The sequence below is a fragment of the Methyloversatilis discipulorum genome (genome assembly GCF_000527135.1).
GTDB classification, from domain to species: domain Bacteria; phylum Pseudomonadota; class Gammaproteobacteria; order Burkholderiales; family Rhodocyclaceae; genus Methyloversatilis; species Methyloversatilis discipulorum.
Genome location: NZ_AZUP01000001.1, coordinates 1078517 through 1304231, shown reverse-complemented (window position 1 = coordinate 1304231; position 225715 = coordinate 1078517). Strand labels below are relative to the sequence as shown.

210 protein-coding genes and 1 other RNA gene (2 of these 211 cut by a window edge) are annotated in these 225715 nt (G+C 66.6%); 106 read left to right on the top strand and 105 right to left on the bottom strand.

Annotated features, from left to right (window positions below; translation table 11 throughout):
• From METFAM1_RS21320 to METFAM1_RS0105910, 5 genes are all read left to right on the top strand, one after another.
• Positions 1 to 582: the 3' portion of a methyl-accepting chemotaxis protein gene (locus METFAM1_RS21320; protein ID WP_269745044.1), read on the top strand. Its footprint begins 570 nt before the window's first position; the window shows 582 of its 1152 coding nt (coding positions 571-1152); its start codon lies off the left edge, out of view; the stop codon is at positions 580 to 582.
• Positions 583 to 595: 13 nt separating this feature from the next.
• Positions 596 to 964: a response regulator gene (locus METFAM1_RS0105925; protein WP_024300513.1), complete on the top strand. Its 369-nt coding sequence runs from the start codon at positions 596 to 598 to the stop codon at positions 962 to 964.
• A 20-nt stretch (positions 965 to 984) separates the two neighbouring features.
• On the top strand, positions 985 to 1308 hold the full coding sequence (locus METFAM1_RS0105920) for an STAS domain-containing protein (RefSeq protein WP_019918683.1): 324 nt from the start codon (positions 985 to 987) through the stop codon (positions 1306 to 1308).
• Positions 1309 to 1328: 20 nt separating this feature from the next.
• A complete protein-coding gene (locus tag METFAM1_RS0105915) occupies positions 1329 to 3548 on the top strand; it encodes a chemotaxis protein CheA (protein ID WP_019918682.1) in 2220 nt (739 codons plus the stop codon).
• A gap of 108 nt (positions 3549 to 3656) precedes the next feature.
• Positions 3657 to 5264 (top strand): methyl-accepting chemotaxis protein, encoded by a 1608-nt coding sequence (locus METFAM1_RS0105910; RefSeq protein ID WP_019918681.1) that lies wholly within the window; start codon positions 3657 to 3659, stop codon positions 5262 to 5264.
• 6 nt (positions 5265 to 5270) lie between these two features.
• On the opposite strand, the gene METFAM1_RS21170 is transcribed toward METFAM1_RS0105910, so the two are convergent.
• Positions 5271 to 5456 carry a hypothetical protein gene (locus tag METFAM1_RS21170; protein WP_019918680.1) on the bottom strand — a complete coding sequence of 62 codons (186 nt, stop codon included), beginning with the start codon at positions 5454 to 5456 and terminating at the stop codon, positions 5271 to 5273.
• On the opposite strand from METFAM1_RS21170, the gene METFAM1_RS0105905 reads away from it, so the two are divergent.
• The 10 genes from METFAM1_RS0105905 (at position 5455) to METFAM1_RS0105860 (ending at position 16543) form a co-directional block, all read left to right on the top strand.
• Positions 5455 to 7686 (top strand): methyl-accepting chemotaxis protein, encoded by a 2232-nt coding sequence (locus METFAM1_RS0105905; RefSeq protein WP_019918679.1) that lies wholly within the window; start codon positions 5455 to 5457, stop codon positions 7684 to 7686. The two genes, METFAM1_RS21170 and METFAM1_RS0105905, sit on opposite strands and share 2 nt — an antisense overlap.
• A 12-nt stretch (positions 7687 to 7698) precedes the next feature.
• Complete coding sequence (locus METFAM1_RS0105900; RefSeq protein ID WP_019918678.1) at positions 7699 to 8229, top strand: chemotaxis protein CheW; 531 nt, start codon at positions 7699 to 7701, stop codon at positions 8227 to 8229.
• A gap of 2 nt (positions 8230 to 8231) precedes the next feature.
• Positions 8232 to 9092, top strand: coding sequence for a CheR family methyltransferase (locus tag METFAM1_RS0105895; protein WP_019918677.1), 861 nt, complete (start codon positions 8232 to 8234; stop codon positions 9090 to 9092).
• Positions 9093 to 9102: 10 nt separating this feature from the next.
• Positions 9103 to 9630 (top strand): chemotaxis protein CheD, encoded by a 528-nt coding sequence (locus METFAM1_RS0105890; RefSeq protein WP_019918676.1) that lies wholly within the window; start codon positions 9103 to 9105, stop codon positions 9628 to 9630.
• Positions 9624 to 10730 carry a protein-glutamate methylesterase/protein-glutamine glutaminase gene (locus METFAM1_RS0105885; RefSeq protein ID WP_019918675.1) on the top strand — a complete coding sequence of 369 codons (1107 nt, stop codon included), beginning with the start codon at positions 9624 to 9626 and terminating at the stop codon, positions 10728 to 10730. The genes METFAM1_RS0105890 and METFAM1_RS0105885 overlap by 7 nt, the downstream gene beginning before the upstream one ends.
• Entirely contained in the window at positions 10720 to 11988 is a 1269-nt protein-coding gene (locus METFAM1_RS0105880) for an EAL domain-containing response regulator (RefSeq protein ID WP_019918674.1), read from the top strand. The genes METFAM1_RS0105885 and METFAM1_RS0105880 overlap by 11 nt, the downstream gene beginning before the upstream one ends.
• Before the next feature lie 128 nt (positions 11989 to 12116).
• Positions 12117 to 13121, top strand: coding sequence for a TRAP transporter substrate-binding protein (locus METFAM1_RS0105875; RefSeq protein WP_024300510.1), 1005 nt, complete (start codon positions 12117 to 12119; stop codon positions 13119 to 13121).
• A 94-nt stretch (positions 13122 to 13215) separates the two neighbouring features.
• Positions 13216 to 13878 carry a TRAP transporter small permease gene (locus tag METFAM1_RS0105870; protein WP_019918672.1) on the top strand — a complete coding sequence of 221 codons (663 nt, stop codon included), beginning with the start codon at positions 13216 to 13218 and terminating at the stop codon, positions 13876 to 13878.
• Positions 13875 to 15161: a TRAP transporter large permease gene (locus tag METFAM1_RS0105865; protein WP_019918671.1), complete on the top strand. Its 1287-nt coding sequence runs from the start codon at positions 13875 to 13877 to the stop codon at positions 15159 to 15161. The genes METFAM1_RS0105870 and METFAM1_RS0105865 overlap by 4 nt, the downstream gene beginning before the upstream one ends.
• 215 nt (positions 15162 to 15376) lie before the next feature.
• The gene (locus METFAM1_RS0105860) at positions 15377 to 16543 is read left to right on the top strand and encodes a methyl-accepting chemotaxis protein (RefSeq protein ID WP_019918670.1); all 1167 of its coding nucleotides are present in this window, start codon (positions 15377 to 15379) and stop codon (positions 16541 to 16543) included.
• A 67-nt stretch (positions 16544 to 16610) separates the two neighbouring features.
• Here METFAM1_RS0105860 and METFAM1_RS0105855 read toward each other — a convergent pair whose 3' ends face one another.
• The 3 genes from METFAM1_RS0105855 to METFAM1_RS0105845 form a co-directional block, all read right to left on the bottom strand.
• The gene (locus METFAM1_RS0105855) at positions 16611 to 17114 is read right to left on the bottom strand and encodes a c-type cytochrome (protein WP_024300509.1); all 504 of its coding nucleotides are present in this window, start codon (positions 17112 to 17114) and stop codon (positions 16611 to 16613) included.
• Between the two features lie 31 nt (positions 17115 to 17145).
• A complete protein-coding gene (locus tag METFAM1_RS0105850; protein WP_024300508.1) occupies positions 17146 to 17727 on the bottom strand; it encodes a pentapeptide repeat-containing protein in 582 nt (193 codons plus the stop codon).
• Positions 17728 to 17899: 172 nt separating this feature from the next.
• On the bottom strand, positions 17900 to 19762 hold the full coding sequence (locus METFAM1_RS0105845) for a methanol/ethanol family PQQ-dependent dehydrogenase (protein ID WP_019918667.1): 1863 nt from the start codon (positions 19760 to 19762) through the stop codon (positions 17900 to 17902).
• Positions 19763 to 20110: 348 nt separating this feature from the next.
• Here METFAM1_RS0105845 and METFAM1_RS0105840 point away from each other — a divergent pair, with 348 nt between their 5' ends.
• The 3 genes from METFAM1_RS0105840 to METFAM1_RS0105830 all read left to right on the top strand — a co-directional run bounded on the left by METFAM1_RS0105840 (position 20111) and on the right by METFAM1_RS0105830 (position 23723).
• Entirely contained in the window at positions 20111 to 20866 is a 756-nt protein-coding gene (locus tag METFAM1_RS0105840; protein ID WP_024300507.1) for a quinoprotein dehydrogenase-associated SoxYZ-like carrier, read from the top strand.
• A complete protein-coding gene (locus METFAM1_RS0105835) occupies positions 20863 to 21819 on the top strand; it encodes a quinoprotein relay system zinc metallohydrolase 1 (RefSeq protein WP_019918665.1) in 957 nt (318 codons plus the stop codon). Before METFAM1_RS0105840 ends, METFAM1_RS0105835 begins: the two co-directional genes overlap by 4 nt.
• Positions 21820 to 21968: 149 nt before the next feature.
• Positions 21969 to 23723 (top strand): PQQ-dependent methanol/ethanol family dehydrogenase, encoded by a 1755-nt coding sequence (locus METFAM1_RS0105830; RefSeq protein ID WP_019918664.1) that lies wholly within the window; start codon positions 21969 to 21971, stop codon positions 23721 to 23723.
• A 393-nt stretch (positions 23724 to 24116) separates the two neighbouring features.
• Here the strand turns inward: METFAM1_RS0105830 and METFAM1_RS0105825 are convergent, their stop codons facing one another.
• A complete protein-coding gene (locus tag METFAM1_RS0105825) occupies positions 24117 to 26084 on the bottom strand; it encodes a sigma-54-dependent Fis family transcriptional regulator (RefSeq protein ID WP_019918663.1) in 1968 nt (655 codons plus the stop codon).
• A gap of 255 nt (positions 26085 to 26339) precedes the next feature.
• On the opposite strand from METFAM1_RS0105825, the gene pedF reads away from it, so the two are divergent.
• The 22 genes from pedF (at position 26340) to METFAM1_RS0105720 (ending at position 45999) form a co-directional block, all read left to right on the top strand.
• Entirely contained in the window at positions 26340 to 26759 is a 420-nt protein-coding gene (gene pedF / locus METFAM1_RS0105820; RefSeq protein ID WP_019918662.1) for a cytochrome c-550 PedF, read from the top strand.
• Positions 26749 to 27594 carry a substrate-binding periplasmic protein gene (locus METFAM1_RS0105815; protein WP_027491014.1) on the top strand — a complete coding sequence of 282 codons (846 nt, stop codon included), beginning with the start codon at positions 26749 to 26751 and terminating at the stop codon, positions 27592 to 27594. Before pedF ends, METFAM1_RS0105815 begins: the two co-directional genes overlap by 11 nt.
• 190 nt (positions 27595 to 27784) lie before the next feature.
• The gene (locus METFAM1_RS0105810; protein ID WP_019918660.1) at positions 27785 to 28255 is read left to right on the top strand and encodes a 4Fe-4S dicluster domain-containing protein; all 471 of its coding nucleotides are present in this window, start codon (positions 27785 to 27787) and stop codon (positions 28253 to 28255) included.
• 18 nt (positions 28256 to 28273) lie between these two features.
• On the top strand, positions 28274 to 30121 hold the full coding sequence (locus tag METFAM1_RS0105805) for an aldehyde ferredoxin oxidoreductase family protein (protein WP_019918659.1): 1848 nt from the start codon (positions 28274 to 28276) through the stop codon (positions 30119 to 30121).
• A 63-nt stretch (positions 30122 to 30184) separates the two neighbouring features.
• Positions 30185 to 31456 carry an NAD(P)/FAD-dependent oxidoreductase gene (locus tag METFAM1_RS0105800; RefSeq protein ID WP_019918658.1) on the top strand — a complete coding sequence of 424 codons (1272 nt, stop codon included), beginning with the start codon at positions 30185 to 30187 and terminating at the stop codon, positions 31454 to 31456.
• A 2-nt stretch (positions 31457 to 31458) separates the two neighbouring features.
• The gene (gene thiS, locus METFAM1_RS0105795) at positions 31459 to 31713 is read left to right on the top strand and encodes a sulfur carrier protein ThiS (RefSeq protein WP_019918657.1); all 255 of its coding nucleotides are present in this window, start codon (positions 31459 to 31461) and stop codon (positions 31711 to 31713) included.
• Entirely contained in the window at positions 31710 to 32018 is a 309-nt protein-coding gene (locus METFAM1_RS0105790; RefSeq protein ID WP_019918656.1) for a hypothetical protein, read from the top strand. Before thiS ends, METFAM1_RS0105790 begins: the two co-directional genes overlap by 4 nt.
• Positions 32019 to 32080: 62 nt before the next feature.
• Positions 32081 to 32179, top strand: an RNA gene (gene ffs, locus METFAM1_RS20540) — signal recognition particle sRNA small type.
• A 49-nt stretch (positions 32180 to 32228) separates the two neighbouring features.
• On the top strand, positions 32229 to 33932 hold the full coding sequence (gene dnaX / locus METFAM1_RS0105785; protein ID WP_019918655.1) for a DNA polymerase III subunit gamma/tau: 1704 nt from the start codon (positions 32229 to 32231) through the stop codon (positions 33930 to 33932).
• Positions 33933 to 33945: 13 nt separating this feature from the next.
• Positions 33946 to 34266, top strand: a complete 321-nt coding sequence (locus METFAM1_RS0105780; RefSeq protein ID WP_198291444.1) for a YbaB/EbfC family nucleoid-associated protein — start codon at positions 33946 to 33948, stop codon at positions 34264 to 34266.
• 19 nt (positions 34267 to 34285) lie between these two features.
• A complete protein-coding gene (recR, locus tag METFAM1_RS0105775; protein WP_019918653.1) occupies positions 34286 to 34879 on the top strand; it encodes a recombination mediator RecR in 594 nt (197 codons plus the stop codon).
• Positions 34876 to 36087, top strand: a complete 1212-nt coding sequence (locus METFAM1_RS0105770) for a CaiB/BaiF CoA transferase family protein (protein WP_019918652.1) — start codon at positions 34876 to 34878, stop codon at positions 36085 to 36087. The genes recR and METFAM1_RS0105770 overlap by 4 nt, the downstream gene beginning before the upstream one ends.
• Before the next feature lie 127 nt (positions 36088 to 36214).
• Positions 36215 to 36823, top strand: coding sequence for a ubiquinol-cytochrome c reductase iron-sulfur subunit (gene petA / locus METFAM1_RS0105765; protein ID WP_024300504.1), 609 nt, complete (start codon positions 36215 to 36217; stop codon positions 36821 to 36823).
• Between the two features lie 4 nt (positions 36824 to 36827).
• Positions 36828 to 38111: a cytochrome b gene (locus tag METFAM1_RS0105760; RefSeq protein ID WP_019918650.1), complete on the top strand. Its 1284-nt coding sequence runs from the start codon at positions 36828 to 36830 to the stop codon at positions 38109 to 38111.
• Between the two features lie 13 nt (positions 38112 to 38124).
• Positions 38125 to 38883, top strand: a complete 759-nt coding sequence (locus tag METFAM1_RS0105755) for a cytochrome c1 (RefSeq protein WP_019918649.1) — start codon at positions 38125 to 38127, stop codon at positions 38881 to 38883.
• Between the two features lie 105 nt (positions 38884 to 38988).
• The gene (locus METFAM1_RS0105750; RefSeq protein WP_024300503.1) at positions 38989 to 39585 is read left to right on the top strand and encodes a glutathione S-transferase N-terminal domain-containing protein; all 597 of its coding nucleotides are present in this window, start codon (positions 38989 to 38991) and stop codon (positions 39583 to 39585) included.
• Positions 39586 to 39613: 28 nt separating this feature from the next.
• Positions 39614 to 40051, top strand: a complete 438-nt coding sequence (locus METFAM1_RS0105745; RefSeq protein WP_020164299.1) for a ClpXP protease specificity-enhancing factor — start codon at positions 39614 to 39616, stop codon at positions 40049 to 40051.
• Positions 40052 to 40195: 144 nt separating this feature from the next.
• Positions 40196 to 41164, top strand: a complete 969-nt coding sequence (locus tag METFAM1_RS0105740) for an acetyl-CoA carboxylase carboxyltransferase subunit alpha (protein ID WP_019918646.1) — start codon at positions 40196 to 40198, stop codon at positions 41162 to 41164.
• Positions 41133 to 42515, top strand: coding sequence for a tRNA lysidine(34) synthetase TilS (gene tilS / locus METFAM1_RS0105735; RefSeq protein WP_019918645.1), 1383 nt, complete (start codon positions 41133 to 41135; stop codon positions 42513 to 42515). Before METFAM1_RS0105740 ends, tilS begins: the two co-directional genes overlap by 32 nt.
• Positions 42516 to 42629: 114 nt before the next feature.
• Positions 42630 to 43289, top strand: a complete 660-nt coding sequence (locus tag METFAM1_RS0105730) for a CAAX prenyl protease-related protein (protein ID WP_019918644.1) — start codon at positions 42630 to 42632, stop codon at positions 43287 to 43289.
• A gap of 77 nt (positions 43290 to 43366) precedes the next feature.
• Positions 43367 to 44059, top strand: coding sequence for a transglutaminase-like cysteine peptidase (locus METFAM1_RS0105725; RefSeq protein WP_019918643.1), 693 nt, complete (start codon positions 43367 to 43369; stop codon positions 44057 to 44059).
• A complete protein-coding gene (locus METFAM1_RS0105720) occupies positions 44056 to 45999 on the top strand; it encodes an EAL domain-containing protein (protein WP_019918642.1) in 1944 nt (647 codons plus the stop codon). Before METFAM1_RS0105725 ends, METFAM1_RS0105720 begins: the two co-directional genes overlap by 4 nt.
• Positions 46000 to 46019: 20 nt before the next feature.
• Here the strand turns inward: METFAM1_RS0105720 and METFAM1_RS0105715 are convergent, their stop codons facing one another.
• Both METFAM1_RS0105715 and METFAM1_RS0105710 read right to left on the bottom strand, forming a co-directional pair.
• Positions 46020 to 46694 carry an N-acyl amino acid synthase FeeM domain-containing protein gene (locus tag METFAM1_RS0105715; RefSeq protein WP_024300501.1) on the bottom strand — a complete coding sequence of 225 codons (675 nt, stop codon included), beginning with the start codon at positions 46692 to 46694 and terminating at the stop codon, positions 46020 to 46022.
• A gap of 372 nt (positions 46695 to 47066) precedes the next feature.
• Positions 47067 to 47978, bottom strand: a complete 912-nt coding sequence (locus METFAM1_RS0105710; RefSeq protein ID WP_232419661.1) for a hypothetical protein — start codon at positions 47976 to 47978, stop codon at positions 47067 to 47069.
• Positions 47979 to 48364: 386 nt separating this feature from the next.
• On the opposite strand from METFAM1_RS0105710, the gene METFAM1_RS0105705 reads away from it, so the two are divergent.
• Positions 48365 to 53347, top strand: a complete 4983-nt coding sequence (locus tag METFAM1_RS0105705; protein ID WP_232419659.1) for an alpha-2-macroglobulin family protein — start codon at positions 48365 to 48367, stop codon at positions 53345 to 53347.
• A gap of 29 nt (positions 53348 to 53376) precedes the next feature.
• On the top strand, positions 53377 to 54348 hold the full coding sequence (locus METFAM1_RS0105700) for a hypothetical protein (RefSeq protein WP_024300499.1): 972 nt from the start codon (positions 53377 to 53379) through the stop codon (positions 54346 to 54348).
• A 207-nt stretch (positions 54349 to 54555) separates the two neighbouring features.
• Here METFAM1_RS0105700 and METFAM1_RS0105695 read toward each other — a convergent pair whose 3' ends face one another.
• On the bottom strand, positions 54556 to 54972 hold the full coding sequence (locus tag METFAM1_RS0105695) for a hypothetical protein (protein ID WP_019918638.1): 417 nt from the start codon (positions 54970 to 54972) through the stop codon (positions 54556 to 54558).
• A 121-nt stretch (positions 54973 to 55093) separates the two neighbouring features.
• Between METFAM1_RS0105695 and METFAM1_RS0105690 the strand changes: the two genes are divergently transcribed.
• The 6 genes from METFAM1_RS0105690 (at position 55094) to METFAM1_RS0105660 (ending at position 62446) form a co-directional block, all read left to right on the top strand.
• A complete protein-coding gene (locus METFAM1_RS0105690) occupies positions 55094 to 56155 on the top strand; it encodes a hypothetical protein (RefSeq protein WP_019918637.1) in 1062 nt (353 codons plus the stop codon).
• A 120-nt stretch (positions 56156 to 56275) separates the two neighbouring features.
• The gene (locus METFAM1_RS0105685; protein ID WP_019918636.1) at positions 56276 to 58051 is read left to right on the top strand and encodes a pyrroloquinoline quinone-dependent dehydrogenase; all 1776 of its coding nucleotides are present in this window, start codon (positions 56276 to 56278) and stop codon (positions 58049 to 58051) included.
• A 68-nt stretch (positions 58052 to 58119) separates the two neighbouring features.
• Positions 58120 to 58368 carry a hypothetical protein gene (locus METFAM1_RS0105680; RefSeq protein WP_019918635.1) on the top strand — a complete coding sequence of 83 codons (249 nt, stop codon included), beginning with the start codon at positions 58120 to 58122 and terminating at the stop codon, positions 58366 to 58368.
• Positions 58365 to 60698 (top strand): penicillin-binding protein 1C, encoded by a 2334-nt coding sequence (pbpC, locus tag METFAM1_RS0105675; protein ID WP_019918634.1) that lies wholly within the window; start codon positions 58365 to 58367, stop codon positions 60696 to 60698. Before METFAM1_RS0105680 ends, pbpC begins: the two co-directional genes overlap by 4 nt.
• A 297-nt stretch (positions 60699 to 60995) precedes the next feature.
• Positions 60996 to 61271 carry a cupin domain-containing protein gene (locus tag METFAM1_RS0105665; protein WP_019918632.1) on the top strand — a complete coding sequence of 92 codons (276 nt, stop codon included), beginning with the start codon at positions 60996 to 60998 and terminating at the stop codon, positions 61269 to 61271.
• Positions 61272 to 61543: 272 nt separating this feature from the next.
• Positions 61544 to 62446, top strand: a complete 903-nt coding sequence (locus tag METFAM1_RS0105660) for an HDOD domain-containing protein (RefSeq protein ID WP_232419657.1) — start codon at positions 61544 to 61546, stop codon at positions 62444 to 62446.
• 755 nt (positions 62447 to 63201) lie between these two features.
• Here the strand turns inward: METFAM1_RS0105660 and katG are convergent.
• The 5 genes from katG to METFAM1_RS0105635 form a co-directional block, all read right to left on the bottom strand.
• Positions 63202 to 65376 carry a catalase/peroxidase HPI gene (gene katG / locus METFAM1_RS0105655; RefSeq protein ID WP_024300498.1) on the bottom strand — a complete coding sequence of 725 codons (2175 nt, stop codon included), beginning with the start codon at positions 65374 to 65376 and terminating at the stop codon, positions 63202 to 63204.
• A 570-nt stretch (positions 65377 to 65946) separates the two neighbouring features.
• Positions 65947 to 66519, bottom strand: a complete 573-nt coding sequence (locus METFAM1_RS0105650; protein WP_019918629.1) for an amino acid kinase family protein — start codon at positions 66517 to 66519, stop codon at positions 65947 to 65949.
• Positions 66516 to 66698, bottom strand: coding sequence for a hypothetical protein (locus METFAM1_RS0105645; protein ID WP_019918628.1), 183 nt, complete (start codon positions 66696 to 66698; stop codon positions 66516 to 66518). The genes METFAM1_RS0105650 and METFAM1_RS0105645 overlap by 4 nt, the downstream gene beginning before the upstream one ends.
• Positions 66695 to 67738 (bottom strand): hydantoinase/oxoprolinase family protein, encoded by a 1044-nt coding sequence (locus tag METFAM1_RS0105640; protein ID WP_019918627.1) that lies wholly within the window; start codon positions 67736 to 67738, stop codon positions 66695 to 66697. The genes METFAM1_RS0105645 and METFAM1_RS0105640 overlap by 4 nt, the downstream gene beginning before the upstream one ends.
• Positions 67722 to 68717, bottom strand: a complete 996-nt coding sequence (locus METFAM1_RS0105635) for an ATP-grasp domain-containing protein (protein ID WP_019918626.1) — start codon at positions 68715 to 68717, stop codon at positions 67722 to 67724. The genes METFAM1_RS0105640 and METFAM1_RS0105635 overlap by 17 nt, the downstream gene beginning before the upstream one ends.
• 12 nt (positions 68718 to 68729) lie before the next feature.
• Here METFAM1_RS0105635 and METFAM1_RS0105630 point away from each other — a divergent pair, with 12 nt between their 5' ends.
• The gene (locus METFAM1_RS0105630) at positions 68730 to 69413 is read left to right on the top strand and encodes a HisA/HisF-related TIM barrel protein (protein WP_019918625.1); all 684 of its coding nucleotides are present in this window, start codon (positions 68730 to 68732) and stop codon (positions 69411 to 69413) included.
• A 331-nt stretch (positions 69414 to 69744) separates the two neighbouring features.
• Positions 69745 to 71094 (top strand): sensor domain-containing diguanylate cyclase, encoded by a 1350-nt coding sequence (locus tag METFAM1_RS0105625; protein WP_232419656.1) that lies wholly within the window; start codon positions 69745 to 69747, stop codon positions 71092 to 71094.
• On the opposite strand, the gene METFAM1_RS0105620 is transcribed toward METFAM1_RS0105625, so the two are convergent.
• Positions 71067 to 71906 carry a M90 family metallopeptidase gene (locus METFAM1_RS0105620; RefSeq protein ID WP_019918623.1) on the bottom strand — a complete coding sequence of 280 codons (840 nt, stop codon included), beginning with the start codon at positions 71904 to 71906 and terminating at the stop codon, positions 71067 to 71069. The genes METFAM1_RS0105625 and METFAM1_RS0105620 overlap by 28 nt on opposite strands.
• Positions 71907 to 72218: 312 nt before the next feature.
• Here METFAM1_RS0105620 and METFAM1_RS0105615 point away from each other — a divergent pair, with 312 nt between their 5' ends.
• Entirely contained in the window at positions 72219 to 72701 is a 483-nt protein-coding gene (locus METFAM1_RS0105615) for a transcriptional regulator (protein WP_232419655.1), read from the top strand.
• On the opposite strand, the gene METFAM1_RS0105610 is transcribed toward METFAM1_RS0105615, so the two are convergent.
• The 6 genes from METFAM1_RS0105610 to METFAM1_RS0105585 form a co-directional block, all read right to left on the bottom strand.
• Positions 72691 to 73659 carry a 2-hydroxyacid dehydrogenase gene (locus METFAM1_RS0105610; protein WP_019918621.1) on the bottom strand — a complete coding sequence of 323 codons (969 nt, stop codon included), beginning with the start codon at positions 73657 to 73659 and terminating at the stop codon, positions 72691 to 72693. The genes METFAM1_RS0105615 and METFAM1_RS0105610 overlap by 11 nt on opposite strands.
• 117 nt (positions 73660 to 73776) lie before the next feature.
• Entirely contained in the window at positions 73777 to 74514 is a 738-nt protein-coding gene (locus tag METFAM1_RS0105605) for an SDR family oxidoreductase (protein ID WP_019918620.1), read from the bottom strand.
• Positions 74515 to 74525: 11 nt separating this feature from the next.
• Positions 74526 to 76037, bottom strand: a complete 1512-nt coding sequence (locus METFAM1_RS0105600) for an efflux transporter outer membrane subunit (protein ID WP_019918619.1) — start codon at positions 76035 to 76037, stop codon at positions 74526 to 74528.
• A gap of 13 nt (positions 76038 to 76050) precedes the next feature.
• Positions 76051 to 79233, bottom strand: coding sequence for an efflux RND transporter permease subunit (locus METFAM1_RS0105595; RefSeq protein WP_019918618.1), 3183 nt, complete (start codon positions 79231 to 79233; stop codon positions 76051 to 76053).
• A 4-nt stretch (positions 79234 to 79237) separates the two neighbouring features.
• Positions 79238 to 80446 carry an efflux RND transporter periplasmic adaptor subunit gene (locus METFAM1_RS0105590; protein ID WP_019918617.1) on the bottom strand — a complete coding sequence of 403 codons (1209 nt, stop codon included), beginning with the start codon at positions 80444 to 80446 and terminating at the stop codon, positions 79238 to 79240.
• Between the two features lie 53 nt (positions 80447 to 80499).
• Positions 80500 to 81345, bottom strand: coding sequence for an alpha/beta hydrolase (locus METFAM1_RS0105585; RefSeq protein ID WP_024300496.1), 846 nt, complete (start codon positions 81343 to 81345; stop codon positions 80500 to 80502).
• 166 nt (positions 81346 to 81511) lie between these two features.
• On the opposite strand from METFAM1_RS0105585, the gene METFAM1_RS0105580 reads away from it, so the two are divergent.
• Positions 81512 to 82510, top strand: coding sequence for a LysR family transcriptional regulator (locus METFAM1_RS0105580; protein ID WP_019918615.1), 999 nt, complete (start codon positions 81512 to 81514; stop codon positions 82508 to 82510).
• Between the two features lie 175 nt (positions 82511 to 82685).
• Here the strand turns inward: METFAM1_RS0105580 and METFAM1_RS0105575 are convergent, their stop codons facing one another.
• On the bottom strand, positions 82686 to 83087 hold the full coding sequence (locus tag METFAM1_RS0105575) for a DUF2784 domain-containing protein (protein ID WP_019918614.1): 402 nt from the start codon (positions 83085 to 83087) through the stop codon (positions 82686 to 82688).
• Positions 83088 to 83242: 155 nt separating this feature from the next.
• On the opposite strand from METFAM1_RS0105575, the gene METFAM1_RS0105570 reads away from it, so the two are divergent.
• The gene (locus METFAM1_RS0105570; protein WP_019918613.1) at positions 83243 to 83944 is read left to right on the top strand and encodes a haloacid dehalogenase type II; all 702 of its coding nucleotides are present in this window, start codon (positions 83243 to 83245) and stop codon (positions 83942 to 83944) included.
• A gap of 4 nt (positions 83945 to 83948) precedes the next feature.
• On the opposite strand, the gene METFAM1_RS0105565 is transcribed toward METFAM1_RS0105570, so the two are convergent.
• The 8 genes from METFAM1_RS0105565 to METFAM1_RS0105530 form a co-directional block, all read right to left on the bottom strand.
• Entirely contained in the window at positions 83949 to 85490 is a 1542-nt protein-coding gene (locus tag METFAM1_RS0105565) for an MFS transporter (protein ID WP_024300495.1), read from the bottom strand.
• Between the two features lie 107 nt (positions 85491 to 85597).
• Complete coding sequence (gene fae, locus METFAM1_RS0105560; RefSeq protein ID WP_019918611.1) at positions 85598 to 86107, bottom strand: formaldehyde-activating enzyme; 510 nt, start codon at positions 86105 to 86107, stop codon at positions 85598 to 85600.
• Between the two features lie 86 nt (positions 86108 to 86193).
• Entirely contained in the window at positions 86194 to 87084 is an 891-nt protein-coding gene (locus METFAM1_RS0105555; protein WP_019918610.1) for a triphosphoribosyl-dephospho-CoA synthase, read from the bottom strand.
• Entirely contained in the window at positions 87078 to 88010 is a 933-nt protein-coding gene (locus METFAM1_RS0105550; protein ID WP_019918609.1) for an ATP-grasp domain-containing protein, read from the bottom strand. Before METFAM1_RS0105550 ends, METFAM1_RS0105555 begins: the two co-directional genes overlap by 7 nt.
• A 5-nt stretch (positions 88011 to 88015) precedes the next feature.
• On the bottom strand, positions 88016 to 89014 hold the full coding sequence (mch, locus tag METFAM1_RS0105545) for a methenyltetrahydromethanopterin cyclohydrolase (RefSeq protein WP_019918608.1): 999 nt from the start codon (positions 89012 to 89014) through the stop codon (positions 88016 to 88018).
• Between the two features lie 12 nt (positions 89015 to 89026).
• Complete coding sequence (locus METFAM1_RS0105540; RefSeq protein WP_019918607.1) at positions 89027 to 90154, bottom strand: ATP-grasp domain-containing protein; 1128 nt, start codon at positions 90152 to 90154, stop codon at positions 89027 to 89029.
• A gap of 28 nt (positions 90155 to 90182) precedes the next feature.
• Positions 90183 to 91085: an NAD(P)-dependent methylenetetrahydromethanopterin dehydrogenase gene (locus tag METFAM1_RS0105535; protein WP_019918606.1), complete on the bottom strand. Its 903-nt coding sequence runs from the start codon at positions 91083 to 91085 to the stop codon at positions 90183 to 90185.
• Between the two features lie 102 nt (positions 91086 to 91187).
• Positions 91188 to 92162 (bottom strand): beta-ribofuranosylaminobenzene 5'-phosphate synthase family protein, encoded by a 975-nt coding sequence (locus METFAM1_RS0105530; RefSeq protein ID WP_019918605.1) that lies wholly within the window; start codon positions 92160 to 92162, stop codon positions 91188 to 91190.
• A 273-nt stretch (positions 92163 to 92435) separates the two neighbouring features.
• Here METFAM1_RS0105530 and METFAM1_RS0105525 point away from each other — a divergent pair, with 273 nt between their 5' ends.
• The 7 genes from METFAM1_RS0105525 (at position 92436) to METFAM1_RS0105495 (ending at position 100201) form a co-directional block, all read left to right on the top strand.
• Positions 92436 to 93734 (top strand): hypothetical protein, encoded by a 1299-nt coding sequence (locus METFAM1_RS0105525; RefSeq protein ID WP_019918604.1) that lies wholly within the window; start codon positions 92436 to 92438, stop codon positions 93732 to 93734.
• Positions 93731 to 95401, top strand: coding sequence for a formylmethanofuran dehydrogenase subunit A (locus METFAM1_RS0105520; RefSeq protein WP_019918603.1), 1671 nt, complete (start codon positions 93731 to 93733; stop codon positions 95399 to 95401). The genes METFAM1_RS0105525 and METFAM1_RS0105520 overlap by 4 nt, the downstream gene beginning before the upstream one ends.
• Before the next feature lie 4 nt (positions 95402 to 95405).
• Entirely contained in the window at positions 95406 to 96302 is an 897-nt protein-coding gene (fhcD, locus tag METFAM1_RS0105515; protein WP_019918602.1) for a formylmethanofuran--tetrahydromethanopterin N-formyltransferase, read from the top strand.
• Positions 96303 to 96432: 130 nt separating this feature from the next.
• Positions 96433 to 97248, top strand: coding sequence for a formylmethanofuran dehydrogenase subunit C (locus METFAM1_RS0105510; protein WP_019918601.1), 816 nt, complete (start codon positions 96433 to 96435; stop codon positions 97246 to 97248).
• Entirely contained in the window at positions 97245 to 98273 is a 1029-nt protein-coding gene (locus METFAM1_RS0105505; protein ID WP_019918600.1) for a DUF6352 family protein, read from the top strand. The genes METFAM1_RS0105510 and METFAM1_RS0105505 overlap by 4 nt, the downstream gene beginning before the upstream one ends.
• A gap of 87 nt (positions 98274 to 98360) precedes the next feature.
• The gene (locus METFAM1_RS0105500; RefSeq protein WP_019918599.1) at positions 98361 to 99527 is read left to right on the top strand and encodes a phosphoserine transaminase; all 1167 of its coding nucleotides are present in this window, start codon (positions 98361 to 98363) and stop codon (positions 99525 to 99527) included.
• On the top strand, positions 99527 to 100201 hold the full coding sequence (locus METFAM1_RS0105495; RefSeq protein ID WP_019918598.1) for an HAD-IB family phosphatase: 675 nt from the start codon (positions 99527 to 99529) through the stop codon (positions 100199 to 100201). Before METFAM1_RS0105500 ends, METFAM1_RS0105495 begins: the two co-directional genes overlap by 1 nt.
• A 6-nt stretch (positions 100202 to 100207) precedes the next feature.
• On the opposite strand, the gene METFAM1_RS0105490 is transcribed toward METFAM1_RS0105495, so the two are convergent.
• From METFAM1_RS0105490 to METFAM1_RS0105480, 3 genes are read right to left on the bottom strand one after another with little or no spacing between them, the layout of a single operon-like run.
• Positions 100208 to 100603 carry an META domain-containing protein gene (locus METFAM1_RS0105490; RefSeq protein ID WP_024300492.1) on the bottom strand — a complete coding sequence of 132 codons (396 nt, stop codon included), beginning with the start codon at positions 100601 to 100603 and terminating at the stop codon, positions 100208 to 100210.
• 1 nt (position 100604) lies between these two features.
• Positions 100605 to 101066: a hypothetical protein gene (locus METFAM1_RS0105485; protein WP_019918596.1), complete on the bottom strand. Its 462-nt coding sequence runs from the start codon at positions 101064 to 101066 to the stop codon at positions 100605 to 100607.
• Positions 101067 to 101112: 46 nt separating this feature from the next.
• Positions 101113 to 101574 (bottom strand): hypothetical protein, encoded by a 462-nt coding sequence (locus tag METFAM1_RS0105480; RefSeq protein ID WP_019918595.1) that lies wholly within the window; start codon positions 101572 to 101574, stop codon positions 101113 to 101115.
• 174 nt (positions 101575 to 101748) lie between these two features.
• Here METFAM1_RS0105480 and METFAM1_RS0105475 point away from each other — a divergent pair, with 174 nt between their 5' ends.
• The gene (locus METFAM1_RS0105475; protein WP_019918594.1) at positions 101749 to 102300 is read left to right on the top strand and encodes a DUF6647 family protein; all 552 of its coding nucleotides are present in this window, start codon (positions 101749 to 101751) and stop codon (positions 102298 to 102300) included.
• 18 nt (positions 102301 to 102318) lie between these two features.
• Here the strand turns inward: METFAM1_RS0105475 and METFAM1_RS0105470 are convergent, their stop codons facing one another.
• Complete coding sequence (locus tag METFAM1_RS0105470) at positions 102319 to 106254, bottom strand: DUF3683 domain-containing protein (RefSeq protein WP_019918593.1); 3936 nt, start codon at positions 106252 to 106254, stop codon at positions 102319 to 102321.
• 131 nt (positions 106255 to 106385) lie between these two features.
• Between METFAM1_RS0105470 and METFAM1_RS0105465 the strand changes: the two genes are divergently transcribed.
• A complete protein-coding gene (locus METFAM1_RS0105465) occupies positions 106386 to 107453 on the top strand; it encodes a metal-dependent hydrolase (protein ID WP_019918592.1) in 1068 nt (355 codons plus the stop codon).
• A gap of 62 nt (positions 107454 to 107515) precedes the next feature.
• Here METFAM1_RS0105465 and METFAM1_RS0105460 read toward each other — a convergent pair whose 3' ends face one another.
• Positions 107516 to 109885 carry a TonB-dependent receptor gene (locus METFAM1_RS0105460; RefSeq protein ID WP_019918591.1) on the bottom strand — a complete coding sequence of 790 codons (2370 nt, stop codon included), beginning with the start codon at positions 109883 to 109885 and terminating at the stop codon, positions 107516 to 107518.
• A gap of 285 nt (positions 109886 to 110170) precedes the next feature.
• Here METFAM1_RS0105460 and METFAM1_RS0105455 point away from each other — a divergent pair, with 285 nt between their 5' ends.
• The 3 genes from METFAM1_RS0105455 to METFAM1_RS20125 are packed head-to-tail and all read left to right on the top strand — an operon-like array spanning position 110171 to position 112523.
• Positions 110171 to 110473: a FeoA family protein gene (locus METFAM1_RS0105455; RefSeq protein ID WP_157256671.1), complete on the top strand. Its 303-nt coding sequence runs from the start codon at positions 110171 to 110173 to the stop codon at positions 110471 to 110473.
• Entirely contained in the window at positions 110470 to 112341 is a 1872-nt protein-coding gene (gene feoB / locus METFAM1_RS0105450) for a ferrous iron transporter B (RefSeq protein WP_019918589.1), read from the top strand. The genes METFAM1_RS0105455 and feoB overlap by 4 nt, the downstream gene beginning before the upstream one ends.
• Complete coding sequence (locus METFAM1_RS20125; protein ID WP_036271651.1) at positions 112338 to 112523, top strand: hypothetical protein; 186 nt, start codon at positions 112338 to 112340, stop codon at positions 112521 to 112523. The genes feoB and METFAM1_RS20125 overlap by 4 nt, the downstream gene beginning before the upstream one ends.
• On the opposite strand, the gene METFAM1_RS0105445 is transcribed toward METFAM1_RS20125, so the two are convergent.
• From METFAM1_RS0105445 to hemP, 19 genes are all read right to left on the bottom strand, one after another.
• Positions 112487 to 113158, bottom strand: coding sequence for a flagellar brake domain-containing protein (locus tag METFAM1_RS0105445; protein ID WP_019918588.1), 672 nt, complete (start codon positions 113156 to 113158; stop codon positions 112487 to 112489). The genes METFAM1_RS20125 and METFAM1_RS0105445 overlap by 37 nt on opposite strands.
• 117 nt (positions 113159 to 113275) lie before the next feature.
• Positions 113276 to 114061, bottom strand: coding sequence for a heme ABC transporter ATP-binding protein (locus METFAM1_RS0105440; RefSeq protein WP_019918587.1), 786 nt, complete (start codon positions 114059 to 114061; stop codon positions 113276 to 113278).
• A gap of 1 nt (position 114062) precedes the next feature.
• Complete coding sequence (locus METFAM1_RS0105435) at positions 114063 to 115112, bottom strand: FecCD family ABC transporter permease (RefSeq protein ID WP_019918586.1); 1050 nt, start codon at positions 115110 to 115112, stop codon at positions 114063 to 114065.
• A complete protein-coding gene (locus METFAM1_RS0105430; protein ID WP_019918585.1) occupies positions 115109 to 115957 on the bottom strand; it encodes a heme/hemin ABC transporter substrate-binding protein in 849 nt (282 codons plus the stop codon). The genes METFAM1_RS0105435 and METFAM1_RS0105430 overlap by 4 nt, the downstream gene beginning before the upstream one ends.
• On the bottom strand, positions 115954 to 117015 hold the full coding sequence (locus tag METFAM1_RS0105425; protein ID WP_019918584.1) for a hemin-degrading factor: 1062 nt from the start codon (positions 117013 to 117015) through the stop codon (positions 115954 to 115956). Before METFAM1_RS0105425 ends, METFAM1_RS0105430 begins: the two co-directional genes overlap by 4 nt.
• Positions 117016 to 117030: 15 nt before the next feature.
• Entirely contained in the window at positions 117031 to 117678 is a 648-nt protein-coding gene (locus tag METFAM1_RS0105420; protein WP_019918583.1) for a PEP-CTERM sorting domain-containing protein, read from the bottom strand.
• 122 nt (positions 117679 to 117800) lie between these two features.
• Positions 117801 to 117992 (bottom strand): hypothetical protein, encoded by a 192-nt coding sequence (locus tag METFAM1_RS0105415; protein ID WP_019918582.1) that lies wholly within the window; start codon positions 117990 to 117992, stop codon positions 117801 to 117803.
• Positions 117993 to 118190: 198 nt separating this feature from the next.
• Complete coding sequence (locus METFAM1_RS0105410; RefSeq protein ID WP_232419654.1) at positions 118191 to 118553, bottom strand: DUF779 domain-containing protein; 363 nt, start codon at positions 118551 to 118553, stop codon at positions 118191 to 118193.
• A gap of 428 nt (positions 118554 to 118981) precedes the next feature.
• Positions 118982 to 121297, bottom strand: coding sequence for a TonB-dependent receptor domain-containing protein (locus METFAM1_RS0105405; RefSeq protein WP_024300490.1), 2316 nt, complete (start codon positions 121295 to 121297; stop codon positions 118982 to 118984).
• Between the two features lie 78 nt (positions 121298 to 121375).
• A complete protein-coding gene (locus METFAM1_RS0105400; RefSeq protein WP_019918579.1) occupies positions 121376 to 122128 on the bottom strand; it encodes a PEP-CTERM sorting domain-containing protein in 753 nt (250 codons plus the stop codon).
• 200 nt (positions 122129 to 122328) lie between these two features.
• Positions 122329 to 122943 (bottom strand): 30S ribosomal protein S4, encoded by a 615-nt coding sequence (gene rpsD, locus METFAM1_RS0105395; RefSeq protein WP_019918578.1) that lies wholly within the window; start codon positions 122941 to 122943, stop codon positions 122329 to 122331.
• Between the two features lie 21 nt (positions 122944 to 122964).
• A complete protein-coding gene (locus METFAM1_RS0105390) occupies positions 122965 to 123210 on the bottom strand; it encodes a hypothetical protein (protein ID WP_019918577.1) in 246 nt (81 codons plus the stop codon).
• Positions 123211 to 123458: 248 nt separating this feature from the next.
• Complete coding sequence (locus tag METFAM1_RS0105385) at positions 123459 to 123878, bottom strand: ExbD/TolR family protein (protein ID WP_019918576.1); 420 nt, start codon at positions 123876 to 123878, stop codon at positions 123459 to 123461.
• 14 nt (positions 123879 to 123892) lie between these two features.
• A complete protein-coding gene (locus METFAM1_RS0105380) occupies positions 123893 to 124663 on the bottom strand; it encodes a MotA/TolQ/ExbB proton channel family protein (protein ID WP_019918575.1) in 771 nt (256 codons plus the stop codon).
• Between the two features lie 76 nt (positions 124664 to 124739).
• Positions 124740 to 125543, bottom strand: a complete 804-nt coding sequence (locus tag METFAM1_RS0105375; RefSeq protein ID WP_019918574.1) for an energy transducer TonB — start codon at positions 125541 to 125543, stop codon at positions 124740 to 124742.
• Between the two features lie 63 nt (positions 125544 to 125606).
• Positions 125607 to 125801, bottom strand: coding sequence for a hypothetical protein (locus METFAM1_RS0105370; protein WP_019918573.1), 195 nt, complete (start codon positions 125799 to 125801; stop codon positions 125607 to 125609).
• Between the two features lie 86 nt (positions 125802 to 125887).
• On the bottom strand, positions 125888 to 126367 hold the full coding sequence (bfr, locus tag METFAM1_RS0105365; RefSeq protein WP_019918572.1) for a bacterioferritin: 480 nt from the start codon (positions 126365 to 126367) through the stop codon (positions 125888 to 125890).
• A 95-nt stretch (positions 126368 to 126462) separates the two neighbouring features.
• The gene (locus METFAM1_RS0105360) at positions 126463 to 126678 is read right to left on the bottom strand and encodes a (2Fe-2S)-binding protein (RefSeq protein WP_019918571.1); all 216 of its coding nucleotides are present in this window, start codon (positions 126676 to 126678) and stop codon (positions 126463 to 126465) included.
• A 4-nt stretch (positions 126679 to 126682) separates the two neighbouring features.
• Positions 126683 to 126868 carry a hemin uptake protein HemP gene (gene hemP / locus METFAM1_RS20800; protein ID WP_157256670.1) on the bottom strand — a complete coding sequence of 62 codons (186 nt, stop codon included), beginning with the start codon at positions 126866 to 126868 and terminating at the stop codon, positions 126683 to 126685.
• A 130-nt stretch (positions 126869 to 126998) separates the two neighbouring features.
• On the opposite strand from hemP, the gene dmeF reads away from it, so the two are divergent.
• Both dmeF and ppa read left to right on the top strand, forming a co-directional pair.
• Positions 126999 to 128000 (top strand): CDF family Co(II)/Ni(II) efflux transporter DmeF, encoded by a 1002-nt coding sequence (gene dmeF, locus METFAM1_RS0105350; RefSeq protein ID WP_019918569.1) that lies wholly within the window; start codon positions 126999 to 127001, stop codon positions 127998 to 128000.
• A 27-nt stretch (positions 128001 to 128027) separates the two neighbouring features.
• On the top strand, positions 128028 to 128576 hold the full coding sequence (ppa, locus tag METFAM1_RS0105345; RefSeq protein ID WP_019918568.1) for an inorganic diphosphatase: 549 nt from the start codon (positions 128028 to 128030) through the stop codon (positions 128574 to 128576).
• Here the strand turns inward: ppa and METFAM1_RS0105340 are convergent.
• From METFAM1_RS0105340 to xseA, 4 genes are all read right to left on the bottom strand, one after another.
• Entirely contained in the window at positions 128570 to 129727 is a 1158-nt protein-coding gene (locus tag METFAM1_RS0105340; RefSeq protein ID WP_019918567.1) for a GNAT family N-acetyltransferase, read from the bottom strand. The two genes, ppa and METFAM1_RS0105340, sit on opposite strands and share 7 nt — an antisense overlap.
• A gap of 8 nt (positions 129728 to 129735) precedes the next feature.
• Positions 129736 to 130125, bottom strand: a complete 390-nt coding sequence (locus tag METFAM1_RS0105335; protein WP_024300489.1) for a 4a-hydroxytetrahydrobiopterin dehydratase — start codon at positions 130123 to 130125, stop codon at positions 129736 to 129738.
• A gap of 149 nt (positions 130126 to 130274) precedes the next feature.
• Positions 130275 to 130862: a superoxide dismutase gene (locus METFAM1_RS0105330; RefSeq protein WP_019918565.1), complete on the bottom strand. Its 588-nt coding sequence runs from the start codon at positions 130860 to 130862 to the stop codon at positions 130275 to 130277.
• Between the two features lie 75 nt (positions 130863 to 130937).
• Positions 130938 to 132296 carry an exodeoxyribonuclease VII large subunit gene (gene xseA, locus METFAM1_RS0105325; protein WP_019918564.1) on the bottom strand — a complete coding sequence of 453 codons (1359 nt, stop codon included), beginning with the start codon at positions 132294 to 132296 and terminating at the stop codon, positions 130938 to 130940.
• Between the two features lie 239 nt (positions 132297 to 132535).
• On the opposite strand from xseA, the gene METFAM1_RS0105320 reads away from it, so the two are divergent.
• The 8 genes from METFAM1_RS0105320 to METFAM1_RS0105285 all read left to right on the top strand — a co-directional run bounded on the left by METFAM1_RS0105320 (position 132536) and on the right by METFAM1_RS0105285 (position 139977).
• The gene (locus METFAM1_RS0105320) at positions 132536 to 133147 is read left to right on the top strand and encodes a MotA/TolQ/ExbB proton channel family protein (protein WP_024300488.1); all 612 of its coding nucleotides are present in this window, start codon (positions 132536 to 132538) and stop codon (positions 133145 to 133147) included.
• 9 nt (positions 133148 to 133156) lie between these two features.
• Positions 133157 to 133585, top strand: coding sequence for an ExbD/TolR family protein (locus METFAM1_RS0105315; protein WP_019918562.1), 429 nt, complete (start codon positions 133157 to 133159; stop codon positions 133583 to 133585).
• Positions 133582 to 134589, top strand: coding sequence for a tetraacyldisaccharide 4'-kinase (gene lpxK, locus METFAM1_RS0105310; RefSeq protein WP_019918561.1), 1008 nt, complete (start codon positions 133582 to 133584; stop codon positions 134587 to 134589). Before METFAM1_RS0105315 ends, lpxK begins: the two co-directional genes overlap by 4 nt.
• A complete protein-coding gene (locus METFAM1_RS0105305) occupies positions 134570 to 134779 on the top strand; it encodes a Trm112 family protein (protein ID WP_020164379.1) in 210 nt (69 codons plus the stop codon). Before lpxK ends, METFAM1_RS0105305 begins: the two co-directional genes overlap by 20 nt.
• Positions 134780 to 134796: 17 nt before the next feature.
• On the top strand, positions 134797 to 135561 hold the full coding sequence (gene kdsB, locus METFAM1_RS0105300) for a 3-deoxy-manno-octulosonate cytidylyltransferase (RefSeq protein WP_019918559.1): 765 nt from the start codon (positions 134797 to 134799) through the stop codon (positions 135559 to 135561).
• A 122-nt stretch (positions 135562 to 135683) separates the two neighbouring features.
• Positions 135684 to 136337 (top strand): adenylate kinase, encoded by a 654-nt coding sequence (gene adk, locus METFAM1_RS0105295; RefSeq protein ID WP_019918558.1) that lies wholly within the window; start codon positions 135684 to 135686, stop codon positions 136335 to 136337.
• A gap of 5 nt (positions 136338 to 136342) precedes the next feature.
• Positions 136343 to 137599, top strand: a complete 1257-nt coding sequence (locus tag METFAM1_RS0105290) for a 6-phosphofructokinase (RefSeq protein WP_019918557.1) — start codon at positions 136343 to 136345, stop codon at positions 137597 to 137599.
• Positions 137600 to 137772: 173 nt separating this feature from the next.
• Complete coding sequence (locus METFAM1_RS0105285; RefSeq protein WP_019918556.1) at positions 137773 to 139977, top strand: sodium-translocating pyrophosphatase; 2205 nt, start codon at positions 137773 to 137775, stop codon at positions 139975 to 139977.
• A gap of 60 nt (positions 139978 to 140037) precedes the next feature.
• Here METFAM1_RS0105285 and METFAM1_RS0105280 read toward each other — a convergent pair whose 3' ends face one another.
• From METFAM1_RS0105280 to pip, 4 genes are all read right to left on the bottom strand, one after another.
• Positions 140038 to 140838: a S1 family peptidase gene (locus METFAM1_RS0105280; RefSeq protein WP_024300487.1), complete on the bottom strand. Its 801-nt coding sequence runs from the start codon at positions 140836 to 140838 to the stop codon at positions 140038 to 140040.
• Between the two features lie 403 nt (positions 140839 to 141241).
• Positions 141242 to 141880, bottom strand: a complete 639-nt coding sequence (locus tag METFAM1_RS0105275; protein WP_019918554.1) for a response regulator — start codon at positions 141878 to 141880, stop codon at positions 141242 to 141244.
• A gap of 14 nt (positions 141881 to 141894) precedes the next feature.
• Positions 141895 to 143241 (bottom strand): ATP-binding protein, encoded by a 1347-nt coding sequence (locus METFAM1_RS0105270; protein ID WP_019918553.1) that lies wholly within the window; start codon positions 143239 to 143241, stop codon positions 141895 to 141897.
• Complete coding sequence (gene pip / locus METFAM1_RS0105265; protein WP_019918552.1) at positions 143238 to 144209, bottom strand: prolyl aminopeptidase; 972 nt, start codon at positions 144207 to 144209, stop codon at positions 143238 to 143240. The genes METFAM1_RS0105270 and pip overlap by 4 nt, the downstream gene beginning before the upstream one ends.
• Before the next feature lie 99 nt (positions 144210 to 144308).
• Between pip and METFAM1_RS0105260 the strand changes: the two genes are divergently transcribed.
• Both METFAM1_RS0105260 and pqqA (METFAM1_RS20530) read left to right on the top strand, forming a co-directional pair.
• Positions 144309 to 145463 (top strand): Eco57I restriction-modification methylase domain-containing protein, encoded by a 1155-nt coding sequence (locus METFAM1_RS0105260; RefSeq protein WP_019918551.1) that lies wholly within the window; start codon positions 144309 to 144311, stop codon positions 145461 to 145463.
• A 107-nt stretch (positions 145464 to 145570) separates the two neighbouring features.
• Entirely contained in the window at positions 145571 to 145645 is a 75-nt protein-coding gene (gene pqqA, locus METFAM1_RS20530) for a pyrroloquinoline quinone precursor peptide PqqA (RefSeq protein ID WP_008060153.1), read from the top strand.
• A gap of 67 nt (positions 145646 to 145712) precedes the next feature.
• On the opposite strand, the gene yddG is transcribed toward pqqA (METFAM1_RS20530), so the two are convergent.
• Together yddG and METFAM1_RS0105250 are read right to left on the bottom strand one after the other, a co-directional pair.
• Positions 145713 to 146618, bottom strand: coding sequence for an aromatic amino acid DMT transporter YddG (gene yddG, locus METFAM1_RS0105255; RefSeq protein ID WP_024300486.1), 906 nt, complete (start codon positions 146616 to 146618; stop codon positions 145713 to 145715).
• Positions 146619 to 146720: 102 nt separating this feature from the next.
• Positions 146721 to 147557, bottom strand: a complete 837-nt coding sequence (locus METFAM1_RS0105250) for an AraC family transcriptional regulator (protein ID WP_232419653.1) — start codon at positions 147555 to 147557, stop codon at positions 146721 to 146723.
• Positions 147558 to 147665: 108 nt separating this feature from the next.
• Between METFAM1_RS0105250 and METFAM1_RS0105245 the strand changes: the two genes are divergently transcribed.
• On the top strand, positions 147666 to 148094 hold the full coding sequence (locus tag METFAM1_RS0105245) for an organic hydroperoxide resistance protein (RefSeq protein WP_019918548.1): 429 nt from the start codon (positions 147666 to 147668) through the stop codon (positions 148092 to 148094).
• A 57-nt stretch (positions 148095 to 148151) separates the two neighbouring features.
• Positions 148152 to 149102 (top strand): alpha/beta fold hydrolase, encoded by a 951-nt coding sequence (locus tag METFAM1_RS0105240; protein ID WP_019918547.1) that lies wholly within the window; start codon positions 148152 to 148154, stop codon positions 149100 to 149102.
• A 45-nt stretch (positions 149103 to 149147) separates the two neighbouring features.
• Here METFAM1_RS0105240 and METFAM1_RS0105235 read toward each other — a convergent pair whose 3' ends face one another.
• The 11 genes from METFAM1_RS0105235 to METFAM1_RS20340 form a co-directional block, all read right to left on the bottom strand.
• Complete coding sequence (locus tag METFAM1_RS0105235) at positions 149148 to 150218, bottom strand: calcium/sodium antiporter (protein ID WP_232419652.1); 1071 nt, start codon at positions 150216 to 150218, stop codon at positions 149148 to 149150.
• Positions 150143 to 151078: a universal stress protein gene (locus tag METFAM1_RS0105230; protein ID WP_019918545.1), complete on the bottom strand. Its 936-nt coding sequence runs from the start codon at positions 151076 to 151078 to the stop codon at positions 150143 to 150145. The genes METFAM1_RS0105235 and METFAM1_RS0105230 overlap by 76 nt, the downstream gene beginning before the upstream one ends.
• A 30-nt stretch (positions 151079 to 151108) precedes the next feature.
• Positions 151109 to 153829, bottom strand: a complete 2721-nt coding sequence (locus tag METFAM1_RS0105225; RefSeq protein ID WP_019918544.1) for a cation-translocating P-type ATPase — start codon at positions 153827 to 153829, stop codon at positions 151109 to 151111.
• A gap of 8 nt (positions 153830 to 153837) precedes the next feature.
• Entirely contained in the window at positions 153838 to 155559 is a 1722-nt protein-coding gene (gene ybaL, locus METFAM1_RS0105220; protein WP_019918543.1) for a cation:proton antiporter domain-containing protein, read from the bottom strand.
• 274 nt (positions 155560 to 155833) lie between these two features.
• A complete protein-coding gene (locus METFAM1_RS0105215) occupies positions 155834 to 156847 on the bottom strand; it encodes a DMT family transporter (RefSeq protein WP_269745053.1) in 1014 nt (337 codons plus the stop codon).
• A gap of 42 nt (positions 156848 to 156889) precedes the next feature.
• Positions 156890 to 157324 carry a hypothetical protein gene (locus METFAM1_RS0105210; protein ID WP_198291414.1) on the bottom strand — a complete coding sequence of 145 codons (435 nt, stop codon included), beginning with the start codon at positions 157322 to 157324 and terminating at the stop codon, positions 156890 to 156892.
• A complete protein-coding gene (locus METFAM1_RS0105205; protein ID WP_019918540.1) occupies positions 157321 to 160467 on the bottom strand; it encodes an efflux RND transporter permease subunit in 3147 nt (1048 codons plus the stop codon). Before METFAM1_RS0105205 ends, METFAM1_RS0105210 begins: the two co-directional genes overlap by 4 nt.
• Before the next feature lie 13 nt (positions 160468 to 160480).
• Entirely contained in the window at positions 160481 to 161596 is a 1116-nt protein-coding gene (locus METFAM1_RS0105200) for an efflux RND transporter periplasmic adaptor subunit (protein ID WP_019918539.1), read from the bottom strand.
• Entirely contained in the window at positions 161593 to 162195 is a 603-nt protein-coding gene (locus METFAM1_RS20120; RefSeq protein ID WP_019918538.1) for a hypothetical protein, read from the bottom strand. The genes METFAM1_RS0105200 and METFAM1_RS20120 overlap by 4 nt, the downstream gene beginning before the upstream one ends.
• A complete protein-coding gene (locus tag METFAM1_RS0105190) occupies positions 162192 to 163403 on the bottom strand; it encodes a TolC family protein (protein ID WP_024300483.1) in 1212 nt (403 codons plus the stop codon). Before METFAM1_RS0105190 ends, METFAM1_RS20120 begins: the two co-directional genes overlap by 4 nt.
• Positions 163404 to 163515: 112 nt before the next feature.
• A complete protein-coding gene (locus tag METFAM1_RS20340) occupies positions 163516 to 163887 on the bottom strand; it encodes a hypothetical protein (protein WP_019918536.1) in 372 nt (123 codons plus the stop codon).
• Positions 163888 to 164148: 261 nt separating this feature from the next.
• On the opposite strand from METFAM1_RS20340, the gene pqqA (METFAM1_RS20525) reads away from it, so the two are divergent.
• On the top strand, positions 164149 to 164223 hold the full coding sequence (gene pqqA / locus METFAM1_RS20525; protein WP_008060153.1) for a pyrroloquinoline quinone precursor peptide PqqA: 75 nt from the start codon (positions 164149 to 164151) through the stop codon (positions 164221 to 164223).
• Positions 164224 to 164335: 112 nt separating this feature from the next.
• Here the strand turns inward: pqqA (METFAM1_RS20525) and METFAM1_RS0105175 are convergent, their stop codons facing one another.
• The 6 genes from METFAM1_RS0105175 to METFAM1_RS20790 form a co-directional block, all read right to left on the bottom strand.
• Entirely contained in the window at positions 164336 to 165640 is a 1305-nt protein-coding gene (locus METFAM1_RS0105175; protein ID WP_019918534.1) for a type II toxin-antitoxin system HipA family toxin, read from the bottom strand.
• A complete protein-coding gene (locus METFAM1_RS0105170; RefSeq protein ID WP_024300482.1) occupies positions 165640 to 165963 on the bottom strand; it encodes a helix-turn-helix domain-containing protein in 324 nt (107 codons plus the stop codon). The genes METFAM1_RS0105175 and METFAM1_RS0105170 overlap by 1 nt, the downstream gene beginning before the upstream one ends.
• Before the next feature lie 172 nt (positions 165964 to 166135).
• The gene (locus METFAM1_RS0105165; RefSeq protein ID WP_019918532.1) at positions 166136 to 166597 is read right to left on the bottom strand and encodes a hypothetical protein; all 462 of its coding nucleotides are present in this window, start codon (positions 166595 to 166597) and stop codon (positions 166136 to 166138) included.
• 99 nt (positions 166598 to 166696) lie between these two features.
• Positions 166697 to 167140: a hypothetical protein gene (locus tag METFAM1_RS0105160; RefSeq protein ID WP_024300481.1), complete on the bottom strand. Its 444-nt coding sequence runs from the start codon at positions 167138 to 167140 to the stop codon at positions 166697 to 166699.
• Between the two features lie 165 nt (positions 167141 to 167305).
• Positions 167306 to 168040 carry a hypothetical protein gene (locus METFAM1_RS20795; protein ID WP_157256669.1) on the bottom strand — a complete coding sequence of 245 codons (735 nt, stop codon included), beginning with the start codon at positions 168038 to 168040 and terminating at the stop codon, positions 167306 to 167308.
• A gap of 202 nt (positions 168041 to 168242) precedes the next feature.
• Positions 168243 to 170450, bottom strand: coding sequence for a hypothetical protein (locus tag METFAM1_RS20790; protein ID WP_157256668.1), 2208 nt, complete (start codon positions 170448 to 170450; stop codon positions 168243 to 168245).
• 465 nt (positions 170451 to 170915) lie between these two features.
• On the opposite strand from METFAM1_RS20790, the gene METFAM1_RS0105150 reads away from it, so the two are divergent.
• The 4 genes from METFAM1_RS0105150 (at position 170916) to METFAM1_RS0105135 (ending at position 176368) form a co-directional block, all read left to right on the top strand.
• On the top strand, positions 170916 to 171338 hold the full coding sequence (locus METFAM1_RS0105150; protein ID WP_019918530.1) for a hypothetical protein: 423 nt from the start codon (positions 170916 to 170918) through the stop codon (positions 171336 to 171338).
• Between the two features lie 88 nt (positions 171339 to 171426).
• Entirely contained in the window at positions 171427 to 172518 is a 1092-nt protein-coding gene (locus METFAM1_RS0105145; RefSeq protein ID WP_019918529.1) for an HlyD family secretion protein, read from the top strand.
• A complete protein-coding gene (gene rbbA, locus METFAM1_RS0105140) occupies positions 172515 to 175241 on the top strand; it encodes a ribosome-associated ATPase/putative transporter RbbA (RefSeq protein ID WP_024300480.1) in 2727 nt (908 codons plus the stop codon). The genes METFAM1_RS0105145 and rbbA overlap by 4 nt, the downstream gene beginning before the upstream one ends.
• Complete coding sequence (locus METFAM1_RS0105135) at positions 175241 to 176368, top strand: ABC transporter permease (protein ID WP_019918527.1); 1128 nt, start codon at positions 175241 to 175243, stop codon at positions 176366 to 176368. Before rbbA ends, METFAM1_RS0105135 begins: the two co-directional genes overlap by 1 nt.
• A gap of 506 nt (positions 176369 to 176874) precedes the next feature.
• Here the strand turns inward: METFAM1_RS0105135 and METFAM1_RS0105130 are convergent.
• The 3 genes from METFAM1_RS0105130 to METFAM1_RS0105120 all read right to left on the bottom strand — a co-directional run bounded on the left by METFAM1_RS0105130 (position 176875) and on the right by METFAM1_RS0105120 (position 181274).
• Positions 176875 to 178083 carry a MalY/PatB family protein gene (locus tag METFAM1_RS0105130; protein ID WP_019918526.1) on the bottom strand — a complete coding sequence of 403 codons (1209 nt, stop codon included), beginning with the start codon at positions 178081 to 178083 and terminating at the stop codon, positions 176875 to 176877.
• Positions 178065 to 180194, bottom strand: a complete 2130-nt coding sequence (gene ovoA, locus METFAM1_RS0105125) for a 5-histidylcysteine sulfoxide synthase (RefSeq protein WP_024300479.1) — start codon at positions 180192 to 180194, stop codon at positions 178065 to 178067. The genes METFAM1_RS0105130 and ovoA overlap by 19 nt, the downstream gene beginning before the upstream one ends.
• 168 nt (positions 180195 to 180362) lie before the next feature.
• On the bottom strand, positions 180363 to 181274 hold the full coding sequence (locus METFAM1_RS0105120; RefSeq protein WP_019918524.1) for a LysR family transcriptional regulator: 912 nt from the start codon (positions 181272 to 181274) through the stop codon (positions 180363 to 180365).
• A 124-nt stretch (positions 181275 to 181398) separates the two neighbouring features.
• Between METFAM1_RS0105120 and METFAM1_RS0105115 the strand changes: the two genes are divergently transcribed.
• The 4 genes from METFAM1_RS0105115 to METFAM1_RS0105095 all read left to right on the top strand — a co-directional run bounded on the left by METFAM1_RS0105115 (position 181399) and on the right by METFAM1_RS0105095 (position 184690).
• Entirely contained in the window at positions 181399 to 182046 is a 648-nt protein-coding gene (locus tag METFAM1_RS0105115; RefSeq protein ID WP_019918523.1) for a glutathione S-transferase family protein, read from the top strand.
• Between the two features lie 5 nt (positions 182047 to 182051).
• Complete coding sequence (locus METFAM1_RS0105110) at positions 182052 to 182948, top strand: pyridoxamine 5'-phosphate oxidase family protein (protein WP_019918522.1); 897 nt, start codon at positions 182052 to 182054, stop codon at positions 182946 to 182948.
• 376 nt (positions 182949 to 183324) lie between these two features.
• Positions 183325 to 184023 carry a hypothetical protein gene (locus tag METFAM1_RS0105100; RefSeq protein ID WP_019918521.1) on the top strand — a complete coding sequence of 233 codons (699 nt, stop codon included), beginning with the start codon at positions 183325 to 183327 and terminating at the stop codon, positions 184021 to 184023.
• A complete protein-coding gene (locus METFAM1_RS0105095; RefSeq protein WP_019918520.1) occupies positions 184004 to 184690 on the top strand; it encodes a hypothetical protein in 687 nt (228 codons plus the stop codon). The genes METFAM1_RS0105100 and METFAM1_RS0105095 overlap by 20 nt, the downstream gene beginning before the upstream one ends.
• A 202-nt stretch (positions 184691 to 184892) precedes the next feature.
• Here the strand turns inward: METFAM1_RS0105095 and METFAM1_RS0105090 are convergent, their stop codons facing one another.
• Genes METFAM1_RS0105090 through METFAM1_RS0105080 form a run of 3 tightly spaced genes read right to left on the bottom strand, consistent with a single transcriptional unit; the run spans position 184893 to position 188977 of the window.
• A complete protein-coding gene (locus METFAM1_RS0105090) occupies positions 184893 to 186968 on the bottom strand; it encodes an FUSC family protein (protein WP_019918519.1) in 2076 nt (691 codons plus the stop codon).
• Between the two features lie 19 nt (positions 186969 to 186987).
• Positions 186988 to 187614: a response regulator gene (locus METFAM1_RS0105085; RefSeq protein WP_019918518.1), complete on the bottom strand. Its 627-nt coding sequence runs from the start codon at positions 187612 to 187614 to the stop codon at positions 186988 to 186990.
• Positions 187615 to 187627: 13 nt separating this feature from the next.
• Positions 187628 to 188977, bottom strand: a complete 1350-nt coding sequence (locus METFAM1_RS0105080) for a cache domain-containing protein (protein ID WP_019918517.1) — start codon at positions 188975 to 188977, stop codon at positions 187628 to 187630.
• Between the two features lie 731 nt (positions 188978 to 189708).
• Between METFAM1_RS0105080 and METFAM1_RS0105075 the strand changes: the two genes are divergently transcribed.
• The 3 genes from METFAM1_RS0105075 (at position 189709) to METFAM1_RS0105065 (ending at position 193591) form a co-directional block, all read left to right on the top strand.
• Positions 189709 to 191775: a carbon starvation CstA family protein gene (locus METFAM1_RS0105075; RefSeq protein WP_019918516.1), complete on the top strand. Its 2067-nt coding sequence runs from the start codon at positions 189709 to 189711 to the stop codon at positions 191773 to 191775.
• A 218-nt stretch (positions 191776 to 191993) separates the two neighbouring features.
• Positions 191994 to 192188, top strand: coding sequence for a YbdD/YjiX family protein (locus tag METFAM1_RS0105070; protein WP_024300478.1), 195 nt, complete (start codon positions 191994 to 191996; stop codon positions 192186 to 192188).
• Between the two features lie 371 nt (positions 192189 to 192559).
• Positions 192560 to 193591 (top strand): CobW family GTP-binding protein, encoded by a 1032-nt coding sequence (locus METFAM1_RS0105065; protein WP_019918514.1) that lies wholly within the window; start codon positions 192560 to 192562, stop codon positions 193589 to 193591.
• Positions 193592 to 193627: 36 nt separating this feature from the next.
• Here the strand turns inward: METFAM1_RS0105065 and rnk are convergent, their stop codons facing one another.
• Together rnk and METFAM1_RS0105050 are read right to left on the bottom strand one after the other, a co-directional pair.
• Positions 193628 to 194053: a nucleoside diphosphate kinase regulator gene (rnk, locus tag METFAM1_RS0105060; protein WP_019918513.1), complete on the bottom strand. Its 426-nt coding sequence runs from the start codon at positions 194051 to 194053 to the stop codon at positions 193628 to 193630.
• A 364-nt stretch (positions 194054 to 194417) separates the two neighbouring features.
• The gene (locus tag METFAM1_RS0105050) at positions 194418 to 194735 is read right to left on the bottom strand and encodes a cupin domain-containing protein (protein ID WP_019918511.1); all 318 of its coding nucleotides are present in this window, start codon (positions 194733 to 194735) and stop codon (positions 194418 to 194420) included.
• 165 nt (positions 194736 to 194900) lie between these two features.
• Here METFAM1_RS0105050 and METFAM1_RS0105045 point away from each other — a divergent pair, with 165 nt between their 5' ends.
• The 7 genes from METFAM1_RS0105045 (at position 194901) to METFAM1_RS0105015 (ending at position 199963) form a co-directional block, all read left to right on the top strand.
• On the top strand, positions 194901 to 195887 hold the full coding sequence (locus METFAM1_RS0105045) for a tetratricopeptide repeat protein (protein ID WP_019918510.1): 987 nt from the start codon (positions 194901 to 194903) through the stop codon (positions 195885 to 195887).
• A 30-nt stretch (positions 195888 to 195917) separates the two neighbouring features.
• Positions 195918 to 196463, top strand: a complete 546-nt coding sequence (locus tag METFAM1_RS0105040) for a MotA/TolQ/ExbB proton channel family protein (RefSeq protein ID WP_019918509.1) — start codon at positions 195918 to 195920, stop codon at positions 196461 to 196463.
• Positions 196460 to 196771, top strand: coding sequence for a DUF2149 domain-containing protein (locus METFAM1_RS0105035; RefSeq protein WP_019918508.1), 312 nt, complete (start codon positions 196460 to 196462; stop codon positions 196769 to 196771). Before METFAM1_RS0105040 ends, METFAM1_RS0105035 begins: the two co-directional genes overlap by 4 nt.
• A gap of 200 nt (positions 196772 to 196971) precedes the next feature.
• Positions 196972 to 197145 (top strand): DUF1328 family protein, encoded by a 174-nt coding sequence (locus tag METFAM1_RS20520; RefSeq protein WP_019918507.1) that lies wholly within the window; start codon positions 196972 to 196974, stop codon positions 197143 to 197145.
• 32 nt (positions 197146 to 197177) lie between these two features.
• A complete protein-coding gene (locus METFAM1_RS0105025; RefSeq protein WP_019918506.1) occupies positions 197178 to 197741 on the top strand; it encodes a ferritin-like domain-containing protein in 564 nt (187 codons plus the stop codon).
• A gap of 72 nt (positions 197742 to 197813) precedes the next feature.
• On the top strand, positions 197814 to 198011 hold the full coding sequence (locus tag METFAM1_RS0105020) for a CsbD family protein (protein WP_019918505.1): 198 nt from the start codon (positions 197814 to 197816) through the stop codon (positions 198009 to 198011).
• Between the two features lie 221 nt (positions 198012 to 198232).
• Entirely contained in the window at positions 198233 to 199963 is a 1731-nt protein-coding gene (locus METFAM1_RS0105015) for a GGDEF domain-containing protein (protein ID WP_019918504.1), read from the top strand.
• An 8-nt stretch (positions 199964 to 199971) separates the two neighbouring features.
• On the opposite strand, the gene METFAM1_RS0105010 is transcribed toward METFAM1_RS0105015, so the two are convergent.
• Entirely contained in the window at positions 199972 to 201495 is a 1524-nt protein-coding gene (locus METFAM1_RS0105010) for a GGDEF domain-containing protein (RefSeq protein WP_024300476.1), read from the bottom strand.
• 328 nt (positions 201496 to 201823) lie between these two features.
• Between METFAM1_RS0105010 and METFAM1_RS0105005 the strand changes: the two genes are divergently transcribed.
• On the top strand, positions 201824 to 202624 hold the full coding sequence (locus tag METFAM1_RS0105005) for a DUF3014 domain-containing protein (protein WP_019918503.1): 801 nt from the start codon (positions 201824 to 201826) through the stop codon (positions 202622 to 202624).
• Positions 202625 to 203020: 396 nt separating this feature from the next.
• Here the strand turns inward: METFAM1_RS0105005 and METFAM1_RS0105000 are convergent, their stop codons facing one another.
• Positions 203021 to 204145, bottom strand: coding sequence for a helix-turn-helix transcriptional regulator (locus METFAM1_RS0105000; protein ID WP_019918502.1), 1125 nt, complete (start codon positions 204143 to 204145; stop codon positions 203021 to 203023).
• A gap of 146 nt (positions 204146 to 204291) precedes the next feature.
• Between METFAM1_RS0105000 and METFAM1_RS0104995 the strand changes: the two genes are divergently transcribed.
• Positions 204292 to 205110 (top strand): hypothetical protein, encoded by an 819-nt coding sequence (locus METFAM1_RS0104995; protein ID WP_019918501.1) that lies wholly within the window; start codon positions 204292 to 204294, stop codon positions 205108 to 205110.
• Between the two features lie 60 nt (positions 205111 to 205170).
• Here the strand turns inward: METFAM1_RS0104995 and METFAM1_RS0104990 are convergent, their stop codons facing one another.
• The 9 genes from METFAM1_RS0104990 to METFAM1_RS0104955 all read right to left on the bottom strand — a co-directional run bounded on the left by METFAM1_RS0104990 (position 205171) and on the right by METFAM1_RS0104955 (position 218034).
• Positions 205171 to 205488 carry a hypothetical protein gene (locus tag METFAM1_RS0104990; RefSeq protein WP_019918500.1) on the bottom strand — a complete coding sequence of 106 codons (318 nt, stop codon included), beginning with the start codon at positions 205486 to 205488 and terminating at the stop codon, positions 205171 to 205173.
• Between the two features lie 154 nt (positions 205489 to 205642).
• Complete coding sequence (locus METFAM1_RS0104985; protein ID WP_019918499.1) at positions 205643 to 206455, bottom strand: suppressor of fused domain protein; 813 nt, start codon at positions 206453 to 206455, stop codon at positions 205643 to 205645.
• 63 nt (positions 206456 to 206518) lie between these two features.
• On the bottom strand, positions 206519 to 206917 hold the full coding sequence (locus METFAM1_RS20785) for a hypothetical protein (protein WP_157256667.1): 399 nt from the start codon (positions 206915 to 206917) through the stop codon (positions 206519 to 206521).
• A gap of 1162 nt (positions 206918 to 208079) precedes the next feature.
• The gene (locus tag METFAM1_RS20780) at positions 208080 to 208937 is read right to left on the bottom strand and encodes a PDZ domain-containing protein (RefSeq protein WP_157256666.1); all 858 of its coding nucleotides are present in this window, start codon (positions 208935 to 208937) and stop codon (positions 208080 to 208082) included.
• 695 nt (positions 208938 to 209632) lie between these two features.
• Entirely contained in the window at positions 209633 to 212524 is a 2892-nt protein-coding gene (locus tag METFAM1_RS0104975) for an adenosylcobalamin-dependent ribonucleoside-diphosphate reductase (RefSeq protein ID WP_019918496.1), read from the bottom strand.
• Positions 212525 to 213492: 968 nt separating this feature from the next.
• Positions 213493 to 214464, bottom strand: coding sequence for a succinylglutamate desuccinylase/aspartoacylase family protein (locus METFAM1_RS0104970; RefSeq protein ID WP_024300472.1), 972 nt, complete (start codon positions 214462 to 214464; stop codon positions 213493 to 213495).
• Positions 214461 to 216053: a protein adenylyltransferase SelO gene (locus METFAM1_RS0104965; RefSeq protein ID WP_024300471.1), complete on the bottom strand. Its 1593-nt coding sequence runs from the start codon at positions 216051 to 216053 to the stop codon at positions 214461 to 214463. Before METFAM1_RS0104965 ends, METFAM1_RS0104970 begins: the two co-directional genes overlap by 4 nt.
• Before the next feature lie 56 nt (positions 216054 to 216109).
• A complete protein-coding gene (locus METFAM1_RS0104960; RefSeq protein ID WP_019918493.1) occupies positions 216110 to 217066 on the bottom strand; it encodes a CobW family GTP-binding protein in 957 nt (318 codons plus the stop codon).
• Positions 217063 to 218034 (bottom strand): LysR family transcriptional regulator, encoded by a 972-nt coding sequence (locus METFAM1_RS0104955; RefSeq protein ID WP_232419650.1) that lies wholly within the window; start codon positions 218032 to 218034, stop codon positions 217063 to 217065. The genes METFAM1_RS0104960 and METFAM1_RS0104955 overlap by 4 nt, the downstream gene beginning before the upstream one ends.
• 94 nt (positions 218035 to 218128) lie before the next feature.
• On the opposite strand from METFAM1_RS0104955, the gene METFAM1_RS0104950 reads away from it, so the two are divergent.
• Both METFAM1_RS0104950 and METFAM1_RS0104945 read left to right on the top strand, forming a co-directional pair.
• Positions 218129 to 218860 carry a pirin family protein gene (locus METFAM1_RS0104950; protein WP_019918491.1) on the top strand — a complete coding sequence of 244 codons (732 nt, stop codon included), beginning with the start codon at positions 218129 to 218131 and terminating at the stop codon, positions 218858 to 218860.
• Positions 218857 to 219426, top strand: coding sequence for a flavodoxin family protein (locus METFAM1_RS0104945; RefSeq protein ID WP_019918490.1), 570 nt, complete (start codon positions 218857 to 218859; stop codon positions 219424 to 219426). Before METFAM1_RS0104950 ends, METFAM1_RS0104945 begins: the two co-directional genes overlap by 4 nt.
• A 24-nt stretch (positions 219427 to 219450) precedes the next feature.
• Here METFAM1_RS0104945 and METFAM1_RS0104940 read toward each other — a convergent pair whose 3' ends face one another.
• From METFAM1_RS0104940 to METFAM1_RS0104920, 5 genes are all read right to left on the bottom strand, one after another.
• A complete protein-coding gene (locus METFAM1_RS0104940) occupies positions 219451 to 219813 on the bottom strand; it encodes a hypothetical protein (protein ID WP_019918489.1) in 363 nt (120 codons plus the stop codon).
• Between the two features lie 96 nt (positions 219814 to 219909).
• A complete protein-coding gene (locus tag METFAM1_RS0104935; protein WP_019918488.1) occupies positions 219910 to 220734 on the bottom strand; it encodes a peptidylprolyl isomerase in 825 nt (274 codons plus the stop codon).
• A gap of 51 nt (positions 220735 to 220785) precedes the next feature.
• Complete coding sequence (locus tag METFAM1_RS0104930) at positions 220786 to 221070, bottom strand: BolA family protein (protein ID WP_019918487.1); 285 nt, start codon at positions 221068 to 221070, stop codon at positions 220786 to 220788.
• The gene (locus METFAM1_RS0104925; RefSeq protein WP_019918486.1) at positions 221067 to 221369 is read right to left on the bottom strand and encodes a YciI family protein; all 303 of its coding nucleotides are present in this window, start codon (positions 221367 to 221369) and stop codon (positions 221067 to 221069) included. The genes METFAM1_RS0104930 and METFAM1_RS0104925 overlap by 4 nt, the downstream gene beginning before the upstream one ends.
• A gap of 16 nt (positions 221370 to 221385) precedes the next feature.
• Positions 221386 to 221994: a septation protein A gene (locus tag METFAM1_RS0104920; RefSeq protein ID WP_019918485.1), complete on the bottom strand. Its 609-nt coding sequence runs from the start codon at positions 221992 to 221994 to the stop codon at positions 221386 to 221388.
• Positions 221995 to 222214: 220 nt separating this feature from the next.
• Between METFAM1_RS0104920 and METFAM1_RS0104915 the strand changes: the two genes are divergently transcribed.
• The 4 genes from METFAM1_RS0104915 (at position 222215) to METFAM1_RS0104900 (ending at position 224994) form a co-directional block, all read left to right on the top strand.
• Positions 222215 to 222493 (top strand): HU family DNA-binding protein, encoded by a 279-nt coding sequence (locus METFAM1_RS0104915; protein ID WP_019918484.1) that lies wholly within the window; start codon positions 222215 to 222217, stop codon positions 222491 to 222493.
• Between the two features lie 203 nt (positions 222494 to 222696).
• Positions 222697 to 223470, top strand: coding sequence for a peroxide stress protein YaaA (gene yaaA, locus METFAM1_RS0104910; protein WP_019918483.1), 774 nt, complete (start codon positions 222697 to 222699; stop codon positions 223468 to 223470).
• A 35-nt stretch (positions 223471 to 223505) separates the two neighbouring features.
• The gene (locus METFAM1_RS0104905) at positions 223506 to 224093 is read left to right on the top strand and encodes a hypothetical protein (RefSeq protein ID WP_019918482.1); all 588 of its coding nucleotides are present in this window, start codon (positions 223506 to 223508) and stop codon (positions 224091 to 224093) included.
• Between the two features lie 46 nt (positions 224094 to 224139).
• Entirely contained in the window at positions 224140 to 224994 is an 855-nt protein-coding gene (locus tag METFAM1_RS0104900) for a dienelactone hydrolase family protein (protein ID WP_019918481.1), read from the top strand.
• 28 nt (positions 224995 to 225022) lie between these two features.
• Here METFAM1_RS0104900 and ybiB read toward each other — a convergent pair whose 3' ends face one another.
• On the bottom strand, positions 225023 to 225715 hold the 3' portion of the coding sequence (gene ybiB / locus METFAM1_RS0104895; protein WP_019918480.1) for a DNA-binding protein YbiB. It continues 297 nt past the right edge of the window; the window shows 693 of its 990 coding nt (coding positions 298-990); its start codon lies beyond the right edge, outside the window; its stop codon occupies positions 225023 to 225025.

The window sequence follows — 225715 nt, the reverse complement described above, 5'->3', positions numbered from 1 at the left end:
GCCGACCAGACCAATCTGCTTGCCCTCAACGCCGCCATCGAAGCCGCCCGTGCCGGCGAGGCTGGGCGCGGCTTTGCCGTGGTGGCCGACGAGGTGCGCAAGCTGTCGACGGCCTCGGGCGATACCGGCAAGAAGATCGCCGAGAAGGCCAAGCTGGTCAGTGACGCCATCCTCGCGTCGGCTCGCCTGGTCGAAAGCTCGACCAGCCGCGACATCGAATCCTTCAAGGTTTCCGAAGCCAGCATCCAGGGGGTGCTCGGCGATTTTTCCGGGCTGCTCGACGTGCTGGCCGCGTCCAACGCCGAACTGCGTCGCCAGGCAGAGGGCATCCAGCACGAGATCGCCGAGACCCTGCCGCACCTCCAGTTCCAGGATCGCATCGACCAGGTACTCGCCCACGTTTGCGAAAGCCTGGACGAACTGGAGCAGCACGTGAACGCCATTCCTGCCGATCAGGCACCCGACCTGCGACCGCTGGTCGCCAATCTCGAACGCAGCTACACCACGCCCGAAGAGCGCGGCAATCACGGCGGCTCGGGCAACGCGGGCAGCACGGCCAGCGACGATCTCGTTTTCTTTTGAGGAGTAATGACACATGGCAAAGACAATCATGGTCGTGGATGACTCATCGTCATTGCGCCAGGTGGTCAGCATCGCGCTGAAGGGCGCGGGCTATGACGTATTCGAAGCCTGCGACGGCAAGGACGCGCTGTCCAAGCTCACCGGCCAGAAGGTGCACCTCGTGGTGAGCGACGTGAACATGCCGAACATGGACGGCATCACCTTCGTGAAGGAGATGCGCAAGCTGCCGGCCTACAAGTTCACGCCGGTCATCATGCTGACCACCGAGAACCAGGAATCGAAGAAGGCCGAAGGCCAGGCGGCGGGCGCGAAGGCCTGGATGGTCAAGCCGTTCAAGCCGGACCAGATGCTGATGGCCGTGTCCAAGCTCTGCCTGCCCTGAGCCGACGGGGAGCCCGCGACATGGAAATCGAACGCACCGACGACGGCGACGTGACCGAACTCAAGGTGGTCGGCGAACTGACCATATTCGGTGCTGCGGAAGCCTACGGCTTCCTGACGCGCGCGCTGTCGGAACGACGCGATCTGCGCGTCAATCTGGCGCAGGTCAGCGAGGTGGACAGCAGTGGCGTGCAGTTGCTGTTGGCAGCCAAACGGGCGGCCGAGAAGCAGGGCCACAGTTTCGAACTGGTGGCGCACAGCGAAGCCATGCTCGAAGTGATGGAACTGTTGCAGCTGAGCCACGTATTCGGCGATCCGCTCGTGATGCCGGCGCAGGCCGCCTGAACAGGACGAGGAATTCACCCATGAATCTTGAACCCGCCCTCGAAGCCTTCTTCGCCGAAGCAGACGAACTGCTGACGCGGATGGAGGAATCCCTGCTGCAGCTCGAAAGCGAGCCGGAAAACGACGAACTGATTAACGACATCTTCCGTGCAGCGCACACCATCAAGGGTACCGCGGGCGTGTTCGGATTCGACGATGTCGTCCATTTCACGCACGAGGTCGAAAGCGTGCTTGACCGCGTCCGCGACGGCCAGATTCAGGTCAGCAATGAGGTGATCGGACTGCTTCTGCGCAACAAGGATCACATCGGTGCGCTGGTGCGCGCGGTGGCCGAAAAGCGCGAACTCGACGCCGCCCAGCGCGCAGAGGGCGAAGCGCAGATGGCGGCCCTGCTTGCATTGCTCGGCAAGCAGCCGGACAAGCCCGCAGCGACAGCCGTGGTCGCAGCTTCGGCGGATGTCAGCCGCAGCGACTCGCATGCCGCCGACGATCAATGTGGAAACCAGAACTGGCACCTGTCGATTCGCTTTGGTGCCGACGTGTTGCGTGGCGGCATGGATCCGCTGTCTTTCATACGGTATCTGTGCACGCTGGGTGAAATCGTTCACCTCGACACGCTGTTCGATGCGTTGCCGCAGTGGCTGCAACTCGACCCGGAGTCCTGCTATCTCGGCTTCGAGATCGACTTCCGCAGCGAGGCCTCGAAGGCCGAGATCGAGGGCGTATTCGAGTTCGTCCGCGACGAATGCGTGCTTCACATCATTCCGCCGCACTCGCAGATTTCCGAGTACATCAACGTTCTGCGCGCACTGCCCGAGGACGAGCTGAAGCTGGGTGAAATGCTCGTGCTCAGCGGCGCGCTGACCCGTGCCGAACTCGATCGCGGCCTGTCGCTGCAGTCGGAAGCGGCTGCCTCGGCAAGCGCTGCGAGCGAGGCCGAGGCGCCGCCGCTTGGCGAGATCCTGATAGAGAGTGGCGCGGTTGGTGCCGGTGTGGTCGATGCCGCGCTCGTCAAGCAGAAGCAGGTCAAGGACAGCAAGGCGCAGGAGGCGCGTTCGCTGCGCATCGACGCCGACAAGCTTGATCAGCTGATCGAACTGGTCGGCGAACTGGTGGTGGCCAGCGCCGGCGTGCAGAACGTCGCGCAGATGCTTGCCCAGGCCCAGCTGACGGAAGCGAGCGAAGTGCTCACCCGTCTGGTCGAGGAGGTGCGCGATCAGGCGCTGTCTCTGCGCATGGTGCAGATCGGCGCCACCTTCCAGCGCTTCCAGCGCGTCGTGCGCGACGTCAGTCGCGAACTGGGCAAGGACATCGAACTTCAGATCAGCGGTGGTGAGACCGACCTCGACAAGACCGTGGTCGAGCGCATCGGCGATCCGCTGATGCATCTGGTCCGCAACTCGATGGACCACGGCATCGAAGCCACCGAAGTCCGTCTTGCCGCCGGCAAGCCGGCGCGCGCCAAGGTCATGCTGAACGCCTATCACGAAGCGGGCAGCGTCGTGATCGACGTGGCTGACGACGGCGGCGGCCTGAACCGTCAGAAGATCCTGCGCAAGGCGATCGAGCGCGGGCTGGTGGCGGAAGACGCGCAGCTCAGCGAGCGCGAGATCGACCGACTGATATTCGCCCCGGGTTTCTCCACGGCCGACCAGGTGAGTAATCTGTCCGGCCGCGGCGTCGGCATGGACGTGGTCCGACGCGACATCGAAGCGCTGCGCGGCACCGTCGACATCGATACCGAGCCGGGCAAGGGCACCCGCATCCGGATCCGTCTGCCGCTCACGCTGGCCATCATCGACGGCTTCCGCGTCGGCATCGACAAGGCGAGCTTCGTGCTTCCGGTCGACATGATCGTCGAGTGCGTCGAACTGGCCGGCTCGATCCGCGATGCCGCCCGCGCCCGCGGCTATCTGGACATGCGCGGTGAGGTGCTGCCGCTGCTCTGGCTGCGCGAAGTGTTCGATATCGAAAGTCCTGCCCCCGAGCGACGGGAGAACGTGGTGGTCGTCCATTTCGGACAGACCAAGGCTGGCATCGTGGTCGATCAGTTGATGGGCGAACACCAGACCGTCATTCGCCCGCTGGGCAAGCTGTTCAGCGCACTGCGCGGCGTCAGCGGCTCGACCATCCTCGGCACCGGCGAGATCGCACTCATCCTTGATGTTGCCGGGTTGATGACGATGGCGGTAAGCGGGAGGGCGCCCTCACCGGCGGAATTGGCGGGATCGGCAGGTTGACGACGGAGCATGTCGCCGGCCGGCGACGCATGGGGAAGTACACAGTGCAGGGCATGAGGTAGCGGAGGCGAGAGCCAAACAAGGAAGGATGGAAAAATGTTCGGGAATATGAAAGTCGCCACCAGGCTGGCGCTGGGCTTTGGCATTGTGATCGCGTTGCTGCTGACCATTTCGGTAATGAGCATCGTCAAGCTGGGCACGCTGAATGACAGCCTTGACCTGATGCTGCGCGATCGCGTGGCCAAGGTCCGTCTGGCCAATGACATCGTACGCAATACGATCGACAACGGTCGCAAGGTGCGGAATATTGCGCTCGCGAGTACCGATGCCGAAGTCGAGCAGATCAAGGAGCAGATCAAGGTCAACCGGCAGCGCAACAGCGAGGCTATGGCCACGCTCGAGAAAATGATCAACACCGATACCGGCAAGCGCCTGTTCGGAGAGGTGGTCAAGGCGCGTACGGTGATCGCTGACAAGTACGAGCCCTTCTACGCCATTGTCAAAACCGACAAGGTCAAGGCGGTCGATTTTCTGAAGAACGATTTTTTGCCGGCGAATACGGCGTTTGAGACCGCGCTGAAGGAGTTGGAGAAGTTTCAGGTCGAGCTGATGGAGAAGGACGCACTGGCTGCGGCCGAGACATATGAACAGACCAACACCTTGGTCATCGGAATTTCCATCGGTGCGGTGCTGCTGGCGACCTTGCTTGGTGTGCTGATCACCCGCGGCGTACTGGGTCTGCTCGGCGGCGAACCGGGTTATGCGGTAGAGGTGATGAAGGAAGTGGCCGAAGGCAATCTGGCGGTCGACATCGTGACCAAGCCGACCGATCGCAGCAGCCTTCTGTTTGCGCTGCGCAGCCTGGTCGAACGTCAGGCCGAGGTGATCACCCAGGTGCGCGGCAGCTCCGACGCGCTGGCCAGCGCATCGGAAGAGGTATCGGCGACCGCGCAGTCGCTGAGCCAGGGCGCGAGCGAACAGTCGGCCGGAGTGGAAGAGACGTCGGCGTCGATCGAGCAGATGTCGGCGTCGGTGAACCAGAACAGCGAGAACGCGCGGGTGACCGACGGCATCGCGACGCAGGCTTCGCGGGAAGCGACGGAAGGCGGCGAGGCGGTGAAGCAGACGGTGGAAGCGATGCGCAAGATTGCCGAGCGCATTTCGATCATCGACGACATTGCCTACCAGACGAATCTGCTGGCGCTGAACGCGGCGATCGAGGCGGCGCGGGCAGGCAGTCATGGCCGCGGCTTCGCGGTGGTGGCGACCGAGGTGCGCAAGCTGGCGGAACGCTCGCAGGTTGCGGCGCAGGAAATCGGCGGCGTCGCGAACGACTCGCTGAAGGTAGCGGCGCGAGCCGGCGAGGTGCTGCAACAGCTGGTGCCGTCGATCCAGAAGACTTCGGATCTGGTGCAGGAGATTTCGGCGGCGTCGGGCGAGCAGGCCAGCGGCGTGTCGCAGATCAACAGCGCGATGAGTCAGCTGAGCCAGACCGTGCAGCAGACGGCATCGGCGTCGGAAGAGCTGGCGGCGACGGCCGAAGAAATGAGCGGTCAGGCGCAGCAACTGCAGCAGGCGATGGCCTTCTTCCGTCTGCGCGACAACGCATCGGCGCAATCGCTGTCGTCGCATCGGACTACGGTCCGGCCGTCTTCGACACGCATCGGCATGGCGTCTTCGGAAATGCCTGCAGAGGCCGATTTCGCCCGGTTCTGATCAGTTTCAAGGCTTGCCGTCGCGCAGCGATCGCGATGGCGGATGGTCGGGCTCGTTCATCGCTTCGAATGGATCGGAGAACTGGGTAATGAAAAATGATTCGGGCGTGAAATTCTCGAACCGCGTTGCGCTGGCATGTTTGGCGGTGAGTGCGCTGGCTGGTGCCGCGGCGTGGTCCGGCTTCGGCAGCATGGGCGAACTGCTTAGGCTATCGACCGCTTCCGGCGCCGACGCCGGTGCGGCGGGCGAGGCGGCCAGTGCGGGGCGTACGCTGCTGCTGGCGCTGACCGGGGCGATCGTCGTCCTGACCGTGTTGTCCGGCTGGCTTCTGCTGCGCTTGCGCCAGGGCACGCTTGGCGGTGAGCCGGAAATCCTTGCGGGCGCTGCCGGCAAGCTCGCGGCCGGCGACTTCTCGGCGGCTGCCGGACTTGCCGATGCGCCGACCGGAAGCCTCGCCGCGTCATTGAATCAGGTGTCGGCCAATCTTGGCCTGCTGATGGCGCAGATGAGCCGGATGTCGGCCGAGCACGACAGGGGCGACATCGACGTGACGATAGACGTCAATCGCTTCGGCGGGGACTTCCGTGTCGTCGCCGAGCAGGTGAACCAGATGGTGGCCGGTCACATCGCGGTGAAGAAGAAGGCGATGGCCTGCATCAAGGAATTCGGCGAAGGAAACATGGACGCGCCGATGGAACAGTTGCCGGGCAAGAAGGCCTTCATCAACGACACGATCGAACAGGTGCGCACCAACATCAAGGGCCTCATCGCCGAGATGAGCCACATGTCCGCCGAGCACGACCGCGGCGACATCGACGTGATGATGGACGAAGCCCGCTACAAGGGGGCTTACCGGACCATGGCCCAGGGCTTGAACCAGATGGTGTCCGGCCATATCGCGGTGAAGAAGAAGGCGATGGCCTGTTTCAAGGAATTCGGCGAAGGCAACATGGACGCGCCGATGGAACAGTTGCCGGGCAAGAAGGCCTTCATCAACGACACGATCGAGCAGGTCCGCGCCAACATCAAGGATTTCATCGCCGACATGAACCACATGTCGGCCGAGCATGACCGTGGCGACATCGACGTGATGATGGACGAGGCCCGCTTCAAGGGCGCTTACCGGACCATGGCACAGGGCGTGAACCAGATGGTGTCCGGCCACATCGCGGTGAAGAAGAAGGCGATGGCCTGCTTCAAGGCATTCGGCGAAGGGAATATGGATGCGCCGATGGAACAGTTGCCGGGCAAGAAGGCCTTCATCAACGACACCATCGAGCAGGTGCGCGGGAACATCAAGGCGCTGGTCGCCGATACCGACATGCTGTGCCGCGCCGCGCTGGTCGGCGATCTGGACAAGCGTGCCGACTCGAGCCGGCACAAGGGCGATTTCCATCGCATCGTGCAGGGCATCAACGACACGCTGGACGCGGTGATCAACCCGGTCAACGAAGTGATGTCCGTGCTGGCGGCGATGGAGCGCAACGACCTGAGCACCCGTGTCCATGGCGACTACCGCGGCAAGCTGCTGGAGCTCAAGAACTCGATCAACAGCACCAGCGATCGCCTGTCGCAGACCATAGGCGAGGTCATCGGTGTCGCCAACGGTCTGGCGAGTGCGTCGGAAGAGGTTTCGGCGACGGCGCAGTCGCTGAGCCAGGGCGCGAGCGAACAGTCTGCCGGGGTTGAAGAGACGTCGGCGTCGATCGAGCAGATGTCGGCGTCGGTGAACCAGAACAGCGAGAACGCGCGGGTGACCGACGGTATCGCGACGCAGGCTTCGCGCGAAGCGGCGGAAGGCGGCGAGGCGGTGAAGCAGACGGTGGAGGCGATGCGCAAGATTGCCGAGCGCATTTCGATCATCGACGACATTGCCTACCAGACGAATCTGCTGGCGCTGAACGCGGCGATCGAAGCTGCGCGTGCGGGCAGCCACGGTCGGGGCTTCGCGGTGGTGGCGACGGAAGTGCGCAAGCTGGCGGAACGCTCTCAGGTGGCGGCGCAGGAAATCGGCGGGGTTGCGAACGAGTCGCTGAAGGTTGCGGCGCGAGCGGGCGAGGTGCTGCAACAGCTGGTGCCGTCTATCCAGAAGACTTCGGATCTGGTGCAGGAGATCTCGGCGGCGTCGGGCGAGCAGGCCAGCGGCGTGTCGCAGATCAACAGCGCGATGAATCAGCTGAGCCAGACCGTGCAGCAGACCGCGTCGGCGTCGGAAGAGCTGGCGGCGACGGCCGAGGAAATGAGCGGCCAGGCGCAGCAGCTGCAGCAGGCGATGTCGGTGTTCCGTCTGCATGGCGAGAAGTTCGCGCCCGGCCAGGCTGCGAATGAACTGCCCGCCCGCCGCGCCCCGGTGCGCAGCGTTTCCGCGCGCGGCGCACTGGCGCTCGAAAGTGCGAGCGACAGCGATTTCACACGTTTCTAGGGAGTGGGCACTATGAATGCACGGCATTCGATGGCGCTGACCGTGGTCGATGACGACGACGCCGCAGCGGACCAGCAACAGCAGTACCTGACCTTCAGGCTGGGCGACGAGAGCTACGCGCTGGGCCTTCTGTCGGTGAAGGAAATCATCGAGTACGGCGGTGTGACACAGGTGCCGATGATGCCGGGCTTCGTGCGCGGCGTGATCAATCTGCGCGGGCGGGTGGTGCCGGTGATCGATCTGGCGGCCCGCTTGCGCAGCGAAAGTGCCGCCGTGACACGGCGCACCTGCATCGTCATCGTGGAAGTCGCGAACGACGGCGAGGCGCAGGACATGGGAATCATCGTCGATGCGGTGAGCCAGGTGGTCGACATTCCGCCGGAGGCGGTGGAACCCGGTCCGTCCTTCGGTGCGAAAGTGAGGGCGGATTTCATCGCCGGCATGGGCAAGCTCGACGACGGCTTCGTGATCATGCTCGACATCGATCGTGTGCTCGCGGGCGACGACATGGCGGCGGTCAATGACATGAAGGTGGCTGGTTGAGCATGAGTACCGCCGCACTTGCAGGGAGCCGGCCTGGCGCCAGGGAAGCTGCGTTCGTCGTCCCGGCCATCAGCGACACCGATTTCCGTCGCTTCCAGGGCTGGCTGCATGCGGTGGCGGGCATTGCGCTGGCCGACCACAAGAAGACGCTGCTCGTCGGACGCCTGTCGAAAAGGCTCGGACCGTGCGGCGTGCGCGGCTGGCGGGACTACTTCGAATTGCTGATGGACGGTGGCCGACCGGGCGAACTGCAGATCGCCATCGATCTGCTGACCACGAACGAAACCTACTTTTTCCGTGAGCCGGCCCACTTCAGCTTTCTCGCCGAGCAGATACTGACCCGCTTCGACGGCAGCGAGCCCTTGCGTATCTGGAGCGCTGCAAGCTCTTCCGGCGAGGAAATCTACACGCTGGCCATGGTGCTGGCCGACACGCTGGGCATGGGGCGGCGCTGGGAAATCTTCGGCTCTGACCTCAGCACGCGCGTGCTCGAAACGGCACGTCGTGCCCACTATCCGATGACCCGCGCGGACAAGATTCCGCCCGCTTTCCTGAAGCGCTTCTGCCTGAAGGGCACGGGCCCGCAGGAGGGCACCTTCCTGATCGACCGGCCGTTGCGCGAGCGGGTGTCGTTCGCGCAGATCAACCTGAACGAGACGCTGCCGGACATCGGCATGTTCGACATCGTCTTCGTGCGCAACGTGATGATCTATTTCGATCCGGACACCAAGCGCCAGGTCATGGGGCGCATCCTGAGCAAACTGAAGCCGCGCGGTCACGTCTTCGTAAGCCATTCGGAGAACCTGCACGGCGTCACTGATCGCGTCGAGATCGTCAAGCCTTCCATCTACCGCCTCAAATGACGATATGTGCATGAGGCCGACGATAAGGACCGAAATCTATCTGAAGCCCGGAGATCTGTTCTTCGGCGACGAGACCATGTGCCTGCGCACGGTCCTGGGCTCCTGCGTCGCCATCACCATGTGGCACCCCGCCCGCAGGATAGGCGGCATGTGCCACTTCATGCTGCCCGGAAATGCCCGTGCCGATCGGGTAGGCGATGGGTTGAGCGGGCGTTTTGCAGAAGGCGCGCTGAAGTCGATGATCCGCGAAGCGCGGCGTTTCGGTACGCGCGAGCTCGATTACCAATTCAAGCTGTTCGGCGGGGGCAATATGTTTCCCGGAATCGCGGGCAGCCAAAACGTACCGATAGGCGAAGCCAACGTGCGACGTGCTCGCGCGCTGCTCGACGCGCTGGGTGTGCGGCCGGTGGCCGAACACACCGGCGGATACGGCCAGCGTGTGCTGATGATGGATGTCAGCAACGGCGTCGTATGGATGCGCCACGACGACACCCGTTCCGGCGCTGGCGTCAGCACCCACGGAGAACTTGCATGCTGAGCCCGGTTGCCGTCAAACCGCCCGCACCGGCGGGTGCCCGCATTCGCGTCCTGATCGTCGACGATTCGGCGGTCGTGCGTCAGGTGCTGTCTGAACTGCTGTCGGCAGATCCGCTGATCCGCGTCATCGCCACCGCGCCGGACCCGCTGATCGCGCTCGAACGACTGAAGGTCGAGTGGCCGGACGTGATCGTGACCGACGTCGAGATGCCGCGCATGGACGGCGTCACCTTCGTGCGCCGCATCATGTCGGAGCGACCGACGCCCATCGTCGTCTGTTCGTCGCTGACCGAGAAGGGCGCGGAAACCACGATGGAGGTACTGGCCGCCGGCGCCATCAGCGTGGTGACCAAGCCCAAGCTCGGGATCAAGCAGTTCCTGCATGAGTCGGCCCAGGCCCTGACCGATGCCGTCAAGGCCGCGGCGCGGGCACGCGTCGCCCGCGCCGCGCCGGCGGCCGGCCCCAAGGCCGGGCCGAAGCTGACGGCCGACGTCATGTTGCCGCCGGTGACCGGCGAGGCGATGCGGATGACGACCGAAAAGCTCATTGCGCTGGGCACGTCGACCGGTGGCACACAGGCACTGGAGGCCGTGCTGACGCAACTGCCGCGGGTGTCGCCCGGCATCGTCGTCGTACAGCACATGCCCGAGCGTTTCACCGCCGCCTTTGCGGCGCGTCTGGACAGCATCTGCGCGATCCATGTCAAGGAGGCGGTGAATGGTGACCGTGTGATGCCGGGCGTGGCGCTGATCGCGCCGGGCGGCCGCCACATGATGCTCCGGCGCAATGGTGCTCAGTACGTCGTCGAGGTCAGCGACGGACCGCTGGTGAATCGGCACAAGCCGTCGGTTGATGTGCTGTTCCGCTCGGTCGCCAAGTATGCAGGCAAGAACGCGCTGGGCATCATCATGACCGGCATGGGTGATGACGGCGCGCGCGGACTGAAGGAGATGCGCGATGCCGGCGCTACGACATACGCTCAGGATGAAGCCAGTTGCGTGGTGTTCGGCATGCCGAAGGAGGCGATCAGATTCGGTGCCGTCGAGCACGTGATCGGACTCGATCAGATCCCCGGAATGATCAACCGTTATGGCAAGTGAAGCGGATGCCCTGGCGCTGCTGAACGAAACCGGAGTCATGGTTGTCGAGGACAGCCTGCCGCAACGCATGGTACTGCTGGGCATGCTGCGCGAACTGGGGGTGTCCGTCATCGAGGAGGCGGCGAACGGAGAGGAGGCGCTGCAGAAGCTGCAGGCGCTGACGCGCCCGCCGGCTGTTGTGCTGGTGGATCTGGAAATGCCGGTGATGGACGGCGTGGAGTTGCTGCATCGCATGGCCGCCTCGGGTTACCGGCCCGGGGTGATCATTGCCAGTTCGCGCGAGGCGATCCTGCTCGACTCCGTTGAGACCATGGTGGGCGAACTGGGCCTGCGACTGCTGGCCTGCATGCCCAAGCCCATCCTGCGTGATCGTCTGTATGCCGCGTTGCGCGCGGGCGCACAGTCCAACAATTCCCTGCCGCCCGCGACCGGCGTGCATGGCGCGATACCGTCGCCAGAGGTCAGCCCCGAAGACCTGGCTGCAGCCCTGGAGGCGGGCCGCATCGTGCCGTGGTTCCAGCCCAAGGTGGATCTGCAGACGGCGATGCCGCGTGGCGCCGAAGTGCTGGCGCGCTGGATCAACGAGGACGGAAGCATCACCGAACCGACACGCTTCATCGGCGTGGCGGAACGCAGCGGTCAGATCGCGCTGCTGACGGTCGTCATGTTGCGCGGCGCACTGGAAGCGCTTCAGCGCTGGGACAGTCGCGGCCTGCGTCTCTCCGTGGCCGTCAACCTGTCGCCGTTAACCTTTTCAGACCGCAAGCTCGCGGACGATCTGATCGAGCAGGTGGCACAGGCGGGCATCGATGCTGGCCGCATTACCTTCGAAGTGACCGAAACGGCCATGACCTCGGGCACGGCGGCGCTGAAGACGCTGCTCAGGCTGAAGCTGAACGGCTTCTCGCTCGCCATCGACGACTTCGGCACCGGCTTCTCGTCGATGGAGCAATTGTCCAAGGTTCCATTTTCCGAGTTGAAGATCGACCGCTCCATCGTGCATGAAGCCCATACACGGCCGGCGCGGCGCACGATACTCGAGTCGGCGATCGACATGGGGCGCCGCTTGGGCATGGTGACCGTCGGCGAGGGCGTGGAAAGCCTGGAGGACTGGCAGCTGCTCAGCCAACTGGGCTGCGATCTGGCGCAAGGCTATTTCATGTCACGTCCGCTGTCCTTTGACGACTTCGTGCCGGTGACAACGCAGTTGAATCGCACGCTGCGCGAGAAGGTCCTCCCGGTTTCCGGCGTTCGCTGACGCGTTACCCGAGGGCTCGGGCGCGGTTGCGGATATCCACAATGGCCGCAGCCACCCCCGCCGACCACAATCCGGACATCACACTGGCCGTTCGCGCCGTGTGGCCTTCATACACAAGAGGAGACACCATGAAACTTCATTCCATGCTTTTCGGCCTGCTCACGCTCGGCCTGACTCCGTTTGCGCTGGCGCAGCAGCCCATCGTGATCAAGTTCAGCCACGTCGTGGCGACCGAGACGCCGAAGGGCAAGGCCGCCGACTTCTTCAAGAAGCGCGCCGAGGAACTGACCGGCGGCAAGGTGAAGGTCGAGGTGTATCCGAACAGCCAGCTGTACAAGGACAAGGAAGAGATGGAGGCGCTGCAGCTGGGCGCCGTGCAAATGCTGGCGCCGTCGCTGGCCAAGTTCGGCCCGCTGGGCGTCAAGGAATTCGAGGTGTTCGACCTGCCGTTCATCTTCGACGGCTACGCCGACCTGCACAAGGTGACCCAGGGCCCGATCGGTGCGTCCATCCTGAAGAAGCTGGAACCGAAGGGCATCGTCGGCCTGGGCTTCTGGGACAACGGCTTCAAGTCCTTCTCGGCCAATACGCCGATCAAGACGCCGGCTGACCTGAAGGGCAAGAAGCTGCGCATCCAGTCGTCCAAGGTGCTGGAAGAGCAGATCCGCGCGCTCGGCGCGCTGCCGCAGGTGATGGCTTTCTCCGAGGTTTACCAGGCGCTGCAGACCGGCGTGGTCGACGGTACCGAGAACCCGCATTCCAACCTCTACACGCAGAAGATGCATGAGGTGCAGAAGCATATGGCGGTGACCGACCACGGCTATCTGGGTTACGCCGTCATCGTGAACAAGAAGTTCTGGGACGGTCTGCCGGCCGACGTGCGCGGTCAGCTCGACACGGCCATGAAGGAAGCCACCAGCTACGCCAACAAGATCGCCAAGGAAGAGAACGACGCTGCGCTCGAAGGCGTGCGCAAGAGCGGCAAGACCCAGGTCTATGTGCCGACGGCCGAAGAGCGTCTGGCGTTCAAGCGTGCGCTGGTGCCGGTGCACAAGAAGATGGAAAGCCGCATGGGCGCCGACCTCATCCAGGCCATCTACAAGGAAACCAACTTCGATCCGTCGAAGCTGTAATCCGTCCTGCACACGTGCGGCGGACGCCGCACGTGTCGCATCCCCGCGCGCACACGCGCACACTGCATCACCCTCATCTCATCGGGAGACCACCGTGCTCCGAATACTCGACCATATCGAGGAGTGGCTCATCACGCTGCTGATAGGCGTGGCCACCGTCATCATTTTCGTGTCCGTCGTGCATCGCTACGCCGCCGGTTTCGACGTGCCCGGCCTGCAGGACTGGCTGCTGTCGCTGAACCTGGGCTGGGCGCAGGAACTGTGCATCATCCTGTTCGTCTGGATGGCCAAGTTCGGCGCCGCCTACGGTGTGCGCACCGGCATCCACGTCGGCGTCGACGTGCTGATCAACCAGCTGCAGCCGGCGCTGCGCAACAAGTTCGTCGTGTTTGGCCTGGCGGCCGGCGCGCTGTTCACCGGCATCATCTGTGCGCTGGGCAGCCACTTCGTGTGGGAGAACGGCGCCGCCTACGCCGTGCTGACCGCGCTGGGTCAGGACACCGGTGATCTGTTCGAGGGGCCGACCACGCCCGACCTCGAATGGCCGACCTGGATCGTCTACATGGCCATTCCGCTGGGTTCCGGCCTGATGTGCTTCCGCTTCCTGCAGGTGATGACGGCCTTCATCCGCACCGGTGAGCTGCCGCACCACGATCATGCGCACGTCGAAGGCATGGAGGACGTCAAGCCGGTGCTGATCGGCGAGGCGGTCGAAGACGCCGAAGAGCGCGAACACGCCAAGGGAGGCCGCCAATGAGCGCCGCCATCATCTTTGCACTGCTGCTGGTGCTGATGCTCACCGGCATGCCGGTGTCCATCTCGCTGGGTCTGACCGTACTGACCTTCCTGTTCACGATGACCGATGTGCCGGTCGAGTCAGTGGCGCTGAAACTGTTCACCGGTATCGAGAAGTTCGAAATCATGGCGATTCCGTTCTTCATCCTGGCCGGCAACTTCCTCACCCACGGTGGTGTGGCGAAGCGGATGATCAACTTCGCCACCTCGCTGGTCGGCCACTTCCACGGCGGTCTGGGCATGGGCGGTGTGGTGGCCTGTGGCCTGTTTGCCGCGGTGTCGGGCTCCAGCCCGGCGACGGTGGCGGCGATCGGCGCCATCCTGCTGCCGGCGATGGTGAAGCAGGGCTTCCCGATGAAGTTCGGCGCCGGCATCGTCGCCAGCTCTGGCGCACTGGGCATCCTGATTCCGCCGTCCATCGTGATGGTGATGTATGCGGTGTCGACCAATTCGTCGATCGGCGCGCTGTTCATGGCCGGCATCATTCCGGGCGCGGTGCTGCTGTTCATGCTGGGCTTCACCACCTGGTGGCGGGCCAAGAGCAACAACTACCCGCGCATGCCGAAGGCGCCGATGGCCGATCGCATCAAGGCCTTCCGCGAATCCTTCTGGGGGCTGATGCTCATCGTCGTCGTGATGGGCGGCATCTACACCGGCATCTTCACGCCGACCGAAGCGGCGGCGATGAGTGCGGTGTACGCCTTCATCGTCGCGGTGTTCGTCTATCGCGACCTGCCGCTGAAGCGCATCCCCAAGGTGCTGCTCGATTCGGCCAACATGAGCGCGATGCTGCTCTACATCATCACCAACGCCATCCTGTTCTCCTTCCTGCTGACCTCGGAACAGATTCCGCAGGCGGTGGCGGCCTGGCTGGTGGACAGCGGCATGGGGGCGCTCGGCTTCCTGCTCGTGGTGAACATCCTGCTGCTGCTGGCCGGCAACATCATGGAGCCGTCGTCCATCATTCTGATCACCGCGCCCATCCTTTTCCCGGTGGCGATGGCGCTGGGCATCGATCCGGTGCACTTCGGCATCATCATCACGGTGAACATGGAGATCGGCATGATCACGCCGCCGGTGGGCCTCAACCTGTACGTCGGCAGCGGCATCGCCAAGCTGGGCATGACGGACATGACCAAGGCGGTGTCGCCGTGGCTGGTCACGATGCTCATCTTCCTGGTCATCGTCACCTACTGGCCGGCGCTGTCGCTGTGGCTGCCGCGCACCTTGGGCATGATCAACTGATGTTCACCTGACACGGCAGCAACCCCTACGTGCTTACGCCGCGTGATGTTGTGCGCGGCGTTTTTCTTTTTTGCGGAGCCCTTGCTCAAGTCCGCCGCGCGGCCGGTCGTAAAGGGGTCTACGAGGAGATCGACGGTGCGCTTCTGTATAACTAAAGTCCTATAAGCACCTGTCGATATTGGCCATGTAGTGAATCGAGAACAGGGAACAGACACATGAAGAACATGCTGAGCATCCGCAAAGCCTTCCTTTTTCACTCCATCTTTGCGTCCGTCGTCTGCATCGCAGTGTTCGGCTCGCAGCAGATACTGTTCCCGGGAGTGACCGGACTGATTGCAGCCGGTGCGGTATGCGCCACCGTCATCATGGGTGTCGGCATCTGGTTCGGTACCGGCTTCGGCCAGCGCGCCGAACTGCTGGTCAACGCCATGCACAGCCTTGCCGAAGGCAAGCTGAATCACAAGCTCAGCCTGTCCGGCAAGGACGATTTTGCCTGGCTGGGCTATGAGTACAACCAGGCCTGCAAGTCTTTCCGCAAGCTGATCGAGAAGATGACGACCCTGTCGTCGACGCTCACCAGTTCGGCTGAAGAACTGTCCAAGCTGACCATTGCCGCCAACGAGACCGGTTCGCGCCAGGCCGACCGCATCCGTACCGTCGCCGAAGCGATGGAGCAGATGACCGCCTCGGCCCGCCAGGTCGCCGATCTGTCGGCCGACATGGACAGCATCGTGCGTGCCGCCGGCGACAGCACGCGCAGCGGCAAGACCGACCTCGAAGTGTCGATGGAGGGCGTCAGCCGCATCGCAAAGGAGATGGAAGAGTCGCTGCAGGTGATCGAGCGCCTGGTCAAGGATTCCGAAGAGATCGCCAAGATCAACGACGTGGTGAAGGACATTTCCGACCAGACCAATCTGCTGGCGCTCAACGCCGCCATCGAAGCCGCGCGCGCCGGCGAGCAGGGTCGCGGTTTTGCGGTGGTGGCCGACGAGGTGCGCAAGCTGGCGCAACGCACCCAGGGGTCGACCGCGGACATCGAGCAGATCGTCGCCAAGATCCGTCACGACGCTCAGGAAACGGTCGAGCGCGTCGGTCAGGCCAGCGAGCGCGTCAGCGGCGCGGTGACCACCTCGCGCGGCGCAGTGGAGACGTTCGAGTCCATCCTGCACCGCATGGAAGAACTGGTGAACAAGTCGGGTGAAGTGGCGACCAGCATGCGCGAACAGGACACCACGGCGCACGCCATCCTGCGCAATGCGGGCGAACTGTCGGCGCTGTCCGAGGACAACGCACGCGGCGTGGCGCAGACCGCGTCGCAGGGCGAATCGGTCGCCGGTTCGGCGCGCGAGCTCGAAGCCAGCCTGCGTACCTTCCAGATCTGATTCCGGTCCGCCCGGGCCAAAAAAAAGCCGGCGCGAAGCGCCGGCTTTTTTTCGTGCTGCGCAAGGCTCAGCGCACCGCGGTCTTCCCCTGTGCCTTGAGTCGCGCGTCCTCGTCGATGCGGGCCTCGATGAAGGTCTTGATCGCCCATACCGCCTCTTGCGTCAGCACCTTGTCCCACGGCGGCATGTGCTGCACGTCGAGCACCCGCTTGCCCTTGCGCACCGTCTTGACGAAGTAGTGGTCGACGTCGCTGAGGCAGCGTGGGAGCAGTTCCGGTTCGGTCACCTTGCGACAGCCGCGGTGCAGGCGCAGCAAATTGGGGCCGACCTGGTTCTTGTGATTGACATCGGTACCGTGGCAGACGGCGCACGATTCGTTGTAGAGCGCGCGGCCGGTATCGACCACGGCGGCGTTCCCGCGGTAGGGGTTGCTGTCCACCCACACGTCGCCGACCGGCGGCAAAGCCGAAATGTCGGTCTTGGGCGGATGCGCTTCCATCGCCGGATCGCCGGCGTATGCGCTGCCGAGCAGCGCAGCCAGCAGCAGCGGTGCGGCCAGTGTCCTGATCATGTGCGGTATCTCCATTGCGTCGGGGCGGCGCTCACCAGCCCACCGGACAACCTTTGCAGTCGTCGAAATTGGCGTCGAGGAACACGGTGTAGCGCGTCACGCAGCCTTCCATGATGGCGTTGCGGAAGTCGGCGCTGCCGAACTTGGTTTCCTGCAGGTTGGCGTTGACCAGCCGGGCGTAGTGGAAGCGCGCGAACATCGGGCGGGCCGCTTCCAGGTTGGCGGCCGTCAGGTCGGCGTAGCTGAAGTCGACGCGGAACATGCGCGCGAACTCCATGTCGGCGCCGACCAAGCGGGTGCCGCGCAGGCTGGCGGCCGGAATGTTGGCTTTCTGCAGGCGGGCCGAGCTGAGGTCGGCGCGGTCCAGTATCGCGCCGGCAAGATTGGCGGCACGCAGGTCGGCGCGCACCATGTTCGCGCCGGTGAAGTCGGCGCCGGCGAGATCCTTCGCCGACAGGTCGGCGTGGCGCAGGTCGGCACCCGGGCAACGGGTGTAGGGCCAGATCGGGCAGCCGTTGATGACCAGTGTTTCGCTGACCGAGGCATCTTCGGCGACGGCAGGCGTGCTCATGCCGAGCAGTGCGAGCAGTACTGTGGGGAAAAGTCTTCGCATCCAGGGCTCCGGACAGAAAGAACCTGGCAACCGCGCATCATGGGCCGACGCGGACGCGACGGCACCGGAAACCCTCGGGAGACCTTATCGCAGTTGCCAGGCAAAGGCCGGCCACGCAGGGCCGGCAGGAGGTGTGGCCGGCCCCCGCCGGGCGGCGGGGGCGCGCCGTCAATCAGCGCTTCGGCAGCTTGAAGGCCCAGAACGAACCGCCCTGGCTGACCTGCTTGGTCAGCTCGGCCATGTCGCCGCCCCACAGCGGCACGGCGCCGCCGTAGCCGGAAGAGATGCCGATGTACTGTTCGCCATCCTGTTCCCAGGTGATGGGCACCGACACCACGCCGGAGCCGGTCTGGAATTTCCAGACTTCCTTGCCGGTCTTGGCGTCGAAGGCCTTCACGTAACCATCGGAGGTGCCGGTGAACACCAGGCCGCCAGCGGTGGTCAGCGTACCCGCCCACAGCGGGAACTGTTCCTTGTGTTCCCAGGCGATCTTGCCGGTCTTCGGATCGATCGCGCGCAGTACGCCGACATGGTCGTCGAACAGCTTCTTGATCCGGAAGCCCTGGCCGAGGTAGGCCGCACCCGGCTTGTAGGTGACGTTCTCGGTCCAGTAGTCCATGGCCCAGTGGTTGGCCGGGATGTAGAACAGTTCGGTGTCCGGGCTGTACGACATCGGCATCCAGTTGGTGCCGCCGAGGAAGGGCGGCGACACGAAGATGGATTCACCCTTGTCCGCACCCGCCTTGGGCTTCGGCGGATACTGGCTCTCGACCACGTTGGGCAGGCCGGTCTTCGGATCGAAGCCCTTGGACCAGGTGATGCCGTCGACGAAGGGCCAGGCACCGATCAGCGCGGTCTGCTTCCACGGATAGCCGGCGCCGGTGGCCAGCTTTTCGCGGTCGGTCACGAAGAAGTAGCCGTTGCGGTCGGCGTGCGCCGATGCCTTGACCAGCTTGCCGGTCTTCGGATCCTTGTATTCGAACAGCAGCACCGAATTGTTGCCGGAGAAGTCCCAGGCGTCGTTCGGCGTGTGCGAGAAGAAGCCCTTCAGTTCGCCGGTCGAGGCATCGACATAGGCCTGACCGGAGGTGAACAGGCTGGGCCACTTGGTAGGGCTGTCGCCTTCCTTGGTCCGTTTCCAGGTGTTCCAGGGAGCCGGGTTGCCGGTGCCGATCACCACCATGTTCTGTTCGACGTCGAACGAGGCGGTCTGCCACGGGGCACCGCCGCCATGGCTCCAGGCCTCGACCTTGCCGGTTTCGCGGCTGGGATCATCCGGCCACGACGGCGCTTTGGCGTCGCCGGTCGTCGTGCTGTCCTTGCCGTTCAGGCGACCCATGTGGCCCTCGACCATCGGGCGCGCCCAGATTTCCTCGCCGGTATCGACGTCGCGTGCGAACAGGTAGCCGACCACGCCGAACTCGTCACCGGACGAACCGTGCACCAGCATCACGCGACCGGACTTCTTGTCCTTCACGATGAAGGGCGCACCGGACATCGTATAGCCGACCTTGTGGTCACCCCACTTCTTCGACCAGACGACCTTGCCGGTGTCCTTGTTCAAGGCCACCATGCCGGCGTCCAGCGTGCCGAAGTACACCTTGTCGCCGTAGATGGCGGCGCCGCGGTTCACCACGTCGCAGCACGGACGAATGTCGTCCGGCAGCCGATGTTCGTACGCCCAAAGGCGCTTGCCGGTCTTGGCGTCGACGGCGTACATGCGGGAGTAGGAGCCGGTGATGTAGATGACGCCGTCGTGCACCAGCGCCTGGCCTTCCTGGCCGCGCTGCTTCTCGCCGCCGAAGGAGTAGGACCAGGCGGGGCTCAGCGATGCAACGGTCTGCGTATTGATCTGCTTGAGCGGGCTGTGGCGCTGGGCCTTCATGCCCAGACCGTAGGTCAGCACGTCCTTGGTCGTCTTGTCGTCGTTGACGATATCTTCCCAGCTCACCGTCTTGGCGGCGTGCACCGGGCCAGCTGCAAGGATGCCCAGCGCGATCAGCAGTGCCGGGTTCCTGAGGGCAAACGTTTTCATCCTGACTCCTCTTTCAGTGTTGATCTGTCGTGTCGTCACCGCGACCCCGCTTGTTTCGCGGACACAGGGCCGTGATGCGCACTGCAGGTTAGGCAGCACCTGGAGGTGTCGAAGGTTCAAAGCTCCCGCAGAATCAGGGAGTCGATCCCGTTTTTCAGGACTGTTTCAGGGATGGACACTGAGTTGTCGAGGTCTGTAACAGATGGGGGTTCGGCAAGCTTTATGCCGGATGCGAGGCCTTCCGCCTGTTGCGGGCGGCGATGGTCCTCGTCTTGCTTGCCTTGGTCCGCGGGGACCGGTTTCTGGCGCCGTTTACATATAGAAGATGCAATGGAGGAGTTTGTCCCGATGAAGAAGGTGATTGCGGCCCTCGGGCTCGCGCTTGCGTTGGCCGGCACCGTGCAGGCGGCCGATGCCGATCCGCTGAATTCCTCGCGCTGGCCGGATCTGCAGCGCGAATATCTGAACGATGCGCCGGTGGCTTTCGATCCGCGCATCGAAGTGCTGGCGCCCAAGGTGGCCGAGGATTCGATGAACGTGCCGGTGACGGTCAGGCTGAAGGGCTTGCCGGACGTCAAGCGCGTGCTGGTGATCGCCGACTTCAATCCCATCGTCAAGGTGCTCGACTTCCAGCCGCTGCTGGCTCAGCCTGGCCTGTCTTTCCGCATCAAGCTGCAGCAGGCGAGCCCGATCCGCGCGCTCGTGCAGACCGGCGACGGCAACTGGCTGGCCGGCGGCGCCTGGGTGGATGCTGCCGGCGGCGGCTGTACCGCGCCGAGCACCGGCCGCAGCGCGCCGGACTGGGCGCAGAAGCTGAATCAGGTGCAGGGCAGGGTGTGGCGCGACGGACAGAACCAGCGTGTCCGTCTGCGCATCATGCATCCGATGGACACCGGTCTGGCGCCCGGCATCCCGGCCTTCTTCATCGAACAGCTCGCCATCGTCGACGACAAGGGCGATGCCATGCTGAAGCTCGAGACCTTCGAGCCGCTGAGCGAGAACCCGGTGTTCTCGTTCGATCTGCCGGACACCGGCGCGGTGGCGCTGCGCGTCGTCGGCCGCGACAACAACGGCAATCGCATCGACGCCAAGGTGCAGCCATGATGGCCCGCCTCCTCACTGCACTGGTCGCCTTTGCGCTGAGCTTCGCGGCACACGCGGCCACACCTTTCGACTATCGCCTGAAGCCGGAGAAGATCGCCGACGACACCTGGGTGCTGATCGGCAGCACCGAGGACATCACGCGCGCGAACGGCGGCAATATCGTGAATACCGCCTTTGTCGTGACCAAGGAGGGCGTGGTCGTGATCGACAGCGGTCCGTCGCGCCGCTACGGCGAACAGATGAGGGCGGCCATCGCCCGCGTGACCGACAAGCCGGTCGTGCGCGTGTTCAATACGCACCATCACCCCGATCACTTCCTCGGCAATCAGGCTTACGCCGATGTTCCGATCGCCGCATTGCCCGCCACGCGCGCTGGCGAGCGTGACGACGGCGGCGCCTTTGCCGACAACATGTACCGGATGGCGGGCGACTGGGCATCCGGCACCGAGCCCCAGGTTGCGCAGCAGGACGTGCAGCCCGGACGGCTGACGGTGGGCGGACACGAGTTCGAACTGATCGCGCTTGAGGGGCACACCGCTGGCGACCTGGCCATCCTCGATCACCGGACCGGCGTGCTGTTCGCCGGCGATCTGGTGTTCCTCGATCGTGCCCCGACCACGCCGCACGCGTCGGTGCAGCGCTGGTTGAAGTCGCTCGACGCGCTGGCGGCACTGGGTGCGAAGAAGACACTGCCCGGTCACGGTCCGGTGCATGCCGGGACGGTCGGCATCGAGCAGACGCGTGACTGGCTCAAGTGGCTGGATCAGACCCTGATGCAGTCGGCGGCAAACGGTCTCGACATGGCCGAAGTGATGCGCCTGCCGCTGCCCGAGCGCTTCGAACGCATGCCGCTGGCCCGCAGCGAGTTCGAGCGTTCGGTCACCCACCTGTATGGCGCCTACGAGTTGCGCGCGCTGGACAGTGTTGCACTGCCTGTGTTGCAACAAAAATGAACACCTGACCCGTTTCGCATCGCAGGAGTGCGGTGCGAACGGGATTTTCTCCTTGTTTTGGGCTGGCCCGTTTTTTGCGGTCGGTCTCCTGCCGAAAAAGGGAACCATTCCCTTCGTGCAAGAGAGAAATTCACCAACGAGGAGGAAGTATGAAAGGCTTGCGTAATTCCACGCTGTCCAGCCTGCTGGTTGCGGCGTTCGCCGCGATGGCAGCACCGCAGGTCATGGCTGGTGTGACCGACCGTGACATCGAAAACGACGCGAAGACGACCGGCGATGTGCTGTCGTGGGGCATGGGCACGGAAGGCCAGCGCTACAGCCCGCTCGACAAGATCAACCTCGGCAACGTCAAGAACCTGGTTCCGGTGTGGTCGTTCTCGTTCGGCGGCGAAAAGCAGCGCGGTCAGGAATCGCAGCCGCTCGTCGTCAATGGCAAGATGTTCGTTACGGGTTCCTACTCCCGCCTGTACGCACTCGATGCCAAGACCGGCGCCAAGCTGTGGCAATACGAGCACCGCCTGCCGGACGGCATCATGCCGTGCTGCGACGTGGTGAACCGCGGTGCCGCCGTGTATGACAACCTGGTCATCTTCAGCACGCTGGACGCACAACTGGTTGCTCTCGACCAGAACACCGGCAAGGTCGTCTGGAAGGAAAAGATCGACGACTACCAGGCTGGTTACTCCAATACCGCAGCTCCGATCATCGCCAAGGGCCTGATCCTGACCGGCGTGTCCGGTGGTGAGTTCGGCATCGTCGGCCGTGTCGAGGCGCGCGACGCCAAGACGGGCAAGATGGTGTGGAGCCGTCCGACCGTCGAAGGCCACATGGGCTACAAGTTCGATGCCGCCGGCAACAAGGTCGAAAACGGCATCAGCGGCACCACCAACGCCAGCTGGCAGGGCGACCTGTGGAAGACCGGTGGCGCGGCCACCTGGCTCGGCGGCTCCTACGACGCCAAGACCGGTCTGGCCTACTTCGGCACCGGCAACCCGGCCCCGTGGAACAGCCACCTGCGCCCCGGTGACAATCTGTACTCGTGCTCGACCGTCGCCATCGACGTCGCTACCGGCCAGATCAAGTGGCACTTCCAGGGCACGCCGAACGACGGCTGGGACTATGACGGCGTGAACGAATTCGTCACGTTCGACATGAACGGCAAGCGCATGGGCGGCAAGGCCGACCGTAACGGCTTCTTCTACGTTCTGGATGCCCAGACCGGCAAGTTCGAGCGCGGCTTCCCCTTCGTCAAGAAGATCACCTGGGCCAAGGGCCTGGACGCCAACGGCAAGCCGATCTTCGATCCGGCCAACCGCCCGGGCGACCCGTCCAAGGGCGCCGACGGCAAGAAGGGTGAAGTGGTGTTCTCCGCGCCGTCCTTCCTCGGTGGCAAGAACCAGATGCCGATGGCCTACAGCCCGGATACCGGCCTGTTCTACGTGCCGGCCAACGAGTGGGGCATGGAAATCTGGAACGAGCCGATCACCTACAAGAAGGGTGCTGCCTATCTGGGCGCCGGCTTCACCATCAAGACCATCGACGACAAGTACATCGGCGCGCTGCGTGCGGTCGATCCGAAGACTGGCAAGATCGTCTGGGAAGTCACCAACAACGCTCCGCTGTGGGGTGGTGTGATGACGACCAAGGGTGGCCTGGTGTTCTGGGGTACGCCTGAAGGTTTCCTGAAGGCCGCCGACGCGAAGACTGGCAAGGAAGTGTGGTCCTTCCAGACCGGTACCGGCGTCGTGGCGCCCCCGATCACCTGGGAACAGGACGGCGAGCAGTACATCGGCGTCGCCGCCGGCTGGGGTGGCGCTGTGCCGCTGTGGGGCGGGGACGTGGCCAAGAAGGTCAACTACCTGAACCAGGGTGGTTCGATGTGGGTGTTCAAGCTGCACAAGTAATGACATCGACGACCTGTGCTGGCATAGCGCTTGCATAAGTCGTACATCCCGGCGCCTCTGGGCGTCGGGATAAAGGAAACAAGCGGGCAGGTCGCGGCGGACTGGAGCGACGTACTGGAACTTCAGGCCGAGCCCGCTTCCGGTGGTGTGATCCATCCCCGGTTTCGCGGCCGTATCCGTTCCGTTACAGGCAGTTTCGGGGTGGTGTTGTTCTCTTCAGTTAGACATGGCTCTTTGGCCGGCTTACCCAAGCCGGCCATTTTTTTGCCTGTCCGAAACGGGTGCTGATGCACGTGCGGGAGCGATTCCCGCCCGCTGTACAGGTGGAACGTTACTGTACGAAGTGTTCAGTTCCGTGGCTGCCGTCCTGGCAGTGCGGTGGCCGGAGCCTGATCAGCCTTCCTTCAGCTTGCGATAGAGCGTGGTCCGGCTAATGCCCAACTCACGCGCAGTGGCGGCCACGTTCCCCTCGTTGCGCGACAGCGACTCGCGTATTGCGCGCAGCGTGAGGCTGTCGAGGTCGCACGGCGCCTGGGTGGCGACCGCACGGAACTCGGGCTCGCTCGGTGCGAACGTCGGCGCGCCGCCCAGTTCATCAATGAAGTCGTCCGGGAGATGGGTCTTGCGGATGCAGCCATCGTCGGCGGCCATGACGCCGGCGGTGCGCAACAGATTCGCCAGCTGGCGCATATTGCCCGGCCACGGATGCCGCTCGAACAGCGCGACTACTTCGTCGTCGATGCGCAGCCCCTGCGGAATGGATTCCTCGCTGGCGAGAATGCGATGCACCAGCGCACGCAGATCGCTGCGTTCGCGCAGCGGCGGCAGCATCACGGTGAGACCATTGAGGCGGTAGTAAAGGTCGGCGCGGAAGCTGCCCTGGGCGACCAGGTCGCGCAGCTTGCGGTGGGTCGCGCAGATGATGGACAGATCGACCGGTGTTGCGCGACCGCTACCCAGCGGCACCACGGTACGTTCCTGCAGCACGCGCAGCAGGCGCGCCTGCAGTGCCAGCGGCATGTCGCCGATTTCGTCGAGGAAGAGCGTGCCACCGTCCGCCTGCATGATGCGGCCCGGGTAGCCTTTGCGACGCGCACCGGTGAAAGCACCTTCCTCGTAGCCGAACAGCTCCGACTCGATCAGGCCGTCGGGGATGGCGGCGCAGTTCACGGCGACGAAGGTCTGGTCGCGGCGCGGGCCTTCGTCGTGAATGGCGCGCGCCAGCAGTTCCTTGCCAGTGCCGGTCTCACCCTGGATCAGTACCGGGATGTCCCGCCCGAGCACCCGACGGACCTTTTCGACGACCGCATCCATCTGTGCGTCGCCGGTGCTCAGCCGAGCCAGTCCGCGGTCCTTGGCGATCTGCACCCGACTGACCGACTGACCGGATTCCGGACGCTGCACGTCCATGCTGATCACACGGGCCGGCGGACGGCTCTGATTGCCTGCTTGCGGGCGACCGAACAGCGTGCGCCCGCCGAACAGACGCAGTTCGAGCATGTCGGTGCCGCGCAGCAGCGGGTCGTACAGCGCACCCAGCGGTTTGTCGAACATCGAACTGAAGGTGTGCGTCAGCAGTTCGGCGTGGCTGCGGCCGATCAGCCGACAGGCGCTGCGGTTGGCGGACAGCACGCGGCCGTCCTGATCGAAGGCGAGCAGGGCTTCGAATACGGTGCCTATCAGTTCCTGCTGGACATGACAGTGCAGCAGGAAACCGTCCGGGAAGGCGTGCGCGAACATCTGGTTCTCGATGGTCTGCACCGCCAGATTGATCAGCGCCAGGCTGTGATGCGACGGGTTGCGCGAATCCCCGGTGACGTCGAGTACGCCTAGCATGCGGCTGCACGGGTCGAAGATGGGCGAGGCCGAGCAGGTGAGGAAGTGGTTGGCCGAAAAGAAGTGCTGCGAACCGTGCACCGACACCGGCACCTTTTCCACCAGCGCCGTGCCGATAGCGTTGGTGCCCTTGCTTTCCTCCGACCATTCGACGCCGGGCGACAGCGCCACCTTGGAGGCGCGGTCGAGGAAGGTCTGGTCGCCGACCGAATGGATGATGAAACCGGACGCATTGGTCAGCACGATCATGCTGCCCGAGCGGGCGATCTGCGCGTACAGGCCGTTCATCACCGGCGCTGCGTGCTTGAGCAGCGACTCGTTGCGCTCGCGTTCGGTCAGCAGCAGGTCGCGCCGGGCTCTTTCGACTTCGCGGCTGTTCTTGTCGGCGTCGAGGCCGCGGCTGATGCAGCGGCTCCACGACGTTTCAATCAGTGCAGGCAGGACGCCTGCAGGCACTTCGCCAGCGCTGCGCATGATTTCGTGTGCCTGTTCGCTGCGCGCGATGTCGGCGGGGCTTGATTCCATGGTCTCCTCCGAGCCCGTTTCCGGGATGCACGGCCGGTTGTACCGGCTCTCACCTCCAGCAGGGAAGCAGCAGCTTGTGCCTGCACATCAACCCGCCGGACTGTCAGAGCGTTATAACTTGATTCGCTTCGAGACGCTACACCTGTCTCAAAATGGACATGAGCTTGGCACGATTCATGCAATCAGGCACACCCGCAAGCTGACTTGCAGCATATGAACATCCACGGAGGAGTTATGAAAGCAGGAGCCGCAACTTTGAAAACGACCGCCATCGTCACCGCATTGATCGCGCTGGGCAGCATGACCACGATGCGTGTCGAAGCTCACGGCGACGTCGTGCCGCAGGCCGTCGATGTGAGCACGCTGAAGGCGCTGGGCGCCGAGTGGCGCAAGGAGAATCCGTACCGCGGCGACAAGGAAGCGGTCCGCGTCGGCAGCTCCGCCTACAATCAGAACTGTGCGCGCTGTCACGGTCTGGAGGCCGTCAGCGGCGGCATTGCTCCGGATCTGCGCATGCTCCCGATCGACGCTGAAACCGACGACTACTTCATCAACACCGTGCGCCGCGGCCGCGTGCGCAACGGCGCCGTCTACATGCCGCCGTTCGAGGAAGCGCTGTCGCAGGAAGCCATGTGGGCCATTCGCGCCTATATCGAAACCCGTCATGAAGAGTGATTCTGCGTTGCAGCGGCGTCGTCTGCTGCTCGCCGGCGCGGGCCTCGCGCTGACCGGTTTGCCCGCATGGGCGGACGGCGACGAGGTCTGGGCCGGCGTCCGGAAGTCCGGCCTGCTGCGTGTCGCCTTCTACAAGGATTTCGCGCCGTTCTCGAACGAGGGCAAGGGTTCTGACGTCGACATCGCGGCCGCTCTGGCGGCGCGCATGGGACTGAAGATGTCGCCGATGTTCTTCGACGCCGACGAGAACATGGGCGACGACCTGCGCAATATGGTCTGGAAGGGCCACTACATGGGCTACGGCCCGGCCGACATGATGATGCACGCGCCGGTTGATCGCGAGTACATGGCGCGTCAGGACAAGGTGGAATTCATCGCGCCGTATCACCGCGAGCGCTATGCGGTCGCCTACGACAGGCGCCGTGTGGACAACCTCGAAACGATGGCGCCGTTCGAAAAGCTACCCTGTGGCGTGGTGGTCGATACGCTGCCCGACTCACTGATGCTGTCGGCCGACGGTGGGCGCTATCGCAGTCAGCTCAAGCATTACAAGACGCTGACCGACGCGATGGCCGCCTTGCGCTCGGGCGAGGTTGCCGGCGTGATGGCGCTGCAGGGTGAGCTCGAAGGCGCGGTCGCCGGCGACGCGAACTTCCCGGTCGGTCCGGCGCCGATCGCTCTGCTCAATACGCGTCAGTGGCCCGTCGGCATCGCCATCCGCAAGGGCGAGCAGCAGCTCGGCCGGGCCATCATGGAGGCGATGAACGCGCTGGTTGCTGACGGCGAGATCGAGCGCATCATGGCGCGACACAATATCAAGTGGCGTGCACCCTGAGTGTTCAGGTGTCCAGTTTATGGACACCTGAACACCTGCGTCGCAAATAACGATTTTTGAGACACGCGAAGCGCACAGACGCGAAAATCCGGGCGCTAAAATATGAAGTGTTTTTCATAGCGGGGCGGTTTTCCCGCGTAAACAGCCCGGCGACCCGTATCACGCCCAGAACGTGGAGGAGCGAATCAACATGCAGAAGTCCCTACACATCGATCCCTCGAAATGCACCAGCTGCCTGCAATGCGAAATGGCCTGTTCGTTCGAGAACTACGGTGTCTTCAACAACTCGCTGTCGCGCATCAAGGTGTTCGACTTCCACCACACCGGCGCCAAGGTTCCCTATACCTGTACGCAGTGCGATGAAGCTTGGTGCATGCACGCCTGTCCGGTCGAGGCGATCAAGCTGGACAAGACCAATGGCGCCAAGGTCGTGTTCGAGGACGTGTGCGTGGGCTGCAAGGTGTGCACGATCGCCTGTCCGTTCGGCACGGTGAATTACGTGGCTGAGACCGGCAAGGTGCAGAAGTGCGATCTGTGCGGCGGCAACCCGGCCTGTGCGGAAGCCTGTCCGACCGGTGCCATCACCTATGTGGACGCCAACTGGACCGGTCTGGACCGCATGCGCCAGTGGGCCGACAAGCTCGGCAACCAGCCCGCCTGATTTTCGGAGGAACACAAAATGGCATGGACCCGCAAAATCCTGCGCGTTAACCTGACCGACCGCACCTGTAAGAGCGAGCCTCTGAACATGCAGTGGGCTCAGGACTATCTCGGCCAGCGTGGTCTGGCGACGAAGTATCTGGTGTCGGAAATCGATCCCAAGGTCGATCCGCTGTCGCCGGACAACAAGATCATCTGGGCGACCGGTCCGCTGACCGGCACCATGGCCTCGACCGGTGGCCGCTATTCGGTCGTCACCAAGGGCCCGCTGACCGGCGCCATCGCCTGTTCGAACTCCGGTGGTTACTTTGGCGCCGAGCTGAAGTTCGCCGGCTGGGACATGGTCATCATCGAAGGCCGCGCGTCGAGCCCGGTCTATCTGTCGATCGAGAACGACAAGGTCGAAATCCGCGACGCGTCCCATCTGTGGGGCAAGACCGTCTGGGAAACCGAAGAGGCGATCAAGGCGGCTCACCAGGATCCGCAGGTGCGCGTGTCCTGTATCGGGCGTACCGGCGAAGCCGGCGTGCTCTATGCAGCTATCGTGAACGACCTGCACCGCGCAGCCGGCCGCTCCGGCGTCGGCGCGGTCGCCGGCTCGAAGAACCTGAAGGCACTCGTGGTGCGTGGCACCCTCGGCGTTGGCAATCTGGCCAACCCGAAGGAATTCATGAAGGTCACCTTCGAGAAGAAGAAGATCCTCAAGGAAAACGCGGTCACCGGTCAGGGCCTGCCGACCTACGGCACCCAGGTGCTGATGAACGTGATCAACGAGATCGGCGCCATGCCGACCCGCAATCACAAGGACGTGCAGTTCGAGGGCGCGCGCAAGATTTCCGCCGAAGCGATGCACGAGCCGCGCGAATCCGACGGCAAGGCACAGCTGGTGAACAACCAGGGCTGTTTCGGCTGCACCATCGCCTGTGGTCGCATTTCGAAGATCGATCAGACCCACTACACCGTGGTGAACAGCCCGAAGTACTGGGGCGCCTCCGGCGGCCTCGAATACGAAGCGGCGTGGTCGCTGGGCTGTGCCAACGGTGTCGATGACATCGAGGCGCTGCAGTACGCCAACATGCTGTGCAACGAAGACGGCTTCGATCCGATTTCCTTTGGCGCCACCATCGGTGCGGTGATGGAACTGTACGAAATGGGTGTGCTCACCAAGGAAGAGATCGGCATCGAGGCACCGTTCGGCTCCGCGCGTGCGCTCACCTTCCTGGCCGAACAGACGGCCCGTGGCGAAGGCTTCGGCAAGATCGTCGGTCTCGGTTCCAAGCGCCTGTGCGAGAAGTACGGCCACCCTGAGCTGTCGATGTCGGTCAAGGGTCAGGAATTCCCGGCCTACGATGCGCGCGGCGTGCAGGGCATGGGCCTGACCTATGCGACTTCGAATCGCGGCGCCTGCCACCTGCGTTCCTACACGATTTCCTCGGAAGTGCTGGGTATCCCGGTCAAGACCGATCCGCACACCACCGAAGGCAAGCCGGCACTGGTCAAGGCCTTCCAGGACGCCACCGCGGTGGTCGATTCGTCCGGCCTGTGCGTGTTCACGACCTTCGCCTGGGCACTGTCGGACATCCAGCCGCAACTGCAGGCTGCCTGCGAAGGCGACTGGTCGATGGAGAAGCTGGACCTGATGGGCGAGCGCATCTGGAACATGGAGCGTCAGTTCAACAACGCCGCCGGCTTCACCCGCAAGGACGACGATCTGCCGCCGCGCCTGAAGAACGAAGCCGCCAAGGTCGGCCCGGCCAAGGGCCTGGTGTCGGGCATCGACAAGATGATTCCCGAGTACTACGAACTGCGCGGCTGGGACACCGAAGGCCGCCCGACGGCGGAGACGGTTGCCCGCCTGGGTCTCTGATCGAAGTCGTCGCATGAACACAGCGCGCCCTCCGGGGCGCGCTGCATTTCAGGAGCATCACTCATGAAGCACGTCATCATCGGCAACGGTCCGGCCGGCGTGGTCGCCGCCGAAGCGATCCGCCGGGCGGATCGCAATGCCGACATCGTCATGATCGGCGACGAACCCGAGCCGCCGTATTCGCGCATGGCCATTCCCTATCTGCTGGTCGGCAACATCCAGGAAAAGGGTACCTGGCTGCGCAAGACCGATGGCCATTTCGCGTCGCTGAACATCAAGGAAGTGCTCGGGCGCGCGAAGTCGGTGGATACCGCCGGTCGCGTCGTCCATATGGAGGACGGCAGCTCCTTCGCCTATGACCGCCTGCTCGTCTGTACCGGTTCGCATCCGCTGAAGCTGCCGGTGCCGGGCATCGATTCGCCGAACGTCCACAGCTGCTGGACATTGGACGACGCGCGCCACATCGCCGCCAAGGCCAAGCGAGGTGCGCGGGTGCTGCAGATCGGCGCCGGTTTCATCGGCTGCATCATCATGGAAGCGCTCGCCTCGCGCGGCGTGAAGCTGGATATCGTTGAAATGGGCGACCGCATGGTGCCGCGCATGATGACGTCCAAGGCAGGCGGCATGATCGCGCGCTGGGTGAAGCAGAAGGGCGTCAATGTGCACACCAGCGCCCGCGTCACTTCGATCCGCCAGAACGGCGACGAGCTGATCGCGACGCTGGGTGACGGCACCGAAGTGGTGGCCGATCTGATCATCGCATCGGCCGGCGTGAAGCCGAACGTGGCCTTCCTGCAAGGCAGCGGCATTGCCTGCGCCACCGGCATCCTGATCGACGAGCGCTGCGAAACCAACATCCCGGGCGTGTTCGCCGCTGGCGACGTGGCTGAGGCGGTTGATTTCTCGACCGGCGAGCGTCTGGTCAATGCGATCCAGCCGAACGCGGTCGACCAGGGTCGTGTCGCGGCGATGAACATGGTGGGCCGGAATACGCGCTCCCAGGGCACGATGGCGATCAACGTGCTCGACACGCTGGGCCTGATCTCGGCTTCCTTCGGACAGTGGTGGGGTGCCGACGGCGGCGATTCGGTTGAGCTCATCGACGAAGAGCGCTTCCGCTACATCAGTCTGCAGTTCAAGGACGACGTGCTGGTGGGCGCGACCTCGATCGGTTTGACCGACCATGTCGGCGTGCTGCGCGGCCTGATCCAGACCCGTACGCCGCTGGGCAGCTGGAAGCAGCGCCTGATGCACGACCCGCTGCGCGTGATGGAGGCCTATCTTTCGATGGCCCAGGCGCAGAGCGCGCCGCCGCTGGCCGAAGCGCTGCACTGAAGATGCGGGTGACGCTGAAGTTGTACGCCTCGCTGTCCGATTTCCTGCCGGACGAGGCGAAGCGCACCAACGAGTGGCCGATGGACGTGCCCGAAGGAACGACGGTTGGCGATATGATCGCGCGCCATCAACTTCCTGCGCGGCTCGTCCATCTGGTTCTCGTGAACGGTCATTTCATTCCTCCTGCCAGCCGCGATGCGCGCGCGCTGGTCGATAACGACGTACTCGCCATCTGGCCGCCGGTGGCGGGCGGATGAGCGCCGCCTTTCCGCTGAAGCCGGAAGAGATCACCGCCGGTCAGGTCGTGCGCGTGATGAGCATAGGGCGCGAAGAGTTCTTCCAGATGCTGCCCGGCGCGGTGGAACTGCCCATCGTCCATCGCGGTGACAGCGTCAGCGGCCGCGGCTGGACAGTATCCGCCGAGGTGCTGCCGGCGCTCCACATTGCGCTGCTGAGCCTGCCTCGCCTGCGGGTGCAGATCGACTTTACGGTTCGCGATGTCGATTTCATGGCCGCCTTCATGGCGCGCTTCGACCGCCATTTCCAGCGCGGCGGCGGCTGAGTCCGGCCAGAATTTCAGGTCGGGCTGGTCGAGAGGGGGCCTCCCGGGTTAATATTCGGCGTGGCGGGTCTCCCCGCATCGTGGCGCGGTGAACCTGGTCAGGTCCGGAAGGAAGCAGCCACAGCTGCTCACCACGAGTGCCGGGGGTCAGGCTCGCCACCCCTCCCTTTTCTGCAGTCCGCACAGCCGTCCTCTTACGCCAGCGTCCAGATGACTTATCAGGTTCTTGCGCGCAAGTGGCGTCCCCGCAGCTTCGAAACCCTGGTCGGTCAGGATCACGTCGTGCGTGCGCTGACGCACGCGCTCGAACAGAAGCGCCTGCATCACGCCTACCTGTTCACCGGCACGCGCGGCGTCGGCAAGACGACGATCTCGCGCATCCTGGCCAAGAGCCTGAACTGCGAAACCGGCATTACCGCGAAGCCCTGTGGCACCTGCGCCGCCTGCACCGAGATCGATGCCGGCCGATTCGTCGACTACGTCGAAATGGACGCCGCGTCGAACCGCAGCGTTGACGACATGGCGGCGCTGCTGGAGAAGGCGGCCTACGCGCCGGCGCGCGGGCGTTACAAGGTCTACATGATCGACGAAGTTCACATGCTGACCGGGCACGCCTTCAACGCGATGCTGAAGACGCTCGAAGAGCCGCCCGAGCACGTGAAATTCATCCTCGCGACCACCGATCCGCAGAAGATTCCGGTGACGGTGCTGAGCCGCTGCCTCCAGTTCAACCTGAAGCAGATGCCGCCGGACGCCATCGTGCGTCATCTGTCGGGCGTGCTCGACGCCGAAGGGGTCGAATACGAACCGGCGGCACTGCGGCCGATCGCCAAGGGCGCCGCCGGTTCCATGCGCGATGCGCTGTCGCTGCTCGATCAGGCCATTGCGCACGGCGCTGGCCGGCTGGTCGAACAGGATGTGCTCGACATGCTGGGCACGGTGGGTGACGAACACCTCTACCTCATTCTCGATGCGCTGCTCGCCGGAGACGGCGCCGCGCTGATGACGCTGACCGCGCAGATGCGCGCGCGCAGCGTTGATTTCGACCAGGCGCTGCGCGAACTGGCGGTGCTGCTGCACCGCGTTGCGGTGGCGCAGAAGGTGCCGGACGCGATCACCGACGAAGGCGAAAAGTCGCGGCTCGAGCCTTACGCCGCAACGATGGACGCCGAATCGGTGCAACTGGCTTACCAGATCGTCGTCCAGGGCTGCAATGATCTGGCGCTGGCGCCGGACGAAGTCACCGGATTCTCGATGACCCTGCTGCGCCTGCTGGCCTTCCGACCGGAGACGCCGCCAGCGCTGGGCACCACGCCGCGCGGCCAGAGCGCGGCGCTGCAGGCGCCCAACCGTGTCGCGCGCACCAGCGCGCCGGTGCCGCCGCCCGTCGCCGCGGCACCCGTCGCCGCGCCGGTGCCGCGTGAAACGCCGCCGACCGCCGCGCCGGCGCCGCTCGTCGACGCGAATCCGGCACCGCCGCCGTGGGAAGACGACGAGCCGGTCAATGTCGCGCCGCCCGCCGCGGCCGCGATGCCGCGCACCAACGCCGACTGGCATGCGCTGGTCGATACGCTGGACGTCGCCGCGCTGAGCAAGCAGCTGGCGCACCAGAGCGAGTGGCTGGCCAGCGAAGGCGAGGCGATCCGCCTGCGCCTGTCGCGCGACATGGCGCACCTGATCACTTCCGGCCAGGACAAGTTGCGCGTCGCGCTGCAGACTCGTCTCGGCGTCAATGTCCGGCTGCATTTCGAGCAGGGCGATCCGGTCGGCCAGACTGTCGCCCAGCGACTGAACGCAGAACAGCGCGCGCGCCGTGAACAGGCGTGTGCGTCGATGAAGAATGACCCCTTCGTGCAGCAGGTGATTGAACAGTTCGGCGCCCGGCTGATCGAAGACTCGATCAAACCCCTTTGAGGACAGCACCATGATGAAAGGTGGCATCGGTGGCCTGATGAAGCAGGCCCAGCAGATGCAGGAAAACATGAAGAAGATGCAGGAGCAGCTGGCCAGCGTCGAAGTCGAGGGCCAGTCGGGTGCCGGCATGGTCAAGGTGCTCATGACCTGCAAGCACGACGTGCGCCGCGTTTCCATCGATCCGTCGGTGATGGACGACCGCGAAATGCTGGAAGACCTGCTCGCGGCCGCCGTCAATGACGCGGTACGTCGCGTCGAGACGACCACCCAGGAAAAGATGGCCGGCTTCACGTCGGGCCTGAACCTGCCGCCGGGCTTCAAGCTGCCGTTCTGAGTCCGGTCCTGCGTCCGTCATGAGTACCGGTGTGCTGGACGAGCTGGTCAGCGCGCTGCGCTGCCTGCCTTCGGTCGGCCCGAAAAGCGCGCAGCGCATGGCCTTCCATCTGCTGCAGCGCGACCGCGGCGGCGCCGACAAGCTGGCGCACGCGCTCGGCAATGCGCTGACGCGGCTGCACAACTGCGCGCGCTGCAACACCTTCACCGAGCTCGAGGTGTGCGAACGCTGCAGCTCGCCGCGCCGCGACGCCAGCCTGCTGTGCGTGGTCGAAACACCGGCCGACATGCTCATGATGGAGCAGACGCACAGCTATGCCGGCCTGTATTTCTGTCTGATGGGGCGCATCGCGCCGCTCGAAGGCGTCGGTCCGAAGGAGCTGCGGCTGGATCGCCTGCTCGAGCGCGCGGCTGATCCCGCCGTGCGCGAGGTCATCCTGGCGACCAATTTCACCAACGAGGGCGAGGCGACCGCGCATTACCTCGGTGAAATGCTGCGCGCACGCGGCCTCGCCGTCAGCCGTATCGCCCGCGGCCTGCCGGTCGGTGGCGAACTGGAACACACCGATATCGGCACCATCGCCCAGGCGCTGTCGGAAAGGCGACCGGCGTGAGCACGCAGGCTCGTCCGCTCGACGGCCTCAAGGTGGTCGAACTGGGTACGCTGATCGCCGGTCCGTTCGCCTCGCGCATCCTGGCCGAGTTCGGCGCCGAGGTGATCAAGGTCGAGTCGCCCGATGGCGGCGATCCGCTGCGCAAGTGGCGGCTGCTTTACGAAGGCACCTCGCTGTGGTGGTTCGTGCAGGCGCGCAACAAGAAGTCGGTCACGCTGAACCTGAAGCACCCGGACGCCATCGCGGTACTGAAGAAGCTGCTGGCCGAGGCCGACGTGCTGGTCGAGAATTTCCGCCCGGGCGTGCTCGACAAGCTCGGTTTGCCGGAAGCCCTGCTCAAGGACATCAACCCGTCGCTGGTCATCGTTCGTCTGTCCGGTTTCGGTCAGACCGGGCCGATGGCGCAGCAGCCCGGTTTCGGCGCCATCGGCGAATCGATGGGCGGGCTGCGCTACATCACCGGTTTTTCCGATCGGCCGCCGGTCAAGGTTGGCATCTCCATCGGCGACTCGATCGCCGCGCTGTGGGGGGTGATCGGTGCGCTGATGGCCTTGCGTCATCGCGACGCCACCGGCGGACGCGGGGCAGGGCAGGGCCAGACCGTCGATGTCGCGCTGTACGAGGCGGTGTTCGCGATGATGGAGAGCATGTTGCCGGAGTTCGACGTGTTCGGTTTCATCCGCGGCCGCACTGGCAACATCATGCCCGGCATCACGCCCTCGAACACCCACACCGCCCGCGACGGCCGTCACATCATCATCGGCGGTAACGGCGACGCCATCTTCCGTCGGCTGATGACCGCGATGGGGCGGCCGGATCTGGCCGATGATCCATCTCTGGCCGACAACGCCGGGCGCGACGCGCGCCGCGACGAAATCTATGCACTGATCGACGCCTGGGTCGCCGAACGCGACGGCGACGAAGTGCTGCGCCTGCTCGGTGAGGCCGACGTGCCGGTCAGCCGGGTCTATTCGATCGAGGACATCGCCGCCGATCCGCAGTATCTGGCGCGCGCGGTGTTCGAAACTGCGCGCCTGCCTGACGGTCGAGAGTTCAAGGCACCAGCGCCGATGCCGCGGCTGTCGGAGACGCCCGGGCGCACCGACTGGATCGGACCCGCGCTGGGGGAACATACAAACGAAGTGCTGTCTGGGCTCGGATACGGCGCCGGGGACATCGCCGCGCTGCGTGCCCGGGGTGCGCTTTGAAATCATCGGAAATCGGCTTCTCTCGCCGCTTCCGCGTTGTTTGCAGTGCAGCAGGGCTTTAAACGGGGCACCGCTTGAGGGTATAATCGCAGGTTGTGCAGAATCAATTGTCTAGACGGGATAAAGCATGAGTGGCAATGAACGGAAAGCGGATTGCGGCCGGCGCAATCTGCTCGTGGCAACAGCCTGTGCTGGCGGTGTGGCCGGGCTCGCGGTGGCAGTGCCTTTTCTCACCAGTCTTTCCCCCTCGGAGCGCGCGAAAGCGGCCGGCGCTCCGGTCGAGGTGGACATCTCCAAACTCGCTCCCGGTGAAATGACCACCGTCGAGTGGCAAGGCAAGCCGGTGTGGATCATGCGCCGTACGCCGACCCAGCTCGAAGCGCTGGCCAAGATCGAGGACAAGCTGGCCGACCCCAAGTCGGAACGCAACCCGTCCGAGTTCACCCCCGAATACGCACGTAACGTGCAGCGCTCGCGTGAAGACCACGCCGACGTGCTGGTCGTTGTCGCCATCTGTACCCACCTCGGCTGTTCGCCCTCGGGTCCCTTCGAGTCGGGCTCCAACGCGCAGCTCGGCGACGTCGCCGGCTTCGTGTGTCCGTGCCACGGTTCGACCTTCGACCTGTCCGGTCGCGTGTTCAAGGCCATGCCGGCCCCGGACAACCTGAAGGTTCCGCCGTACATGTTCCTGTCTGACTCGCGCATCCTGGTCGGCCAGGATTCCAAGGAGGGTTGATCGAATGGCTGGCGAAAAGGTAGTGACCACCACCGGCCTGCTCGGCTGGATAGACGAGCGCTTCCCGCTCACATCGCTCTGGAAGGAACACCTTTCGGAGTACTACGCACCGAAAAATTTCAACTTCTGGTACTTCTTCGGCTCGCTGGCGCTGCTCGTGCTGGTGATCCAGATCGTGACCGGCATCTTCCTGGTCATGCACTTCAAGCCGGATGCGTCGCTGAACGCCTCCGGCGTGCCGGTGGCCTTTGCCAGCGTCGAGTACATCATGCGCGACGTGCCGTGGGGCTGGCTCATCCGCTACATGCACTCGACCGGCGCCTCGGCCTTCTTCGTCGTTGTGTACATGCACATGTTCCGCGGCCTGCTTTACGGTTCCTACCGCAAGCCGCGCGAGCTGGTGTGGATCTTCGGCTGCCTGATCTTCCTGTGCCTGATGGCCGAAGCCTTCATGGGCTACCTGCTGCCCTGGGGCCAGATGTCGTACTGGGGCGCCCAGGTCATCATCAACCTGTTCTCGGCCATCCCGCTGATCGGCAACGACCTGTCGACCTGGCTGCGTGGTGACTTCGTGATCGGTGATGCGACGCTGAACCGCTTCTTCTCCTTCCACGTCATCGCCGTGCCGCTGGTGCTGATCGGCCTCGTCGCCGCCCACATCATCGCACTGCACGAAGTCGGGTCGAACAACCCGGACGGCGTCGAAATCAAGAAGAACAAGGACCCGAAGACTGGCATCCCGCTGGACGGCATCCCCTTCCACCCGTACTACACGGTGAAGGACATCGTCGGCGTCGTGGTCTTCCTGATCTGCTTCTCGGCTGTGGTGTTCTTCGGTCCGGAGTTCGGCGGCTACTTCCTGGAGTACAACAACTTCATCCCGGCTGACCCGATGAAGACGCCGCCGCACATCGCGCCGGTCTGGTACTTCACGCCGTTCTACTCGATCCTGCGTGCCAACACGATCAACTTCTTCTGGGTCGACGCAAAGCTGTGGGGCGTCATCTTCATGGGGCTGTCGGTCATGGTCTTCTTCGCGCTGCCCTGGCTGGACCGTTCGCCGGTCAAGTCGATCCGCTACAAGGGCCCGATCTTCAAGTCGGCTCTGGTGGTGTTCGTGATCGCCTTCCTGATCCTGGGCTACCTCGGCATGCAGGCACCGACGCCGATGGGCACGCTGGTTTCGCAGATCTGCACGGTCATCTACTTCCTGTTCTTCGCGCTGATGCCTTGGTACACCGCGATCGACAAGTGCAAGCCCGAACCCGCGCGCGTGACCGGTCACTGAGAGCCAGAGAACCATGAAACAACTCAAAAAACTGTTTCTCGGCGCGCTGTGCGCGCCCCTGCTGGCGATCGCCAGTTCCGAACCGGTGCACCTCGATCGTGCGCCGACCGAGAAATTCCGTGACGCCATCGCCATCCAGCGCGGCGCCCAGGTTTTCGTCAATTACTGCCTGAACTGCCATTCGGCGTCCTACATGCGCTACAACCGCCTGAAGGATGTCGGCCTGACCGACGAGCAGATCAAGGACAATCTTCTGTTTGCCGCCGACAAGGTCGGTGAGACGATGAAGGTGGCCATGACCCGCGATGACGGCAAGGCGTGGTTCGGCGCAGCGCCGCCCGACCTCACCGTGATTGCGCGCTCGCGCGCCTCGGCCGACGGCAGCGGTGCAGACTGGCTCTATACCTATCTGCGCAGCTTCTATCGCGACGAGAACCGTCCGACCGGCTGGAACAACACCACCTTTGCCAACGTCGGCATGCCGCACGTCCTGTACGAACTGCAGGGCGAGCAGACGGCCAAGCACGTCAAGGTGGCTGACGGTCACGGTGGCGAGAAGGAAGTCATTCAGCTCGAGCTCACCAAGCCGGGCAAGATGAGCAAGTCCGAATACGACTCGATGGTCGGCGATCTCGTCGCCTATCTGGTCTATATGGGCGAACCGGGCGCTGAGAAGCGCCGTCAGACCGGTCTTCTGGTCATCATCGGTCTTTCCGTTCTTCTCGTTCTGAGCTATCTGCTCAAGCGCGAATTCTGGAAAGACATTCACTAATCAATACGCCCGAAAGTCATGCAAGCTCTCGGTCATCGCGAAGCGACCTCATCACGCGTCAGACGCGTGGTGAGGGATGCCGAGTACTCCTGGGGTGTTAACACCATGATGAATCTGTACTCGGGGACTACCGATCCCTTTTCCCATCGTTGCCGGATCGTGCTCTACGAAAAGGGCATGGATTTCCAGGTCATCGATGTCGACCTCTACAACAAGCCGGAAGACATCGCGGTCATCAATCCCTATAACCGCGTGCCGGTTCTGGTCGATCGCGATCTCATCCTGTATGACTCGAACATCATCAACGAGTACATCGACGAGCGCTTTCCGCATCCGCAGCTGATGCCGCCGGATCCGATCATGCGCGCGCGGGCACGCCAGTTGCTGCATACGGTCGAAAACGAGTTGTTCTCGCACATCGAGGCACTCGAGAAGAACGCACGCACGGCCGACAAGTCGCGCACCCACCTGCGCGACCGCCTGACCGAGCTGACGGCGATCTTCGCCAAGCAGAAGTACATGCTGGGCGAGGAATTTTCCATGCTTGACGTGGCCATCGCTCCGTTACTATGGCGCCTTGACCACTACGGTATCGAGCTGCCGAAGTCTGCTGCACCACTGATGAAGTACGCTGAGCGCATCTTCTCCCGTCAAGGGTTCATCGATGCGCTCACGCCGTCCGAAAAGGTGATGCGTCGCTGACCCGCGTCGGCTCTGCGCGAAAGTCTTCATGGACGTCATGAGTTCCGTTTCCACCAAGCCCTACCTGTTGCGCGCACTGTTCGACTGGTGCGCCGACCAGGGGCTGACGCCGTACATCGCGGTCGTTGTCGACGACCGCGCCGGCGTGCCTCGCCAGTATGTGAAGGACGGCCAGATCATCCTGAACATCGGTCGCGAGGCGGTGCACCAGCTGGTGATGGGCAACGAGCTCATCACCTGTTCCGCCCGCTTCGGCGGCGTGGCGCAGGAACTGACGATTCCGGTCGAGTGCGTCGCCGCGATCTACGCGCGCGAAAACGGCCATGGCATGGCGTTCGAAGTGACGCCGGGCCAGCCGGTGCGTGCCGATCTGGCGCCCAACCCGGTCACCGACCGGGTCGAGCATCCGGTGCTGACGACACCGGAAAAGCCGGCGGCGCGACCGCATCTGCGGCGAATCAAGTAGGAAAAAAACCGGCGCAAGCCGGTTTTTTCTTTTCATCTAATTGATTTATAAGCGCAATCTATCTGCCGCGGCCGCTTGCACGCGGCACGAGCCGTCGCGCCCTCGACGCGCTAGAATTGCGCACCTTTGTTTGTGGTCCGCCTGATGAAAACAACCTTTCTCGATTTCGAACAGCCGATCGCCGAGCTCGAAGCCAAGATCGAAGAGCTCCGCTTTGTCCAGGATGACTCCGCTGTCGATATATCCGAGGAAATCACGCGACTCGAAGGCAAGAGTCAGGCGCTGACCAAGGACATCTACGCCAAGCTCACGCCGTGGCAGATCGCCCAGGTGGCGCGCCATCCGCAGCGCCCTTACACGCTCGATTACCTGCGCCTGATGTTCTCCGATTTCCAGGAACTGCACGGTGATCGCGCCTTCGCCGACGACCACGCCATCGTCGGTGGCATCGCCCGCTTCAATGGCCAGTCCTGCATGGTGATCGGCCACCAGAAGGGGCGCGACACGAAGGAAAAGATCCTCCGCAATTTCGGCATGCCGCGCCCCGAGGGTTACCGCAAGGCGCTGCGCCTGATGAAGCTGGCCGAAAAGTTCGGCATTCCGGTGTTCACCTTCGTCGACACGCCGGGCGCCTATCCGGGCATCGACGCCGAGGAACGCGGCCAGTCAGAGGCGATCGGCCACAATCTCTACGCGATGGCCGAACTGCGCGTGCCCATCGTGTCCACCATCATCGGTGAGGGCGGTTCCGGCGGCGCACTGGCGATCGCCGTGGCCGACACGCTGATGATGCTGCAGTACTCCACCTACTCGGTCATCTCGCCCGAGGGCTGTGCCTCCATCCTGTGGAAGAGCGCCGACAAGGCGGCCGATGCAGCCGAGATCATGGGCATCACCGCGTCGCGCCTGAAGACGCTGGGCCTGATCGACAAGGTCGTGAACGAACCGGCGGGCGGCGCCCACCGCGATCACGCGGCCGTGGCGGCATCGCTGAAGCGCGCGCTGGCCGAATCGCTGCGTCAGCTGGCCGACCTGACCCCCACCCAGCTGGTCGAGCGCCGTTTCGAGCGCGTCATGTCCTATGGAAAGTTCAAGGAGCAGGCGGTCGCCTGATCTTTACGCCCGTATCGCCGCCAATACGGCGGCGCATCTGGCCGACGGCGCTCAGCTGCTGATCGGCCTCAGCGGCGGGCTCGATTCAACCGTACTGTTGCACGCACTGGCGGCGGCCCGCGATGTCCATCGCTGGCGGCTGGCGTGCGCGCATGTCCACCACGGTCTGAGCCCGAATGCCGATGCCTGGGCCGATCACTGCGCCGCGCAGGCGGCCGCGCTCGGCATTCCGTTCTCGTTGCACAGGGTGCAGGTCGACACGGCCAGCCCGGACGGACTCGAATGTGCCGCCCGCGACGCCCGTTACCGGGTGCTCAACGCACAGGCGCAGGTCCTTGGTGCCGACGCACTGCTGACCGCGCATCACGCCGACGACCAGGCGGAAACCCTGCTGCACAACATGGTGCGCGGCGCCGGCCTGCTCGGTCTGGCCGGCATGCCGGTGTGGCGCCCGGCGACTCCGGCGCGCCCGGCCCAGTTGCGGCCTCTGCTCGGTCTGGCGCGCGCGGCACTCGAAGCCTGCGCGATCGAACACGGCCTCGCCTGGATAGACGACGAATCGAATGCTGACACCCGCTACGCGCGCAACTACTTGCGGCGCGAGGTGATGCCGCGGCTGAGCGCGCGCTGGCCGCGTGCCGCCGAAACGATGTCCGGCGTCGCGCGCCGGCTGGCCGAGGCGCAGACCTTGCTCGACGGTCTGGCCGACGCCGACGCTGCAGGGCTGGCAACGGCGACAGAATGGGGCACGGCCTGGTCCATCGACGGCCTGCGCGCGCTCGACGACGCGCGCAGCCGCAACCTGTTGCGTCGCCTGCTGCGCGTACACGGCGCTCGCACGGCACCGACCGAAGCGTGGCTGGACGAATGGCTGCGCCAGATCCGCGCCTGGCAGCCGGGCGCCGAATGTCCGGTGGCACACGCCGGCGTCGCCGGCCTCTGTCATCGCGGCCTGCTGTGGCTGATGCCCGATCAGCCACCGCCGGCAGCCGTCGTCTGGCAGGGCGAAACCGACATCGCCTGGGGTACCGGCTGCCTGCGTTTCGAAGCCGTGATCGGGCGCGGGTTTGCGCCATCCGCATTGCCGGTGGGCCAGCTCACGGTACGCGCCCGCCAGCCCAAGGACCGCGTTTGCCGCGGTCCCGGTCGCCCGCGTGCCGGCATCAAGCAGATCGCGCAGGAATGCGGTTTGCCGCCCTGGCTGCGCGATCGCGCCCCCATCCTTGCGGTCGGTCGCGAGGCGCTGTGGATGCCCGGCTGCGAGCCGGCGCCGCCATGGCAGGCCGCGCCCGGCGAATCGGGATGGATGCCCGTGTGGTCGCCGGTCGTGGCGCAGTCGACACCCGGGTGACGTTGTAACGGTTGGTGACATTTCCATGTCGCATGGCGGCCGTATGATCCGGCCATTCCGGACCTTCCCGCCACGGCCCTGATGAGCCCGACCTCCGCAGCATCCAGGCGTGCAGTGCTCGCACGCGTACTTCCGTTCGCCCTCTACATCGTCTTCCTCGTCATCTCCGCGCCGCTGGCCGAGCTGGCGGGCATCGACGTGCGCTGGATGTATGCGCTGCAGATCGCCTGCGTCATCGCCGCTCTGCTGTACTTCCAGCGCGACTACGTGGAACTGCGCGAAGCAGCGCCGCCCGGACCGCTGGCCGGCGCCGCGGGCTGGGTCGCCGCGCTGGTGTCCGGCGCAGTCGTCTGGGCGATCTGGATATGGCTCGACTTCTCGCCCTTCGCCTTCGCGCCGGGCAAGGGCTACCAGCCACTGGACGAGACCGGAGCACTCATCCTGCCCATGGTCGTCATACGCATATTCGGTGCCGCCGCCGTCGTGCCCGTCATGGAAGAACTGTTCTGGCGCTCTTTCGTCCAGCGCTGGCTCGATTCTCCGGATTTCCTTGCCGTGGCCGCGCGTTCGGTCACGCTGCGCAGCATGCTGTTCTGCTCGATCGCCTTCGGCTTCGAGCACGGCCAGTGGGCGGCCGGCATTGTCGCCGGTCTGGCCTACGGTCAGCTTTACCGGGCGAGCGGTCGCCTGTGGCTGCCCATCGTTTCGCACGCGCTGACCAATCTGCTGCTGGGCCTGTGGGTGGTGCACACGGCACAATGGCAGTTCTGGTAGCGCCCGCTCCGCATCAAGGCGGGGCAGGGCATGACCGTTAAAGGAGAACTGTCCTTTGCCCCGTCGCCATGCCACCGTTGCCCGCCCTGACTGCCGTACTGTCCCGCTCGCGCCTGATTGCCTGCCTGCTGCTGGTCTTCATGGCGGCGCAGGCGACCGCGTTCACCTACCAGGGTTATCTGCTCACCGTGCGCACTGAGCTGCAGCAGAAAATGACGGCGCGTTTCGGCGACAAGGCCGGACCGCGCATGGCCGAGCTGGCCGAGGCGCTGAATGCCGCCGGCCGCATCGCCGACGAGGCGGTCCGCGTCGAGCGCATCAATCAGATCGCCAATCGCGCGCGTTACGTGACCGACCCGCAACTCTGGCAGGCGGAGGACTACTGGGCGACGCCGGTGGAATTCGCCGCGCTGGCCGCCGGCGACTGCGAGGACTACTCGCTGGCCAAGTACTTCGCGCTGCGCGAACTGGGCATGCCGGCCGACAAGCTGCGCATCACCTATGTGCGGCTGCTGCGGCAGGGGCGCCTCGAAAACCACATGGTGCTCGCCTACTACCCGGAGCCGGGTGCCGAGCCCTGGGTGCTCGACAATCTCGAAAAGCGCTTCATGCCGGCGCGTGACCGGCCTGATCTGACGCCGGTCTACAGCTTCAATGACGACCGCGTGTGGAAGGTGCAGAGCGGCGGTGACCGCGAATTGGGCTCGCCGCAGCAGCTGCGCAAATGGCGCGAACTGCTCGACCGGGTCGAGGCCGAGGTGCGCGGATGAACAGCCTGCGCCTGCGCCTGCTCGCCGCGCTGCTCGGCGTCGGTGTTGTCGCCTTCGCGGCCGCACTGGCGACCGCGCTGTGGGTGTCGCGCGACCGGGTCGAGGCGCAGATGGCCAGCCAGGCACAGTCGATCGCGCTGTCGCTGACGGTGGCGCTGACCGCTGGCGGCGAACCGGCGTTGCAGAACGCCGAAAGCCTGGTCGAGCCGGTGTTCGACCAGAGCTACCTTCGCCGCATCGAGGTGCGCGATGCCAAGGGCGCAGTGATCGCCGCGCGGCAGGCGCCGGCCCGGCTGGCGGGTGGTGCGCCGCAATGGTTCGCTGACCTGCTGCCGCTGGCGGCCGGCGCGCAGAGTGCCGACATCATGCATGGCTGGCGCATTGCCGGCAGCGTCGTGGTCGAACCGCATCCGCACTGGGCGCAACTGCAGTTGTGGGCGATCGCCGAGACGCTGGCGCTGTGGATGGGCGGCGGTCTGGCGCTGGCCAGCGTGCTCGGCCTGATGGCGCTGCGCTGGGGTCTGCGGCCGCTGCGCCGCGTGCAGCGCTCGGCGGTGGCGGCGGCATCGCGCAAGTTCGTGCCTATCGATGAAACGCGCATGCCGGTCGAACTGCAGCCGCTGGTCGGCGCTTTCAACCGCATGCTCACCGCCATGGCCGGCGCGCTCGAAAGCGAAGCCGGGCGCGCTGCGCAGTTCCGCGACCAGGCACTGGTGGACGAACTGACCGGCCTGCCCAACCGTCGCGGTTTCCGCGCCGCGCTCGAAGCGCGCATCGAAGCCGGTACGCGCAGCGGCTGGCTGGCTTTGTTGCGCGTCGAGGGGCTCGAGGACCTGAACCATCTGTACGGCCGTGAGGCGGTCGATGACCTGCTGACCGAATCGGCCGGCTTCATCGCGGCCATCGATGCGGTCGAACTGTGCGGCCGCGTCGAGGGTGCCTGCTTCGCGCTGCTGTTCGATGCCGACGAATACACGACGCACGACGCGTTGAAAGCACTGCTGGCGCGCCTCAACAGCCTGGCCGCCGCTGCGGGTGCGGGTCAGGCCTACGCCTGGCGCGCCGGTGCGGCCGACTGCGCCGGTGACGGCGACGCTGCGAACTGGCTGGCGGCGGCCGATCGCGCGCTGCATCAGTGGCGCATCGAAAGCGGTGCGGCGCCGGTGCTGGCGCACGCACGTGCCGGCGAAGCCGGTGGCGGCAGCCTGCGCACCCTGGTGCGCGAACTGATCGGCGCCGGGCGCATCGCCTTTGCCGAACAGACCACACGGGCGCTCGATGGCGAACACATCGGTGCGCCGCTGCACGTCGAACTGCGCGCCGCGCTGGACGACGGCCAGCGTCTGATCCGCGCCGCCGAATACATCGCCTACGCCAGCGAAACCCGCGTGTCGGCGGCGCTGGACGGCGCCTGCCTGATGCGTGCGCTGGAACACGCGAAAGCGCGTCGCGACGGCATTGCCACCGTGGTCAATGTCGGTGCAGCGACGCTGACCGACCCCGACATCCAGCGCTGGCTGCGCGGCTACCGGCACGATGCGCGCGTCGGCACGCTGGTGCTCGAATTTCCCGAGTCGGCTCTGCTCGGCGATCCGGACGCCGCCGAGGCCTTTGCCCATCAGGCGCAGGCCAACGGTCTGGCGCTGGGCATCAAGCACTTCGGCCTGCACGCGAATGCATTGACGCTGCTGCGCCGCCTGCGTCCCGCACATGTGAAGTTCTCGGTCACGCTGACGCGCGAAGCGCTGCTGAACCCGGATTCCGGTGCGTATGTGAGTTCGCTGGCCGGCATTGCGTCCGCGCTGTCGATCACACCGATGGCGGTGGCGGTCGAGCACGCGGAAACGCTGACCGGGCTGTACGCGCTGGGCATCCGCGCGGTGCAGGGCGAGGCGGTGTCGGCCGAACAGGTGCCGGCGCCGGGCAGCAGCGGCCGCTGAGCAGCGGCGAACGGTTTCATTCAGTGCAGCGGGGTTCGCGGGTCGTGCGCGAGGCAGGCCGGCGGCACGACCATGTCCAGATGCAGCAGGCGGGCGGGCGCGCCGACGCGTTCGCAGGTACGTTCCGGCCCGCATTCGCGGAAGCCGAACTCGCGGCGGTAGTAGCGCGCGTGGCGCGGGTTGACCTCGATTACGCAGTCGGTGGCGCCGAGTGCGACATGCCCCAGCAGCAGCGCGCGGCGCATCAGTTGCGGTGCGAGATCGTCCGGCAGCGCCCGCTCGCGGTCTACGGCGAAGCGGGTGTATTCGACCAGACGGCGCCCCTGCCGGCGCAGTTCGCCCACATGTTCGGCATAGCCCGCTTCCGCCTGCAGACGCAGCCGCGTGCCGCAGCGCACGGTCAGCGTACCGACCACTTCGCCATCCAGCCGCGCCAGCAAGGTCGTTTCACCCTGCCGGGCGTCGCGCTGCTCGACGCCATAGCCACGCCAGCCGTAGCAGCGTACGACCAGCGCCTCGGCCGCCGCCAGGTCTGCCGCATCGGCCGCAATCGTGAATTCGATGGCGGCTGGCAGCGCAGCCGCAAGTTGCAGCGCCGGCGGTGCGACGGCGTGCAACCGCGGTCGCGGGCGCAGCAGCGGGAAGGGGCGGAAGAGCGCGTCGTTCGCGGCGTCGTGCAGGGTGCGGGGAGACATGGGGAGGCGCCTCGTGTATCGGTGACCGGAGTGCAAACTTCGGCAAAGAGATCCTGTGCCGTGATCTGCTTCCTTGCCGCGTGCGAAGCCTGATCGATGCGGGTTGCAACCAGTTGATGCGGACTTGACGTTTTCATGTCGCCGACGGATGGTCCGGCGATGATCCGCAGCGCGGGACCGAAGCCGTTTGTCTGCAGAGGCCGCATCGCGACCAGAGGTCGCTCCCACAGCGTGTGCGCTCAAGCAGCCGCAGGAGCGGTCTTCAGGCCGCGACGGCAGCGGTGGATGGTGCGTGGCGAGGGCTGGAGATGCCGTCCGCAGCGATACGGGCGGGGGCTGTGACCCTGCTGCGCGAGCGCGCAGCGCCAACGATCAGTGCAACGTGCCCATGCGCGCCACCGCGGCGGCGGTGGCTTCGGCTGACGCGTCGGCGACGTCCATCCAGACGGCACCGTCTTCGCCCAAGCGGGCGGCCAACCCCATGGCGCCCAGCACAGCGACCACCCGCGTGCGCAGCATGTCCAGCTGCAGCGTGCGCGCCTCGCCTTCGCTCGCGTTGGCGCCGGCCAGCAGCGCGGCGATGCGCGGCCATTCGCGACCGAGCAGCGAGGCGTCGATGCCGGCCTTCAGTTCGGGCGCGATATCGGCCACGCTGCGACCGAGACCGGCCAGGTAACCGAGGCTGAAGGCGGTGGTCTGCATCAGCAGCGCCAGTCGCGCCATCGAAATGCCGGCTAGCGCGTCGAGATTGCCGTCGAGCCGGTAGTCGGCCAGCGCCCGTTCGCAGGCAGCCGGCAGTTCTTCCAGCAGGCCGAGCAGATGCGGCAGCAGCAGGTCGGCCGTGGCCGGCAGCGACCACGCGCTGGCACGGTTGGCGCGGTATTCGTCGAACATGCGGGTGACGATGGGCGCGAACTGCGCCGCCAGCGCGTCGGCCGGTGCCGCGGCGACCGGGTCGAGCGTCAGTTGGCCGCGCCACAGTTCGCGGTGCAGCAGATGCACCAGCTGCAGCAACTGGTCGGCGTCGCCGCCCAGCGTCTGTTCCACATAGGGCGCAGCCAGTGTGATCGTGCAGCCGTCCACAGCATCCTCGCGCGCCAGCGGCGGTGCTTCGGTCTGCCCCTGCGCGGGTGTGGCGATGTCGTCGGTCACCACCAGTGCCTTCAGGTGTGATGCATCGAGCGCGCTGTCGCGTGCGTACAGGCGGTCGAGCAGGTCGGCGAGCGTGCTGCGCAGCGTGGCCGCGCCAGCGAGGCGGTCGCCGCGGAGTTCTATCGTGGGCATGGCGGTAAGGCGTTGATTCGTCAGGCCGCGCAGCATAGCGGCGAGCACCGGGCGCGTCCACGCATGGACAGATGCGCGTCGGACCTCGTTCCCGGACGAGGGGCGGGCGCTTCGGTCTCAACTGCCATCGCGAGCAAGCTCGCTCCCACAGACAAGCACGCCCGATTCGTTGCCGAAGACGAATTCCTGTGGGAGCGAGCTTGCTCGCGATAGCGGCGCCGGTTCCGGGAAGGTCGGCGCCGCCGCAGTGTGGAGAACGACGCCGGTGTTGCGCATTCGTCCGCCATTACACCCCTTCAGCGAGGATAATCCGACGCGTCATGACATACGGGCGGTCCGCGATGGCGAACGGGAAGGTGGTCGGATGGTTGGCGGCAGCGGTTGTGGTGGCTGTTTCGGCCGGCGCATGGTGGCAGTTCGGGCGAGCGCCCGAGGCAAGTGTGGCGGCGATCGGCGACGATCCGGGCACACCCTTCGCCGTGATGAACTGCACTGCGCGCAGCCGCGACGAGGGCCCGGTGCTGGCCGTTACCTTCAGCCGGCCGCTCGCCACACGGCAGACGCTGAACGACCTGATGAAGGTGACCGACCTCGGCGAAGCCGACGCTGGCCGCGATGCGGCCGACAAGGTCGCCGGCCACTGGCGCGTCGGTGACAACCCGCGCGTCGCCTTCTTTTCAGGTGTGCTGCCCAAGCGTCGCTACCGCATCGACATCGCCACCGGCGTGGCAGCGCGTTCCGGCGATCAGCTGGCCGGCGCGCACCAGTGTGAAACCATGGTCGAAGACATGCCGCCGGCGCACTTCTTCGCCAGCCGCGGCACCGTGCTGCCGGCCGGCCAGAACGGCGGCCTGCCGGTGGTCACCGTCAATACGCCCGAGGTCGACGTGCAGTTCCTGCGCGTCGAACCGGCGCAGCTGCCGGCTTTCCTCGACAAGGTGTATGGCATCCGCCGCAACGAGACGGCGGAAGAGGGTGAGCCCGGCTATTACGACGAGGAGTACTACGACGGCGGAACGGTAGATCTGCGCGGTCGCACCTCGGGCTGGTATCTCGACCGGCTGAAGGACCTGTCGAAGAGCGTCTATCTCGGCCGCTTCCTGACCGACGACAAGAAGGACCGCCGGCACGTGAGCTTCCTGCCGGTCGAGAACATCAAGGAACTGAAGGAGCCCGGCGTCTACATCGCCGTCATGAGCGCCCCTGGCAGCTTCGCCGGCGACTACCAGACCACCTATTTCTACGTCAGCGACATCGGCCTGCACCTGCACCGCAACGGCGGCCGCATCGACGCCTTCGCCACGTCGCTGAAGTCGGGTACGGCGCTCGACGGCGTCGAATTCGAACTGCTCGACGGCGACGGCAAGCGCGTGGCCACGGTGAAGGGCGACGGCGACGGTCGGGCCAGCTTCGAGGCAGCACCGGCCGATGCGCGGCTGGTGATCGCGCGACGCGGACGCGAACTGTCGGTCGTGTCGCTGGCCGAGGCGGCGCTCGATCTGTCGGAATTCGACACCTCCGGTCTGTTGCCGACCAGTACCAAGCTGTTCGCATACAGTGGCCGCGACCTCTACCGGCCGGGCGAGACTTTCGACGTGTCGGTACTGGCGCGCGACGCCGACGGCCGCGCGATCGAGCCGCTGCCGCTCACCGCGGTGCTGAAGCGGCCGGACGGCCGCACCGTGAGCCAGCGCGTCTGGAAAAGTTCGGGCGAACAGCCGGGCTACTACCGGCAGCCGCTGGCGATACCCGCCGACGCGCAGACCGGCGCCTGGACGCTGGAACTGCGCGCCGACCCGGCGGCGAAGCGGCCCGACGCCGTCATGCGTTTCAAGGTCGAGGAATTCCTGCCCGAGCGGATGAAGCTCGCGCTGAAGTCCGACGAGCGCGTGCTGACCGAAGGCGCACCCTTCGACATTGGCGTGCAGGGCGACTACCTGTTCGGCGCGCCGGCCTCCGGCAACCGCCTGCTCGGCGCGCTCGCCACCGAGCGCCAGCGTTTCGCCTTGGCGCAGAAGAAGCCGGGCTTCATCTTCGGCGACTTTGCCGACGACGCGCTGAAGGGCCGGCGCGAGCTGGAAGAAACGGCGCTCGACGACAGCGGCGCCGCGACCATCGAAGTGCCTTATGACCCGGGCACCGCGCGCTCGCCGCTGCAGCTTCGCGTCAGCCTGAGCCTGCTCGAATCGGCAGGTCGCCCGGTCGTACGTTCGATCGAGCGTGCGTGGTGGCCAGCGCCGGCGCTGATCGCGGTGCGTCCGCTGTTCGACGGCGACGTCGCGCGCGAATCGGCGCTGGCCGAATTCGAGGTCGGCCGCTTCCTGCCTGATGCCGCCTTTGCGCCGATCGACAAGGCCAATGTGCGGCTGTTCAGGGAAGAGCGTCAGTACTACTGGCGCTTCGATGACCAGCGCGGCTGGCATTCCGGCTTCAGCGAGAACGACGAGCTGATCGACAGCCGCAGCGTCGCGCTGAAGACGCAGACCAAGCTCGGCTTCCCGGTCTCCTGGGGGCGCTACCGGCTGGAGATCGACGACCCGCAGACCAAGCTCACGATGCGCTACCGCTTCTACGCCGGCCGGGGCGCGCAGGACAACGAGGCGCTCGGCAACCGGCCGGACCGCGTGCAGGTGCGCCTCGAAGGCGCGCCCTACAAGGCGGGCGACACGGTGAAGGCTCACCTGACGCCGCCGCACGACGGCGAGGCGCTGGTGCTGATCGAAGGCGATCGCGTGCTGTGGGCCAAGCGGGTCAAGGTGAGTGCCGCCGACACCACCATCGAGCTGCCGCTGGACAAGAGCTGGAACCGCCACGACCTCTACGTGTCGGTGCTGGCCTTCCGGCCGGGCAGCGAAGGCAGCCGCGTCACGCCGGCGCGCGCGCTCGGGCTCGCGCACATCCCGCTCGCGCGCGAGGACCGCCGGCTCAAGGTGGCGCTGGACGCGCCGGCCAAGGTCGAGCCGGAAACGAAAACCACGGTGAAGGTGAAGGTCGATGGCGCGACCGGGCAGGCGGCCTGGGTGACGCTGTCGGCGGTGGACCAGGGCATCCTCAACATCACGAAGTTCGCCACGCCCGACCCGCACGGCTACTTCTTCGGCAAGCAGCGCTACGCGCCTGACCTGCTCGACATCTACGGCCGGCTGATCGAGAAGATGGATGGCTCGCGCGGCAAGCTGAAGTGGGGCGGCGACGCCGGCATGCGCGACTCGCAGAGCATGCCGAAGAAGGTGAAGCTGGTCGATCTGTTCTCCGGCCCGGTGAAGCTCGACGACAAGGGCGAGGCGACGATCACGCTGACGCTGCCGGACTTCAACGGCAGCCTGCGCCTGATGGCGGTCGCCTCGACCCCCGAGCGCTACGGACACGGCGAGCGCGAACTGACTGTGGCGGCACCCATCGTCGCCGAACTGTCGACGCCGCGCTTCATCGCGCCGGGCGACAGCGCGAAGGTCGCGCTCGAAGTGACCAATCTGACCGAGTCACCGCAGCAGATCCGCCTCACGCTGTCGGCTGAGTCGCCTGCGCGCATCGCCGACGGCGCGCGCACGCTGACGCTGGTGCCGAAGCAGCGGGAGACGCTGCGTTTCGACGCCGAGGCGGTCGAGGCGGAAGGGCTGGCGCGGCTGAAGCTGGTGCTCGACGCCAATGGCGGTGCCAAGCCCATCCACATCGAGCGCGAAGCCGCGCTGCAGGTGACGCCGCCGGTCGCACTCGAACGCAGCGTGCTGCGCATGAAGGTCGAGCCGGGCGCGCGCCAGGCCATCGACGCCGCGCTGCTCGATAGATTCTGGCCGGCATCGGCGACGCTGAACGTCAGCGCCTCGTCCAGCCCGCCGCTGAACATCCGCGAGAGCGTGCGCGGCCTGCTGCGCTATCCCTATGGCTGCGCCGAACAGACGGTCAGTTCGGCCTGGCCGCACGTCATCATCGACGACGCTTACGCGAAGGAACTGGGCCTGAAGCAGTACTCGCGTGCGGAACGCGCAACCATGGTCGAGGGCGCCATCGGCCGGCTGGCCGGCATGCAGGGCGCGTCGGGCGGCATGACGATGTGGGGTGGCGGCGAGTACGAATACTGGATCAGCGCCTATGTCGCCGGTTTCCTGATCGACGCCAAGGCGGGCGGTTTCACCGTGCCCGAGGCCTTCCAGAAGAAACTGGGCGACTGGATGCTGAAGGAGTTCCAGCTCGCGCCGTCGCAGATGCCGCGGCTGCCGGCGCAAGCAGGCAACCAGCCCGGCCAGATGGACCTCGTGCGCGGTGCCCACCTGCGCTTCGCTAACGCGGCCCACCTCGGCTATGTGCTGGCGCGCGAACAGCGCGCGCCGCTGGCCACGCTGCGTCTGCTGCACGACGAGCATCGGCAACTGGCGAAGTCGCCGCTGGCGCTGGCCCACCTTGGTCTGGCGCTGAAGCTGATGGGCGACGAGGCACGTTCGCGCGTCGCGCTCGACGAAGCGCTGACCAAGCCCTACGGACTGCGCGGCAACGACGCCGAGTACGAGTGGCTGGGCGACTACGGCAGTCCGCTGCGCGACCGCGCCACGCTGTACGCGCTGCTCGCCCGCCACGAGGTGAAGCTCGACCGCGCCGCCAACCTGCTGTTCGAGCTGTCGAACGACACCGCGAAGCGGCGCTGGCTGTCCACGCAGGAGCAGATCTCGCTGGTGATGGCAGGCCGCGCCGCCGGTCTGGGCGCAGGCAAACCGTGGTCGGCCGCGGTGGAAGGCGGTGGTGACTTCAAGGGCGACAAGCCCGCGCTGCTCCCCGTCGACGCGGCGGCGGCGCGCAAGGGCGCGGCGATCAGCAACACCGGCGACGCGCCGCTCTATGTCGAGATCGAAGGCGCCGGCTATCCGAAGATCGCGCCGCCGGTCGACAACGGACTGGGCACAGCGCAGCGCACGCTGTTCGAGGCCGACGGCCGTCCCTGGAGCGGCCGCGCGCTGAAGGTGGGCGAGCTGATGCTGGTGCGGGTCGAGGTCAGGCCGACCCGACGCGCCGACGACGCGCTGCTGGTCGACCGCCTGCCGGCCGGTCTGGAAATAGAGAATCAGAACCTGTCGCAGGGACCGCAGGCGACCGAATTCACGCTGCAACTGCCGGGCGGCCAGTCGCTGCGCGTGATGGACACGCTGATGGACAACCGGGTGAAGCACCGCGAATACCGCGACGACCGCTTCGTCGCCGCGGTGAAACTCGATTCGGCGCCGATGAACCTCGTGTACATGGTGCGGGTCGTCACCCCGGGCCGCTATACGGTGCCCGGCACCTTCGTCGAGGACATGTACCGGCCGGAACTGCGCATCGTCGGTGAACGCGGCGCGATGCTGGACGTTATAGACGGCGGACCGGCCCGCAAATGAGTGCGGCCGGCAACGGGAGGAAGGGCATCATGATGCGAATGCGTTCGGTACATCGGGTGACTGTGGCCGCCCTGATCGGCATGCTGGCGGGTGCGTCGCCGGTGTGGGCGGACAGCCGTGCCGACTTCGACGCCTGGTCGGCGTCGGCGCGCAAGCAGTGCGACGCCGAGGCCCGCAAGGGCGGACGACTGGACGGCGTACTGTTCCATCGCTGCATGGTCGACGCGCACGAGGGTGGCGGCTGGGTCGCGCAGGAGCGCATCGAGCGCTGTCGCGAAAAATCCGGCGCCTTCTGGGGCAACCGTGAAGGCGAGAGCGACGAGTCGCTGTGGAACTGCCTGGCCCGCGAAGGCAAACGTCACGCCGACAGCGGTGGCGTGTCCGCCGCGACTGGTGCCGCCGCGCTGCAGGGCCACGATTCGCCTGAACGCGCCAAGGCGCGCCGGCCGGCCTGCGAGGACTGGGCGCGAGACAACCTGGAACCCGGCGCCTCGCATCTCGACTACATCGCGCGCTGCATGTACTCGACCGGCTCGCCTGCCGCGGTGGGCGCGACGATGAGACGTGGTGGCACGAATGACGCGGTGGGTCAGGACGCTCCCGCGCTGCCGGGTGCCGCCGTCGGCGACAACCCGGTGCGTGCGAAGAACCGTGCCTGGTGCGCCCAGCAAAACGCAGGCGGTGATCGTACCGGTCTGCTGCGCTATGACTGCAGTTGCGTCGACAGCAGCACGGCGATGCAGCAGCGCACCAAGAAGCTGGACGATGCGGCGATCGCCGCTCGCAAGTTCGACCTGAGCACATGCGTCGATCGCAGCGCGACCGCCGAGCGCGTGGTGGCCGACATGGGCGGCCGCACCCTTGGCAGCCTGTTCGACAGCGACGACGACATCCGCGCGCGAGAAACCTGCTATCGCCGAGCGATCGGCAAGGACATCAAGGCGGCCGATCTGGCCGACGACGCGCGGCTGCGCAACGCCTTGATGCGGGTCTGCAAGTAGGCGGCCTGCTTCGCGCGTATTCCCCGCGGGAGCGGCCTTCGCCGCGACAGGGCCGTGGCATTCCGCCCGCGTCGATACAGACGGGTTGTTGGGATCAGAAGACCCCTCCCACAGACTTCTCGCTCCGGCCGCAGATAGGGCGCACAGCCCGTGGGAGCGGCCTTGGCCGCGATGCGGCGGGTGATGCCACGGCGCCTGTATTGATTCTCAGGCGCCGCCGAAGTAATGCCGCATTGCCTCGTCCGAGGTCTGGGTGTTCAGTTCATTCACCTGCATCGGCATCATCACGCTGCCGCTGGACCACATGTAGTGTTTGCGGAACCACTCGCGCAGTTCGGGTGAGCATTTTTCCATCGGGCCGTCGCGGCCTGCTTCGATCAGGTAGTGCAGAACGCGGTCGGCGCCCGGCGTGTCGCGGGTGACCATGCGGTGCTTTTCCAGCGGGTGGAACAGCCGGCCGACGTCGTAGGCGGTGACCGTTGCCGGCAACTCGGTCAGGCGCCGGTCCAGTCGATCAAGCGCGCTCTCCCATGCCGGATCGAGGCGGAAGCGCTGCTTCACGCTCGCCACCCAGGCGCGCAGCAGGCGCACATAGTCGTGTTCTGTCGCTCGTTCACCGTTCATTGATGTTGTCCTTCGTCGGCATACGGAACTGTTGTGCTATCGGCATCGGCCCGGCCGGCTTGAGAATGCGCATGGGTGGCCGTTATCGGATGGACGCAGCCCATGCACTCATCGCCCCCGAATGCCGATACCCGACTTCCTGACTGAAATCTTCGCCACCCAGCCACCGCTCGCCCGCGCGCTGTGGGCGGCCGTCGCGCTCGCATTGCTGATTGCTGCCCTGGCCGTGCTGCGGCTGGAGCGACGCATGTTCGCGGCGCGCGGCAAGGGCGCGTCGTGGTGGGTGGTGCGGCTGGCTTCGCTGCCGGCGCTGGCGGTCGTCGTAGCGGCAGTGCTCGGGCCGGCGCGCGCGGTGTCCGGCATGGAGGGGCTGGCGGTGTTCTACCTGCTGCTGCTCGTCGTCGCGCCGCTGCTGTGGTTTGGCATGCATCTGCTGGCCGGCTGGCTCGCCTCGCCGCGCTTGTCGCGCGGCGAATCGGCGTGGATCGCCGGCAGCGGCCTGATGCTGCTGCTGTGTCCGCCGGCGGTATTCACCGCGCTGCAGACGCCGGTATTCATGATTTCGCGCCAGTTCGACGCCGCCGCCCGCGCCTCGCGTCCCGAAATGCCGTTGCCGCATCGCGCCGACGCGGCCCAGCGCTTCCGTCTGGGTGACGCAGGAGTGCTCTCTGCACAGTCGCTGATCGCGCCGCCCGGCGTGCAGGTCGAGCGCATCGAGGCCCTGCACGGCGGGCTGTGGGCCGACACCGCCACGCAGATGCATCCCTGGCTGTGCCGCAACGGCGACGACCTGCATCTGGCCTGGGCCGACGGCAGCGAACCGCCGCCGCTGCGCATCTACTGGCGCGACACGGCGGGCAAGGCGTGGCAGAGCGGTGTCAAGGTCGCACCCGCCGCTGCGCCGGCGCAGGATTTCGTTGTCGCCTGGCGCAACGACGGCTTCGACCTGCCGGTGCCGCTGTCGCGCGACCTCGTGCAGCCGGGCTGGCTGGCCGACGGACGACTGCATTACCGCAGCCTGAACGGCGTGCTGCAGCCCGGTGAGAGCGCGCGCGACGACTGCGTCATGCGCGGATACAGGCGTGTAGCCGTCGACACCGAGGGGCCGGTGGCCGCCGTGCTGCTGCGCATCCATCGCCAACCACCGGCCGGCACCATCGAGCACCTGCTCGTCCGTCCCTGAGGGGGCGCCGACCTTCGTCCGCGCGGGGACGCTGCCACGCATGACGGCGGCAAATTGCCTGCCTGGAGGCGGGTACTCCCGGCCTACCATCCCTTCGGCATCGATGACGGAGATGGATGAATGATCAGGAAGTACGGAATGCGCCGGTACGCCGGCCATCTGCTGGCCACGCTGACGCTGGTGACGACCGCCGCGTATGGCGAGGGCGGCAACACCGGCTGGCCGTTGCATGGCAACGACACCGGCGGTCAGCGGTACGCGCGGCTGGAGCAGATCAACCGCGACAACGTGGCGACGCTCGAACCGGCCTGGACCTGGCGCAGCGGCGTCAAGGCGACCTTCCAGGCCACGCCCATCGTGGTTGGCGACACGCTGTATGTGTCGCTGCCCTTCAGCCACGTTGCTGCGCTCGACGCACGCAGCGGTCGCGAGCTATGGCGTTACGAGCACCCGCGTGCGGCCGGCAGGCTGTGCTGCGGTCCGGCCAATCGCGGCGTGGCAGTGCGCAACGGCCGCGTCTTCGTCGGCACCGTCGACGCCCGCCTGATCGCGCTCGACGCGCGCACGGGCCAGCCGCTGTGGAACGTGGCGGTGGCCGACGCAGCGCCGGTGACCGAGCAGGCGGCGCAGCTGCCGGACAGCGACCCGCTGAGCCGGCGCGAAACCCAGGGCTCGACCGGTGTCGGCATCGCGATGGCGCCGCAGGTGGCCGGCGATCTGGTTATCGTCGGCATCACCGGTGTCGGCTACGGCCTGCACCCGGAGAACGCGGTGGTCGGGCTGCCGGGGCAGTACGGGCGGCCCGGCGTGCTGGCTGCCTTCGACGCCGCCAGCGGTCGGCGCGTGTGGCAGTTCGAGGTGACCGGCCCTGGCTGGGAGGGTGATTTCGTCGCCCATACACCGGACGGCCTGGATCTGGGCCGCGACCTGCCGGCCGAACGCGCGGCGCTCGCCCGCGAGGGCGGGGCCTGGCGCCACGGCGGCGGCTCGCTGTGGGCGACGCCGGCCATCGACGCCGAACGCGGGCTGATCTTCTTCGGCACCGGCAACCCCTCGCCGCAGATGGCCGACGGTTCACGCCCTGGCGACAACCTCTACACCGCTTCGCTGGTCGCGCTCGACCTGCGCACCGGTCGCCGCGTCTGGCACCACCAGCAGGTGCCGCACGACCGTTGGGGCTATGACGTCGCCAGCCCGCCGGTGCTGTTCGAGCTGCAGCGGGGCGGCGAGCGCATCCCGGCGCTGGCGCAGCCGAGCAAGCTGGGCTGGGTCTACGTACACGACCGGCGCGACGGTCGACTGCTGTTCCGTTCCGAAGCCTTCGTGCCGCAGCAGAACCTGTTTGCCGCGCCCAGCGCCGAGGGTGTGGTGATCGCGCCGGGCATCGCCGGCGGCGCCAGCTGGTCGCCCTCGGCGCTCGACCCGCAGCAGGCGCTGCTGTTCGTGCCCGGCATCCACCTGCCGACCCGCTACACGGTGCGCGAGGCCGAGCGCCCGGACGGCAGCCGCTTCCATTACGTGGTCAGCGAGCCGGAAGGCCCGCGTGGCGGCGTGCTGGCGGCCGTGGACCTCGCGCACGAGGGACGGCTGCGCTGGCAGGTGAAGCTGGATCAACCCATGGTCGGTGGTGTGCTGTCGACGGCCGGCGGGCTGCTTTTCACCGGCATCGGCGAGCGCAGCTTCGCTGCCTTCGACAGCGGCAGCGGCATGCGGCTGTGGTCCTGGCAGGTGGACGCCGGCGTCAATGCGCCGCCGGTCAGCTACGCGATCGACGGTCGCCAGTACGTCGCGGTGGCTGCCGGCGGCAACGCACTGTTCGGCTTCCCGCAGGGCGATGCGCTGCACGTGTTCGCGCTGCCGCAGCCGGCTGTCGCAAGCGGGACCGGCCCCCGCTGAGCGACCCGCGCCGATATCGGTTAGATTGCGGGCCTCGACCGCCGGTGCGCCGGCACCCCACGCCCGCAATGAAAGCCCTCGCCACCATCGCCAACGGCCTCGACGCCCGCATGCTGCGCGACGTGCTCGCCCTGGAAGGGCTGCACGTCAAGCTCGCCGCAGCCAGCGCTGACGCGCGGCAGGGCGGGGCGGTCACGCTGCTGATCGAGGACGACGAGTTCGCGCGCGGTCAGGCGCTGCTCGCGCGCTGGATGGCGGAGCACCCGGCACCCGCGCCGGATTCCGCGCCGCCCGCATCGCCCCCGCAATCTGAATGAAGTCAGTCAGCGCGGCATGGCGGCGGCGCGTCGTCGCCGGCATCCTGCTGTTGCTGGCCGCACTGTGGCTGTTCGACCGGATTTTTCCGCCGCCGCTGCCGTCCGGTAACGATGGCTTCATCGTGCTGGCCCGCGACGGCAGCCCGCTGCGCGCCTGGCCCGGCAGCGACGGCGCCTGGCGCTATCCGGTCACGCCGGCCGAGGTGTCGCCGCGCTACATCGACGCGCTGCTGGGTTACGAAGACCGCTGGTTCCGCTGGCACCCGGGCGTCAATCCGGCCTCGCTCGCGCGCGCCGCGTGGCAGTGGGCCACGACCGGCCGCATCGTGTCCGGCGGCTCGACGCTCACCATGCAGGTCGCGCGCATCCTCGAACCGGTGCCGCGCACGCCAGCGGGCAAGCTGCGCCAGATCGTGCGTGCGCTGCAGCTGGAATGGCGGCTGTCCAAGGACGACATCCTGACGCTCTACCTCAATCACGCGCCGATGGGTGGCATCGTCGAAGGGGTGGAGATGGCCAGCCGTGCCTATCTGGGCAAGCCGTCGCGCGATCTCAGTCACGCCGAAGCGGCGCTGCTCGCGACGCTGCCGCGCGCGCCCAGCCGGCTGCGACCGGACCGCGCACCCGAGGCGGCCAGGTCTGCGCGTGACCGCGTGCTGGCGCGGCTGGAGCGCTTCGGCATCTGGTCGCCCGAAGTGGTGGCCGATGCGCGCATCGAGCCGGTGATCGCCCAGAAGCTGCAGGGCGCCTGGCTGGCGCCGCTGGCCGCCGAGCGCCTGCGCAGTCGCGCGCGCAAGGCCGGCGCCGCCGGCCTCACCCGGGTCGCCAGCACGCTGGACCGCGAACTGCAGACCACGGTCGAGCGCCTGCTGGCCGACCGCGCCAGCGTGCTGCCGCCGCGCGTGTCCATCGCTGCGCTGGTGCTGGATGCGGCGACGTTGGAGGTGCGCGCCTACGCCGGCTCGGCCGATTTCAGCGACAACGCGCGCGGCGCTCACGTCGACATGGTGCGTGGCGTGCGCTCGCCCGGCTCGGCGCTCAAGCCCTTCATGTACGCGATGGCGCTGGACGACGGCCTCATCCATTCCGAAAGCCTGCTGATCGACGCGCCGCAGGCCTTCGGCGGCTACCAGCCTGGCAACTTCCAGGCGGACTTTTCTGGGCCGGTCAGCGTGTCCGAGGCACTGCAGCGATCGCTCAACGTGCCGGCGGTCGACCTGCTGGAGCAGATCGGCCCGGCGCGTTTCGCCACCCGGCTGACGGAGGGCGGCATCAAGCCGCGCATCGCCACCGGCGAACAGCCCAACCTCAGCCTCATCCTCGGCGGCGCCGGCGTCACGCTGGAAGAACTGGTCGGTGGTTACCGTGCGCTCGCCGCCGGCGGTCTGGCCGGCAGGCCGCGGCTGACGCCGGGCGCACCGGTCGAGGAAACGCGGCTGATGAGCGAAGGCGCGGCCTGGATCATCCGCGACATCCTGGAAGGTGGCGGCCACCCCGACCGGCCCTTCGTCGAGGGCGGTGGCGCTGCGCCGCTGGCCTGGAAAACCGGCACCAGCTTCGGTTTCCGCGACGCCTGGGCGGTCGGCGTGTCCGGCCGCTACACGCTGGGCGTGTGGCTGGGCCGACCGGACGGCACGCCTAACCCCGGCTTTTTCGGCGCCAATGTCGCCGCGCCGCTGCTGAAGGACATCGCAGCCGCACTGCCGCGCCAGGGCATCCCGTCCCGTGAGCGGCCGGCCACGGTGCAGCCGGTCGACATCTGCTGGCCCTTGGGCACGGCCGCTGCCGACACCCCCGCGCCGCTGTGCCACCGCCGCCGCGCCGCCTGGTCACTGGCCGGTGCCGTGCCGCCCACCCGCCCGGACCGAATCGACGGCAGCAGCCTGCGCCTGACCGTATGGATAGATCCGGCCACGGGCATGCGTACCGTATCCGGCTGCGGCCACGGTCAGCCGCGCGACACCGCACGCTGGCCCACGCTGCTGCAACCCTGGCTGGCCGGCTGGCTGCCTGCCGACCAGCGCATCCCCGACTGGCAGCCCGGCTGCGCCCCGACCGGCGGCACGCCTGCCGCCACGTTGCGCATCGTCGGTCTGAACGAAGCCAGCCGCCTGCGCCCGGCCCCGCACCAGCGCCACGTGTCGCTGCAACTTGCCGTGCGCGGCGCGCAGGGGCCGGTGTACTGGCTGCTGGACGGGAAGAGGGTGATGCCGGACGCTGGCGGCAAGCTGCTGCTGAACGAGGCGGGTGCGCACCGGCTGACCGTGCTGGACGAAGCGGGGCGGCATCACAGCGTCCGCTTCACGGTTGACGCGCCGCCGGGGATCTAGCCGGAACGAAGGAGCGCTTCCGCCGACGGCGGGCGGCGTGGCTCCTGCTCGTGCGGGCGTCCGGCAGTGTTCCGTTCCTGACATTCCAACGGGCAAGGTCTGCGCGTACGGTGACGATGTGGTCCGATTCGGCGATGCCGCGCCGTGTCGCCTTGACCCGCGCGCTGGACGTCGCGAGCATGCAGTGCTCGGACGCGGTCACGCTGCGCTGACCGCCCATCGTTCTTCGCGCCACCGACTCTACCCATCGGCCGCCTCGCCTTTCGTTTCAACCTCCCATCCAATCAAGGAATAGCCATGACTCAAATCGTCGTCGATCACAACCCGACCGAAGAGAAGCTGAAGGAGCTGGGCGTGTCCAGCTGGTCGATCTGGGAAAAGGAAGTATCGAAGTTCCCGCTCGACTTCTCGATGACCGAAAGCGCCTACCTGCTCGAAGGCGAGATCCACGTGACGCCGCAGGGCGGCGACAAGGTGGTGATCAAGGCCGGCGACTTCGTCGTGTTTCCGAAGGGCATGAAGTCGATGTGGGAAGTGGTGAAGCCGCTGCGCAAGCACTACAAGCACAGCTGAGCGCACTCGCTGCCATGACGAAAGGGCCTTGATGTTTCAAGGCCCTTTTTGTTTTGAAGGTGATTGGCTCCCGTGTGGTGGCGAAGTGCCACATAGTTGTCAGGTGACGTGGATCGTTCAGGCGGATGATGCACTCATGTCCTGAACGCGGAGGGCGAGCCCGCGAATGCATCCGCTTGCGTCGCCCGCGTGTAGAGGATGGAACGAGGCCGGTTGCTGTGCCGGTCAGCCCGCAGGCTTGGCCTGTGCCGTCGTCCGCCAGGGAGAACGGATTGAATCCATCGCTCGACGTCACGATGTCCTCCGTTGCCACGCGCGATTTCGCTTTTGTGGCGCTGCCGGCGGACGACAGCTTCCGCTCCTTCGATCTGCTGGCCGACCTGGCGCGCGATCTGCGGCCGGGGGTGATCTTTCCCGTCTGTTTCGATGCGCTGCTGTGTGTACGTCAGACGCTGCGCACGCCCGAGGTGACGACGCCGCATCTGGCCGCTGCAGCGCGCGTCGATCCACTGCTGTGCGCACGGCTGTTGCGGCGCGCCAACCGTGGGCGGCGCGCCGAGCCGGTCACCGGCGTGCGCGATGCGCTGGCTAGGCTGGGCGCGGACCGGGCGCAGCGCGTGGCGCGTGCGGTGTCCTGTGGGCAGATCGGCTGTGCGCGCCAGCTTTCGCACGTCGATGAGATGTCGCGCCGGCTGTGGCTGCACACGCTGCGCACTGCCGCCGGTGCCTATGTGCTGGCGCGCCGGCTGACCTCGCTCGATCCGGACGAGGCGATGACGGCCGGGCTGCTGCACGACATCGGCGCCTTCTATCTGCTGGATCGTCTGGCGCGGCGTCCGTCGGCGGCGCTCGATGTGCAGGACATGAGCACTCTCATCCTGGAGTGGCACGAAAGCGTGGGCGAATCGCTGCTGCAGTCGCTCGGCGTGCCCGAGGTGCTGATCGAGGCGATGCGCGACCACGAACAGCCGCGCGCCCGCACCGGCATGCCGCGCACGCTGTCGGATCTGGTGTTCAGCGCAAACGTGCTGGCGGGCGGCGCGACCGAGTTGTACGACGATCCCGTGTGTCACGTGAGTCAGCGCCCGGCGCCGACACGCGAGCGATTCGCCGGGCTGTTGCCGGAGATCGAACAGGTATTCGCCGCGCTGCGGCGCGGGGCGATGCAGGGGTAGGGCGGGTTTCTTCCGTGTGAGGGGCCTTGGCCGCGATGCTGCGGATGCGGGCCGCACGCTTCGCTTCAGGCTGCAATCGCGAGCAAGCTCGCTCCCACACAACCCCGGCCACGGCAGCGATCAGGGAGCGTTTCTTGTGGGAGCGGCCTTGGCCGCGATGCGGCCGTCGCTGTCCGCGGGCTTCGATGCTGGCCGCTGTCGGGGTCAGAAGACCCCTCCCACAGAAGCCCGGCCGCGGCAGCGATCAGGGAGCGTTTCTTGTGAGAGCGGCCTTAGCCGCGATGCGGCCGTCGCTGTCCGCAGGCTTCGATGCTGGCCGCTGTCGGGGTCAGAAGACCCCTCCCAAAGAAACCCCGCTCCGGCCGCAGGTCGGGCGCGATAACTGTGGGAGCGGCCTTGGCCGCGATGCGGCCGTCGCTGTTCGCAGGCTTCGATGCAGGTCGCTGTCGGGGTCAGAAGACCCCTCCCACAGAAGCCCGGCTCCGGCCGCAGGTCGGGCGTGATCCTTGTGGGAGCGGCCTTGGCCGCGATGCGGCCGTCGCTGTCCGCAGGCTTCGATGCAGGTCGCTGTCGGGGTCAGAAGACCCCTCCCACAGAAGCCCGGCACTGGCTCAGCCCGCGAATCGGGCACCCCTTGTGTGAGCGGCCTTGGCCGCGACAGGGCGGTGGCAGGCCACCAGCTTCGATGCTGATCAAGAAAAAAGGCCCGCCCCGCGGATGCGGAGGCGGGCCTTTTTCATGCCGGCCGGACGACTTCAGACGAGGTCGTAGCGGTCGGCGTTCATCACCTTGGTCCAGGCGGCGACGAAGTCGCGGACGAACTTCTCCCTGTTGTCGTCCTGCGCATAGACCTCGGCGTAGGCGCGCAGGATGGAGTTCGAACCGAACACCAGATCGAGGCGGGTGGCCGTCCATTTCACCTGACCGCTCTTGCGGTCGACGATCTCGTAAAGATTGCTGCCGGCCGGCTTCCAGCGGTAGCTCATGTCGGTCAGATTGACGAAGAAGTCGTTCGTCAGCGTGCCGACGCGGTCGGTGAATACGCCGTGCGGGCTGCCGCCGTGATTGGCGCCCAGCACGCGCAGACCGCCGATCAGTGCGGTCATTTCCGGGGCGGTGAGGCCCATGAGCTGGGTGCGGTCGAGCAGCAGTTCTTCCGGCTTCACCACGTAGTCGCGCGGTTGCCAGTTGCGGTAGCCATCGGCGGCCGGCTCCAGCACTTCGAAGGATTCGACGTCGGTCTGCGCCTGCGTGGCGTCGCCGCGGCCCGGCGCGAAGGGCACGTCGACCTTGATGCCGGCCGCCTTGATCGCCAGTTCGACACCGACGTTGCCGGCCAGCACGATGACGTCGGCGACGCTGGCGCCGGTGTCGGAGGCGATGCGTTCGTACACCGGCAGTACCCGGGCCAGGCGGGCCGGTTCATTGGCTTCCCAGTCCTTCTGCGGCGCGAGGCGGATGCGGGCGCCGTTGGCACCGCCGCGGAAATCGGAGCCGCGGAAGGTGCGCGCGCTGTCCCAGGCGGTGGCGACCATGTCGCCGATGCTCAGGCCGGCGGCGGCGATCCTCGCCTTCACTGCGGCCACGTCGTAGTCGGTGCGACCGGCGGGCACCGGGTCCTGCCAGATCAGGTCTTCGGACGGCACCTGCGGGCCGATGTAGCGCGCCTTCGGCCCCATGTCGCGGTGGGTGAGCTTGAACCAGGCGCGGGCGAACACTTCGCTGAAGTAGGCCGGGTCGGCGTGGAAGCGCTCGGAAATCTTCCGGTAGGCCGGGTCCATCTTCATCGCCATGTCGGCGTCGGTCATGATGGGGTTGTGACGCACCGTGGGGTTCTCGGCGTCGACCGGCTTGTCCTCTTCGCGGATGCCCACCGGCTCCCACTGCCAGGCGCCGGCCGGGCTCTTCTTCAGTTCCCACTCATAGCCGAGCAACAACTTGAAGTAGCCGTCGTCCCACTTGGTCGGGTTCGTGGTCCAGGCGCCTTCGAGGCCGCTGGTGACCGCCTGGTTGCCGACGCCGCGCGTACTGTGGTTCATCCAGCCGAAACCCTGTTCCTCGATCGGCGCGCCTTCGGGTGCGGGGCCGAGCAGCGCCGCGTCACCGTTGCCGTGCGCCTTGCCGACCGTGTGGCCACCGGCGGTCAGCGCCACGGTTTCCTCGTCGTCCATCGCCATGCGGGCGAAGGTGACGCGCACGTCGTGGGCGGTCTTCAACGGGTCGGGTTGGCCGTCCACGCCTTCCGGGTTCACGTAGATCAGGCCCATCATCACCGCGGCCAGCGGGTTGTCGAGGTCACGCTCGCCCGAATAGCGGCTGTGCGGGTTGTCCGACTTGGCCAGCCATTCCTTTTCCGAGCCCCAGTAGATGTCCTTTTCCGGGTGCCAGATGTCCTCGCGACCGAAGGCGAAGCCATAGGTCTTGAGGCCCATCGACTCGTAGGCCACGGTGCCTGCATACAGAATGAGGTCGGCCCAGGACAGCTTGTTGCCGTACTTCTTCTTGATCGGCCACAGCAGGCGGCGGGCCTTGTCGAGGTTGCCGTTGTCAGGCCAGGAATTGAGCGGAGCGAAGCGCTGGTTGCCGGTGCCGCCGCCGCCGCGGCCATCGGCGGTGCGATAGGTGCCGGCCGCGTGCCAGGCCATGCGTATCATCAGGCCGCCGTAGTGACCCCAGTCGGCCGGCCACCAGTCCTGGCTGTCGGTCATCAGCGCGGTCACGTCCTTGCGCAGCGCGTCGAAATCGAGCTTCTTCACCTCTTCCCGGTAGTTGAAGCCTTCGCCCATCGGATTGGTCTTGCGGTCGTGCTGGTGCAGGATGTCCAGGTTCAGCGCCTCGGGCCACCACTCCATCACGTTGATGCTGCCGGTGGTCGCACCGCCATGCATCACCGGGCATTTGCCGATCGCATTGGGATCTCTCGTGTTCATATCGCTCTCCTCGTGTTTCGGGACGCCGGCGCAGTGCTTCCCGCCGGGGTCAGGTAAGCGCCCGGAACAACTTGTCGCGGGCAGTTCGTGGTGCCACCAAGGTGCGGGGGGAGCAATGCCCCGCCTTCAGCTCTTCATGCTCTGTTTTTCCGGGTGCCCGACCGTCATGTCGTGTCGATCGTGCAGAACGGATTCTGCGTCGCCGACCGCGGTGCCCGGATCGTTATTTTCTTTATATTTAGATCAAGTCTAAAAAATCATCCAAGTTGCAGTGCGACAGGGGGACGAGGACTGAAAGGACGTTCGATTTCGCATCGGCCACCCATGCGGCACGTGCGCGATCGAAATGTTCCCGTGGTCGCTCCCACAAGGGAGGTGCCCGATCCGCAGCCGGCGCCCGGGCAGGGTTCTGTGGGAGGGGGCTTGACCCCGACAGCGGCCTGCGTCGAAGCCGGCGGACCGCAGCAGCCCCGTCGCGGCCAAGGCCGCTCCCACCTGGTCGGGCGCCAGACCCGCGGCCGGAACCACGGTATTGAGAGGGGCCCTTCTGACCCTGACCTTGAGGTCGAACTAGAACGGCGAGTCGGCGTGGGCGAGGCGAACCTCGATGTTCGTCCGGGCCGCGATCTGCGGCAGATGCGGGTCGATGATGCCTTGTGCGGCCAGTGCCGGGAGATCGCCTTCCGGCAGGGCACAGGACTTCACCAGCAGCACGGACGGGCTGCCGATGCGGGCAGCCAGCCAGACGGCGATGCTGTCGGAGGTGACCGTCCAGTCGCGCGGGATGTCGGTACTGAAATCGAGCTGGCGGGAGGGCAGCCACACCGGCGTGCGGCCGGCGGTGCAGTGCCCGGCCAGCGCGTCGATGTCCTCACAGGCGACCAGTGCCGGGAACAGATCGCACAGCATGAGCCCGCACTGGTCCATCGCGCGCAGCGCCATGCGGTGCGCCACGTCATCGGAAAAGCGCCAGTGCGTCTGGGCGTCGCGTACGGCATCGGCATACGGCCCGCCGCCCGGCACGATGACGGCGCTGCCCGCAGCGTCTCCGGCCAGTCGCTCGCACCAGCGTTGCAGTCGTCCGTCACGCGGGTCGGACAGCAGGCTGCCGCCGAGCTTGATTACCAGAGGCGCGCGGGTCACGGCTTGTGGTGGCGGTCGATGCGGCGGTCCAGCACCTGGCCGAGCAGGCGCAGCGCCAGCAGATAGAGGATGGCCAATGCGAGCATCCGCGCACCGCCGCCGGTCAGCGTGTTGAACAGCACGTAAAGCAGGCCGAAGGCGACGACACCGACCAGATGGATGACGGCGGACGGCTTCATCGCCCACCCTCGGCCAGCAGCGCCACGGCGACCGCGGGCGCGCAGGTGGTGGCTTCGTCCGCGCAGTCGGGCGCGAGATCGGCCAGCAGCTCACCCAGCGTGACGGCCGGGCGACCGAGCGCGCGGGCGAGACGGGCGGCGACGAAGCGGCCAGCGCCGGCGCAGACCACCGGTGCGTCGGGTGCGAGTGCGGCGATGCCGGGCAGGGCGCGGCAGGCGTCGATCAGGGCGCCCAGCTGTGCATCGGCGAAAGCCGATGCGAGTGCGCGCCAGTCGTCCATCGAGCCTTCGGCGAGATCGCGACCTATCATGCGCGCCAGCCGGCGGGCGCTGGCTTCGGCCGTCTTGGCGCCGCCGTCGGCCGCCGGATACTGGTCGGCGTGCTCAGGCAGTTCATCGAGTAGGCGCCATACGTCTGCCGTCGTGGCGAAGTACTCGGCCATCAGCCGGTGGCGCCTGCCTTTGAAGTCGATAGCCGGCGCCAGCGCCATCAGCGGTGTGCGCACGACGCCGGCGTAGACCAGCTCGCCGCTGATCAGCCGGTCGGCGTCGGAGCGGCTGGTCGTCGCCACGCCGCCATCGATGACGATGAGGTCGCTGGTGGTGCTGCCGACGTCGGCCAGCAGCGCCTGCGGCAGACGGGTGGCGATCCACGCTCCGGTGGCGAGCCAGTTGGCCGAGGCGATGTCGTCGGCGCGCACGCGCGCGTCATCGACCTCCGCCCAGCCGGCGCGACCGGCGTACAGCGCGATGTCGCCAGCCAGTGCAGAGCGCATGCGCTGCGCGATGCCGGCCACGCCGTCGGCGCGGGCGTCGAACAGGTCGGTCATTTCGCCGGTCATCGTGATCGCGTGACGCGGCGCGGCGCCCAGCGCGGCCAGCGCTTCGGCCACGGCGGCGTCGAGCTTGTCCAGCCCCTGCCACAGCGGGCAGGCCACCTGCACCACGCCGCTCACCCGGCCGCCGTCGATGCGCGCGGCCTTCACGTGAGCGCCGCCGATGTCCCAGCCGATCAGCGCGGCGTCAGACGGTTTCGTCATGGGCTTCAAGGGTCAGGGTGTGCGGACGCGGAGCGTCGGTCGACGGCAGCGTGCCGTCGCGTGCCGCGCTCAGTGTGGCGGCGACCAGATTGAGGCCGGTCGCCGCGCGCAGCGCGCAGGCCGAGGTACTCATGCGCGGATTGATTTCGACCACCACCGGCCCGTCTTCCGTTTCGATGAAATCGACGCCGACCGGCCCGAGCAGGCCGGGCACGGCGGCGGCGATGCGCTGTGCGAGCGCAGCGTGCTGTGGCGTGGCGTCGACGGCGCCGACGGCGAGCGCGGCGAGGCGCACGCGTTCGCCGCCGTGTTCGAGCACTTGCCGGTTCACCGACAGCAGGGCGGCGCGGCCGCGCGCGCACAGCAGGTTCATGCTGCGCGCTTCGCCGTCCAGCCAGGGCTGGGCGATGTGATCCGGCCCGGCGGCGCGCAATGCGCGCGCGGCGGTGGCACGGTCGACCAGGCGCTGAAGGCCGTCGCACCCGGCGCCGTCGTCCGGCTTCACTGCCCACGCGCCGAGAATGTCCGGCAGCGCATCGGCGTCGCTGTAGTGCGGCAGCACGGCGACGCCGGCCTCGGCCAGCACGCGCGCGGTGCGCGATTTCGACGTGGCGACACGGCAACTCGCGGCGTCGCAGCCGAGCAGGCGGCTGCCGCTCGCTTCGACGCGGGCCGCCAGCGTGGCCAGCAGATCGCCGGTTTCCGGCGCGACGATGAGCGCCGCGTCGGCAGCGGCCAGTGCGGCGTCGAAGGCCGTGTCGAACGCGCCGGCCTCGTTGGCCACTGCAATCGAGTCAGGCAGCGGCGCTTCGAGCCGGGCGTCGTGCAGCGTCACCAGTTCGGCGCCGGTGATATCGGCGGCGTCGCGCAGCAGCGCATCGCGCATCAGGCGGCCTTCGCGCGCGAGCGAGCCGGGCAGCGGCTGGCCGGCCAGACCGCCGCCGGTGATAAACTCGAACACGAAAATTCGTTGATTCATATAAGGTTTTCTGTGCCTGAACTGATACCCGTGATCGACCTGATGCAAGGTCGGGTCGTGCACGCGCGCCGTGGCGACCGGCAAGCTTACCAGCCGCTGCGCTCGCGCCTGGTCGAGGGCTGCGCGCCAGCCGACGTGGTCGATGCGCTGGTCGCGGCGACGGCTGCCCGCCATATATATATCGCCGACCTCGACGCCATCCGCCGGCTGGGCCGCGATCACGCGGCGGTGATCGCCGGCCTGGCTGCACGTCACCCGCAGGTCGAGTTCTGGGTGGACGGTGGTTTCGCCGATGCCGATGCCGCGCTGGCGCTGCACCGTGCAACCGGCGCGACGCCCGTGCTGGGCAGCGAGAGCCTGACCGAGCCAGACGCACTGGCGAAACTGTCGGCGGCGGGCGTGCCGGCGCTGCTGTCGCTCGACTATCGCGGCGGCGTGCCGCTCGGCGCCGACTGGGCACACGCGCCGGGATTCTGGCCGGCGCGGGTGATCGCGATGGAACTGGCCCGTGTCGGTTCGGAGGCTGGACCGGAACTGGCACTGATAGACCGCCTGCGCGCGCAGCGCCCGGACGTCGCCGTGATCGCCGCCGGTGGCGTGCGCGACGCGGCTGATCTCGCTGCGCTGGACGCCGCCGGCGTGCCGGCGGTGCTCGTGGCGAGCGCGCTGCACGAAGGCAGACTGGCCGTGTTCTGACCGCGCGTGCTGCAGTGCGAGAGACCCCGCATGTCGGAAGCCACGAATTTTTACTGCGGAATCAATCGCAAGGAGTAGTTTACATTTTGATACGACATGCCCGGTCAGGGGCAGATCGGATCTTGCGTGAATCGGATTCAGGGAATGAATGCCCGCCGGGTGGCGGGCCCGGATCCAGCCGACGGATACGGAATAACGAACTGGCAAGAAAATGCCATACGTATCGACAGACGACAGCCCGGAATTGCTTTCGACGCACGCGGCAGGTCCGCGCGAGCGTCGGCTGGTCAGTCTCGTCGTCATATTTTCGCTGTTGCTTTTCGCAATCAGCGTGCCCTACGCGAAAATGCCGCTGCCGCACCTTCCGGCATTCGTCGCCATATACGACTCCGCGTTGTTCGTCGTCTATCTGGTCACTGCGGTACTGCTCTACGGGCATGGCGTCACGCTGCGCTCGCGCGCCATGTTCCTGCTGGCCGACGGTTTCCTCTATGCCTCGGCGATGATCGCGCCGCATCTGCTGACCTATCCTGATGTGTTCTCGGCGGAAGGATTGCTCGGCGCGAATCAGCAGACCACCGCCTGGATATTCCAGTTCTGGCACATCGGATTTCCACTGTGCGTGATCGGCTATTCATTGATGATGCCGAAAGAATGCAAGGAAGGTTCGGCAATCCGCTCGATATTCGTCAGTGCGGGACGGCACGTTTCATGTACGCTGCTGTTGGCCGTGCTGTCGACAGTGATCGCGATATATGGCACGAATGTGCTGCCGAATATCATGATGGGTACATTCGGATACACCCACAGAATGTTCTGGATCGTATCCGCGATATGGATTCTGAATGGCTGTGCGCTGTACGTGCTGTGGCGCAAGAAGCCCCGCGCCGCGCTCGATCTGTGGCTCATCGTCACCATGGTTGCGTGGTTGCTGGAGGTGGCGCTGGTGGCCGTGTTCAATTCCGGGCGCTACGACCTCGGTTTCTATGTCGGGCGCGTGCATGGACTGCTGGCGGCCAGCATGGTGCTGGTTGCGCTGGTGATCGAGAACGGACGTCTTTATGCCCATCTGGGTCGCGCGCACGAGCGAGTGAGGTTGAAGGCGTCGGAACTGGAACGCCTGAATGCGACCGACGCGCTGACCGGCATCGCCAATCGCCGGGTCTTCGGCGAAACGCTGGGCCGCGAATGGCAGCGCAGTCTGCGCAGCGGCCGGCCGCTGTCGCTGCTGATGCTGGATGTCGATCACTTCAAGCCCTACAACGACACGCACGGTCACCTCGGCGGCGATGACTGCCTGCGCAGCGTGGCGCAGGCGCTGGCGTCCTGTACGCGGCGCGCTTCCGATCTGGTGGCGCGATACGGCGGCGAGGAGTTCGCCATCCTGCTGCCGGACACCGGCGAGTCGGACGCCTCGGCGGTGGCCCAGTCGGCCTGTCGTGCCGTGCTTTCGCTGCGCATTCCGCATGGCGGTTCGACTGCGCACGACTGCGTGACGGTGAGCATCGGGGTCGCCACCTTCGTGCCGCCACCCGCCTTCGTCGGCAAGCTGGCCGGCCAGCCGTCGTCGCTGATCGATGCGGCCGACCATGCGCTGTACGAAGCCAAACAGCAGGGGCGCAACCGTGTCGTCGTGCAGGCGCAGTCAGTGAGCTACCACACCAGCGGATTCACCCGGTAGTAGGACGACAGTTCGGCGTAGGCCTCGGGCAGCGCCGCCGCCAGATGCTGCGGGCGCTCGAAGAAGCTTTCGGTGGCGACGGCGAAAAATTCCGCCGGGCTGTATGCGCCATAGGGATCGAGCACCGGTGGCTCGTGCGCCGCGACCTGCTGGTGCAGCATCGCGTAGGCGGTCCCCATGACCGCCGCCCAGCGCGCGACACGCGCCGCGCCGCGCAATGGCGGGGCACCGTTCGCCTCGCCGTTCTCCTGGTCGAGCTGGTGCGCGAATTCGTGAATGACGACGTTGTGGCCGTCGGTTGCGTCGGCGGCACCGGCCAGCACCGCGTCCCAGGCCAGCACCACCTGGCCACGCGACGACGATTCGCCGAGGTGCACGCGCCGCCAGGCGTGCTGCACGCCGACGGCGTCGGTTTCGGTGCGGGTGACCGCGAAGGCACCTGGATAGACCAGGATTTCGCGCAGCCCGGCGAAGTAGTCGGTCGGTCGGTTCAGTATCAGCAGACAGGCCTGGGCCGCGATCAGCACCCGCACCTCGTCGGTGATCACCATGCCGTCGCAGCCGATGAAACGCTTCTCGGCGACGAACACCTGGATGCGTCGGCGCAACTGCTGCTGCAAGTCGGGCGGCAGAGCGCGCCAGGCCGGCATGTTCTGCTGCAACAGACGGCGCCACTCGGCAGGGAAGGGACGCGCCCGGATGCGGCGTCGGCGCAGCGCGGTACGCAGCGGATCGGCGAACAGCCACAGTGCGGCAGACAGCAGTACCGCGATCAGTGCCGCCAGTGCGAGGGTGGAGGTGAGCGGAGTCATCGTTTGCAGATCGGGGCAGCGGCGGTGGTTTCAAGCCGGGCAGATATCCTGCGTCGGCGCGGTCCGCTTCGATGCGCTGTCGGGGTCGGAAGACCCCTCCCACACAGCCGCTCCGGCACCGGCCAGGGGTCGGGCGTACTCCCTGTGGGAGCGGCCTTGGCCGCGACGGGGCTGTTGCGGGCCGTCGGCGTTGATACAGGCTGGTTTGGGGGTCAGAAGACCCCTCCAGCAGGGAGGTATGGAGACCGGTGCGTACGCGCCTTCTTCCGACCCCGACCGCACGCCGTCGCACACGCTCGACGGCGTGCTACGGTGACTGACCGTCATCGCCCCGGGCTCACCATGCATGCCGACTGGAACGCCTGTCACGTCGCGCAACTCGCCTGTACCGGCGCGCATTTCTCCCACGCCAAGGATTTCGTGTTCCGCAAGTGGTGCGAGCTGGCGGTCGAACGCAATGTGGTGGTGCCCGTCGACCTGTCCGGTTCATGCCGCTACGGCTCGCTGTTCATGAACCGCGTTTTCGGCGGTTCGCTGCGAGGCCACTTCCAGCACCAGTACAACTACATCGATCATCGTGTCGTCGATCTGAGTCACGACGCGGCGGACGTGGGCGCGATGACCCACCCCTATCTGCACGAGCCGGACTACTTCGAACTCGATTCACTGCAGGACTCGCTGGCCGGCTGCCTGCCGCGCGTCGACCGCTGGGTGCTCGAATTCCTGGCTGAGGTTGACGCGCGACAGCAGTGCACGGCCGGTTCGGACCCGGCAGCGGTCGTGCTCAGAGCCTGACCGGCGTCGGCGGCGTGCCGCCGGTCAGCGCGGCGATCAGGTTGTCGGCGGCGAGGTCGGCCATGGCCTTGCGGGTGGCGCCGGTGGCGCTGGCGATGTGCGGCGTCAGCACGATGTTGGGGACTTCGAGCAGGCCCGGATTCAGCTTCGGTTCGCCCTCATACACGTCGAGCGCGGCGGCGCCGATGCGGCCCGCGCGCAGCGCCTCGACCAGCGCCGCATCGTCGACCACGCCGCCGCGCGCGATATTGGTCAGCGTGGCAGTCGGCTTCATCAGCGCCAGTTCGTCGGCGCCGATGGCGTGGTGCACGGCCGGTGAATAGGGCACGACCAGTAACAGATGATCGGCTTCGCGCAGCAGCGTGTTCTTGTCCACCCAGCGTGCGCCGAGCGGGGTTTCGATGGCGGCCGGGAGCGGGCTGCGGTTGTGATAGATCACCTTCATGCCGAAGCCGAAGGCGCCGCGGCGGGCGATGGCCTGGCCGATGCGGCCCATGCCGAAGATGCCCAGCGTCTTGCCATGCACGTCGACGCCATTCATCAGCGTGTAGGTCCAGTGCGTCCACCGGCCGTCGCGCAGGAAGCGCTCGCTTTCGGTGACGCGGCGGGCGGCCGCCATCATCAGCGCGAAGCCGAAGTCGGCGGTCGATTCGGTCAGCACGTCCGGCGTGTTGCTGACGAGGATGCCGCGCGCCGTGCAGGCAGCAACGTCGATATTGTTGTAACCCACCGCCATCGTGCACACCGCACGCAGGCCGGGGCAGGCGTCGAGCAGCGTGGCGTCGATCTTCTCGTTGGCGGTGATGAAGACGCCGGCTTTGCCCTGCAGCCGCGCGATCAGTTCGGGCTGCGTGAGCACTCTGTCTTCCTGGTTGGCGTCGACGTCGAAATGCTGCGACAGACGGTCGATCAGTTCAGGCAGGACATAGCGGGCGACGAGAATGGCAGGACGGCTCAAGACGGGCTCCGTTGATGTGCAGGAGCGCCGAATCTAGCGCGCGGCTCGCCGTCAGGCGAGCCGCAGCGCACAAGTGTTACGCGGCGCGCGGCAGCACAGTTGCCGCGCGCCGGTGGCTTACCAGGGCAGCGCTTCGCCCATGTGGAAGAAACCGCCGCTCGGGCCGTCGGCCGGCAGCGTCGCCAGCTGCACGCTGGTCTTGCCGCCGTCGGCGATGTCCATCGGCGCGTTCGGGCCGCCCATGTCGGTCTTCACCCAGCCCGGGTGAGCCGAGTTCACCTTGATCGGCGTGTCGGCCAGTTCGGCGGCCAGATGCACGGTGTAGGCGTTCAGGGCAGTCTTCGACGCGTTGTAGGCCACTTCCTTGGCCGGCGCGATCGGCGAGTCCGGCGCGCAGTGCGTGCCGAGCGAACCGAGGATGGACGACAGGTTCACGATGCGGCCGGCCGGTGCCTGGCGGATCAGCGGCAGCAGGATCTGCGTCAGTTCGATCACCGCGAAGAAGTTCACGTCGAAGGTGCGGCGCAGGACGTCCTGCGACACCGTGCTGGCGTTCGGCGCGAAGAAATCGCCGAGCGCGATGCCGGCGTTGTTCACCAGGATGTCGAGCCGGCCGTACTGGCTGGCGAAGTGGTCGTACACCGCCTGGAAGGTCGACGGCTTGGTCGCGTCGAAGCCGATGGCCGAGGCGGTGATGCCTTCGTTGCGCAGGGCGGCGACGGCTTCTTCGCCCTTCTCCGGATCGCGCACGCCGATCACCACTTCGATGCCGAGGCGGCCGAGACCGCGCGCGGTTTCGAGGCCGATGCCACGGTTGCCACCGGTGATGAAGGCGACTTTCTGTTGCGTGTTCATGCTCTAGCTCCTCAGGGATTGCGGGCGTGCAGGGGCTGGTCCGGCCCTGCGTCGGAAATGTCTGCGGGCATGCGGCTGTCCCAGCCGCCGCCCAATGCACGGATGAGACCGACCGCGGCGCGCGCGCGTTCGCCTTCGAGCTGCGAGGCGACACGCCGCTGCAGCAGCACGCTGCGGTCGGCATCGATCACGTCGAGCTGGCTGACCGATCCTTCGCGGTACTGGATCTGCGACAGCTCGGCGGCACGCGCGGCGGCGCGTACCGCCTCGTCCTGCGTGCGCGTCTGTTCCGCCAGGATGCGCAGGCCGGCCAGGTTGTCCTCGACTTCGCGGAAGGCGGACAGCACCGTCTGCCGGTAGGCGGCGACTTCTTCGTCGTAGACGGCGCGGGCGCGTTCCAGCCCGGCTTCGCGCGCGCCGCCGTCGAAGATCGGCAGCGTCAGCGCGGTGCCGACCAGCGGCCCGAGCACGAAGCTGCGCGTGCTCCACTGGAACAGATTGCCCAGTTCGGACGACTCGTAGCCGAGCGCGCCGGTCAGGTTCAGACGCGGAAACCAGGCCGCCTGCGCGATGCCGACGCGGGCGTTGGCGGCGGCCATCGCGCGCTCTGCGGCGGCGATGTCGGGCCGTCGTTCGAGCAGAGACGAAGGCAGGCCCGGCGGGATGTCGAGCGTCACCCGTTCGAGCGGCTGCGGCTCGAGCGCGAAGTCCGCCGGCGCGCGGCCGAGCAGCAGTGCCAGCGCGTGTTCGGCGTTGGCGCGGCGGCGTGACACGCCGAAGGATTCGGACTGCGCCGACGCCAGTTCGGTCTTTGCGCGCGCCAGTTCCAGCTCGCTCACGTCGCCTTCGTCGAAGCGGCGCTGCACCAGATGCAGCGCTTCGGTGCGTAGCTGAACGGTGCCGGTGTAGAGCGCCTGTTCGGCGTCCAGCTCGCGGATCAGGAAGTAGGTCTGCGCGACGTCGGCCTGCAGCGCGAGCTGCAGCGAGCGGAACAGCGCCTCGCGCTGCTGCGCGGTGGCGCTGGCTGCATCGATGCCGGCGGCGACGCGGCCGAACAGGTCGACCTCGTAGGCGACGGTGGCCTGCGCGCGCCACAGCGTGAGGGCGCGACCGTCCGCGCTGTCGTCGAGCCCCTGAGCCGCTGGTGACTGCCGTTGCCTGGTCGGGCCGAAACCGGCGCCGACCTGCGGCGACTGCTGCGAGCGGGCATCGCGCACCAGGGCACGCGACTGGGCGAGGCGCGCTGCCGCGGCCTTCAGGTCCTGGTTGGCGTCCATCGCCTGCGCGACCAGCGTGTTCAGGCGACCGTCGCCGAACACCGTCCACCACTCGCCGCGCGCCAGTTCTTCCGACGGCCGGGCCGGCTTCCAGTCCTTGTTGCCGGCCGGCGCTTCCTTGAAGGCCTGCGGCGTATCGACCGCCGGGCGTTCGTAGGTCTGCATGACCGAGCAGCCTGCCAGCACCAGCAGACTTGCGCTCAGCGCGGCAGTGCGGCGCAGGGTATGGAAATCGAATGCGTTCATGTCTTGCTCCGGATCAGTGGGCGACGGCTGCGACATCGGGCAGCGGCGTGTGGCCGGCGTGGGTGAGGCGCTTGCCGGAGATCTTGCGCAGCAGCACGTAGAACACCGGGGTCAGGAAGAGGCCGAAGAAGGTGACGCCCAGCATGCCGGAGAACACCGCCACGCCCATGGCATGGCGCATTTCGGCGCCGGCACCGCTCGACGTGACCAGCGGCACCACGCCCATGATGAAAGCGATGGACGTCATCAGAATCGGGCGCAACCGCAGCCGGCTGGCTTCGATCGCCGCCTCGACGATGCCGCGGCCGCGCAGCTCCAGTTCGCGGGCGAATTCGACGATCAGGATGGCGTTCTTCGCCGACAGCCCGACCAGCACCATCAGACCGATCTGCGTGAAGATGTTGTTGTCGCCGGCGGTGAGCCAGACACCGGTCAGCGCGGCCAGGATGCTCATCGGCACGATGAGGATGACGGCCAGCGGCAGCGTCAGGCTTTCGTACTGCGCGGCGAGCACCAGGAACACCAGCAGCACGCTGATCGGGAACACCCACACCCCGGCGTTGCCGGCGAGGATCTTCTGGTAGATCAGGTCCGTCCACTCGAACTTGACGCCGCGCGGCAGCACTTCGTCGGCGATGCGCTCGGCCGCGGCCTGCGCCTGGTCGGACGAATAGCCGGGCGCCGGGCCGCCGTTGATGTCGGCCGAGGTGTAGCCGTTGTAGCGCACCACCATTTCCGGGCCGAAGCTCTGCTTCACCTTGACCAGCGAGGACAGCGGCACCATGTCGCCATTTGCGTTGCGCGTTTTCAGCGCCAGGATGTCGGCGGCTTCGGCGCGGAAGGGCGCGTCGGCCTGGGCACGCACCTGATAGACGCGGCCGAAGCGGTTGAAGTCATTCACGTAGAGCGAGCCGAGGTAGATCTGCATGGTGTCGAACACGTCGGTGATCGGCACGCCGAGCTGCTTGGCCTTCACGCGGTCGAGATCGACGTCGAGCTGCGGCACGTTGATCTGGTAGCTGGAGAAGGTCGGGCCGAGTTCAGGCGCCTTGGCGGCGGCGGCGATGAAGGCTTCCTTGGCCGCTTCCAGTTCGGCGTAGCCGAGCGCACCGCGGTCCTGCAGCTGCAGCTTGAAGCCGCCCAGCGTGCCCAGACCCATCACCGGCGGCGGCGGGAACACCGCGATGTAGGCGTCCTTGATGTCGGCGAACTTGGCGTTCAGCGATGCCGCGATCGCACCGGCCGAAAGCTCCGGGCTCTTGCGCTCGTCGAAAGGCTTCAGCGTCGCGAACACGATGCCGGCGCTGGAGCTGTTGGTGAAGCCGTTGATCGACAACCCCGGGAAGGCGACCGCGTTCTCGACGCCCGGCTGGGCCAGCGCGATCTCACCCATGCGGCGGATCACGTCTTCCGTGCGGTCGATGGACGCGCCGGCCGGCAGCTGGGTGAAGCTGATCAGGTACTGCTTGTCCTGCGCCGGCACGAAGCCGCCGGGCACCAGATAGGACAGGCCGACCGTCGCACCGAGCAGCACGGCATAGACGCCCATGGCCGCGCCCTTGCGCTGGATCATGCCGCTGACGCCGCGCCCGTAGCTGTCCGAACTGCGGTTGAAGAAAAGGTTGAAGCGTGCAAAGAAGCCGCCGAACACGGCGTTCATCGCCCGCGTCAGCGCGTCCGGCTTGGCGTCGTGACCCTTCAGCAGCATGGCCGCCAGTGCCGGCGACAGCGTGAGCGAGTTGAAAGCGGAGATCACCGTCGAGATGGCGATGGTCATCGCGAACTGCTTGTAGAACTGGCCGGTCAGGCCGGTCATGAAAGCCAGCGGCACGAACACGGCGACCAGGGTCAGCGCGATGGCGATGATGGGGCCGCTCACTTCCTGCATTGCGCGATAGGTTGCCTCACGCGCCGACAGGCCTTCGGCGATGTTGCGCTCGACGTTCTCGACCACCACGATGGCGTCATCGACCACAATGCCGATCGCCAGCACCATGCCGAACAGCGACAGCGCGTTGATCGAGTAGCCGAAGCCCAGCATCAGCGAGAAGGTGCCGACGATGGACACCGGCACCGCCAGCAGCGGGATGATGGAGGCGCGCCAGGTCTGCAGGAACACGATGACCACCAGCACCACCAGCGCGATCGCTTCGAGCAGCGTCACGATGACTGCCTTGATCGACGCGCGCACGAACTGCGTCGGGTCATAGACGATGCGGTATTCGACCGAGGGCGGGAAATCCTTGGAGAGCTCGGCCATGGTTTCGCGCACCGCGGCCGACACGTCGAGCGCGTTGGCGCCCGGCGCCTGGCGGATGGGCAGTGCCACCGCCGGCTTGTTGTCGAGCAGCGAGCGCAGGCCGTATTCGGAGGCCGCCAGTTCGACCCGCGCGACGTCGGCCAGGCGCGTGATGCTGCCGTCGGGCGAGGACTTCAGAATGATGTCCGAGAACTCCTCGACCGTCTGCAGCCGGCCCTGCGCGTTGACGGAGAGCTGCAACGGCACGTCGGCCGCGTTCGGCGATGCGCCGATGACGCCGGCCGCGACCTGCACGTTCTGTTCGCGGATCGCGCGCACCACGTCGCTGGCGGTCATGTTGCGCTGGGCCACCTTCTGCGGGTCCAGCCACACGCGCATCGCGTAGTTGCCGGAGCCGAACAGACCCACTTCGCCGACGCCCTTGATGCGCGCCAGACGGTCCTTCACGTTGATGACGGCGTAGTTGCGCAGATAGGTGGTGTCGTAGCGGTTGTCGGGCGAAATCAGGTGCACCACCATGGTCAGCGTGGGCGAGCTCTTGAGCGTGGTCACGCCGAGTCGCTGCACGTCCTCCGGCAGCCGCGGCATCGCCTGCGACACGCGGTTCTGCACCAGTTGCTGCGCCTTGTCGGGGTCCATGCCGAGATTGAAGTAGACGGTCAGCGTCAGGTTGCCGTCGCTGTTCGCCTGCGACTGCATGTACAGCATGTCCTCGACGCCGTTGATCGCCTCTTCCAGCGGCGAGGCCACGGTTTCGGCGATCACCTTTGGGTTGGCGCCCGGGAACTGGGCGCGCACGACGACCGACGGCGGCACCACTTCCGGGTACTCGGAAATCGGCAGCTGGAACAGCGACAGGGCGCCGGCGAGCAGGATGAGCACCGACAGCACGCCGGCGAAGATGGGCCGGTCGATGAAGAATCTGGAAATATTCATCGGATCAGGCCTTTACGTTCGCGCTGCGACGGGCCGGCTGCACCGGCCCATCGACCAGGCTTTCGCGGTTCATCGGCACGCTCTTCGGTGCCACGGTGTCGCCCGGGCGGGTGCGCTGCAGGCCGCTGACGACGATGCGTTCGCCGGCGTTCAGGCCGTTCTCGATGATGCGCAGGCCGCTCTGGCGGGCGCCGAGCCGCACTTCGCGGTAGGCGGTGCGGTTGCTTTCGTCGACCACCAGCACGAAGCGCTTGTCCTGGTCGGTGCCGATGGCGCGTTCGTCGATCAGCACCGCTTCGCGCGGGGCGCCACCGCCGAGGCGGATGCGCGCATAGAGGCCGGGCAGCAGCAGGCCGTCGGCGTTGTCGAACACGGCGCGCACGCGGATGGTGCCGGACGAGGTGTCGAGCCGGTTGTCGACCGAGGCGACGGTGCCGCGGCGCGAGTGGCCCTCTTCGTCGGCCAGGCCGAGGAAGACCGGCACCGGCTCGCCGCCGGCGGCGCGGGCCGGATTCACGTATTTCAGGAAGCTCTGTTCGTCGACGTCGAAGGCGGCGTAGATCTTGTCCATCGACACCAGCGTGGTCAGCGGCGTGGTGCCGGCGCCGGCGGCGACGATATTGCCGACGGTCACTTCGGCACGCGAAATGCGGCCGGACACCGGTGCGGTGATGCGTGTGTATTCGAGGTTGAGTTTCGCCGCGGTCAGCGCGGCCTGCGCCGCCTGCACCTGGGCGGCGGCTTCGCGCGCGGCGTTCTGCTTCTCGTCGAGGTCGCGCTTCGCGATCGCGTTGTCGGCTGCCAGCCTCTGGCCGCGCGCCAGTTCGGTCGCGGTGTAGCCGGCGCGCGTTTCGGCGGCGGCCAGCTGCGCCTGCGCGCGCTCGACTTCGGCGGCATAGGGGCGCGGGTCGATGGTAAACAGGACGTCGCCCTTCTTCACGCGCGCGCCGTCGCGGAAATGCACGGCGGTCAGCGTGCCCGACACCAGCGGGCGGATTTCGACGCGGTCCACCGCCTCCAACCGGCCTGAGTAATCCTGCCAGTCGATGATGGTCTGGCGGCTGACTTCGGCCACCTCGACCGGGGTGGCGGCCGGCGCCGCAGCTGCGGCGGGCGGCGTGTCGGCCTGTGCGCGCAGCACGGCGAAACCGCCGGTGGCGATCAGTGCGGTAATGACGAGGGCGAGGGCGGTGCGCGTATGCGGGATGGACATGGCGGCTTCCTTGCTGGAGGGTTGGATGGAGTGAAGGGGTATCGGGTCGGTGTTCAGACGGCGTGCTGTGCGTCGTTGTGACCGGCCTGCGTGCGGCCGAGCCGGCAGCGCAGGAACTGGACGACGCCGTCGAGCAGTGGCGGATGGGCGAGCAAGGCGGCATGCGTGATGCCGGCGAAACGCTCGACCTGGGTGTGCACGCCGGCGGCGATCAGCGCCGCGGCATATTTCTCGGCTTCGCAATGCAGCAGGTCGCGCCCGGCGGTGGCGATGTAGGCTGCCGGCAGACCGGCCTGGCGGCACGATTCCAGCGGCGCGGCGTAGGGGTGCAGGCGTTGCGACAGCTGCGGCAGGTACTGGCGGTAGCAGTCGGCACAGTCTTCGGCGCTGAGGTCGGACTGCAGCCGCGCGGCGTCGCCGGTGCGCGTCATGCTCGGGTCCAGCATCGGCCCGATCAGCACCTGCACCGCGATGTGCACGTCCTGCCGGTCGCGCGCGATCAGCGCCAGGCTGGCGGCGAGGTTGCCGCCGGCGTCGTCGCCGGCGACCGCGATGCGCTGTGCGTCGGCGCCCAGCGTGGCCGCGTTGTCGGCGGCCCACAGCGTCGCCGCGTAGGCGTCCTCGGGCGCGGCCGGAAACGGGTGTGCCGGCGCCAGCGCGTAATCGACCGACACCACGACCGCGGGCAGCGTCGCCGCGATATGGCGCGCCGGCACGTCGGCGTCGTCCAGCGATCCGCCGACGAAGCCGCCGCCGTGCAGGTAGATCACCAGCGGCAGCAAGGTGTCCGAACGCGGCTGGTAGATGCGCAGCGGCAGGCGGCCGTGCGGGCCGGCGATGTCGATGTTGCGCACGTGCGGTGCAGCGGTGCCGTGCGCGTCGGGGTACAGCAGATTCATGCGGTCAGTCCTGCCGGTCATGCCGGGGTCAAGGTGTGACCGGATTCTGTATGTTGGCGCGCTATGGATAAACTGGTCTATTCTGGTAACACTGTTTGTTGAGCGCGAATAATCGGACGGAGGTCCGGTGCGCGCTTGCTTGCCCACCCTTGTCCGGAGTTGCGCCATGGATCGTTTCCAGGCCATGCAGGTGTTCACCCGCGTCGTCGATTCGAACAGCTTCACACGCGCCGCCGACAGCCTCGGCCTGCCGCGTGCCACCGTCACGACCGCGGTGCAGAACCTCGAAAACCTGCTGCAGGTGCGGCTGCTCAACCGCACGACGCGGCGCATCAGCCTGACGCCGGACGGCGCGGCCTATTACGAGCGCTGTGCGCGCATCCTGGCCGACGTCGAGGAGGCCGAAGCGTCCTTCCGCGAGGTCGCGCGCGGGCCCAAGGGCCGTCTGCGCATCGACGTGCCGGCGCCGGTCGGGCGGCTGGTGCTGATTCCGCGCATGTGCGAGTTCCACAGCCGCTACCCGGACATCGAACTGGCCATCGGCATGGGCGATCGTCCGGTCGATCTGGTGCGTGAGAGCGTCGATTGCGTCATCCGCATCGGCGAACTGCAGGACTCGACACTGGTCGCGCGACGCATCGGCACGATGGAAACCGTCACCTGCGCGTCGCCCGACTACATCGAGCGCCACGGCGCGCCGCTCGCGCTGGACGACCTGCAGCAGCACCGTGCCGTGCACTACTTTTCCAGCCGCACCGGTCGCATCTACGACCTCGATTTCGTGGTCGATGGTGAGGTGACCGAGGTGAAAGTGCCGGGCAAGGTGTCGGTGAACGACGGCGACGCCTATGTCGCCTGCGGGCTGCAGGGATTCGGCCTGATCCAGCCGCCGCGCTTCATGGTGCAGGCCCATCTGCAGTCGGGCGCCTTGCGCGAAGTGCTGCCGCAGTGGCGGCCGTCACCGATGCCGATTTCGGTGGTCTATCTGCAGAACCGTCACCTGTCGCCCAAGGTGCGCGCCTTCGTCGACTGGGCGGCCGAACTGTTCGGGCGCTGCCCGATACTGGGCGGCTGCGACCAGGCCTGCAGCAAGGCGGAGCCGAAGGACGGCGACATGCGGCAGGCGATTCTGGGCCTGCAGGCGGTGGAGGCGGGTGCCTACTGAGCGATGCGCGGCCATCGACGGTCGCGGCTTCGGTGCAGGCTGCTGTCGGGGTCGGAAGACCCCTCTCACAGAATCCCGGCTTCACCCTTCGATCGAGCGCAATCCTTGTGGGAGCGGCCTTGGCCGCGACGCTGCGGATGCATGCCGCAGGCCTCGTGCCGCGGTGCCCGGATGTTCATCTGCCTCGCCGCGGCGGGAAGTACCACCATGCCGCCAGCACCCCCAGCGCGAACAGTGAATAGGCGAGCGTGAACACCCAGGACGGCGCTTCGTAGTAGAGCAGGCGCTGCACCCAGTGCTCGATGAAACTGGCACGGTAGGTCGCTTCCCCGGCCTGCCGACGCAGCCAGATTTCGAGCGTGGTCAGCGGACAGGTCTGACCCAGCCAGGCCTGCGCCACGACGATGCCGATGGCGGCCAAATGGGCCAGCCGGAAGGACAGCGCGTTGACCCAGCGCCAGCGCAGCCGGTTACCCACGATCACCAGCAGCAGTCCGCCGACGACGAACAGCACGACGGCGAAGTGCAGCAGCAGCACGGCATCGGCGAGCAGCGGGTAGGCGGGCGGGAAAGTCATCCGGAATCCTGTTCCAGAAGGGTGGGCGGTCTTGCGATCACCAGTCTCGCAGAACTTCACCGCTTGAACATCGATGGCCGTGCGTTCCGCCCGGACATGGCGCTCCGCCATTGCGCGCGGATAATCGTGCCGCGTGACAACGGAGCGGAGGTCTCATGAAGGACGTGAAGGCGGTGGTGTTCGACGTGTTTGGCACGCTGGTGGACTGGCGCACCTCGATCGCGCGCGAATTGCAGGCTGTGTTCGGCGATCGCGCCGATGCTTTTGCGCTGGCCGATGCGTGGCGGGCCGAGTACCAGCCGGCGATGGAGGAAGTGCGCGCCGGGCGCATTCCGTTCTGCAAGCTGGACCGGCTGCATCGGCGCAACCTCGACATCGTGCTCGCCCGCGCTGGGCTGGACGACTGCGACGAGGCGACGCGCGTCGCGCTGAACCTGGCCTGGCACCGCCTCGATGCCTGGCCTGACGTGGCGGAGGGGCTGCAGAGGCTGCGTCGTGATTACCGGATCGCGCCATGTTCGAACGGACATATCGCGCTGATGGTGGATCTGGCGCGGCGCAATGGCTTCATCTGGGACGCGGTGCTGGGTGCCGAAGTGGCGCGCGACTACAAGCCGCGGCCGGTGGTGTATCTGGCGGCGGCCGACGCTTTCGATCTGGCACCGGCGCAGACGCTGATGGTGGCGGCGCATTCGTCCGATCTGGCAGCCGCGTCTGCAGCCGGTCTGCGTACCGCCTTTCTGGCGCGGCCGGACGAGTTCGGCGCCGGGCGGGGCGAGTCAGCGGCGGCGGTTCCGGTCGACCTTGCTGTCGCCAGCGTGCCTGAACTGGCGCAGGCTCTGGCCGCACTGCGCTGAGCTTTCAGCGCGCGTCGGCCCCGGCGGCAGCTTGCGCCGGTACGCGCAGGATGCGGGCGACGAGCAGGCTGGCGCCCGCCACCAGTACCGCGCCGCAGGCGGCGGTGAACTGCAGCGCGTCGGTGAACGCGGCGTGCGCGGCCGACAGCAGCGCGGGGCCGGCTGGCGCGGGCAACTGTGCGGCGGCAGCGACCGCACCGCCTATGGTCGATAGCGCACCGGCTGACAACGCCGCCGGCAAGTCGGCTGGCATGCTTCCGCTCAGCAGGTGCCGGTAGATCAGCGTGCCCAAGCTGCCGAACAGCGCGATGCCCAGCGCGCCGCTGAACTCGGCGCTGGTTTCCGACAGTGCCGCGGCTGCGCCGGCGCGTTCCGGCGGCGCCGAACCGACGATGATGTCGTTGCCTATCGTGAACACCGGCGCCATGCCCAGACTCATCACGACGGTAGCGACGACCAGCACGGCGAGGCCGTGCGGGCCGTCGATCAGCGTCAGCAGCGCGAAGCCGACGGCGGTGATCGCCATGCCCCACACCAGTATCGACACCGCCGACACGTGACGCGCCAGTCGCGGCGTCAGCAGCGAACCGAACACGAAGCCGAGCGACCACGGCAGGATGGCGACGCCCGCTTCGAGCGGAGACAGGCCGAGCACCAACTGGAGATGCTGGGCGATGAAGATGTAGACGCCGAACATCGCCAGGCAGGACAGCGCGTAGGCGGCCACTGTGGCGCTGAAGGCAGGGCGGCGGAACAGGGCGACGTCGAGCAGCGGGTAGGCGATGGTCCGCTGACGCCGCACGAACAGCACGCCGAGGCTCACGCCCACCAGCACGGCGGCGAGCGCCAGCGCATCGGGCCCGAGCGTCGCCGCGTGCTTCAGACCGTAGATCGTGCTCAGCACGGCGGACAGGGACAGCGCGACGCTGGGCAGGTCGATGCGGCCGGCGTGTTCGTCGCGGTATTCCGGCAGCAGAGAGGCGCCGAGCAGCAGGAGCAGTGCCATCACCGGCACCGCCAGCAGGAAGGTCGAGCCCCACCAGAAGTACTGCAGCATGACGCCGCCGATCAGCGGACCGAGCGCACTGCCGACCGAGAAGGCGGTGATCCAGATGCCGATGGCGAACTGTCGTTCGTGCTCGTCATGGAACATGTTGCGGATCAGCGAAAGCGTGGACGGCGCCAGCGTCGCCCCGGCCACGCCGAGCAGGGCACGCGCCGCGATCAGCGTGCCGGGGCTGCTGGCGAAGGCGGCCAGCACCGAGGTCAGCGCGAATGCGGCCGCACCGGCCAGCAGCAGGCGTCGGCGGCCGATGCGGTCGCCCAGCGTTCCCATCGTGATCAGCAGGCCGGCCACCATGAAGCCGTAGATGTCGATGATCCACAGCATCTGAGCGGCGCTGGGCGCAAGGTCGGTGCTGATCGCCGGCAGCGCGAGATTGAGCACCGTCAGGTCCATCGCATAGACCAGACAGGGCAGGGCGATCACTGCGAGACCTGTCCACTCGCGACGGCCGGCTTTCGGGGTGGTCTGAACAGAAGTCATCGGATGGGAGAAGGTCGTCTTTCGGCACAATGGCGCGTCGGACGCTGCAAAAGAAAACGCCCCCGGCCTTGCGGCCGGAGGCGTTCGTGCTAACTGAGCGGTGAAGCTTAGTTGGCGGCGAACGGGTGAGCAGCGGAACCCTTCTTGGCAACCACTTCAGCAGCGGTCGGGGTGCCGGCAACTGCACGGGCGATCGATTCCTTGACAGCGCGGTAGTTGAAGTCCTGGATCTTCGCGTCGTCGTCGGCCAGCCAGTGGATGAACACGCCAACGCAGATGAACAGGTTGTCGGCTTCGTCAGCCGGGATCGTGCCGTCAGCAACGCTGTCAGCCACGGCCATTGCAACGCCGCGCTGTGCCGGGCCAAACATCTGGACGGCTTGCTTGGCGCCCTTGATGGTGACCTTGTTGAACATGACGGTGGCCGGCTTGCAGACCAGGTTCGGAGCGACAACGGCCAGCAGGGACGTGAAGCCGTCCTTGTTGTTGACCAGTGCGTTTGCGAACGCGGCTTCAGCGGCGCTGCCACGCGGGCCCATGATCAGGTCGATGTGAGCAACTTCGTTGCCGTCACCAACCAGGGATTCGCCAACACACAGACCGTTAATCTTCGCCATATTGAATCTCCTCATTTACAAGGCAGTTATAGGGGGTAGATCCCCCCCGGGGTGGTAACCCATGTTCCGGGGTGCGAAACACAGGATCAAAACTTCTTCTTCTGCTGCTCTTCATGCCGCCCTTCGATCCAGTCGAGCACGCCGCCCATGAAGGCCGTCACGACGGTCAGATCGGCGCTTGTACCGGGGTTGATTCCGGCTGATTTGAGCTCTGCGTCCCATGCCATCAGCGCGTCTTGCATCATAACCGGATCGCCACATTGTTCAAGCCGAACGTACATCTGGACGCCCTTTTCGCGTATCAAGCGCGCCGTTTCCGCACCATGTTTGCGCGCGATATGGGTGTCGGGAATCAATGCGAGACAGAACATGAACACTGTGGTCGCTGCCCATGCTTCACTGCACCATCGACGACGCGCTGCAACATACTTCGGCAGCAGATGATCGAACACCAGAGCATGACCGCTTGCGTAAAGCGAGGCGATGCTGTCCCGGTGCGCCGCCAGCTGCATTGCTTCGAGCAGCGTGATCACCGGGGCTTGGGCAACGTCGTGCTCGGCGCGTTCCCCGATGCCTGCCGGATGTGCCAGGCGGATTGCCGCATACGCGTGTGACGCGTCGATGACCGTCAGTCCGGCCAGTGTGCGCTGCAGCGATGCGCGGAGCGTTTCGTCGCTGTTTCGATGCAGTGCGGCATGGGCGATCGGCGCACAACCGAGCACGATGCCCAGATTGGTGTTGCAGCCGACCGCCTGCCAGGTGGCGCGCATCGCGTCCTCGATGCGCTCGCCGACTGTGGCGTCGGGACGACACAGCGGTGCGGCAGCGGCCCGTGCACTGGCGATGAAATCATCGACCTGCATGCGGTGACCGTCGCCGTGCAGGCCGACGTTGCCCGGCTTGAGCGCCTCGACGTCGAGCCGGCAGGCACGCTCGAACAGCGTGGCGAGCTGCGCCGCCGCTGGCGTACTCAGCATGCGATCACGCTGGCGCCCGGAATGCGGCGCAGCAGGTCGTCGGCCAGCAGTTGCGCGATGTTCAGCGGTGTCACGCTCTGCAGGCCCTTCCAGGCCGGAATGCTGTTCACCTCAAGCACGGTGAGCTCGCCGTGGTCGTCGCGCAGGATGTCGATGCCGGCGTAATCCATGCCGCAGGCGCGGGTGGCGTCGACGGCCAGACGCATCAGCGCGTCGTCCGGCGACACCGGAATCGCCTCGCAGACGCCGCCCTGGGCGACGTTGTTGAGCCAGCTCTTGCCGCGGCGCAGCATGGCAGCGACCGGCTTGCCGTCGATCACCATGACGCGCCAGTCCGACCACTCGCCGACGCTGTCGCGCGAGCGCGCGCTGTAGCGCTGCATGTACCAGACATTACCCAGCGTCTCGGCCGCCGGCAGCGCATCGCCGGCTTTCAGCCGCACGATGCCTTCGCCCTGCGAGCCGAACAGCGGCTTCACCAGCACGTCGTGCCCGGCAGCGAATTCGCGCATCAGCACCGCGCGCGCCTCGGCTTCCTGTTCGGTCACCCAGGTCGGCGGCGTCGGGATGCCGGCGCGATGCAGCAGCACGCTGGTCATCGCCTTGTCCACGCTCTTCTCGATGGCGCGCGCGTGGTTGTAGACCGGGATCCCCAACTCGCCCAGGTAGTGCAGGAAATCCATGCGCAGCACCACCTGCTGCAGCGAGCCGCCGGCCACGCCGCGCACGAACACCGCCTGCGGCAGCTTCTGTTCGAAGCCCGGCATCACGACGCCGGAAATGCCGCGCTGCAGATCGATGTGGCAGTCGCCGAGGCTGACGTAACGGGCCAGCAGGCCGCGCGCGCGGAAGGCCTCGCGCAGCCGGGCGCCGTGCCAGCCCGGCTCGTCGGTGACGATGGCGATGTCCGCCTGCTGCACGTTCATGCCGATTACTTGCCCTCGCCGAAGGACTTGGCCAGCAGTTCCGTGTTGATCTGGCCGGCGCGGAAGCTCTTGCCGGTGCGCAGATTGCTCACCACCACGCGGGCCGGTGCGAACAGCATCGGGTCGATCTTGTAGAAGTCGTACTTCACTTCCTTGAACACTTCGGCGAACGGACGGCCGTAGTCGCGCGAGGCGGAGGAGGGCAGCTTCTGCGCCAGATCGGCCGCAGCGTCGTCTTCGCAATCGACATAGAGCTGGGCGACGCCGCCGAACAGGATGGCGTCGTTGGTGCGGCCCATCGCGTTCAGGAAGTCGGGCGCCGGCGGTGCGATCGGTGCGCTGGCCGAGCCGTCGACGATGTCCTGCAGCGGGAAGCCGAGCGCGTGCACCTTGTGCAGCGCCACTTCGAGCACGCGGCCGACCACCTGCACGGTGCCGGCGAGGCTGCGCGTCGGCGTCAGGATGAGCGTCACGCCGTCGTCGGGCACATTGCAGTCGCGGCGGATCTTGGCCAGCACCTCGGCTGGCGGCTGACGGTCGACTTCGAGCACCAGCACGGCGTGCTTCGCGTCGTCCTTGTAGCCCAGTTCCTTGTACAGCGGCTCCTTCACCGCCAGCGCGCGGCCCGGGCCGGAACCCAGTGCGTGGAAGGCCTCCTTGCCTTCGCCGTGCGACAGGCTCCAGCCGGCGTACTGGCTGGCCAGACAGGCGACGACCGGGTGCGTGGAATGCACGTTGATGATGAGCGGCCAGTGTGCTTCACGCGTGTTGAAGGTCGCGGTGCCGAGGCCGCCCATGCAGATTTCGGTGATGCGGCGGCCGGCTTCGATGCCGCCCGGGCAGTTGATGCCGGCGTCGATGACGCGACCGCCACCGGGCAGCGGCTCGATCTTGATGCGCAGCGCGTCGGCGTCGCGCACCAGCCCCTCGACCAGGGCCATCACATGCTTGCCCACGCTGGGCTGTGCGCCGGTCAGCACCGGGCCGTGTTCAGGGTTGCTCATCTTCAGTTCTCCTCACGAAAGGGCTGTTGTCGTCATCTGTCCGGCGAAAAGGCCGGGCGTGTCCAGAAGTTGTCGTTCGCGCTGCCGCAGCAGCCGGCTCACGTCGGCGCCGTCGCGGCCCGTGGCGAGCACCGTGCAGAGCGGCATCGCGCGCGCCGTCGTGCTGCCGGCCGGTGGCCGGTCGGCACTCCAGGCCGGCCATGCCGCGTCGTCGCCGATCCGCAGCGTGTCCGGCGCGTAAACCACGCGCAGTCCGTACACCGCGTCGCCGGCCAGCAGTTCGACCTCGTCAAGCCGGCCCTCGCAGGCCGCCACGTGGGCGGCAAACAGGCCACCGGCCACGCGTTGTTCGTACAGCATCATCGTTGCGGTGGGCCGCGGGTTGATTTCGACCAGCACCGCGTGCTCGCCGTCGAACACCAGATCCGCGCCATTCAGACCGCGCAGACCGAACTGCTGCGTCAGTGCAACGACATCGCGCGCCAGCCGCGCCTGCTGTGCGGGACTCAGTGGCAGATCGCCGACCGCTTCGCACCAGGCGTAGGGACCGGCCACGCTGCCCGGATACTGGCGCGTGACGCCGACGAGGCGCGCGTCGTGACCGTCGGCGAGAAACAGCACCGACGCCGGCACGCCGTCGATGCGGCGCTGTGCGAACCAGCCCTCGGCGATCGCCTCGCCGGCTCGCGCTGCACGTACGCCGATGCCGCCACAGCCGCCTATCGGCTTCATCAGCCAGTCGTCGCCGGCCACCGGGCCCGACATGTCGACCTCCGCGCAGCGCACACCGGCCCGGTGTGCCTTCGCCGCAAGATCCAGCGGCGCCTTGCAACGGGCGACCGTGGCAGCGTCGTTGCCATACAGCGGTGCGATCGCGGCCAGTTCATCGAGCATGGACGGGACGGCTTCGAAACCCGAGCCGACGACGATGCCGCGCCAGTCGCCAGCCATCGACCGGACCAGCGCCGGCAGCCGCTCGTCGAAGTGGTCACCGGACAGCGTGCCGCGTACGAGACAGCGGGCCAGTGGCGCGGTGTCGCTGTCGGCAAATGGATCGATCACGTCACAGCGCCAGCCGGCATCGACGCAGGCGCGCGCTAGCGCGCGCGCGCTGCCGGCGACGATGAGCCAGTGCGACACCGGCCCGCGCTCCGTCGGCGATTCCGCCTCAGGCGACCAGATCGCGTGCGGTAGCGAAGGCGTCGCGGAAATCGAGATAGACCGGCTTGTCGGTGTTGATCATGCGCTGGAACAGACCGCGCTGGCACAGGTACTTCACGTTGCCGATGGCCAGTGCGCCGATGCCGACGGCCTTGCCCGATCCGGCGCCGAGCGGCTTGCCGTCGTCCATGACACCCAGCCCCTCGATGCCCGCCGGCGGAACGGCGTTCACGTCCGCAGCGACCAGCAGCGAGCGCGCGTTCTGGAGCTGGGCCTTGCTCAGCACCTGGATGCCTGCCTTCGCCGTGCACAGGATGACGTTGGCCTGGGGCATCAGGCTTTCCTTCTGTTCGTTCGAACCCGCTTCGACCGGCTCGACCGACGAACCGTAACGGGTGTTCACGACTTCCGAGGCGACGCGGGCGCGCATCGCGCTCGAATGGCTGCCGACCAATACCTTGGCGCCGGCGCTGGAAGCCAGCACTGCAGCGGCGGTGCCGACCGGGCCGGTACCGCCGAGCACCAGCACGGTCTTGCCTTCGAGTTCGGTGTTGTGCGCCTTGCGCAGCTGACGCTCGACGCAGGCGACGAGGGCGGCAGCGGTGGTGAAGGCGCCCGACGGGTCGGCGAACACCGACACTTCGAACGGCGGCACCATGGCGCCACGGCAGGCGTCGAGCATGTCGGCCGCCAGACCGATGTCACGGCCGCCGATGAAGATGCCGGTGCGCTTCACGCCATTGGGGCCGCGCGAGAAGATGGCGTCCTGGGTGAGGCCATAGATCTGGTCGAGGCCGACGCCGGAGTATGGCATCAGCACCTGGAAGCCGGCGTCGCACGCCATGTTCACATCGAAGGGGCTGATGTTGTTGGTGGGGCTGAACATGTGCAGGATGTACGGGTTTTCCATGATCTCTCTCGCTCTTTCCGCCCGAAGGCTGGCTGCTCTCTTACGTCGTTATGGGGTGCGGTGACGCACCTCTCCTCTAATTCCCGGTCTGCACCTGCGGCATCAGCCCGGCAGTTCCGTCCACTGCGCACCTTCGTTGCGCGCAGCGCACACCATCAATTCCAGTCCCTCCGCCTGCGCGAACCGTGTGCGCGCAGCCGCCACCATGGCGTTCGCTTCGGCTTCCGACGGCGCCAGCGCGAAGCCGGTCGGTCCCCAAGAGCTCTGACCGATGCAGGCCGCACCGAGCCCGGCCATGTGTTCCGCGACGCTGCTCACCAGCGCGCTGGTGTAGCGGCCACCCTGTGCCGGCGCGAAATAGTCGCCGACACAGTGCTGCAATTCGTTGATCGCGGCACCGAACATGTCGATGTCGCGCTCGGCCAGCGCCGGCAGGGCACGCATCAGCACCAGCCGGCTCAGGCGGTCCGCCAGCCCCGCCTTGTAGGGCGGCAGCACGCGGAATGCCTCCTTCTCGGCCGCCCCGTGCAGACCGCGACAGGCGTGATCGAAGATCAGCACCATGCGCCACTCCGCCGGGAACGGCATTTGCGCGACGATGGGCGGTGGGGCGTCCAGCGCACCGCGGCCGCCATCGACGATGAAACCGCCGCCATCGAAACTGCCGATGCCGATGCCCGAACGTGCACCGCGGTCGAGCAGGCCGGCAACGTCACGCGAACTCAGCGACAGGCCGTACAGACGCGCCAGCGCCATGCCGACCGCGAGAGCAAGTTGCGTGCCGGAGCCCAGCCCCGAATGCGATGGAATGGCGCCGGTGATGTCGATGCGGGCGGGGGGGAGATTGAAGCGTTCGCAGATCGTCGCGGCGTAGCGGCGCGCCCTCTCGGCGTCGTGGCCGCTGACTTCCAGCGCTGTGGCCGGGCGGATCTGCAGGGTGGTGTTCAGACCTTCCAGCGTGAGGCCGACGCTGCCGAAGCGTCGCCCGAGGCTGCCATCAAGGTCGACGAACCCCATGTGCAGGCGAGCGGGTGCCCGGACTTGCAGGGCGGCGGCGGTCGCGTGCGGAGCGTTCATCCGATGGGTCTGTCGTTGCGAAGGCGCGGATTATCCCAAATTCGGCGGCCTCACTGGCAAAGGCTTTTGCGACGGCGCCGGAAGCCGTTCAAGACCGTCGGGTGACGGTCGTTTACGGATCGCGCTGTTACGCATGTGAAACAGGTTGACCGCGCTGCGGTCCGTCCTGCCGGATGCTGCAGTGCGGCGCGCGAAGGCGCGCCCGTCGCCGGTTTGCGCTTGTTGTATCGTGGCGGGCTGCGGGTTCCATCAACCGGATGAAACGGATGACTCATGACGAATGAAGCGACTTCGACCATCGTCACCGAAGTGGCCTGTCCGCTGTGCGGGCATGCCTGTGACGACCTGAGCGTCGATACTGCGGGCAAGGGCCTGGCGGTCGTGGCCAATGGCTGCGACAGGGCGCGCGACGGTTTTGCGCGACTCGGTGGTGTTCCGACGGACGCGTCCGCCCGCATCGACGGCAAGCCGGCATCGCTCGAAGAGGCCTGTGCGGAAGCCGCGCGCATCCTCGCGGGCGCGCAGCAGCCGGTGTTCGGCGGCATGGCGCTCGACCTGAACGGCGCGCGCGGCGCGATGGAACTGGTCGATCTGGCCGGTGGCATCGTCGAACACATCAACAACGAATTCGGCTGGCGCGCGAGTCGCGCCGTGCAGGACGGTGGCGGCATCAACACCACGCTGGCTGAGGTGAAGAACCGCGCCGACCTGATCGTGCTGTTCGGCACCGACGCGGTGTCGCGTCAGCCGCGCTTCTTCGAGCGCGCGGTGTGGGTGAAGGAATCGATGTTCGATTTCGATCCGTCCAGCCGCCGCATCGTCTATCTCGGCGCCGGCCTGAACACGGCGCCCGGCGTGTCGCCGGACGGCCGTCAGCCCGACGTGTTCGAGTTCGACAAGACACGCATGCCGGAGGCGCTGTCGGTGCTGAATGCGCTGCTGGCGAAGCAGCCGGTGGCCGGCGAGGCGCCGCTGGGCATCCCGCTTGCTCGCTGGCAGGAACTGGCTGATGCATTGCTGGCGGCGAAGTACAGCGTGCTGGTGTGGACGGCGTCCGCCTTCGACACGCCGCAGGTCGACATGAACGTCGGCGCCATCGCGGCGATCGCCCGCAAGCTCAACGTGACGACGCGCTGCAATGCACTGCCGCTGGCCGGCAACGACGGCGATTCGACGATGGGTGCGGTGCACCTGTGGCAGACCGGCTTCCCGATGCGTACCAGTTACGCCAGCGGCACGCCGAAGTTCGACCCGCTGCAGAACGGCCTGTCGCGCCTGGTTGCCAATGGCGAAACCGACGCACTGGTGTGGTTGTCCAGCCTGAACGACACGGTTGCGCCGCCGGCCACCGGCCTGCCCACGGTGGTGATCGCGCCGCCGACGCAGAAGCTCGACAGTGAGCCGCGCGTGTTCATTCCGGTGGCCACGCCCGGCATGCACCTGACCGGGCATTTCGTGCGCACCGACAAGGTGGTGTCGCTGCCGTTGCGGGCGCTGAAGAAGTCGTCGCTGCCCGCGGCGGAGCAGGTGACGGCCGCCATTGTGGCCAAGATGAAGGAGGTGGGAGCGTGAGTCTGATCAAACTGACCGGTGGCCGCGTGATCGATCCGGCCAACGGCGTGAACGACCAGGTGCGCGACATCTACGTGCGCGACGGTCGCATCGTCGCCGGACCAAACGAACACGAAAAGGTCACCGCCGAGTACAACATCGCCGGCCGCATCGTCATGTCGGGTGCGATCGACATGCACAGCCACATCGGTGGCGGCAAGGTGAACATCGCGCGCGAAATGCTGCCGGAAGATCACCGCGGCGATCCGCTGGAGCGCACCGAACTGACCCGTTCGAGCTGCGGTCACGCAGCACCCGGCACGCTGGCGGCGGGTTATCGCTACGCCGAGATGGGCTACACGGCCGCCTTCGAGCCGGCCATCCTGCCGATCAACGCGCGCCAGGCACACATGGAAATGGGCGATACGCCCATTCTCGACACCGGCGGTTACGCCATGCTGGGCAGCGACGATTTCTTCCTGCGCATGATGGCGGCCAAGGAGGACCAGAAGGCGATCAACGACTACGTCGCCTGGACGCTGAACGCGACGCAGACGGTCGGCATCAAGATCGTGAACCCGGGCGGCATTTCCGCCTTCAAGTTCAACCAGCGCAAGCTCGACCTCGACGAACGGAACGCCTACTACGGCATCACGCCGCGCGACATCGTCAAGGTGCTGTCGCGCGCGGTGCATGACCTCGGCGTGCCGAAGCCGCTGCACGTGCATGCCAGCAACCTCGGCGTGCCGGGCAACGTCGACACCACGCTGGGCACGATGGACGCGGCCGAGGGCCTGCCCATCCACCTGACGCACATCCAGTTCCACAGCTACGGCACCGAGGGCGACCGCAAGTTCTCGAGTGCGGCGGCGCGCATCGCCGAGGCGATCAACCAGAAGAAGAACGTGACGGCCGACGTCGGCCAGATCCTGTTCGGCCAGACGGTGACCGCCTCCGGCGACAACATGGTGCAGTACCGCAACGCCGACCACGGCTCGCCGAAGAAGTCGGTCATCATGGACATCGAGTGCGACGCAGGCTGCGGTGTCGTGCCCTTCAAGTACAAGGACCAGAATTTCGTCAACGCGCTGCAGTGGGCGATCGGTCTCGAAATCTTCCTGATGGTCGATGACCCGTGGCGCGTCTTCCTGACCACCGACCACCCGAACGGCGCGCCGTTCACGACCTACCCGCACCTGATCAAGCTGCTGATGGACCGCAGCTTCCGCAATGCGATGCTGGACACCATCAACCCCGATGCGCGCGCGATGAGCAACCTCGCCGGCCTCGACCGCGAGTACTCGCTGTACGAGATCGCCATCATGACGCGGGCCGCACCGGCGAAGCTGATCGGTCTGGCCGACCGCGGCCATCTGGCGCCGGGTGCGGCGGCCGACATCGTCGTCTACAAGGAGGACGCCGACCGCGAGCGCATGTTCGAGAAGCCGGAACTGGTGTTCAAGGACGGCGAACTGGTGGTGCGAGACGGTCGCATCGTCAAGGTGGTACGCGGCAACACGCACGCGGTGAAGCCGGAATTCGATCGCAGCATCGAGAAGAAGATCGAACCCTACTTCCAGCGCTACCACTCGGTGCGCATGAACAATTTCAAGATCAGCGACGACGAACTGTGCGAGTGCGGCGGTGGCAGCAAGCTGATTGCCCATGCATGCAAGAAGCGGGGTTGAGCAGATGATCATCAACGGTGTAGCGATCGACGACACTTTCGCCGAAGCATTCGGCATGCGGGGCATCCGCCTCATCATCACCGCGTACAACGAAACCTGGGCGCTGCATTCGGCCAACGCGATGACCGGTTTCGCGACCTCGGTCATCGCCTGCGGTGCCGAAGCCGGCATCGAGCGCATGCTGTCGCCGGCCGAGACGCCGGACGGCCGTCCGGGCGTGTCGGTGCTGGTGTTCGCGGTATCGAGCAAGGAACTGATCAAGCAGATCGAGCGGCGCGTCGGCCAGTGCGTGCTGACCAGCCCGACCAGCGCCATCTTCGCCGGTCTGGACGAAGGCGATCCGGTGCCGCTGGGCAAGACGCTGCGCTATTTCGGCGACGGCTTCCAGACCTCGAAGCAGATCGGCGGCAAGCGCTACTGGCGCGTGCCGGTGATGGACGGCGAGTTCCTGGTGCAGGACACCGCGCGCATGGTGAAGGCGGTCGGCGGCGGCAACTTCCTGGTGCTGGCCGACACCCAGGTGCAGGCGCTGGAAGCCTGCGAGGCGGCCATCCGCGAAATGCGCAAGCTGCCGGAAGTGGTGATGCCGTTCCCGGGCGGTGTGGTGCGTTCCGGCTCCAAGGTCGGCTCCAAGTACAAGGCGCTGTCGGCGTCGACCAATGACGCCTTCTGTCCGACGCTGCGCGGCGCGACCAAGTCCGAACTGGACGAGCGCATCGGCGCCGTGCTCGAAATCGTCATCGACGGCCTGACCGACGCATCGGTCAAGAAGGCGATGGAAGTGGGCATGCGCGAAGTCTGCAAGATCGGCGCGGCGGGCGGCATCCGCCGCCTGTCGGCCGGCAACTACGGCGGCAAGCTCGGTCAGTTCCAGTACCACCTGCGGGAGATCCTGTCATGACGAGGCCCCCACGCTCACTTCGTTCGCTGCCCCCCGAGGGGGCTGCGCTCGCCCTTGGGGCGGCCCGGCGGGCGGCGCGGCGCTCGTTTCATGCATTGCGAAATGCGCAACCCGTTCTGGAGATCCTGTCATGAGTGCATTGGTACTCACCCTGCGCAACGTACCGGCCCAGCGCGTCGACGCCGGCGCCCTGAATCCGACTGCACTGGCCGGCCTGTCGCTTGACGACATCGCGGCGCTGACGCTGCAGGTCGGCAAGCGCGCCGTGCGCGTCGATGAGGTGTTCGCGCTGAGCGGCGACGACACGGCGGACCTCGTGTTCCGCGGCGACTGCGGCAAGTTCGAGCGCATCGGCGCCGGCATGAAGTCGGGCCGGGTGACGGTCGAAGGCAATGCCGGCGCCTATGCCGGTCAGGGCATGCTCGGCGGCACCATCGTCATCGGCGGTAACGCAGGCGCCTTCTGCGCGACCGGCATGAAGGGCGGTCGCATCGAGGTCGCGGGTGACGTGGCTGAGTTTGCCGGCGGCGCCATTCCGGGCGAGATGAAAGGCATGGCGGGCGGCCTGCTGCTGGTCGGCGGCAACGCGGGCGAGCGCCTGGGCGACCGCATGCGCCGTGGCCAGATCCTGGTCAGCGGCAACGCGGGCGACTACTGCGGCGCGCGCATGATCGCCGGCACCATCGCGGTGGCCGGCACCGTCGGCGCCTACCCGGGCTATCTGATGAAGCGCGGCACGCTGATCGTGAACAGCCTGCCGGCGCAGATGCTGCCCGGCATGGTCGATTGCGGTCCGCATCGCCTCGGCTTCCTGAGCCTGCTGTACGCGAGCTGGAAGGGCCTGCCCGGCGCCTTCGGTGCGCTCGACGCCAGTGCCTGCACGGTCCGCCGCTACATGGGCGACATGGGCGTGGTCGGTCGCGGCGAACTGCTGGTCCGCGCTTGACGACGCACCGCTGGTGGCCGGAATCGCTGCACCCGCTGGTCGGGCGCAACGCGGCCGGCCGCCTGCTGGTGACCGAGGCGTTGCTGCGCAACTGGATGTCGCGCCCCGAACTGGCGCTGGTCGACGACAGCTGCGTGGCCGAACGCGCGCTGGCGTCGTCGCTGGACGCCGCGCCTGCGCGCATCGTCGAGCACGGTGAGATCGCCGCGATCAAGGACGAGGACGCGCGCGACAACTGGTTCGCCTACGTCGCCTTCCGCGACCGCGTGCTGGCGCAACCGGACATCGAGTCGGCGTGGCTGGAGCTGTTCCTCGACGGCCTGTCCGGCATTGCGCCGCTGTTCGTGCCGCAGCTCACCGAAATCATCCTGCACGCGCTGCTTGAAGACTGCGACGACCCGCTGATGTGGCGGGCCGCCGAGCTGTTCTTCCGCAGTCAGCGCGCGACGCCGCAATCCGGCCGCGTGCTGATGGCCGACGCCGAAGTCCTCGGCGACTACGCCGAAACCGGCGGCTTCGGCAATATCGGCCGACTCATCCTGCAGGCGGGGGCTGCGCCGCGACCGGCGGAACTCGATGTGCTCGATCCGGCCAATGCGGCGGCGCTTTACGCGCGTGCAGGGCGTCGTGCCGTGCTGCCGCTGAACGTCGGCCAGCCGGGGCTGGAGGCGCTGTGCCGCGTGATGGAGCGCTGGATCGCGCACTTCTATGGCTGTGCGGTCCGCATCGCACCGCAGAAGGACATCCACGACGATCGCTGGGCCTGGCACATCGGCCTCGATCGCGAAGCGATGGAGCTTCTGAACACGCTTTACGAGGGCGGCGAACTGGCGCCTGACCGCATGGCGCGCATCGTCGCGCTGTTCCGTCTCGACTTCGTCGACCCGCAGGAAATGCGCGCCGAACTGCGCGGCGACGGCGAAGCGCGTCCGGTGTGGATGGCGCTGGCGATGGACGAAGCGGGGCTGGTGCAGATGAAGCCACAGAACCTGCTGCTGAACCTGCCGCTCGCCGCGGCGAACTGAACGGCACACTCCAGGGGCCGCCTGCTGCGCCGCAATGCGGTGGCGGGCTATACTCGCCCGCTTTCCCTGCATCCCCCGTATTGCGCCATGACTGTCGCCAAGCCCGAAACCCGTCCGGCCCGCCCGTATTTTTCGTCCGGCCCCTGCGTGAAGCGTCCGGGCTGGACGCTGGACGTGCTCAAGGACGCCTTCATCAGCCGTTCTCACCGCGCCAAGGATGGCCTCGCCAAGCTGAAGGAGGTCATCGTCCGCAGCCGCGAGGTGCTCGGCATTCCGGATGACTATCGCATCGCCATCGTGCCCGGTTCCGATACTGGCGCGGTGGAGATGGCGCTGTGGACGCTGCTCGGCGAGCGCGAGGTCGATTGCCTCGCATGGGAAGCCTTCGGCGCCAACTGGGTGACCGACGTCGGCCCGGTGCTGAAGCTCGCCAACGCACGCCTGGTGGTGGCGCCTTACGGCAGCCTGCCGGATCTGTCAGCGGTGAGCTGGGACCGCGACGTGGTGTTCACCTGGAACGGCACCTCGGGTGGCGTACGCGTGCCGGATGGCGACTGGATCGCCGACGACCGCGCCGGCCTGTCGATCTGCGACGCCACCTCGGCCGCCTTCGCGATGGAACTGCCCTGGCACAAGCTCGACGTAACCACATGGTCCTGGCAGAAGGTGCTGGGCGGCGAGGCCGCGCACGGCATGATCGTGCTGAGCCCGCGCGCGGTCGAGCGGCTGTACCGCCACACGCCGGCTTGGCCCATCCCGAAGGTGTTCCGCCTGATGAACAAGGGCAAGCTCACCGAGGACCTGTTCGAAGGTAATACGATCAACACGCCGTCCATGCTGTGCGTCGAGGATCAGATCGACGTGCTGCGCTGGGCGCAGGATCTTGGCGGTCTGCCGGCGCTGATCGCGCGCAGCAAGGCCAGTTTCGCGGTGCTCGAAAGCTGGGTCGCGAAGACCGGCTGGGTGGACTTCCTGGCCGACCGCGAGGACGTGCGCTCGCACACCTCGGTCTGCCTGAAGATTACCGACCCGTGGTTCGAGGCGCAGTCGCTGGACGCACGCTGGGCCATCGTGCAGCGCCTGTGCGCACTGCTCGAGGCGGAAGACGCTGCCTATGACATTTCGGCCTATCGCGACGCGCCGCCGGGCCTGCGCATCTGGTGTGGAGCAACCGTCGACACCGCCGACGTGGCCGCGCTGACGCCCTGGCTGGACTGGGGCTACGCCAGCGTGAAGCAGGAGATGAGCCGGTGATGCGCGCCATCCTGTTCGACTGCGACAGCACGCTGTCGACCATCGAAGGCATCGACGTGCTGGCCGAACAGGCAGGCGTGGTCGATCAGGTGGTGCCGCTGACGAACGCTGCGATGGACGGGCGACTGAAGCTGGAAGAGGCCTATGCCGCGCGGCTGGACCTGATCAAGCCCGACGCATCGACCATCGACGCGGTCGGGCGTCAGTACATCGAAACGCGCGTGGACGGCGCCGCCGAAGCGATCGCCGCGCTCGGCGCGCTGGGTTGGCAGGTGCACGTGGTGAGCGGCGGCATCCGCCAGGCGGTGCTGGCGATCGCACGCTTCCTCGGCGTGCCGGACGAACGCGTGCATGCCGTCGATCTGCGCTTCGATGCCGACGGCCACTACGCCGGCTTCGACCCGGAATCGCCGCTGGCGCGCAGCGGTGGCAAGGCGGAAATCGTCCGCCGGGTCGGCGCCGGTGCCGAACGCGTGGTGATGGTCGGCGACGGCATCACCGACCTCGAAGCGGCTGAGGCCGGTGCGCTGGTGATCGGCTTCGGTGGCGTCGTGCGGCGGGAGATTGTCGCCAGCCGGGCGCCGCATTTCATCGACCGCGCCGATCTGCGCGAAGTGGTGCGCCTGCTGGCGACGCCGGAAGAACTGGCGCGGGTCGACTCGCTGCTGCGCTGAGCGGGTTCAGCGCGTCGCGACGATGCGCCGGCCGTCGCCGGTGACCAGGATCAGCGTGCGCTCGTCCGGCCTGTCCTGGCGCACCACCTTGTCCATCATTTCGAACAGCCGGTTCTCGACGTCCATCGCCGGGCCGGCGCAGGCCATGCGCGTGGCGGCGATGCGGCCGAAGCGCATTTCATGGCCCTGGCGCGCCCAGTTGCCGGTGTAGCGGTTGCATCCGGCGCGCCCGGCCAGCCGGCCGTCGGGCAGGAATTCGATGTGGGCATCGACACCCTCCGGCACCGTCATCGCACCGATTTCGCGAATCTGCCAGCGCCCGTCCGGCGGTCCGCCGCCGCCGTAGGGGGCGCAGGCGGCGAGCAGCAAGGCGCACAGCAGCGATGCGAGGCGAGCGCTCACGTCAGAAGCGGGGCAGGGCCTGCCGGTAGAGCGGACCGAAGCACTGGGTCACGTCCGGGCGGTAGCACACGAGGTGACTGTCCTCGCCCTGACGGAAGTGCACGAACACGCGGTAGGTTTCGCCGCTGTCGTCGGCGTTCTGCCCGAGACAGTCCTTGCCGCCGGAGTTGTGCCGGATGGTCACGTTCAGTTCGAAGAAGTCGTCGGCGACCGGCACGCTGGAAAACACGTAGCTCACGTCGGTCTGTTCGTTGCCGCTGCTGACGCGGCCGGTGCCGTCGCTGCGATATTCGTAGCTTTCGACGCACTGCGACTCGTCGGTCCAGCTCCACAGCCCGACGATCTGCGGCGCGGCCAGCGGGCCGGCGGTTTCGACGCGCGCCGCCTGCGCGGCCGACGCCGCGAGCAGCGCCGCGCCGACCAGCAGCGAGATGCAGGCTTGCCTTAATCGATGGATGTACATGACCGCCTCCGCAGAGCACGACATGTTTCGATTGTAGGCCGCTGCGTCAGATTCCGTTTGCTGCCTTGCGGCGCAGCGGGCCGAAACAGTGCTTCAGTTCCGGCTCCATGCAGACGATGTGCTGGTCGCCGTCCGGGTGGAATTTCAGATAAACGGTGTAGCGCTCGTTGGTGTCGTCGCTGGCGGCACCAGCGCAGTCGCGCCCGCCGTTGTCCTTGGTGATGGTGGCCTGCAGGCGGTAGAAGCCGTCCTTCAATGGCACCGGATCGAAGATGTAGGCCATTTCGGCGCGTTCATCACCGCTGCTGACGCGGCCGCTGCCGTCGGCTGCGTATTCATAGGTTTCGCTGCATTGCTGCGGGTCGGTCCAGCTCCAGCTGCCGGCTAGACGCGGCGACGCAGCGCTCACGCCAGGCTGGGCGGAATCAGCTGGCACGGCCAGTGCGTTGCCGCAGGCAAGCAGGGAGGTGACGATCAGGCAGGTGGACAGGCGCGGTGAAATGGGCATGACGGGCTCCGGTCGGACGGCTTGCAGGGACGCTGCGGCCGGCGCATTCTGGCACCGGGTACGCGCTGGGACACGGGCAGCGTGCCCGAGTTCTGCCCGGAACTCTGCGGAAATATCTGGCGCCTGTGGTGTCGAAGCGCTCGATCACACCGCATCTCGCAAGGGAGTGCCGCCATGGCCGACACCGTTCTGCTGTCCTATCTGTTCAGCGCCGCCGCGGCGCTGTCGGGTTACCCCGAACTGCCGCTGTCCGATCTGCCGACGCTGCGCGTGATGGCGCCGGCAGCACTGGTCGAGGAAGCCTGTCCGGAGGATCCGCGCGAGTGCGACAAGCTGGTTGCGCTGTATGACCACGACCGTGAGCAGATACTGATACGCGCCGATCTCGACCTGCAGGACCCGACCGACAATTCCTTTCTGGTGCACGAGTTCGTGCACGTGCTCGAAGCGCGGCAGAAAGGTGCGCTGTACCAGCACGACTGCAATGCGACGCTGCGCTCGGAGCGCGACGCCTATCGCGTGCAGAACCGTTACCTGCAGCAGGAAGGTCGCAGCGAGCGCTTCGGCACCCAGTTGGCGACCGTGGTCTGCGCGCGCGACCAGCGCTCCGCCGGCAACGGGACGATGCGCCTCGAAGTTGCGCCTGGTGTGGCGAACGAGGAGCGGGTGCTGGAGAACTTCATGCAGGATCTGCGCGACGGCGCGGCCGCGGCGCAACGCCGCTGACCGCGTCGCTGTAACGCCTTACAGCAGCACGCGCTCGATGCCGCCCGCGTTGGCCTGCTCGACGTAGCGGGCGGCCCAGTCCTCGCCGAGCAGGTGGCGCGCCATCTCGACCACGATGTAGTCGGCCTGGGTGCTGCTGTCGTTGTCGTAGCGCGACAGGCCCTGCAGGCAGGACGGGCAGGAGGTCAGGATCTTCACCTCGCCGGCAAAACCGTCGGCGCGCAGCACGTCCGCCCCCTTGCGCATTTCCTCTTCCTTGCGGAAGCGCACCTGGGTTGAAATGTCCGGCCGGCTCACCGCCAGCGTGCCGCTCTCACCGCAGCAGCGATCGTTCAGCGCCACCTTGGTGCCGTCGACGGTACCGACCAGCTGATTCACCACCTTCAGCGGCGCGTGCGTCTTCATCGGCGTGTGGCAGGGGTCGTGGTACATGTAGCGCACGCCCTGCACGCCCTCGAGTTTCACACCCTTCTCCATCAGGTACTCGTGGATGTCGAGCAGCCGGCAGCCGGGGAAGATCTTGTCGAATTCGTACTGCTGCAGCTGGTCCATGCAGGTGCCGCAGGACACGATCACGGTCTTGATGTCGAGATAGTTCAGCGTGTTGGCAACACGGTGGAACAGCACGCGGTTCGAGGTGCTGATCTGCTGTCCCTTTTCCGCGTTGCCGCCGGCAGTCTGCGGATAGCCGCAGCACAGATAGCCCGGCGGCAGCACGGTCTGCGCGCCGACGTGGTAGAGCATGGCCTGGGTGGCCAGACCGACCTGCGAGAACAGCCGCTCGGAACCGCAGCCGGGGAAGTAGAACACCGCTTCCTGGTCTTCGGACGCGCGCTTCGGGTCGCGGATGACCGGCACGATGGCAGCATCCTCGATGTCCAGCATCGCGCGCGAGGTGCGCTTCGGCAGATTGCCCGGCATCGGCTTGTTGATGAAGTGGATCACCTGCGCCTTGATGGTCGGCTTGCCCAGCGTCGGCGGCGGCGCCTTGGTCTGGCGGTCGACCAGACCGAGTGCCTTGCCCACGCGATGCCCCAGCCGTTGCGCCTTGTAGCCCACGTCCATCATGGCCACGCGCAGCGTCTTGATGGTCGCCGGATCGGTCGCGTTCAGGAAGGCCATCGACGCGGCCGTGCCCGGGTTGAACTTGCGCTTGCCCTGCTTGCGCAGCGCATTGCGCATGGCAATCGACACGTCGCCGAAGTCGATATCCACCGGACAGGGCTTCTCGCAGCGATGGCACACGGTGCAGTGGTCGGCCACGTCGCCGAATTCGTCGAAGTGGCGCAGCGACACGCCGCGTCGCGTCTGTTCCTCGTACAGGAAGGCTTCGATCAGCAGCGAGGTGGCGAGGATCTTGTTGCGCGGCGAATAGAGCAGGTTGGCACGCGGCACATGGGTCGAACAGACCGGCTTGCACTTGCCGCAGCGCAGACAGTCCTTGATCGAGGTTGCGATCTGGCCGATGTCGCTCATTTCCATGATCAGCGACTCGGTGCCCAGCAGAGAGAAAGAGGGCGTGTAGGCACGCGACAGATCGCCGCCCGGCAGCAGCTTGCCGGCGTTGAAGTGGCCGTCCGGATCGACCCGCTGCTTGTAGTCGATGAAGGGCGCCAACTCTTCGGGCGTCAGGAATTCGAGCTTGGTGATGCCGATGCCGTGCTCGCCGGAAATGACGCCACCGAGCGAACGCGCCAGCGCCATGATGCGGGCCACCGCGGCATTGGCTTCCTGCAACATGCCGTAGTTGTCCGAGTTCACCGGAATGTTGGTGTGCACATTGCCGTCGCCGGCGTGCATGTGCAGCGCGACGAACACGCGGCCGCGCAGCACCTCCTTGCGGATCGTTTCGACGCGGTCGAGCACCGGGCGATACATCGCACCGTCGAAGATCTCGTCGAGCAGCGGCTTCAGCTCGCGCTTCCAAGACACGCGCACCGAATAGTCCTGCAGCCGGTGGAACAGGGTGGGCCGCTCGGCGCGGTTGAGCAGCGGGCCCATCTCCACGCCGATCGACATCAGCAGCGGTTCGGCGCGCGCCAGCGGCATGTCGAGGTTGTCCAGCAGCCACTGCCAGCGGCCGCGCACGGCGGCCACCTGCTGCAGCGCCTGGGTGCGGCGGTCGCCGATCAGTTCGTCGGTGTCGACGTTGGCATCGCCCGCGTGCAACGGCAGCTCGCCGCGCAGGAAATCGACCAGCGCGTCGCACAGGCGCAGCTTGCTGGCGATCGACAGTTCGATGTTGATGCGTTCGATGCCGTCGCAGTAGTCGCCCATGCGCGGCAGCGGGATGACCACGTCCTCGTTGATCTTGAACGCGTTGGTGTGACGGGCGATGGCGGCGGTGCGGGCGCGGTCCAGCCAGAAGGTCTTGCGCGACTCGGCCGACACGGCGATGAAGCCTTCGGCGCCGCGTTGATTGCACAGGCGCACGACTTCGGACGCAGCGGCCATCACCGTCGTTTCGTCGTCGCCGACGATGTCGCCGATCAGCACCATCTTGGGCCGGCCGTGACGGCGCGCCTTGGTGGCGTAGCCGACTGCGCGCACGTAGCGCTCGTCGAGATGTTCGAGGCCGGCAAGCAGCACGCGCGCGTTACCTGACTTGGGCAGGCCGTCGAGATAGTCCTTGATCTCGACGATGGCCGGTACCGCTTCGCGCACCTGGCCGAAGAATTCGAGGCAGACGGTACGGGTGACCGGCGGCAGCTTGTGCAGGATCCAGCGCGCGCTGGTGATCAGGCCATCACAGCCTTCCTTCTGCACGCCGGGCAGGCCGGCAAGGAACTTGTCGGTCACGTCCTTGCCCAGACCTTCCTTGCGGAAACGGGCGCCCGGCACTTCGAGCAGTTCGGCGGCGCCACACGGCGTGCGGCCGTCGGTCTCGAAGCGCTGGATGGAGAAGCGCACGACGGGCGCGTCGTGGATCTTGCCGAGGTTGTGGTCCAGCCGCGTGATTTCCATCGGCCAGCCGTCGGCGTCGACCATGCGCCAGCTCGCCAGATTGTCGAGCGCGGTGCCCCACAGCACGGCTTTCTTGCCGCCAGCGTTGGTGGCGATGTTGCCGCCGACACAGGAGGCGTCGGCCGAAGTCGGGTCACAGGCGAACACCAGGCCGGCGTTCTCGGCGGCGTCCATGACGCGGCGGGTCACCACGCCGGCACCCGTTCGTATCGTCGCGTACGGCTCCGACAGACCGGGCAGCACCATCGGTTCGACGGCGCCGAGATCGATCAGCTTTTCGGTATTGATGACCGCCGATTTCGCCGACAGCGGCACGGCGGAACCGGTGTAGCCGGTGCCGCCGCCGCGCGGCACGATGGTCAGGCCGAGCTCGATGCAGCCGCGCACCAGCGGCGCGATCTCGTCCTCGGTGTCCGGGTAGAGCACGACCAGCGGATATTCGACCCGCCAGTCGGTGGCGTCGGTCACGTGCGACACGCGGGCCAGACCGTCGAAGGCGATGTTGGCTTCGCGCGTGTGGCGGCCGAGCACCTTGCGGATGCGACTGCGCAGCTTGCGGGTTTCGCCGAAGCCGGCGGCGAAGGCGTCGACCGCGTTGCGGGCGGCAGCCAGCAGTTCACCCACCTTGCGGTCGCGTTCCTGCGTGGCGGCGTCGCTGCCGGGCTGACGACGCTGTTCGATCTCGCGCAACCGATGGCGCATCGCACCAACGAGCGCGTCCTGCCGCTTCGGGTTGTCGAGCAGGTCGTCTTCGAGATAGGGATTGCGCTGAACGACCCAGATGTCGCCCAGCACCTCGTAGAGCATGCGTGCCGAGCGGCCGGTCATGCGCTCATCGCGCAGACTGGACAGCGTGTCCCACATGCGGGCGCCGAGCAACCGGATGACGATTTCGCGGTCGGACAGCGAGGTGTAGTTGTACGGGATTTCGCGCAGTCGGGTAGGGTCGCGCGAAGCTTGCAAATCGATGAGCGCGGTAGCGGATTCCATCAACAAGCCATGAAGCGAATCGGAGCGGCATTATACGCCTGCTTCTTGTGCACTGCGCCACAATCGGCGCGAAGTGCGCCGGGGTGTTGTCCTTGCGACGCATCCGGCCTGGACCTTAACGGAAGAATCGATTGGATACCCTGACTCACGCACTGTCCGGCGCGCTGCTTGGCCGCTTCATGGCGCGCGCGCCGGCCGACGAACGCCAGCCCAAGATCTGGCAGACGGTGCTCGCCGGTGGTCTGGCCGCCACCTTTCCCGACCTCGATTTCGTGCTCGGCTACGTGTCCGAACTGGCCTATCTGCGCGGTCATCGCGGTGTCACGCACTCCTTCATCCTGCTGCCTTTGTGGGCGCTGCTGCTGGCATGGCTGATGCCGCGTCTGCTGCGCGCGCGCAGCGTCGGCTGGCAGCGCTTCTACGCAGTGGTCTGCGCCGGCATCGCCATCCACATCGTGGGCGACCTGATCACGCAGTTCGGCACCATGATCCTGGCGCCGTTCTCGGATCGCCGCTTCGGCTGGGGCACGACCTTCATCATCGACCTGCCGCTGACCGGGCTGCTGATTGCCGGCCTCGTGACGAGCGCGCTGTGGCGGCGCAGCCGGGTGCCGGCCGCGCTCGGGCTCGCGGCCGTCTGTGCGTGGATCGGCGTCGGCGCGGTTGGCAAGGCGGAAGCAATCGACGCCGCGCGACGCCATGCCGCAGAGCAGGGCATCGCCGCCGTCTCGATCGACGCGATTCCGCGCCCGGCCTCGCCTTTCAACTGGACGGCGGTGATTGACGACGGCGAGCGTTATCACATCGCGCACATCAACACGCGCCGCACCGAACTGCTGGAGGCGCGGCCCGACGACAACCTGATCCGCCGCTTCTCGGCCCACTACCGGCCGGTCGCGCTGGCTCAGTGGGAAGTGCGCGAACGCTTCGGCAACGGCGGCTACGGCGAGGTGCGTGACCAGGTGCGCGCCGTGTGGTCGGCGCCGGATTTCGCCTTCTTCCGCTGGTTCGCGATGTTCCCGGTGCTCGACAGCGTCGGCAGTGCAGGTGGAGGCGCCTGCGTCAGCTTCCGCGACCTGCGCTTCGAAACGCCGGGGCGCGACAGCCTGCCTTTCCGCTACGGCCTGTGCGAGAACGGCGGCGGATGGGCACTGGTCGAGCGGACCATGGCGGGCTGGCGCGCTCTGAGCGGTCGCTGACGAAAAAGGGCCGGGTCGGCGGTCCGCAGACCACCGACCCGGCCCTCATCGCTGCAGGGCAATCAGTACTTCACTGCCACCGTCAGCTGGAAGGCGCGCTCGGTACCCGGCACGGCGAAGCCGCCGTTCTCGTACAGCGCTTCGTAGTAGCGCTTGTTGAACACGTTGAGCACGTTCAGGCGGACGTCGTAGCGCGGCTGCTCGTAGGCCAGCATCAGATCGGTGCGGACGAAGCTCGGGGCACGGCCCTGAGCGATCGGCGCGCAGGCGTTGTAAGTCCACAGGCCGCTGTTGGCGTTTTGCGTTGCGGTGTCGCACTGACCGATGCCATACGCAAGACGCGAACCCTTGCCCTCGACGCCGACGCCGGCACGCCAGTTGGGCATGAAGCGATAGGTCGTCCACAGGTTGAACGTGAAGTCCGGCGTATTGCGGGGCGTGGCGCCGACGCTATACGGGTTGTACTTGCCGCGGTAGACCAGCCGGTTGGCATTTACGGCCTGGCCGACTGCGAAAGCGCCACCGGAAACCTGAGCGAAGGTGCCGAGCAACTCACCGTCGAACTGGTCGTCGATCTCTGCACGCATCAGTGCGATGCCACCGAACACATCCCACTGCGGCGTGATGCGGCCGGCTGCTTCGATTTCAAAACCGTCGGTGTGACGTTCCTTCGACAGCACGGCCGAGTTCGCCTGTTCAAGATCGGTGTTGCGCTCGTTGAACTTGGTTGCGCGGTACAGCGCTGTGCGCAGCGACAGAGCGCCGTCGAACAGTTCCCATTTCGTGCCCAGTTCGACCGTGCGGCTGCGCTCGGCGTCGTACTTGATATTGGCCGGCGATAGTTGATAAAGGTCGGCGGTCGGATTGAAAGAGTCGCTCCACGCGAGGTAGTAGGTCGACAGATCGGTCGGCTGGTACAGCAGGCCGCTGCGATAGCTCCACTCGTTGTACTTGAGATTGAAGTCCGTCGCCAAGCCGCTTGTCGAATTCAGAGTCTTGTAGTCGGCGTCCATCCGGTCGTGACGCAGGCCGAGCAGAAGCTTCCACTTGGGGATGAACTCGATCTGATCCTGTGCATAGAGACTGTACGAGTCACCTTCATAACCGGCCGGGCTGAAGCGCGCGCGGTTACCGTAGGCTGCGGGGACTGCGACGTCCGGATCCGGGTTGCCGACCGTGGTGGGCGGCGCCGTAACAGCGATAGATGTGTAGCTCCAGCGGTCTGCCTTCTCGCGCAGCAACTCGACACCGAACAGCGCTTCGTGCTTCATGCCAGCCAGTTCGAATTTTGTGGTCAGATCGCTCTGCAAAGTGGCCGTGTGTTCGCGGCCACCGCGAGCCTGGCGACCGCGGGTGATTACCGTGGCATCGGTGACGGTGGAGCTGTTGACGTTGGCCGGCAGTCGCGGCGCGACTGCCCACAGATCACGCTTGTAATCGGCAAATCGGGCAACGGTGCGCAGCTCGGTGTCCTGCGAGAAGCGGTGAGTCCAGATACCGGTGCTGATGTTGGTGTCGTTCTGCTCGTAGTCCGACGAAGTGCCGTAGAAGGCGCTGGCGGACACGTCCAACGGACGGCGGGTGACCTGGGTGCGCGTGATCGGCGTGGCGAGTGCGCGACTGATGAAGGGCACACCATAGTCCGGCACATTTCTCGTCGTGTAGTAGAGGTGGCCGATCGAGAATTCGTCCGAGGTGCCGATGCCCCAGCGCAGCGTCGGCGCGATGCCCTCGCGTTCAGATTCGACGCCGCGGCGCGAACTGCCGGCGTCGGTCTTCATCGCGCTGATGCGCAGCGCCGCGTTCTCGCCAACCACCTTATTCACATCGGCAGTGACGCGGCCGTAGTCGTAGCTGCCCACGGTGGCCGACACTTCGGTGCGGTCGACCAGACCCGGCTGCTTGCTCACCCGGTTGATCACGCCGCCGGCCTGACCGCGGCCGAACAGCATGGCGGCCGAGCCGCGCAGCACGTCGATCTGTTCGACATGGAAGGTTTCGCGGTTGTACTGGGCGACGTCGCGGATGCCGTCCAGATACAGGTCGCCGAAGGAATAGAAGCCGCGCAGCATGATGTTGTCGCCGATGCGGCCGCCTTCGCCCGAGTTGAAGGTGAGGCCCGCGACGTGGCGCAGTGCGTTCTTCATCGTGTCGGAGTTGCTGTCGAGCATGAGTTGCTCGGTCACCGTGGTGATCGCCTGCGGAATGTCCTTGGCCAGCTGCTTGGTCTTGGCCGAGGTAACGATGCCGGTCTGGTAGCCGCGGTTCGGAGAGTTCGGGCGGTCGTATTCGTCGCGCACCTTCACTTCCGGCAGCACCGGAACCGCGGTGTCGGTGGCGGGCTTCTGTTCTTCGGCGCCGGCGGTGGACGACAGGGCCATCAGCATGGCCGCGGCCAGTGTCAGCGGCTGCTGCGGGATCGAGCGTTTCATCAGTGCAAGTCCAGTAGGTTGATATCGGGGGCTGGACTGGCTTGCTGCGACGCAAAGAGGCTGGCTGGTCCGCTGCCCAGCGCGTGCGAGGAACACGACCATGGGCAAGTGCGGCGCAGTGTAAATGAGAACGGTTATTGGAAACAGGATGTTGCGGCGTCGCAACAATCGATTTGTGTGCGATCGAAATCCCGCGCGGGTAGGCGCTGAGCGCCGACTGCCTCTGTGAGGTCCCCTCGGGTAGAATGAAAACTGTTCTCAACATCTGAATCACCGGACATTGCAATGCCGACGCCTTCCGACGTGAAATCCCCGACACCCGGTTTGACCGCCGGCTTTGCCCTCAGCAGCGCCGCCGTCGGTGTGCCGATGACGGTGGTCGATGTGCGCGCCGATGCGCGTGCGCCCGAATGGGCGAGCCGGCTGCGTGAACTCGGGTTCATCACTGGCGAGCCTGTGCGTGTGCTGCGTCGGGGTCAGCCAGGCGGCGAACCGCTGGCGGTGCGGGTCGGCGTGTCGACCTTCGCGCTGCGCCGCGCCGAGGCCGACTGCGTACTTGTGCGAGCGGCCGATGGAGCGGCAGCGTGACGCAGACGGTGATCGATAGCAGCCGGCTCGGCCCGGCCCTGCTGGCGCTGGTGGGCAACCCGAATTGCGGCAAGACCGCGCTGTTCAACCTGCTCACCGGCAGCCGGCAGAAGGTGGCGAACTACGCCGGTGTGACGGTCGAACGGAAGGAGGGCGTCCTGCGCACGCCGTCCGGTCGCCGACTGGCGGTGCTCGATCTGCCCGGTACCTACAGCCTGACGCCGCATTCGCCGGACGAGCAGGTCACGTGTGATGTGCTGGCCGGGCGTCTGTCCGGCGAGCGTAGGCCCGATCTGATACTTGCGGTGGTCGATGCGACTCACCTGCCGCGCCAGCTCAGACTGGTGCTCGGTCTGATGCGCCAGGGCTTGCCGGTCGTGGTTGCGCTGAACATGACGGATCTGGCACGGGCGCGCGGCATACACGTCGACGCCGATGCGCTGTCGAAAGCGCTCGGTGTGCCGGTGGTGACCACGGTGGCGGTGAAGTCGGGCGGCGCCGACGCGCTGCTCGAACTGCTCGAGGACGTGCGACCGGGTGCCGCGCTGCCGGCGGCGGAGGCGGGCGACGTCGCTGACGACCACAGACGCGTGCGCGACATCCTCGCTTCGCTCGGGCTCGATACCGTTCAGGCGCACGCCTTCAGCGACCGCGCCGACCGCGTGCTGCTGCATCCGCTGGTCGGTCCGCTGCTGCTGTGCGCGCTGCTGTTCCTGATCTTCCAGGCGGTGTTCGCCTGGGCCGAGGCGCCGATGGGCTGGATAGAGGCGGCGACGGCCGCGATCGGCGAAGCGGTCGGAGCGGCGCTGCCGGACGGCCTGCTGCGCAGTCTGCTGGTTGATGGCATCGTCGCCGGTCTGGGGGGCGTGCTGGTGTTCCTGCCGCAGATCGTCATCCTGTTCTTCTTCATCCTGCTGCTCGAAGAATCAGGCTATCTGCCGCGCGCCGCCTTCCTGCTTGACCGGCTGATGGGCGGCGTCGGGCTGTCCGGCCGCTCCTTCATTCCGCTGCTGTCGAGTTTCGCCTGCGCGATACCGGGCATCATGGCGACGCGCACCATCCAGAATCCGCGTGACCGCTGGGTCACCATCATGATCGCGCCGCTGATGACCTGTTCGGCGCGACTGCCGGTGTATGCGCTGCTGATCGGCGCCTTCATCCCGTCGCGCACGGTTTTCGGCGGGCTGGAACTGCAGGGGCTGGTGCTGTTCGCGCTGTACGTGGCGGGCATCGTGTCGGCCATCGCCATCGCCTGGCTGCTCAAACGTTTCGGTGCGCGCGACCTGACGCAGACGCTGATGATGGAACTGCCCGACTATCACTGGCCATCGGTGCGCAATATCGCGATCGGCCTGTGGCAGCGGGTGCTCATCTTCCTGCGCCGGGTCGGCGGCATCATCCTCGCGCTGACCGTACTGCTGTGGTTCCTTGCCACTTTCCCGGCGCCGCCGCCCGGCGCCACCGGGCCGGCGATCGAGTACAGCTTTGCCGGCACGCTGGGCCGCTTCCTGCTGCCGCTGTTCGAACCGGTGGGTTTCAACTGGCAGATTGCGGTCGCGCTGGTGCCCGGCATGGCGGCGCGAGAAGTCGCCGTCAGCGCCCTTGGCACCGTCTACGCGCTGTCGGCAACTGCCGAGGACACGGCGCAGGCGCTGGCGCCGCTGATTTCGGCCAGCTGGGGGCTGCCGACCGCGCTGTCGCTGCTCGCCTGGTTCGTGTTCGCGCCGCAATGCCTGTCCACGCTGGCGACCGTGCGACGTGAAACCGGTGGCTGGCGGGCGCCGTTGCTGATGGCGGGCTATCTGTTCGGCCTGGCCTGGCTGGCCGCCTTCCTGACCTACCGCATCGCGACCGGAGTGAGCGGATGATCGTGCTGACCGATGTCGTCGCGCTGTGTGTCGTGGCGCTGGCCGCGCTGATGGTCGGACGGGCGTTGCGCCAGTGGTGGCGCGCCCTGCGCGCGCCGTCAGCCGGTTGCGGCGGATGCACCGGCTGCAGCCGGCCGTCCGCGTATCAGACGCGCCCGGACGGCGAGTCGAGCAGGTGCTGATAGACGTAGCTGCGCAGCAGTATCCAGCTCTGATTGTCCAGTTCGGCAAACTCGATGCCGCAGGCGATGCCGCCGTCAGCAAGGGAATGGGTGTTGCGCACCGTGCCTTCGCACTGCACTTCGATGTTGACGTAGTGCAGTGTCAGCGGCAGCGTGAAGCTCACCGTCTGACCCACTTCACCCGCCGCTGCGCTGCCGCGCAGTTCGGCACCGGTGGCGCTCAGATTGCTCACGCGCACAGCGGGAGCGTCCGCACCGTTCAGCTGCACCGCGATGTCGGTGCGCACGCGCTCGGCGCGCCGGATGCGACGGCTTGACACCGCGGACGGGAACTCGAGGTGCAGGTATTCGTAGGGGCTGACCGCACGCCTGAGTACGCGGCTGTTGAAACTGAAGGCCTTGCGTCCGGAGAAGGTGCGCACCAGCACGGTGTCGCCCTCGATCAGCGAGCCGCTCCAGTTCTTTTCGTCCGGCATGCTGACCAGCAGCGAACGGTCTTCGGTATAGCCGACCAGCCTGACGACGCGCGCGCCGCCGGTGATCTTGGTCGGTGGATCCAGCTGCATGCGGTCGCCCACCTTCAGGCCCATGCCAAGAAAGGTCGAGGTGCTGGATTCGATCGGATTGCTTGCCATCGGAGGATATCTGCCGTGTCGGGTGCCTGTCATGCCGCGCGCACTCGTGGTGCGCGAGCATCCGGGTTTACGGCGTGCCGATGGTCTCCTGAACCCCTCTCTACGCTTTTTTACCGATCAAGCCGGCTCGGCGATCAGCACGGTCCCGCCATCGTGCGCGTCATGCAGCAAGCGGCAACGCAAGCCGAAGGCCTGTGCCAGTTCGGGTGAGGCCAGGACGGCGGCGGGTGCGGCGTCGGCGCGGATGCGGCCGTCGGCCAGCAGCACCATGCGGTCGGCGTAGCGCGCGGCCAGATTCAGGTCATGCACGATGGCCAGCACCGCACAGCCTCGACGCTGGGCGAATTCGCGTGCGCAGGCCAGCGTGCGGTGCTGCCAGGCGATGTCGAGTGCAGCCACCGGCTCGTCGAGCAGCAGCGCGTGCGCGCCTTCGGGTGCCGCCCAGATCTGCGCCAGCGCGCGCGCAAGGTGCACGCGCGCCTGCTCGCCGCCGGACAGCGTGGCGCAGATGCGTGCCGCCATGCCATCGACGCCGGTCAACGCCATGGCGGCACGGGCGATCTGCCGGTCTTCCGCGCCCGGGTGGCCGCGGTGGTGCGGGAAGCGGCCGAGCTCGACCACCTGGGCGGCGGTGTACTCCAGGTCAGTGCGCTGGTGCTGGGCGTGCACGGCCCGCACCTTCGCCAGCGCGAGCGGCGGGATGTCCTGCAACACGGCGCCGGCACACAGCACGCCGCCGCGTGCGACGTCGATGTCGCCGGCCAGCGCGCGCAGCAGCGTGGTTTTGCCGGCGCCGTTCGGGCCGACCAGTGCCAGCAGTTCGCCTGGCTTGAGCGCCAGGGTCAGGTCGTCAAGCAGCACGCGACGGCCGGCGCGGACGGTCAGGTTGCGGGCGGCGAGCATGTCAGGTGCTTTCGTGTGCCGCGCGGCGGCGCAGCAGGGCGATGAAGAAGGGGGCGCCGAACAGTGCCGTCAGCACGCCTATCGGCAGTTCGGCCGGTGCTACCCAGGTACGGGCTGCGCTGTCGGCCAGCACGACCAGCGCGGCGCCGGTCAGCGCGCTGGCCGGCAGCAGTCGGGCATGTGCTGGACCGACCAGCCGACGAGCGAGGTGAGGGGCGATCAGCCCGATGAAGCCCAACGTGCCGGTCAGCGCCGTGGTGGCGCCGACCGCCAGCGCGATCAGCAGCACGCAGCTGCGGTTCAGGCGCGCGGTGGCCACACCGAGGTGTGCCGCCTGCGACTCGCCCAGCGACAGCGCGTCGAGTGGACCGGCCTGACGCAACAGCGCGCCCAGCGCCAGAGCGACCGCCAGAGACGCCGCGACCACGCTGGGCCAAGTCGCGCCGGCGAGGCTGCCCAGGGTCCAGAAGGTGAACTGCCGCACCTGCGCGTCGCTGCCCATGAACATGAGCAGACCAATGCCGGACATCGCCAGCGCATTGATGGCGATGCCCGACAGCAGCATCAGCGTGACCGAACTGCGGCCATTGCGGCGCGATGCCGCATAGACGACGGCGGTGGTCAGTGCGGCGCCAGCGAAGGCGGCCAGCGGCAGTGCCGAACTGGCCAGCCAGCCGCCCGCGCTCATTGCCCGTTCGCCGAGCACGACGACACAGGCGGCCGCGAGTGCTGCGCCGCTGCTGACGCCGACCAGTCCCGGGTCGGCCAGCGGATTGCGCATCAGGCCCTGCATCGCTGCTCCGGCGATACCCAGACCAGCGCCGGCGATCACGCCGAGCAGCACGCGCGGCAGGCGCAGCGTGCGCACCACCAGTTCGGCTTCGCTGCCGACGTCGGCACCGAACAGCGCGCCGAGCACCGCCGTTGGTGACAGACTGACTGCGCCGCTGCCCAGTGCGAGCACGACGACACAGAACAGCGCCAGCGCGAGCGCCGGCAGTGCCAGCGAAGCAGGTGCGCCTGCTGACAGCGTGAGTGCGCGCGTGTTCACGGCGCGCGCATCCGCCGCGCCAGCTCGCTCACCGCCTGCGGCAGACGCGGGCTGAAGCCCAGCATGCGCAGTGCGTCGAGGCTGACCAGCCGGTTCGCCCGCGCGGCCGGCAGCGCCGACAGACCCGGGCGGGCGAGGAAGGCCTTGGCGCCACCAGCGGCGGCAATGGCCTCGTCGGTTGTCACGATGACGTCGGGTGCGGCCGCCAGCGCCGCTTCAAGTGTCAGCGGCCGGTAACCGCGAAAGCGCCCGGCCATGACGTTCACGGCGCCGGCATAGCCCAGCATCGCGTCGGCCGCCGTGTCGTCGCCCGCCACCATCGGACTGCTGCCGCCGTGGTCGAGGATGAACAGCGCGCGCGGCCGGCCGGGCAGGGCGCCGACCTCGCGTTGAGCCTCCTTCCAGTCGCGATCGAAACGCTCGGCCAGCGCGCGACCGGCGTCGTCCATCGCCAGCGCGCCCGCTACCATGCGGATGGCGTTGCCGACCTGGGCCGCGCTGTGGTCCGGCGGCAGCTGGATCACCTGCACGCCAGCACCGCGCAGCTGCGTCAGCGCGACCGGCGGGCCGGCATCGGCGGTGGCGATCAGGTGGGTGGGCCGCATCGACAGCACGCCTTCGGCCGCCAGCGCACGCTGGTAACCCACCTTGGGCAGTGCCTGCGCGGAGGCCGGCCAGGTGCTGGTGGTGTCGGTGGCGACGATGCGGTCGGCCGCGCCCAGCGCGTGGACGATTTCGGTCACCGCGCCGCCCACCGTGACCAGCCGCTGCGCCGGTGCGGCGACGGCTGCACCGGCGGCGAACAGCAGCGCGGCCAGCGCGCCGCGGAGCAGTGGCCGCTTCATGCCGCCAGGCTGTCGGCGGTGCCGAGCTGGGCCACCAGCGCACGCCAGTCCTCGCGCTCCGGCTTGCCCGGTTTGCGCTCGCCGAAGAACAGCGCGATGGTCTCGCCGGCTGCGTCGAGCAGCTCGACCGAGGTGACGACGCCGTCAGCGGTCGGCTTGCGCACGATCCAGGTCTGGTCGACCAGATCCTGCCGCAGGTGCAGATTGAAGCCAGGGTCGAGCACATTGAGCCAGGGGCCCATCACTTCGATCCGGTGCACCGGGCCGGTGTGGATCTGGATCATGCCCGGGTTGCCGACGAAGCACATGACCGATACCCCATCGGCGGCCGCCACTTCGAGCAGCGAACGCGTCAGTCCGTTGTCGATCCGGTTGGCGTGACCCTCGGGCGCGATCTGCATGGCCTGGCGGCGCGATACCTTGTGCCGGCGCAGCAGCGGGAAGAAGTCGTGCGTGTCCTGCATGCCCAGCCAGTCGCGGCGGAAGGCGACGGCGTCGATGGCGTCGAGTGGCGTCTCGTCGTCGGCGGGCGCGCTGCGCGGTGCGACCTTTTCGCCGGCGCCCTGGTCGGCGGCGCCAAACTCGGCGACCAGCCGGTCCCAGGCCGCGAGATCGGTGCCGGCGCGCGAGAACACCTTGTGCACGGCATCGCCGTGCGCGTCATAGAACTGCAGGCTGCGCGACTCACCCTTCGGACCCTGTTCGGTCACTGCATAGCCGTATGCCCAGCGACCGTAGAAGATGCGCAGGTCGATGGCGCTGCCCAGCGCCAGACCGACCTTGGCGTCGCCGGACATCTGCTCGAAGCAGCCGGTCTTTTCATGGACGGCGGCTTCGTTGCGCGTCAGCGCCATGACCTCGCCCAGTTCGGGCATGCGGCGGAACAGCGTGTCGAAGGGTGCGCTCAGGCGCACGGCGTCGCGGCCGACGCCGCTGGCAATCGCCTCGCCCTCGCTGATGCCGAGGGCTGCGGCGGCATCGCGATTGCGCAGGCGGCGCTCCGCCTTCAGCGCGTGGAAGGTGTGATAGAGGCTCTCGGGATCGGTGTGCGGAGTCATTGCGGTCTCCCGGTATCAGGCGCGACGACGCGACAGGGCGCCGAGCAGGCCCAGACCGGCAGCCAGCGACATCCAGGTCGTCGGTTCCGGCACCGGCTGCGCAAGTACCGCGAGCTGGTCGAGGCTGAGGTGGGCTTCCGAGCTGGTGAAGCTGAACTGCAGCGACAGCGGATCGGTGACCGTCCAGCTCCAGTAGGCCTCTTCTTCGCTGCCACCGAAGCCGCCGAGCGCGGCGCTGTAACTGACCACCTTGTTCGCGGCGATGCCATTGAGCGTGGCGACGGTGTCGGCCGCAGTGCCCTGGGTCGCAATGCGCAGCCACACATTCCAGGTACCGCTCTGCGCGACGTCGAGATCCACCAGGAAGGACGCTGCGCCGGCGGCGCTGTAAAGATTTCCGCTGCCGGTCAGGAAGCTGCCGGCGCCCGGGTTGAGCTGGCTCACGCTGCCGCTGCCGGCGATGTCGGGCGTGGCGTCGGTGGTGAAGCTGTCGAACACGTTCCACTCGGCATAGACGCTGCCGCTGGCCCACGGCGTGGCGGCGGAACTGCCGTTGCCGTCATGACCGGCGAGCGGGGTATCCCAGCTGGCGCTGGTGGCGAAGGCGGCGGTGGAGGACAGGGCGCAGAGGGCGCCAGCGGACAGCAGAAGGCGGAAAGACATGATGGACCTCGTTCTGAGCCATCCATCCCTTCCCCGCGAAGGCGATCGATCAGGCAGTTTCTGTGATTTGAAAACCTGCTCCGCGGCCCCGCGCCGCCGGAGTGTGCTGCGTCGCGCCGGCCTCAGCCGGGCGCGAAATCGATGACGTAGCGATACTGCTTGCCGCAGTCGATGATGACTTCCTTCTGCCCGCGCTTGAGCAGGCGGACCTCGACGCTCAGCGAGCCAAAGCCGTCGTGCCGGATCAGGTCGTCCAGCAGGGCGGACAGGCGCACCTTCAATGCTTCGGTCGGTTCGTTGCCGGAGGCGGACATGGATGCTTGCGGTCTGGCCGCGGACGGTCGATTTCTTTAAATGATAATGATTCGCAGTATGGTGTCAAGCCTCAGGCATGACGAAAGCGCTGCGCAGCAACGCGTCGTTTGCAGGCGAGAGGGAGGGAGATGAACGCGAGGGGCCTGGAGTCGGCCGCCAGTGAGGAGAGGGGCGGCATTGCGCCGCCCCGGTGCAGATCAGTTGCCGACCTTGCGCAGAACGAAGCGGCTGGCCAGCCCGGTGGCGTCACCGCGATCTTCCAGCACGTCGAGCAGCAGGGCGCCTGTGCCGAGTTGATCGAGTGCCGACGGTGCGATCCAGTACTCGCAGCCCGCCACCTCGCCCAGCTTGACGTCATGATCGTCGACCGGCAGCGAGCCAACCGGGCGGCAGCGCGGCTGCAGCACGTCACCGCTCGCATCGTGCAGGAACATCAGCGGCCCGTAGCGTGCTGACAGCCGGATGATAAGCATGACGGCATCGACGCTGGCCGCCAGCGCGGGAAGTTCGGACGGGTCGGGCATGAGGCCGAGGCAGTAGGGGTCGGATGGGTGTGGCATGGTGCGGTCATTCAATGGGAGTGGTGGCCCGTCCGCTGCTGCGCGTCGGCATGCAGCGCCGCGTTCCGGGCGGGGCGTGCCGGCGCGCAGTCTTCGACAGCTGTAGAGCGGCCATGCTGGCAGACATCGGGCGTAACTCCTGTGCGGAAAGACAGGATGGGCGGGGCGCCCCTCGCCGGGGCGTCGCGAAAACAGGCCGTTCCAGCAAGAGCCGAGCCAAGTGCGGTGAACGGCGTTGGAGCATGATTAGGAATGGTTTTTTCCCGCAGGGCGTGCATTCAAACGCAGTGATGTGTCCAGTTACGGTGCATGACGGTGTTCATGCGTGCAACGCATGTTTCATTTGCATGTCATTGATTGGGCGCGGAAATCCAGTACAGGAGCGCATTCTTGCAGTACCGCACCGTTCTCAACATATGAAATATTGTTCAGAACCTCATCGTCACTGACAGCTTGGCCGTCCGACCCGGCGCCTGTATGCCCACCGCGCCGGCGAAGCCATCCTGCAGACAGTAGGTTTCGTTAGTGAGGTTGTCGAGATTGAAGCGCAGTTGTGTGTCACGCGTCATCTGCCAGCTGGCGAACAGGTCGTACAGGCGTACGCCGTACTGCGTGCCGATGGTACCGACGCCGGGCACGACCAGCGTGCCGGGGCGCGAACAGACGGTGGCAACGGTGCCGGTGGCTGCCCGGCGGTCAGCGATGTCGCGCATGCGCACGCCGGCTTCGACCCGCCCGTCGAAACCGCGCACGCCGGCACTGATGCTGAGCGTGTCGCCCGGCACGCCATAGAGCGCGTAGTCGGTACCGGCGACCGCGTTGGTGATGCGGCCGTCGATCTGCGACCAGGACAGTGACGAGAAGGCGTGCAGTCCGTCGTAACTGATTTCGAGTTCGGTGCCCTTGCGCCGCTCCTTGCCTGGCTGGCCGATTTCGCCGCCGATATTGCTCAAGGACGTGAGCAGATGGCGGGTGTGGATGTCGTAGTAGGTGACCCGCGCCTGCCAGCGGCCGTCGCGCGGTGAGGCCGGCTGCGGCATCCAGGCCAGCGTCAGTTCGTGGTTCGACGATTCCTGTGGCCGGTACAGCGCGCCGCAGATTTCGTTGTCGGGGGCGAGGTCGAGTGCAGGATCGTAGGTCTGACCGTAGCCAGAGGGGTCGTACAGCGGTTCAGGGTAGAGCACCGGGTTGCCGGGCAAGGCCCAGCCGGCGCTTTTTGCACAGCGACTGGCGAAACTGCCGCGTGCGAAGTACTCATCGACCAGCGGCGGGCGGAACGCTTCGTGGTAGCGCACGGTGGCCGACCAGTCGCTGCGCGGGATGCGCCAGGTGAGTGCCGCAGCTGGCGACAGCTTGACGAAACGGATGTCCGGCGACTGTCCGGCGGCAATCATGTTGGTGCGCGTCTGACCCTCGGCGCTGACGTGATAGCGGTCGAGCCGCGCGCCCGGCGTAAAGGTGAAGGCGCCGAGCGTGAAGGCGTTCTCGACGATCAGTGCATCCGACACCTTGTCGCCCGGCGGTTGCGCCTCGTTGAAGCCGTTCGGGTAGACCTGCTGGTTGGTCAGCGCGCGCGAGGTGACGCGCGAAATGTCGCGGCTGTTGCGTATGCCTTGGTAGCCCACGCTGAGTACGCCCTGCAGTTCGCCGATTGCATAACGCGTGTCATTGAACACTTCGGCGGTCCAGATCGAGTATCGCCACGCGTCGTCGCAGCGGTCGATGCGGAAAGCCGCCGGAAAGGCGGTCGATGGCGATACGCAGATGCGGCTCTGCGTAATGCGGTGTACGTCGTCCAGGTCGGTCGTTTCGTAGGCGAGGGTGCCGCGCAGCGCGATCCACGAGTCGGCTGGCGCGTAATTCACGCGCAGATTGGTGGTGGTGTCCTCGATGCTGCGTTCGACCACGCCGAACTGGCCCGCACTGCCTGCGGTCGCGTCATAGGGCGCGCGCTCGGGGCCGCCGGTGTAGTGGGTCTGGCTCAGTTCCAGCGTCAGGTCATCGCTGGCGTAGAAGGTGGCCTTGGCGAAGCGGCTTTCCGAATGGACGGCAGTCAGGTCGAGCCGGCTGCGGTCGGGCAGGCGAATGTCGTCGGAGTCGCGCCGGGCGATCGACACGACCAGATCGAGATAGCCGTTCGGCCGACCGTACACCGTCACCATGCGCAGCCGTTCGCTGCTGTTCGCGTTGTAGCCGTACTTGATCTGGCTGCCGAAGCGTTCTCCCGGTCGCAGGTAGTCGGCGGCGGATTTGGTGGTGGCCGAGATGGTGCCGCCGAGCGCGCCGGAACCGGACTTCAGCGATGGCCCGCGCTCGATCTCGATGGCCTTCAGCAGTTCGGGTTCGATGAACACGCCGCTGCCGAAGCGGTACTTCTCGAAGCCCTTGACCGCGCCGTCGATCTTGAACAGCACGTCTTCGTTGTCGGAGAAGCCGCGCAGATTGAATTTCATGCCGCTGGCGCGTGGGCCGCCGTCGACTGCGACACCCGGCACGTCCTTCAGCAGGTCGAATATCGTGCCGGCCTGGCGGCGCTCGATCGCCTCGGGTCCTATCGTCGTGACCGGCCGATCGGGAGTCAGTTCGACCGCGGGCGGACGGATGGCCTCGCGCGAGTCGCGCACCTCGACTTCCGGCAGCGTGACGACGTCCTCCTCGGACAGCGCATCGTCCTGCGCGGCGCACGCGAGCGGCCACATCAGCGCCAGCAGCAGCCGCGGACGCAGGGGAATTCGATGTTTCAAGATGTCGTGACAGTCTGGATGGGCGAACGCAAGCGGGCGGCACCCGCGAGGGCACCGCCCGCATGCAGCGAAACGGACTCAGTGCTGACGCGTGCGCCGGCGGGCGACCAGCGTGATCACCGCCATGCCACCGAGCAGCAGCGCGGCGGTCTGCGGTTCCGGCACCGGTGCGGCCACCAGTTGGTCGACCTGGAAGGCGAGCGACTGTGCGTGGTTGTCGGTGGCGAAGGTGATGCGGAAGCTGTCTACCGGCACCGTGACGCCGAGGCTGGCCAGGTTCCAGGTGAAGGTGAGGTGGTTGGGGTTGTTCGGGTCGGAGGCGACGAATTCACCGGTGAAGAAATCGGTGTAGCCCAGGTTCTCGCTCGCCTGCGAGCTGGAGAGCAGGAACTGCTCGCCGCCGTTGAAGCTGAGGCGCGGCAGGTTGTTCTCCGCCAGCACGCCGTAGATGCCGTTGCTGCCGGTGCTCACGTTGATATAGGTCTGGAACACGATGCTGGTCAGGCCGTCGACCGCGTCGCTGACCGCCATTTCGAAGGTCGAGCCGTTGCCGGCGAACTGGTACAGGCCGGAGGAGGCCGGGTAGGCGCCGCCGGACGTACGCCGGAGGATGGCGCCGCCTTCGGTTTCGCTGTTCGACGCGATGCCAGCCGCCAGTTGCGTGGCGGTGATGCGGGCGGCGGTCAGGTTGTTGAAACCGTCTGTGGCGACCGAAGCTTCGATGTCGTCGAAGGCGCTGTGGGTGGTGTTCGCGTAGGCGGAACCGGCGAGTGCGAAGCAGGCGGCCGCGAGCAGCGGCGTCGCGAACGGACGCAGGCGATGGTGGATCATGGGTGACCTCTCTCGATGAACGGACGATGGGGTGCGCGGCCTGAAAACAGGCCTCGCGTACAGGACGCCACATCGCAAGAGGGGCGCCGGGGGCTATGCGGGCAGGTCATGAATGCTCCGTGCTTTGCATGACTGGCTGGCCGCGACCGCCGGCTGGCTGGCAGTTGGGCCGGCCCGAAGGCCGGCAGGGAATCCGCGCGTCAGACGCGCAGGGCGTAGAACTCGACCACCTTCTGTGCTTCGAACGCGAAAGGCGTGGCGTCACCCGGCGGCAGGTGGGCCAGACGCAGGCTCAGCGCCGATTCGTCGAAGGCGATCCATTCGGCACGTTCCAGCGCCGGCGTCTGCAGTGCATCGACCACGCTCTGCACCTTGCGGCCCTTGTCGGTCAGCGTGATGGTGTCGCCGACGCGCACACGGATCGACGGGATGTTCACGCGCCTGCCGTTGAGCAGCACGTGACGGTGACGGACCAGCTGGCGAGCGGCCGGAATGGTCGGCGCCAGACCGCCGCGGAACACGATGTTGTCGAGGCGGCGTTCCAGCAGTTCGACCAGCTTTTCGCCGGTCGGCAGCTTGGAGCGCTCGGCTTCCTTGAACACGGCGCGCAACTGGGTTTCGGTCAGGCCGTAGTTGTAGCGCAGCTTCTGCTTTTCCATCAGCTGGGCGCCGAATTCCGACTTGCGGCGGTTCGGGCGGTTGCCGTGCTGGCCCGGCGGCGCAGTGCGGTTTTCGGCCGTCTTGCGGGTGAGGCCGGGGAGGTCGGTGCCGAGTGCGCGCAGCACGCGCAGGCGGGGGCCGGTGTAGCGGGACATGGATGCTCCGGGGCAGGGGTTTCAGTGCGCGGCACGCACGGCCAGGTCACCGACCGTGTGCAGCGTCCAGCGGTTGATCAGGGCGCCACAGACCTCGCGCATCAGCGGGTCGGCACGTTCGTCGTCAGCCACCACTTCGAGGTGGCGGATCACCATCTGCGCCACCTCCGGGCAGGGCCGTTCGGCGAAGCGGGTCATCACGAACAGCGTGGCGGCGGCGAGCGTGCTCGGGCTGGCTTCGCCGGCGTGCTGGTGTTCCGGGGTCATGGTGCATCCTCCGTCTGGGCGGCGCCTGGGCTTCTTGGCGCGGGTGCCGCGGGTGCTGTCGGGGAAGCTGGCGGGTGTCTGCGGGGACCTGCTGTGCAGACGGTGGCTGGCGCGCGTTCTCTTTTGTGATGAGAACGATTCGCATTACATCATCGGTGCAGAGGGCTGTCAAGCGTCGTCCGCGGACAGATACAAAGAAAAACGGCCACCCCGCGGGGTGGCCGTTTTGTCGTGCGGACGGTGCTGTTCTACTTCGCCGCGGACGGATCGGTGACGAAACCGATGCGGGTGAGGCCGAGGCGGGCCGCCTCGCTCATCACGTGCGCCACCGAACGGTAGGGCACGTTCTGGTCGGCGCGCAGCTGGATCTCGGCGTTCTTGTCCTTCGCGGCGGCCTCCTGCAGCTTGGCCTTCAGCGTATCGGTGTCGATCTTCTCGCCGGCCCAGTAGAGCTGCTCGTCGGGGCCGATGGCGATCTGGATGTTTTCCGGCGGCAGCGTGTTGGCGCTGGTCGATTCCTTGGGCAGGTCGACCTTGACCGCGTGCGTCAGCAGCGGTGCGGTCACCATGAAGATGATGAGCAACACCAGCATCACGTCGATCAGCGGAATCATGTTGATTTCCGCCATCGGTCCGTCGTCGTCCTGCTCGAAACTTGCAAAGGCCATGTCCGGGCTCCCGATCAGTGCGTGTTGCGCGCGGCCTCGCGGCCGCGTTCGACCAGCGACAGCACGCGGTCACCGGTGGCCTTCGGATCGTTCGAGCCGCTGTCCTTGACGCCGGTCGACAGCATGACGAACACGTCGTGCGCGAAGCTGTTCAATTCGGCCATCACGTTGCGCGTCGAGCGGGCGAAGAAGTTGAACGCAAGTGCTGCCGGGATGGCGGTCGCCAGACCGATGGCGGTCATGATCAGCGCCTCGCCGACCGGGCCCGCCACCTTGTCCAGCGTGCCCTGACCCGACATGCCGATGGCCAGCAGTGCGTGGTAGATGCCCCACACGGTGCCGAGCAGACCGATGAAGGGCGCGCTGGAGGCGACCGAGGCGAGGAAGGTCTGGCCGTACTCCATGCGGCTGCGATCGCGTTCGATCGAGCGCTTCAGCGCGCGGGTCAGGAATTCGTCGGCGCTGCCGGTGGCGATCAGGCCACGCGTACCGGCATTGCCGCTGCGCAGGGTTTCGACCGCGCTGAAACCTTCGTGCACGAGGTGGGAGAACGGGTCGGTCACGCCGTGCGAACGCATGTCGCGCGCCACGTCTTCCAGCGACGAGGCGTTCCAGAAGCGGTCGAGGAAGGTGCCGCTGGCGCGTCGCTGGCGGAAGGCCACGATGCCCTTGAGCACGATGAGGAACCAGGTGCCGATGGAGGCCAGCACCATCAGCACGAGGATGGTGGTTGCGACACCGTCTGCATTCGACAGAAAGTGCGCAAAGCCGAGGGACTCATTCATTCAAATTTCTCCTGATGGAAGCCTGATGCAAAAGTTGGCCGCCGCGCAGTGTACGCCTGACGCGGACGGGAACAAATCACGAGTTGAGACCGAAGTCGATCGGTATGTCGGCCAGGCCGGCAACCGGTTCTTCGCCGCGCCGGGCGGGAACGAACTTCCACTTGCGCACCGCCTCGAGCGCCGCTTCGTCCAGACGCGGGAAACCGCTGGACTTGCGCACCTCGACATTGGTCGGCAGACCATTCACGTCGACCATCACGCGCAGCATCACGCGACCGGCTTCGCCGAGGCGCTTGGACATCGCCGGATAGGCCGGGCGCGGGTTCTGCAGATAGGCCACGTTGAATTTCGGCGGGGTGACCGGCGGCGGCGCGACCACCGGTGCCGCGGTGACCGGCGCGGGCGAGGGCTCTGCGACCGGCGGCGCGTCTATCGCGACCGGTTCCGGCGGCGCCGGCGGTTGCGGTGCAACGGTGGCGGTTGTCGGCGCGTCGGCGGCCGCCGCGATCTGCGGCAGCGGCTGTTCCTTGCGCACCGGTTTGACCGGTTTCACCACCGGCTTGGGCGGCTCTGGCTCGACCCGTTTCTCCTCCTTCGGCGGTTCCGGCGGCGCCATCGGCAGCGGTTCAGGGGCGATCAGCGTGGCCTGCATGATCATCGGCGGCGCCTCCAGCACCGTCGGGTTGTGCGCGATCCACATCAGCGCGGCGGCGTGCAGCAGCACCGCGCCGGCGAGCGACATGCCACGCAGCGGCAGACCGGCTGACGGCGTGCCTGAGACCGCCTCGCGACGGAGGACGCGACTGGCGGGGCGTGCCAGCGTGCCACCCGGGGACTGCACGAAGGAGGCTTCGGATGGAACGAATGCGGCGCTGCTCATCGGGCCGCTCCGACGGAGGGGTGGGTCGTGAAGTCGTGCATCGATCGTCGGCGTTCTGTGAGTTCAGGAATGCGGTGTGCCGGCCCGCGGAGGCGCGGGCTGGGCGGATGCTGCGGGGGCGGCCGTGAGCTGATCGAACAGTCGGGTTGCCGGGAAGGCGGTCAGCAGCCACAGCGCGGCAACACTGAGCAGTGCCGACAGTGCGCTGCGCAGCAACGGTGTGCGCGGCGTTGCGGGTTCGGCGTGGCGGCTGTTCATGGCGATTGTACGGACTGCGCCCGGGAGGAACCGACCCGTCGCGGACGGGCCGGCATGGCAGTTCCGCAGGGAAACCGCCGCGTGCGTCAGCTGCCGAGTTCTCCCATTGCGGACTGCGTGTAGTTCTGCAGCCCCATCTTGTCTATCAGGTCCAGCTGGGTTTCCAGCCAGTCGATGTGTTCCTCGGTGTCGGCGAGGATCTTGCGGAACAGGTCGCGCGAAACGTAATCGCCTGCGCTTTCGCTACAGGAGATCGCGTCCTTCAGCGTCGCGTGCGACTGCTGTTCGATCTTCAGATCGGCGCCGAGCATTTCCGGCACGTTCTCGCCGATCAGCAACTTGTGCAGATCCTGCAGATTGGGCAGGCCTTCCAGCAGCAGGATGCGTTCGATCAGCATGTCCGCATGCTTCATTTCCTCGATCGACTCGTGATACTCGTGGTCGCCGAGCTTGGTCAGGCCCCAGTTCCGGTACATGCGCGCATGCAGGAAGTATTGGTTGATCGCGGTCAGTTCGTTGACCAGCTGCTTGTTCAGGTACTGCAGAACCTTCTTGTCGCCTTTCATGAGACTTCTCCTGGTCAGGCGGTGCCACAACGGTGACGCCAGACCGAATTCTAGGCCGTCGCAAGGCGAGTGCGGCGACCTGTTTATGCGAGGTATTAGGCCGCGGCGGCTTCTGCGTGTGCCCGGTGAATACGGATCGGCTGCAGTTCGGCGCGAGCGGCGTCAATCACTTCCTTGGCGGCGCGCACGCAACGCCCGCAGTCGCGGCAGCAGCCCAGCTGGCCGGCGACGTCACGCACGGTGCGGCATCCGGTATGCACTGCGGCCTTGATGTCCCGGTCGGTCACCGGTTCGCACAAGCAGATGTACATGGCTCTATTTGGTCAGGATGAGTTTTCCGTTGCGCGTCAGCCGCAGCGAGTAGAGCTCGCCGCCGTGATTGATCGCGACCTGTTTGCGTCCGCCCAGCAACTGGCTCGAATCGAGCGCAGGCGGCGTCGGAGCAGCGGCGCTCTGCGGTGCCGGTTGCGGAGCCTGCGACGGGGGAGCGGATTGAGTCATTCGCCAATGGGCATAGAAATGAGAATGGTTCGTATTAGTACAGAAGCGAGAGGCGGTGTCAAGCGCGGCATGCGCGCTTCCCGCACCTCGAAGTGCAACGATCGGTGACGCCCGCCCCTACAATCGCGGAATGGACAGAAACGCCCCCGATCACACGCCGGCCGACGCACCGTTCTGCCCGGTTCATCACCCGGACTTCATTCCCCATCCGGACCATGCCGAACAGGCGGTCAGCCGTGTGCTTTGGCTGAGCGCCCTGGCCATGGTTGCCGAGATCGTTACTGGCTACCTGTCGGGCTCGATGGCGTTGCTGGCCGACGGCTGGCACATGGGGACCCATGTGGCGGCGATGGCGATCAGTGCATTCGCCTACACCTATATGCGCGCGCACCGCGGCAGCGCCCGTTACAGCTTCGGACCGGGCAAGGTGTCCTACCTTGCCGGCTACTCGTCCAGTCTGCTGCTGGCGGGGGCGGCGCTGTTCATGATCGTCGAGTCGGTGGCGCGGCTGCGCGCGCCGCACGCGATCCACTACGACGAAGCGCTGCTGGTGGCACTGGTCGGTCTGGCGGTCAACCTGATCAGCGCCTGGCTGCTGCACGACAAGGGCGGGCATGCGCACCATGGCCATGCTCACAGTCACGATCACGCTGACCACCACGCCCATCATCAGGGCGGGCACGACGACCACAATCTTCGCGCCGCCTATCTGCACGTGCTGGCCGATGCGCTCACCTCGATCGCGGCGATCGCCGCGCTGGTGGCAGGCAAGTGGGCCGGCATGGACTGGCTGGATCCGCTGGTTGCGGCGCTGGGTGGACTGCTCATCCTGCGCTGGGCCTGGCATCTGGCGCGCGACAGTGCCACCGTGCTGCTGGACCGCCAGGTCGAAGGCAGCGTGTTCGACGCCGTGCTCGGTCATGTCGATGACTGGGGCGGTCGGCCGCTGGACGTCCACCTGTGGCTGCTGGCGCCCGGACGTCACGCGCTGGCGCTTACCGTGGCGGCGTCGCCGCGGCTTGACCCCGAGGTGCTGCGCGCGCGTCTTGCCGGCGAGAAGACGCTGGCGCACGTGACGCTTGACCTGAGGGTGATCGACGACGCTTCTGGTGCGGCGCAACAATCGCTATAATCGCGGGCTTTTCACAAGGAGCGAGACATGGGTCTGGAACGAGTTCCGTCGGGCAAGGATCTGCCCAACGATTTCAACGTTGTGATCGAAATCCCGATGCATTCGGACCCGGTCAAGTACGAAGTGGACAAGGAGTCGGGCGCCGTCTTCGTCGATCGCTTCATGTCGACCGCCATGCACTACCCGTGCAACTACGGCTACATCCCGCACACCATCGCCGGCGACGGTGACCCGGTCGATGTGCTGGTGATGTCGCAGTTCGCGCTGCCGCCGGGCGTGGTCGTGCGCTGCCGCCCGATCGGCATGCTGAAGATGGTCGATGAGGCCGGTGAGGATGCGAAGCTGCTGGCCGTGCCGGTGGACAAGCTCACCCCGATGTACCGCTCGGTGCAGAGCCCGCGCGACCTGCCGCAGATCCTGCTGGACCAGATTTCGCACTTCTTCGAGCACTACAAGGATCTCGAGCCGGGCAAGTTCGTCAAGGTGCAGGGCTGGGGCGACATCGAAGACGCCAAGAAGGAAATCATGGCGGGCGTCGAGCGTTACCAGCAGGCCGAAGAAAAGCCGAACTACTGAGTGCTGTCCGTCGCCCCGCCGCCTGTGCGGTAGGGCGTGCGTTCCTCAAGTTCGTTGATGTGCAGTGCGATGCCGGCGCGCTCCCGTTCGAGGTAGCGCGCCACCGCATCGGAAAAGTCCTCGTCGCGCAGCCAGTGTGCCGACCAGGTGCGTACCGGCGTGAAACCGCGCGCCATCTTGTGCTCGCCCTGGGCACCCCCCTCGAAAGCCTGCAGGCTTCGCTCGATCGCGTATTCGATGCCTTGGTGATAACAGGCTTCGAAATGCAGGCAGGGTATGTATTCCATCTCCCCCCAGTAGCGCCCATACAGCCGCCTGTCGTCGCGCAGGTTCAGCGCACAGGCGACGTCCTGCCCGTCACGCGAAGCGATCACCAGCATCAGTGATTGTGGTGTGCGTTCGCGCAGCAGTTCGAAAAAGCGTGCATTCAGATAGGGGCGCTGGCCGCGCACGCGGTAGGTGTTGCAGTAACAGGCGACGAACAGGGCCAGTTCCGCGTCGCTGATGTCGGCGCCGTCGATACGCCGCAGCGTTACGCCGGCGTCGCGCACGCGTCGCCGCTCCTGGCGGATCTTCTTGCGCTTGTCGGCACTCAGCGTGGCGAGGAATTCTTCATGGCTCCGATACCCGGCGTTATGCCAGTGGAACTGCACCGATTCGCGCAGCATCAGGGCCGAGTTGTCGATCGCGGCCAGGGCGGCGGCGTCCGGAAACAGCAGGTGCGCAGACGACACGCCGAGCGAGCGCGCGTGCGTGAGCCAGGCGTCGAGCAGCACGGCGCGCGCCGCGTCGTCACTCGCCAGCAGACGCGGGCCGGGCACCGGGGTGAAGGGCACGGCGCACAGCAGCTTGGGGTAGTACGCGCGTCCGCTGCGTTCCAGCGCCTCCGCCCAAGCCCAGTCGAACACGTATTCGCCGTAGCTGTGCGACTTCAGATAGCCGGGCAGGGCGGCGACCAGGCGCTCGCCGTCGTACAGCGCGAGATGATCAGGCTGCCAGCCGCTCTCAGGCGACACGCAGCCGGACGTCTCGAAGGCGTCGAGCAGCGCGTGCGAAAGCGTCGCGTGACCGCTGGTCAGCGCGTCCCACTGCGCAGCGTCGATGGCCGCCATCGACGCATGCCGCTCGACGCGCAGGCTGTCGCGCTTCATGCCGGCGATCAGTCGTACTTGATGTACTTGAAGCGCGGGTCGTCCGGAGTGCCTGCCAGCGCGCTGCCTTCTTCCGCGCCCGGTTGCCACATGATCACGTCCTCGATCTTCTTCGCCAGCTGGAAGTCGCGCTCGGTCACGCCCTTGGCCTCGTGATTCATCAGCTTGACGATCACGAAAGCGTAGGACACCGCGAGATCAGGATGATGGAAGGCCGCCTCGGCGAGGTGGCCGACCGTGTTCACCACCATCAGCGTGCCCTTCCAGCCGCTGGTCTTGTACTTGCGGCGGATCCAGCCGTCCTCGTAATACCACTTCGGCAGTTCGGCCTTCAGGCGGGCATCGATTTCCTCCGGCGTGAAGGCTTCGTTCGGGCCGGCTTTTCTCCACTGCGACATATCGGTCTCCTTGAGTAACGCCACTCCGACCACTGCAAGCTGCATGCGTTGCGTAAGCCGGAATGAAAAAACGCGCTGCATGCACCAGACGAGCCGGGCCGTGCAGCGCGCGCGGGATTCATGCCGGAGCCTGCGGCTCCGGCGATCGCTCAGGACGCGAAGTTCGCGGCGGCGAAGTCCCAGTTCGCCAGGCTGGCGAGGAAGGTGTCGACGAAATCCGGGCGACGGTTGCGGTAGTCGATGTAGTAGGCGTGCTCCCACACGTCGATGGTCAGCAGCGGCTTGGCGTCGGAGGTCAGCGGGGTGCCGGCGCCGGTGGTGTTCACGATGTCCAGCGTACCGTCAGCCTTCTTGACCAGCCAGGTCCAGCCTGAGCCGAAGTTGCCGACGGCCGAGGTCTTGAAGGCCTTCTTGAACTCGTCGAAGCTGCCCCACTTGGCGTCGATCGCGGCCGCCAGTGCGCCGCTCGGTGCGCCGCCGCCGGCGGGCTTCATGCTGTTCCAGAAGAAGGTGTGGTTCCAGATCTGGGCCGAGTTGTTGAACACGCCGCCAGCCGGGGCCTTCTTGACGATGGCCTCGAGGTCGAGGTTCTCGAACTCGGTGCCCTTGATCAGGTTGTTCAGGTTGGTGGCGTAAGCCTGATGGTGCTTGCCGTAGTGAAATTCCAGCGTTTCACGCGAAATGTGCGGTGCCAGTGCGTCGAGCGCGTAGGGCAGCGGAGGCAGGGTGTGTTCCATGTTTTTTCTCCCAGTCGGTCGGTTCAAAGCCAAGTCCATGAGTGTATGGCCGGCCATCGGTCAGCACAAGGCAAGTCAGTCGGCGGCGCCGGAATCCGGGTATGAATGACTGACTTCGACGTCCGCGTGGCCGCGAGCAAAGTCTATGCGCAGTGGCTGCCTGTGCATCAGCGTGGCTGCGTCCCGGACGATGCGGCCCTCGGTGTCGCGCACGATGGAGTAGCCGCGTGACAGCACTGCGGTCGGATCGAGCTGAGCGAGTTGCGTCGTACCGAGGTGCGCGCGCTGGCGGGCGTGATCCAGACGGGCGTGCATGGCGTGGCGCAGCTGTTCTGCCAGCCGCGACAGGGTGGCCTGTCGCATCGCCTGCGTCGGGCGTGCGAGCCGCAGGCGCATCGCCAGTGCTTCGGCCCGCCGCTGCGCCTGTGTCAGCTGTGTCGCGTGGGCGCGACGCAGCCTGTCGTAAAGGCCATGCAGCCTGTCGTGTGCGATGTCCATCTGCCTTGCAGGCGGCCGCAGTCGGGTGGCGAGGTCGTCGAGTTTCTGTCCGTGCGCATCGAGCCGGGCGCGCAGCGCCCGGGCGAGGCGGGTACTCAGCGTGCGCAAGCGGGCCGCCGCTTCGACGTGACCCGCGCTGACCAGTTCGGCGGCCGCGGTCGGTGTCGCTGCGCGCACATCGGCGACGAAGTCGGCGATCGAAAAATCGGTTTCGTGGCCGACGCCACTGACCACCGGCAGCGGACAGGCGGCGATGGCGCGCGCCACCCGCTCGTCGTTGAAGGCGGCCAGGTCCTCGGCGGAACCTCCGCCGCGCACCAGCAGCACGACCTCGGCGTCGACGCCGCCGGCCTGACCGATCGCGGTGGCGATCTGTCGCGGGGCGTCCACGCCCTGCACCAGACAGGGCAGCAGCACGATCTCCAGATGCGGTGCGCGCCTTGCCAGCGCCGCCAGCACGTCGCGCAGTGCCGCCGCGCCCGGTGAGGTGACGATGGCTAGCCGGGCGGGCAGGGCCGGCAGCGGGCGCTTGCGCGCGGCGTCGAACAGGCCTTCGGCCGCGAGTTGCGCCTTCAGCCGGAGGAAGGCTTCGTACAGATCGCCGACTCCGGCGCGGCGCATCGCGTCGACGGTGAGCTGAAAATCGCCGCGCGCTTCGTACAGCGATACCTGGGCGCGCACCTCTACCCGCAGTCCCGCCTTCGGTTCGAAGGGCAGCAGCTGGCTGCGGCTGCGGAACATGACGCAGCGCAGCTGCGCTGCTTCGTCCTTCAGCGAGAAGTAAAGATGGCCTGACGCGGCCCGTGTCACACCGGACAGCTCGCCACTGACCCAGAGCACCGGAAACTCGCGCTCCAGCGCGAGACGCGCGCGTCGTGCGAGCTCCGACACGGTGATGGCGACAGAGCCCTTGCTGTCTTCGTTGACTGTATTCATGAATCGATTTTCGCGACGTCGGCGACACCGACGCGGCTGTCATGGAAGCTTAATTTTTGATCGGCGTAAGGAAAACGCTTACCCCGAGGCGAGTTAGCAAAGCCGCTCAGACAAAACCCACACAGTTATCCACAATTTCTGTGGATAACCTCGTCGGCCGCATCGCCGGCGATGTCCCAGGGTTGCCGCCCCTCGTCGTGCAGGCTACAGTTCGCCGCTTGTTCACGAAGGGGCTCTACGTGTTTGAGATCATCCGCGCGGCCGGCTGGCCGATCTGGCCGCTGATTGCCGCCTCCGTCATCGCCGTCGCGCTGATCATCGAACGTCTGGCCAGTCTGCGTCGAAGCAAGGTCGTGCCGCCGGGGCTGCTCGAATCCATCGCCACCGACCTGAAGGGCGGTCAGCCGAACGCCGACATGATACGCCGCGTGGCCGCGCACTCGCCGCTGGGCCGCGTGCTGGCCGCCGGCCTGCGCAATGTGCGCAGTTCGCGCGAAGTGATGAAGGAGGCGATCGAGGAGGAAGGGCGTGCGGTCACGCACGACCTCGAACGTTATCTGACCACGCTCGGCACGATCGCTGCAGCGGCGCCGCTGATGGGCCTGTTCGGCACGGTGGTCGGCATGATTGAAATCTTCGGTTCGCAGACCGCCACCGGCAGCAATCCGCAGCAACTGGCCAGCGGCATCTCCATCGCGCTGTACAACACGGGCTTCGGTCTGCTGGTGGCGATTCCGGCGCTGATCTTCCACCGCTACTTCCGCGGTCGCGTCGACGACTTCATCGTCGATATGGAGCAGCAGGCGATCAAGCTGGTCGAGGTGGTGCATGGCGAGCGTGCCGCGAAGTAAGGACGCCCGATGAATTTCCGACGCGGCCGCGGGCGTGAAGAGCTCGAAATCAACCTGATTCCGCTGATCGACGTGCTGCTGGTCATCCTCATCTTCCTGATGGTGACCACCACCTACTCGAAGACTGCCGGCCTCGAAATCACGCTGCCCAGCGCCGAAGCACCCGAAGCGGAGGTGACCGATCGCGAGATCAATGTGCTCATCACCGCACGCGGCGACATCCTGATCAACCGCCTGCCAGTGGCGGCCGGCAACGCCGACGCGCTGGCCGAGGCGCTGGCGAAGGCGGCGTCGGGCAAGCAGGAGCCGGTGGTCATCATCTCGTCCGACAAGGACGCGCGGCTGCAGTCGTCGATCGACGTGATGCAGGCAGCGCAGCGCGCCGGCATCGCCGGCATTTCCTTCGCCACCCAGTCCGACGCGTCCGGCGGCCGATGAGCACCGCGCCCGCGCTGTGGCGCAGCCGCGGCGTCGCGGCCTGGCTGCTGTGGCCGCTGTCGCTGCTCTTCCGTCTTGTCTCGTCAATGCGCCGCGCCGCATTCAGCGCAGGCCTGCTGCAGGCCGAGCGTCTGCCGGTGCCGGTCGTCGTGGTCGGCAACATCATCGCCGGCGGTGCGGGCAAGACGCCGCTCACCCTGTATCTGGCGCGTGCGCTGGCCGAGCGTGGCTGGCGCCCGCTGATCGTCACGCGCGGCTACGGCGGTCGCGCCGATGCCGTGCATGAGGTCGGCGCCCGGGCCGATGTCACCGAATCTGGCGACGAACCCGTGCTGCTGGCGCGGCGCAGCGGCCTGCCGGTGTGGGTCGGTCGCCGTCGTGCCGAGGCGGCGCGCGCCGGGCTGTCGGCACATCCGGAGTGCGACCTCGTGCTGTGCGACGACGGGCTGCAGCACTACGCGCTGGCGCGCGACGTTGAGATTGCGGTACTGGACAGGCGTGGCGTCATGAACGGTTTCCATCTGCCGGCAGGGCCCTTGCGCGAATCGATCGCACGGCTGCGCACGGTCGACGCGGTGGTGCTGAACGGCTTGTCGACGCCACCTGAGGTTGTCCGCACCGCCTTCCGCATGCGCCTGCACGGCGAGCGCTTCCATCGGCTCGATCGGCCGGAACAGCAGGCGACGGCGGCCGATCTGCGTGGCCTGCGCCTGCATGCGGTGGCCGGCATCGGCGAGCCGGCGCGCTTTTTCGATTACCTGCGCGCGCTCGGACTCGACTTCGTCGCGCATCCGTTTCCCGATCATCACGTGTATTCGTCGCAGGACCTCGCCTTCCCCGACTGCGATGCGCTGCTGCTGACCGAGAAGGACGCGGTAAAATGTTACGGATTGTCGGACACCCCGATGTGGGTATTGCCGGTCGAGGCACACCTCGACCCTGATCTGGCGGGTTACATCGCGACCCGTCTAGCGGAGTTGAAGCATGGATCCACGTCTTCTTGAAATTCTCGTCTGTCCGGTCACCAAGGCACCTCTGGTGCTCGACCGTGCCCGCAACGAGCTGCAGTGCAAGGCCAGCCGCCTGGCGTATCCGATCCGCGACGGCATTCCGGTCATGCTCGAAGACGAAGCACGTGAAATGAGCGAGGAAGAAGTCGCTGCGCTGCGCGAGCCGGCTGGCCGCAACGGCTGAGCGACGGGGAGTTCATCATGTTCAAGGTCGTCATTCCCGCCCGCCACGCATCGACCCGGCTGCCGGGCAAACCGCTGCTCGACATCGGCGGTCTGCCGATGGTCGTGCGCGTGGCGCAGCGCGCGGCGCAGAGCGGCGCTGAGGCGCTGGTGATCGCCACCGACCACGAGGGCATTGCCGATGCGGTGCGTGCCCACGGCTACGAGGCGGTGATGACGCGCAGCGATCACGCGACCGGCACCGACCGCATCGCCGAAGTGGCGGACAAGCTGGGCTGGTCGCCGGCCACTGTCGTCGTGAATGTGCAGGGCGACGAACCGCTGATCGATCCCGACCTGATCCGCAAGGTGGCGCTCGCGCTCGATCAGGATCCGGAGTCGTCGATCGCCACCGCCAGCAGCGCGATCACCGAAGCGGCCGACTTCTTCAATCCGGCGGTGGTCAAGGTGATCTGCGACGTCCACGGTCGCGCGTTGTATTTTTCGCGCGCGCCGATTCCCTGGGCGCGCGACGATTTCGCCACCTCGCGCGACGCGCTGCCGGCCGCGCTGGGCGCGCAACGCCACATCGGCATCTACGCCTACCGCGTGCGCTTCCTGCAGCGCAACGCGCGCCTCGATCCGGCGCCGATGGAGCAGGTCGAGGCACTCGAACAGCTGCGTGCGCTGTGGCACGGCTATCGCATCCGCGTCGTCGGTGACGTACCGATGCCGCATGCCGGTGTCGATACGCCGGAAGATCTCGAGCGCGTGCGCGCGCTGTTTTCCACCGGCGCGGTCTGACGCATTGCCGTTTGACCGCGCTTCCCGTTGGCGGTAACGTCGCGCCCGCTGGCATTGCGTTTGCCGCGGCGCGCGCACTGTTCCACCAGAATCCAAAAAACAGACTCACATCAGGAGAGGACATGCGTCTCATACTTCTGGGCCCGCCGGGCGCAGGCAAAGGCACTCAGGCGACCTTCATCAAGGAACGCTTCAACATCCCGCAGATTTCCACCGGCGACATGCTGCGCGCCGCCGTCAAGGCCGGCACGCCGCTGGGCATCGAGGCGAAGAAGGTGATGGACGCCGGCGGCCTCGTGTCGGACGACCTCATCATCAACCTGGTCAAGGACCGCCTGAAGGAAGACGACTGCAAGGCGGGCTACATGTTCGACGGCTTCCCGCGCACGATTCCGCAGGCCGACGCGATGAAGGCGGCCGGCGTGCCGATCGACTTCGTGCTCGAAATCCAGGTGCCGGACCAGGACATCATCACCCGCATGAGCGGCCGTCGCGCCCACATCGCCTCGGGCCGCACCTATCACGTGGTGTTCAACCCGCCCAAGGTCGAGGGCATCGACGACGTGACCGGCGAACCGCTGGTGCAGCGCGACGACGACCGCGAGGAAGTGGTGCGCAAGCGCCTCGACGTCTATCACTCGCAGACGCGTCCGCTGGTCGAGTACTACTCCGGCTGGGCGCAGCGCGGCGAGCCGGGCGCACCGAAGTACCGCGCCATCTCCGGCGTCGGTCCGGTCGATGAAGTGAAACAGCGCGCCTTCGACGCGCTGGCCTGATCTGCATGGCTGCAAACCTGTTCTACGCGCAGTCCGGTGGCGTTACGGCGGTCATCAACGCGACCGCCTGCGGCGTCATCCAGGCGGCGCGTGAGCATGGCGACGTGATCGGCAAGGTGTTCGCCGGGCGCAACGGCATCCTCGGTGCGCTGCACGAAGACCTGATCGACACCTCGCTGGAAAGCGACGCGGCCATCGCCGCCCTGCGTCACACGCCGGGCGGCGCTTTCGGTTCCTGCCGCTACAAGCTGAAGGGCCTCGAAGAAAGCCGCGCGCAGTACGAGCGGCTGATCGAGGTGTTCCGCGCGCACGACATCCGCTGGTTCCTCTACAACGGCGGCAACGATTCGATGGACACCGCGTGGAAGGTGTCGCAGATCGCGGAAAAGCTGCATTACCCGCTCACCTGCGTCGGCATTCCGAAGACCGTCGACAACGATCTGGTCGAGACCGACAACTGCCCGGGCTTCGGTTCGGTCGCGAAGTATGTCGCGGTGTCGATGATGGAAGCCGGTCTGGACGTCGCTTCGATGGCACGTACGTCCACCAAGATATTCGTGATGGAAGTGATGGGCCGCCATGCCGGCTGGATCACCGCTGCGGCGGGTCTCGCCGCGCGTACGCCGGCCGAGGCGCCGCACATCCTGCTGTTCCCCGAAATTCCGTTCGACGAAGCGGCCTTTCTGGCGCGCGTCGACGCCTGCGTGCGCGAGCACGACTTCTGCGCCATCGCGGTGTCCGAGGGCCTGCGTGGCGCCGACGGCAAGCTGCTGGCCGAGTCGGGCACGCGCGACGCCTTCGGTCATGCCCAGCTGGGCGGCGTCGGTCAGCAGATCGCCGAACTGATCAAGACGAAGCTCGGCCACAAATACCACTGGGCGCTGCCGGACTACCTGCAGCGCAGTGGTCGCCACATCGCGTCGGGTACCGATGCCGAGCAGGCCTATGCGCTCGGCCGCCGCGCGGTCGAGCTGGCGATCGAGGGCCGCAACGCGGTCATGCCCGCCATCGTGCGCGTGTCCGACACGCCGTATGCATGGAAGATTGACGTGGCGCAACTGCAGGACGTTGCGAACCGCGAGAAGATGATGCCCAGGCATTTCATTTCCGACGACGGCTTCGGCATCACCGACGCCTGCCGGAAATACCTGCAGCCCCTGATCGAAGGTGAGGACTATCCGCCCTACGTGAATGGACTGCCGGCCTATGTCAGCCTGAAGAACGAAAGCGTGCCGCGCACGCTGCCGCCGTTCCAGGGCTGACCGGGTCGAAGACGCACCGCTTGTAGCCGCACGCTCCCCGGCGTGCGGATGACATACCAGGGCAGGCGCCGCAGGGGCGCGTGTCCGGCAACCCACAAGGTTGCTCGCTGCTTCCGGGGCGGGGTCACGGCGCCGCCCTTTCGTTGCACGCAGTCAAAACAAGAGGAGGGGTGATGTCGTCGTTCGGTCTGTGGTTCGCACTCGTGTGCGCAGTGGTGGCCATCGTGTATGGCGCCGTATCCAGCAAGTGGATCCTTGCCCAACCTTCCGGCAATCCTCGAATGCGAGAGATTGCCGACGCCGTGCAGGAAGGGGCGAAGGCCTATCTCAACCGTCAGTACCGCACGATCGCCATCGTCGGTGTCGTCCTGACCATCCTCCTCGCAGTCACCCTGGGCATGTCCACCGCGGCCGGTTTCGTCATCGGCGCGGTGCTCTCTGGTGCAGCCGGCTACATCGGCATGAACGTGTCGGTCCGCGCCAACGTGCGTACGGCGGAAGCCGCGCGCAAGGGCATTTCCGAAGCCTTTGACGTCGCCTTTCGCGGCGGAGCCATCACCGGCATGCTGGTGGTCGGCCTGGGCCTGCTGGGGGTGGCAGGCTACTACGCGATCCTGAAGGGCTCGGCGGCGCATGACGCGACCATAGACCAGATCATCCATCCGCTGATCGGCCTCGGTTTCGGCTCGTCGCTGATATCGATCTTCGCCCGTCTGGGCGGCGGCATCTTCACCAAGGGGGCCGACGTCGGTGCCGACCTGGTGGGCAAGGTCGAAGCCGGCATTCCGGAAGATGATCCGCGCAACCCGGCGGTGATCGCCGACAACGTCGGTGACAACGTCGGCGACTGCGCGGGCATGGCGGCCGACCTGTTCGAAACCTACGCGGTGACGACGGTGGCGACCATGCTGCTTGGGGCGCTGATGCTGAAGTCGAATGCCGAGGCGGCGGTGATCTACCCGCTGGCGCTGGGCGGCTTCTCGATCATCGCGTCCATCATCGGCTGCATGTTCGTCAAGACCAAGCCGGGCCAGAAGATCATGAACGGCCTCTACCGCGGCCTCATCGTCGCCGGTGTGCTGGCGCTGATCGCGTTCTACCCGCTCACCACGATGCTGATGCCCGACGATGCGCTCAATGCGTCGATGGGCATCTACGACGGTGCGCAGATGCGGTTGTACGGCGCGGCGGTCGTAGGCCTCGTGCTGACCGGCCTGATGGTGGTGATCACCGAGTACTACACCGGCACCGACTTCAAGCCGGTCAAGCACATCGCGGAGGCCTCGACCACCGGCCACGGCACCAACATCATCGCCGGCCTCGGCGTGTCGATGAAATCGTGCGCCTGGCCGGTGCTGGCGGTGTGCGCGGCGATCTGGGCGGCCTACACGCTGGGCGGCCTGTACGGCATCGCGATCGCGGCGACCTCGATGCTCAGCATGTCCGGCATCATCGTCGCGCTCGACGCCTACGGCCCGATCACCGACAACGCCGGCGGCATCGCCGAAATGTCGGAACTGCCGGATTCGGTGCGCGCGGTGACGGACCCGCTGGACGCCGTCGGCAACACCACCAAGGCGGTGACCAAGGGCTACGCCATCGGCTCGGCCGGTCTGGCCGCGCTGGTGCTGTTCGCCGACTACACGCACGCGCTGGAGGCGGTGGGCCACAGCGTCGCCTTCGATCTGGCCAATCCGGCGGTCATCATCGGCCTCTTCATCGGCGGCCTGATTCCCTACCTGTTCGGCGCGATGGCGATGGAAGCGGTCGGCCGTTCCGCTGGCGCGGTGGTGGTCGAGGTGCGACGCCAGTTCAAGGAGATCCCGGGCATCATGGAAGGCACGGCCAAGCCGGACTACTCACGCGCGGTCGACATGCTGACCGTGGCGGCGATCAAGGAAATGATGATTCCTTCCTTGCTGCCGGTGCTGGTGCCGGTCGTCGTCGCCTTCGGCATCGCCTTCCTGATGGGGCCGCAGGCCGGCGTGCAGGCGCTGGGCGGTGTGCTGATGGGCACCATCGTGACCGGCCTGTTCGTCGCCATTTCGATGACTACCGGCGGTGGCGCCTGGGACAACGCCAAGAAGTACATCGAGGATGGTCACTTCGGCGGCAAGGGCTCCGAGGCGCACAAGGCCGCAGTGACGGGCGACACCGTGGGTGACCCGTACAAGGACACGGCCGGCCCGGCGGTGAACCCGCTGATCAAGATCATCAACATCGTCGCACTGCTCATCGTGCCGCTGCTGCCGTCGGCCACCGGTGCGACGCACGCCGCCACGCCGGTGCAACCGACCGCCCAGGCGATACAGGTGGAGCAGGTGGTGCAGCTGTCTCAGTCGCAAGCTCAAGTGCAACAACTGACCCAGACCCGGTAAGGCCTGTGTCGGGACGAAAAAAAGCCGGCCCTGCGGGGCCGGCTTTTTTGTGCCGGTCGTTTAGCGCAGCGGCGGCAGCTGGCTGGCGCGCACCGCAGCCTTGATCGCCGCGCTGTTGTTCGGCTCCGCTTCCACCCATTCCTTCGCCACCGCCTGCAGACGGCCCCAGTCGCCGTCGTTCTCGTGCTGGATGGCGCGCAGAAAGTAGGGCTTGTCCTCGTCGGCGGCGGCCCAGAACGGCGGGGTGGCGTCGCGCAAGGGGAGTCCTGACGCGGCGATGCCGCTGTGCACCCATTCCACCGGCACGGCGAAGTGGCGTTTCATGCCCGGAATGAAGAAGGTGAGCACGCCGACCAGACGGCCGTCGGCGTCGAACAGCGCGCCGCCGGACGCGCCCTGTTGGAAGGAGGCGTCGGTTTCGATCACCAGCGCGCCATCCATCTCGTGCAGCGCGGTCACCTGGCCGTCGCTCATCGACAGCGCCTTGCCGCCGGAGAAGCCGACCGCATGCACCGTGTCGCCGACCTTCAGTGTGCGCGAGGTGGCCATGTCTACCGGTCGGCCCATCGCGTGCGGCGTAGTCATCACGCACAGGTCGTGGCGCGGATCGACCGAACTGGCCTGCGCCGGCACGCCGCTGCTGCCGCGGGCCACGATCACGTTGGTGGCGATGCCGACCACGTGACAGTTGGTGATCACGTGCGTGTCGTCGATCTGCACGCCGGTTCCGGTGTTGATGCGTCCGTCTGCGTTCGCGGCAAGTACTTTCACCACGTGCATCGACAACTGGATGTATCGCTCAGCACTGGCGTGTGAAGCCTGAGCGACGGTGAGCAAGAACAGCAATCCAAGGGCACGCATGACGATCTCCTTGCCGGCTTGCGGGGCCTTCATGGACCCGCTGGCGATGACTGACTAACGGAACATGGCTGTGTAGATATGAGGTTTATGGTGTGTCAGCTGACGAGCGGTATCAGCGAGAAGCGTGCCAGCGCCGTCGAGGAAGGGCGCTTCAGGCGCTGCGGCGGACGTGGGGGACGGTGCTGTTGCGGGCACGACGACGTGGAAACCCGCATCGGGAAAGCTTCCCGATGTTGCGTTGCAACAAAAGACGGTGGCCTCGATGCGGGAGATCGTCGCGGGTCGGGCGTACGACGACGCGACGTCCGGATGGCCGGAATGTGGAAGGTCGTGACCGAAAATGAAGCACTGCAGCCACAGGCATCGCACCGGCCTGGTGCGATGCATCTGTTGCAGAGTGCGATCAGGCCTCGATCAGGCCGTTGCGAAGTGCAATCAGCGTCAGCTCGGCCTGGTTGGACGCGCCGAGTTTTTGCTTGACGTTGTAAAGATGGGTACCGACGGTCGAGGTCGACAGGTGCAGCGTTTCGGCGATCTGGTTCACCGACTGACCGCGGGCGAGGTGGATGAATACCTCGAACTCACGCTCCGACAGCGCCTCGACCGGATTCTGCGTGCCGGTCACGTCCTGCATCGCCAGCTTCTGCGCGATTTCTGCGTCCAGATACATGCGGCCGGCGGCCACCGTGCGCACCGCGTCGATCAGCGCCTCCGGCGCGCCGCGCTTCGACAGGTAACCGGTGGCACCGGCCTTCAGCACCCGCTTCGGATGCGCCGTGTCCTCGTGCGCCGACAGCGCCAGGATGCGCACGCCCTTGTCGCGCGCGGTCAGTCGCCGCACGGCCTCAATGCCGCCCATGCCGGGCATGGACAGATCCATCACGATCACGTCCGGCTTCAGTTCGGTGTAGCGCTGGTAGGCCACTTCGCCGCTGTCGGCTTCGCCGATCACCTCGATGTCCTCGCAGGCGGCGAGCAGCAGCTTGAATCCCATGCGGACGACCGCGTGGTCGTCCACCAGCATGACCTTGATCGGTCCCATTGTTGTTCTCCCCCTCAATCCATCGGCAGTCGCGCAAACACCCGGGTACCCCCATCGTCGCGCGACTGCAGTTCAAGTTCGCCGCCGAGCGCCTGCGCGCGTTCGCGCATGCCGCGCACGCCGTGGTGTCCGCGCTTCTGTGCCCAGCCTTGTTCGAGCCCGGCGCCATCGTCCTCGACCGATACCTCCAGCGACCGTTCCGAGCCGTGCAGCGAAATCATGATTTTCCGCGCGTTGGCGTGCTTCAGCGCATTGGTCACCGCTTCCTGCACGATGCGGTAGGCGGCCAGCTTGAAGGAGTCGCCCGGCGCCTCCGGCAGGTCTTGCATCCGCAGATCGAACTGCATGTCCGGGTGATGGCGCCGCCACTCCGACACCAGATCTTCCAACGCATCCTCCAGCCCGAGATTGTCCAGCGCCAGCGGTCGCAGTTTCGGGATGATGCTGTGCATCACGTCGTAGAGGTGATTGGCCGTCTCGACGATCAGGTTGGCCGCCTCGGCGCTGCGCGGATCGGACTGGGCGTCGCGCCGGGCGATCGAAAGGCCCATGCTTTTGATCGCGGTGACCGCCTGGCCCATTTCGTCGTGCAGTTCGCGCGCGATGTCGCGCCTTTCCTCTTCGATGCGGCTCTGGATGAACTGCGTCAGTTCGCGGTTTTCCTCCAGATTGCTGCGTGCTTCGAGCGCCTCCTGGCGGGCGTTCATATTGTCCTCGATCGCCTGCGCCATCCGGTTGAAGGCCTGAGCCATCGAACTGGCCTCCTTGCCTGGAAGTTGCGGTAGCCGGGTGTGGTAGTCGCCGGCGCGCATGTGTTCGAGTCCGCGCACGATGGTGTTGAACGGACGGGTTTCGCGGCCGACCAGCCAGAACACGATGCCGTTGCCCAGCAACAGCGCGATCGAGCCGGCGATCAGCAACTGCACCGCCTCGTCCCAGCCATCGAGGATGGCGCGCGAAGCGTCGGCCTCGACCACCAGTCGCGCGCCGTCGTTCAGCGTAATCTCCTGGCGCGGGCGCTTGGGCAGTATCGCGTTCGAATACCACTCGGGTGCGTCGCGGCCGGCCTTGTAGGGCGAGGGCGGCGAGGTGTAGAGCATCACGCCGTTGCTGTCGACCAGATGGATTTCGGTGGCGCGCACGCGACCGAGGCGATACAGGAAATCGACCAGCGCAGGCGAACCCATGTTGGCGTAGACCAGTGCCACGCGTGACAGCAGCTGGGTGGCCACCCGGTTCGCCGCCTCGATCTCCTCGCTGACGGCGCGCCGCGTGCCCATCAGCTCCATCGACAGCATGGTGCTGGTGAAGGTCAGGATGACGGCGGCGATCAGCAGGTTCAGCTTCAGTCGGAGGCTCACGACGGTTCTCCCGGCCAAGCGTCGAAATGTCCGTCACGCGCGTGCGCGGCCAGCGCCGACCCGAGCAGCTTGAGGCTGGCCGGATGGAAGGGGTCGTGACCGGCACCCTGTGCCCAGGCCAGCCGGCTGCCCGCCAGCGTGCGGTGCGCGCGCCAGGCGTTCTGCGGTCGGCAGATCAGGTCGTTGGTGCCGTGCACGAAGGCGACCGGCAGCCCGTGCAGGCGGGCGATCGCGTCCAGCACCTTCGCTTCGCCGATGAAGCAGCGGTGCGCCAGATAGTGCGATTGCACGCGATAGCGGGCGTGCAGCAGCGGCCATTCGTCCGCCGTCGGTTCGGTCGGCACGCTGCGTTCCGGCCACGCGCCGAGCGCATGCTCCCAGGCGCGCCAGGCCAGTACGGCGCGGTCGATGCGCGCGCTGTCGCCGGACGAGAACACCCGGTCCAGCCAGACGACGACACGGCTGCGCCAGCGCGCAGGCACCGTCTGCATGAAGGCGTCGTGCGCTTCCGGCGCCAGTGCGGCGGCGCCGTCAAAGAACCAGTCGATATCCGCGCGCCCGCCGAGGAAGAGGCCGCGCAGCAGCACGCCGCTGCAGGCCTCGCGGTGGCGGGCGGCATAGGTCGCCGCCAGCGTCGCGCCCCAGGAGCCGCCGAATACCAGCCAGTGCTCGATGCCCAGGTGGCGGCGCAGCGCCTCGATGTCGGCGATCAGCGCATCGCTGTGGTTGTGCGCGGTATCGCCCAGCGGCGTGCTGCGGCCGCAGCCGCGCTGGTCGAACAGCACGGCGCGGTACACCGCCGGATCGAAGAAGCGGCGCTGGCGCGGCGAACAACCCGAACCCGGGCCGCCGTGCAGGTAGAGCGCCGGCTTGCCCTGCGGATTGCCGCACTGTTCGTAATAGACGCGATGGCCCTGGCCGACGTCGAGCCAGCCGTGATCGAAGGGTTCCATCGGTGCATGCAGCATGGGGCAGGGCCGGGTGTGGGTGCGGGGCGCTGATGGTAGCCCATGCGTGGGCGGCACACATGCTGCGCCGGCACATGGGAGCCATGGGACAATGGCGCCATGAACGAAAGGAACCACCGGGTCGAGATCCTGGGACAGGTCTTCACCCGCGACGATGTCGTCGAACGCATGCTGGCGCTGCGCCGCAACCGCGGCCGCACGCTTGAACCGTCGGCCGGTAACGGCGCATTCGCGTCGCGCATTCCGGGGTGCGTGGCCATCGAGATCGATCCGACGGTGGCGCCGGCCGGCGCGCAGGTGATGGATTTCTTCGCCTACCCGGTCGACCAGCAATTCGACACCGTGATCGGCAATCCGCCGTATGTGCGGCACCAGGACATCCAGGCGGACACGCGGGCACAGCTGCGCAGCGATCTGTTCGACCGCCGCAGCAACCTCTATCTCTTCTTCATCGAGAAGTGCGTGCGTCATCTGAAACCGGGTGGCGAACTGATTTTCATCGTGCCGCGCGATTTCATCAAGCTGACCGCCGCGCGCCGGCTGAATGACTGGCTGTTCGCCGAAGGCAGCATTACCGACTTCATCGAGACTGGCGACAGCCGCGTGTTCGGCCCCTATGTGCCGAACTGCGCGGTATTCCGTTTCGAGAAGGGGCGCATGGACCGGCGCATGAGCGACGGGCGGCGCTTCCACTGCGAACGCGGCCAGCTCATGTTCCTGCGAGGCGATTACGGCGTGCCGCTGGCTTCGCTGTTCGACGTTCGGGTCGGCGCCGTGTCCGGGGCGGACGACATCTTCGTGCACCCGCAGGGCAATGTGGAGTTCGTCTGTTCCAGCACCGTCGATACCGGCCGCACACGGCGCGCCTTCTTCGATGTGCGCAACGACTGGCTGGAGCAGCACAAGCCGCGGCTGCTGGCACGGCGCGTGCGCGAGTTCGGCGAGCACAACTGGTGGCAGTGGGGGCGTCTGCACCACCGCTCGGGGGGCCCGCGCATCTACGTGAATGGCAAGACGCGCAAGCCGCGCCCCTTCTTCCTGCACGACTGCACGCACTACGACGGCTCGGTGCTGGCGCTGTTCGCCCGCCCCGAAGTGGCGGATCTGGCACGCGCCGCCGAGCTGCTCAACGACGCCGTGGACTGGCAGGAACTGGGTTTCGTCTGCGACGGCCGCTTCCTGTTCTCGCAGCGCAGCCTGCAGACCTGCATGCTGCCCGACGTGTTCGAAACGCTGCGCTCAAGAAAATCCTGAGTCGTCTTTCCAGAGTGGCACGAGGTGGGCCGTACCGGACCGGCGCAGTATTCGATCCATGCACTGCATTTCGCAGTGAGCCAACGAACCACCATCAGGAGACTGCCATGAACTGGGAAACCCCGAAGGCCACCGACCTGCGTTTCGGCTTCGAAATCACCATGTACGTCGCCAACCGCTGATTTCAGCGCTTGAGCAAACAAAAAAGCGGGCATTGCCCGCTTTTTTGTTTTGTACGCCCGGTTTCTGTCAGCCGCCCGCGGGGCGGGGACGAGTGGCGCGCCAGCACAGCAGCGATCCGGCCGTCACCAGCGCCGCGCCCTGCCAGAACGGTGGCGTGAGCGGCGCCCCCAGCCACACGGCGGCGAATGCGGTCGACAGCAACGGTACCGCGTAAGACGCGGTGGTAAGCAGCGGCATGTCGCCGCCCAGCATGCCGACATTCCACAGCGCGTAGCCCGCGCTCAGAGCCGCTCCAGCAGCGGCCACCTCAAACCAGATCTGTGCAGACGGCACCGGCAGTGGCTCTCCGCCCAGCACCGCCAGCCCCCACAACGCAGCCGCCGTCGCCGAGAAGAACACGGTGACGCCGTTGTAGCCGTCGGCCAGCCGACGGGTCACATTGCAGTAGAGCGCCCACAGCAGCGCGCCAGCGAAGGCCAGCGTATACACCAACGGATTCGACGCCACGCCAGCCGACAGCGAGGACAGCGACCACGCCTTCCCCCCGCCCACCACCCGGATGATTCCGCTCAGACAGAGCACCAGTCCCGGCGCTATCCACGGGCGCAGGCGCTGCCCGTTCATTGCGACCGCGAACAGGATGGTGAAGCAGGGCCACAGGTAATTGACGATGCCCAGCTCCATCGCCTGTGCGTCGTCGATTGCCAGGCCGAGCGACAGCGACAGACACAGTTCATAGGCGACGAACAGGGCGCCGCCCAGCAGCAGATAGACCGGGCGCGCGCCGCCCGGCGAAGCGGGGCGGAACAGCAGCCAGAGGAAGATCGCGCCCGCCGTGTAGATCGCTGCCGCGCCGACCACCGGCCCGAGCGCGTTGCTGATGCTGCGCACCAGGCCGATCATCGTGCTCCACAACAGGATGGCGGCAAGACCGCAGAGCGTGGCCGCGCGAGAGACGGGACGGACGGACATGGAGGCGAAGACGGGACGATGCGGCCGAATGCTAGCAGAGGAAACAAAGTTTCCTATTCTGAAACTACGGCGATGCAGCTGACCGGTCGCTCGCCTTAGCCGTCAGCCGCCCTGAGCGTTGCGCCACTGCCGCGGCGACAGCCCCGTCTGCGTCTTGAAGGCGCGCGACAGCGCCGCCTCGCCGGCATAGCCCACGTCGTCGGCGATCAGCTTCAGCGCGCGGCCCTGGCGCAAGGCGCGCTGCGCGATGCCGATGCGCCAGCGCTGCAGGTAGGCGCCGGGCGTGCAGCCCACGGTGTCGCGGAACGCGTTGGCGAACACGCTGCGCGACATGCCGGCGCGCTCGGCCAGCGTGTCCAGCGTCCATTCCTGCGCCGGGCTCTCGTGCATGGCCACCAGTGCCAAACGCAGGCGAGGGTGCGACAACCCGGCCAGCATGCCGGCGCCGGTCTGGCCGCCTTCCATCAGGTGCCGCAGCACCTGCACCAGCACCACCTCGAACAGGCGGTCGAGCACCGCCTGCCGGCCGCAGTACTCGTGCGACGCCTCGTCGAACAGCAGGTCGAGCACCGGCTTCGCACCGAGGATGTCGTCCAGCGCCAGGCAGCTGAAGTCGGGCAGCGCCGACGCGATCGGATTGGCCGCACCGCCGGAGAAGTGCAGCCGTGCGCAGGCGAAGTCGGCACCACGCTCGGCATCGGTGACGAAGCGGTAGGGCGTCGGTCGCGGAAACAGCAGCAGGCTGGGCCGGGTCACGTGCTCGATGCCGGCGGGATGGTGGATGGCCACCTCGCCGGCGCGCACGAGATGCATGCGGCCGCTGTCGCCGGCGTCCAGTTCGGTGATGCCGCACAGCGCACCGGTGTTGAACACGCGGGCGCTGACCGAGAAATGCTCCAGCAGGGCTTCGAGGCGGTCGACCATGGCCTGGATACTCAAAGGTAAGTTTTCAGGATTATACGTTGCGTATGGTCTTGCCAATCGGCGCAAAGTTCGTCCTGCCAACAGGCACTGACGCAAACCCCTCTCACTGCACAGGAGTTCATCATGTCGATCGAAAAGGTTCTCTACACCGCCCAAGCCACTGCAACCGGTGGCCGCGAAGGCCGCGCCGCGTCGTCCGACGGCGTGCTCGATATTCAGCTGTCGACGCCGAAGGAACTGGGCGGCGCCGGCGGCCCCGGCACCAATCCCGAACAGCTGTTCGCCGCCGGCTACTCGGCCTGCTTCCTCGGCGCGCTGAAGTTCGTCGCCGGCCAGAACAAGGTCGCGCTGCCCGCCGACACGCAGATCACCGGTCGCGTCGGCATCGGCGCCATCCCGACCGGCTTCGGCATCGAGGTCGAACTGACCATCGCCGTGCCGGGCCTGCCGCGCGAACAGGTCGAGTCGCTGGTCGAGAAGGCGCACATCGTGTGCCCGTACTCGAACGCCACCCGCGGAAACATCGACGTCACCCTGGTCATCGCCGACTGAGTCATCGGCCTGACGGATAGCCACCGTCCCCAACCCGTTACTTGAAAGGAATCCATCATGAATGCAGTCCGCCGCACCCTCGCCCTGTCCGTACTTGCCGCCGCGCTTGCCGCACCGACCTTCGCCGCCGAAGCGGCCAAGCCCGTCGCCCGTCAGTCTGTCGCGGTCAAGAAGACCGAAAACTACGTCACCACGCGTGACGGCGTGCAGATCTACTACAAGGACTGGGGCCCGAAGAACGGCCAGGTCGTCGTGTTCAGCCACGGCTGGCCGCTCAGTTCCGACAGCTGGGAAGCACAGATGCTCTTCCTCGCGTCGCAGGGCTACCGTGTGGTGGCGCATGACCGGCGTGGCCATGGCCGCTCGTCGCAGCCGTGGGACGGCAACGACATGGACCACTACGCCGACGATCTGGCCGCGGTGATCCAGGCGCTGGACCTGAAGGGCGCCACGCTGGTCGGCTTCTCCACCGGGGGCGGTGAGGTGGCCCGCTACATCGGCCGTCACGGCACCAGCCGGGTGAAGAAGGCGGTGCTGGTCAGTGCGGTGCCGCCGCTGATGCTGCAGACCGCCGACAATCCGGGCGGTCTGCCGATCGAGGTGTTCGACGGCATCCGCAAGGCGTCGATCGACAACCGCTCGCAGCTCTATCTGGACATCGCGTCGGGTCCGTTCTACGGCTACAACCGGCCCGGTGCCAAGCCGTCGCAGGGGCTGATCCAGTCCTTCTGGGCGCAGGGCATGCAGGCGGGGCACAAGAACACCTACGACTCGATCGCGGCGTTCTCGGCCACCGACTTCCGCGCCGACCTGAAGAAGTTCGACGTGCCGACGCTGGTGATCCACGGCGACGACGACCAGATCGTGCCGCTCGACCTGTCCGGAAAGGCCTCGGCCGCGCTGGTCCGCAACGCCGAACTGATCGTCTATCCGGGTGCGCCGCACGGCATCACCGATACGCACAAGGACAAGCTGAACCAGGACCTGCTGGACTTCCTGCGCAAGTAAGGCAGCACGCAACCCGGTCCCGCGCAGCGGGCCGGGTTTTGTCTTTCAGTGACGGACGAACAGCAGCAGCGACAGATAGATCAGGTAGGCGCTGACGAAAAGTCCGCCTTCAGTGCGCGACACCCGGCGCTCGCTGCGGAACACCGGCAGGCACACGATAGCCACCAGTGCGGCCAGCGGCAGGTCGATGCGCAGCACGTCGCTGCCGACCTCGATGCCATGTGGCGCGATGGTCATGGTCAGGCCGAGGATGACCAGGATGTTGTAAATGCTGCTGCCGATCAGGTTGCCGATCGCCACATCGCGGTCGTTCTTCAGCGTCGACAGCACGGTGGTCGCAAGCTCGGGCGCCGAGGTGCCGATGGCGACGATGGTGAGTCCGATGAAGGCGTCCGACACGCCGTAGGTGCGCGCGATGCTCGACGCGCCATTCACCAGCAGGTCGGCTCCGAACAGCGTGAGCGCCATGCCGGCCAGCAGCAGTGCCGAATTCCACGCCATGAACAGCCGCGCCGAACGCAGCGTCGCGGGCATCACGTCGGCCACCTCGCGCGCGAACTCGCGTTGCATCGCCGCGCTTTCCTCGCGGCTGAGCCGCACCAGCGCCGCCGTGTACAGCACCGCGCCGATCAGCAGCACCACACCCTCGCTGCGGTCCAGCCGCCCGTCCCAGGCCATCGCGATCAGCGCCAGCGCGGCGGCGATCATCACCGGCACGTCGAGCCGCACGCTGAGCATGCGCGTCGGCAGCGGTCGCATCAGCGCGCTCAGGCCGAGGATGAACAGGATGTTCAGGATGTTGGTGCCGGCGATATTGCCGACCGCCAGCGGCCCCTTGTCTTCGGCGACCGCGGTGATGCCGACCGCCAGTTCGGGCACGCTGGTGCCGACCGACACCACGGTGAGCCCGATCAGTATCGGCGGCACACGCAGCCGCACCGCCACACGCGACGCGCCGCGCAGCACCATTTCGGCGCCGGCCAGCACGATCACCAGCCCGGCAACGAAAACGAGGGCCGGGTGCAGCGTCAGCCCGGCGGTCAGACGAAGTCCTCGCCCGGCATCGCCGGAATCTCGGTCGGCCCGCGGCGGTCGATCACCACCAGCACGTCGCAATCGGCCTCCGACAGCACATGCTTGGTCACGCTGCCGAGCAGCAGTTCTTCGGTCACGTGCGTACCGTGCTTGCCCATCGCGATCAGGTCGCAGTTGCGCTGCGACTGAACGTCCAGGATGTGGCGCGACGCGTTGCCGTGCTCGACCATCACCGTGTACAGGCTGCGCTCCAGCCCGGCGCGCTCGGCCAGCTCGTGCAGCAGGCGCAGCGAGCGCTCGCGTGCTTCTGCCCGGTAGCCGTTGATCAGGTCCTGAGAAATGCCGGCGTACTGCAGCATGCCTTCGAACGGCACGTCGAAACTGTGCAGCAGCAGCAGATCGGCCTCGGGCGCCACGTGGCGCGCCATGCGGATGGCGGCCAGCGAACCCGGCGAGAAGTCGACCGGCACCAGTACGCGCCGGTACGGTGCGGTGCAGGGCTTCTTCACCACCAGCACCGGACTGCTGCTCTTGCGCAGCAGGCGCGACGCGGTCGAGCCAAGGAACAGCCGGCTCAGCACGCTCTCGCCCCGCGCGCCGACAATGACCAGATCGGCCTGCACCGACGCGGCGTAAGCGGGCAGGAACTGGGTCGCCAGCCCGGCTTCGACCTTCAGTTCCGCGACCACGCCGCGATTGTGCAGCGCGTCGCCGGCGATCGCGGCGAGCGCGTCGTACTGGTGCTGTAGCGCCTTCTCGGCGACGATTTCAGCCTGGTCGCCAAGCAGGTTGCGCAGCGGTCCGAGCGCGTCGAGGCCGAGCGCATGCACCAGCGTGTAGTGCGCGCCGCTGCGGCTGGCCAGTTCGAAGCCGCGATCGACGGCGTCGAGCGACGAGGGCGACAGATCGGTCGCGGCGATGATGCGTTGAAGCTGAGGCATGCGTGGTCTCCCCGAAAAATGCGTGCCGGCTCACAGCCGGGCCACGCGGAAGTGGCGAAGGACGGCTTTCTCGATTTCGACCGCCAGAAACACGGCGGCGCCGAGGCCGAGAATTACCGTCCATGACGACAGGTCCAGCGCGGCGCTCCTGAACAGCTGCTGCATCGGTGCGGCATAGGTGAACAGCAGTTGCAGCACGATCAGGATGGCGCTGACCAGCAGCACCACGCGGTTGCCAGTCAGTGTTTCCAGGCGGAAGGCGTGACGGGTGAAATGGCGCACGTTGAACAGGTAGAACAGTTCGCACACGACAATCATGTTCACCGCGGCGGTGCGCGCCAGTTCGATGCTGCTGCCGCGCGCCAGCTCCCAGTTGAACACGGTGAAGGTGGTCGCCACCATCAGCGCAATGACGAACAGGATGCGCAGGCCCAGCGCGCGGGTGACGATGGGCTCCTGTGGCGGACGCGGCGCGTGCGACATCACGTTCTGCTCGGCCGGCTCGAAGGCGAGCGACAGCGCCAGCGTGACCGAGGTGACCGTATTCACCCACAGGATCTGGCCGGCGGTCACCGGCAGCGGCAGGCCGGCGAAGATGGCCAGCAGGATGACGCCGGCCTCGCCGCCATTGGTCGGCAGCATGTGCATCAGCGACTTCTTGATGTTGTCGAACACGACGCGGCCCTCGCGCACCGCGCGCGCGATGGTGGCGAAGTTGTCGTCGGTGAGCACCAGGTCCGATGCCTCGCGCGCCGCATCCGTGCCCTTGCCGCCCATCGCCACGCCGATGTCGGCCGACTTCAGCGCCGGCGCGTCGTTTACGCCGTCGCCGGTCATCGCAACCAGGTGACCTTCGGCCTGCAAGGCCTCGATCAGCCGCAGCTTGTGTTCCGGGCTGGCGCGCGCGATTACGTCGGTGTCGAGCGCCCGCTCACGCAGCGCCGCGGCGTCCAGCGTGCCGATCACGTCGCCGGTCAGCGTGCGTTCGGCCGCGAGACCCAGCTGCTGACCGATGGCGGCCGCGGTGACCGCGTGGTCGCCGGTGATCATCTTCACCCGTATGCCCGCCTCGCGGCACTGCGCCACCGCGGCGATCGCCTCTTCGCGCGGCGGGTCGATGATGCCGACCAGACCGATCAGTTCGAAGCGGGTGTCGATGTCCTGCAATTCGACCGAATTCCGCTCGCCGGGGAAGGGCGCCTGCGCTAGCGCCAGCACGCGCTCGCCCGCACCACCGGCGCGCGCGATCGCCGCCGTCCAGCAGTCGTGGTCGAGCGGCGCGCCGCCGTACTGCGTCGCGCACAGCGCCAGCACCCGCTCCGGCGCGCCCTTCAGCAGCAGGAAAGCGTGGCCCGCGTGGCCCGCGTGGTCGCGGTGAAGCGTGCACATGAACTGGCGCTCCGACTCGAAGGGGATGGCGTCGATGCGCGGGAAGTGCTGCGCCTCGTCCTGCGGGTCCAGTCCGGCCTTGCGGGCGAAGGCGACCAGCGCGCCTTCGGTCGGGTCGCCGATCAGCGTCCAGCCGGCGTCGCCGTCGTGGCGGATCTGCGCGTCGTTGCACAGCAGCGCGCAGCGGGCCGCAGCCGTCAGCGCGGGCACATCGCCGGGGCCGACCGGCTTTCCGTCGACGTGGAAGCCACCCTCCGGCGCGTAGCCGCTGCCGCTGACCGCGATCTCGCGGTCAGCGAGCTGCAGCCGCACCACCGTCATTTCATTGCGGGTCAGCGTGCCGGTCTTGTCGGTGCAGATGACGGTGACCGAACCCAGCGTCTCGACCGCCGGCAGCCGGCGCACGATGGCCTTCTTGCGCGCCATCGTGCGGGTGCCGATGGCGAGCACGATGGTCACCACCGCCGGCATGCCCTCGGGGATGGCCGCGACGGCGAGGCCGACCACCGCGAGAAAGAGGTCGAACATCGGCATCTGCGCGACGAAGTGGCCGTACAGCACGGTCAGCGTGGCAACGACCAGGATGAAGCCGGTGATCTGGCGGGCGAACTGGTCGAGCCGGCGGGTAAGCGGCGTGGCCAGCGTCTCCACTTCACCGACCAGCGTGCCGATGCGGCCGATTTCGGTGCCGACGCCGGTCGCCACCACGATGCCGCTGGCCTGGCCGAGCGCGACCAGCGTGCCGCAGTAACACATCGAACGGCGGTCGCCGATGGAAGCGGCTTCCGCCACCGCCGCGCTGTCCTTGTCGACCGGCGCCGATTCGCCGGTCAGCGCGGCTTCGGTCACGCGCAGATTCTTCGCGTGCAGCAGGCGCAGGTCGGCCGGCACCTTGTCGCCGGATTCCAGCAGCACGATGTCGCCCGGCACCAGATCCGCGGCGTCGACCTGGTGGCGCTCGCCGTCGCGCAGCACCGTGGCGCGCGCGGCGAGCATGCCGCGCACCGCGTCGAGCGCGCGCTCCGCCTTGCCTTCCTGGATGTGGCCGATCAACGCGTTGATCAGCACCACGCCGAAGATGACGGCCGAATCGACGTGGCCGCCCAGCGCCAGCGTCACCGCGCCAGCCACCAGCAGCACATAGATCAGCGGATTGTGGAACTGCTGCAGGAAGCGCAGCCAGGGCGGGCGCTTCGGCGCCTCGGGCAGGCGGTTCGGGCCATGCTTAACCAGGCGCGCGGCCGCTTCGGCGCGACTCAGGCCCGACTGCGCCTGCACATCGAACAGCGCCGGCAGTTCGTCTGCGGGCAATGCGTGCCAAGCCGTGGCGTCGGCGGTGGGGTCGGTGTGGGAAGTGTTCATCAGGGTCGTCAGTGATGCGGCCAACTGGCGCCGCCGGGCGCGCCGCGCCCGAAATGCCGCACGACGTGTTCCGCCATGCCGCGCGCAAGTTCGTTTTCGCCGAGGAACACCGTGCCCAGGCTCTCGCGTTCGAGCAGTTCGGCCTCTTCCTCGTTGTGGGTGCGCAGCACGACGGCGATGTCCGGGTTCAGCGTGCGTGCGATCTCGACCATCTTGCGCACATTCACCGTTTCCGGAATCGCGATCACCAGCATCGCCGCGCGGGCGATGTGGGCCTGGATCAGCACTTCGGGCGTCTGCGCGTCGCCGAACACCGCCGGCACGCCCTCGCGCCGCAGCTGGTCGACGCGCTCGCGGTTCTGTTCGGCAACCACGCAGGGAATGTGCTGTTCGCGCAGCGCGTCGGCGATGCGCCGGCCGACACGGCCATAGCCGACCAGCACCACCTGTTGGTGCAGCAGCCGTGCGTCGGTGGTCATCGGCAGCGCCGCCAGCGGGTCGTCGCGCTGCTCCAGCCGGCGGGCCAGCGACGAGCGCGCGATGGCCCAGGCGCGGAAGGGTTCGATGGCGGAGAACAGCGCCGCATTGGCGGCGATCGAAATCAGCGCGCCGGCCAGCACCAGACTTTGCCCCTCGGCCGGCATCAACCCGAGCGTCACACCCAGTCCGGCGAGGATGAAGGAGAACTCGCCGATCTGCGCCAGGCTGGCGCCCACCGTCAGCGCGGTGTTCAACGGGTAACGGAAGGCGAGCACCAGCAGTACCGCCGCGATGGTCTTGCCCACCATGATGATGGCCACCACCAGCAATAGCTTCAGCGGCTGCGTCCAGATCACGGCCGGGTCGAACAGCATGCCCACCGACACGAAGAACAGCACCGCGAAAGCGTCGCGCAGCGGCAGCGATTCGTCGGCGGCGCGGTGGCTGAACTCCGACTCACGCATCATCATGCCGGCGAAGAAGGCACCCAGCGCGAACGACACGTCGAACAGCGCGGCCGCGCCGAAAGCCACGCCGACCGCGATGGCCACCACGCTCAGCGTGAACAGCTCCTGCGAACCGGTGCGCGCCACCCACCACAGCAGACGCGGCAGCACGCGGCGGCCGACCACCAGCATGAGCACGATGAAGGCGATCACCTTGGCCAGCGTGATCGCCATCGCGATGCCCAGGTCACGGCCGGACGCGGCGGCGGTATCGCCCGACAGCACGCCGGCCAGCGCTGGCAGCAGCACCAGCACCAGCACCATCACCAGGTCCTCGACCACCAGCCAGCCGACCGCGATCTGGCCGTTGATCGACTTCAGCAGCCCTTTCGACTCAAGCGCGCGCAGCAGCACCACGGTACTCGCCACCGAAAGGCACAGACCGAACACGATGGCGGCGCCGACGTTCCAGTCCCACATCGTCGCGATCGCCATGCCGAGCAGCGTGGCGACGGCGATCTGCACCACCGCGCCGGGCACCGCGATGCGCTTGACCGCCATCAGGTCGTCGAGCGAGAAGTGCAGGCCGACGCCGAACATCAGCAGCATCACGCCGATCTCGGCCAGCTGGCTGGCCAGCCCGATGTCGGCGACGAAGCCCGGCGTGGTCGGACTGATCACGATGCCCGCCATCAGGTAGCCGACCAGCGGCGGCATGCGCAGGCGTACCGCGATCAGGCCGAAGATCATGGCGAGACCGAAACCGGCCGCAATGGTGGCGATGAGGGTGATGTCGTGTGGCATGGCGCGTTCTGGTTATGGTTCGGCAGGCATGCAGCGCGCATGGCGAACTGAAGCGCGACGGCCTGCCGGTGAAGACACCGACAGCGCTCAGTCTGACGGATGCATCCTTAGTGTGCTCAGTATTAGATCAAACTTTCGTCGCCTGAATGGCGACCGGCCGCGCTGCGTGCGATGTCCCGGTGCACAGTGTGCCGTGGGTTTCGCGGGTTGGCGCAGCCTGTCCGCATACGATATGTCGCTCCGCTTGGCGCTGTGCGCACCGAACGGGCTTGCGTCAGTGTGGATGCGTGTGATGCGCATCCGGCAGGTGTGGATGAGAGTGGCTCATCGGCTCATGACGGTGCATGTGACTGTGCGATCCCTGAACCGGCGGGTCGTGCTTGTGGAGGTGATGCCCGTCGTCGTGCGTGTGCGCGTGCTCGTGTTCGAGCACGCCATGTTCGTGCCGGTGCTGGTGCTTCTCGGTGAGGTGAAGGATCACCCCGACTATCATCAGCACGCTGGCGACCCGCAGTCCCGCGCCCGCTTCCCGCTCGCCCATCAGCACTGCCCCGAGTGCGCCGATGAACGGAACGAAGGCGAACACCGAACCGGTGCGCGCCGCGCCGAAGGTTCGCTGTGCAAGCAGATAGAACTTGAGGCTCAGGCCATACCCGGTAACACCCACCAGCAGCAGACCGGCGATCTGGCCGACGTCGGTGAGTCGGGCGCCAGCGGCCAGTGCCATTGCGCCGGTCGTGGCGGCACCGGCGGCGCCCTTGACCAGGATGACCTGGCCCGGGTCACGGTCGGCCACTGCGCGCGACAGCGCATCGTCCGTCCCCCACGCCATCGTCGCCACGACGACGGCGATCAGCCCGAGCGTCTGGCTCGTACCTGTCTGCGCTGCGTCGAACAGAAGCGCGATGGCGCCGGCGGTGAGCAGCAACAGGGCCACCCATGCCCGCAAGCCGATCTGTTCGCGGTAGAGCCAGTGCGCGAGCAGCGCTGTGAACAGGGCCTCCAGCGCCAGCATCAGCGACGCCGAAGTCGTACTGCAGCGCTGCAGCCCCCAGGCCAGCGCGACCGGTGCGACGACGGCCCCGCTCAGCGTGATCCATGCCAGCGGCACGGCGTCGGTGCGGCGCAATCCGGCTTCGCGCGCCCGGCCCCTGATCATCGTTGCGCCGGCGAGCGCTGCGCCGGCATAGAGCAGTGCGGCCGTCAGAAAGGGATTGATTCCCGATGACAGTCGGGCGATCAAGGGCGTGCTCATGCCGAACAGCACGGCCGAGAGCAGTGCAAGCATGCCGCCCCTGAAGGCCGGTCCGGCTGTGGACATCGACATCGCCTACTTCAGCGTGAACCGCACGGTGGTGGTTCGGCCGTTGCGGTCGGTGAGCACGGCAACGGCGATGGCGCCCGGCTGCAGCTTGATCCCGTCCGCCACCAGGGTGTTGTCGCTGCCCGGCTTTAGCGCAGCGTCCGATCGGTTCGAGCCCGCCAGTACCGTGAGCTTTCCGGCGAAACCGGAGGTGCTGACGGGCTTGCCGTGGTCCTCAATATAGATTGCCGCGCCGCTGTCGAGCGCGACCAGTTCGAAGGACAGATCATTGACCGATCGGGTCACGCCGCCGTGACGCGGCGTGGCCTCGCCGTGGGCCAGTGCCGCGGTGCTGGCCGCTGCGACGGCCAGGGTAATCAGTGTGGCCAGCAGATGTTTGATCATCGTGTGCACCATCGTCAAAGCGTCCGGAATGCGCGGGGGCGTCGTCGAACGGCTCATGGCAGTGCCTCCAGGCGTTGTTCTGTCGGAGAGCTGTCGTCGGCCGCCGCAATCAGTTGCCGCGTCGCGGCCTCGCCGAAGCGCCAGTACAGCACCGGTGTGAGCAGGGTGTCGAGCAGCGTCGCGCTGATCAGGCCGCCGAAGATGACCACCGCCACCGGATGCAGGATTTCCTTGCCCGGCGCATCGGCGGCGAGCAGCAGAGGCGTCAGCGCGAAGGCGGCTACCAGCGCGGTCATCAGCACCGGCGTCAGGCGCTCCAGCGAACCGCGGGTGATCATCGCCGTGCCGAAGCGTTCGCCCTCGTGCTGGCACAGATGGACGTAGTGGCTCACCTTCAGGATGCCGTTGCGCGTCGCGATGCCGGCCAGCGTGATGAAGCCGACCATCGAGGCGACCGACAGCGTCACGCCTGCCAGCCACATCGCCAGAACGCTGCCGATCAGGGCCAGCGGGATGCCGGCCATGATGATGCCGGCCAGCACTGCCGAGCGGTAGCGCGTGTACAGCACCAGAAAGATCATCGCCAGCGAGGCCAGCGACAGGCCGGCGATCAGCAGGGTCGCCTGCTCCTGTGCCTGGAACTGGCCTTCGAGGCTGATGAAGGTGCCGGTAGGCAATGCCGTGGCGCCGACGATGTTGCGGATGTCGCCGACGATGCGCCCCATGTCCGAACCGTCGGTGTTGGCATACACCACGATGCGTCGCCGGCCGTTCTCGCGCCCGATCTGGTTTGGGCCGTCGGTCTGTTCCACCTGTGCGATCGCCGCCAGCGGCAGACGGCCGGCCGGCGTGTCGATCAGCACGCGCTCCAGATCGACCGGCCCGCGCGCGTCGTCCGGCAGCCGCAGCACCAGACGGTAGCGGCGGATGCCGTCGACGATGAGGGCGCCGTCGTGCGCGCCGTCGGTCAGCACGTGCAGCGCCCGGGTCGCCTCACCCGGCGACAGACCGGCCTGCGACGCGCGCGCGTGATCGATGCGCACCGTCACCTGCGGAATCAGCACCTGCTTTTCCACGCTCAGGTCGACCAGACCGGGGACTTCGGCGAGGCGGGCGCGCAGCTGCTCGGCCTGGGCGCGCAGCGTGTCGGTGTCCTCGCCATAGATCTTCAGCACGATCTGCGCGCGCACCCCGGACAGCAGATGGTCGAGCCGGTGCGAGATCGGCTGGCCGATAGCGACTGAGGCCGGCAGCACCGACAGCGCGTTGCGGATGTCGGCCATCACGGTTTCGCGGTCGCGGCCGTCGCGACTGAGGTCGATATCGATCTCGGTGGAATGTACGCCTTCGGCATGCTCGTCCAGTTCCGCGCGGCCGGTGCGGCGGCCGACCTGACGCACTTCGGGCACGCCCCGGATCAGCGTCTCGGCGAGTGCCCCCATGCTGCTGGATTCGGCCAGAGAAGTGCCCGGCGTGAACATCAGCGACAGCACCAGCGAGCCCTCGTTGAAGGCCGGCAGAAAGGCGCGCGGGAAGAAGGGCACGCTGGCGGCCGCGGCAAGCACCGCCAGCAGTGCTGCCAGCACGAGCCCGCGCGCCCGCGGGAAGGACCACGCCAGCACGCGGCTGTCCAGTCGCTTGAGCCAGGCGACCAGCGGGCTGTCGCCGTGGTCGAGCCGCTTCATGCCCGGCAGCAGCAGACTGGCCAGCACCGGCGTCACCGTCATCGACACTGCCATCGACGCCAGGATGGACACGATGTAGGCCACGCCCAGCGGCGCGAACAGCCGGCCTTCGATGCCGGGCAGCGCGAACAGCGGCACGAATACCAGCACCACGATCACGGTGGCATAGACGATGCCGGTGCGCACCTCGACGCTGGCCTGTCGCACCACCTCCAGCACCGGCAGCGGTCTGTCGGCCTGCCTGTTCTGGCGCAGGCGGCGCAGGATGTTCTCGACGTCGACGACCGCGTCGTCCACCAGCTCGCCGATGGCGATCGCCAGTCCGCCCAGCGTCATCACGTTGATCGATTGCCCCAGCCAGTGAAACACCACGGCGGTGACCGCCAGCGACAGCGGGATGGCGATCAGCGAAATGAGCGTGGTGCGCGCCGACAGCAGGAAGGCGAACAGCACGATGCCGACCATGACGGCGCCGTCGCGCAGCGCCTCGGTCACGTTGCCGATCGACGCTTCGATGAAGTCCGCCTGGCGGAACAGCACGCGCGGTTCCGCCAGGCCGGGCGGCAGACCCTGCTTCAGCTCGCCGAGCGCGGCCTCGACCGCCGCCGTGAGCTTCAGCGTGTCGGCGGTCGGCTGCTTCTGCACGCTGACGATGACTGCCGGCGCACCGTTGTAGCCGGCGTCGCCGCGCTTGAGCGCCGGCGCGAAGCCCGCGCGCGCGACCTGATCGAGCCGTATCGTGCGCCCGTCCTTCCAGCCGACCGACAGGCTCTGCAGGTCTTCGATGCGGTGCGTTCGGCCGATGTGGCGGATCAGGTATTCGCGGTTGTTGCGGTCGATGAAACCGCCGCCCGCGTTCTGCGCGAAGCCGCGCAGCGCCTGCTCGAGCTGCGTCAGTGAGACGCCGAACTGCGCCATGCGTGCGGTGTCGGCCTCCACCCTGAGCTCGCGCACGTCGCCGCCGATCGGGATCACCTGCGACACGCCGGCGATGGACAGCAGGCGGGGGCGCAGCACGAAGTCGGCGTATTCGCGCGCCTGCATCGGCGAGGCGCCGGCCGCACCGTCGGCCGAGGCCAGCGGCAGCGCGATCAGCATGATTTCGCCCATGATGGACGACACCGGTCCCATCACCGGCGACACGCCTTCCGGCATCTGCGTGCGCACCAGCGCCAGCCGCTCCGCCACCAGCTGGCGATTGCGGTAGATGTCGGTGCCCCAGTCGAATTCGGCGTACACGATGGACAGGCCGATGCCCGAGGTCGAGCGCACGCGCGTCACGCCGGGCATGCCGTTGAGCGCGGTTTCGAGCGGGAAGCTGACGAGCTGTTCGACCTCTTCGGGCGCCATGCCGCCGGCTTCGGTCAGCACGGTCACCAGCGGCTTGTTCAGATCGGGAAACACATCGACCGGCGTGCGCCACGCGGTATAAGCGCCATAGGCCATCAGCAGCGTGGACAGCGCAAGCACCAGCAGCCGGTTGTGCAGGCTCAGGCGGACGATCCAGTTGAACATGGGTGGCCTCCGTTCAGCGGATCTGCGCGATCAGCGACGCGCCCTGCACGACCACGCGGTTGTCGGCGGACAGCCCGCGCGTCACCACCACCGTCTGCGCATCCAGCGTCTGCACCTCGACCGGCTGCGGGATGAAGCGCTCCGCGCCCGACTTGATCCACACCACCGGTTCGTTCGACGCATTGCGCGTCAGCGCGCGGGTCGGCAACACGATGCCCGGGATGCGCTCGGCCAGTTGCGCGACCACCGACACCGGCTGGCCGACCGCGAGCGCGGGCCGGGCGCCGGCCTTGCCCTGGGTGCGGAACAGCACCGGCAGCACGCCGTCGCGCAGACTGCCGCCGGCGCCGAGGAAGCTGAGCGCCACGTCGGGCACGTCCTTCAGCGCCGCACCGGCGAGGCGGGTGGCCAGTGCCGCGTCGGCCACCGTCGCCTCGACCAGCAGACGCGCCGGATCGACGATCTCGAACAGCGTGTCGCGCGCGTCCACCACCTGACCCGCAAGCATGTCGGCACGGGCGATCACGCCACTGACCGGGGCGCGCAGCGCTTCACGCGAGCCGATGCCGGCGGCGATGCCGGCTTCGCGTTCGCGCAGTCCGGCCAGTTCGGCCCGCGCCGACTCGATGTCCTTGCGCGGGATAGAACCTTCCAGACCTTCCAGCCGCGCCACCCGCTGTTCGACCAGCAGGCGCGCGGTGCGCAGTTCGGCGCGCAGCGCCGTCTGGTTGGCCTGGGCGATCGGGTCCGGGTTGTGGCGCACCCAGGCGAGGATGTCGCCCTGGCGCACCGTCTGCCCGATTACCGGCAGGCCGCGCGGTCCGGCTTCGAGGCGGCCACCGTAGAGGGCCTGCACGCGTCCGCCGGCATTCGGGTCGGCGATCACGCGACCTGGCAGCTCGACCGTGCGCGCGGCCTCGCTCGTCGTGACGACGCGGGTGCGGATGACCATGCGCCGCTGGGCGATCTTGGGCACGTTCACGCTGCCGTCCGGCAGCCGGGCCAGACCGGACGCTGTGGCGTGCGCCGCTTCGTCCAGGTGTTCGCCACCCGGGCCGTGCGCGCCCGGACCGGCAAGGGCGACGCTGGCGAACAGGGCGGTGGTGACGATGTGGAGCAGGCGTTTCATGCGCGGACTCCCTTGTCGGTGCGGCCGCGGCGTGCGAGCAGCAGCGCCGCAGCCAGCGCGATCACGGCGGCGGCGATCCAGGCCGCCGTGGGAACGCGGGACAACACCGACGCGTGTTCGTCAGCCGCCACCTCGGCATCGACATGCAGCACGGCGTCGAGCAGGTCCGCCTCTTGCGGTTCGGCCCCCTCGCCGCGGCGCACGGTGAACACCAGCGCGTGATCGCCCGGCCGTGACAGGGCAGCCAGCAGGGCCGGGTCGCTGAAGGCGTAGTCGCCGTGGTCTGCGTGGAACTGCGCGGTCGCGCGCACGCCGTCGCTCTCCACGTCGACTGTGGCGCCCAGTACCGGCTCGTTGCTGTCGTAGCGGTCGATCATCACCGACAGTTCGCCACCGCCGAGCCGGGCGACCAGTTCGAACAGTTCGGAATGTGTTTCCGTGCGCGGTGTCGCGCCGGTCGCGTGGGCGCCGGCCGGCGCGTCGAGGTGCTCGCCGTCCGGGCCATGGGCGCCCGGAGCGGCGACCGCCGGCAGATGGAACAGGAAAGCCAGCACGAAGGCGGGCAGGCGCAGGCTGCGCAGCAGGTGAAGCGGGGTCATGGCAGAAGTCCGATCGATTGGTTGAGTCGGGCGCGAGCGAGCCCGAGCATGGCCAGCTGGCGCCGCACGCCCTGCTGTGCCTGGGCAGCGGCGGCACGCACCCGCAGCAGTTCGGGCAGGCCGCTTTCGCCGGCGCGGAAGGCGCGGTCGAGCAGGGCGGCGCGCTCGACCAGCAGCGCGGCACGCAGGCGTCCGGCTTCCAGCGCGGCGTGCGCCGTGTTCAGCGCCTGCTCGGCCAGCGCGACGTCGGCGCGCAGCCGCTCGCGTGTCCGGTCGAGCTGCACCTGGGCGCGGTCCAGCTCGACCAGCGCGGTGGCGTCACGCTCCAGGTTGCGGTCGGCCGTGCCGAGCGGAATGCGCACACCGAGGCCGATGCTGTCCTGCGCCGGCATGCCCGCGCCCGGCTCGTCGTGGCGATAGCGCACCGTCAGTTCGGGCGGCGCGCGGCGGTCCAGTTTCACCGCGTCCAGCCGGCGGCGGGCCAGTTCGAGTGCCGCCTGCGCGGCGGCGAGTTCGGGGTGGCGCTCGATGTCGGTCGCGGCGCCCGGCTGTTCGTCCGCACCGTCCGGCAGCGGGAGATCGCCGGTCAGCACCTGCCAGCGCGATTCGACGGCGCGCAGCTGCTGCGCGGCCTCGATCGCGTCAGCGCGTGCCAGTTCGGCCTCGGCGCGTGCGGCCAGCAGGTCGGCATGGGCCAGTTCGCCGGCATCCACCCGGCGGGCGACGTCCGCCGCCAGTCCGTCGAGACTGTCCGCCTGCAGCCGGCTCTCGTCGCGCACGGCACGCAGTGCAGCTGCCGCCCAGGCCAGTTCGCGCAACTCTCCGGCCAGACCGAGCCGGAGCTGTTCGGCGGAGGCACTGGCGAGATCCACCTCGCCGCGCGCCGCGCGCTGGCGTGCGTCGCGCTGGCCGGGCAGCCACAGCGGCCAGCTCACGCCCACTTCGGTTTCGCGCTGGCCGGTATCGCGCAGCAGCCGGTTTTCGCGCTGGGAAATGTCGATCGAGGGCGGTGCCGCCCACGGGCTGGCCGTGGCGGCAAGGCGTGCTTCGGCGATGCGGCTGCGGCCGCTCGCCTCGCTCGCCGCGAGCGCGCGCTGCCAGGCTGATTCGAGCGCCGCGGCGAGCGCGGGCGAGCTACCCGCGAGCGCGGGCCATGCGGGGGCGGCCAGCAGCAGGCCGCACAGAATGCGTATGCAGGAATGTTTCACCGTCGGCTGTCCATGAGCGGACGCGTGCGACCGCCGGGCATGTGCCATGGGCAGGCGAAGGCGTCCTGACGAGCGGATTCCGGTTCGCGTACGAACCGGCCTGGTCTATGGATCAGACCTGCGGTCTGGGTGGCCTGCGGAGACCTTCGAGGAAAGGATGGGGGAGGGGGCCGCCATTGAAGGCGGGCAGGGGATCGTGCGGACTGTCGAACAGCAGGGCCGAAGCGGCGCCGGGCGGTATGAAGGTCGTCGACGACACGCAGTCGGCATGCAGGTGCTGGATCGATTCGGGAGAATCGTCGAGGTGGACGTCTTCCTCGTGGTGATGGTGCGGCTGGCCGCTCAGGTGCAGCAACTCATGGCTCACGTCGCTGGCCGCCCCGGCATCTTCCCAGTGCGCAAGGGCGGGCCCGCTGAAGGCGAGCGTCTGCCAGATGAGGCAGAACACGATCAGCAGCGAGCAGGCGTTTTTGTGGCGGCGCATGCGTAGAAAGGTAGCACAGGACCCGGGCGGCGCAAGCAGGCGCGCCGGCGCTTTCCGGCGCCGCGCCGCGGTCAGTGCGCGCTCGTGCGCAAGGGAAGTCTGTTCAAAACAAGGCTTAATGAAAATCCTTAGACTTGGTTCAGATCAGATGCGAGGCGCCGGGGCGGCCGGCTGACGATACTGGCAGTGCAGGTCAGGCAACACGATCACCGGGATGCAGGGCCTGCGGAAGAGCCATCCATCAAAACTGAGGAGATCAATATGAACTGGGAAACCCCGAAGGCCACCGACCTGCGTTTCGGCTTCGAAATCACGATGTACGTCGCCAACCGCTAAGTTCTGCGGTGGCATGGAAAACGGCGGGCCTTGTGCCCGCCGTTTTCTTTTGTGCGGCCGTTGCGCCGTCGAGACCCGACGCTCCGGGTGCTGAGACGCGCATCGCTGGCGCCTACCGCGCGAGCAGCGCGGCTGTCTCTTCCATCTGCTCATGCTCGAAAGCCGGCGCAAAATCGTCCAGCTCGTCGGCCTGCAGTCCGACCTCCGGCGCCAGCGCGACTTGCCTCCATCGAGAGACTGCCGTGTGCACCTCTTTCAGCACCGACAAGGCCTGCTCCTTGTTCAATGCGAAGTACGACGAGCGGGCCAGCAGCATGTGCACGTCGGTGATCGGTCCGTCCTGCTCCGACAGCCAGGTCTTGGATTCCCTGTCTTTGTCCGGGAAAGGGTTGATGTCGAAGGCGGGTGCGAGGCGCCATTGGCCGTGGGCCACGTGCAGGAAGCCGTGGTTCTGCAGGTGGTCGTCTACATTGGTGATGAGCAGATTGAACGCCATGCGGCGCCAGAGTTGCTGCACGTCCTGCGTGGGCGCGTGGCCGTGGGTGCGGATGGCGTCGGCGATCTCGGTGTAGCTGCGATCCTCCTCGCGCGAAGCCTGCAGCAGGGATGCCGCCGACTGGTAGGGAATGCGGCCGTCGGCGTCATCGCGATCGAAGCGGCCGATCACGGCCACAGGCACCTCTTTTCCCTCGTCGCCCAACAGAACGATGCGCGCCGGCGCGGCCTCGATGCCTGCGCGCGCGGCGAGCTTCAGCGCCAGCACCTCGCCGCGGGTGACGCTGCGCGTATCGCCAACACTGGGAAACTTGCCGATGGCGAGCCGGCCGTCTTCATCCACCAGGGTGCACTTGGGTCGCATACCGCCGAGCGAGGTGCCCTTGCCCTGCAGGTAGCGCAAGTCCTCGGCCGTTTCCTGTCCGCGCTCGACAGCGCGGCTGGCCTGGTAAATGTGCTGCAGCTCGATCAAGGGCGGAGTACTGCGCCGTCCTTCGGGCGTCGTCCGGTGCCAGTCCCCATCCGCATCGCGCAGGCGCAGCGCGCCGACGCGGCTGAAGTCATCCACCGCCAGCAGGTAATCCAGTTCGGTGAGGGCCGGAAGCCCCGGATCGGTCTTGCGGCGCTTGGCGTGGGCGCGGGCGATGACGCGCCGACCCCACACGTCGGGCGCGGTATCGGCGACGGCGCCATGAAATACGGAGTCGTGCGCCGAGCGCGCCTTGTGCGGCTGGTAGCCCGGCAGCAGTTGCAGGTCGGCTGACACATTGAAGCGCGCCGGACTGCCCAGCCAGGATGAGTCATAGGCAAAGGTGCAGTGCTCGCGCCGACCCTGCCGCACATGGACGAGCGAGCCGACGGGCAGACCCGCTTTGCCAATGCATACCTGAATCTGCCGACGGGTCGGCGTGGTCGCCGTCATCAGAGCGCCCCCGACGTGCCCGTCTTGCTGCGCACGCGCTTGGGCAGGTTCTCGTCCATCAGGGTAAGCCCGATGTCGTCCTTCGCCGTGTCCAGCAGGTTTTCCAGCGCCTGAATCTCACCGAAGACGTGAAGCGCGCGGGCGAAGAAGTGAATGGGCACCCGCAGGTCGCCTTTCTCCATGCGCCGTACGGTGGACAGCGACGCGCCCATGCGCTCGGCGAGCGAGGCCTGCGAAATGTGGCGCCGACGACGGGCAAGGGAGATGTCGCCGCCAAGCTTGCGGATCGCCCGCTCGACTGGAAGAGGAACTGGTGGCTCCATATTAAGTGTCCCGATAGGGGTTTTTATATTTTATTAATGTTTCTATCGGGATGATTATAGTCGACCGGCGCAGTGCGGGAGAACCGCGCCTCTTGTTGGGGGAGGACTCGACTGTCACGAACGATGCCGGGGCCGGGGTTACGTCGGGCGGTTTCGTCGTACGCGTCTTGCGTTAGCCGGCCGAGGCCTCGAAGCGGTCGATCAGTTCATACAGCAGCCGAAGTTCTTCTTCCTGATGAGGGCGGAGCTCCAGCAGATCGACATGGTGACGGACCAGGTAATACTCGTTCTCGCTGCGAATGGCGCCACGTGCCTTTATTCGCGCAAGCCGCTCGGCATCCTTGGCGAGGAAATCCGGATACTGGGCCACGATCGCTGCGGACAGCGCCTCAATCGCGCGCTTTCTGGCTTCCGGAGGTATCGACTTGAGCAGCATAGGCATCTCGCGAAGACCTTGCTCCATACCGGCAGCGAGCGCTGAGCGGGGCGCGTCGATTGGATTCACATACTGATGCCTGACGTGGGTCCAGTTCTCGACCAGAGCCTTCGCCGTCGGATCGTCAAGCCGTGCAATCGCATCGAAGAACAGGTCGCATACAGCGATCAGTTTTGTGAGCTTGTCGGTGCGCGCCAAGGCGTGTTCCTCATGGTGGATTGACGAGGTCGCGACCGGTTCTGCGGCACGCTGTCCTGCAGCGCCACGTTGCCGGTGGGCGCGCGCTCTTGCGTCAGCTCATGAGCGCACATCACCGCCAATTGCCTGCCCCTGGCTCCGGTGCATCCTGTCCATCGCCATCTGCAGTCTTTCGGCCAGCTTCTGGTCGTTAAGCGACCGCGCACACTCGATGCCCAAGCGGGCCTTCTCGATGAAGTTGATGCGGGTGGTGTCCGTGGCCATGTCGACCGGTTGGCCCGTCGCGACCGAGATCTTCATCGTCATGCCCATGAAAGGAGCGCTTTCATCGAGCAACATCTTTCCAGTGCGGATCTGCTCGTTCATCCAGTCGGTCATTTCCTGACGGGTCATGCTTGTGAAGTCAGCAGATCTCGTGGAAGGCGTTTGGGCAGTTGCCGCCGCCAGCGCGGACGAAAACGCGCTGGGGCCGGCGCCAGGCGTGGAGGAAGGCTGCGTGCGGGGAGCGCTGTAAAGCGAGCTGGTTTCAGGGATGATCTTCATCAAACGCTCGTCTTTTCAAAATTCGGTCGTCGAAAACGTGGCCTGTCCCCAATTGTTCACTCGAGATCGGCAAAGCTGGTTTGCTGTTTCATCGGGATGGGTGCGCGTATCGGGATGATTTGGACATTCTACGGGGGGCGGGGTTAAATCAGTGTTTCCATAGGTTTAATTTTCTTCGTCACGTTTCTTTAACCTACCCACAAAATGCCAAATAACAGATGCGATAAGTGACGCAAGCACTCCCAGAGCGAAACTGATACCTCGTTCCAACCAAAGACCTTTTTCCATCTCTTTTCTTTGTTGAGCGAACAAGGCATTAACCACTTCTTGGTTGGCGGTAACAATGGGTTCGATTTCTGCTTTTTGCTCTTGAAGCTTGTTCAATAAATCTTGAGTGACTGAGATCTCCTGCTTTTTGCTTAAGATGAAAGCCTCGAGATCCGTTAGATTTTCTTGGGTGGTGCGTAATAGCAAGTATTGTTCTTTGAAGTCTTGGGTTTTCGCTTGATTGCTTTTCCGTGTTTGCTCGGAGTTATAAATAGAAATTCCTAGGGCCACTGCAGCAACAAAAATTGACGCAGCAGAGACGACAGTGGTTGTCTTGGCATCTTTTCTGTAACGAGAAATCCAAAAATCAACGAACTGTTCGGAAAATTTATCAAAACGAAATTGTAAAAGAGGTTTGGCTAATTTGACTGCCTCAATTATGCCGTCATCTTTATCTGGCTTATGTTCGATTGAAAATCTGTCATCTAGTATTTCTGCGCCTTCTGATTTTTCGTTGGTGTAATTAATAATTCCATCGGGATATTCCCACACTTCGAACTCGAGGCGTATCTCCTGATCGCAGTTATGGCAAGGTTCTTCAATCTCCGCGATGTACTGAGTTTCGGCTCCCATTTGCCGCTCACTTCTCGATTGAGCGTCGAACTCGAAATCTTGTCGGTGCAGATAGTGTTTGGCGCCGCATTTGGTACATTTGTAGGTGGCACTACCGACTATTTGATACGACATTCAAGGCTCTCTAATAAAATATAACGTGGAGGTCACCGGCGCTGCGCGGCTTTATCGCGCAGCGTCCGGTGGACCGCAGGGTTATGCCTCACTGACGCAGCGCTTGCGGGGCATTGTCGACGTCGTTGATGCCCATTTTCGCAATTGGCCCAATACGTGATTTCGCGCGGTCTAAATAGTCGCGGACTTGGCGGCGAACAACGCGTTCAGGCATTTCCTTGAGTTGGGCACGAATAGATTCTGCCTCCGCCATGAGATCAGGCGTAAGGGAAGTTGCGCCGCCAAGAACCATGAGCAAAGGCAGGTGTGACTCTTTTGACTTTGTCACATGCCTACGGACCGGACCGAACGCCAAGTAATTCACTAGGAAGTCGGCACTCATCACCGGGGAATCAGGAGGAGCCTCGTTCATAAGCGGGCGCAATCTACCCTTAAGATCGAAAGTCTGGCGGTCTACAGTCAGCCACCAGGCACTGTAGCCAAAGGGCGACGGTTTTTCGTGACTGCGTAGCTGAACTATGCCGCAATAGCACTCGATATCGTGTCCTATCAGGCGGTTAATCGCCATGTCGTCCAGCAGTGCCCCATACTTCTCTTTTCGTCGTTCATAGCGATCGAGCCAAATCTTTTGAAGTGCATTTCGCAATTCAGATGAAGACGCGGCGCTTTCAGTTTCGAGTGACCTCTCTGTAATCCCGAATCGTTCATGCAGGTACTCTGCAATATCTTGAAGGGGTCGGGCTTCACCACGAAAGTTTTCGAGCCAAGATGAAAAGGAAGCTGGAGACCGACCGCTAACTACGTATCGCTCAAGCAGATAAGGAACAGAACCCTCCCAATGCCCTTGTGTTAGGCGAGCGCACGTCAACGCTCGATTCATGTGCCTTTCCACTTCCTCGATAACACCTGATGTGACGAAGAGCTTGAGATTGGCATCTCGCGCAGCTTCAATCATGCGCGAGAAGCGGCCTATTTCTTCTTCATCTTCTGCCAACGTATCCCCAAGAAGAGGTAGTACCACCGATGCATCAAGCCAAAGTATTCCGTGAGAAAACATTTTTTCAACGGCGCCTTGAACGTCCGGCGTTTGTTTGAGAAATGCCAGAAGCGTATACGCATCCGCAAGCGAACGAAGGTATGTTGTGAACGCTTGGTCGTCACTTGTCAGAATGTCACGGACGCTTCTTCGAAGCAGCAAGACCCAGTCAGCATGAGGAGTCTTTGGAAATGTGGATCGTGCGACTAGCGGAAGCAACACGCTATCAAAATCGGTGTCAGCAAGCTGAGATAGGTTCCCGCTCTGAACTGCTACTGAAAACGCTTGGCTACGTTCAAATAGGATTCCATCAAGGGCATTTCGGAGGCACAGGGCAAAGGACTGCTGCACATCCGGGGCGATTTGCAGTTGAGACAGTTGCTCCGAGCATAACTTTTGGATTGCGTCGGCTAGATTAGATTCGGCTAGTGCAGCCTCGACTCGGAATCCATTTAGCCGTTGTATCTCTTCATGGGCTAGGCAGAATTCGTCTTCCTTCTGCCAGTGCTTCACGGTGTGTTTCTCAAGCCTCTTTAGTGCGCTATCAACTAATGGAGCTACCTGTGATTCAGGGTGATTCGGCATGAATTGCTTAATCGTCGTGTGGACCGCCGCGCGACCGATACGATTCGCGCTGCTCGTGTTGACTAGCGCAGCACGAACGAGAGCCTCAAACGCGAGTTTTGTCAGCCCCTTGTCTCGGACATCGTCCTGCCACTGGAGGCCTAAGAATGTAGCAGCGGCAATTGCTTCTGGTGCGGATAGCTCCGCTTTTACGTAAGGGCCTACGCCAACTGACGAAAGGTAAGGGTCAACGATGACTGTTGCCAGTTCCTCGGCAGCGTGCTGCCGTTGAGGAGACGCGTTAACCCGTTCGATGAACCAATGTCTATCCCTGATATCCAGCGCGAGGCCGTACTTGGTTCGAAGGGTCTTCTTTAGGTCGTCCGAATCAGCACCAACTGTCTGGTTAGTGAGATAGATGAGTACTAACGAGTTGGGTAATGTGTCCTTCAATCGTCGAACCGTTGCGTTAATTTTTGCTCGCCAATCAGAGGCAACCGAATATTGAATTACGACCTTGGGTTCATCATTAGGCGAAAACAATTCTGCATCTCGTCCCTCGTCGCCAGAGGGGGTCGCCACGGTGCGAAGATCATCGAATTCCGTAGCCAGAAAGACGGACGCCGTTCGTTCGAATCGATTCCAATCAGAATGCTGAAGTCTCTCCAAGGCAAGCTCAAGACGGCGAGTGATCATCGTATTGCCCTCAGTGCGGAATGGATTAATTGTGAGGCATAACTTTGTTTTCTGGCGCAGTTTTGCGCCATAACGACGGACGATGCCGGATAAACACAAAGAATTTTAGTAGGGAACTTCTTTTGTTTTCAGTCGTTTGGCACGCAGTGTGCCGGATAACTACCAATTAAACGAAGACAAAAAACCTCACCCCGTGTATCGCCGGCAAGTGGAGCATATCCACGGTGTCTGTTCCATCGGTCATTTATCCGAGTGGTGAGGCGATGGGGTGCGCCCCAAGGCGCACGACTGGTCGCGCGACTTCTTCTTTACGTTCCTGGCGTGCCCGGGCTGGTGCCGGGTTGATGGCCGTCAGGTCCCTCGCAGCCTTTCACAACAGAACCTTGACGCATGCCCGGGCACGCCACGCCGGCAACGGATAGATTGCGGCCTTTCCCGCTTTTTTCCGGTCTTGCCGTCGCCCGCATGAATACCTCCTACCCCTCACCCCTCCAGACCGAATGGTCCACGCTGCAGCAGGACCACGAGCGCCATGAGCGTTGCGCGGTCGGGATCAAGATCGTGGCGGTGGCGCTGACTGCCGGTGCGGCGCTGTTCGGTTTTCCGTTCGAGTTGGCGGCGCCGCTGACGGTGATCGTGTGGGTGATCGAGGCGATGCTGCGCACGGTGCAGGCGCGCCTGGGGCAGCGTCTGCTGAAGGTCGAAACGCTGATCGCCGACGGGGCGTCGGACTATGCGGCCTGCCAGTTGCACACCGAGTGGCAGGCGACGCGGCCCGGTGCGGTCGGGTTGTTGATGGAGTACGCGACGAGTGCGCTGAAGCCGACGGTGGCTTTTCCGCACGCGCTGCTACTGCTGCTGCAGGCGGCGCTCGCGATTACTGGCTGAGTCCTTTGCTGCATTGCGAAACATCAAGACGCTGAAACGCGGGCCGGGGCACAATCGGGGCGATTCCCGCATTGCATCGGACTGAAACATGAGCGCATCGCGTCGCCGCCTCGTTCTGGGGCTGATCGTGCTGGCTGCCGCGGCGGCTGGCTATTACGGCTGGAAGCAGTACGCCGCACCGCCGGTAAGCGAGGCCTTTGCCTCCGGCAACGGACGCATCGAGGCGACCGAGATCGACGTCGCGACCAAGACCGGTGGCCGGCTGGAGAGCGTGGCGGTGCGCGAAGGGGACGACGTGAGCGCCGGGCAGGTGGTGGCGCTGATGGACGTGCGCGCGCTGGAAGCCGAACTGAAGATCAGCGACGCGCAGATCGAGCAGGCCAAGGCCACGCGCTCCGCCGCGGTCGCGGCGGTGGCGCAGCGGCAGAGCGATGTGGCCACCGCCGGCGCCGTCGTGTCGCAGCGGCAGAGCCAGCTTGCGCTGGCCGAGAAGGACATCGAGCGCACGCAGCGTCTGGTCGACAAGGGCTTCATTTCGACGCAGAAGCTGGACGTCGACCGCACCAGCAAGCAGTCGGCACTGGACGCGCAGAAGGCGGCGTCGGCGCAGTTGCAGGGCGCGAGGTCGTCGATCGAGGCGGCCCACGCGGCGGTGAAGCAGGCGGAGGCTGCGATCGAGGCGGCCGAGGCGCGCAGCGCGCGCATCCGCGTCGATCTGCAGGACGCGCAGCTGGTTGCCCCGGCCGACGGCCGCGTGCTGTACCGGCTGGCCGAGCCGGGCGAGGTGCTGGCGGCGGGTGGCAAGGTGCTCACGCTGCTCGACATCACCGATGTCTACATGACCATATTCCTGCCGACCTCGCAGGCCGGGCGCGTGGCCATCGGCACCGAGGCGCGCATCGTGCTCGACGTGCGGCCGGACATCTCGATTCCGGCCAGCGTGAGCTTCGTGTCGCCGCAGGCGCAGTTCACGCCGAAGTCGGTCGAAACGCGCACCGAGCGCGAAAAGCTCATGTTCCGCGTGCGGGTGAAGATTCCGCCCGATCTGCTGAAGGCGCACGCCAGGCAGGTGAAGACCGGGCTGCCCGGCGTGGCCTGGGTGAGGCTCGACCCTGAAGCGCCGTGGCCGGCCACGCTGCCGCCGCTGGTCGGAACACCGAAACCGTCGACGGCGCCATGACCGACACGGTCGCCCGGCTTGCCGGCGTCGGCCTGCGCTACGGCGACACGGTCGCGCTCGACGACATCGCGCTCGACATCCCGGCCGGTTGCATGGCCGGGCTGATCGGGCCGGATGGCGTCGGCAAGTCCAGCCTGCTGGCGCTGGTCGCCGGCGTGCGCGTGATCCAGCAGGGCGGGGTGATGGTGCTGGGCGGCGACATGCGCGACCGCCACCACCGCGCCGCGGTGTGCCCGCGCATCGCCTACATGCCGCAGGGGCTGGGCCGCAATCTGTACATGACGCTGTCGGTGTTCGAGAACGTCGACTTCTTCGGTCGCCTGTTCGGCCACGCCACGCGCGAGCGCGAGGCGCGCATCGCCGAGCTGCTGGACAGCACGGGCCTCGCCGCCTTCCGCGACCGCCCGGCCGGCAAGCTGTCGGGCGGCATGAAACAGAAGCTCGGCCTGTGCTGCGCGCTGATCCACGACCCCGACCTGCTCATCCTGGACGAGCCGACCACCGGCGTCGATCCGCTGTCGCGCCGCCAGTTCTGGCAACTGATCGAACGCATCCGCGTGCGCCGGCCCGGCATGAGCGTGCTGGTGTCCAGCGCCTACATGGGCGAGGCGGCCGGTTTCGACTGGCTGGCCGCGATGGACGACGGCCGCGTGCTCGCCACCGGCACGCCGGCCGAACTGCTGGCGCGCACCGGCGCCAAGGATCTCGACGCCGCCTTCATCGAACTGCTGCCGGCCGCCAAGCGCCAGGGGCACGAGGAACTGGTGGTGCCGCCGCGCTGCGTGCAGGGCGACGGCCCGGCCATCGTCGCCGAAGGCCTCACGATGCGCTTCGGCGATTTTACCGCGGTCGACCACGTCGATTTCGAGATCGGCCGCGGCGAAATCTTCGGCTTCCTCGGCTCGAACGGCTGCGGCAAGACGACGACGATGAAAATGCTCACCGGCCTGCTGCCGCCGAGCGATGGCAGGGCGCTGCTGTTCGGGCACGTCGTCGACAGCGGCGACATGGATACCCGCAAGCGGGTCGGCTTCATGACGCAGGCGTTCTCGCTGTACGGCGAACTGAGCGTGCGCCAGAACCTGGTGCTGCACGCCCAGCTTTTCCACCTGCCGGCGGCCGACATCGCGCCGCGCGTCGCCGAGATGGTCGAGCGTTTCGGTCTGGCCGAATACCTCGACACGCAGGCGGCCGGCCTGCCGCTGGGCATACGGCAGCGGCTGTCGCTGGCGGTGGCGGTGATCCACAAGCCGGACATGCTCATCCTCGACGAACCGACCTCGGGCGTGGACCCGGTTGCGCGCGACGGTTTCTGGCGCCTGCTGATCGAACTGTCGCGCAAGGACGGCGTGACCATTTTCGTGTCCACCCACTTCATGAACGAGGGCGAGCGCTGCGACCGCATTTCGCTGATGCACGCCGGCCGCGTGCTGGCCAGCGACACGCCGGCGGCGCTGATCGAGCGGCGCGGCGCCGCATCGCTCGAAGAGGCTTTCGTCGCCTACCTGGAAGAGGCGACCGGCGACGGCGCGCAGCCGGCGCCCGAGGCGCCGCCACCCGCCGCCGCTGTGCCGGCGCCACCCGCGGCGCGTCCGGCACCCTTCAGCCGGCGCCGGCTGCTGGCCTACGCGCGGCGCGAGTGGCTGGAAGTGCTGCGCGACCCGGTGCGACTCACCTTCGCGCTGCTCGGCTCGGTCATCATGGTGCTCATCCTCGGCTATGGCATTTCGATGGACGTCGAGGATCTGAAATTCGCCGTGCTCGACCGCGACGACACGCCGGAAAGCCGCGCCTACATCGAAAACATGGCAGGCTCGCGCTACTTCATCGAACAGCCGCCGCTGCTGGGCGTGGACGAACTGGATCGCCGCATGCGCGCCGGCGAACTGAGTGTCGCGCTGGAGATTCCGCCCGAGTTCGGGCGCCGGCTGCGCAGCGGACACGCGGTCGAGATCGGCGTCTGGGTCGATGGCGCCATGCCCTTCCGCGCCGAAACCACGCTCGGCTACGTGCAGGGCCTGCACGCAGATTTCCTGCAGCAGGCGGCGGTGCGCGAAGGGCTGCCGGCGACCGCCTACCCGGCGAAGCTGGACATGCGCTACCGCTACAACCAGGACTTCCGCAGCGTGTTCGCGATGGTGCCGGCGGTGATCCCGCTGCTGCTCACCTTCATTCCGGCCATCCTGATGGCGGTCGGCGTGGTGCGCGAGAAGGAGCTGGGTTCGATCACCAATCTGTACGCGACGCCGGTGACGAGGCTGGAATTCCTGATCGGCAAGCAGTTGCCCTATATCGCCGTCAGCATGGTGAGCTTCTACGGACTGGTGCTGCTCGCGGTGTTCGTGTTCGAGGTGCCGCTTAAGGGCAGCCTGCTGTCGCTCAGCCTGGGTGCGCTCATCTTCGTCACCGCCACCACCGGCCTCGGGCTGCTGATGTCCTCGTTCGCGCGCACGCAGATCGCCGCACTCGCCGCGACCGCGGTGGTGACCATGCTGGCCACGGTCACCTTCTCCGGACTCACGCACCCGGTGTCCTCGCTCGAAGGCGTGGGGCGCACGATAGGCACCTTCTTCCCGGCGACCTATTTCCTCAACATCAGCCGCGGCCTGTTCACCAAGGCGCTCGACATGCGCGACCTGTACGCCGACTTCGTCGCGCTGGCCGCCTTCGTGCCGGTGCTCACGCTGCTCAGCGTGTGGCTGCTGAAGAAGCAGGAACGATGATGAGGAAGCGACTGCTCAACGCCTGGCGGCTCGGGCTGAAGGAACTGATGAGCCTGTGGAACGACAAGGTGCTGCTCATCATGATCGTGTGGGCCTTCTCGGGCGGCATCTACAGCGCGTCGACGGCGACTTCGCAGGAACTGCACAACGCGCCCATCGGCATCGTGGACGAGGACCGCTCGGTATTGAGCGAGCGCATCGCCGGCGCCTTTTACGGCCCCTACTTCCGGCCGCCGGAGATGATTACCGAAGGGCAGGGCGACGCCGGGCTGGATGCCGGGCTGTACACCTTCGTCATGATCATTCCGCCGGATTTCGAGCGCGACGTGCTGGCCGGCGCGCAGCCGTCGATACAGGTGAACATCGACGCGATGCGGGTGAGCCAGGCCTTCATCGGCGCCAACTACATCCAGAACATCGTGCTCGGCGAGGCCGTCGAATTCGTGCAGCACCGGCGCAGCGAGACGGTGGCGCCGATCTCGCTCGCGCCCACCATCCTGTTCAACCCCAACCTGACCAGCGCCTGGTTCGGTAGCGTGATGGAAATCATCAACAACGTGACCATGCTGTCGGTCATCCTGACCGGTGCGGCGCTGATCCGCGAGCGCGAGCACGGCACGCTGGAACACCTGCTGGTGATGCCGCTGGGCGCTTTCGAAATCATGCTGGCCAAGGTGTGGTCGATGGCGCTGGTGGTGTGGGTGGCGGTGCTGCTGTCGCTGTATTTCGTGGTCGAGCGTGCGCTGGCGGTGCCGATCGCCGGCTCGATTCCGCTGTTCATGGCCGGCACGCTGGTGCAGCTGCTGGCCACCACCTCGCTCGGCATCTTCATCGGCACGCTGTCGCGCAACATGCCGCAGCTCGGGCTGATGATGATCCTCGTCATCCTGCCGCTGGAGCTGCTGTCCGGCGGCATGACACCGCGCGAGAGCATGCCGCAGGCGGTGCAGTTCATCATGGAATTCGCACCCACCACCCACTTCGTCAGCCTCGCCCAGGCGGTGCTCTACCGCGGCGCTGGCATCGACGTCGTCTGGCCCAGCCTGCTCGCCATGGCCGCCATCGCGGCGGCCTTCTTCACCGCCTCGCTGCTGATGTTCAGGCGCAGTATCGCGGCGCAGGGCTGAGGTTCGAGCGCCGCAATCGCGAGCAAGCTCGCTCCCACAAAAACGCGGCTCCGGCGACGGTCCCGGAGTGCTTTCGTGGGAGCGAGCTTGCTCGCGATACGGCCGCCGCAATCTGCGAGCTTCGATACAAGCCGCCGTCGGGGTCAGAAGACCCCTCCCACAGAACTCCGGCTCCGACCGCCGATCGGGCACGATCCTTGTGGGAGCGAGCTTGCTCGCGATACGGCCGCTGCTGTCCGCCGGCTTCGATACAAGCCGCTGTCGGGGTCAGAAGACCCCTCCCACAGAACCCCGGCTCGGCTCCGGCCGCAGGCCCGGCACATTTTTCCCCTGCAGAGTCCTCGCCCTTGCTCGGGCCGTGAATCGGGCGCATCTCCTGTAGGAGCGGTCTTCTGACCGCGACGCGGCCTCTGCGATCCGCCGGCTTCGATACAGGCCGCCGTCGGAATCAGAAGACCCTTCCCAAAACATCCCGTCATCCGTCGGCGCCAGTGCTGCGCCCGCCGTCAGCGCTTCGCCAGCGCCGTTTCCAGTCTCGCCAGCGCCGTTTCCAGTCTCGCCAGCGCGTCGCGGATGACCGCTCGCGGTGATGCGAGGTTGAGGCGCATGTGGCCGCTGCCGCCGGTGCCGAAGCTTGCTCCGGGGTTCAGGCCGAGGCCGGCGCCGATGAAGAAGTCGCGCAGTGCGTCGTCGTCGAGCCCGAGGCCTCGGCAGTCCAGCCACAGCAGATAGGTGCCTTCCGGCGCCACCGGATGGATGCCGCGCAGGCGGTGGGTGACGGTGTCGATCACTTCGTCGCGCGTGGTTTCGAGATAGTCCATCAGCGCGTCCAGCCACGGGCCGCCGTCGCGGTAGGCGGCTTCGAAGGCGGCGACGCTGAACGGGTTCGACGCGCTCACGTGCAGCGTGCCGAACACGCGCTCGACCGCGCGCCGCTCGGTGTCGTCGGCGATCAGCGCCGACAGGCCGAGGCCTGGCACGTTGAAGGTCTTGCTCGGCGCCACCGTGGTCAGCACGCGATCGCCCGGGCGCGCCAGCGTAGCGAGCGGCAGGTGACGCACGCCGGGGTAGGTGAGATCGGCGTGGATTTCGTCGGACAGCACGACCAGTTCGTGCCGGCGGGCGATGGCCAGCAAAGCGTCCAGTTCTTCATGCGACCACACGCGGCCGACCGGATTGTGCGGCGAGCACAGCAGCAGCAGCTTCGATCCGGCGCGCGCGGCGCAGCCTTCGAGCTGGTCGAAATCCATGGTCCAGCGGCCGTCGCGCTCGATCAGCGGGTTCTCGACCACGCGCCGGCCGGTGTCGCGGATGGCCGAGAAGAAGGGCGGATAGACCGGCGGTTGCACGATGACGTTGTCGCCAGGCTTGGTGAAGGCCTGCACCGCCGCATACAGCGTCGGCACCACACCCGGACACATGTGGATGTGCTCGCGCGCGACGTTCCAGCCGTGGCGTGCGGCCAGCCAGCGCTCCAGCGCTTCGAAGGCGCCGTCCGGGTAGAGCGTGTAGCCATAGACCGGGTGACGCGCGCGTTCGGCCAGTGCGGCCACCACTGCCGGCGGCGCGGCGAAGTCCATGTCGGCCACCCACAGCGGGGTGACCTGCTCGGTGCCGAACACCGCGGCGCGGCCGTCGTGCTTGACGCTGGCCGTGCCGTCGCGCGGAATCGGCAGATCGAAGTCGAAAGAGGTACTCAGCGCACGCGCTCCCACAGCGTCACCTCGGCCAGCGTGTGCTGGTGCTTGCGGCGGGTTTCACGGATGACGAAGGGCACGTCGCGCGGCGCGCCCACCATGCGGAAGCGCTCGCCCAGCACGGCCTTCAGGCCGTCGAGCGTGGTCCAGCTTTCGCCGTCCTTCTTGAAGCCGCCCAGCCAGTCCTCGCGCTTGGTGTGTTCTTCCAGCCAGGTGTAGGGCGAGGTGATCATCAGCAGGCCGCCGACGTTCAGCCGCTCGTGCACCGCCGCCAGGAAGGCCTTCGGGTCGTACAGCCGGTCGATCAGGTTGGCGGCGAGTATGAGGTCGTAGCCGGTTAGCACGCTCTTCAGATTGCAGGCGTCGCCCTGCATGAACTCGACCTTCCCGCGCACCGACTCCAGCCCCATGTTGGCCAGACGGCGCGTCTTGTACGACACCAGTTCGCCTTCGTCGACCAGCGTGTAGCGCAGCTCGCCCTGTTCGGCCAGATGCACGCCGGCGTTGATGAAGCGGGCGGAGAAATCGACGCCGGTCACGTGCTCGAAATGGCGGGCCAGTTCGAAGCTGGCGCGGCCGGTGGCGCAGCCGAGGTCGAGCGCGCGCCGCGCCGGTCGGTCACCCATTGCCTCGATGGCGATGGTCGCCAGCGCCTTCGGGAAATTCGGCACGCCGAAGTACTCGTCGCCGTAGTGGAACTCGGCGTACTCGGACAACTGCCGGTCGCTTTCGTAGTAGACGTTCGGCGCGCTGGCCGGTGCATCGCTGATCACGTATCGGAACCCCGCGTGCTGGAAGAAATGACGGCGGAAAGCGTAGCGCGACGCGCGTGTCGCCTCGTTGCCGCAGGAAACCCACGCGCCGCCCTTCATCAGGTTGTGGCGTGCGTCGAAGGTGGGCGTCGAGAAATCGTCGTAAATCGGGTGCACGTCGAAGCCGGCGAAGGGGTAGATCGGCGTCTCGGTCCATTGCCAGACGTTGCCGACCACGTCGAAGAAGTCGCCATGCGCGAAGCGATCGACCGGGCAGGACGAGGCCCAGTGATCGAGGTGCAGGTTGGCGGGTGCCTTGCTGTCTTCAGGCACTTCGGCGACACCGGCCACGTCGTACAGGCGGTACCACTCGTCCTCGGTCGGCAGCCGCACCGGGCGGCCGGTCTTCGCCGCCTTCCATCTGCAGAAGGCGCGCGCCTCGTGGCAGTTGGTTTCGACCGGCCAGTTCCACGGCATCGGCACTTCTTCGAGCATCAGGCGCAGCTGCCAGCCGTCAGGCTTGCGCCGCCAGAACTCGGGGTGATCGATGCCAGCCTGCAGCCGGAAGTCGCGCCAGCTCTTTCCTTCGTCGTCCCACCAGGCGTCGTTGCGATAGCCGCCGTCGTCGACGAAGTCGAGGAATTCGCGGTTGCTGACGACATGACGGCTGGCTTCGAACGCGGCCACCGCGATGTCGCGCGTTTCGTATTCGTTGTCCCAGCCGTAGATCGGGTCGTCGCGGCGACGGCCCAGCTGCGTGACGCCGGCCGCCACCGGAACCAGGCTGTTTGCCGGCGGCTCGCCGCTGTCGCGACAGGGCGCCCACGCCGGGTGCGTGCGCACGAAGTCGAGCCGGCTCTGGCGGATCAGCACCGACGAGGTTTCCAGATGGATGCGCTCGTGCTCGATGCCCATGATGATGCTCCACCACGGGTTGCTCCAGTTCACCGGCAGCGTGAGCGGTGCCTCGCCGATGACGCGGTCCACCAGACGCCGGACCTCGTTGCGGTAGTCGCGCACCGCCTGCACGCTCGGCCAGTCGTAGTTCGCCTCGTTCAGGTCGTCCCAGCTCATTTCATCGACGCCGACCGCGAACATCGATTCGAAGCGCGGGTTGATGCGCTCATGGATGAGCCCGGCCAGCAGCAGCTTGTTCACGAAGAAGGTGGCGGTGTGGCCGAGATAGAAGATGAGCGGATGGCGCAGCGCGATCGGTTTGCGGTAATAGGCCTCGTCGCAGGTGAGCACTTCGAACAGCTGTTCGTAGCGGCTGAAGGTGGCGTGAAAGTAATCGCGCAGGGTTGCGCGCATCGCGTCCGGATCGGTCGCGTCGAGTCGCGGCGTGCGCAGGAAGAAGGTGTCCTGATGACTGTTCATCTTCTTTTTGTACTCCGGCAAATGCGGGTGTTGGAGGGCGTGCCGGTCGGCAGGGATCATGAGGCGATCATCCCGGTAAGCAGATGTTTCCGGCCGTGGTCGCGCATAGACGCGGCGCGGCGCCGGTAAGTTCAGACATTGTGCCGCGACCGGCAGGGCATGCGTAGGTCACGCCGGCTCCGGCGCAAAGGCCGTGCTGTCGCTGCCGAGCTCGCGCGCCAGCCAGTCCACCAGCAGACGCGTGCGGCCGGGCAGCAGCCGGGCGTGCGGATAGACGATGCTGACCGGGCGCGGCGGCGGCTCGAAATCGCGCAGCACGACGCGCAGTTCGCCGCGCGCCAGTTGCGGCCTGACCTGGTAGCTCAGGAAAAGGCCGAAGCCGGCGCCCGCCGCGCAGGCGTCGACCGCGGGTGCGATGTGGTTGAACTCGAGGTTGCCGGCCACCGGCACGGTCATCGCGCGGCCATTGACGTGAAAGCTCCACGCGAAGCTGGAGGCGCCGGTAAAGCGGACACAGGGCGCGCCGCGCAGCGCGTCCGGGTGCTGCGGTTCGCCGTGCGCGGCGAGCAGGGCGGGGCTGGCGACGACGACGCGGCGGATGGTGCCGAGTGGGCGTGCGATCAGGCCCGAATCGTCGAGTGCGCCGATACGTACGCCGACATCGATGCTCTCCTCCAGCATGTTCACGACGCGGTCATGCAGCAGCACGCGCAGCTTCACGCGCGGATGGCGCAGCGCGAAACGGGTGACCGCCGGCGCGACATACATCTGGCCGAACTGAACTGGCGCGGTCAGCGTGATCGGCCCCGACGGCTCGGTCGCGCCTTCCTTCAGCGCGTCCTCGGCGTCCTGCACCGCCGACAGCACCTGGCGACAGCTTTCGAGATAGCTGCGGCCCTCGTCGGTCAGCGCGATGCGACGCGTCGTGCGGTTCAACAGGCGCACGCCGAGATGGGCCTCCAGCGCGGCCAGCGTGCGCACGACCGCGGGCAGCGAACAGTCGAGCGCACGCGCGGCCGCGGTCAGGCTGCCGTGCTCGGCGATGTCGACGAAGGTGCGCATGGCCCTGAGGGTGTCCATGCCCGGATATTACTGCGCAAAGTGGAAGAGTGTTATCCGTATCGCCCCATTTATTGCCGGGTATGGATTGCGGATACTGCATCACGTCGCCACCCGACGCCCAACCCAACGCAAGGAGCCTGTAATGACGCTGACCGCCACCCTCCGCCCGGATGCCCCCATCGTGCTGCACGGCTTCAAGCTGTCCGGCCACAGCCACCGTGCCGAGCTGTTCCTCGAACTGCTCGGCCTGCCCTACGAATTCCGCCAGGTCGATCTGGCCGGCGGCGAGCAGAAGACGCCGGCCTTCCTGGCGAAGAACTGCTTCGGCCAGGTACCGGTGATCGAGGACGGTGCCACCGTCATCGCCGATTCCAACGCCATCCTGGTCTATCTGGCGCAGCGCTACGCCCCCGGCCGCTGGCTGCCGCAGGACCCGGCCGGCCAGGCCGAGGTGCAGCGCTGGCTCACCGTCGCAGCCGGCCCGGTCGCCTTTGGCCCGGCCGCCGCACGGCTGGTCACGCTGTTCCGCGCCCAGTTCGACACGCAGGAGGTGATCGCCCGCGCGCACCGCCTGCTCGCCGTGATGGACGGCGAACTGGCCGGCCGCGACTGGCTGGTCGGCACGGCGCCGACGCTGGCTGATGTCGCGGTGTACAGCTATGTGGCGCATGCACCGGAAGGCAATGTGTCGCTCGACGACTACCCGAACGTGCGCGCCTGGCTCGCCCGCGTCGAAGCGCTGCCCGGCTTCGTCGCGATGCCGGTGAGCAAGGTCGGCCTGCGCGCCTGATCGCCATGAAAACCGCTGGCGACCCCTTCCACGACGGCGAGCGCGCGCTGCAAGCGCGTGCCGGCATGCAGCAGCGCATGGCCGACATCGGCGCGCGCGTCATCCGCGACCACATGCCGGAGCAGCACCGTGACTTCTTCGCGCTGCTGCCCTTCCTGATCGTTGGCAGCGTCGACGCCGATGGCCAGCCCTGGGCGTCGGTGCTGCACGGGCCGCCGGGCTTCGTGCGGTCGCCCGATCCGCGCAGCTTGCACGTTGATGCGCGGCCGCCGGCCGGCAGTCCGCTGGCGGCGCATCTGCGCGACGGCGCCGCGCTCGGTCTGCTCGGCATCCAGCCGCATACGCGGCGGCGCAACCGGATGAACGGTCGCGTCGCCCGCGTCGGTGAGGCCGGCTTCGACGTCGAGGTGGAGCAGAGCTTCGGCAACTGCCCGAAGTACATCCGCACGCGTGAAGCCTTCTACTCCGACGAGGGCAGGCCGGGGGCGCCGCAGCCGCTCGCCGTTCTCGACGACGCGGCGCGCGCACTGATCGCGTCCGCAGACACGCTGTTCATCGCCAGCGCGCATGCCGACGGCGTCGATGTGTCGCACCGCGGCGGCGAGCCCGGATTCGTGTCGCTCGGCACCGGCGACGTGCTCACCCTGCCTGACTACGCCGGCAACTTCTTCTTCAACACGCTGGGCAACCTGCTGCTCGAACCGCGCGCCGGCCTGCTGTTCATCGACTTCGACAGCGGCGACCTGCTGCACGTGAGTGCGCGTGCCGAGATCGTGTGGGACGGCGACGAAGTCGATGCCCACCCGGGGGCGCAGCGACTGCTCCGTCTGACCGTGACCGGTGCGCTGCGCGTGCCACGCGGCTTGCCGCTCGAGTGGTCTATGAGCGCCGATCAGACGTAGCAACGCAATGGAGGCGCAAAGCTTGGTGGGAGCGAGCTTGCTCGCGATTGCGCCTCGGATCGAAGCCGGCGGCCAGCACCCGCCGCGTCGCGGTCAGAAGACCGGTCCTACAGGGGCGGTGCGCCCGATTCACGACCTGAGCCAGGGCCAGGATTATGTGGGAGGGGTCTTCTGACCCCGACAGCGGCGACGGCACGGTGCCGCGCGTGCTGGGCGGCGGGCTCCATACACCGGGCCGATGTTTCACAATATTTATCAAATCTTCATGCAAATGGATGAGGGCGTCCGGGATGAACCGGTACGGCTGCTAGCATTCGCGCCGACTATTCAATCAGGGATCCGGCGATGACGTCGTCGTTCGATCCGAACAGGGTCGATGATCCACGCCTTCATCCGTTCCGTCTTCAGCTGCATGCTGCTCTGTCTGCTCGCAGCGTGCGCGACGCGCCAACCACCGCCGATGCCGGCCTTTCCGATTCCGCTGAGCGTGACGCGCAGCGAGACCGGCGTGCCGCAAGAGCCGGTCGGTGTCATGGCGACCCATGATCTCGGTCCCATCGAAATCAATCTTCGCGACGCCGCCTTCGCTCCGCCACTTGCGCAGGCACTGCAGGGCTATCTGCTCGATGCCGTTGGCGCGCGCGCAATCTGCTCCAACATCGTGATGACCCGGGCCACGGTCAAGGTGAGGGTCATGGCGGCTCCGAGCGCCGCGCCGGAGGCAACGGTTGCAGGCATGCGCAGCGTTCCGCCGGGCACCTCGCCAGCGGCGGGACTGTTGGGCGGTCTGATCGCCTCGGCACTGATCGACGGCATCGAGAAAGGACGCGAGAAGGCGCTTGTGCTGGCCAGTGTCGAGGGGCGCGTCGGCGACCTCGAGTTCGCCGGTTTCGAGTTCGTGCCCTACGACCCGGAAGCACGCGAGGCGAGTGTAGAAGCCGCTGTCCTCGCCGCATTCGAGAAGGCCGCTGCATCGCTCAATCGGCGCCTTTCGAGCCCCGATGTGTCGCCAGCGACAACAGATTCCATTTCTTCCACGACACACGACGCCACCCATGACCTTCCCGATCGTTAGCCGTACCGTTCTGGCCGTGCTCGCCACCGTGCTGCTCGCTGCCTGCGCAACACCGATGAAAATGCCGGTCGCCAAGGACACGCCCGCCGTCGACGTGTCATCGAAGTCACTGCTGCTGATGACATTGCGCATGTCTCATGACGCCAAGCCGAGCATTACGCCTTTTCCGCGCGTGGCTCACGTCGAGAAACCCGGTGCGAAGAACCAGGAAGACCGGCTGAATTTCATGTTCGACGCCGACGCGACCTCTGTTGGACCCGATGGCGAGGACTACCTCGTGCGCGTCGATCTGGAACCCGGGCAGTACTCGTTCCATGGATTCAGCGGTGGCGGTGGCATGGCGATCTTCCCCGGCTACTTCGCATTGCCCATCCTTGCGGACATCAAGGTCGAACCCAATACGGTGGTCTATCTGGGGCGCATCGAGGCGCGCACGCGTGAGCGCGTCGGTAACGAGTTTCGCGCAGGGCCCGTTGCTCCGCTGCTCGATCAGGCGGTGACCGGGTGGAGTACATCGACTTGGGAAGTCGAGGTGCGCGACGCCTATGAGTCGGATCTTGCGCGATTCCGGACGCAGTTCCCGGCGCTGGCCGAAACTGAAGTCCGGAAGCAGGTGCTGCCCGCATTTGACCGCGAGAAAACGCAGAAATGGTGGGAAGCTCAGTAACTCTTGTGCCGGCTGCTGGAGCCGGGATGTTCTGACCTGACAGCGGCCTGGATCGAAGCCGGCGGACTGCAGCGGCCGCGTCGCGGTCAGAAGACCCCTCCCACAGGAGTCATGCGCCAGACCTGTGGCCCGAGCCGGAGCCGGGGTTCTGTGGGAGGGGTCTTCTGACCCCGACAAGTGGCGGCGGTCCGGCGCTGTCGTTCTAGCTTGCGGCCCCCAGCGTCCGGGCCGCGCTCACCACGGCCTGCGCATCGGCACGGGCGGCATCCAGACGTCGCGACAGCGGGTCGGACGCAGCCGTGGTCCGATCATCTGTCGGGCTTGCAGCGAGCAGCGCGCCCAGTTCGCGGCGTGCGGCGGAGAGCTGCTCTCCGGCGTTCGACACGTCGGGCCGGGCGCTCAGCCGGCGTGCGGCGGCGATGTGGGCGAGCAGCAGATAGCCGCGCGTGGTGAGTACGTTCAGTGTGGCCAGCGGCTGCTGCTGCGAAGCGGGCTCGTCGCGCATGCGCACGACGGCGTCGGACAGCGTGCCGAGCGCCTCCTGCACGTGGCGGCGGGCGAGCCGGTAGTGCATGTCGCGGGTGTCCGGCGTCAGCGCCAGTTCGACGTATTCGCGCAGCGCACTGATCAGGCGGGCGGCCAGCGCGGTGACGCTGTCGCGTTCCCAGCTCGGCAGTACGCGGCTGAACAGCCAGGCGACGGCAACGCCGACGACGGTGTCGAAGAAGCGCTCGGAAATGTGGAAGCTGCCGGGTGCGATCAGGTGCAGTTGCAGCAGCGCCATCACGCAGGCAGCGGTCACGGTGACGCGGTAGCGCACCGTGATGAAGGCGTGCGCGATGCCGATGCAGACGAACACGATGCCCAGCAGCACCGCCGGCGCCGACACCAGATGCAGGATGACAGCCACGAACAGACAGCCCAGCGCATTGCCTATCATGCGGTCGGTCTGGCGCTGGCGGGTCTGGCTGAAGCTGGCGCGCATGACCAGCGACACGGTCAGCAGTATCCAGTAGCCATGGCCCGCCCAGGGCAGCCAGCGCGACAGCGCCAATGCCGCGGCCATCGCCAGCGTGAGCCGCAGCGCGTAGCGCAGCACCGGCGAATCGAGCCGGAATTCGTCGCGCAGCGCGCGCGGCGCGAAGCTGGAGCGCGACAGCAGGCGGCTCATGTCTTCGTCGTCGACCTGCACCGGTTCGCGCAGCGCTCGGTCGACGCGACGCAGGCCGTCGATGGCGCCGAGCAGCTTGCGCCGGCCGGCTTCAAGTACTGCGATGGCGGCGCTGCGGTCCAGTGCCGGATCGGCCGACAGCGCCGCGACCTCCCGCTCCAGCGCCGGGCGCGTGTTGCGGTACGGCGTGTCGTCGAGCACCGGCCGGCTGCCCGACAGGCCGCCGTGGGCGAGACGCAGTACGTCGTCGGCCGCGGCGTGCGTCATCGCCGCCAGCAGGTGCATGACGCGGTGATCGCCGAAGGCGTCGCGCAGCGGCGCGTAATCGCCCTGGCTGGCCAGCACCGCCTCGTGCGCGTCGATCAGCGCCAGCAGGCCGTTGGTCAGCGCCTGCTGTTCCGGTGTGCAGCGGTCGACGAACACGAAATCGCGCGCCGTTTGCAGCCGCTCGGCGAACGCGGCCTGCCGGCGCACCAGCTCCGCATAGACCGCGTCGAGGTCGTTGGCCGCGTTGAACAGCGCCGCCTTGCCGCGCACATAATCGGCGAAGGCATACAGCGCGTCGACGACCGCGCGGCGGCGCATCGCGGTGTCGGTCAGGCGCGCCATCAGCAGCGCGTAGAGCAGATAGCAGAGGCCGCCGGCGAACTGCAGCGCCAGATGCGCCGCCTGCTCGCGCGGCGGCAGATCGGGCTGGGCCATCGTGAACGCCATCGTCATCATCATGCCGTAGCCCAGCGGCAGGCCGGGCTTGCCCCACGCGGTGGCCATGCCCGAGGCAAAGGCGATCAGCAGGATCGCCGCCGCGAACAGTGGCAGCGTGTCGTGGGTGGCCAGCACCAGCAGGGCGACCACCGGCATCTGGATCAGGTTGGCCAGCAGCAGCGGCAGCTTGTTGCGACGTGGCGCCGGAATGTCGGTCAGGCTGACTACCAGCGCGCCGGCAGCCATCGCGATCGCGACACGGGTGTCGGCGACGGTCCAGGCGAGCAATGCGACCAGTGCCACGCCAAGCGAGCAGCCGGCGCCGCTCAGTGCGTGATGGTTGCGCAGCTGGCGTGCGAGCAGGGGGCTGCGGGTGATGCGGTGGGCGAAACGACGCAACATGGATCAGGGGGCAGGGTGGTCAGCCGCGGTCGCGGCGGCGCTCCATTGCGAACTTCATCAGCGCGGCGCTGCTGTCCAGTTCGAATTTGCGCTTGATGTTGATGCGGTGGCTTTCGACCGTGCGGACGGACAGGTCGAGCCGGGTGGCGATTTCCTTGTTGCCGAGGCCGTCGGCGATCAGGTCGAGCACGTCGCGCTCGCGCGGCGTCAGTTCGGGCTCGGGCAGGCTGGCGCTGACCAGCGCGTCGGCCACACGCGCGCTGAACCAGCGCTGGCCGGCACAGACCGCATCAATCGCCGCGATGATTTCGGCCGACGGGCTGTCCTTCAGCACATAGCCGCGCGCGCCGGCGCGGAAGGCTTCGATCACGTACTGCGGCTCGTCGTGCATGGTGAGCATGATCACCTTCAGGTCGGGCGCACTCTGATGCAGCCGGCGCGTCAGTTCGATGCCGTGGATGTCGCGCATCGAAATGTCCATCAGCACGCAGTCCGGTGCGTGCTGGCGCACTGCATCGAGCGCTTCGGCCGCATTGCCGGCTTCGGCGACGACGGCGAAGCGGTCCACCGTTTCCAGCCGCGCGCGCAGGCCGTCGCGCACCAGCGGGTGATCATCGACGAGCAGCAGGCGGAACGGTGCGGTCATGGTGCGCAGCGGGTCAGGTGACGGGCAGTCGGGCGGAGAGCAGGGTACCGGAGCCGCTGGAAGAGAGGTCGAAGCGGCCGCCCAGCGCCTCGACGCGCTCGCGCATGCTGCTCAGGCCGAGACCGCGCCGCGGCGATGCCGAGACCGCATCGACGTCGAAACCGCGACCGTCGTCGCGCACGCTGAGCACGATGGCGCCCGGCTCGCGGCCGAGCCGCAGTTCGACCCGGCTGGCGTGCGCGTGGCGCTCGACGTTGTTCAGCGCCTCCTGCAGCAGCCGGAACAGCGCAGTGCCGGCGTCGCCCGGCGCGACGATGTCGGCGTCGGCCTGCATGTCGACCACCACGCCGCTGCGCTGCGCGAACTCATCCACCACCTGCTTCATCGCCGGCACCAGACCCAGCGTATCGAGCATGGTCGGACGCAGGCCGTGCGAAATGCGCCGCACGTCGCCCAGCACCTCTTCGACGCCGGCGACGCCGCGGGCCAGCGTGCGACGGGCGGCGTCGAGCGCGTCGGCGGCCGGCTGGTCGAGCCGCGCCTGCGCCGATTCGAGCAGGAACTTGACCGACACCAGGCTCTGGCTGACGCCGTCGTGCAGTTCGCCGGCCACGCGCGCCCGCTCGTTCTCTTGCGAGCGCACGACCTGGCGGGCCAGTTCGCGCATCTTCAGTTCGGCGTCGCGACGGTCCGACACGTTCAGCGCCAGCCCGGCCAGCGCGACCAGCAGCGTCGCCACCACCGCGATGCCGGCGATCACGCCCATGGTGTTGCGGATGGCGACGCGCGCCTGGCGGTCGATCCGCTCGCGCGCGGCGACGATGTCGTCGGTGTAGAGGCCGGTGCCGACCATCCATCCCCACTGCGGCACGGTGGCGACATAGCCCAGCTTGTTCTCGATGCGGCCGGTGGAGGGGCGCTGCCAGATGAAATCGACGAAGCCGCCGCCCTCGCGTGCGCGGGACACCAGGTTCTGTATGGTCGGCCGGCCCTGCGGATCGCGCAGCTCCCACAGGTTTTGCCCCACCAGATCGGGCTGGCGCGGATGCATCAGCACCTGGCCCGACAGGTCATAGACGAAGAAGTAACCGTCGTTGCCGAATTCCAGCTGACGCAGCACGCGCAGCGCCTCGTCGCGTGCCGCGGGATCGTCACGTCTGGCGAGGTGGGCGATGCTGGCCAGCGCCAGCGTCACGTAGTTCTGCAGTTCGTGCCGGCGCGAATCCATCAGCGCCGGTTCGACGATGGCGTGCTCGGCATCGGTCAGCGCCTGCGACTGCAGCTTCACCACCGCCGCCACCGCCGCGATGGCGAGCAGCAGCGGCACGATGGCCAGCAGCACGAATTTGAGGCGAAGTTGCATGGGGCAGGGCGGAGGGCGGAAATGGAATGATAAGGCCTGCGCCGGGGACGAAATGAGCGGTCCTCCGGTCACGTTGGTGTCAGAGGGGGCAGGACGGTCTGCCTGGTCACCGCCGCTGTCGGGGTCAGAAGACCCCTCCCACAGAACCCAGGCTTCGGCTCAGGCCGCTGTCGGGGTCAAGACCCCTCCCACAGAATCCAGGCTCAGGCCACAGTTCGGGCGAGATCCTTGTGGGAGCGGCCTTGGCCGCGACACGGCCGCTGCGATCTGCAGGCTTTGATACAGGCCGCTGTCGGGGTCAGAAGACCCCTCCCACAGAACCCAGGCTCAGGCCACGGTTCGGGCGCGATCCCTGTGGAAGCGGCCTTGGCCGCGACACGGCCGCTGCAATCTGCATGCGTCGATACAGGCCGCTGTCGAGGTCAAGACCCCGCCCACAGAACCCCGGCTCCGGCTTAGGCGAGATCCCTGTGGGAGCGGCCTTGGCCGCAACACCGCCGCTGCGGTCCTCAGGCTTCGATTCAGGTCACAGTCGGGGTCAGAAGACCCCTCCCACAGAACTTTCCGCTCCAGCAACACGACCGCCCCGGGTTTTCCCCTACGTGTTTTCACGGACGCCGTCTGCGTAGTGCCCCCGATGCGGCAGGTCTTGTATGAAAACCATACTCCGGGCAGGCCGCAAAGAGGCGGTCGGCAGGCCGGGTTCACCGGTCGCACCCGAGAGGAGACACATGAACAACCTTCTTCCGAAACTGGGCTGGGCGGCGCTCTCGCTGCTCGGCGCCGCGTCGCTGGGCGTGGTCGCACTGTCGCGCGGTGAAACGATCAGCGCGCTGTGGATCGTGCTGGCGGCGATATCGGTGTACTTCATCGCCTACCGCTTCTACGCTCGCTTCATCGCCTACCGCGTGCTCGAAGTCGACGGCAAGCGCATCACCCCGGCCTGGGCCAAGAACGACGGCCTCGACTACGTGCCGACCCATCGCAACATCCTGTTCGGCCACCACTTCGCCGCCATCGCCGGCGCCGGACCGCTGGTCGGGCCGGTGCTCGCGGCGCAGATGGGCTATCTGCCGGGCATGCTGTGGATTCTCGCCGGCGTCGTGTTCGCCGGCGCGGTGCAGGATTTCATCGTGCTGTTCATCTCGACCCGTCGCGACGGCCGCTCGCTGGGCGACCTGATCAAGTCGGAACTGGGCGAGGTGCCGGGCGTGATCGCGCTGTTCGGCGCCTTCATGATCATGGTCATCATCCTCGCCGTGCTGGCGCTCATCGTCGTCAAGGCGCTGGCGCATTCGCCGTGGGGCACCTTCACGGTGGCAGCGACCATCCCGATCGCCATCCTGATGGGCGTGTATATGCGCTACATCCGCCCGGGCAAGATCGGCGAGATTTCGGTGGTGGGCTTCCTGCTGCTGATGGCAGCCATCGTGGTCGGCGGCCAGGTCGCGGCCGATCCGGTGTGGGGCCCGATGTTCACCTTCGACGGCACCGAACTGACCTGGATGCTGATCGGCTACGGCTTCATCGCATCGGTGCTGCCGGTGTGGCTGCTGCTGGCGCCGCGCGACTACCTGTCGACCTTCCTGAAGATCGGCACCATCGTCGGTCTGGCGCTGGGCATCTTCATCGTTGCGCCGCAGTTGCAGATGCCGGCCGTCACCCAGTTCATCGACGGCAGCGGCCCGGTGTGGTCGGGCAATCTGTTCCCCTTCCTCTTCATCACCATCGCCTGCGGTGCGGTGTCCGGCTTCCATGCGCTGATTTCGTCGGGCACCACGCCCAAGCTGCTGGACCGCGAAACCGACGCGCCGCTGATCGGTTACGGCGGCATGCTGATGGAGTCCTTCGTTGCCATCATGGCGCTGGTCGCTGCCTCGGTCATCGATCCGGGCGTCTATTTCGCGATGAACAGCCCGGCGGCGCTGATCGGCAAGACGGCGCAGGAAGCGGCCACCGTGATTTCGCAGTGGGGCTTCGTCGTGACGCCGGAGGTGCTGACGCAGACCGCAGCCGACGTCGGCGAATCGACCATTATTTCGCGTGCCGGCGGCGCACCGACGCTGGCGGTCGGCATGGCGCACATCCTGCATCAGGTGATCGGCGGGCAGGGCATGATGGCCTTCTGGTACCACTTCGCCATCCTGTTCGAAGCGCTGTTCATCCTGACCGCGGTCGATGCGGGCACGCGGGCCGGACGCTTCATGCTGCAGGACCTGATGGGCAGCTTCGTGCCGGCCTTCAAGCGCACCGAGGCGCTGATTCCCAACCTGGTCGCCACCGGCCTGTGCGTCGCCGCCTGGGGCTATTTCCTCTACCAGGGCGTGGTCGATCCGCTGGGCGGCATCAACACGCTGTGGCCGCTGTTCGGCGTCGCCAACCAGATGCTGGCAGCCGTGGCGCTGGTGCTGGCCACCGTGGTGCTGGTGAAGATGAAGAAGCAGCGCTACATGTGGGTGACCGTGCTGCCCACCGTGTGGCTGCTCGCCTGCACGCTGACCGCCGGCTGGCAGAAGGTGTTCAGCGACAACCCGAAGATCGGCTTCCTCGCGCACGCCGCCAAGTTCAGCGCCGCCGCCGAGAACGGCGAAGTGCTGGCGCCGGCCAAGAGCATCGAACAGATGCAGCAGGTCATCTTCAACGACTACGTCGATGCGGCGCTGGCGTCGATGTTCGTGCTGGTCGTGCTGTCGATCACCTTCTTCGGCATCCGCAAGGTGCTGCAGGCCCTTCGTCACGAACACCCGACGGTGCGCGAAACGCACCACGGCGTGCATGGCGAGACCGTCAAAGCTTGAAATGAGACCCCCACGCTCACTGCGTTCGCTGCCCCCCGAGGGGGCTGCGCCTGCCCTTGGGGCGGCCCTGCGGGCGGCGCGGCGCTCCGTTTCCGTGATGCGTATGAACATGTCCTCCGGTCGATGGTCTGCCTCACAAGGGCTGACCGTCGTGTCTGCCGCGCGCCTGCTCATCCTGCGGGCGCGTGGCGGGCAGGGCATGCACTGAGGGCGCCGCCATGTTCAAGGACCTCGCGCGCATGGGTGAATACCTCGGGCAAGCTGCCCGACTCATGGTCGGACTGCCGGACTACGATACCTATGTCCAGCACATGCGCATGAAGCACCCGGACCAGGTGCCCATGACGTATGAAGAATTTTTCCGTGAACGCCAGGAGGCGCGCTTCGGCGGCGCCTCCGGTAAATGTTGCTAGGGTCTGTTGCCATTGAATCACGAACCGCGTTTGCAGCGCGCGAGGCACGGGCAAGGCGTGCGACGAAGTCGAGACTGGCCGTCTCGACAAGGAGCGCAACGCAGTCCGTGCCTCGCACGCTGCAAACCCGAAGGGCGCGAGTCCCGATGCGCCCAGCTCCGCGTTGGGCCTCCTGGCCTGACGGCCAGTCAGCCGGCGTCGGCCCGCCTTGATCTGGACGCATCGGGAATCGCGCGCGGCCCGCGATTCAATGGCAACAGACCCTAGGCCGGCGTCGATGATGACGAAGGCTTTCACCGATGTACCACCCTCCTCCTATTGGCCGGGGTCGGCGCGAGCCTTCCCCGGCATCTTTTTTGGAGAGAGTCTCGATGACCCCTCATGAATCCATCCCGGTCACTCTGCTGACCGGATTCCTCGGCGCCGGCAAGACCACGCTGCTGAATCGCCTGCTGGCCGCCAACCACGGCCAGCGCATCGCCGTGGTCGAGAACGAGTTCGGCGCCGCCGGCATCGACGGCGCGCTGCTCGACCGCGCCGCGGTGTCGGTGGTCGAACTGTCGAACGGCTGCATCTGCTGCACCGTGCAGGGCGAACTGGGCGACGCGCTGGCCGGCCTTCTGGCCCGGCGCGACGCGGGCGATCTGGCCTTCGACCGCCTCATCGTCGAAACCACCGGCCTGGCAGATCCGGCGCCTGTGGTGCAGACCTTTTTCAACGACGCCCGGCTGCGCGAGCGTTACCGGCTGGACGGCGTCGTTACCGTGGTCGACGCGGTGCATTTCGACGGCCAGTTCCGCCGCGAGCGGGTGGCTGCGTCACAGGTGGCGTTCGCCGACCGGCTGCTCATTTCGCACGCCGATCTGGTGACGCCGGAAGCGCTGTACGAACTCTGTACGCGGCTGCAGCGCGTCAATGCACGCGCACCGCTCATCGTCGCCGGCAGTGCCGACGAAAGCTGGCGCGACCTTTTTTCGATCAAGGGTTTTTCGCTGGACGAACGCGGACTGCCGGTGCGCGGCTGGCACCCGGTGTCGCCGCGCGCGATCTCAGGCATCGCCGGCATGGCGCGCAAGTCGTGGGATGACGCGGTCGGCTCGCTGCTGCTCGAATGCGAAGCGCCGCTCGACCTGGAGCGCGTGTCCGCCTTCGTCGACACGCTGATCAACGAACACTCGGTCGATCTGCTGCGCTACAAGGGCATCCTGTCGATCGAGAGCGAAAACCGGCGTCTCATCTTCCAGGGCGTGCACCGCATCGCCGGCTTCGACTACGGCCGGCCGTGGGAAGCAGGGGAGGCGCGCATGAGTCGCGTCGTGCTGATCGGCCGCCACCTGCCTGCGGAAGTCCTGCGCGCCCGCTTTCTCGCCACCGTCGCGGCACCGGCGGCCGCAGCGGCCTGACGCGTCTGGCGCCCGCCTAGCGGACGCCGGCGCTGCTCAGCGCGCGAAATCGCCGGCCCGTTCGGGCTGGTACACCACCTTGTCTATGCGCACGCGCAGCGTGCCACCGCTCGGTCCCGGCCAGTCGATCTCGTCGCCTTCGCTCAGTCCGAGCAGCGCACTGCCCACCGGTGCCAGCACCGATACGCGGCCATCGCCATCGCCCACTTCGCGCGGAAACACCAGCGTCAGGCTCTGCGTCTCATTGGCCGGTGCGATGCTGAAGCGCACGGTGGAATGCATGGTCACCACGTCGGGCGGCACTTCGCGCGACGGCACGATGTCGGCGCGCAGCAGTTCGGCGGCCAGTGCGTCGCGCCCCGGCATGTTGCGCGCGGGCAGCGTGGACAGCAGCGCGTCGAGGCGGTCGGCGTCCAGTTCGGTCAGCGTGATGTTGGGCTTGGTGTTCAGCTTATTGGTCATGTGTTCGGTCCTCGTGCAAAGCCCGCCGCAAGGACGAGCAGCCGCGTGGCGCATCGCTGCGCAGCGCGGCGGGAATTCGGGAAAAGTGGCCGGAAGGGGCCGGTGTCGGGCACGCGCGCCCGTCAGGCGGCGACGGTCTGGTACAGCTTAGCTACAGACGGTCGCCGGGTCAGTCTCGCAGGCGCTCACCTCATGCAGTCGGTGCGCCAGCGCCGCGCACGACAGACGAGTGCCGGCGCGCAGCAGGGCTGCGGTCGGGTTCGGCTGGACGAAGGTGCGCGAAGCGTTCACGGGAGCGAGACAATGTTTGCGTGCGAAGGGACGGACCGTAACATCGATGTGCGCCAGCGGCAAGCCGCGCGCCTCACTCGACCAGCGGCGTCGGTTTCTGCGACGACACGAAGATGACGGCGTCGCTCAGCGCCACGACGTCGTGTTCCTCGCCGGCCTCGGTGTACAGGTAGTCGCCAGCCTCCATCTCGACACCGCCGATGCTCACCCGCCCGGCGATCACCACCACCTCCTCGCCACCCTGATGCGTGTGCCGTGGAAAGCGGCTGCCGGCCGCCAGCCGGACGAATGAGGCGCGACCGCCGTGCTCGGTGTTGCGGAACAGGCTGCGTTCGATGCCCGGGAAATCGGTGGCGGCCCAGCTGCGGGTGGCGGCCTTGTTGACCAGCATGACGGATCTCCGCGGAAGACAAGCCGCAAGTGTGCCGCCTTTCGTTGCAGTCGGCGGCCGCAGTGCCCGCCGTGGACTTTGCCCGTCATTCCGGATTGATATTGCGCACGACCCGGAGCGTCGCGAAGCCTAGATTCTGTCCCGGTCCGTTCCGGGAGTTTCTGCATGAGTGCTTCAACCCGCCGGCGCAGAGGTGATCGCCTGCTGCCTGTCTGCTTCGCCGTCTGCGCGCTGCTGGTGGCACCGCCGCTGATCGCCGACGAGGGCAACCGGTTCTGCGGCGGTGCGATGCAGCCAGCCTCGCCGGACGATCTCCACCACGCGGTCGGTGAGCTGTCGCTGCAGTACGCGGCGTCGCAGCCGGCCGGGCCGGTCAGCTGCGCGGCCGGTTACCTGCTGTCCAAGTGCGGCGACCACGAAACGGCGAACAAGGTGTTCGACAAGTGCATCGCGGCTGGCTACACCGGTGCGCTGATCTGGAAGGCGCTGATGTACGAGAACGGGCAGGGCGTGCCGCAGGACCCGGTCAAGGCCACCGAAATGCTGTTGCGGGCGGCGACCAGCGGCGACCCCTACTACGGACCGCTGGGCAAGATGCACTACGCCACCGCGCTCTACCAGGGGCGTGGCGTCGAACGCAATGTCGAGGAGGCGATGCGCTGGTTCCGTGAGGCGGCGGCCGAGGGCGATGAATCGGCGCAGGAGTTCCTGCGCACCGGCCACCACACCGCGGTGCGCGACGGCAGCGGGCAGGGCGTCGGCGAAGCGCCGGCGCCGGCGATGACGGCTGATGCCAGCGCCGATCTCGCCGCTGCCGATTTCCAGCTGGCCGTGGCCCGGGTCGATGAGCCTGCGCCAGCGCCGGTCCGCGCGCGGCGCCTCGGCGGCACCGATACTGTGGCGCCGGAACCGGCCACAGCACCGTCGGCACCCTCTGCACCGCCGGCACCCGAGGCGGCACCCGCCGCTGGCCGCCGACTGGTCGAGGTGACGACACAGCCGGTTACGCAGCCCGCACCGGACCGACTCTGGCTGCTGCCATTGCTGGCCGCCTTCGCTGCCGGCGCGCTCGCCCGGCTGCGGCAGCGCCCGGCTGCGGAGCCGGCACCGGCGCCGCAGCTTCGGCCGCAGCCGCTGCGCCGCGCCGCCTGAATCCCTTGTGCATATATATATGGAGCGGACATGACTTCATCGATTGAAGGCGCGCTTTACGGCGTCAGCCAGTTCTTCCTGACGCCGGTGCTGGTCGCCATCGCGGCGCTGTTCCTGTACGCCTTCTTCGCGCTCGGTGCCTTCGTCGTGCAGGCGATGCAGCGGCGTGCCGGCCAGGCGGCCGGATTCGAACTGAACCAGGTGGTGCGCGCCGACCCGCGCGTCGGCAGCGGCGAACTCGAAGTGATCGCCGCGCAGCGACTCGAATGCGTGCGCATCGCCACCCGCGTGGCGCCACTGCTCGGTCTGGTCGCCACGATGATTCCGATGGGGCCGGCGCTGGCCGCGCTCGGCGACGGTAATCTGGCGGCGGTGTCGGGCGGGCTGGGCGTTGCGTTTTCGGCCGTCATCCTGGCGCTGATCGCTTCGGCCATGACCTATGCCGTGGCTCAGGTACGGCGCCGCTGGTACGCCGCCGATCTGCTGCGGATAGAACGCGAGCGCGCGGGCGGCGCGGCGACCGAGCCGTTCCTGCACGAACGGCCGCACGCACTGCCGACGGAGCCGGCGCGATGAGAACGCGCCTGCTCGACGACACCGAGGACGACGACCCCATCCTGTCGGTGGTCAATCTGATCGACGTGTTCCTGGTCATCATCGCCGCGCTGCTGATCGCGGTGGCACGCCATCCGCTGAACCCCTTCGCCGCCGGCGACCTGACCGTGATCCGCAATGCCGGCCAGCCGGACATGGAAATCGTCGTCAAGAAGGGCGACCAGCTCAGCCGCTTCCGTGGCGAGGGCGAGGCGGGCGCCGGCCGCGGCGTCAAAGCCGGCACTGCCTACCTGATGGAGGACGGCTCGCTCGTCTACGTGCCGGAGTAGGGCGTCCGCAGTCGCCCACACCGCCGCCGCCGCTCACCTGCCCGCGTCGGACCACACCGACACGACACGGGGATGCGCCTACAGGGCGTTGCCCGATCACCTATACGCTTCAAGGCGCCGTCCGCCCATGATTTGGTCATGCAGCGGCGGCGCTACAGCCTCCGCTCCGGTACCGACTTCCCTCACGCAAGGAGATTGTCATGCTGAAGTGGGCACTCATTTTCGCGATCGTATCCATCGTCGCCGGTCTGTTCGGCTTCACCGGCATCGCTGCCGGCGCGGCCGGTATCGCGAAGATCCTGTTCTTCGTGTTCGTCGCCATTTTCGTCGTGCTGCTCGTGCTCGGTCTGCTGGGCCTCAAGGCAATCGACTGAGCGCGGCGCGCTGAAACGCCAAGGAGAATCTCATGAACATCGCAAGCTTTCCGCTATCCGATACGGCGCCCGCCAAGGGTCCGCTCGAGCTTGACCACGCGGCATTGCAGCGCGTCCACCAGCAGATGCAGGATGGCGCCGTCACGCCGGCCATGAGCCCTTGGGCGGCCGACATCGTACGACTGCTCAACGGCGCCCTGGCCACCGAACTGGTCTGTGTGCTGCGCTACAAGCGCCATCATTTCACCGCGACCGGACTCAACGCGCCGGCGGTGGCCGCCGAATTCATGGTGCATGCGAACGAGGAGGCGGGGCACGCCGACCGCCTGGCCGCGCGCATCGTGCAGCTCGGTGGCGAGCCCGATTTCAGTCCCGAAGGTCTGCTTGACCGCAGCCATGCCGCCTACGACGAGGCGCTCGACCTGAAATCCATGCTGCGCGCCAACCTACTCGCCGAGCGGGTGGCGGTGGAAGCCTACCGCCAGATGATCGCGCTCGTTGCCGACAAGGACCCGACCACCCGGCGTCTGCTCGAAGACATCCTGGTTGATGAGGAAGAGCACGCCGATGAACTGGCCGGTCTGCTCGAACGCTGACCGGCCTTCCGATCCGCCGGCGCGCACGCCGCGCCGACCGGAACCTTCCGTCCATCCATGAAAGGAATTGCCATGAATACCGATCGTATCGAGGGAAACTGGAAGCAGATCAAGGGCAAGGTGCAGGAACAGTGGGGCAAGCTCACCGACGACGACTTCGACGTCATCGCCGGCCGCCGCGAACAGCTCGCCGGCAAGATCCAGGAGCGCTACGGCATCGCCAAGGACGAGGCCGAACGGCAGGTTCGCGAGTGGGAAAAGCGCCTCTGACCGGCAGCGCAGACCTCACCCGCGGGTGAGGTCTGCGGGTCGGGTCGCGTGCCCGGTGTTTGATCCAGGTCGTTGCAGACGCAGCTGGCCGGGCTACACTTGGCGCCCTTCCGGGCACCCTCCGCGGTGCCCGGAACCCGATCCTCCTTTTCCGACAAGCACAAGAAGAACCGACCTGATACCCGCGCCGTGCAGTCCTTGCACGGCGTTTTCCTTCCCGAATGCGCCTCCACCGACTTTTCTGGCTGGTCAGCCTCCTGCTCGCCTGCGCCGTTCTTGGCCTCTCGCTGCGCATCGTCGTGGTCGAGTGGTCGCGTGCCGCGCAGGCGCGCAGCGGCCTTGAGGCGATGGAGCACCTCGGTCATCTGCTGCTCGCCGCCGAAATGGCGTCGCGCGAGCGCGGGCCGGCCAACGGCGTGCTCGGCGACGACCTGCCCGGTGACCCGGCGAAGCACGAACGGCTGGCGCAGGCGCGGGCGCGCACTGACGCCGCCTTCGCCGTACTTGAGCACACGGTGGGTACGCCGTCGGTACCGCGCAACGAGGTGCGTGCGCTGATCGCGCGCGCTGCGCTGCAGCTGGCGCATGCGCGCGAGGCGATAGACCGCACCGCGGCGCTGCCTCGGGCACAGCGCAGCCCGGCCGCCATCAGCGAGGCCATCGGCAAGATGTTCGCGGTGATCGACGACCTGTCGCCGGCGCTGATGCGCCTGACCAACGAGGCGGTGGCTGCCTACCCGCGGGCCGCCGACGCGCTGATTGGCGCGCGCATCGCCGCCGATCTGCGCGAATACGCCGGCCAGCTCGGTTCGCAGTTCACGGTTGCGCTGACCTCGCGGCAGCCGCTGCGCGACGCCGAACATGTCGAGATCGAACGGCTGCGCGGCCGGGTCGAGCAATTGCGCAAACTGCTGGTGCAGCGCACCGAAGCCGCACCTGACCGCGTGCCGGTACAGACCGCGACCGCGACGATGCAGCTGCGCTACTTCGAATCCGCCATCCCCTTCGTCGAGGCGCTGACCGCGCACGGTCTGGGCGACGCGCACTACGGAATGGACGCCGCCGGCTTTGCCGCGCGCTACGTGCCGGACATGGATGCCATCGTCGCGCTGCGCGACGTGCTGATGGACGAAGCGCTCGAACAGGCGCGCAGCGGTCATGCCGAGGCGCGCGCGGCGCTGCTGTGGATCGGCGCGGGCAGCGTGCTGACGCTGGGGCTGCTCGCGCTCACGCTGTGGGTGGTGCATCACCGGGTGGTGCGCCCGCTGGAAGAAACCGCCGACCTCATCGTCGCCATCGCCCAGGGCAATCTGCAGCGCACGGTGCCCAAGCCGCGCCATCGCGACGAAGTGGCCGACGTGCTGCAGGCGATCAGCGTGCTGCGCGCCAACAGCATCGCGCGCGTCGCGCTGGAGGACGAACGCCAGCGCCTGGTTGAGCAGTTGCGCGACCAGTCCAATACCGATTTCCTGACCGGGCTGCCGAACCGGCGTGGCTTCTTCACGCTGGCCGAGCGCCACATTCCGAACCAGCAGCGCCACGGCTACCCGGTGGCGGTCGCGCTGTTCGACATCGACCACTTCAAGCAGGTGAACGACGGCTACGGCCACGTCGTCGGCGACGCGGTGCTGGTCGAGGTGGCGCGGCTGTGCGGCGAACAGAGCCGGCGCGGCGACGTGGCGGCGCGCTATGGCGGCGAGGAATTCGTCGTGCTGATGCCGCACACCGACGTCGCCAGCGCCATCCAGCACGCCGAGCGCCTGCGCCATGTCATCGAGGCGCTGCGCATTCCGCTCGATGACGGCGGCGAACTGCGCATCACCGCCAGTTTCGGTGTCGCCGCCTGCCGGCCGGACGACGATTCGCTCGATGCCGCCATCGCCGCGGCCGACGAGTGTCTGTACCGGGCCAAGCGGCAGGGGCGCAATCGCGTCGTGTGCGCCGCCGCCTGAATGCCGCGTCAGCCGCGGTGCACGGCGCGCAGCAGCTCGACGTCTTCGCTGGCCACCCGCACCACGCGGTTGCGGCCGGCACGCTTGGCTTCGTACAGCGCCTGATCGGCCAGTCGCACCAGTTGGTCCGACGTGTCGTCGTCGGCCGGCACCATGACGGCCACGCCGATGCTGGCCGTCAGTACGCCGAAGGGCGAGCGCACGTGCGGCTGGCCGCGCGCCTGCAGCGCGGCACAGACGGCGTGCGCGGTGGCGAGCGCACCGTCGGCATCGACACCCGGAATGATGAAGGCGAATTCCTCGCCGCCATAGCGCGCCACCAGATCGGTGGAGCGGCGCACATGCGCGTTGATCACCTCGGCCACCAGGCGCAGGCAGTCGTCACCGGCGAGGTGGCCGTAGTGGTCGTTGTAGGGCTTGAACAGGTCGACGTCGAGCAGGCACAGCGCCAGCGGCTCGCCACTGCGCCGCGCGCGTGCCCATTCGGCTTCCATCGTTTCGTCGAAGCGGCGGCGGTTGGCGATGCCGGTCAGGCTGTCGGTGGCGCTCAGCTCGGCCAGTCGGCGGTTCGACGCTTCAAGTTCGATCGTGCGTTCGCGCACCTTGTCTTCGAGCTCGTGCGCCATCGCGCGCTGTTCCCGCAGCAGGATGGACAGCCCCATGCCGATGATGCTCAGCGTCAGGATGTATTCCTGCGCGCGCAGTATGGTGTCGTGCGGCGACGCCGCGCCGAAGGGCTGGTGTCCGGTGGTGACCGACCACGCCGCGCCGAGCGCGATCAGCGCCACCGTCAGTGCAGTGCAACGCGTGCCGCAGCGCACCGCCACCCACAGCAGCGGCAGCAGCAGCAGGTGCGGCGTCAGCGCGACGTGAAAGGCGGCGCCGGCATTGACTGGCTGGGTGAACAGCAGCGCCGCGAAGGCCAGCGTCAGCGCCATCATCGCGATGCCCGCCGGGCCACCGCGTGCGCCCTCCGGGTCGCGTCGCAGGAAGGCCAGCAGCAGCGGCGTGTAAATGAGCAGCCCGAGCGCGTCGCCGAACCACCACAGCAGCGTCAGGGTCGAGTAGGGTGCGCTGACCCGGTCCAGCGTCATCAGCACGACGCCGGCCAGCAGCGAGGCGCCGAGCGACCCGAGCAGCGGTCCGGCCAGCAGGAAGCGGCCGAAGTCGTGGATGCGTTCGAGGCCCGGTGAAACGCCGAGCCGGCGCATCAGCAGATAGGTGAAGGCCACCTCGGACAGATTGCACAGGCTGACCAGCGTTGCCTGCAAAGGCGGGAAGGCGGGGATGTTCGCGTAGATGTCGGACGCCAGCACCAGCGCCGCCATCCAGCCACCGCGCGCGCCCTGCCAGTGCAGAAGCGCGGCCAGCAGTACCGCATTCGGCAGCCACACCACGACCTCGTTCTCCGGCGACATCGCGAGCGACATCGTCAGCTTCACGCTGGCGAAGTGCAGCAGCGGCAGCAGAAGGAATACGCGCCAGTCGGGGCGCGACGGAAGTGCAGCGGAAGTCGGAGCAATGAGGGCCACAGCGTCTCGGGGGCGTCGGGTGCTCAAGGCGCGCCAGCATGCCCGAACACCCGGCCCGTGGCGAGACATGCGACGAAAAGTCACCGTCCGGGGGCGGCGCACAGGCGGAAAAGGAGGCGGGCAGCAGGCGGCCCGGTTGACTCGGGATTCACCGTCAAGCCATTGATCGGCCGAACAAACGTCAGCGGGGCGGCGTAAGCCGGACCGTCGCGGTGCACGCCCGGGCCGGGGCGGATGGCAGGCTGCCACATCCAGAAAATCTTTAGTCGGATATTCCACGCCCGATGCCTGTCCATCCTGCTGGACCGCAACCGGGGAGGAGACCGACATGAAGAAATCAACGGCGGCAGTTTCGGCGCTGGTGCTGGCCGTGGCGGGCGCAGGCGGCTATCTGTACTGGCAGCAGCAACGGGCGGCGCCGACCGATGCGCCCGCCCCGATCGAGGCGCCCGTCGTAACGGCACTCGAACCCCAGGCGCCGGCGCCCGAGCCGGCGCCGCATTACCCGATCGCCGCGCCGGAAGTCGCCAACGCGGCAGGTGCCGAGGTCGATCCGGACGCAAAACTGCTGGCCGCGCTGCGCGCACTGTTCGGCGCCTCGGTCGACACGCTGTTCAACAGCACCGACATCGTCCGGCGCATTGTCGTGACCGTCGACAACCTGCCGCGCGAGAAGGTGGCGCGCCGTCTGATGCCGGTGAAACCGGTGCCCGGCCCGATGGTCGTGGCCGGCAGCGGCGACGCGCGGGTGCTGGACGAATCCAACGCCGCCCGCTACGGCACATATATTCATCTGGTGGACACCGTGCCGACCGCCGCCGTGGTCGATGCCTACGTGCGCAATTACCCGGCCTTCCAGCAGCGCTACGTCGAACTGGGCTACCCGGACGGCTATTTCAACAATCGCCTGGTCGAGGTGATCGACCACCTGCTGGCTGCGCCCGAACTCGCCGGCCCGCTGCGCCTGGCGCAGCCCAAGGTGCTCTACACCTTCGCCGATCCCGAACTGGAAAAGCTGTCGGAAGGGCAGAAGATCCTGCTGCGCATGGGCCCGGACAATGCAGCGCGGGTGAAGGCGAAGCTCCGAGAGATACGCGCGGCGGTGACGAAGCAGGCGCCGGGTGGGTAACCGACCCGATACGCTTACAGCAATAGTGGTCTGCTGATCCTCGGACAGCGGCCTGCGCCGACGCTTGCGGCGCGCATCGGCCCAGTCGCGGCCAAGGCCGCACCCACAGGAGGAAGCGCGTGACCGGCGGCCGGAGTCCGTGGCCGGGGTTCTGTGGGAGGGGTCTTCTGACCTCGACAGCGGCGGTGATCTGCAACGGCCGCATCGCGACCAAAGGTCGCTCCCACAAGGATCGCTTCCTGTTCGGCGTCGGAGCAGGGTTCTGTGGGAGCGAGCTTGCTCGCGATGGCGGCGGTGATCTAAGCCAGCGGCAAGCACCCGCCGCGTCGCGGCCAAGGCCGCTCCCACAAGGATCGCACCCGACCTATGGCGGGGGCGCGCTCGGGCGTTCTCCGGTCAGACGCAGCGGGCGAGCAGGGCGACGACCTCGCCCTGGCGGTGCGTGCCGGTCTTGGCAAGGATGCGCTTGAGGTGGGAACGGACCGTCGCCAGACCGATGCCCAGCGCGGACGCGATGCCTTCGAGCGAACGCCCTTGCGCCAGCGCCGCGGCGACTGCGGCTTCGGTCCGCGTGAGGTCGAACAGCGCGCGCAGCTTTTCCAGATCGGCCGGCGCCTCCGGGTCGCGGATGAACATCAGCGCGGCCGGCCCCTGATCGCCGAACACCGACAGCGACGGGCGCAGCGGCGCGATTTCCAGCACCAGTGGCAGCCGACCCATACGCGGAACGCACAGCGCGGCACCGGCATCGCCCGGCTCGCCCTGCGCGACATCGACCGCCGCGCGCACCCGCGCCGACAGCGCATCGCGCAGCGCCGGTTGCCGCAGAACGAGGCATCCGCCATGCACCGCCAGTTCGGTGTTACCGCGCAACAGCGCGTCCGCCATCGCGCTGGACAGCACGACGCGGCAGCGCTCATCGACCACGACCACGCCGGTATCGACGCGGTCGAGTGCCTGCAGTGCGGTGGCATGCGCCTGCGACAGCGCCGACAGGCGCCGACCGAGCCGCAGCGCGCGCTGCAGGTGCGGCAGCAGCAGCGCGACTTTGCTGCGTTCGACTTCGGTATAGGCGCCGGCTTCGCGCGTGCGATGGATGCCCAGCACGCCGATGACGCCATCGGCCGCCTGGAACACCGCGCCCAGCATGTGGTGGATGTCGAGATGACGCAGCCATTCCTGGTAGAAACCGCTGCGCGCCTGCTCTTCGGGCGTCACCAGATCCTCGTCGGTGATGACGCGTGACAGCCCGTGAGCGACCGAGCGCTCGACCCAAAGATCGCGCCGGTGCCAGTCCTCGGCCCAGGCCCGGTCGCGCTCCGCGACCACCAGATTGTCGGTGCACTCGAGCAGATCCACCCGCGCGCCGTCGCCGTGCAGCTTGATGACCGTACTGGTCGAATCGAGCGCCTGTGCGGTGCGCGTTGCGGTGCCCGGCCACAGGCTGCTGTCCAGCGCGGCGTCGTAGTAATGCGCGATCAGCGCCGACAGGCGGGCGTCGGCAAGTTCCGGTGAGGACATGGGTGACGCCTCCGTGAGCGGGTTTCTCCCCTGTTTGGGGGGCGCAAGCGCCCCGTGCGGATTTCTACCATAGCGCACCGGCATCGCACGACGCGAACCTCACGGCGGCGATGCGACCGTCGGGATCGAATGACAGGAGCCCTTCCATGCAGACACGAGCCGTTCTTTTTCGCCTCGCCCTGGCCGGCGCGCTGATCGCCGGCGCCTTGCCCGCGCAGGCGCAGAACGCCACCACCCCCGCCGCGAAGCTCGACATCGCCGGCGTGCGCATCGGCATGACCGAAGCCGAAGCCGTCAAGGCCGTGCAGGCCTTCGACGCCAGCGCGAAGCTGAAGCGCACCCTCGCCACCTTCTCCTACTTCGACGGCGTGAACTCGCTGGAGTCGCCGGAATTCCTCGACCAGATCGGCGTCACGATGGCCGGTTCGGGCATCGGCATCTGGTTCGCCAGCCCGCCGTCCGAACCGCGCGTCATCGCCGTCATGCGCCGCGCATCGGCGCCGCAACCGCCGGGCAGCGAACAGATGATGTCGTCGCTCGTCGCGCGCTACGGCCCGTACGCCGCGCGCACCCCGCCGGTTGCCGGCGGTCGCGCCGTCGTGCACTGGAGCGAGGAAGGCAAACCCCAGTGCAGCGTGGACAAGGATCGCAAGGGCCAGCGCATCCCCTGGAACAACGCCATGGGCACGCTGCTGCAGCCGGGTGCGGTGAAGGTGCTGGAACAGTACGCACGCCAACGCGTGCCGCATCTGGTCGACGCCCTCGGCCCCATGCCCGACGTCGCCCGCTGCGGCATCGTGCTGCGCTATGAATGGAACAACGAGCCGGTGCAGAACTTCGAAGCCTGGCTGGTCGATCAGGGCGGCATGGTCGCCGGCAGCCGGAGGTCGGCCGAGTGGGTCGAACAGCTCAAGACCGAAGCGGTGCGGAAGCTGAAGGGGCAGGGGGCGGCGCCGAAGTTCTGACCGTTCCCGCGTTCCTTCGGGCGATTCATTCGGCGCGTGAGCGGACCACGCTTGAGCGCTTCACAGCATGCGCGACACGATGCGCTGCGTTTCGTCGCTGAACTCGGCAAATTCCTGATCCGTCAGCAGATACTCCCGTCGCATCTCGGTCAGCTTGAACAGCGCGTTGGAACGGCTCAGCCCGTCGAATACAAGCGCGATCTGCTTGTCGCGGTCCTGTATCAGCTTGAAGATGTTCAAGTAGCGTTCATGGCTCGTGTCCTCGCTTTGGGCCACGAGTGTCAGTTCTTCCAGGATGCGATTGCACAGGCGCTCAAGCGCAACCGGCTTCAGCGTGCTGAGCCGTCGCCAATCTGCTTCGGGGATGCGCGTCGTCATGGTCTGTTCGGGATGCCGGTCGGTGGGATCGATGAATGGGTTCCGTTCGAGGGGTCGCTCCCCCGTAAGGATAGGCGCGGTAGCTGCATGAAGCGAACGCTCACGCGAAGCGCAGTTGCTTCGCTGCCGAACATGATCCAGACCGGTGGTGTCATTACTTTCCGAACCAACCCTTTGCTTTCGCAACGTTTGCCCGCTTCGTATCAAGGACAAACCCGATTCCCCGCCTCTCAAACCGCTCTTCCAGCACGTCGGCCCCCTTCTTGAGCTTGAGGTCCATTTCCTCTTTGTACAGCGGCGTCAGCACATAGAACGAAATCATGTCCCCGGACTTTGCCCGGAACTGGAAGAAGTCTTTGGGCAGTGAATACGGCGGCGTGAGCATTGCGCCGACAAAACCCGTATTTGCGATGGGCTCCGGCGGGTCGCCATTGGGAATCGAATGCCCCCACCCGATCCACGTCTTGTACTCATGGGGCAGACGCCCGATCATCTTCAGCCACCTTAGCGGCCAGTAGTTCGCTTCGTTCTTGAGCGATTCCTGGTCGAGAGGCCAGCTACGCGGCAGAGCGATAAGAAGCTCGACCCGGCGGAATTTCTCCATGCCCTCAGGAACATTCATCGGTTCGTCGCTTACACCGCTGGTCACCAGCACGTGATAGGGACGTTCCGCCGTAGCAGGAACGATCAGTACATCAAGATGGACCAAGTCGGACAGCACTTCGTGGTAGACGGACTCAATCTTCCCGATGTACTTCTCGACGTGAGCTTCCACCTCCTCCAGGTTTTCTCCGGGGTGCCGTGGAGCGGTCCGTTCCGGGCCGCGCGGCTTGTGGCGATAGATGGGACTGCCGGATTCGGATCTCTCTTCTTCGTGCGACATGGTCCCCTTCCTGTCGGCGGAATGGACGGTTGGTACTGCTGCGAGCATCGCTACAAACAAGAACACTGCGGTGAGGTATTTCATGACGGCTCGCGTGGAGGTGCGCGGCCTGCGCTGCCTTTCGCGCAGGTCCGCACGACAGCAGGGTCAGCCCTTTCGGGCCAGGATTCCATACACATGGTAAGGGACCTCGGAGACAACTAACTGCTCTGGAATGGGTTCGGTGTTTCCGTTCAGATGCACGTCGAGCCCATCGAAATTTCCCTTTGCATCCGCATAGACAATGAACTCAAGGGACGCACCGGGCGGCTGCTCTACCGGGAACTCAGCGAGAAACACAACGTGACCTCTCCCGGAAGGCGGAGCGATTGGAGCGGCTTGCCTTCCCTCCTCACGAACCATGTTGAAACTGTTACAACCACACTCACAAAGGCGTGTGATCTTCCCGGCGTTGAATTGCGCGAGAAGCGCTTCGCCAGCGACGAACTCAGGACATTTCGCAATGAATTTTGCCCAGCAAGCGGCGGTTTCGACGCTGTTCGTCATGAGAGGGCTAACGTTGAAAATCAGGAAATATATGGATCTGATCCTGGTAATTTCTACTTGAGAATAGCGTCAACCTGGCCGAGGCGAACCCCTATTGGAATCATTCCGGAAACGTTGACTTTCGCGCGGTAGGTGTACGAAGAGCCCGCTGATACGGTGTCGCTGCAAATGGAGTTGGCGTATCGGACGCCATTCGAGTTCGCTGAGGTTTGGGTGTTAAGGGAGATAGTGCATACGTCTTTCCCGTCGCGAGATAGCGTAGCATCAAGCGTCCCGGGATTTTCGTCTGAAGCGGTGGCCTCTGCGCGAAAGTGAAATGTCAGAAGTCTATTTACCCTTGATACCTCAGGAGACCAAGTGGCTTCATTTGCAAGCGACGCATTGTCCACAAGTCGGCCGACTGCGCCTGGTTCCGGAGTCGCGGTTTGAGCTGTGAGGCTCATATCTGACTTCGTCTCAGTTGGGATATGATTCGGTTCAGATGGCGTCTGAATCCGCTGAATTTGTGACACCCCATGTTGGGCTGGCTGAACCCTTGGGGTGCCGAAAATTGTCTTCATTCCATCAGTCCACATTGATAAATACGTCGTGTTATTGGTGTTGTTTGAATTGACTGTGCTTCCTTGGTTAATGGTGTTTCCGTTGCCATTCTGGGTGTTGCCTGGTGTGGGTCGAAGGGCGGTTATTGCAGGCGGAACAATTCCGATCACTGTTCCAATCAATCCAATCATTGAAAGCCAAATCTTTGTCCTTGGGCTGGATTTATTTGGGTGTTCCTGGGGCATTTATTTCTCCAAAATTATAGAGGCTTGTGGTGCGATTTAACTTTGAGCGAATTGGCGTTTGCGGCTTGATTACGTAGCGTCGTCTGAATCACGGTGTGCCCCGCGGAAATATATGGGGTCTGGTCCCAATAATGCGGCCTAAAATAGCGAGTTGATCGTTTTCCCCGTGGGCTGATGCAGAGGTGAGAAGTGAAACTGGAATTAACTGATTTGAGGGGTAACTCATAGTGGTCTAGAAACTGCCATTTGTTGGCTGCAATGCGATCTAACGATGAAATCAGGAGGCTAGGTGCTGCGTACTGGTTTTAGAAAATGGGGCCAGACCACAATTCAAAAAATATGTTTGACAAATGTGGTCTGTCCCCTATTGCAGTGGCTCATTGCGCGCGACATGTAGGGGATTCGCTTGGTGCTATTACACGATGCCCTACCGTAATGTTTCGTTGAAGAACTATGTCCCCCCTTTTCACGGAGACCTTCAGTTCGGAGCCTATGCCAGCACGCAATTCGGCTAGTTCGGGTTCCCGCCAAAAGGAAATCTTTGCGTTAGCCATCGTAAGAAGCTCATCTCCTGACATCAACCCAGCGCGTTCGGCAGGTGAGTTCAGTTCGACTTCATCCACCGTGATTGGAGCGAGCTCCCGTTCGCAAGAATCTCTAGATTCGTGGGCTTTCACAAGAATGCCGGTACACGGAAGGTTCGGGCCTTGGTCAAAGTACTTGCGTACTGTCTGATCGAATTCCGAACGAAATGCATCCATCTTTCGTTCCTCGCGGACGATACAGGGGAGCTGCTTGAGCGCCTGCGGTACTAAATTATCGATATCCTTCTGACAGTTCTCCGGGTGAACGTCTTTACTAGATTGGCTGCGTGCCCATTCAAGAAACTCTGTGCTTACTGCTGGGATTTCATTCGTTTCAATGATGCCCGGCGCTACAGCACTTAATTCTTTCAAGTAGCGCTCGGTTCTTCCGCCGAAGGCTGGAAAGGCTGCTTCGCATCGTGCAATCCGCTTTGCAGAACCCACTGCAACGATTTTCGATGCTGGCGGGAGAAAAGCCCACTGAGAAATTGCTACGCTCGCTGGCATGAATGCACCACAGCACAACGCAATTAGCTTAATCTTCCTCATGACGCCCAACGTGGAGCTAACCGGCCTGCGCGGCTTTTCGCGCAGATCCGGTTGAGCGCAGGGTTGGGCGGCGCCACCTTGCTCGCTGCCACCTTGCAGCATGAAGCAAGCGCGACGAGGTCGGCTGAGAACGCAGCCTGCAACGGCCTCTCGCGGCAAGGACCCGAGACTAAGGTGGAAGCAGCGCGAGGAACGAATGGCGAAGCAAACTCCTTTAACGGCGAGGCCAATAATGTTGAAAGGCCCTTCTCAATTGCTTTGGCACGACGAAGAGCATTGCTCCGACTGCGACGACCCATAGCCCGAGGGCGACGGGAAGCGCAAAGGGAGCCTCCGAGAAGAACTGGAGAATGACAACAAAAACGCCACAACAAAGGGCAACCAGCAGCAAGACGCGCTGCTGCACTTTCTTTTCCTGCGGCGTAAACATTTCACGCGCCATATTGCGACGCCCAACGTGAGGTCGACGACATTTTCGTCCGATAAGACGGGCGGTGTCCGGATAAACGAACAAACTGGACACCGGATTTCTTTTTCATTTCAATCCTCTCCGTTTGCTTCCACGTTTACTCGCAGTACCAACAAAACCCGAAACCGGACATGCTCCCTACCGGCATCGCACGGAAGTTAGCTCATGATGCTGCGGTCCTTCCGCGCATCAGACTTTTGGCCGATGGGGTGGCGAAGATCGTGCGCGACGACGGTGGGTGCGAACGCCGCCAGCCACGCAAAGAAAAAGGGCCTGTCTCCCGACAGGCCCTTTCCGTTTCAGCGATGCGCCCTTGTGGGCGTAGCCGTCAGCCGCAGCTGCCGACTGCGCCGCAGGCCGTGCAGAAATCGCAGCCGTCCTTGCGGATCACCGACTGGTTGCCGCATTCGTTGCACAGCGCACCCTGCATGAGCTTGGGTTCGTCGTCGCCGCGCGGGGCTTCGAGGATGCCCATTTCGCGGGTGGGGTAGCCGTCCTCGTCGAGGATGCCCAGCATGGCGTACCGGTGGATGATGAGGCGGGCGACGTAGGCGACGGTCGAGGGCCAGTTCTGCTGGCGGCGGGTGCCGGGCACGAAGGCCATGAAGTCGCCCAGCGGTTCCGGGTAGCTGATGAGCTTGCGCAGCTTCATGCCTATCCAGGCCGGGTCCATCACGCGCATGTCGAGCGCGAGGATGCGGGTGAGGCCGTCGAGCGCGCGCGGGTAGTTGCCGGACAGCCACACCGAGTAGGGCCGGGTCTCGCCGCCGGGCAGGGTGATCTCCTTCAGGCCGAGCACGAAGTCTTCGCCGGTGGCCGGATTGCTGATGTCCACCGTCCAGCTCAGCGTGCCGTCGGTGCCGGTCTTCGGCTCCTGCACGGCGAACAGGGTGTCGAGCACCGGCGTCGGCGCTTCGCGGTCAAGCGCGCCGAGCTTGTCGCAGCGGTAGCGGATCACGTTGGCGAAGGCGGCGACCACGCCGGGCATGCGGCGGTGTTCGCCGGTCGGCGGGAAGGGCAGGTCGAAGCTGGCGTCGCCGACAGTCTTGGCAAGCACGTCGAGCTTGAGCTTGAGCCAGCCCGGATCGTTGGCGCGCATGTCCATCGACAGCGTCTTGGCGACGGCGCCGAGGCCGCGCGGCTGGTTGGCGCCATTGACCCACACTTCGAAGGGCAGCGGCTGGATGCGGCCGTCCGGACCTTCGTTTTCGGTGTGGCCGACGAAGAGCGCGAATTCGCCGCCCGGCGTCTTCAGCATATAGGTCCAGCTCGGGTTGCCGTCGCTCATGTCCGGCCGGCCGGGCCAGCGCAGGCTGGCCAGCACCGGCGCCGGCAGCGCGCCGATCGACAGGCGCTGGTTGGCGCCGCCGGCGACCAGTTCGACGTCGTGTGGCTGCTTCTTCTCTTCGCTCTTCGGCGTGTCGACCGACAGCACGCTGCCGAGCACGCTGTTCGGGCGGTAGGTGGCGAGGCCCTTGAGGCCGGCCTTCCACGCGGCGAGGTAGAGATCCTCGAAGTCGGCGTAGGGGTAGTCGGCCGGCACGTTCACCGTCTTGGAAATCGAGGTGTCGATGTAGGGCGCGACCGCGGCCACCATGTCCTTGTGGGCGGCGGCGGAGATTTCGAGCGCGGTGACGAACCAGGGCGGCAGTTTGTCCATGTCGCCGCCGAGGTGCTTGTACAGGCGCCAGGCGTAGTCCTCGACCGCGTATTCCTTGAAGGTGCCGTCGGCCATGCGCTTCTTGCGCGTGTAGGTCCAGGAGAAGGGCGGTTCGATGCCGTTGCTGGCGTTGTCGGCGAAGGCCAGCGAAATGGTGCCGGTGGGCGCGATCGACAGCAGGTGCGAATTACGCAGGCCGTGCTTGCGGATCTGCTCCTTCACCTCGGCCGGCAGGCGCGACGCGAAGTTGCCGCCCGACAGGTACATGTCGGCGTTGAACAGCGGGAAGCTGCCGCGCTCCTTGGCCAGTTCGACCGAGGCGAGGTAGGCGGCGTCGCGCATCACTTCGGAAATGCGCGAGGCCATCAGCCGCGCTTCCTGCGAGTCGTAGCGCTGGCGCAGCATGATGAGCGTGTCGCCGAGGCCGGTGAAGCCGAGGCCGACGCGGCGCTTGGCCATCGCTTCGTCATGCTGCTGCTGCAGCGGCCAGTGCGTCACGTCGAGCACGTTGTCCAGCATGCGGATGGCGATGGCCACCACTTCGCGGAAGCCGTCGAAGTCGAATTCGGCCGCTTCGGAGAAGGGCCGCTTCACGAAGCGCACCAGATTGATCGAACCCAGGTCGCAGCAGCCATAGGGCGGCAGCGGCTGTTCGGCGCAGGGGTTGGTCGCCTCGATGCGCTCGCAGTAGTAGAGGTTGTTGTCGCGGTTGATGCGGTCGAGGAAGAGGATGCCCGGCTCGGCATGGTCGTAGGTCGAGCGCATGATCTGGTCCCACAGATCGCGCGCACGCGGCTTCGCGTAGACCCACAGGCCGTCCTCGCGCTGGTAGGCGCCGGCCGCTTTCAGGTCGGGTGCCGGTTCCGCCTTGTGCACCAGGTCGACCGTGGTGTCGGCTTCGACCGCTTTCATGAACACGTCGGTCACGCCGACCGACACGTTGAAATTGGTCAGGTCGCCGCCGTCCTTGGCGTGGATGAACTGTTCGATGTCCGGGTGATCGCAGCGCAAAACGCCCATCTGGGCGCCGCGGCGGCTGCCTGCGGATTCCACCGTTTCGCACGAGCGGTCGAACACGCGCATGTAGCTGACCGGGCCGGAGGCACGCGACTGCGTGCCGCGCACGCGGGCGCCGACCGGGCGGATGCTGGAAAAGTCGTAGCCGACGCCGCCACCGCGGCGCATCGTTTCGGCGGCCTGGGCGAGTGCGGTGTAGATGCCGGGGCGCTCGTCCTCGATTTCGGTGATCGAGTCGCCGACCGGCTGCACGAAGCAGTTGATCAGCGTGGCGGTGAGGTTGGTGCCGGCGGCCGAGCTGATGCGGCCGGCGGGTACGAAGCCGCGGTCCTGCGCTTCGAGGAACTTCGCTTCCCAGTGCGCGCGGCGGTCTTCCGCTTCGGCCTGGGCCAGTGCCTTCGCCACGCGGCGACGCACTTCAGCGACGGTGGTTTCGCCGCCCTTGGCGTACTTCTCGATCAGCACTTCGCCTGAAATTTCCTGCTCCGGCAGGCAGGCGATTTTTTCCTCTTCGGTCAGTGGGACAAGATCGATCTGTTGCATGTGTGGGCTCCTCCCTGACGTGAATCTTTCGATTCTAGGCCGCTGATACGAGGTCGGACAGCCTTGACAGGGGCGCGTTCCGGCGGTCGTCCGCGCCCCTGCTGGCATTGGCTGCGATGCTTACGGCCGGGCGGGCGATTGCGGTGCACCATGACAATGCGAGGGCGCGGGGGTGGGGAAACGCGTGGCGGCAATTACCTCCGGTCACCGGCGGCATTCCTTGTGAGAGCAGCCTTGGCCGCGACGCTGCCGCTACTGTCCACAGGCTTCGATACAAGCCGCTGTCGGGGTCAGAAGACCCCTCCCACAGCACCCCGGCGCCGACCGCCGATCAGGCGCGATCCCTGTGAGAGCGGCCTTGGCCGCGACATGGCCGCTGCTGTCCGCAGGCTTCGATGCAAGCCGCTGTCGGGGTCAGAAGACCCCTCCCACAGAAGTCCGGCTCCGACCGCCGATTGGGCGCGATCCATGTGAGAGCGACCTCTGTGGGAGCGGCCTTGGCCGCGACATGGCCGCTGCTGTCCGCTGGCTTCGATGCAGGCCGCTGTCGGGGTCAGAAGACCCCTCCCACAGCACCCCGGCTCTGACCGCCGATCAGGCGCGATCCATGTGAGAGCGACCTCTGTGGGAGCGGCCTTGGCCGCGACACGGCCTTTGCTGTCCGCGGGCTTCGGTGCAGGCCGCTGTCGGGGTCAGAAGAACCCTCCCAGAGAAGTCCGGCTCCGATCTCCGATCGGGCGCGATCCCTGTGGGAGCAGCCTTGGCCGCGATACGGCCTTTGCTGTCCGCAGGCTTCGGTGCAGGCCGCTGTCGGGGTCAGAAGACCGCTCCCACAGAACCCTGGCTCCGACCACCGATCGGGCGCGATTCCTGTAGGAGCGGTCTTCTGACCGCGACTCGGCGTTAGCTGGCCGCAAGCTTCGATTCAGGCTGCGATCGCGAGCAAGCTCGCTCCCACGAGCTCGGCGTCAGCCGTGCAGGACGCGCTCGCTGCGCCGGGCGAAATAGAACCACTCGTTGCCCGGCGTGGCGGCGGGGTTCGGGAACACGATGAAGCCGTCGCGCTGGGCGCGCACTTCGCTGCCGTCCTCGCGCGTGCCGATCAGGTCACCGGCGGACACCGGGTCGAAGCTGGCCCAGGGGCGGGCGAAGGTGTCGCCGGCGTGCAGCCGGTCGATCACTTCGACCAGCTTCAGCAGTTCGCAGTCGGAGCGCGCGGGCGGCGGTGTTTCGTCGGTCAGGCCGAGGTGGGCGAGGGTGTTGCGGATCGCCCGCCAGGCGAAGTCGGGTGCGGCCGGGTCTTCGTGCTGGCCGCATTCGAGCGTGATCGCGTAGCCGCCCAGGCGGCGCATGTATTCGGTGGTGCCGACGCCGTAATCGGGATCGGTGCTGAGCAGTTGCGCGCGCTCGGTCGGCGCGGTGCGCGCGAGCCGGGTGCGCACGCCGGCGGCATAGGTGTCGAGCCAGCCCTCGACCAGACGGCGCGCACCGAGGCGCAGCGCCATCGCCTCTTCAGCCGCGGCGTGGACGAAGGGTTCGAGCGGGCCGCTGTTGTTCTGCGGGCCGAGCATGGCGAAGGGCTCGCCGCCGGTGTGGAAGGAATGCAGGTCGAGCAGCACCTCGTGCGCCGCCAGCAGCGGGCACAGTGCGTTGGCGATGCGGTCCTCGTAGTCCTGCGGTGCGTCTTTCGGGCCGAGGTTGCGGTTCAGGTTGCGGTCGCCCGCCCGCTGTCCGCGCAGATAGGCGAGCGGGTTGGTGACCGGCACGAAGGTGACCGCGCCGCGCAGGATGCGCAGCTCGCCGCGGTCGAGTTCGCCGAGGACGCGGGCGATGCCCTGGGTGCCGCAGGTTTCGTTGCCGTGCACGGCGCCGAGCACGATCAGTTTCGGGCCGGCTTCGAGGCCGTGGTAGCAGTGGGTGCGCAGGCTGGTCAGGTTCATGAGCTGCAGGACAGTGCGGAACAGCCGGGCTTGTTGCGCGCCCATTCAGGGCGGCGGCCGGCGAGGTCGTCGAATTCCGGCTGTTCGTCGTAGGGGCGCTGCATCATCTTCAGCAGACGCTCGATCATGCCGGTGTCACCGGCGGTGGCATCGTCGATCGCGCGCTGGGCGAGCCAGTTGCGGACGATGTACTTCGGATTGGTGGAGTTCATGCGGGCGATGCGTGCGGCATCCGGCTCGCCGCCGGCAACCACGCGCTGCGCCCACTGCTGCAGCCAGTCGAGCAGGTCGCGGCCGTGCTCGGGCGACGGCCCGTCGCCGCTGTAGAAGGCCTCGTGCAGCGGTACGAGCGCCGCTGCGTCGCCCGCGGTGGCTGCGCCGAGCGGTGCGTCGGCGAGGCGGCGGAAGAAGATCGTGAAGTCGCACTCTTCGTGCTGCAGCAGCTGGAACAGGCGGCTGCGCATGTCCTGGTCGGCGTCGTCGCCGGCTGCCGGCAGCGGCAGGCCGAGCTTGTTGGCCAGCATCGCGGTCCAGCCGTCGGCGAAGGTCTGTTCGTAGCCTTCGAGCGCGGCGTCGATGGCATCGCGGTCGTCGATCAGCGGCGCCAGCGCGGCGGCCAGGCGGGTGAGGTTCCAGTAGCCGATCTGCGGCTGGCGGCCGTAGCAGTAGCGGCGACCCTGGGCGTCGGTGGTGTTAGGCGTCCACATCATGTCCACGCCTTCGAGCCAGCCGTAGGGGCCGTAATCGATGGTCAGACCGAGGATGGACATGTTGTCGGTGTTCATGACGCCATGCACGAAGCCGACACGCATCCAGTCCACCATCAGCGTTGCGGTGCGACGGCAGATTTCGGCGAACCATTCGGCGTAGGAGGTGATGCCCGGGTAGTGATGCGTCATCACCCAGTCGGCGAGCTGGCGCAGCAGCGGCAGTTCCTGCTCCGAGGTCAGGATTTCGAAGTGGCCGAAGCGCACGAAGCTCGGTGCCACGCGGCAGACGATGGCGCCCGGTTCGTACTCCGGGCGACCGTCGTAGAACATGTCGCGCACTACCTGGTCACCGGTGGCGACCAGGCTCAGCGCGCGCGTGGTCGGAATGCCGAGGTGGAACATCGCCTCGCTGCACAGGAATTCGCGCACCGACGAACGCAGCACAGCGCGGCCGTCGGCACGCCGCGAGTAGGGCGTCGGGCCGGCGCCCTTCAGCTGCAGTTCCTGCCGCTGACCGTTGATGTCGAACATTTCGCCCAGCGTGATGGCGCGGCCGTCGCCGAGCTGACCGGCCCAGTTGCCGAACTGGTGACCACCGTAGCGGGCGGAGTAGGGCTGCATGCCGGGCAGCACGCGATTGCCGGCCAGCGCCTCGACCGCGGCGTCGACCCGCGCCGGGCGGGCGAGGCCGAGCTGGGCGCCGAGCACGTCGGACCAGGCCAGCAGTGCGGGCGCGGCCACCGGGGTCGGCGGCGTGAAGGTGTAGGAGGCGTTGCGCACCTGGCGGGAGCGGATCAGATCCGACGGATCGGCCGGCAGGCTGCGAACGAACAGGTTGTCGAACTCGATTTCGTCGAGTCGTTTGTGTGCGGCTGACATGAATGCGTTGGTACGTGCGGAAGACTGCATTTTGAGCGAAGCGACGGCGCGCGGGTTCAATCGTGATGAAGCGCGGACAGCCAGGCCTGCAGACGGGTGTCGGCTATGCCCTGGGTGATGCACACGACGGTCGAGCCGCGCGCGGCGTCGGGCCAGGCGGGCAGGAGTGTCGGCGGGTAGAGCGCGTGCTGTACGCCCTGCACGACCAGCGGGCGCGATTCGCCGGCGACGTCGAACAGGGCCTTCATGCGCAGCAGGCCGGGGCCAGCGATGTCTGGCCAGGCGGCGAGCCAGGCGTCGATCTGCGCGCGCTGCAGCGGCTGTTCGATCAGGGTGCTGTCGGCCCGCACGGCGTGCGGCGCGGCGATGGTCGGTGGCGCGGCGCGGTAGCGCATGACGGCGGGCGGGTCGAACAGCGCAGGCCCGAGGCTGGCGGTGCGCAGGTCGAGCTGCGGCGCGAACGGGTTCAGCGTGGCCAGCGTCTGCCGCAGCGTGGCGATCGCGGCGGCGTCGGCGAGGTCGGTTTTGCTGATCAGCAGGCGATCGGCGGCGGCAACCTGGCGCACCGCTTCCGGCCGCATGGCGAGCGTCGCCGCGGCATGCGTGGCATCGACCACGGTGAGGGTGCAACTCAGCCGGTAGCGTTCGACCACGCGCGCATCGGCGGCCAGCGTGCGCAGCACCGGCGCCGGGTCGGCCAGCCCGGTGGTTTCGATCACGATGCGCTCGAACTGGCGCCGGCCGGCGCGTGCGAAGCGCCAGTGCGCGTCGCGCAAGGTCTGCGCGAGGTCGCCGCGCAGCGTGCAGCAGACGCAGCCGCTGGCCAGTTCGACCACGGTCTGGTCGGCGGTGTGCGTGACCAGCCGGTGATCGAGCGAGGCCTCGCCGAACTCGTTCACGATGACCAGCGTGTCGGCCATGTCGGCACGCGCAAGCAGGCGGTTCAGCAGCGTGGTCTTGCCGGCGCCGAGAAAGCCGGTCAGCAGCACCACCGGCAGGCGTTGCGCGCTCATGCCGGCACGCCTTCGAGCAGGGCGCGGCGGGTGCGCGGGCTGGCCAGTTGCTGCAGCCACCAGTCGAGCGCGCGCCCGCGCTGTCCGGCGCTGCGCCAGGCGATGGTGAAGCGGGCGACCTTGTCCTCGCCGGTCGCCTTTTCGACCAGCCGTCCGGCCTTGATGTGGGCGCGCACGCGCGCCTCCGGCAGGAAGCCGCAGCCGAGACCGCGCAGCTGGGCGTCTATCTTCATGTCCAGCGTCGGCACCGTGAGCACGTCCTGCCCCGGCAACAGGTTGCGCGACACCGGCGACAGCCGCAGCGCGCTGTCGGCGATGGCAACTGCGCGGTGCATGCGGATCATCGCCGGGTCCAGCGGCTCGGCGACGCGGGCCAGCGGGTGGTGCGGCGCCACGACGAACACGAAGGGAATGTCGCCGAGCGCTTCGACCTGCACGCCACTGACCCGCGTGTCGTCGGCGTCGACACCGATGGCGAGGTCGGCGGCACCCGACAGCAGCGCTTCCCAGGTGCCTGAAAGCACCTCCTGGCGCAGACGGATGCGCGTCGGCGGCGGCAGGCGCGCGGTGTCGCGCTGGGCGTAGAAGCCGTCGACCAGATCGAGCAGCGTGTGCGGGCACAGCAGTGCGTTGGCGGCGATTGCCAGCTGGCCCTCCCAGCCGCTGGCGACGCGCTTGACGCGGCTGGCGACGGCGTCCATCTCCAGCAGCAGGCGACGGCCCTCGACCAGCAGTTCGCGCCCGGCCGGCGTCAGTACCGCAGTGCGGCTGGCGCGGTCGAACAGCAGCACGTCGAGCGCGTCTTCGAGCTGACGCACGCTGTAGCTCAGTGCCGACGGCACCTTGCCGAGCATGCGCGCTGCTGCGGCGAAGCTGCCGGCTTCGTCGATGGTGGCGATCAGACGGATCGCTTCGGGCGTCAGCGGATGGTCGCGTTCGGACACGGCGGGTGAGGTACGGTCGTTCAAATAATTTGAATGATGATATCAGCGACGTGCCGCCATCGTCGATCTCCGCGTCGCCACAATTGACTCATCGACCAACACATCAAGGGGATGGGCAATGATCAGTCTGCGCAAATCTTCCGAACGCGGTTTCGACGACCACGGCTGGGGCCAGTCGCATTTCAGCTTTTCCTTCGCCGACTACTACGACCCGGCACACATGGGCTTCGGCACGCTGCGTGCGCTGATGGAAGACACGATAGAGCCGGCCGGTGGCTTCGGCACCCATCCGCACCGCGACATGGAAATTGTCACCGTGGTGCTGGCGGGCGAACTGACGCACCGCGATTCACTCGGCAACACCGGCGTACTGCGCGCTGGCGACGTGCAGCGCATGAGCGCAGGCAGCGGCGTCAAGCACAGCGAATTCAACCACGCGGCGACGACGCCGGTGCGCATGCTGCAGATCTGGCTGCTGCCGCGATCGCGCGGCATCGCGCCGGGCTACGCGCAGCAGCACTTTGCCGACAGCGCGCGGCAGGGCCGCCTGTTGCCACTGGTGAATGCGGAGGGGCGCGATGGTGCGCTCACCATTCACGCCGACGTCGCGCTGTACGCGAGCCGCCTCGACAGCGGGCACGTCGCGCTCTCGCACCGCCTCGGTGCCGGCCGCAAGGCCTATGTGCACCTGATCGACGGCGAACTGACAGTGAATGGTCAGCGCCTCGAAAGCGGCGATGCGCTGCGCATCGAGCATGAAGACGAAGTTGTACTCGAACAGGGGCGTGGCGCACACGCGCTGCTGTTCGATCTGGGCAGTCATTCCACTACTGAAGGGAGAACAGCATGACGCAGGTTGCCATCGTTTATCACAGCGGCTACGGCCACACCCGCCGCATGGCGCAAGCGGTCGCCGACGGCGCGGCCGAAAGTGCGCAGGTGCAGCAGATCGAAATTGACGCCGAAGGCAATGTGCCGGAGTCGGCCTGGGCGACGCTGCTGGCTGCGGACGCCATCGTGTTCGGCAGCCCGACCTATATGGGCACCGTGTCGTGGCAGTTCAAGAAATTCGCCGACGCGAGCTCGAAGGCGTGGTTCACGCAGCAGTGGAAGGACAAGCTGGCGGCCGGCTTTACCAACTCGGCGTCGATGAACGGCGACAAGCACTCGACGTTGCACTACTTCATGACGCTGGCGATGCAGCACAGCATGCTGTGGGTCGGTACCGGCCTGATGCCGAGCAACAGCAAGGCGGCGACGCGTGAGGACATCAATTACGTGGCGTCCTTCGCCGGTGCGATGGCGTCGACTCCGTCCGACGCGTCGGTCGATGAAATGGTCGAAGGCGATCTGAAGACGGCGCGCCTGTTCGGTGCGCGCATCGCGCAGCAGGCTTCGCGACTGGCGGCACGTTGAGCGGACGGAGCGTTTCCCCGGCGATCAGTACAGCTCGGGGAAACGTTCCAGCCAGGTCCACGCCACGGCGAGAACGATGGCGACGATGCCGGTCCAGGTGCCGGTGACGAAGCAGCAGGCGGCTGGAATCACCAGGCCGGCGAACTCGTCGAACATCATGCCGAAGGCGAACCAGAAGGCGGTGAACAGCAGCCACTTGACGATGAAGCCCGGCAGGTGGCGCCGCATCGAGCGGTTGTGACGGTAGCTCTGCACGCGCTCCATCCAGGAGCCGCGCGTGCAATCACGGAAATAGAGGAAGGGCCAGATGAAGCGCCACCACAGGCGCAGCATCGACTCCGGCTCGTGCGCCGGCTCCAGGCCCTGCTCGGGTGCGTGCTGTCCCATCTCGCGTCCTTCCGTCCTCGGTCCATCCGACCGGTTTTACGGCCGGATGGACGCGGGGTTGAGGCGACGCGCCGGTGGGCGGGCGGCGCCGGGTGATTACTTGATCGCGGCCTTCTGACGCAGTTCGTTCACGTGGGCAGCGATGGTCTGCTGCTCCAGGCGCTGGGCGATCTGCGGCTTAGCTTCATCATAGGACGGCAGCTTCAGGTCGCGCACGTCTTCCAGCTTGATGATGTGGTAGCCGAAGTCGCTGCGCACCGGTTGCGGCGTGAACTTGCCCTTCTCGAGCTTGACCAGCGCTTCCGAGAAGGGTTTCACATACTGCGCCGGCGCGCTCCAGCCGAGGTCGCCGCCGCGGTCCTTGGAGCCCGGATCTTCCGAATCCTTGGCCAGATCCTCGAACTTCTCGCCAGCCTGCAGCTTGCCGATGATTTCCTTCGCCTTGTCCTCGGTCTTCACCAGGATGTGGCGTGCCTTGTATTCCTTGTTGCCCAGACCGGCCTTGATCTTCTCGTATTCGGCCTTGATCGTGTCCTCGGACACCGGGTGAGTGCGCATGTAATCCTGCAGATAGGCCTGGATCAGCACCGCCTGCTTGGCCAGTTCGGCCTGGTGCATCAGCGCGGCGTTCTTGTCCATGCCCTTGGCGGCAGCGGCCTGGGTCAGCACCTCGCGGCGGATCAGTTCCTCGCGCACGGCGCTGCGCAGCTGGTCGCCGTCCTGCTGGCCCTGGGCCACCTGGTTGCGGATCATGATGTCGGCGCGACCCTGCGGGATCGCCTTGCCATTGACCGTGGCGAGCACGCCTTCGGCCGGCGCGGCGGCGGGCGCTGCAGCCTTCTCCTTGGCCTTCTGCGCCATGGCGGGTGCGGCGAATGCGGTCATCACGGCGAGGGTCAGGACGGAAAGCGTGTGTTTCATCGATTTACCTTTCGGGTGGAATCCGGTTGCGGATTGCGTTGTGCCTGTCCGTCACGGCGCGGCGTTGTCGCCAGGTGCGCGTGCGACGATGGACAGGGCGTGGATGTCGCGCTGCATCAGGTCGCCCAGTGCAGCGTAGATGATGCGGTGACGTTCCATCGTGCGCCGACCGTCGAACTGCTCGGACACGATGGAAAGACGATAGTGCCGGCCGCCCGAACGCGCGCCGGCGTGACCGGCGTGCAGGTGCGACTCGTCGACCAGTTCGAGCGTCGATGGCGCGAGCGTTGCGAGACGTTCGCGTATCGTCGCTTCGAGCGCGGCGGCGTCGGTCACGACGGGAACACCTTGCGGAACGGCTTGACGGTCATCCGGGCGAACACGCCCTCGACCGTGTAGGGGTCTTCGTCCGCCCATTCCTGCGCCGCTTCCAGCGATTCGAATTCGGCGACGATGAGGCTGCCGGTGTAGCCGGCAGCACCCGGATCGACCGCGTCGACGGCGGGTAGCGGACCGGCGATCAGCAGCCGGCCTTCGTCCTGCAGGGCCTGCAGTCGGGCCAGGTGTCCAGGACGTGCCGCCATCCGCTTCTCAAGACTGTTGGGGACGTCTTCGCCCATCAATGCGTAGTACATGCAGTCCTCTATTGGATCAGGAATTCTTTTCTTCGATGTGACGCGACAGCATGAAACCCTGGGCCAGCACGAACAGGAACATCAGTCCCATGCCGCCGTAAAGCTTGAAGTTCACCCAGGCTTCCTCGCTGTAGCTGTAGGCCACGTAGAGGTTGAGCACACCCATCACGGTGAAGAAGGCGATCCACGACGCGTTGAGCCGCGACCATACCGGGTCGGGCAGTTCGACCTGTTCCTGCATCAGCGTGCGGATCAGGTTGCGCTTGAGGAAGAGGACCGACACCGTCAGCGTCAGCGCGAACAGCCAGTAGAGCACGGTGGGCTTCCACTTGATGAAGGTCGCGTCGTGGAAGAACAGGGTGGCGCCGCCGAACACGACGATGATGGCCAGACTCACCCACAGCATGGTGTCGACCTTGCGGCGGCGCGCCATCAGCCACAGCACCTGGCCTATGGTGGCGACGATGGCCACGCCTGTGGCAATCAATATGGGCGCCTGGCTGGCGACGATGCCTTGACCCAGCAGCTGGGTCGCCAGCGCATGCGAGGCTTCGGGCGACGCGCCGGCGAATTTGTAGGCTGCGAAGAAAAGCAGGACCGGCAGCAGGTCGAACAGGAATTTCATGGTCGCGGATTATGCCCGGTCGTTCGCAACAGTGTCCAACACACACATCCGGTAACACCGGAATCCGGCATGGAACTGGCTTGGCGATGAAAATGTTGCGGGAGGGCGCGAGAATTCATGAAGAAAGTCCGCATACCCGCTTGTGAAGCGCGCCCGGCCTCACTATCATCCCGTCAGGTTTTCCCGCGCGCCCTTGCGTACAACCAAGTAGGAGACTTAGATGAACAAAGCAGAACTGATCGAAGCACTCGCCAAGAAAGCCGATGTTTCCAAGGCCGCCGCCGGCCGCATGCTCGATGGTTTCCTCGAGTCCGTCACCACCGAACTGAAGAAGGGCGGCAAGGTCACGCTCGTGGGCTTCGGTACCTTCGCCACCGGCAAGCGCGCTGCCCGTACCGGCCGCAATCCGCGCACCGGCGCAACGATCAAGATCCCGGCCGCCAAGACTGCCAAGTTCACTGCAGGCGCAGCGCTGAAGAAGTCGATCAACAAGAAGTAAGCAACGGATTCGTTTCGCAGGCCTGCGTATCGGGCCTGCGGATGGCGTGACGGTGGTGCATGCGCCGGCGCGGCCAGGGAAAACGGGAGTGTCGAGTGACGACACTCCCGTTTTCTTTTTGTGCGCCCGCAAGCTGCTGCGCAGCGCCGTCGGCTCACGTTACCATCCGCGCACCACGTCTCATCGCTCTCCAAGCCAGCCTCATGATCATCGTCCTGTCGCCCGCCAAGTCACTTGACTACGAATCGCCGCTCGTCACGAAGAAGTCCACCCGGCCGGATTTCCTCGACCATTCCGCCGAGCTGATAGACATCCTGCGCCGCAAGAGCCCGGCGGACATCGCGTCGCTGATGTCGATCTCCGACCCGCTGGCGGCGCTCAACGTCGCCCGCTACGCCGACTGGACGCGCGACTACACGGCGCCGCAGGGACGTCAGGCGGTGCTCGCGTTCAACGGTGATGTCTACGAGGGCCTCGATGCACCGACTCTGCCGCCCGCTGCGCTGGACTGGCTGCAGCAGCACGTGCGCATCCTGTCCGGCCTGTACGGCGTGCTGCGACCGCTCGACCTGATGCTGCCCTATCGGCTCGAAATGGGCACCCGGCTGCCGAACGCGCGCGGCAAGGATCTGTATGCCTTCTGGGGTGATCTGCCGGCGCAGGCACTGAATGCGCTGTTCGAGAACGATGCGCACCCGGTGCTGGTCAACCTCGCCAGCGATGAGTACTTCAAGTCCGTGCGACGCAAGGTACTGAAGGCGCAGGTGATCCAGCCCGTGTTCCAGGACTGGAAGGGCGGCAACTACAAGGTGATCAGTTTCTTCGCCAAACGCGCACGCGGCCTGATGGCACGCTACGCGGCGGAGAAGCGGATAGACGACGCCGACGCGCTGCGCGATTTCGCGGTCGAGGGCTACGCGCTCGATGCCGCGGCGTCGACGGCCACCGAATGGATATTCAGAAGACGTCTCGACTGAGACACATAAATAACTACACCGAGGAGAAGCAAGCCATGAAGCAGTTCCGCATCGTCCGTGGCGCGCTCGCGCTGGCCGTCGCACTGGCCTGTGCAGGCGGCGCGCAGGCGCAGGAGAACGCGTCGGACCGACTGTTCCGCGAATGCCTGGCCGCCCGGGCCGACAACAATATCGGCCTGGCCGACGAGCTGTGCTACAAGGCGCTGGTCCATCCGGATTTCAAGAACGTGCCGGCCGAGGCGCGCTCGCAGCGCATCTATAACTACGCTCAGCTCAAGCGCATGCTCGGTAACTGGGAAGGCGCCGAGGAACTGCTGCGCGAGACGCTGGCACTGGAAGAGCAGCGCGCTGGCAGCGCGCCGGATCTGCCGCTGGCGCGACGTCTGGCCGAGCTGTCGATCGCGCTGGCCGCGCAGGGAAAGTGGCCAGAGGGTCTGCAGGCGATCGAGCGGCTGATGCCGATGGCCGACAAGTTCCAGGGTGGGGAGCGCGCCGCCGTGGCGGAGCTGTTCCGCAATTACGTGCCGCAGGCTGCTGCCGCCGGACGCGTCGAACTGGCGCGCGCGCTCGACGCCTACGCACACGAGGCGCCGGCGCCCGAACCTCGCTTCATCGAACGCTGAACCCTCGAAGTCTGAACCCTTTCCGAACCGCTAGAGGAGTGCCGACGTGACCCAGCCCGACAATCCCCACCGACGTGATTTCCTGCTCGGCGCCGGCGCAGCCGGCTTTGCCATCGCGGTGCAACCGGTCATCGCGCAGCAGGTGATCACGACGCCGGACAGCGGTCTGGTGACCGGCATGTCCTCGACGCGCGCCAGCGACGGCCGCACGCTGCCGTTGTTCAGCGCCCGGCCGGACAAGCCGGGCAAGCCGCCGGTGGTGCTGGTGGTATCGGAAATCTTCGGTGTGCATGAGCACATCCGCGACGTCTGCCGTCGCTTCGCGCACGAAGGCTATCTGGCCGTCGCGCCCGAAATGTTCTTCCGCCAGGGCGATCCGGCGGCGCTCGGCAGCGTGCAGGAAATCATCGAGCGCGTCGTGTCGAAGGTGGCTGACGCTCAGGTGATGGCCGACCTGGATGCCTGCGTCGACTGGGCGCGCGAGCAGGGCGGCGACGTGAAGCGCCTGCACGCGACCGGCTTCTGCTGGGGCGGGCGCGTGACCTGGCTCTACGCGTCGCATCAGCCGGCGCTGCGTTCAGGCGTCGCCTGGTACGGACGCCTCGACGGGGTACCGAGCGAACTGACACCGCTGCATCCGCTCGATGTGGTCGACAGCATTCATGCACCAGTGCTGGGGCTCTACGGCGGTCAGGACCAGGGCATTCCGAACAGCGACGTGGATGCCATGCGCGCTGCACTGAAGAAGTCGTCGTCGGCGGCTGCGCGCAAGTCGGACATCGTGCTCTACCCCGATGCGCCGCACGCCTTCCACGCCGATTACCGCCCGAGCTACCGGGCCGGTGACGCGGCGGACGGCTGGAAGCGCTGTCTGGCCTGGATGGCGGCCAACGGCCAGTAAGAGCGTTCGCCCCCGCGCAGGGCGTGCCTCAGTGCGCGGTGTGGGCGAGGCCGAGCGATACGGTCGCCTTGGCGTGCGTCAGGTCGCGCGCCGCGCCGCTGCCGAACAGGCAGGCGGCAAGCTGGTTCAGCAGGGGCTGCGGAATCGCGCGATGACCTTCGAGCATGTCCCGTATGCAGTCGGCGGTGCCGTCAATGTCCTCGCCCGGCGGCAGCGGATTGGTCAGCGGCAGTGCGCCGCTTTCCGCTTCGAACAGCATGCGCGCGCCGCCGCGCTCGAACAGTTCGATGCGCGGCCGGCGCAGCGGGTCGGCGAACGAGTCGTCGTCGGGCGCGCGCATCAGCAGTGCGCGCTCGGGTGTGCGCAGGAACATGTCGTGCAGCCGTGACAGCAGTTGCGCGTCGGCGACGCAGATGACGCGCAGGCTGTGCAGCGGCGCCGGATCGAGCAGCTTGGCGACGACGTGCGCGGTGTTGCGGTGGCCCATGCGTTCGCGCAGACGGATCAGGCTGTCCAGCGACGGATTCAGCACTTCGGTCGGCAGGATGGCGCAGCGCCCCGCGTGCAGCGTGTTCAACGCCTCGGTCACCGTGCTGCACGGCAGATGGCCGAGCCGCTCCAGCACGTCGAGGCTGCCGGGGCGCGCGTTGCCGCCGCTCAGGCCATGCACCAGCACCGGCACGTCCAGCCGTGCCAGCATCAGCGCCAGCAGTGGCATCAG

Coding starts and splice junctions, on each gene's coding strand:
- METFAM1_RS0105095 (WP_019918520.1), top strand. CDS start 184,004: ATGACCTTCCCGATCGTTAGCCGTACCGTTCTGGCCGTGCTCGCCACC.
- METFAM1_RS0105720 (WP_019918642.1), top strand. CDS start 44,056: ATGAACAGCCTGCGCCTGCGCCTGCTCGCCGCGCTGCTCGGCGTCGGT.
- METFAM1_RS0105605 (WP_019918620.1), bottom strand. CDS start 74,514: ATGAACACGCAACAGAAAGTCGCCTTCATCACCGGTGGCAACCGTGGC.
- METFAM1_RS0105855 (WP_024300509.1), bottom strand. CDS start 17,114: ATGATCAGGACACTGGCCGCACCGCTGCTGCTGGCTGCGCTGCTCGGC.
- METFAM1_RS0105585 (WP_024300496.1), bottom strand. CDS start 81,345: ATGAATCTGCTGTACCCCGACGCGCACGGCACCGCTGCACCGCACGTG.
- METFAM1_RS0105410 (WP_232419654.1), bottom strand. CDS start 118,553: ATGCCACACCCATCCGACCCCTACTGCCTCGGCCTCATGCCCGACCCG.
- METFAM1_RS0105110 (WP_019918522.1), top strand. CDS start 182,052: ATGAAAACCGCTGGCGACCCCTTCCACGACGGCGAGCGCGCGCTGCAA.
- METFAM1_RS0105230 (WP_019918545.1), bottom strand. CDS start 151,078: ATGCCTCAGCTTCAACGCATCATCGCCGCGACCGATCTGTCGCCCTCG.
- petA (WP_024300504.1), top strand. CDS start 36,215: ATGAGTGGCAATGAACGGAAAGCGGATTGCGGCCGGCGCAATCTGCTC.
- METFAM1_RS0105760 (WP_019918650.1), top strand. CDS start 36,828: ATGGCTGGCGAAAAGGTAGTGACCACCACCGGCCTGCTCGGCTGGATA.
- METFAM1_RS0105175 (WP_019918534.1), bottom strand. CDS start 165,640: ATGACGGCGACCACGCCGACCCGTCGGCAGATTCAGGTATGCATTGGC.
- rnk (WP_019918513.1), bottom strand. CDS start 194,053: ATGACCAATAAGCTGAACACCAAGCCCAACATCACGCTGACCGAACTG.
- fhcD (WP_019918602.1), top strand. CDS start 95,406: ATGATCATCAACGGTGTAGCGATCGACGACACTTTCGCCGAAGCATTC.
- METFAM1_RS0105420 (WP_019918583.1), bottom strand. CDS start 117,678: ATGTCTTTCCGCCTTCTGCTGTCCGCTGGCGCCCTCTGCGCCCTGTCC.
- METFAM1_RS0105535 (WP_019918606.1), bottom strand. CDS start 91,085: ATGGAAAACCCGTACATCCTGCACATGTTCAGCCCCACCAACAACATC.
- METFAM1_RS0105170 (WP_024300482.1), bottom strand. CDS start 165,963: ATGGAGCCACCAGTTCCTCTTCCAGTCGAGCGGGCGATCCGCAAGCTT.
- METFAM1_RS0105890 (WP_019918676.1), top strand. CDS start 9,103: ATGAGGCCGACGATAAGGACCGAAATCTATCTGAAGCCCGGAGATCTG.
- METFAM1_RS0105075 (WP_019918516.1), top strand. CDS start 189,709: ATGAACAACCTTCTTCCGAAACTGGGCTGGGCGGCGCTCTCGCTGCTC.
- yddG (WP_024300486.1), bottom strand. CDS start 146,618: ATGTCCGTCCGTCCCGTCTCTCGCGCGGCCACGCTCTGCGGTCTTGCC.
- METFAM1_RS0105495 (WP_019918598.1), top strand. CDS start 99,527: ATGCGCGCCATCCTGTTCGACTGCGACAGCACGCTGTCGACCATCGAA.
- METFAM1_RS0105440 (WP_019918587.1), bottom strand. CDS start 114,061: ATGCTCGCCGCCCGCAACCTGACCGTCCGCGCCGGCCGTCGCGTGCTG.
- METFAM1_RS0104920 (WP_019918485.1), bottom strand. CDS start 221,994: ATGAAATTCCTGTTCGACCTGCTGCCGGTCCTGCTTTTCTTCGCAGCC.
- METFAM1_RS0105915 (WP_019918682.1), top strand. CDS start 1,329: ATGAATCTTGAACCCGCCCTCGAAGCCTTCTTCGCCGAAGCAGACGAA.
- METFAM1_RS0105340 (WP_019918567.1), bottom strand. CDS start 129,727: ATGAAGCGCGACAGCCTGCGCGTCGAGCGGCATGCGTCGATGGCGGCC.
- METFAM1_RS20780 (WP_157256666.1), bottom strand. CDS start 208,937: ATGCTGCAAGGTGGCAGCGAGCAAGGTGGCGCCGCCCAACCCTGCGCT.
- METFAM1_RS0105150 (WP_019918530.1), top strand. CDS start 170,916: ATGAATACCTCCTACCCCTCACCCCTCCAGACCGAATGGTCCACGCTG.
- METFAM1_RS0105920 (WP_019918683.1), top strand. CDS start 985: ATGGAAATCGAACGCACCGACGACGGCGACGTGACCGAACTCAAGGTG.
- METFAM1_RS0105580 (WP_019918615.1), top strand. CDS start 81,512: ATGGATCGTTTCCAGGCCATGCAGGTGTTCACCCGCGTCGTCGATTCG.
- adk (WP_019918558.1), top strand. CDS start 135,684: ATGCGTCTCATACTTCTGGGCCCGCCGGGCGCAGGCAAAGGCACTCAG.
- METFAM1_RS0105400 (WP_019918579.1), bottom strand. CDS start 122,128: ATGATCCACCATCGCCTGCGTCCGTTCGCGACGCCGCTGCTCGCGGCC.
- METFAM1_RS20520 (WP_019918507.1), top strand. CDS start 196,972: ATGCTGAAGTGGGCACTCATTTTCGCGATCGTATCCATCGTCGCCGGT.
- METFAM1_RS0105240 (WP_019918547.1), top strand. CDS start 148,152: ATGAATGCAGTCCGCCGCACCCTCGCCCTGTCCGTACTTGCCGCCGCG.
- METFAM1_RS0105905 (WP_019918679.1), top strand. CDS start 5,455: ATGGGCGAACTGCTTAGGCTATCGACCGCTTCCGGCGCCGACGCCGGT.
- METFAM1_RS0105430 (WP_019918585.1), bottom strand. CDS start 115,957: ATGAAGCGGCCACTGCTCCGCGGCGCGCTGGCCGCGCTGCTGTTCGCC.
- METFAM1_RS0105755 (WP_019918649.1), top strand. CDS start 38,125: ATGAAACAACTCAAAAAACTGTTTCTCGGCGCGCTGTGCGCGCCCCTG.
- METFAM1_RS0105460 (WP_019918591.1), bottom strand. CDS start 109,885: ATGAAACGCTCGATCCCGCAGCAGCCGCTGACACTGGCCGCGGCCATG.
- METFAM1_RS0105850 (WP_024300508.1), bottom strand. CDS start 17,727: ATGCGAAGACTTTTCCCCACAGTACTGCTCGCACTGCTCGGCATGAGC.
- METFAM1_RS0105565 (WP_024300495.1), bottom strand. CDS start 85,490: ATGACTTCTGTTCAGACCACCCCGAAAGCCGGCCGTCGCGAGTGGACA.
- METFAM1_RS0105260 (WP_019918551.1), top strand. CDS start 144,309: ATGAACGAAAGGAACCACCGGGTCGAGATCCTGGGACAGGTCTTCACC.
- METFAM1_RS0105280 (WP_024300487.1), bottom strand. CDS start 140,838: ATGCGTGCCCTTGGATTGCTGTTCTTGCTCACCGTCGCTCAGGCTTCA.
- rbbA (WP_024300480.1), top strand. CDS start 172,515: ATGACCGACACGGTCGCCCGGCTTGCCGGCGTCGGCCTGCGCTACGGC.
- METFAM1_RS0105005 (WP_019918503.1), top strand. CDS start 201,824: ATGAAGAAATCAACGGCGGCAGTTTCGGCGCTGGTGCTGGCCGTGGCG.
- METFAM1_RS0105805 (WP_019918659.1), top strand. CDS start 28,274: ATGGCATGGACCCGCAAAATCCTGCGCGTTAACCTGACCGACCGCACC.
- METFAM1_RS0105160 (WP_024300481.1), bottom strand. CDS start 167,140: ATGAAGATCATCCCTGAAACCAGCTCGCTTTACAGCGCTCCCCGCACG.
- METFAM1_RS0105120 (WP_019918524.1), bottom strand. CDS start 181,274: ATGGACACCCTCAGGGCCATGCGCACCTTCGTCGACATCGCCGAGCAC.
- METFAM1_RS0105425 (WP_019918584.1), bottom strand. CDS start 117,015: ATGACTCCGCACACCGATCCCGAGAGCCTCTATCACACCTTCCACGCG.
- METFAM1_RS0105555 (WP_019918610.1), bottom strand. CDS start 87,084: ATGCTGAGTACGCCAGCGGCGGCGCAGCTCGCCACGCTGTTCGAGCGT.
- METFAM1_RS0105285 (WP_019918556.1), top strand. CDS start 137,773: ATGTCGTCGTTCGGTCTGTGGTTCGCACTCGTGTGCGCAGTGGTGGCC.
- METFAM1_RS0105695 (WP_019918638.1), bottom strand. CDS start 54,972: ATGAACGGTGAACGAGCGACAGAACACGACTATGTGCGCCTGCTGCGC.
- METFAM1_RS0105685 (WP_019918636.1), top strand. CDS start 56,276: ATGATCAGGAAGTACGGAATGCGCCGGTACGCCGGCCATCTGCTGGCC.
- METFAM1_RS0105385 (WP_019918576.1), bottom strand. CDS start 123,878: ATGGCCTTTGCAAGTTTCGAGCAGGACGACGACGGACCGATGGCGGAA.
- METFAM1_RS0105810 (WP_019918660.1), top strand. CDS start 27,785: ATGCAGAAGTCCCTACACATCGATCCCTCGAAATGCACCAGCTGCCTG.
- METFAM1_RS0105040 (WP_019918509.1), top strand. CDS start 195,918: ATGACTTCATCGATTGAAGGCGCGCTTTACGGCGTCAGCCAGTTCTTC.
- METFAM1_RS0105305 (WP_020164379.1), top strand. CDS start 134,570: ATGGATCCACGTCTTCTTGAAATTCTCGTCTGTCCGGTCACCAAGGCA.
- METFAM1_RS0105480 (WP_019918595.1), bottom strand. CDS start 101,574: ATGCCCATTTCACCGCGCCTGTCCACCTGCCTGATCGTCACCTCCCTG.
- METFAM1_RS0104945 (WP_019918490.1), top strand. CDS start 218,857: ATGACGCAGGTTGCCATCGTTTATCACAGCGGCTACGGCCACACCCGC.
- METFAM1_RS21170 (WP_019918680.1), bottom strand. CDS start 5,456: ATGCTGCCGAAGCCGGACCACGCCGCGGCACCAGCCAGCGCACTCACC.
- METFAM1_RS0104975 (WP_019918496.1), bottom strand. CDS start 212,524: ATGCAACAGATCGATCTTGTCCCACTGACCGAAGAGGAAAAAATCGCC.
- METFAM1_RS0105135 (WP_019918527.1), top strand. CDS start 175,241: ATGAGGAAGCGACTGCTCAACGCCTGGCGGCTCGGGCTGAAGGAACTG.
- METFAM1_RS0105550 (WP_019918609.1), bottom strand. CDS start 88,010: ATGAACGTGCAGCAGGCGGACATCGCCATCGTCACCGACGAGCCGGGC.
- METFAM1_RS0105690 (WP_019918637.1), top strand. CDS start 55,094: ATGCCGATACCCGACTTCCTGACTGAAATCTTCGCCACCCAGCCACCG.
- METFAM1_RS0105840 (WP_024300507.1), top strand. CDS start 20,111: ATGAAGAAGGTGATTGCGGCCCTCGGGCTCGCGCTTGCGTTGGCCGGC.
- bfr (WP_019918572.1), bottom strand. CDS start 126,367: ATGAAAGGCGACAAGAAGGTTCTGCAGTACCTGAACAAGCAGCTGGTC.
- METFAM1_RS0105035 (WP_019918508.1), top strand. CDS start 196,460: ATGAGAACGCGCCTGCTCGACGACACCGAGGACGACGACCCCATCCTG.
- METFAM1_RS20120 (WP_019918538.1), bottom strand. CDS start 162,195: ATGACCCCGCTTCACCTGCTGCGCAGCCTGCGCCTGCCCGCCTTCGTG.
- METFAM1_RS0105025 (WP_019918506.1), top strand. CDS start 197,178: ATGAACATCGCAAGCTTTCCGCTATCCGATACGGCGCCCGCCAAGGGT.
- METFAM1_RS0105145 (WP_019918529.1), top strand. CDS start 171,427: ATGAGCGCATCGCGTCGCCGCCTCGTTCTGGGGCTGATCGTGCTGGCT.
- METFAM1_RS0105635 (WP_019918626.1), bottom strand. CDS start 68,717: ATGAATCAACGAATTTTCGTGTTCGAGTTTATCACCGGCGGCGGTCTG.
- METFAM1_RS0105700 (WP_024300499.1), top strand. CDS start 53,377: ATGATGCGAATGCGTTCGGTACATCGGGTGACTGTGGCCGCCCTGATC.
- METFAM1_RS0105895 (WP_019918677.1), top strand. CDS start 8,232: ATGAGTACCGCCGCACTTGCAGGGAGCCGGCCTGGCGCCAGGGAAGCT.
- rpsD (WP_019918578.1), bottom strand. CDS start 122,943: ATGTCCCGCTACACCGGCCCCCGCCTGCGCGTGCTGCGCGCACTCGGC.
- METFAM1_RS0105825 (WP_019918663.1), bottom strand. CDS start 26,084: ATGGAATCAAGCCCCGCCGACATCGCGCGCAGCGAACAGGCACACGAA.
- METFAM1_RS0105275 (WP_019918554.1), bottom strand. CDS start 141,880: ATGGGACCGATCAAGGTCATGCTGGTGGACGACCACGCGGTCGTCCGC.
- METFAM1_RS0105070 (WP_024300478.1), top strand. CDS start 191,994: ATGTTCAAGGACCTCGCGCGCATGGGTGAATACCTCGGGCAAGCTGCC.
- METFAM1_RS0105330 (WP_019918565.1), bottom strand. CDS start 130,862: ATGGAACACACCCTGCCTCCGCTGCCCTACGCGCTCGACGCACTGGCA.
- ovoA (WP_024300479.1), bottom strand. CDS start 180,194: ATGAACAGTCATCAGGACACCTTCTTCCTGCGCACGCCGCGACTCGAC.
- METFAM1_RS0105415 (WP_019918582.1), bottom strand. CDS start 117,992: ATGTCCGCCTCCGGCAACGAACCGACCGAAGCATTGAAGGTGCGCCTG.
- ppa (WP_019918568.1), top strand. CDS start 128,028: ATGGGTCTGGAACGAGTTCCGTCGGGCAAGGATCTGCCCAACGATTTC.
- METFAM1_RS0105570 (WP_019918613.1), top strand. CDS start 83,243: ATGAAGGACGTGAAGGCGGTGGTGTTCGACGTGTTTGGCACGCTGGTG.
- METFAM1_RS0105710 (WP_232419661.1), bottom strand. CDS start 47,978: ATGCCCACGATAGAACTCCGCGGCGACCGCCTCGCTGGCGCGGCCACG.
- METFAM1_RS0105045 (WP_019918510.1), top strand. CDS start 194,901: ATGAGTGCTTCAACCCGCCGGCGCAGAGGTGATCGCCTGCTGCCTGTC.
- METFAM1_RS0105590 (WP_019918617.1), bottom strand. CDS start 80,446: ATGTCCATCCCGCATACGCGCACCGCCCTCGCCCTCGTCATTACCGCA.
- pbpC (WP_019918634.1), top strand. CDS start 58,365: ATGAAGTCAGTCAGCGCGGCATGGCGGCGGCGCGTCGTCGCCGGCATC.
- METFAM1_RS0105835 (WP_019918665.1), top strand. CDS start 20,863: ATGATGGCCCGCCTCCTCACTGCACTGGTCGCCTTTGCGCTGAGCTTC.
- METFAM1_RS0105595 (WP_019918618.1), bottom strand. CDS start 79,233: ATGAATATTTCCAGATTCTTCATCGACCGGCCCATCTTCGCCGGCGTG.
- METFAM1_RS0105620 (WP_019918623.1), bottom strand. CDS start 71,906: ATGACTCCGCTCACCTCCACCCTCGCACTGGCGGCACTGATCGCGGTA.
- METFAM1_RS0105780 (WP_198291444.1), top strand. CDS start 33,946: ATGAAAGGTGGCATCGGTGGCCTGATGAAGCAGGCCCAGCAGATGCAG.
- lpxK (WP_019918561.1), top strand. CDS start 133,582: ATGAGCACCGCGCCCGCGCTGTGGCGCAGCCGCGGCGTCGCGGCCTGG.
- METFAM1_RS0105115 (WP_019918523.1), top strand. CDS start 181,399: ATGACGCTGACCGCCACCCTCCGCCCGGATGCCCCCATCGTGCTGCAC.
- METFAM1_RS0104960 (WP_019918493.1), bottom strand. CDS start 217,066: ATGAGCGCGCAACGCCTGCCGGTGGTGCTGCTGACCGGCTTTCTCGGC.
- METFAM1_RS0105845 (WP_019918667.1), bottom strand. CDS start 19,762: ATGAAAACGTTTGCCCTCAGGAACCCGGCACTGCTGATCGCGCTGGGC.
- METFAM1_RS0105740 (WP_019918646.1), top strand. CDS start 40,196: ATGAAAACAACCTTTCTCGATTTCGAACAGCCGATCGCCGAGCTCGAA.
- METFAM1_RS0104970 (WP_024300472.1), bottom strand. CDS start 214,464: ATGAACCTGACCAGCCTGCGCACCCACTGCTACCACGGCCTCGAAGCC.
- METFAM1_RS0105745 (WP_020164299.1), top strand. CDS start 39,614: ATGGACGTCATGAGTTCCGTTTCCACCAAGCCCTACCTGTTGCGCGCA.
- METFAM1_RS0105200 (WP_019918539.1), bottom strand. CDS start 161,596: ATGAAACGCCTGCTCCACATCGTCACCACCGCCCTGTTCGCCAGCGTC.
- METFAM1_RS0105925 (WP_024300513.1), top strand. CDS start 596: ATGGCAAAGACAATCATGGTCGTGGATGACTCATCGTCATTGCGCCAG.
- METFAM1_RS0105910 (WP_019918681.1), top strand. CDS start 3,657: ATGAAAGTCGCCACCAGGCTGGCGCTGGGCTTTGGCATTGTGATCGCG.
- METFAM1_RS0105790 (WP_019918656.1), top strand. CDS start 31,710: ATGAGCGCCGCCTTTCCGCTGAAGCCGGAAGAGATCACCGCCGGTCAG.
- METFAM1_RS0105665 (WP_019918632.1), top strand. CDS start 60,996: ATGACTCAAATCGTCGTCGATCACAACCCGACCGAAGAGAAGCTGAAG.
- METFAM1_RS0105715 (WP_024300501.1), bottom strand. CDS start 46,694: ATGTCTCCCCGCACCCTGCACGACGCCGCGAACGACGCGCTCTTCCGC.
- METFAM1_RS0105475 (WP_019918594.1), top strand. CDS start 101,749: ATGGCCGACACCGTTCTGCTGTCCTATCTGTTCAGCGCCGCCGCGGCG.
- METFAM1_RS0105290 (WP_019918557.1), top strand. CDS start 136,343: ATGGCTGCAAACCTGTTCTACGCGCAGTCCGGTGGCGTTACGGCGGTC.
- METFAM1_RS0105500 (WP_019918599.1), top strand. CDS start 98,361: ATGACTGTCGCCAAGCCCGAAACCCGTCCGGCCCGCCCGTATTTTTCG.
- fae (WP_019918611.1), bottom strand. CDS start 86,107: ATGGCGAAGATTAACGGTCTGTGTGTTGGCGAATCCCTGGTTGGTGAC.
- tilS (WP_019918645.1), top strand. CDS start 41,133: ATGGAAAGTTCAAGGAGCAGGCGGTCGCCTGATCTTTACGCCCGTATC.
- dnaX (WP_019918655.1), top strand. CDS start 32,229: ATGACTTATCAGGTTCTTGCGCGCAAGTGGCGTCCCCGCAGCTTCGAA.
- METFAM1_RS20785 (WP_157256667.1), bottom strand. CDS start 206,917: ATGACGAACAGCGTCGAAACCGCCGCTTGCTGGGCAAAATTCATTGCG.
- METFAM1_RS0105455 (WP_157256671.1), top strand. CDS start 110,171: ATGCCGACGCCTTCCGACGTGAAATCCCCGACACCCGGTTTGACCGCC.
- METFAM1_RS0105080 (WP_019918517.1), bottom strand. CDS start 188,977: ATGCAACTTCGCCTCAAATTCGTGCTGCTGGCCATCGTGCCGCTGCTG.
- xseA (WP_019918564.1), bottom strand. CDS start 132,296: ATGAATACAGTCAACGAAGACAGCAAGGGCTCTGTCGCCATCACCGTG.
- METFAM1_RS0104990 (WP_019918500.1), bottom strand. CDS start 205,488: ATGACGACGCGCATCCCCGAAGCAGATTGGCGACGGCTCAGCACGCTG.
- METFAM1_RS0104905 (WP_019918482.1), top strand. CDS start 223,506: ATGAAGCAGTTCCGCATCGTCCGTGGCGCGCTCGCGCTGGCCGTCGCA.
- pip (WP_019918552.1), bottom strand. CDS start 144,209: ATGCTGCATGCACCGATGGAACCCTTCGATCACGGCTGGCTCGACGTC.
- METFAM1_RS0105390 (WP_019918577.1), bottom strand. CDS start 123,210: ATGACCCCGGAACACCAGCACGCCGGCGAAGCCAGCCCGAGCACGCTC.
- mch (WP_019918608.1), bottom strand. CDS start 89,014: ATGAGCAACCCTGAACACGGCCCGGTGCTGACCGGCGCACAGCCCAGC.
- METFAM1_RS0105000 (WP_019918502.1), bottom strand. CDS start 204,145: ATGTCCTCACCGGAACTTGCCGACGCCCGCCTGTCGGCGCTGATCGCG.
- METFAM1_RS0104950 (WP_019918491.1), top strand. CDS start 218,129: ATGATCAGTCTGCGCAAATCTTCCGAACGCGGTTTCGACGACCACGGC.
- kdsB (WP_019918559.1), top strand. CDS start 134,797: ATGTTCAAGGTCGTCATTCCCGCCCGCCACGCATCGACCCGGCTGCCG.
- METFAM1_RS0105050 (WP_019918511.1), bottom strand. CDS start 194,735: ATGCTGGTCAACAAGGCCGCCACCCGCAGCTGGGCCGCCACCGATTTC.
- METFAM1_RS0104925 (WP_019918486.1), bottom strand. CDS start 221,369: ATGTACTACGCATTGATGGGCGAAGACGTCCCCAACAGTCTTGAGAAG.
- METFAM1_RS0105225 (WP_019918544.1), bottom strand. CDS start 153,829: ATGAACACTTCCCACACCGACCCCACCGCCGACGCCACGGCTTGGCAC.
- METFAM1_RS0105645 (WP_019918628.1), bottom strand. CDS start 66,698: ATGAAGCCGTCCGCCGTCATCCATCTGGTCGGTGTCGTCGCCTTCGGC.
- METFAM1_RS0105875 (WP_024300510.1), top strand. CDS start 12,117: ATGAAACTTCATTCCATGCTTTTCGGCCTGCTCACGCTCGGCCTGACT.
- METFAM1_RS0104965 (WP_024300471.1), bottom strand. CDS start 216,053: ATGTCAGCCGCACACAAACGACTCGACGAAATCGAGTTCGACAACCTG.
- METFAM1_RS0105865 (WP_019918671.1), top strand. CDS start 13,875: ATGAGCGCCGCCATCATCTTTGCACTGCTGCTGGTGCTGATGCTCACC.
- METFAM1_RS0105315 (WP_019918562.1), top strand. CDS start 133,157: ATGAATTTCCGACGCGGCCGCGGGCGTGAAGAGCTCGAAATCAACCTG.
- METFAM1_RS0104915 (WP_019918484.1), top strand. CDS start 222,215: ATGAACAAAGCAGAACTGATCGAAGCACTCGCCAAGAAAGCCGATGTT.
- METFAM1_RS0105750 (WP_024300503.1), top strand. CDS start 38,989: ATGATGAATCTGTACTCGGGGACTACCGATCCCTTTTCCCATCGTTGC.
- METFAM1_RS0105525 (WP_019918604.1), top strand. CDS start 92,436: ATGACGAATGAAGCGACTTCGACCATCGTCACCGAAGTGGCCTGTCCG.
- METFAM1_RS0105370 (WP_019918573.1), bottom strand. CDS start 125,801: ATGAACAGCCGCCACGCCGAACCCGCAACGCCGCGCACACCGTTGCTG.
- METFAM1_RS0105680 (WP_019918635.1), top strand. CDS start 58,120: ATGAAAGCCCTCGCCACCATCGCCAACGGCCTCGACGCCCGCATGCTG.
- METFAM1_RS0105830 (WP_019918664.1), top strand. CDS start 21,969: ATGAAAGGCTTGCGTAATTCCACGCTGTCCAGCCTGCTGGTTGCGGCG.
- METFAM1_RS0105800 (WP_019918658.1), top strand. CDS start 30,185: ATGAAGCACGTCATCATCGGCAACGGTCCGGCCGGCGTGGTCGCCGCC.
- METFAM1_RS0105510 (WP_019918601.1), top strand. CDS start 96,433: ATGAGTGCATTGGTACTCACCCTGCGCAACGTACCGGCCCAGCGCGTC.
- recR (WP_019918653.1), top strand. CDS start 34,286: ATGAGTACCGGTGTGCTGGACGAGCTGGTCAGCGCGCTGCGCTGCCTG.
- METFAM1_RS0105600 (WP_019918619.1), bottom strand. CDS start 76,037: ATGAACGCATTCGATTTCCATACCCTGCGCCGCACTGCCGCGCTGAGC.
- METFAM1_RS0105245 (WP_019918548.1), top strand. CDS start 147,666: ATGTCGATCGAAAAGGTTCTCTACACCGCCCAAGCCACTGCAACCGGT.
- METFAM1_RS0105885 (WP_019918675.1), top strand. CDS start 9,624: ATGCTGAGCCCGGTTGCCGTCAAACCGCCCGCACCGGCGGGTGCCCGC.
- METFAM1_RS0105020 (WP_019918505.1), top strand. CDS start 197,814: ATGAATACCGATCGTATCGAGGGAAACTGGAAGCAGATCAAGGGCAAG.
- METFAM1_RS0105215 (WP_269745053.1), bottom strand. CDS start 156,847: ATGCTTGCACTGCTCTCGGCCGTGCTGTTCGGCATGAGCACGCCCTTG.
- METFAM1_RS0105360 (WP_019918571.1), bottom strand. CDS start 126,678: ATGTACATCTGCTTGTGCGAACCGGTGACCGACCGGGACATCAAGGCC.
- ybaL (WP_019918543.1), bottom strand. CDS start 155,559: ATGCCACACGACATCACCCTCATCGCCACCATTGCGGCCGGTTTCGGT.
- METFAM1_RS0105205 (WP_019918540.1), bottom strand. CDS start 160,467: ATGTTCAACTGGATCGTCCGCCTGAGCCTGCACAACCGGCTGCTGGTG.
- METFAM1_RS0105015 (WP_019918504.1), top strand. CDS start 198,233: ATGCGCCTCCACCGACTTTTCTGGCTGGTCAGCCTCCTGCTCGCCTGC.
- METFAM1_RS0105335 (WP_024300489.1), bottom strand. CDS start 130,125: ATGTCGCAGTGGAGAAAAGCCGGCCCGAACGAAGCCTTCACGCCGGAG.
- METFAM1_RS0104995 (WP_019918501.1), top strand. CDS start 204,292: ATGCAGACACGAGCCGTTCTTTTTCGCCTCGCCCTGGCCGGCGCGCTG.
- METFAM1_RS0105860 (WP_019918670.1), top strand. CDS start 15,377: ATGAAGAACATGCTGAGCATCCGCAAAGCCTTCCTTTTTCACTCCATC.
- yaaA (WP_019918483.1), top strand. CDS start 222,697: ATGATCATCGTCCTGTCGCCCGCCAAGTCACTTGACTACGAATCGCCG.
- METFAM1_RS0105815 (WP_027491014.1), top strand. CDS start 26,749: ATGAAGAGTGATTCTGCGTTGCAGCGGCGTCGTCTGCTGCTCGCCGGC.
- METFAM1_RS0105085 (WP_019918518.1), bottom strand. CDS start 187,614: ATGACCGCACCGTTCCGCCTGCTGCTCGTCGATGATCACCCGCTGGTG.
- METFAM1_RS0105470 (WP_019918593.1), bottom strand. CDS start 106,254: ATGGAATCCGCTACCGCGCTCATCGATTTGCAAGCTTCGCGCGACCCT.
- METFAM1_RS0105065 (WP_019918514.1), top strand. CDS start 192,560: ATGACCCCTCATGAATCCATCCCGGTCACTCTGCTGACCGGATTCCTC.
- METFAM1_RS0105210 (WP_198291414.1), bottom strand. CDS start 157,324: ATGAGCCGTTCGACGACGCCCCCGCGCATTCCGGACGCTTTGACGATG.
- METFAM1_RS0104985 (WP_019918499.1), bottom strand. CDS start 206,455: ATGAAATACCTCACCGCAGTGTTCTTGTTTGTAGCGATGCTCGCAGCA.
- METFAM1_RS0105575 (WP_019918614.1), bottom strand. CDS start 83,087: ATGACTTTCCCGCCCGCCTACCCGCTGCTCGCCGATGCCGTGCTGCTG.
- METFAM1_RS20790 (WP_157256668.1), bottom strand. CDS start 170,450: ATGATCACTCGCCGTCTTGAGCTTGCCTTGGAGAGACTTCAGCATTCT.
- METFAM1_RS0105900 (WP_019918678.1), top strand. CDS start 7,699: ATGAATGCACGGCATTCGATGGCGCTGACCGTGGTCGATGACGACGAC.
- METFAM1_RS0105445 (WP_019918588.1), bottom strand. CDS start 113,158: ATGGCAAGCAATCCGATCGAATCCAGCACCTCGACCTTTCTTGGCATG.
- METFAM1_RS0104935 (WP_019918488.1), bottom strand. CDS start 220,734: ATGAAACACACGCTTTCCGTCCTGACCCTCGCCGTGATGACCGCATTC.
- METFAM1_RS20125 (WP_036271651.1), top strand. CDS start 112,338: ATGATCGTGCTGACCGATGTCGTCGCGCTGTGTGTCGTGGCGCTGGCC.
- METFAM1_RS0105380 (WP_019918575.1), bottom strand. CDS start 124,663: ATGAATGAGTCCCTCGGCTTTGCGCACTTTCTGTCGAATGCAGACGGT.
- METFAM1_RS0105375 (WP_019918574.1), bottom strand. CDS start 125,543: ATGAGCAGCGCCGCATTCGTTCCATCCGAAGCCTCCTTCGTGCAGTCC.
- METFAM1_RS20795 (WP_157256669.1), bottom strand. CDS start 168,040: ATGGGAGCCGAAACTCAGTACATCGCGGAGATTGAAGAACCTTGCCAT.
- hemP (WP_157256670.1), bottom strand. CDS start 126,868: ATGACTCAATCCGCTCCCCCGTCGCAGGCTCCGCAACCGGCACCGCAG.
- METFAM1_RS0105090 (WP_019918519.1), bottom strand. CDS start 186,968: ATGTTGCGTCGTTTCGCCCACCGCATCACCCGCAGCCCCCTGCTCGCA.
- METFAM1_RS0105880 (WP_019918674.1), top strand. CDS start 10,720: ATGGCAAGTGAAGCGGATGCCCTGGCGCTGCTGAACGAAACCGGAGTC.
- METFAM1_RS0105640 (WP_019918627.1), bottom strand. CDS start 67,738: ATGACGAAACCGTCTGACGCCGCGCTGATCGGCTGGGACATCGGCGGC.
- katG (WP_024300498.1), bottom strand. CDS start 65,376: ATGAACACGAGAGATCCCAATGCGATCGGCAAATGCCCGGTGATGCAT.
- METFAM1_RS0104940 (WP_019918489.1), bottom strand. CDS start 219,813: ATGGGACAGCACGCACCCGAGCAGGGCCTGGAGCCGGCGCACGAGCCG.
- METFAM1_RS0105100 (WP_019918521.1), top strand. CDS start 183,325: ATGATCCACGCCTTCATCCGTTCCGTCTTCAGCTGCATGCTGCTCTGT.
- METFAM1_RS20340 (WP_019918536.1), bottom strand. CDS start 163,887: ATGCGCCGCCACAAAAACGCCTGCTCGCTGCTGATCGTGTTCTGCCTC.
- METFAM1_RS0105485 (WP_019918596.1), bottom strand. CDS start 101,066: ATGTACATCCATCGATTAAGGCAAGCCTGCATCTCGCTGCTGGTCGGC.
- dmeF (WP_019918569.1), top strand. CDS start 126,999: ATGGACAGAAACGCCCCCGATCACACGCCGGCCGACGCACCGTTCTGC.
- METFAM1_RS0105530 (WP_019918605.1), bottom strand. CDS start 92,162: ATGAACGCTCCGCACGCGACCGCCGCCGCCCTGCAAGTCCGGGCACCC.
- thiS (WP_019918657.1), top strand. CDS start 31,459: ATGCGGGTGACGCTGAAGTTGTACGCCTCGCTGTCCGATTTCCTGCCG.